Source organism: Micromonospora sp. RHAY321, from assembly GCF_023896955.1.
In the GTDB taxonomy this organism is placed as follows: Bacteria; Actinomycetota; Actinomycetes; order Mycobacteriales; family Micromonosporaceae; genus Micromonospora.
Map to the genome: position 1 here is coordinate 1 of NZ_JAMHIW010000013.1, position 174,399 is coordinate 174,399.

Sequence of the window (174,399 nt, forward strand, 5' to 3'; positions counted from 1 at the left end):
GGCGTTCGATGGGGGTTTCGAAGTCGGGGTTGAGGTCCACGAAGTCGCGTAGGCGCTCGCCGAGCCACTCCAGGGTCACCTGCTCGTCGCCCCGGCGCTCGACCAGCTCCTCGATACCACGGTCGGTGAAGTACATCGGTACGTCCTCGTGCTTGGCCCGGCGCGGGCCGGGCGGGTGGACCGACGGAGCCGGGGCAGGACCGTGGTGTCGGCCCTGCCCCGGCTCTCGCGGTGCGTCAGGTCACGGGCGGGGGAGAGCCGCCTCGATCAGGGCGTTCTGCTCGACCTCGTGCGTCTTGGCCGAGCCGACCGCCGGGGCGGCCGCGGCCGGGCGGGAGATCCGCCGCAGCCGGACGTCCGTGAGGTGCTCCAGCAGGTTGAGCGCGACGAACGACCAGGCGCCCTGGTTGGCCGGCTCCTCCTGCACCCAGGCGAAGTCCTCCGCGTTCGGGTACTGCGCCAGGGCGGCCCGGATCTCCTCCACCGGCAGCGGGTACAGCTGCTCGATCCGGATGATCGCGGTGTCGGTGACGCCGCGCTCCTGCCGGGCCTGGAACAGGTCGTAGTAGATCTTGCCGGAGCAGAGCAGCACCCGCTTCACGGCCTCCGGCGCCGGGGCGGCCGTGTCGCGCAGCACCGGCTGGAAGGTGCCGGTGGTGAAGTCCTCCACCGACGAGACGCAGAGCTTGTGCCGCAGCAGCGACTTCGGCGTGAACACCACCAGAGGCTTGCGCTTGGGCGACAGGGCCTGGCGGCGCAGCAGGTGGAAGTAGTTCGCCGGGGTGGTCGGGATGGACACCCGCATGTTGTCCTCGGCGCACATCTGCAGGAACCGCTCCGGGCGGCCCGAGGTGTGGTCGGGGCCCTGGCCCTCGTGGCCGTGCGGCAGCAGCAGGGTGACGGCGGAGCGCTGGCCCCACTTCACCTCGCCGGAGGAGATGAACTCGTCGATCACCGACTGGGCGCCGTTGACGAAGTCACCGAACTGCGCCTCCCAGGCCACCAGCGCGTTGATGTTCTCCACCGAGTAGCCGTACTCGAAGCCCATCGCGGCGTACTCGCTGAGCAGCGAGTCGTGCACGAAGAACCGGGAACGCTCGCCGTCGCCGGTGAGCGACTTCAGCGGCAGGTAGTCGTCGCCGGTACGGGCGTCCACCACGGAGGCGTGCCGCTGGACGAACGTGCCACGGCGGGAGTCCTGACCGGCCAGCCGGACGGTGACCCCGTCGTGCAGCAGCGCCCCGAGCGCGATGATCTCGCCGAAGCCCCAGTCGATGTTGCCCTCGACGGACATCTTGGCCCGCCGGTCGAGCAGCTGCTGGATCCGCTTGTGCGGGGTGAAGCCCTCCGGCAGGTTGACGTGCGCCTCGCCGATCGCCTTCACGACGGCCGCGTCGGTGGCGGTGTCGACCTGCGGCTCCGGTTCCTCCTCGCGGCGCGGCCGGTTGAGCTGGCGCGGTGCCGCGGCGGCGTCCCGGGTGGCCTTGAAGACCTTCTCCAGCTGCGCCTGGTAGTCGCGCAGCAGCTCCTCCGCGTCCTCCACGGTGATGTCGCCGCGACCGATCAGCTCCTCGGTGTAGAGCTTGCGCACCGAGCGCTTCGAGTCAATGATCTTGTACATCTGGGGGTTGGACATCGACGGGTCGTCGCCCTCGTTGTGCCCGCGCCGGCGGTAGCAGACCATGTCGATCACGACGTCCTTGTTGAACGTCTGCCGGTACTCGAAGGCCAGCCGGGCCACCCGGACCACGGCCTCCGGGTCGTCGCCGTTGACGTGGAAGATCGGCGCCTGGATCATCCGGGCCACGTCGGTGCTGTAGAGGCTGGACCGGCTGTACTCCGGGGCGGTGGTGAAGCCGACCTGGTTGTTGACGACCACGTGGACGGTGCCGCCGGTGCGGTAGCCGCGCAACTGCGACAGGTTGAGCGTCTCGGCGACCACGCCCTGCCCGGCGAACGCCGCGTCACCGTGCACCGCGAGCGGCAGCACGGTGTAGCCCTCCAGCTTGAGGTCGATCCGGTCCTGCTTGGCCCGGACGATGCCCTCCAGCACGGGGTCGACGGCCTCCAGGTGCGACGGGTTGGCCACCACCGACACCTTGACGGCGTGCTCGCCGTCGGGGGTGGTGAACTTGCCGTTCTGGCCCAGGTGGTACTTCACGTCGCCGGAGCCCTGGGTCGAGCGCGGGTCCAGGTGGCCCTCGAACTCGGAGAAGATCTTCTCGTACGGCTTGCCGACGATGTTGGCCAGCACGTTGAGCCGACCCCGGTGCGCCATCCCGATGACGACCTCGTCCAGCCCACCCTCGGCGGAGGACTCCAGGATCTCGCCGAGCAGCGGGATCAGGGACTCGCCACCCTCCAGCGAGAACCGCTTCTGGCCGACGTACTTGGTCTGCAGGAAGGTCTCGAACGCCTCGGCGGCGTTGAGCCGGTTGAGCACGTGCTTCTGCTCGTCCGGGGACGGCTTCTCGTACTTGCGCTCGATCCGTTCCTGGATCCAGCGACGCTCCTCCGGGTCCTGGATGTGCATGTACTCGATGCCGACCCGGCGGCAGTACGAGTCGCGCAGCACGCCGAGGATCTCGCGCAGCTTCATCCGCTGCCGGCCGGCGAAGCCGTTCACCGGGAACTCGCGGTCAAGGTCCCACAGGGTCAACCCGTGCTGGAGGACGTCCAGGTCGGGGTGCTTGCGGATCTTGAATTCCAGCGGGTCGGTGTCGGCCATCAGGTGACCGCGCACCCGGTAGGCGTGGATCAGCTCGTGGACCCGGGCGGTCTTGTTGATCTGGCCCTCGGAGTTGACCGCGACGTCGCGCATCCAGCGCACCGGCTCGTACGGGATCCGCAGCGAGGTGAAGATCTCGTCGTAGAAGCTGTGCTCACCCAGGATCAGCTCGTGCATCACCTTGAGGAACTCGCCGGACTGCGCGCCCTGGATGATCCGGTGGTCGTAGGTGCTGGTCAGCGTGATGATCTTGCTGACGGCCAGCTCGGCGAGGGTGGCCTCGGACATCCCCTGGTAGGGGGCCGGGTACTCCATCGCGCCGACGCCGATGATCGCGCTCTGCCCCTGCATGAGCCGCGGCATCGAGTGCACGGTGCCGATGCCGCCCGGGTTGGTCAGCGAGATCGTGGTGCCGGAGTAGTCCTCCATGGTCAGCTCGTTGCGCCGCGCCCGCCGGACCACGTCCTCGTACGCCTGCCAGAACTGCCGGAAGTCCATCTGCTCGCAGCCCTTGATGGAGGGGACCACGAGGTTGCGGCTGCCGTCGGGCTTGGCCAGGTCGATCGCGATGCCGAGGTTGACGTGCGCCGGGCGGACCACCGCCGGCTTGCCGTTGGCCTCGGTGAAGGAGTTGTTCATCTCCGGGTGCTGGACCAGCGCCCGGACCATCGCGTACCCGACCAGGTGGGTGAAGCTGACCTTGCCACCGCGCCCCCGGGCGAGGTGGTTGTTGATCACGATGCGGTTGTCGACCAGCAACTTGGCCGGGACCGCCCGGACGCTGGTCGCGGTGGGCACGCTCAGCGAGGCGTCCATGTTCTGGACGATCTTCGCGGCGACACCGCGCAGCGGCGTGGTCTGCGGGCCCTCGGTGCTCGGCGCGGCGGCCTTGGCGGCCGGCTTGGCCGGGGCGGCCTTCGCCGGGGCGGCGGCCTTCGCGGGGGCGGGTGCCGCGGCGGCGGGCTTCGCCGGCTGCGCGGCCGGCTTGCTGGCCGCCGGCGGCTTCGCCGGGGTGCTCGGCTGGCTGACCGTGGCGGCCGCTTCCGGCTGGCCGTCCGGCTCGGGTGCGGCGGCCGGCGCGCCGGCCGGCTCACCGCCGCGCGGTGTCGCGGCCCCCGGCGCCGGTCGGTAGTCGGCGAAGAAGTCGTGCCAGGCCGAATCGACGCTCGTTGGGTCGGCGAGGTAGCGCTGATACATGTCCTCGACGATCCACTCGTTCGGGCCGAAACCCGCCAGTGGGTTCTCCTGCGAAGTCTGCTGGGTCGACACGGCCGGTAATCGCCTCTTTCACGCGGGTTTGTGTGTCACGCGGTGGTCCGTCGCACCCGGTGAGGAGTACGGACAGGACGGCTCCCAGGCTACGCCGTACGGATCCCGCAGGCATTTCCGCCTCGGTCGCGTGGTCCGATTCACAGAAGATGCCAGAAGTTCAGCATCCGCTGCGTCGTCCCCCGATGACTGGTACGGCGGTGAGCTGGCACGACTGAGTACGGGTACGGATGTCCTGTGCCGGCGCTGCCGGCGAGGATCGGCCGCATGGATGACACGGGAGCGCGGGGGCGGTACGGCCGCAGCATGGCGGTCGCGTTCGGCTGGTACGCGACGGTGATCGCGGCGGTCGTGGTGGGCACGACGAGCGTGCCGAGCGCGCCCCGAGAGGACTGTTCGGCGATGTTCAGCTGCCTCTCGCCCCTGGAGTCGCTGGCGCTGGCCGGGTTGTTCTGGGGTGCGCCCGTGCTCCTCGGGTTGCTGATCGTCACGGCGGTGGTCAACGCGCTGGCCGTCCGCCGGATCACCTCCGCGGTGCTGGCCGGCACCCTGTCCGTGGCGGTCAGCGCCGCGGTCGGGACCGTCGTGGCCGGCGCGTACCTGGGGCGCTCGTGAAGCGGCTCGGCCTCGGCGGGCTGTTCTTCGCCTGGCTGTACGGGGTGCCGTTCCTGCTCGTGGTGGGCCTGATCCGGCGGACGTCCACGCCGTACACGCCGACCCGGGACGCGGCGCAGGCGTTCGGCGCCACCACGGACGCCCTGCTGACCGCCGGGCTGGTGCTGAACGCGGCACTCCCTGCTGCCGGCCTGCTGCTGGCCGCGCTGTCGGGGGAGCCGACCTGGCGGCGCCACTTCGGCTGGGCGCTCGGCGGAATGGTGCTGGTCTATCTGGGGGTCGCGTTGGCCGGCAGCATGGCAACCACCACGCTGATCGGCCACGACCCGGCCGACCAGGAGTCGGACCCTCCGGTCGGCCACTGCGTACCGATCAGTGGTGGCCGGGGCTGCCCGGGCGGCTGAGCGGGCAGGTCGACCAGAGTGGGGAATCGGGGGAACGCGGCGCCCCGGGGCGGCGGCCGTGCCGCCGCCGCCCCGGGACCGTCCGGTCAGGAGATGTCGCGCCGGCGCATCAGCAGGGTGCCGACCACGCCGGTGACCACCGCGTAGCCGATCAGCACGGCGGCGCCGGCCCAGCGCGGCGGGTTTCCGGGGATGTCCGCCCCGGTGACCATCAGCGACGAGGCCAGCGACGGCACCAGCAGTTGCAGGTTGTTGATCCAGTCACCCCAGCGGGCGGCCAGGATGCTGATCACCAGGATGGCGCCGATCGAGCCGCCCAGGTAGAGCAGGATGCCGGTCACGGTGGCACCGATCTGGCTGCGGATCAGCACACCGATGCCAACCCCGAACACCGCCCAGAGCAGGTAGGCGAGGAGGTTCAACCCGATCGCCCGCCAGGCGGCGTCGTTGCCCAACTGTGAGCCCAGCCCGACCGCGTTCAGCACCGCCGAACCGGCGATCAGGTTGAACGCGGTGGTCACCAGCCAGAACAGCAGCGCCAGCACGCCCGCCGCGGCCAGCTTGGCGCTCATCACCGCGGTGCGGTGCGGCGTGGTGAGGAACGTGGTGGTCACCGTCTGGTGGAAGAACTCGCTGGTCACCACGATGATGCCGAGCAGCATCACGATCAGCAGGCCGAAGAACTGCCCGGTGGTGAACAGGTTCGACGAGAGGGCGTCCGGGCTGGCCGCGGCCGCCACGGTGTCGACCTGGTCGGGTGGTACGTCGCCGAGGTTCCCGCTCGTCAGGGCGTCGGCCTGCAACCAGTTGATGAGCAGCGTGAGCGCCCAGAGCGGCAGCGAGATGAGCGCGAAGACCCACCAGGTGTTGGTGGTACGGATCTTGAGCAGCTCGGATCGGATCAGGTTCATCGGATGCCCGCCTTTCCGGCCGTCAGCTCCAGGAAGACCCGTTCCAGGTCGGGCCGTTCGGTGGTCAGTTCGTGCAGCTCCACACCGGCGGCCAGGGCGGACCGGCCGATCGTCGGGGCGTCCACCCCGCCGACCAGCAGGACGCCCTGCTCGTCGGTGTCGACCGTCGCCGACAGCGCCTTCAGCGCGGCGATCAGGGTCTCGGCCTGCGGGGTGCGGACCCGCACCCGGGCGCCCTGCGCCATCGACCCGAGGACCTGGTCGACCGGCCCCTGTCGGACCAGCTGACCGGCCGCGATGATCACCACGTCGTCGGCGAGCAACTGCATCTCCGACAGCAGGTGGCTGGAGACCAGCACGGTGCGACCCTCGTGGGCGAGGTTCTTGAGGAACCCACGCATCCACCGGATGCCCTCCGGGTCGAGCCCGTTGGCGGGCTCGTCGAGGATCAGCACCCGGGGGTCGCCGAGCATCGCGGCGGCGATGCCGAGCCGCTGCTTCATGCCCAGTGAGTAGCCCTTGAACTTGCGCTTCGCCGCCGGGGTCAGCCCGACCAGGGCCAGCGCCTCGTCGGCCCGCTGCTTGGGCAGCCCGGCCGCCGCGCAGATGACCCGCAGGTGGTTGATGCCGGTGCGGCCCTTGTGTGCGCTGGACGCCTCCAGGATCGCGCCGACGTGCCGGAGCGGATCGGTGAGGTCGGCGTACCGGTGGCCACTGATGGTGGCCGTGCCGGCGGTGGGGGTGACCAGGTTCAGCAGCATGCGCAGCGTGGTGGTCTTGCCGGCGCCGTTCGGGCCGAGGAAGCCGGTCACCCGCCCCGGCGCCACGGTGAAGGACAGGTTGTTCACCGCCCGGACGTTCTTGTACTGCTTCGTCAGACCGGACACCACGATCTGACCGTCGCTGGTGGGGCTTCGCTGCCCGTCAGTCATCGTTCTCCTCCCGTGTGCGGCGTCGAGGTACGCCGTGGCACAGCGTGACGGCCGAGCGCAACAAGGTCAATCAGGCTGGGTCCGTACGGCGTGGTCCTTCTTGCGGTGGAGACGGGTCCTCCCTGCGGACGACGGCTGGGGTCAGCGGGCGGCGATCCAGGTGGCCCGAGCCGCGCCGAGCAGTGCGCCGCCCGGGCCGTACAGGCTGGTGTGCACGAGCGCCTTGCGGCCGTCGACGCCGATCAACGCGCCGGTCACCACGCACTCGTCGCCGGGCGCGGGCAGCGCGGTGACCACGGCGGCGATCCGGCCCAGCACGTACGGCCGGCCCGGGGCGAGCACCGCCCAACCGCCGGGGCAGTCCAGCGCCGCCCAGACCGTGGCGCCGCTGACCTCCTCGGGCGCCTGGAACGGCGCGGCGGTCCGCCCGTCGGGCAGCCGGCCGGGGAAGATCCGCAGCCCGTCCGCGCGGCGCGGACCGCAGACGTAGCAGTCGGGGAACGGGTGCTCGACCAGGCCGGGGTAGCGGGTCGCCGCGGCCACCGCCGCGTCCCGGTCGACCGGGGGTACGACGGCGTCCACCGTTCCGGCCGGCCGGACCTCGGCCACCAGCTCGCCGGCCGGGTCCCGAACCTCGCCGTCGACCATCCGCAGCGCGGTCTCCAACGGCGGTGGCCGGCGCAGCGTCACCTCGACCGGGCCGGGGCCGCCGGCCGCGGCGGCGAAGACTCCGGCGCTCCAGCCGCCGTTGCCCGAGCCGGAGGGCCCGTTGTAGCGGGACTCGATGCGCATCGTCGACCTCCGGAGGTTGTGCCGGCAGCGTCGCCGGATCCGCCCGGCAGCCTCGCACGGCCGTGGTCGGACAGATACGCCGGCCGGCGTTCACCCGATCGACACCGGTGGTCACCGAGGATGGCAACCCGGGGCACCTACACAGATCCCATGGCCGTTCTGCATGCCGCTGGCGCACCACTGACGACCAGCGGATACACCCTGCTGATCGCCGACGACCCGACCCAGGTCGCGGCCGCGCAACGCCTGCGTCACGAGGTGTTCGCCACCGAGCTCGGCGCCACCCTCCGCCCGGGCGAGGCCGGGTTGGACGTGGACCCCTTCGACGCCCACTGCGACCACCTGATCGTCCGCCAGGAGAGCACCGGCGAGGTGGTCGGTACCTACCGGCTGCTGCCGCCGGGCCGCACCAACCGGCGGTACGCCGAGACCGAGTTCGACCTCGCCGCGCTCGACCCGCTCCGCGACGACCTGGTCGAGGCCGGGCGGTCCTGTGTGCACCCGGACCACCGCTCGGGGGCGGTGATCAACCTGATGTGGGCGGGCATCACCCGGTACCTGCACCTGCGCGGCTCCCGCTGGCTCGGCGGCTGTGCCTCCGTTCCGGTGGACGACGGCGGGCGTGCGGTCGACGAGGTGTGGGCGCAGGCACGGGCCCGGCACCTGGCGCCGCCGCCGCTGCGGGTCCGCCCACTGCGGCCCTGGTTCACCGAGCCGGCAGCCGCCGGCGACCGGACGGCCACCGACCCGGTCGGCCGTGCCGCCGTGCCGCCGCTGCTGCGCGGCTATCTCCGGCTCGGCGCGTGGATCGCCAGCGAGCCGGCGTACGACCCCGACTTCAGGTGCGCGGACTTCTACGTGCTCTTCTCCCTGGACCGGATGAACCCGCGCTACCTGCGGCACTTCCTGGGCGGGGTGGAGCGGTGACCGCCCTGGCGCACGACCTCTGGCGTCCGGAATCCGGCTGCGGCGACGAGTGTCTCCCGGCAGCGGACGAGGTGCCCACGGTGCCGGTGGCCCGGCGGGTGCTCCGGTTGGTCGCCGCGACCGGCATGTTGCTGGCCGGGGTGGGCCTGGTGCTGCTGCTGCCCGTACTGCCCGGGCCGGAGCGGCGGGCGGCGACACGCGCGTGGGCCCGGGCCACCGTCCGCGCCTTCGGCGTCCGGCTGGTGATCCGGGGCCGGTTGCCCCGGCGCCGCGCGCTGCTGGTCGCCAACCACGTCTCCTGGCTGGACATCCTGGCGGTGCTGGCGGTCGCGCCGACCCGCATGGTGGCGAAGCGGGAGGTCCGCTCCTGGCCGGTGGTCGGTCTGCTGGCCGTCGCGGCGGGCACGGTCTTCGTGGACCGGTCCCGGCCACGGGCTCTGCCGGCCACCGTCGGCCGGGTCGCCGACGCGCTGCGCGCCGGTCGTTCGGTCGCGGTCTTCCCGGAGGGTACGACCTGGTGCGCCGGGGAGGGCGCGGCCGACTGCCGCCCCGGCGGCGGTTTCCGGCCCGCGACGTTCCAGGCGGCCATCGACACGGGCAGCCCGGTGGTGCCGCTGCGGCTCCGGTACCGGTGCGAGGCCACCGGGGCGGCCACCACCGCTGCCGCCTTCCTCGGTGCGGACACCCTGCTGCGCTCGGTGGCGCGAGTGGTGTCGGCACGGGAACTCGTGGTCACCGTGACGGTGACCGCCGCGCTGCACCCGGCCCGGGACGCCGACCGGCGGTTGCTGGCCCGGGCCGCCGAGTCGGCCGTACACCTGGTGCCCCGGACGGCTGCCCCGGCGTGGGCCGGGCTGCGCCCGGTGCCCACACTGACCTCGGCCGCCACCGTGCCGACCTCGGTCGCCGCGCCGGCGGTGGCCGCGCCGACGTCCGGCGCGGGGCGGGAGCTCGACCTGGCGGCGTGACGACTCGCGACAGTCTTGTGCTGTCGCGATGTATCGCGTTAGTGTCTCCCCTGTCGGACGTGCGTCGGCGCGTCATCGAGGGGAGACGCCATGACCGGATGGACGGTCGACAGCCCGCAGCGGCTCACCGTGGACGGCCCGGTCACCCGGCTGCACGTCCGCCTGGTGAGCGGACGGCTCAACGTGGTCGCCACCGACGGCCCGACCCGGATCGACGTCACCCGGGTCGGTCGTCGGCCCGTGCTCATCACCCACTCCGACGGCCGCCTCACCCTCCGTCAGGAGCGCGGCCGCGGTTGGGCGGACGCCCTGCGGTGGCTCCGGTCGCTGGCCCGGTACCCGAAGGTGCACGTGTCCGTCGCGGTGCCCGCCGACGTCCTCGCCGACCTCGGCCTGGTCGCGGGCTCGCTGGTCGCCTCGGGGCTGCGCCGGCAGACCACGGTCGACGTGACCGCCGGTCAGATCACCCTGATGGGGCTGCGCGGCAGCACCTCCGCGAAGATCACCTCCGGGTCGGTGGAGGCGCTCGGGGTGGGCGGCGACGTCACCCTGGAGACGGTTTCCGGCGAGGTGATCCTCGCCGACAGCGCCGCCGACCGGGTGGACGCCAAGACGGTCTCCGGAGCCATCACCTGCGACCTGGACAACCCCCGACACAGCGAGATCCGGCTCAGCACCATCTCGGGCGGCATCACCGTGCGGATCCGGGAGGACAGCGACCTCGCCGTCCGGCTGCACACCGCCTCCGGTCGGATCACCAGCGGGTTTCCCCAGGTGCACACCTCGACCTTTCCGCTGGCCAACAGCGAGGGGGTGCTCGGCGCAGGCGAGGGTAAGCTCTGGGCCTCCGCGACGTCGGGGAGCATCGCGCTCCTCGCCCGACCGGTGACCGACGACGAGGAGGAGCTGCCGTGACCGCCGTGTTCAGCCACGGCCGGCTCCGGCTCTACCTGCTGAAGCTCCTCGACGACGGCCCGAAGCACGGCTACGAGCTGATCCGCCTGCTGGAGGACCGCTTCCTCGGGCTCTACGCCCCCAGCGCCGGCACCATCTACCCCCGGCTCCAGCGGCTGGAGGCCGAAGGGCTGGTCAGTCACACCGCCGCCGGAGGCCGCAAGACCTACGAGATCACCGACGCCGGCCGCGACGAGCTGCGCCAACGGCAGGGCGAGCTGACCACCCTGGAGGCGGACATCGCCGCGTCGGTGGCCGACCTCTCCACCCTGGCCGGCGAGATCCGCAGCGAGGTGAGCGGTTCGGTCCGCGACCTCAAGCGGGAGCTGAGCGCGGCCGCCCGGCAGACCCGGCGTTCCCGGTGGGAGGCGCCGCCGTCACCGGGCGCGGGTCCGGCCAGCGCGCCCCGCGCGGCGCTGCTCGACGAACTCGACCAGCGGCTGGCCGCGTTCACCGTCGAGGTGGGCCGGCTGGCGCGTGCCCGCCAGCTCAGCGACACCCAGTTGCGTACCGCGATCCGGCTGCTCGACGGCGCGCTGGACGGGCTGCGCCGCCTGCTGCGCTGACCGGCGCCACCAACCGACCCGCCGGCCGGCGACTCACAGGTTTTTTGCAGGAAGCGTCCAGCGCCGGTGCAGTGAGGTCGCCGATGATGGGCACATGCCCGCTACCCAGACCGAGGCGCGACTGCTCGTCGTCGAGGACGACCCGAACATCCTCGAGCTGCTCTCCGCGAGCCTGCGCTTCGCCGGCTTCGACGTCGCCACCGCAACCAGTGGCAGCGCGGCCCTGAACGCCGCCAAGGACCACCGGCCCGACCTGGTGGTGCTCGACGTGATGTTGCCGGACCTGGACGGCTTCGAGGTCATCCGGATGCTCCGCGAGGGCGGTACGCGTACCCCCGTGGTCTTCCTGACCGCCCGGGACGCCACCGACGACAAGATCCGCGGGCTGACCCTGGGTGGCGACGACTACGTCACCAAGCCGTTCAGCCTGGAGGAGCTGACCGCCCGGATCCGGGCCGTGCTGCGCCGCACCACCACCGGCGAGCAGGCCCCCTCCCGGCTCACCTTCGCCGACCTGGAGCTGGACGAGGAGACCCACGAGGTGCACCGGGCCGGGCAGCGGGTGCAGCTCTCGCCGACCGAGTTCAAGCTGCTGCGCTACCTGATGCTCAACGCCAACCGGGTGCTGTCCAAGGCGCAGATCCTCGACCACGTGTGGAACTACGACTTCCGCGGTGACGACAACATCGTCGAGTCCTACATCTCCTACCTGCGGCGCAAGGTCGACACCACCCAGCCTCGGCTGATCCACACCCTCCGCGGCGTCGGGTACGTGCTGCGCAAGCCGGCGGCGTGAACGCGGTCCAGCAGGCGAAGGGACGGGTGCGGGGCGTACCACTACGGGTCAAGCTGGTCGCGTCGGTGCTCGCGCTCGTCGCGGCCGCGCTGCTGGTCATCAGCTCGCTGACCGCCTACTTCCTCCGCAACTACCTGGTGGGCCAGGTCGACAACGAGCTGCGCGGTTCGGCGCGGAGCATCGAGAGCGCGGTGGTGGAGGCCAAGCAGGGGCGGTTGGGCATCCCGACCGACTATCTGGTGGTCGTGACCAGCCCGAGCGGTGACCGGGTCCTGGGTTACCAGTTCGACGATCAACGCTTCGACATGGCCGATCTCCCGCCGTGGCCGGAGAACGCCGCCGGATTCGAGAAACTGGAGGGTGACCCGTTCACCGTCCGGGCCCGTGACAGCAAGGTGCGCTGGCGGATCCTCTACACCGAGCTGCCCAACGGTCAGCTCGCGGCGATCGGGCAGCACCTCACCGATGTCGACCTGGCGGTGAAGCAGCTTGTCTGGATCGACCTCCTGGTCGGCGGCGCGGTGCTGATCATGCTGGCCTCGGTGGGCGCGGCCATCGTACGGACCAGTCTCAAGCCGCTCGTGGAGATAGAACGCACCGCTGCCGCCATCGCCGGCGGTGACCTGACCCGCCGGGTGCCCGACCCGGAGGAGGGGCAGGAGCACCCGACCTCCGAACTGGGCCGGCTCTCCCGCGCGCTGAACGCGATGCTCGCCCAGATCGAGGCGGCGTTCACCGCCCGGGCCGCCTCGGAGACCGCCGCCCGCTCGGCGGAGAGCACCGCCAGGGACGCGGCGGCCGCCGCCCAGGCGTCCGAGGCGCGCGCCCGACGCTCCGAGGAGCGGATGCGGCAGTTCGTGGCGGACGCCTCGCACGAGCTGCGTACCCCACTGACCACGATCCGCGGCTTCGCCGAGCTGTACCGGCAGGGCGCCGCTCGGGCACCCGAGCAGACGGCCGGCCTGCTGCGGCGGATCGAGGACGAGGCGGCCCGGATGGGGCTGCTGGTGGAGGACCTGCTGCTGCTCGCCCGACTGGACCGGGAACGGCCGCTCTCGCTGGCCCCGGTGGAGCTGCCGGTGCTCGCCTCCGACGCGGTACAGGCCGCCCGGGCGATCGCCCCGGACCGACGGATCGAGCTGGAGATCGAGCCCGGCTCCGGCCCCCTCGTCGTCTACGCCGACGACGCGCGGCTGCGTCAGGTGATCGGCAACCTGGTCACCAACGCGCTGACCCACACCCCGCCGGACGCCGAGATCAGGCTGCGCCTGCGCGCGGAGCCGGGGAACCTCGCCGTGGTGGAGGTGTCCGACACCGGCCCGGGCCTCTCCCCGGAGCAGGCGGAACGGGTGTTCGAGCGGTTCTACCGGGCCGACGCGGCGCGGACCCGGCGGGCCGACGGCAACACCGGCACCGGCCTCGGCCTGGCCATCGTGGCGGCGCTGGTCGCCGCCCACCACGGTTCGGTCGAGGTCGCCGAGACCCCCGGCGGCGGGGCGACCTTCCGGGTCCGGCTGCCCCAGGTGCCACAGGACGACGGGGTCGGCGAGTGACTTTCAGCCAACTTCCAGGACGGTTCCAGGTTGGTCGCAGTGGCCGGGGAGAAGGTAGTGACATGACCGAGTTCGAGTCCGACCCGCAGCGCCGGCCGGCCGCCACCGACGCCGAGCCGTCGCACCCCACCGCCGAGCTGCCGCGCGACGAGCGCGTGCAGTCCGACTCCCCGACCACCCCCGTTCCGGTCGTTCCGACCACCGGGGACGAGCCCACCGCTGCCGCCGGCCAGCCGGCCAGCGCGCCGCCGGCCCCGTCCACCGGGTACGAGCCCGGTCAGCCGACCGCGGCGGCTCCGACCGTCGCTCAGCCGACCGGCTACGAGCCGCCCGCCGCCACCCCCTCCGCGCCGCCGTACCCGGTCTCCGGCCACCCGGCGCCCGGCCAGCTCGGGTACCCGCAGCCGACCGCCGGCCGCTACCCCGGCGCCCCCTGGTATCCCGGCCAGCAGCAGTCCGGCTGGGCCGGCGGGGGCCAGCCGGGCGCGTACCCCCAACACCCCCAGCACCAGCAGCACCCCCAGCACCCGGGGCAGCCGGTGCCGCCCTGGGGTCCGCAGGCCGCTCCGCCCGGCAGCGGGCCCCGGCCGAGCCGCATCGCCAAGTTCGCCGGTGCCGGTGTCGCGGTGTTCGCCCTGATGCTCGGTTCCGGTGTCGCCGGCGGGGCGCTCGCGCTCGCCCTCGACGGCGACGGTGGCGGCATCACCCGCACCTACTCGGCGGCCCCGGTGATCAACGGCGCCGACCTGCCGAAGATCGCCGCCGCCGTGCAGGACAGCGTCGTCTCCATCGCCACCGACAGCGGCGAGGGCTCCGGCGTCGTGCTCAGCGCCGACGGCTACGTGCTCACCAACAACCACGTGGTCGCCTCCGCTGCCGGCGACACGGTGCAGGTGGTCTTCGCCGACGGTAAGACCGCCGGCGCGAAGATCATCGGCACCGACCCGAAGACAGACCTGGCCGTGGTCAAGGCCAACGGGGTGAGCGACCTCAAGCCGGCCACCTTCGGTGACAGCGACGCCATGCAGGTCGGCGACCAGGTGCTCGCGCTCGGCAGCCCGCTCGGCCTGCAGGGCTCGGTGACCTCGGGCATCCTCAGCGCCCGGGACCGCACCATCCGGGCCGGCGAGGGCCAGCAGCAGGACCCGAACCAGCAGGGTCAGGCGGTCAGCTCGATCTCCGGTCTGCTCCAGACCGACGCGCCGATCAACCCCGGCAACTCCGGTGGTGCCCTGGTCAACACCCGCGGTGAGGTGATCGGCGTCAACACCGCCATCGCCACCTCCGGGCAGAGCACCGGCAACATCGGCGTCGGCTTCGCCATCCCCAGCAACAAGGCCAAGGACGTCGCGGGCAAGCTCCAGCGCGGCGAGAAGGTCAGCCACCCCTCGCTCGGGGTCGGCGTCAACGAGGCCGAGGGCGGCGGCGCGCTGGTCGCGTCGGTCACCGCGGGCAGCCCGGCCGAGAAGGCCGGCCTCCAGCGCGGCGACGTGGTGACCCGCTTCGGCGACAAGGTGGTCAACGACTCCGACGACCTGGTGGGCGCCGTCCAGGCCGGCAAGGTCGGCGACCGGGTCGAGGTGCACTTCAAGCGGAACGGCGTCGAGAAGACGGCAACCGTGACGCTCGCCGAAACGTCCTGACCGACACCTGAACCTGCCTCCTCCCTCCGTCACCCGCCGCTCTTTTCCGCCCCGACGGCGGTTCACCCGGATCGGGTGAACCGCCGTCACCCGTTCGCCCGGCAGGTTCGGAAGGCGAGCCCGCGACCGTACGGGGGGTGGATCGATGAGCACCGCGACGCGTGTCCGTGACGACCAGCAGATCCAGCGCGACGTCCTGGCCGAGCTGGCCTGGGACCCGCAACTGCAGCCGAACGAGATCGGCGTGACCGTCGACCAGGGCGTGGTGACCCTCACCGGCTACGTGGACGGCGCGGCCCGGAGCTGGGCGGCCACCCGCTGCGCGCAGCGGGTCCGTGGCGTACGGGCGGTGGCGGACGAGATCGAGGTGCGGTTGCCGGGCACGCCGGGGCGTACCGACGGCGAGATCGCCATCGCGGCCAGTCGGGCGCTGGAGTGGGACAGCTTCGTGCCATCCGAGCGCCTGGACGTGACCGTTGCCAACGGCTGGCTGATGCTCCGCGGTGAGGTGGAGTTCGGGTGGCAGCGCCGCACCGCGGAGGGGGAGTTGCGCCGCCTCGACGGCGTACGGGGGATCACCAACCTCGTCGAGGTGCGACCGCCCGCGCCACCGGCCGCCGAACAGGTGCGTCGCGACGTCCAGCGCGCGCTGCGTCGCACGATCGGCGCCGACCGGGTGACGGTCGAGATGGACGGCGACACCCTCGTTCTCGCCGGGGTGGTCCGTTCGTGGTGGGAACGCGACCAGGTCGAGCGGGTGGCCTGGTCCGCCCCGGGGGTACGGGTGGTCCACGACCAGCTCCTGGTCGGCGGGTGAACGCCCGGCTTGTCCGGTTTACCGAAGACGCCACAGGGAAATCGCCGCCGACCGGCGGCGACGGTCGACCGGGGATGATCGGGGAGGACTCGTGGCTGTGAACCACCCGCCCGCCGACCGCCCTCCGGAGCGGTCGTTGCGCATCGCGATGGTGGTCCCGCCGTGGTTGTCCGTGCCGCCGCCCGGCTACGGCGGCCTGGAACAGGTGGCCGCCGGTCTGGTGGACGCGTTGACCGCGCACGGGCACGCGGTGACCCTGTTCGGCGCCGGCGGCGAGCACGGCACCGCCGCTGGCAGCTTCGTCTCCACCGTTCCGGAGGTCCAGTACGAGCGGCTCGGCGAGTCGCTGCCGGAACTGGCCCACCTGGCCCGGGTCAACCACCTGATCACGGCGGCGGACTTCGACGTGATCCACGACCACACCACGATCGGTCCGCTGGTGGCCGGCCGCCGAGCCGTGCCGACGGTGGCCACGGTGCACGGCAACCCGGTGGGGGAGTACGGCGACGTGCTCAGCGACGTCGACAAGGGCGTCGCACTGGTGGCCATCTCCCACGCCCAGCGGCAGCTCAACCCGTTCCTGCCCTGGGCCGGCACCGTGCATAACGCCCTGGACATCCGGGGCTTTCCCCGCAAGACCGCGCCCGGCCCCGGGCCGGTGCTGTGGTTGGCCCGGTTCAGCCCGGACAAGGGCCCGGACGTCGCCATCCGGGCGTGCCGGGAGGCCGGACTGCCGCTGCTGCTGGCGGGCAAGTGCAACGAGGCGGCCGAGCGCCGGTACTACGAGCAGGTCGTCGCGCCACTGGTCGACGAGAACGTCAGGGTCGTGTTCAACGCCGGCCGCGCGGAGACCCTGCGCATGCTGGTCGACGCCCGATGCCTGATCATGCCGATCCAGTGGGACGAGCCGTTCGGCATGGTGATGGTGGAGGCGATGGCGACCGGTACGCCGGTGGTCGCGCTGGACCGGGGTGCGGTGCCGGAGCTGGTGCGCCCCGGAGTGACCGGTCTGGTGTGCGAGCGGCCGGAGGACCTTCCCGGGGCCCTGCGGGCCGCGGAGCAGCTGGACCCGGAGGACTGCGTCGCGCACGTCGCGGAGAACTTCTCGGTCGAGCGGATGGCGTACGGCTACGAGGAGGTCTACCGGCGGGTCGCCGCCCGCGGCCACGGCGTCCGCGAGACCGCCCGGGTCGCGACCCGCTGACCCACCCGCCCCGGTGGCCGGATCAGACCCGGGCCGCACCCAGCTCGGCGATGGCGGCGTCCAGCCGCTGCGCGTACGCCGGGCTGATGCCGCCCTCGCCCATCCGGACCGCGACCTTCTCGCGCAGCCGGGCCACCGGCACGGCCAGCCCGTTCCGCCGGGAGGCGACGCTCACGGTCAGGTTGCGCAGCTCGTTGCGCAGGTCGAGGCCGACGTCGGAGCGGATCTCCCCGGCGTCCAACCCGGCGCCGATCAGCCCGTCGACCCGGTTGGCGGCCTCCACCAGCGTGCCCGGCGGCGCGGAGGGCGGGCCGGTTCTCGGCGGCGCCGACGGTGACACGGCCGGGCGGGATGCCTCATTGACCGGCGGGCCGGTCGACGTGGGCGCCGCCGGACCGGCGGTGGGTTGCGTCCGAGGTGTCGTCGGCTGCTCGGGCAGCAGGGCCGTCACGGTCAGCGCCACGCCGACCGCCAGGACCGCCGGGACCAGTAGCAGCGCACGCCGCCGGCGCGACCGGCCCGGCGCGCCGTCGCCCCGGTCGGGTACGCCCGGTCCCTCCGTCGTCCCGCCGGTCGACGCGTCGGGAGGCGCCGGCGAGCGGGTCGGCGTGGGCACCCGGATGGCGGCCGTCGGCGGGTCTGCCGGCGGCAGACGGTCACGCAGAGCGGTGGCGACCTGCCGGGCGGACGGCCGGTCGGCCGGGTCCCGGGCGAGGCTGCGCAGGCAGATCCGGGCCACGACCGGCGGCAGCTCCGGCAGGTCGTCCAGCGTCGGAGGCGGGCCGTCGGCCAGCGCCGCGCTGAGCTGCTCCCAGGTGTCCGCCGGGTAGGGGACCCGGCCGGTGAGCGCCTCGTGCAGCAGCACGCCCAGGGAGTACACGTCGGTGGCCGGCTGGGCGGGCGCGCCGTCGAGCCGCTCCGGCGCCACGTACGCGGGGGTGCCGAAGGTGCCGCCGTCCTCGTCCTCGTCCGGCGCGCCGATCCGCGTGGCGATGCCGAAGTCGAGCACCTTGACACCCACGCCGGTCATCATCACGTTGGCCGGGGTGATGTCGCGGTGCACGATGCCGAGCCGGTGCGCGGCGGCCAGCGCGTCGGCGATCTGTGCGCCCACCTGGACCGCCTCGGCCCACGGCAGCGGCCCCTCGGTGAGCCGCAGCTTCAACTCCTCACCGCTGAGCAGCTCCATGACGACGAACGAGGTGATGGAGCCGTCCGGGTCGACCGTCTCGCCGTAGTCGTGCACCGAGGTCACGTGCGGGTGCACCAGCTGCGCGGCGGCGCGGGCCTCCTCGCGCACCATGTCCCGGAACCGGGCGTCGGCGGCCAGCGACGGGGCGAGCACCTTGAGCGCGACGACCCGGTCCAGCACCTCGTCCCGGGCGCGCCAGATGACCGACATGCCGCCGGCGCCGATCTGGTCGATGAGTCGGTACCTGCGGGCCAGCAACCGGCCCGGATGCAGTGCTGCCTTCACGGATCGCACCTGCCCTCGGGGTGGGAGCGGTATCAGGTTGCGCGAATGTGTCCCGCCTGTCAACGCCGTCGTGCATGGACGGCCACCGCTGTCGCCGACCGCCCCGCGCGACGCGGCCGACCGGTCGGCGGCGGGGCCGTGCCAGGATGAGTGGCATGGCGGGGGGACCGGTGGCGTTCGTGCTCGGCGGCGGGGGAGTGCTCGGCGCGGTCGAGGTGGGCATGTTGCGAGCCCTGTTCCGTGCCGGCATCCAACCCGACCTGGTGCTCGGCACCTCGATCGGCGCGGTCAACGGCGCACTCGTCGCCGCCGACCCGTCCGAGGCGGTGACCGACCGGTTGGTCCGGCTCTGGGCCTCACCCGAGGCCAGCGAGGTGTACGGCGACTCCGTCGCGCGGCAACTGCGCCGCTTCGCCGCCCGCACCCACCTGCACTCGCCCCGACCGCTGCGCCGCCTGCTCGAATCCGAGCTGGGGGTGGACACCACCTTCGCGGACCTGCGGGTGCCGTTCCGTTGCTGCGCCGCGCACATCGAGCGTGCCGCCGAGCACTGGTTCGACAGCGGCCCGGTGGTGCCGGCCGTGCTGGCGTCGGCCTCGGTGCCCGGCCTGCTGCCGCCCATGCAGATCGACGGCGCGCACTACGTGGACGGCGGCATCGTCAACTCCATCCCGATCGGCGAGGCGGTGGCCGCCGGCGCCGGCCAGATCTTCGTCCTCCAGGTGGGCCGGATCGAACGGGAGCTGACCCCGCCCCGGCGGCCGTGGGAGATCGCGCAGGTCGCGTTCGAGATCTCCCGCCGGCACCGGTTCTTCCGGGAGATGGCCGCGCTGCCCGAGGGCGTCGAGGTGCACGTCCTGCCCACCGGAGGGCTGAACCCGCGCGACGACACCCCGTGGGCGTACCGGGACATGGCGGCGGTGGGGCGGCGGATCAGCCGGGCGTACACCGCGTCCCGGCGTTACCTGGCCACCCACGTGGAGCGGTGATGCCGCTGCCCCCCAGGTGGCTGCGCCGGTTGCTGCTCGCTCCCGGCGTGGTGCTGCTCGCGGTCGCCGTGGTGACGACGCTGCCGGTCTGGGCGTTGGTCGCCGCGGCCGCCTCCCCACTGGTCCCCGGCCGGTTGCGCCCGCTGCGGCTGCTCTGGATCGGCTGCGTCTACCTCGTCTGGGACGCCGCCGCACTGCTCGCGCTCTTCGTGCTCTGGGTCGCCTCCGGTTTCGGCTGGCGGAGCCGTTCGCCGGCGTTCCAACGTGCGCACTACGTGCTGGCCGGCTGGTTCCTGCGGGTGCTGTTCTGGCAGGCCCGCTGGACGCTGCGGTTACGCATCGACGTCGTGGGCACCGACCCGGACACCGCCCTGCCCGGCCGGCCCGAGCTGGTGCTCTGCCGGCACGCGGGGCCCGGTGACTCGTTCATCCTGATCCACGGGCTGGTCAACTGGTTCAAGCGGGAGCCGCGGATCGTGCTCAAGGACAGCCTCCAGTGGGACCCGGCGATCGACGTGCTGCTCAACCGGCTGCCCAACCGGTTCATCGCGCCGACGCCGGAGCGCGGCGAGGAGACGGTACGCCAGGTCGGGCACCTGGCCAACGGGCTGGACGACAACGACGCCTTCGTGATCTTCCCGGAGGGTGGCAACTTCACCCCGAAGCGTCGGCTGCGCGCGATCGCCCGGCTGCGTTCCCTCGGCCTCGAGCGGATGGCGCTGCGCGCGGAACGGATGCGGCACGTGTTGGCCCCGCAGCCCGGCGGGATGCTCGCCGCGCTGGAGGCGGCCCCGGACGCCGGGGTCATCTTCGTCGCCCACACCGGGCTGGACCGGATGCTCACCGTCGCCGACGTGTGGCGCGAACTGCCGATGGACAAACGGATCGTGATGCGGTTCTGGTCGGTGCCCCCGGAGGACGTGCCGACCGGGCGGCAGGAACGCATCGACTGGCTCTACGACTGGTGGGCGCGCATCGACGCCTGGATCGCGGCCAACCGGGAGGCCGCCGCGTAGGGTGCGGTCGTGGACCAGATCTGCGTGGTGACGACGGTGGTGGATGCGCGTTCGGTCGCCGACGTGCTGGCGGCCGCGGCCGTCGCCGGGCGGCTCGCCGCCTGCGCGCAGGTCGGCGGTCAGGTGGACAGCACCTACTGGTGGCGGTCCGGGGTGGAGACCAGCAGCGAGTGGTCGGTGCAGTTCAAGACGGCACCCGACCGGCTCACCGCGCTGGTGGACCAGATCCGGGTCAGCCACCCGTACGAGGTGCCGGAGATCCTGGTGTCCAGGGTGGAGAGCGGCGACCCCGGCTACGCCACCTGGGTACACGAGCACACGCGCCCCTGAGTACGCGCACTCTGGGCGGGCACCCCGCCGGGTTTCGATGATGACCAGGTGGATGACACCGGCTACCCCTGCCCCGCCTGCGGCGCCCCGGCCGACCTGAGCACCGGGTGCACCGGCTGTGGCCGTTCGCCCGACCCGGTCGCCGCCGAGGTGGTCCGGCTGGGGCGGGAGGTCGCCCAGCTCACGCCGGAGGTGGAGCGGGCCCGCCGGACGTACGTCGAGCTGGCCGGTCGGCTGGCGGCCAGTTCACAGCGGCGGGCCGAGTTGGCCGCGATCGTCCGCGCCGGGTTGGCCGCTGCCGCCCCCGCGCGGCCCGTGGCGGCTGGGACGCCGGCGTCGGTGGGTGGGGGATCCCCGGCAGCGGGCGCGGCGGAGACCTCGACGCGGACGGTTCAGGGCCTGCTGTTCGTCCTCGGTGGACTCCTGCTGGGCACCGCGGCGGTGGTCTTCACGGCGGTGGCCTGGGCGGCGGTGGGAGTCGGTGGCCGGGCGCTGATCCTGGCGGCGGTCACGGCGCTCGTCCTGGCCGTTCCGCTGGTGGCGGCCCGTCGGGGGTTGCGCGGCACGGCGGAGACGTTCGCCGCGGTGGGGCTGCTGCTGGTGGTGCTGGACGGCTACGCGGCCTGGTCGGTGAACCTGGCCGGTGTGGGTGGCTGGCCGGGCAGCAGGTACGCCGCGCTGGTCGGGGGGGCCAGCGCGGCGGTCGCCGTGTCGTACGCCCGGTGGAGCCGGTTGACCGGGCCCTGGTTCGCCGCTCTGCTGGCCGCCCAGCCGGTGCTGCCGCTGTTGGCCGCCGAAGCCCGGCCGGGAGCGGACGGTTGGGCGCTGGTCCTGCTCGGGGTGGCGCTGCTGGACCTGGCCGTGCTGGTCGCGCTGCGCGGGGGCGCACCGCGCGACGGGGCACGGCGGGCCCGGCTCGCCGGCCGGGTGCTCGCCGCGATCGGGCACGTCGCCGCACTGGTCGGCGCCACCGCCTGCGCCCTGGTGCCGCTGCTGGTCGGCCGGGCGGCGGGCTCACCGCTGCTGGCCGGGGCGCCACTGCTGCTGGTCGCGCTGACCGGGCTCGGCGCGGCCCGGCTGGTCGGCGGCCAGGCGGTGCGGGCGGTGGCGGCCGGCCTGGTGGTGCCGGTGCTGGCCGCCGCGCTGCTGCGTCCGGTGGCCGAGCTGCGGCCGTCGCTGCTGCTGGTCGCGGCGGCCACGGTGGCTCTCGGGCTGGCCGCCGGGGTGCGACTGCTGCCGGCCGGCTGGCGTACCGGCCCGCGCGCCGGGGCGCTGCTGGTCGCGGCGGGCACGGCGCAGATCGCAGTGCTGATCACCGGCGGGCTGGCGGTCGCCGCCGCTGCCCGATCGCTGCCGCCGTGGGGCGGCGCCGGAGCCGGACCGGACCTGGAGTGGGGCTGGCAGGTGGCCCCGGCTCTGGCGTTGGCGCTCGGCGCGACGGCACTGCTGCTGCCCCGGGGTGCGCGGGTGCCGCTCGCCACGGCCGGCGCGACGGCGCTGCTGCTCGCCCTGCCCGCCGCCTGGACGGCGACCTGGCCGGCCGTGGTGGTCGTGGACCTGGTCGGCGGGGTCGCGCTGCTGCTCTGGGTGCTGGCCCGACCGGCGGCCCGACCGGCGACGGTGACCGTCGGAGCGCTCGGTGGCGCGGTCCTGCTTGGGCACGGGCTGCTGGTGGCCCTGGCCGCCCCGGTGGGCGCACTGGTGGCGCTCGGGACGGTCGTCGTGCTCGGGGTGGCGCTGGCCGTACGCCGGGCCGCCGGCCCGTACCGGTGGGTGGCCGGCACGGGCCTGCTGGTCGCCCAGCTCGCGCTGCCGGCGGTGGCCGCGGTGGCACTGTTCGCCGCGGGTGCGCCGCCCTGGTGGCAGGCCCGGGCCGCGCTTGTCGCCGCCGGGCTGCCGCTGGTCGCTTCGCTCGCGGCGCGTCGTCACCGGGTCGAGCTGACCGGGTACGCGGTGACCGGTGCCATGGTCGCGGTGACCGCGCCCGGGCTCGCGCCGCTGGTCGTGGCGGGAGACGAGCCCGTCACGCTGTACGCGGCGCTGGCCGCGCTGGGCGTCGCGCTCGTCGCCCGGCGGGAGCTGCCGGCGGTCGGGGGGTCGTCGGTGGTGGGAGGGTCGTCGGCGGCTGGGGGGCTGCCGACGATCCGCCGGTCGGGTGTCCTGGTGGCGGCCGGCGTCGTCCTGGCGGCGGTCGCGGTGCTGGCCGCGCTGCCGGCGCTGCTGGGCGCGCTCGTCGCGCCGTACGGCAGCCGGGGGCCGGTCTGGTCCGGGGTGCCCACGGTCGTCGCCGACCCGGCGGCGTTCCCCGTCGCGCTGGCGCTGGGCGCGTTGGCGGTGGCCGCCGCGCTGACCGGACGGGCGGTCCGACCGCCGCTGCTGCCCGCGCTGCCGTTCGCCGCGGCTGCGCTGCCGGTGCTCCTCGTCGCGGTCGGGGCGCCCTGGCCGGTGCTGCCGGCAGCCGTCCTGCTCGCCGGAGTGACCACACTGCTGATCGCCGCCCTGGCCACGCCCCGTCCGGCGCTCGCGTCGATCGCGGTGCCGGTGGGGGCGGTGTTGGCCGCCGCCGGCGTGGTGGGGCTGCTGGCCACCCGGGCAGGCACGCTCGCCGCCGAGGGAGTGCTGCTGGTCGTGGCGGTGGCCGTCGCGGTGGGGGCGCGGCTCGTCGAGGTGCGCGTCACCGGTTGCCTCGCCGCCGTGGGGGCGGCGTCCGCGCTGGCGGTGACCGTGCCGCTCGCCGACGGGCTGCCGCTGCGCGCGGCGGCGTACCCGCTGCTGGTGGTGGCCGCGCTGGTCCTGGCCGCCGCGGCCGCGATAGGCCCCCCGGCCGCATCGGCGGGAGGGTCCACCGGCCGGTCCGCGACGGGGGCGGCCGGCGCTCCGGCCGGCCGGACGTCGGTCGGGCGGGTGCTGGACGGTGCCGCGCAGGCCGTGGCGCTGGTGGCGGCACTGCTGGCCGTCGAGGTGGCGAAGCACCTCGCGACCGTCTGCGTGCTCTGGGGCGTCGCCGTCGCGCTGCGGCTGCTGCGCCGGGGCGAACCGGCCGGGCGGCGGTGGGCGTTCGCCGGAATCGCCGGTGGCAGCGAGCTGCTGGGGGTGTGGGTGCTGCTGGCCGCCGGCGGGGTGACCGTGCTGGAGGCGTACACCATGCCGGCAGCGGCTCTCGCCCTCGGCGCGGGCCTGCTGGCGCTGCGGACCCGACCCGGGTTGACGAGCTGGCTGGCGCTCGGCCCGGGGCTGGTCGCGGCGCTGCTGCCGAGCCTCGCGTCGGTCCTGGCCGGGCCGGACCCGCAGCCGTGGCGGCGGCTGCTGCTCGGCGCGGCGGCCCTGGGCGCGGTGCTGGCCGGCGCCACCCGGCGCTGGCAGGCCCCGGTGCTGCTCGGCGGCGGGGTGCTGGCGGTGCTGGCGCTGCACGAGCTGGCCCGTGGCTGGGACCTGCTGCCCCGGTGGATCTATCTGGGCGCCGGTGGGCTGGCGCTGATCGGGCTCGCCGCCAGCTACGAGCGGCGACGGCGCGACCTGGCCCGGCTGCGGGCCGCGGTGGCCCGGCTGGGTTGAGCCGGACGCGGGGGTAGGGCTCGCCCTACCCCCCATCCGGGGGTTGTCAGGGTTACTCAGCGCAACTAATCCGGGAAGACTCAACGGTGAGCCCGGGCCACCCGGCACCGGCGTGAGCGGGAACGGGAGCATCAATGGCGCTCGGAGCGGTGGCAGAACCGCCGGTACGACGGCGAGGTAGTGACTACGCACAGTTGTCTCGACGGATCAGTCAGGCGGGTCTGCTGGACCGACGCCCCGGCTGGTACGTCGCCCGCATCGTGCTCACCCTCGGTGCGTTCGTGGCCGGCTGGGTCGCCGTGTTCCTGGTCGGCGACTCCTGGTGGCAGTTGCCGCTCGCGGCCGCGATGGCGGTGGCGACGACCCAGGTCGCGTTCCTCGGCCACGATGCCGGGCACCGCCAGATGTTCCGCCGACGCGGCCCGAGCGAGATGGTGGGTCTCTTCGCCGGCAACGCGGCGGTGGGGATCAGCTACGGCTGGTGGGTCGACAAGCACAACCGGCACCACGCCAACCCGAACCACGAGGACGAGGACCCGGACGTCGGCGCGGGGGCCCTGGTGTGGACGCCCGAGCAGGCGCTGGAGACCCGAGGGTTCGGTCGCTGGCTGGCCAAGCGCCAGGCGTACCTCTTCTTCCCGATGCTGCTGCTGGAAGGGCTGAGTCTGCACGTGGCGAGCATCCGGGCGATCGTCGGCCGGGAAGCGGACGGGCGGTACACCACCCCGATGCGGCACCGGGTGGTCGAGGGGGTGCTGCTGGTCGCGCACACCGCCGGCTACGTGGCACTGCTGCTGGCGGTCATGTCGCCGGTCAAGGCGCTGCTCTTCGCCGTCGTGCACCAGGCGCTGTGGGGCCTCTACATGGGCTGCTCGTTCGCGCCGAACCACAAGGGCATGCCGATGCCGACCGCCGAGGACGAGCTGGACTTCCTGCGTAAGCAGGTGCTGACGTCGCGCAACGTGCGGGGCGGCCTGCTCGTGGACACCGCGCTGGGCGGGCTCAACTACCAGATCGAGCACCACCTGTTCCCGAACATGCCCCGGGCCAACCTGCGCCGGGCACAGCCGATCGTCCGCGCGTACTGCGTCGAGCAGGGCATCCCGTACGCCGAGACCGGGCTGGTCGAGTCGTACCGGCAGGCACTCGGACACCTGCACGAGGTGGGGCAGCCGCTGCGCGGCTGAGCACCCCGGCCGCTGGGCGGCTGGAGACGTACGTGGCGGGGGCGGTGCCGGACGGCACCGCCCCCGCTTCGTCGTGTCGGGACGCAACGACACCCGCGACCGCTGGTCGATGCCGTTCGGCGTGCCCGGTAGGGTCGGCGCATGGCAGACCTGCTCACCGCGGGGTCACCCACCCGCGACGTGGACCTCGCGCCCCGGATCGACGAGATCATCCGGAGTGCCCGATGAGGTTTGAGATCAGCAAGGTGCTCGACGCCATCGAGGGGCGGGTCTGCACGGACCCGTCGCTGGCCCGGGCCGTGCTCGACCTGGCCGAGGTGATCCGCTACCAGGACATCGACGGTGGCCGGCCGGCCAGCCTGCTGCGGCTCGGCATGGTCATCGACGCGCTCTCCCGGGAGTTGGAGGAGGACAGCGTCCAGGTCTACGCGGTGGTGCACCGTGCGTTGCTCTCCGACGCCGACCTGACCTCCAACGAGCGGATGGTGGTCCGCCGCTGGGCCGACGACGGGCTCGTCGAGGTGCTCGACAACCCGGGCGACCGGATGTTGGAGGTTGCCGACCTGCTCGGTCTGCCGGTGCTCAGCCGGGTCCGCTTCGACGGGTTGCGCGGTCGGTTCCCGTGGCTGGTCGAGCAGCCCGGTCGGGTGGTCGCCCCGGTGCCCGGCGCCGGCGGGCCGGTGTTCATCGCACACGTCGGCGGTGGCCACTCGCCGGTGGCCGGCAAGCGGTCGCCGACCGGCGCCAAGCTGCTGGCCCGCCAGTGGCGCTGCCCGGAGTCGGGCTGCGCGCTGTTCGGCGGCGGTGGTGGGGGTGGTGCGTTCGCCGACCTGGCCGGGGGTGCCGACCGCAGCCCCGCCGCGCAGCCGCCGCCCGCGCTGCGCAACGGCGTACCGACCTGCCCCCGGCACGGCGTACGGCTCGGTGACGCCGGCCCCCGGCCGCGTTCGGAGGTGCTCGCCGTACGCGTCGGCGGCCTGGTGCGACGGCGGTTCGTGCTGACCGAGGACCAGCCGGTGGTGGCCGGCCGTGCTCCGGAGCAGGACGGCGGCATCATGCTCGGGCAGTGGCTCAACGACGAGGCCCGACGGTGGATCAGCCGGGGGCACGTCCGCTTCGAGCTGCGGGTCGGCGAGGTCATCGTGACCGACGTGAGCACCAACGGCTCCGGTATCCGCCCGGCCGGCTCGATGGCGGAGTCGGACCGGATTCCCCTGGCTCCGCAGCAGTCCCGGGTGCTCGGTGAGGGCGACATGGTGGAGCTCTACCCCGGGGTGCAGATCGGTCGGGCCGAGGAACTGCCCGCCGGCGCCCCCTTCACCCCCACCTCGGTGATGGCCGAGGCCCCCACCATGGCGATGCGCCTACCCCGCGCCTGACGCGAGGGCGGGCGCCGGGACCGTGGTCCCGACGCCCGCCCGAAGCGCGTCCCGGTTCAGCCGGCCAGTACGGCGGCGAGCTGGGTCACCGCCAGGTCGATCTCCTCTTCGGTGATCACCAGCGGCGGGGCGAGCCGGATGGTGGAGCCGTGGGTGTCCTTGGCGAGCACACCGCGCTGGGCGAGCCGCTCGCACGCCTCCCGTCCGCTCATCAGCGCCGGGTCGATGTCCAGACCGGCCCAGAGGCCCCGGACGCGCACCCCGACGAGACCCTTGCCGACCAGCCCTTCCAGGCCGGCCCGCAGCCGCTCACCCAGCTCGGCCGACCGGCGCTGGAACTCGCCGGTGGCCAGCAGCCGGACGACCTCGATCGCCACCGCGCAGGCGAGCGGGTTGCCGCCGAAGGTGGAGCCGTGCTGGCCGGGCTTGAGCACGCCGAGCACGTCGGCGTTCGCGGCCACGGCCGAGACCGGCACGATGCCGCCGCCGAGCGCCTTGCCCAGCAGGTACATGTCCGGCACGACACCCTCGTGGTCGCAGGCGAAGGTCGCGCCGGTCCGGCCGAGGCCGGACTGGATCTCGTCGGCGATGAACAGCACGTTGCGGTCGGTGCAGACCTGGCGTACGCCCGGCAGGTAGCCCTCCGGTGGCACGACGACGCCCTGCTCGCCCTGGATCGGCTCCAGCAGCACGGCGACGGTGTTCTCGTCGATCGCGGCGGTCAGCGCGTCCAGGTCGCCGTACGGGACCACGGTGAAGCCCGGGGTGTACGGCCCGAAGTCGGCGCGGGCGTCCTCGTCGGTGGAGAAGCTCACGATGGTGGTGGTACGGCCGTGGAAGTTGCCCTCGGCCACCACGATGTTGGCCTGACCGGCGGCCACGCCCTTGACCTGGTAGCCCCACTTGCGGGCCACCTTGATCCCGGTCTCCACGGCCTCCGCGCCGGTGTTCATCGGCAGCACCAGGTCCTTGCCGCACAGCTCGGCCAGCTCCCGACAGAAGTCGGCGAACTGGTCGTGGATGAACGCCCGGCTGGTCAGCGTCAGCCGGTCCAGCTGGGCGTGCGCGGCGGCGATCAGCTGGGGGTGCCGGTGACCGAAGTTGAGGGCGGAGTAGCCGGCCAGGCAGTCCAGGTAGCGCCGGCCGTCCACGTCGGTGAGCCAGGCACCTTCCGCGGACGAGATCACCACCGGCAGGGGGTGGTAGTTGTGCGCTGTCCAGCGCTCGGCGTCCCGGACCGCTCCCGGCGTCCGCAGAATGTCATCCACGATCACTTGCTTGCCTTTCCCTGACGGAGTCGCAGCGTGCAGCACTTCGGTCCGCCGCCGGCCTTACGCAGCTCGGACAGGTCGACACCGATGGTCTCGTAGCCCCGGTCGCGCAGCTTGGCGGCCAGGTCGGTCGCCTGCGCGGGCAGCACCACGTGCCGCCCGTCGCTGACCGCGTTCAACCCCAGCACCTCGGCGTCGGCCATCGTGGCGTGCACGGCGTCGGGGAAGAGCCGACGCAGCACGGCCTGGCTGCCGGGGGAGAACGCCTCGGGCAGGTACGCCACGGTCCGCTCGTCGAGCACGGTCAGCGCGGTGTCCAGGTGGTAGAAACGCGGGTCGACCAGCTGCATGGTGATCACCGGGTAGCCGAAGACCTCCTGCAACTGGGCGTGCGAGGCGTGCGCGGTGCGGAAGCCGGTGCCGGCGAGCAGGTGGTCGCCGGCCAGCAGGACGTCGCCTTCGCCCTCGTTGACGTGCTTCGGGTCGTACATCTCGAAGCCGGCGGACTCGAACCAGGCCCGGTAGGCCGGTGCCTCGTCGGCGCGCTGCGGGTCGCGGAACTGCACGGCCATCGCCTTGCCGTCGATCACGGTGCCACCGTTGGCGGCGAAGACCATGTCGGGCAGGCCGGGCAGCGGAGTGATCTCCTCGACGGTGTGGCCCAGGTCGCGGTACGTCTGGCGCAGCTGCTCCCACTGGCGGACGGCCAGCGCGACGTCGACCGGCGCGCTCGGGTCCATCCACGGGTTGATCGCGTAATCCACGGCGAAGTACGTCGGCCGGCACATCAACAGGCGCTGGCTGGTGGCGTCCATCGTCATTGTCCTGCTCCCAGGGGTCGGGCGCGCCCGGCCACCGTGGCCCACGGGCTGGCGCCGTTGCTCAACGTTATGCGGCGTCAGCAGCAGGATCCACCACCGAGAGTTGCGCGCACCGAACATTCGTTGCGTCTGAGCGGTCTGCTGCTGCGATTCGTTGCGCTGAGGGTGGAGGGAGCCGGGATTCGTGTTCCGGGCCACCTGCCGGAGGCATGCACGGTGGCCGGGCCGCCGCTGGTCGGGAGGCTCACGCGTCGGGGCCCGGCGAACCGGGCCCCGGAAAGACTTCAGGGGCGGCGAACCGCCGCCCCTGAAAGGGTGTCGCCCGGCCGGTGAACCACCGGGGAGTTCGGGCTGCCGGCGAACCGCCGGCCTTGCCGGTGCACCACCGGCGAGCGGAACAGTGCCCGCTAGAACCGATCCACAAACTGTGAGTCAAGCCACTCGCGGAACCGCTGCACCCAGTCGCCGTCGGTGGTCGGCCAGTCGAACTGACCGGTCATCGCCAGCACCCCGAGCACCACGGCGGCCAGCCCGATCAGCACACCGAACAGCGCGTCGGTCTTGCCGGCGACGTGCCGGCGGCGGGTGGCCGACAGGCCGAGCACCGAGAGCACCGCGCCGAGGGCGCCGAGCCCGATGCCGTACCCGGCCAGGGTGCCGGTCAGCACGAAGAGCGCACCGGCGACGGCGACGATCAGGCCGAACGTGGCGAGCAGGCTGGCCCGCGGCCTCGGGCCGCGCGTCACCGGCGGCTCGGTCGGGTCCGGGGTCGGGTCGACCGGCCGGTCGGTCGCGACCCGGTCCTCCGGGTCGGGCCCTCGGGTCGTACGGTCCCGGTCGAGGTCCGCGTCCCGGTCGACGGTGCGCTCCACCGTCGGCGCCGGGTCGGTGCCGCGCCGGGCGTCCCCCTCCACCGGCCGAGCCGTGGCGGCGCGGGCCACCGCGGCCCGCTCGGCGGCCCGCCGCTCGGCCTCGTCGCCGGTCCCGGCACCGCTGCGGTACGTCGTCTGCTCGGCGTCCCGGTCGGTGACCACCGGGCGCCCGACGGCCCCGTCGTCGGACCGGTTCGTGCCATCGATGTTCTCGTCCCGGGTCGGCACCGGCTCCGACCGGCGGGACAGCGAAGGAATCTTGACCACAACACACCTCCTGATGAATGCGTGGTGGCCGATCGAACGGGTGGCATCCACGCGGTACCACCCCGAAATACCCAGCTGGGCGTTTCCTGACACCAGTACCGGGTACGGGCACCTCCCGATCTCCGCATCCGGTGTGGTCGTCCGGCGCTGACTATCCTTGGCAACCGTGCCAGAGGGACACACCATCCATCGCCTGGCGGCCCGGCACGCCGAGCTGTTCGCCGGGGACAAGCTGCACGCCGCGAGCCCGCAGGGCCGTTTCGCCGAGGGCGCCGCCCTGCTCTCCGGCACGGTGCTGGAGGGCACCGAGGCGTACGGCAAGCACCTGCTGCACCACTACGCCACCGACCTGACGCTGCACGTGCACCTCGGGCTGTACGGGAAGTTCACCGACGGGCCGGGGGAGCCACCGGAGCCGGTCGGTCAGGTGCGGCTGCGGCTCGCCAGCGACCGGCACTGGCTGGACCTGCGCGGGCCGACCGCCTGTGAGCTGCTCACCCCACCGGAGGTGGTGGCGCTGCGCGAGCGCCTCGGACCCGATCCGTTGCGCGCCGACGCCGACCCGGAGCGGGCGTACGCCCGGATCTCGCGGAGCCCGACGCCACTGGCCGCGCTGCTGCTGGACCAGTCGGTGGTGGCCGGCACCGGCTTGATCTTCGTGACCGAGGCGCTGTTCCGGGCCGGGTTGCCCCCGACGATGCCCGGCCGGCGGCTGACCCGGCCGGGGTGGGAGACGCTCTGGGCCGACCTGGTCGAGCTGATGCGGCTCGCGGTGGTGCGCGGCCGGATCGACACCGTCCGCGACGCGCACCTGCCGGAGGCGATGGGCCGGCCGCCCCGGGTGGACCGGCACGGTGGCGAGGTGTACGTCTACCGCCGCCCGGGCGCGCCCTGCCACGTCTGCGGTGACGAGGTGAGCCGCGGCGAGCTGGCCGGCCGCAACCTCTACTGGTGTCGTACCTGCCAGGCCGGCTGATCGGCCCGATGTGCGACGGTCGGTCAGTGCTCGTCGAGCAGCCAGCGGACCACCTCGATGCGGTGCGCGAGGACGGCGTCGCCGTCGAAACTCCAGGCCAGCGTCTGGCCGATCGTCCAGCCCCGGACCCGTTCCCGGTCCAGCCCCAGCTCGGCGCTGAGCCGGTCGAGCCGGTGCCGGACGGCGGCCGGCGAGTGGCCCAGCTCCCGGCCGCGCACCAGCGGCACCACCGAGAACTCCCGCTCACCGGTCAGCGGCTTCGGGTCGATCACCAGCCACGGTTCCCGGTCGGCGGCGAGCACGTTGCCGGCGTGCAGGTCCTGGTTGACCAGCACCTGCTCGCCCTGGCTGGACGCCAGTTCGGCGAGCAGGGCGAGCGCGGCGTCGAGCAGTCGCCGCTCGTACGGCCGGCCGGCCCGCTCCCAGGCCCGGGGCATCCGGTCGATCCAGCCGGCGGTCTCCTCGGCCAGCGGGGTGAAGGGCGCGCCGGCCGGCCGCCACAGCCGGGGCAGCAGCCCGGTCAGCACGTCCAGCGCCCGGTCCGCGGGCAGTTCGTGCAGCGCGGTGCCTGGTCGGCAGCGCTCCACCAGCAGCGCCCGCCGTTGCGGGTCGTGGTGCAGCAGCCGGATCGCGCCGTCGCCGTCCCAGTGGGCCAGCGCGTCGGCCTCGTGCCGGCTCTCACCGTCCGGGTACTGGAGCTTCAGCACGGCCGCCGTGCCGTCGGGCAGGCCGGCGGGCAGCGCCAGCGAGGCGTAGGCGTACTCGAACGGTGGCCCGAGTCGCAGCGACCACCTTTCGGTGCACTCCGCCAGGCGGTCGGGGAGTACGGCCAGCCAGTCCCGACCGGCTGGCGTGCCGCGTACCCAGTCGAGACCCTCGGGCAACTCCATCCGGCCATCCTGGAGCATCCGGTCGTGCGTTGCGGGCTCGGGTCGTCGCGGTGCCGGTGTGACGCAAGCGGAATTGACAGCCGCCGGCAGCCAGAGCAGGGTGGACGCGAGACAACGATGTCAACGGGCAAATGGGAGGAAATGCCCATGATCCTTCCTGCCGTGTGGCCGGCCGGCTCGCGGCGTCCCGTTGGCGGTTTCCCGGCGCGGACCCGGTCCGCCCACCGATCCTGGCCGTATGTCCCTTTCCTACCCGACGGTGACCAGCTGAGATGACCGACGTGCCCCGATCCGACGCCGCACCGACCCCCGCTCCGGCCGGGTCGCCCGAGCTGCCCGACCTCGACGAGTTCCTCGCCGACCAGACCCGCACCCTGCTCGACACGGCCCGCCGCGCGGTCCGGCCCGAGGGCGGCTTCTGGTGGTTGACCGACGACCTCACCCCGGACCGCAGCGAGCCGCTGCACACCTGGATCACCTGCCGGATGACCCACGTGGCGGCCCTCGCCCACCGCAACGGTGACCCGGACGCCGCCGCCCTCGTCGACCACGGGATCGCCGCGCTCAGCACACTGCTGCGCGACGAGCGGTACGGCGGCTGGTTCGGCGCCGTGGACCAGCAGGGCGTACCGACCAACGAGCGCAAGGCCGGTTACGACCACGCGTTCGTGCTGCTCGCCGCGTCCGGCGCGGCGCGCGCCGGACGGCCCGGCGCGGACCAGTTGCTCGCCGACGTGCTGGCCGTGGTGCGGGACCGGTTCTGGGACGCCGACGCCGGCGCGGTCCGCGAATCCTGGAACCGGGACTGGTCGGTCACCGAGGACTACCGGGGCGCCAACAGCAGCATGCACATGGTCGAGGCTTTCCTCGCCGCGGCCGCCGCCACCGGCGACGCGAGCTGGACCGACCGGGCCCTGCGGATCGGCGCCCACCTGGTCGACGGCGAGGGCGCCCGGCACGACTGGCGGCTGCCCGAGCACTTCACCGCCGACTGGTCGCCGCTGCCCGACTACAACCGGGACCGGCCCGCCGACCCGTTCCGGCCGTACGGCTCGACGATCGGGCACTGGCTGGAATGGGCCCGCCTGCTGCTGGAGCTGGAGGCGGTGCTGCCGCAGCCGCCGCGTTGGCTGCTCACCGATGCCCGTGCCCTGTTCGCCGCCGCTGTGCGGCGCGGGTGGGCGGTCGACGGGGCTGACGGTTTCGTCTACACGATCGACTGGGACGACCGTCCGGTGGTCCGCGCCCGGATGCACTGGGTGGTGGCCGAGGCGATCGGGGCCGCGGTCACCCTGCACCGGCGCACCGGGGACGCGGTCTACGCCGACTGGTACCGGGTGTTCTGGGGGTACGCGCGCCGCTACCTGGTCGACGACAGCGGATGGCGGCACGAGCTGGACCCGCAGAACGTGCCCGCCGGTACGGTCTGGCACGGCCGGCCGGACGTCTACCACGCCTACCAGGCGGTGCTGCTCTCCCGCTCGGCCAGCGCGCTCGGCGGCCCCGGCCCGCTCGCCGCGGGGACGGTGCCCGCGTGATCGTGGTGGCGGGCGAGGCCCTGATCGACCTGGTGGTCACCGCCGACGGGCAGCGGGCGGTGCCGGGTGGCTCGCCGGCGAACGTGGCGGTCACCCTGGCCCGGCTCGACCAGCCGGTACGTCTGCTGGCCCGACTCGGCGCCGACGCGTACGGCGGGCAACTCGCCGACCACCTGACCGCCAACCGGGTGGACCTCGGCTGGGCGGTGCGTGCCGAGCAGCCCACGTCGGTGGCGGTGGCCACCCTCGACGCCAGCGGACGGGCCAGCTACGAGTTCCGCCTCGTCGGCACGGCGGACTGGCAGTGGACGCCGCAGGAGCTGCCCGACCTGGCCGGTTCCCCGGCGACCGCCCTGCACACCGGGTCGCTGGCGCTCGCGCTGGCACCCGGCGCGCAGGTGCTGGAGGACCTGCTCGGCCGCGAACGCCGCCGGGACGGGCTCACCGTCTCGATCGACCTCAACCTGCGTCCCGGCATCGTCTCCGACCGGGCCGCGGAGCAGGCGCGCGTGGAACGGCAGATCAGCCTCGCGCACCTGGTCAAGGCCAGCGACGAGGACCTGGCCTGGCTCTACCCGGAGCGCACGGTGGCCGACGTGATGGCCGCGTGGCGTGCGTCCGGGGTGTGCTGCGCGGTGGTGACCTGCGGCGGCGACGGCGCCTGGCTGCTCGCCCCCGACGGCTCGACGCACCAGCAGCCGGCGGTGCCCACCACGGTGGTCGACACCGTCGGTGCCGGTGACGCGTTCACCGGTGGCCTGCTGGCCGCCCTGGCCGACCTCGACGCGCTCGGTGACCGGCCGGCCGATCGGCTCGCCGCGGTGACCGCCGGGCAGTGGGACGTGGTGCTCCGGCAGGCGGCGACGGTGGCGGCGTTGACCTGTGGCCGTCGCGGTGCGGACCCGCCCCGCCGCGCCGAGGTCGAGGCCCTGCTCGGCGCCGCGAGCTGAACCCACTGGCGACCAGCCGGTTGCACCGTGACGGCCCGGCCTTCTTCAGGGTCGGGCCGGCACGGGTGAACGCTCAGCCGGCGGTCGGCGGGGTCAGGCCGCGACGCAGCAGCCGGGTGGGCAGCACCGTGGTCGACGGTGGGGAGTCGTCACCGGCGATCCGTTGGAACAGCCGCTCGGTGGCCACCCGGGCCAGCTCGCGGGTGTCGTAACCGACGACGGTCAGCGGTCGCGGCATCAGGTGGGCCAGCTCGAAGTCGTCGAAGCCGACCAGCGCGGCGTCGCTGCCCCGCCGGTGCAGCTCCTGGAGAGCACCGACGGTGAGCCGGTTGTTGCCGCAGAAGAAGGCGGTGGGCGGGTCCGGCAGGTCGAGCAGCTCGGCGACCGCCCGTCCGGCCTCCTCCGGTGCGATGAGCCGGTCGCGGACCAGGGCGCCGTCGGGTTCGATCCCGGCGGCGCTCAGCGCCGCGCGGGCGCCGGCCAGCCGCTCGCGGATGGTGGGCACGGTCGGCGCGCCGAGCAGGACACCCACCCGGCGGTGCCCCTCGTCGAGGAGCGCGCCGACCCCGGCGCGGCTGCCGCCCTGGTTGTCCAGCAGCACGGCGTCCGCCAGCAGCCCCTGCGGCGGCCGGTCCAGGAAGACCACCGGCATGCCCAGCTCGACCTCGCGGCGCAGGAACGAGTGGTCCGGGCCGGCCGGCACGACCAGCAGCCCGTCGACCCGGCGCTGCGTGAAGTCCTGGAGCAGGGCCCGCTCCCGCTCCGGGTCCTCCTCGGAGGAGGCGGTGATCAGCATGGTGCCGTGCTCGGCGGCGATGTCGGCGGCGACGCTGGCGATGGTGGCGTAGAACGGGTTGGCGATCTCCTCGATGAGCAGACCGACGGTGGCGTTGAGCTGCCGGGAGCGCAGGTTGCGGGCGATGTCGTTGCGCCGGAAGCCCAGCTCGCTGATGGCGGCGAGCACCCGGCTGACCAGTTCCTGACCGACCGGTTCGTCGTTGACCACGCGGGAGACCGTCTTGAGGCTGACCCCGGCGAGCCGGGCCACGTCGACCATCGTCGGGCGCCGGCGTACCGCCGGTCGGGTCGGGGTCTGGGTCACGGGTGGTCCTCCACGGCGGGCGCGGTCAGCGGCCGACGGCAGCCAGCGCGTCGACCGCTTTTCGGGCGGCGATCAGCACCGGGTCCCAGACCGGTGCGTACGGCGGAGCGTAGCCGAGGTCGAGGCCCGTCATCTCGTCCACCGTCATGCCGTTCCACAGCGCCACGGCCAGCGTGTCGATCCGTTTGGCCGCCTCGGACCAACCGACGATCTGTGCGCCGAGCAGCCGCCCGCTGGGTCGTTCGGCGATCAGCTTGACGGTCATCGGCCGGGCACCGGGGTAGTAGCCGGCGCGGCTGGTCGACTGGGCCACCACCGAGATGAACTCGAAGCCGGCCGCGGTGGCGTCCCGCTCACGTAAGCCCGTGCGACCCACCTCCAGGTCACAGACCTTGGTGACCGCCGTGCCGATCACGCCCAGGAAGGTGGCGTACCCGCCGCCGATGTTGATCCCGGCCACCCTGCCCTGCTTGTTGGCGTGCGTGCCCAGCGGTATGTGCACCGGCATCCCGCTGACCCGGTGCAGCGTCTCCACGCAGTCGCCCGCTGCCCAGATCCCGGGCAGCCCGGGCACCCGCATCCGGCGGTCCACGCGGATCGCGCCGGTCGGCCCGAGCGGCAGCCCGGCGGCCTCGGCGAGCGCGACGTTGGGGCGTACGCCCAGGCCCAGGACGACGAGGTCGGTCGGGATCGGCCCCTCGGCGGTGACCACCGCGGACACCCGCCCGTCCCGCTCCTCCAGACCGGTCACGGCCATGCCGGTGCGGATCGTGATGCCCAGGCCGCGCATCGCGTCGGCGACAAGCTCGGCCATGTCGCCGTCCACCGTGGACATGGGCTGGTCGGACTGCTCGACCAGGGTGACGGAGAGGCCGCGCTGAATCAGCGCCTCGGCCAGCTCGACACCGATGTATCCGCCGCCGACCACCACCGCCCGCCGTGGCTGCGGCTCGCTGTCGAGCCACTCGCGCAGCGCCGACCCGTCGTCGAGGGTCTGCATGCCGAACACGCCGGCCGCGTCCGTCTCCGCCCAGGAGGGCTTCACCGGCACCGCGCCGGCGGCGTACATCAGCTCGTCGAAGCTCTCGCGGACCTCGCCGCCGCGTTCCAGGTCGCGGGCGACGACCTCCCGGCGATCCAGGTCGATGGCGGTCGCCTCGTGGCGTATCCGCACGTCGATGGCGTGTTCGCTGCGGAACGTCTCCGGGGCCCGGGCGATCAGCTGCTCGGGGTCGGGGACCAGGCCGCTGATCCAGTACGGGATGCCGCACGCCGAGTAGGAGGTGAAGTGCCCCCGCTCGAAGACCACGATCTCCAGGTCGTCGGGGCCACGGCGGCGTCGGGCCTGGGATGCCGCCGACATTCCGGCGGCGTCACCGCCGATGACGATCAGCCGTTGCGTCACAGAACCATCCTGTCACGCAATGATCAGTCGCGGGTCTGTCGTGCCACGTCCTGCACCACGTCGATGAGGCGGCCCGTGCGGGCGTACACGGCGCGTTGCCGGGCGGCGCCGGTGCCGTGCCGGCGCAGCCCACCCAGCAGGTCGGTCACCTCGGCCCAGTCGCCGTGCTGTTCCAGCGCCGGTCGCATCCGTTCGACGAACCGGTCCAGCAGCTCCCAGGCCGGGCGCAGCTCGCCGGTGGTGACGTCGACGCCGTCGCCCTCCAGGCCGTCGTGGGCGGCCCGCCAGTGTGCGCCGACCAGCAGGTGGTGGTCGGTCTGCAGGGCCGGACGGTCGGCTTCGACGTCCGCCATGGCGGTGGCCACCAGGGCTCGGACCAGCGCGGCGACCAGCACGGCGTCGTCGACCGACGGGCAGACGTCACCGATCCGCAGCTCCACCGTCGGGTACTTCGCCGACAGCCGGGCGTACCAGTAGAGCATCCCCTCGTCGAGCATCACCCCACTGGAGATCAACTGGCGGATCAGCCGCTGGTAGTGCTCGTGCGACTCCAGCCACGGCGTGGGCGCGACCGACGGCCACCGCTCCCACTCCACCGAACGCCAACTGGCGTAGCCGGTGTCCTCGCCCCGTGAGAAGGGGGAGTTGGTCGTCACCGCGTGCAGCATCGGCAGCCAGGGCCGGACGTGGTTGAGCACCTGCACACCCGTCTCCGGGTCGGGGACGCCCACGTGCACGTGCATGCCGTTGTTGCCGGGACCGGGAACGAGCAGCCGGAACCGTTCGATCATCCGGTCGAACCGGGGCTTGTCCACGACGGGCGGCACCGGGCCGTCCACCGGGCCGGTGCCGATGGCCAGCAGCCGTACGCCGGCCCGCTCGGCGGCGTCGGCGAGCGCCTTCCGCAGCACGCCGAGGGAGTGTCGGATCGAGGAGAGCTCCAGGCCGGGCGGGCTGCCGATCTCGATCTGGCTGGTCTGGAACTCCCGCTCCACCTGCCCACGAAGCTCCGCCGGGACCTGCTCCAGGACGAGGTCGACGGCGGGTACCGCGGCTCCGGTGTGCGGGTCGACGAGCAGGAACTCCTCCTCGACACCCACGGTGAGCAACTCGGTCCCCGCGGCCGTTCCGCTGGGCGCCTCCGCCACCTGGCCGGTCATCGACACCACCGTCCGATCCTGCCGCTCGCGGTCCGTCCGCGTCGGTCGGGCGTCTGGTTACCCACCGTGGCGATGCCGGGAAACGTGATGACGGCGCGTCGGCCGGCGTGTCGACCGTGCACCGCGCGTCTCTCCCGCGTGTCGTCCGGCGCACCCGTCCCGGCCCACAGGGAGTGGCCGCGATCCGGCCCGCGGGCGTGACACCGGGTCCTACGCTGAGCCGGTGCCGGTACCGCTGGGGTTCTTCGGGGTCGCGTCGATGTACGCGTTCGCCCAGGTCACCCTTCTCGCGGACCGCCCCGCCGACCTGCTCGCCGGGGCCGCGCTGACCGCCCTGGCCCTGATCGCCGCGTTGCTCGCGGCCCGGGTGGTCCGCCTTCCGACGGCACCGGGCACCGGTCGGCGCTCGGTCGGGCTGCGGGCACGCTCCCGTGGTCGCCGCGTGCCGCGGCAGGTCGACCCCGACGCCGCCGGGCGGCCTCGCCCCCGCGCACCCGGCCACCCCTCGGCCGCGTAGCGCCCGCTGTCGCGGCCGATCCCGCCGTCACCGGTCCTCCGCCGGGCGGACGCCGCCCGATGAGGACCCCACCGGAATCGGACCGAGGGGTTTTTCATGCTTGCCTTCGCACCACTGAGCAGCACGGTCGGCGCCGCCGGCACCGCGCTGTCCTGGCTCACCGATCTGCTCGAACCGCTGGCCGGCGGCACGGCGACCGCCGCAGCCATCGTGCTGTTCACCATCGCCGTTCGGTTGCTCATCTCGCCGCTCACCGTCGCGCAGGTCCGTGGGGAGCGGCGCCGCGCGGCGCTCGCCCCCCAGGTCCGCGACCTGCAGCGGCGGTACGCCGACGACCCGGCGAAGCTGCAGAGTGAGGTGTTCGGCCTGTACCGCTCGGCCGGCGCCAACCCGATCGCCGGCTGCCTGCCGTTGCTGCTCCAGGCACCGTTCCTGCTGGTGCTGTACCGGCTGTTCACCACCACCGAGGGCGGCACCGGGCTGCTGGAGGAGCGGTTGGCCGGCGTGCCGTTGGGCCACCATCTCGGCGACGGCCTGGGCGGGGCGGCCGGTCCGCTCTTCGCCATCCTGCTGGCCGTGCTGCTGGTGCTGGCCTGGGTGTCGTCGCGGCGCGCCCGCCGGGCGTCGGCGGCGGTCGGCACGGTGGCCGGTACGCCCACCGAGGGGCCGGGTGCGGCCACGCTCGGCCGGTTGCTGCCCCTGCTGCCGTTCACGACCGTGCTGGTGGCGCTGGTGCTGCCGCTCGCGGCGGTGATCTACCTGGTGACCACGACCGCCTGGTCGGTGCTGGAGCAGGCGGTGCTCCGGCGACCGCAGGCAACCCCGGCGACCGCCGACATAGATCGACGTTGACAACTGTGTGGACGGGACGTACAACTCTGAGAGAGCGCTCTCTCGACCCGTCCCCCGCAGAGAGGCACGTCCATGTCACCTCCCCCGGCGGCCACCGCCGCCCCGCCCGTCCGACGCCGTCTGCTGGCGTCCGTCCTGCTCGTCGCCACCACCACCGCCCTGGCCGGCGTCACCATGACCGCGCAGGCCGCCGTGCCGCCACCCCCCGCAGGCTGGAGCACGGTCTGGAGCGACGACTTCACCGGCGCGGCCGGCACCCTGCCGTCGGCCGCCAACTGGATCATCGACACGGGGCACAACTACCCGGGCGGCCCGGCCAACTGGGGCACCGGCGAGATCCAGAACTACACCGCCAGCACCGCCAACGTCAGCCACGACGGCGGCGGCAACCTGCGGATCACCCCGCTGCGCGACGGTGGGGGAGGCTGGACCTCCGCCCGGATCGAGACCGTGCGCAGCGACTTCAAGGCCCCGGCCGGCGGCGTGCTGGCGATCGAGGGTCGGATCCAGATGCCGAACGTCACCGGTGCCGCGGCGGCCGGCTACTGGCCGGCATTCTGGGCGCTCGGCTCGCCCTACCGGGGCAACTACCAGAACTGGCCGGGCATCGGCGAGTTCGACGTGATGGAGAACGTCAACGGCATCAACTCGGTCTGGGGCGTGCTGCACTGCGGCGTCGCCCCCGGCGGACCGTGCAACGAGTCGAACGGCCTCGGCGCGTCCCGGGCCTGCCCGGGCGCGAGCTGCCAGTCGGCGTTCCACACCTACCGGTTCGAGTGGGACGCCTCGATCAGCCCCCAGCAGCTGCGCTGGTACGTCGACGGGCAGCTCTACCACACCGTCACGCAGACTCAGGTCGGTGCGTCCGCCTGGTCGCAGATGACCTCGCACGCGGGCTACTTCCTGCTGCTCAACGTCGCGATGGGCGGCGCCTTCCCGAACGGGGTGGCCGGCAGCGGCACGCCGACCGCGGCGACTGTCCCGGGTCGACCGATGCTGGTCGACTACGTGGCCGTGTACCGCCGGGGTGGCGGGACCACACCGCCGCCGACCACCCCGCCGCCGGGTGGGACGAGGGATGCGTACGGGCAGCTCCAGGCCGAGTCGTTCAACGCCCAGAACGGGGTGGCCGTCGAGGCGTGCTCCGAGGGTGGGCAGAACATCGCCGCGCTGCGTAACGGGGACTGGGCGCGCTACGACGGCGTCGAGTTCGGCTCCAGCGGGCCTCGCGACTTCGTGGCCCGGGTGGCCTCCGGCGCGGCGGGCGGGGTGAGCGGTCTGGTCGAGGTGCGGCTGGACAGCCCGACGGCGGCTCCCATCGGCAGCTTCGCCGTCGGCAACACCGGCGGCTGGCAGAGCTGGCGCTCGGTGCCGGGCAACGTCGCCGGCGGGGTGACGGGCCGGCACACCGTCTATCTCACCTTCACCAGTGGCCAGCCGAACGACTTCGTCAACGTCAACTGGTTCACCTTCCGCCGCTGAGGCGGACGCTCTCCGGGCCTCCCGTCGCGCCGCCCGCGCGACGGGAGGTCCGCTCATCCGGGCGGCCTCTGGACATAAACAGTTAACTGTCTTAATAATTAGCGCCAACGTTGACGTCCATGGATGCCCGCCCGGGCGTGGAGGGTCGCATGAAACCTGCCAGACCGCTTGTTCTGTCCCTGGTCACCGCGCTCGTCGCGACGCTCGGCGCGGCCTGGGTCGCGCTGCCCGCGTTCGCCGCCGGTGCCACCGCCAGCTTCGTCAGGACCGCCGACTGGGGCTCCGGCTGGGAGGGGAAGTACACCATCACCAACGGTGGCACCTCGACCGTCAACGGTTGGAGCCTCACCTTCGACCTGCCGGCCGGCACCACCCTCGGCAGCTACTGGGACGCCCTGCTCAGCTCCGCCGGTCAGCGGCACACCTTCACCAACCGCTCCTGGAACGGCAGCATCGCCCCGGGTGCGTCGGTCTCCTTCGGCTTCCTGGGCGCCGGCTCCGGCTCGCCCACCGGCTGCCAGCTCAACGGCGCGCCCTGCGGGAGTGGCACCCCACCCACCACGCCACCGCCCACCACGCCGCCCCCGACCACACCGCCTCCGACGGACCCGCCCACCGGTGGCCTGCCGAAGCACCTGCTCACCGGCTACTGGCACAACTCCGACAACCCCGCCGTCGAACTGCGACTGCGCGACGTCCCCGCCGACTACGACCTTGTGGCGGTCGCCTTCGCCGAGGCCACCGCGACGCCGGGCGCGCTCACCTTCGGCATCGACCCCGGGCTGGCCACCTCGCTCGGCGGCTACACCGACGCGGACTTCACCGCCGACGTGCGCACCCTGCACAGCCGGGGCCAGCGGGTGATCCTCTCCGTCGGCGGCGAGACCGGTCGGGTCACCGTCAACAACGCCGCCTCGGCCACCGCCTTCGCCGACACGGCCGCCGCGCTGATCGCCCGCTACGGCTTCGACGGGATCGACATCGACCTGGAGAACGGGCTCAACCCGACGTACATGGCACAGGCGCTGCGCGCGCTGCGGGCCAAGGTCGGCGCCGGCCTGATCATCGCCATGGCGCCGCAGACCATCGACATGCAGTCCCCGGCCGGCGGCTACTTCAAGCTGGCCCTGGACATCAAGGACATCCTCACCGTCGTCAACACCCAGTTCTACAACTCCGGGGCGATGCTCGGCTGCGACCAGAACGCCGCGTACTCCCAGGGCACGGTGAACTTCATCGTCGCGCTGGCCTGCATCCAACTGGAAGCCGGGCTCCGCCCCGACCAGGTGGGCCTCGGTCTGCCAGCCGGGCCGGGCGCGGCCGGCGGCGGCATCGTGGCGCCCAGCGTGGTCAACGCCGCGCTGGACTGTCTGGCCAGAGGCACCAACTGCGGCAGCTTCCGGCCGCCGCGCACCTACCCCGGCATCCGTGGCGCGATGACCTGGTCGGTGAACTGGGACGTCAGCAACGGCAACGGCTTCGCCCGCGCCGTGGCGCCGCACCTGGACACCCTGCCCTGACCGGCGGGAAGGGTCCGCCGCTCGACGCCCGGAAGGGCTGAGCGGGAACGTGGTTCAGCGACCGGCGGTCACCGACCGCCGGTCGTCGCGTCCCCGGCGTCGGCGCATCTTGCGGACCACCCAGCCGGCCACCATGACGACGAAGACCGCGACGATCCCGTAGTTGAACCAGTCGCTGTACCGCTCGACGTCCTGCCAGCGGCTCCCCAGCGCGTAGCCGGCCCCGACGATGAGGCTGTTCCACACGCCGCTGCCGATCGTGGTCAGCACGATGAACTCACCCAGCGGCATCCGGTTCGCCCCGGCGGGAACGGAGACGAGGCTACGGACCACCGGCACCACCCGGCCGATCAGCACCGCCCACCGGCCGTGCCGCTCGAACCAGCGGTCGGCCTTCTCCAGGTCGTCGCGGTCCACCAGCGGGATACGGTCCAGCCAGCGCTTGAGCCGCTCCTCACCCAGCGCCGCGCCGAGCCAGTAGAGCACCAGCGCGCCGACCAGCGAACCGACCGTCGCGGCCAGCACCACGAGCACCACGTTGAACCGGCCCTCGCTGGCCAGGTAACCCGCGAGCGCCAGGACGATCTCGCTGGGAATGGGCGGGACGATGCTCTCCAACGCCACCAGCAGCGCCACCCCGGCCGGCCCCATGCCCTCGATCACGGTGGCCACCCAACCGGTCAACCCGGTGAACGTGGCCGGGTCGACATTCTGGGCGAGCGCCATGGTCGTCCTTCCGCGTCGGTTGCCGGGGGATCGGATGGTCATACCCGATCGGTGCCCGGCCACACCTGCCGGTGAGCCCGGCCACGCTGTCGTGCCGGTCAGTGCTCCGGGTGCAGCGCGGCGTCGGCCGGCCCCTGTCGCCAGCCGGTGAACACCACGGTCAGGCCGGCGCGGACCGGAGCGCAGCAGAACGGGCCGGCGGTGACCTCGACCGTCGGGTCCAGCGGGGCGAGCCGGACCAGACGCCACGGCTCGCCGTCGACCCGCGCACGGACGGTCAGTGCGTCACCGGCCCGGCTGACGCGGACGGTCACCTCCCGGCCCGCCCACTCCGGCACCGGCGCCACCGACCAGTCGGAGAACTCCCGGGTCACCACGGCGCCGAGCTGGAGCTCCCCGTCGCTCATCTCCACGCCGGCCTTCACCCAGCTGCGCTCGTCCACCCGGACCAGCGCACCGGCCTGGTCGAACTGCCCGCTGAGGTCGAGCCGGAAGCTCACCTCCATGGCGGTGCCGGCGGGCAGCGGGGCCAGCAGGGCCGGCCCGTTGTCGTGTACGAAGCCGTAGCTGGTCCGCCGCCAGAAGTCGCTCTCCGCCGCCGGTTCGATGACCAGCTCACCGGCCGGGCCCTCCTCGGCGCGCACCGGCTGGTGCAGCCAGTCGCCCCGGGTCCAGTCCAACGGTTCGCTCGGCGGTACGAGGTCGATCTCCATGACCCGCACGGTACCGGCCGGAACCGGTCGGCTCCGGGCGCCGGCCGCCCGGAGCGGGTTTGCCGCGATGATCAACCGGAGAAGTTTCTCCGGCATGGGTGACCGTTGGTACTCCGAAGCCGTCGTCTACTGCCTCGACATCGACACGTACGCCGACTCCGACGGCGACGGGGTCGGTGACATCCGCGGCTTGATCGGCCGGCTGGACTACCTGGCCCGGCTGGGGGTGACGTGCCTGTGGCTGCACCCGATCCACCCCTCGCCCAACCGCGACGACGGCTACGACGCCACCGACTTCTACAACGTGGACCCGCGCTTCGGCACCCTCGGCGACTTCGCCGAGCTGCTGCACCAGGCCCAGAACCGGGGCATCCGCGTGATCATCGACCTGGTGGTCAACCACACCTCCGACGAGCACCCGTGGTTCCAGTCCGCCCGTTCCTCGCCGGACTCGCCGTACCGCGACTGGTTCGTCTGGTCCGACACCGAGCCGGACGACCGGCACCAGGGCATGGTCTTCCCCGGTGAGCAGAACGAGACCTGGAGCTACGACCGGACGGCCAAGGCGTGGTTCTACCACCGGTTCTACAAGTTCCAGCCGGACCTCAACTTCGCCAACCCGGCGGTCCGCGCGGAGATCAAGAAGATCATGTCGTTCTGGCTCCAGCTCGGTGTCTCCGGCTTCCGGATGGACGCGGTGCCGTTCATCATCGAGCTGACCGAGCCGGGCAACCCGAACTCGCCGAAGGACTTCGAGTTCCTCACCGAGATGCGCCAGCACGTGCAGTGGCGACGCGGCGACGCCGTCCTGCTGGCCGAGGCGAACGTCGAGCCGGACCAGTTGCCGACGTTCTTCGGCGACGCCAGCGGCTCCGGCAACCGGATCCACATGCTCTTCGACTTCATGCTCAACGGTCGACTCATGCTCGCCCTGGCCCGCGAGGACCCGGAGCCGCTGATCGACGCGTTGCACGACACCCCGAAGCTGCCGGTCGGCGGGCAGTGGGCCACCTTCCTGCGCAACCACGACGAGATCGACCTGTCCCGGCTGACGACCGAACAGCGCAACCAGGTGTACGCGCAGTTCGGCCCGGACGAGAACATGCGCATCTACGACCGGGGCATCCGCCGCCGGCTCGCCCCGATGCTCGGCAACGACCGGCGTCGCATCGAACTGGCGTACGCCCTGCAGTTCTCGCTCCGGGGCACTCCGGTGCTGCGGTACGGCGAGGAGATCGGGATGGGCGAGGACCTGTCGCTGCCCGGTCGGGACGCGATCCGTACCCCGATGCAGTGGTCGTACCAGCCGAACGCCGGCTTCTCCACGGCGGACCCGGAGAAGCTGGTCCGTCCCGTGATCGACAAGGGTGAGTTCGGCTACCAGAAGGTCAACGTCACCGCCCAGCGCGGCGACCCGAAGTCGCTGCTCGCGTGGTTCGAGCGCATGATCCGGACGCTGCGCGAGGCGCCGGAGGTCGGCTCCGGCTCGACCACCCACATCGACGTGGCGATGCCGGCCGGGGTGCTGGCGCACCGGGCCGACGGGCCGACCGGGACGATGGTCTTCGTGCACAACCTGGGCACCGACGACGTCGAGGTGGACCTCAGCAGTCTCGAGCCGGAGGCCGACCTGCCGATCGACGTGCTCGCCGACCGTGGCTACGGCGAGTTGGGCAAGCTCGGCGCGGTGAAGGTCTCCGGCCACGGATACCGGTGGATTCGCCTATGCCGAGGGTCGGCCTGTTGACGTTAAGCTCCTCCGATCGACCCCACGTTACCGGGAGGTAATCATGTCGGAGGAGTCCCGCGTCGCCATCGTCACCGGAGCCGCGCGCGGTATCGGCGCGGCCACCGCCCGGCGGCTGGCCGCCGACGGGATGGCTGTCGCCGTGGTCGACATCGAGGAGACCGCGACCAAGGAGACGGTGGACGCCATCGCCGCCGCCGGCGGCCGGGCGCTCGGCGTGGGCGCCGACGTGTCCGACCGGGCGCAGGTCGAGGCGGCCGTGGAGCGGATCGCCGCCGAGCTGGGCGCGCCGACCGTGCTGGTCAACAACGCCGGCGTGCTCCGCGACAACCTGCTGTTCAAGATGACCAACGCGGACTGGGACACGGTCATGGGCGTGCACCTGCGCGGCGCGTTCCTGTTCAGCCAGGCCGCCCAGAAGCACATGGTGGACCGCCGGTGGGGGCGGATCGTCAACCTCTCCAGCACCTCCGCGCTGGGCAACCGGGGTCAGGCGAACTACGCCGCCGCCAAGGCCGGCCTCCAGGGCTTCACCAAGACGCTCGCCATCGAGCTGGGGCCGTTCGGGGTGACCGTCAACGCGGTCGCGCCCGGCTTCATCGTCACCGACATGACCGCGGCCACCGCCGCCCGGATGAAGGTCGACTTCGAGGACTTCCAGAAGCACGCCGCCGCCGAGATCCCGGTACGCCGCCCGGGCCGGCCGGAGGACGTCGCGCACACCATCTCGTTCCTGGCCAGCGAGGGGGCGGGGTTCGTCTCCGGCCAGGTCATCTACGTCGCCGGCGGCCCGCGGGACTGACCGGCAGTCCGGGCGAGGACGCTCCGTCCACAGCGGAGCGTCCTCGACGCGGTGCGGTCGGTCAGGCGGTGCTGTCCTTCAGGCGGTGTCGCGGCGGGTGTGCCAGAGCCAGACCAGGCCGAGCACCGGCAGCACCAGCGGGATGTAGCCGTACCCGCTGCCGAACTGCGACCAGACCGTCTCGTCGGGGAAGAGTTCCCTGTCGGCGAGGCTCAGGATGCCGACCGCGAGCACGCCCACCAGTTCCACGGAGCAGCAGGCCAGCGCGAGCCGCCGGCCGGTGTGCCCGGCGCGGGCCAGCCCCACCGCCGCCACTATGTAGACCAGCGCAGCCAGCCCGGAGAGCAGGTACGCCACCGGCGCCTCGTCGAACTTCGTGGCGATCTGCAGGCCCGCCCGGCTCGTCGCCGCGATGGCGAAGAGCAGGTAGACCGCGATCAGCAGCCGCCCCGGGCCGGTGTTCGTGGCGCGCCGCGCCGGTCGTGTCTCAACCACCGAGCACCTCCCAGGTCTGCTGCAACCGGACCACCACCACCGGGGCGACCAGGCAGACCGCGCAGACGATCGCCGAACCCCAGCGGGTCGGCTCCATCCGCGCCAGCACCCAGGCCAGCGGTGGCAGGCAGACCAGCGTGACCAGGTAGCCGAAGAAGGCTCCGGGCTCGCCCGGCCGGTCCCCACCGCCGACCGCGACGAGCGCCAGCACGCTCAACGCGAGCAACGCCAGTTCCAGTACGCCCAGGCCGACGAACTGCACCCGGTCCGGCGGCCGGTGGCGTACCGCCGCCACCAGCGCCCATACCGCGACGAGCAGCGACAGCACGATGGACGCCGTCGCCAGGATCCCGTCCACCGGTGAGTCGGTGCCTACGCTGGTCACCGGAACCACCCGGTCGTTGCCACGGTCACCGGCACAGCCTACTAACCGTCGTAGTAACCGGCTGACGCCGCCTCGCCGCCTCGCTGTCTCCGCCGCTCGCTGTCGAGCTGCGCCACGAACGGGGCAGTCTGCCGAGTGGCCCAGGTCGATGCCCCAGATCCGGGGCAGCTCGACGGATACCCTCAGGCTCCGGCTCCGCCCGCCCGCGCGGGACACCGAGGAGCCCCGGTTGGTCAACCCGCTGCCGGCACGCCTGGTGGGGCGACTAGCGTGGATCACGCCCGTGGCGTCGCCGCGGTCAGGGGAAACGGCGGAGGTACACGTGCTGCGGTTCGGCTTGTTCGGCACCGGTCACTGGGCGATCGAGACGCACGGGAAGGCGCTGCACGCACACCCGGAAGCGGAGCTGGTCGGGGTGTGGGGGCGTAACCCGGAGCGGGCCGCCGCGCTGGCCGAGCGGTACGGGGTGCCGGCGTTCGCCGACGTCGACGCACTGCTCGACGTATGCGACGCGGTCGCCGTCGCGCTGCCGCCGAACATCCAGGCCGACATCGCGGTCCGTGCCGCCGCCGCCGGCCGGCACCTGCTGCTGGACAAGCCACTGGCGCTCACCGTCGCCGACGCCGACCGGGTGGTCGCCGCCGCCGAGGCGTCCGGGGTCGCGTCGGTCATCTTCTTCACCCAGCGTTTCCAGCCGAACGTGACCGCGTTCCTCGCCGCGACGGCCGCCGCCGGAGGTTGGCAGCACGGCCGGACCACCGCGTTCGCGTCGATCTTCCACGAGGGCAGCCCGTACGGCGGTTCGCTGTGGCGCCGCGAGCACGGCGCGCTCTGGGACATCGCACCGCACGCGCTCTCGATCATCCTGCCGGTGCTGGGCCGGGTGACCCAGGTGGCCGCGATGGACGGCCCGAGCGGGATGGTGCACCTGCTGTTCACCCATGACGGTGGCGCCACCAGCAGCGCCTCGCTCTCCCTGGACGCACCGCGCGAGGCGATGGCCCGGGAGTTCGTCTTCTACGGCGAGAACGGTGTCGAGACCGTCCCGGTGGGCGAGAACGACGCCGCCACGGCGTTCGGCGTGGCGATCGACCAGCTCATCGAGCAGGTTCAGGCGGGCACCCGCGACCACCGCTGCGACGTACGTTTCGGCCGCGAGGTCGTCGGCATCCTCGCCGCCGCCGAAACCGCCCGCACCGAATCCCGCACCATCCCCGTCCCCATCCCCTAACGGCCCCCGCCCCCCGCCCCCCTCCCCGCTGATCATGAAGTTAGCGACGCCGGGCACGGCGTGTCGCGCCGCCAACTTCATGATCACCGGGGAGAGGGCGGGGGAGGCGGGAAATGGGTGGAGGGTGGGATGGGGCGTGGTTAGGGTGGCGGCATGTTCACGCATGCCCTGATCACGGGGGTCGGTACGCCGGCCGCCTGGGGCCCCATGTTGGTGTCCCGCCCGCGAGTCCGGCGTCCGGCCCTGGCCGGCCGGGACGCGACCCGCCGCTGATCGGCTCACCCGCGCGGCGAGCCAGGGCTGAGCCCTGCCGCCGCTGATCGGCTCACCTCTGCCGCCGCACCCGGGGCTGTCGCCCCCTGCTGCCGCACCGCCGCGTCCCACGCCATCGTCCAGGGCCGTCCGAGTCCAGATCCACTCGGACAGGCCCGGAATTCCGGCTGCCTGTCCAGCCCGTCGCCCAGCGGCGACAGACAGGACGAAGACCCGTGGCGCCCCGCAACTCCCGACCCACCGAACGCGACCGGTCCCGTCGCGTACTCAGTCAGAACTTCCTCGCCGACCCGGCCGCCGTGGCACGGGTGGTCCGCGCTGCCGACCCCGATCCGGCCGGGCTCCTGCTGGAGGTCGGCGCCGGTCGCGGCCAGCTCACCCGGCCGCTCGCCGCCCGCTGCGAGCGGCTGATCGCGTACGAGGTGGACCCGGCGGTGGGCCGGGAGTTGGCCGCGGTCTGCGCGGCCCTGCCCACCGTCGAGCACCGACAGGCCGACTTCCTGGCCGCCGAGCCCCCGCCGGAGCCGTTCGCGGTGGTCGGCAACATTCCGTGGTCGCTGACCTCGGCCGTGGTGCGGTGGTGCCTGGCCGCATCCCGGTTGCGCTCGGCGACCCTGCTCACCCAACTGGAGTACGCCCGCCGGCGCAGTGGCGACTACGGCCGCTGGACCCGGCTCACCGTGTCGACCTGGCCGGAGTTCGGCTGGCGGCTGGCCGGGCGCGTGCCGCGTCACGCGTTCCGGCCGGTGCCGGCGGTGGAAGCAGGGATCCTGCGGATCGAGCGTCGGGCGGAACCGCTGCTACCCGTGGCCGCGCTGCCCGCGTACCAGCGGTTGGTGGCGCTGGGCTTCGAGGGCGTCGGCGGCTCGCTGGCCGCGACCCTGCGCCGGCATCACCCGCCGTCGCGGGTGGCGGCGGCGCTGCGGGCCACCCGGATCGCGTCGGACCTGCCGGTGGGGTACGTCTGGCCCGAACAGTGGCTGGTGCTGTTCCGTCTGCTGCACGCGCGATGACCGTTCCTCGGGAGGCGGCCAGGTCAGGCGAGGGTGGCCAGCGCGGCGCTCAACTCGTCGGGCGACTCGAACTGCTCAGCCGGCAACGCCCGCAACACCTGCAACAGCGCCGTGCTGGCCCCGTTCTCCTGCCCCCAGCGGACCAGGTCCTCGCGGGAGACCGGGTAGTCGAGCCCGGCCAGGTACTCCTGCAACTGAACCCCGGTGACGGTCATGTCGGCCGGCTACCCGCTGGCTCCACGCGTACACCGGGCGACCCGGCGGCCTGCGGACGGCGTGTCGCCGGCGGCGCGCCGACGGTTTGTCGCAGCGGCCGCCGGGTAGCCGCTGGCATGCTGGTTCAGCGGCTCGGCGCGCCGAGCGACTTCGACCCGTTGCTGGAGCGCGTCCGGGACGCCCGGGTGGTGATGATTGGCGAGTCCACCCACGGCAGCTACGACTACTACCGGCTGCGCGAGCAACTCACCCGCCGGCTGATCGCCGAGTGCGGCTTCTCGTTCGTGGCCGTGGAGGGCGACTGGCCGGACTGCGACCGGGTGCACCGCTCGGTCACCGCCGCGCCGGGAGGGGCGCTCGATCCGCAGGCCGCGCTGGAGCGGTTCGAGCGATGGCCGACCTGGATGTGGGCGAACGCCGAGGTGGCCCGGTTCTGCCGCTGGCTGCGGGCGTGGAACGTGGAGCGGCCGGAGGATCAACGGGCCGGTTTTCACGGGCTCGACGTGTACAGCCTCTGGGAGTCGATGCAGGCGATCTTCGACTACCTGGGGGAGGAGGATCCGACCTCGCTGGAGGCCGCGCAGGACGCGTACCGGTGCTTCGAGCCGTACGGCAAGCGGGTCGAGGAGTACGGCGCGGCCAGCCGGTTCGTCTCCGCCCGCTGTGAGGAGGAGGTGGTCCGGCTGCTGGCCCGGACCCGCGAACATGCCCTCTCCGACGGCCCGGACCGCTTCTCGGCCTGGCAGAACGCGGAGGTGGTGGCCGGCGCGGAGCGCTACTACCGGGCGATGGTGGCCGGTGGGCCGGATTCGTGGAACATTCGCGACACCCACATGCAGGACACCCTCGACCGGCTGCTGGACCGGTACGGGCCGGACGCCCGGGGGATCGTCTGGGCGCACAACACGCACGTCGGGGACGCCCGGGCCACCGACATGGCCGCCGACGGGATGATCAACATTGGCCAGTTGGCCCGGGAGCGGCACGGCGAAAACGCGGTGACGCTGATCGGCTTCGGCAGCTACCGCGGTACGACGATCGCCGCACCGCGCTGGGGTTCACCGCCGGAGGCGATGGTGGTGCCGCCGGCCCGGGAGGGGTCGATCGAGCGGCGGATGCACGAGCTGATGCCGGATCGGGCGGTCCTGGTCTTCGGCGGAGAGGACCAGCCGGGCTGGGTCACGGGCACCGCGGACCACCGGGCGATCGGGGTCGTCTACGACCCGTCCTTCGAGTCCTGGGGCAACTACGTGCCGACGCGCCTCGGCGAACGCTACGACGCCTTCATCTGGTGCGACGAGACCACTGCCCTGCACCCGCTGCCCGCCCCGGCCACGCCGGGCGAGATGGAGACCTACCCGGCCGGCGTCTGACCAGGCTGTCGCCGTGGAGGTGTGGTGGCCGGGAGCCACCACACCTCCACGGCGGTGGGTCAGACCCGGGTGGGGGTGCGGTCGGTGAGGTGGGTACGCAGGCCCTCGCCCTCGATGTCCACGTTCGGCAGGGCGCGGGACAGCCAGCGGGGCAGCCACCAGGCCCGGTCACCGAGCAGTGACATCACCGCGGGGACGATGGTCATGCGGACCACGAAGGCGTCGATGGCCACGCCGACGGCGAGCGCGAAGCCCATCGACTTGATCACCGGGTCCTCCAGGAAGACGAAGCCCCCGAAGACCGAGATCATGATCAGCGCGGCGGCGGTGACCACCCGGGCGCCGTGGCCCATGCCGCTGATCGTGGCCTGCCGGGCGGACTCGCCGTGCACGAAGTCCTCCCGCATCCGGGACACGAGGAACACCTCGTAGTCCATGGCGAGCCCGAACAGAATGCCGATGAGCAGGATCGGCAGGAAGCTGATCAGCGGGGCCGGGGTGTCCAGGCCCACCAGGTCGGCGAGGTGCCCCTGCTGGAAGACCGCCACCGTGATGCCGAACGTGGCGGCGACGGTGAGCAGGAAGCCCAGCGCGGCCTTGACCGGCACCAGCAGCGAGCGGAACACCAGCATCAGCAGCAGCACCGAGAGCCCGACCACCAGCAGCAGGTAGATCGGCAGAGCGTCGGAGAGCTTCTCGGAGACGTCGATGCCGATGGCGGTGGCGCCGGTGAGCAGCACGTCCGCGCCGCGGATCCCGCCGACCGAGTCACGGATCTCGTGCACCAGGGTCTCGGTGGCCTCGTCGGTCGGGCCGGTCTTCGGCACCACGCCGAGCAGCGCGGTCCGGCCGTCGGGGCTGAGCTGCGGCGGCGCCACCGCGAGCACGTTCTCGGTGCGCTGGAGCAGCGCGGTGACCTGCGGCACGGCGGCCGAGGTGGCCTGTGGCGTGTCGCCGGCGACCACGACCGCGAGCCGGCCGGTGAAGCCCGGCCCGAAACCCTCGGTGGTCAGGTCGCTCGACACCCGGGCGGGCGAGCCGACGGCCGCCGTCGAGGCGTCCGGCAGGGCCAGCCGCATGTCCGGCGTGGGCAGCGCGAGCAGCCCCAGGCCGAGCAGGCCGACCAGGATGACCGGTACGCGGAACCGCGTGACCAGTCGCGCCCAGCGGAAGCCGAACCCGGACCGGTCCTCGTTCGGCGCGGTCTCGGCGAGCGTCCGCTCGGTGGCGTCCGGTGCGCTGTCGCCCGTGCCGTCGGCGGCGACCGGGCGCAGCCGGCGGGGGAGCACGCGGCGGCCGGCGAAGCCGAGGAGTGCCGGCTGGAGGGTGATCGCGACGAGCACGGCGACGGTGACCGTACCGGCGGCGGCGAGACCCATCACGGTGAGGAACGGGATGTCCACCACGGCCAGACCGGCCAGGGCGATGACCACGGTGGCGCCGGCGAAGACCACGGCGGAGCCGGCGGTACCCACGGCCCGGCCGACCGCCTCCTCCGGGGACAGGCCGTCGAGCAGGTTCTGCCGGTGCCGGGAGGTGATGAACAGCGAGTAGTCGATGCCGACCGCGAGGCCGAGCATCAGCGCCAGGATCGGCGCGGTGCTGGTCAACTCGACGACGCTGCTCAGGGCGAACAGGCCGGCCATGCCGGCGCCCACACCGATCAGGGCGTTGAGCATGGTCATCCCGGCCGCCACCAGCGAGCCGAAGGTGATGATCAGAACGATCGCGGCGACCAGCACGCCGAGCGCCTCGGTGGAGCCGATCTCCGGCTCACCACCCAGCACCTCACCACCCGGGGCGACCTGCCAACCCTGCGCCTCGGCCGACGCCCCGACCTCCTCGTACGCGGTGCGCTGCGCGTCGGTCACCTCGTCCGCGCCGGTGGCGAACTGGACCTGGACCAGCGCGTACCGGCCGTCGGGCGAGACCGCACCGACCTGGAACGGGTCGACCGCACCGACCACGCCGGGCAGCGTGGAAGCCTGCTTGACCAGCTCCTGCACCACGGCCTGGCCCTGGGGGCTGGCCAGTTGGACGTCCGCGGGTGCCTTGACCGCGATGGTGCCGGTGGCGCCGCTGGCCGCCGGGAACTGCTCGGCGAGCAGGTCGAGCGCGCGCTGGCTCTCGGTGCCGGGCATCGTGAAGTTGCTCGCCGTCGGGCCGCGCAGGGTCGCCGCGGCCAGGCCGGCGACGACGAGTACGACGAGCCAGAGCGCGACGACGAGCCGTCGCCGGCGCAGCGCGCCCCGGCCGAGCCGGTAGAGCAGGGTGGCCATCAGGTTTCCTTGTCCTCGGTCGTGGGTGGTTGGGGCAGGGATGCGTCGACGGGTTCGAGGGCCCGCCGGACGAGGGTCAGCAGGGCGGGGCGCAGCTCGTCGTCGGGGACGTCGACGAACTCGGCGCACCCCTCGGAGATGCCGGCCAGCAGCACAAGCGCCGTGATCCGGGCGCCGGGCCGGTCGGAGTGCCCGGCCAGCGCGTCGCGCAGCCGTTCGGAGATCTGCTGGATGTGCGCGAAGGCCGGCTGGCACAGCAGCTCCGGGAACTCGCCCCGGAGCAGCGCGATCTCGCGCCGGAAACGGACCGCGAGGTCGACGAAGCCGACCGCGGCGGCCTGCTGGGCGGCCGCGCCGGTCAGCCCGGTGAGCTGGTCGTCGAGGGCCCGCAGCACCGCGATGGCGGGCGCCATCAGCTCGGCGAGCAGGGCTTCCTTGTTGGCGAAGTGGTAGAGCACGGTGGCTTTGGAGCAGCCGACCTCGCGGGCGATGTCCTGTAGCGAGGTGCCCCGGTAGCCGGTCACCGCGAACCGTCGCGCCGCCGCGGCGAGGATCTCGCCGTGCGTCTCGGACACCGCTCTGGCCATCACCGGTCCACCTCCGTAGACCAGCATGCCTGACCGATCGGTCAGAGCCTGACCGATCGGTCAGATTGGCGCGTGGCGTTGCCCACACCCCGGTCCGGTTTAGCCGGCGTGCTCCCGGTCGTACCTGGTACGCGCTTCGGCGATGGTCCGGCGGTGCCGCTCGGCCCAGCTGGTCAGGGCCACCAGCGACTCGTAGAGCTCCAGGGCCATCGGGGTGGCGGTGTACTCGACCTTCGGCGGGACGGTCGGATAGACCGTGCGGTGCAACAGGCCGTCGCGTTCCAGGTTGCGCAGGGTCAGCGTGAGCATCCGGCGGCTGATCCCCTCGATGTGCCGCTCCAGCTCGGTGAAGCGCACCGGGCCGTTCGAGGCGGACACGAGGATGCTGATGCTCCACTTCCCGCCGACCCGGTCGAGCACCTCGCGGACGGTGCAGGCCCGGGCCTGACCCGTGCTGAACGGCACGTTCTCCGCCGCGCAGGTCAGCTCGGCCTCCACCAGCGCGGACACATCGCTGTTCCTCTGGGACATCACAGTGCCTCCTTCCGCTCCCGCTCATGGTCACAGACGATGTCGTCGGTAACAAACCGTGCACCAAGGAGGCTTTCCATGGACCCCGTCGTCCCGGCTCGCTGGCCGGCACTGCTCGTGCTCTGCGCCGGCAGCCTGATGATCATTCTGGACGGCAGCGTCGTCTCGGTGGCGCTGCCCGCCGTACAACGCGATCTGGGCTTCACCGCCGCCGGCCTGGCCTGGGTGGTCAACGCCTACCTGGTCGCGTTCGGCGGGCTGCTGCTGCTCGCCGGCCGCCTCGGCGACCTGCTCGGCCGGCGGCGGGTCTTCCTGGCCGGCGTCGCGCTGTTCACCCTGGCCTCGCTGGCCTGCGCGGTCGCCACCGGGCCCGGCCTGCTGGTCGGCGCGCGCTTCGGCCAGGGCGTCGGCGGCGCGCTGGCCATGGCGGTCAGCCTCGGCATGATCGTCCGGCTCTACCCCGAGCCGGCCGAGCGGGCCCGCGCGATCGCCGTGTTCAGCTTCACCGGAGCGGCCGGGGCGTCGGTCGGCACGGTGGCTGGTGGGGTGCTCACCGACCTGGCCGGCTGGCGGTCGATCTTCCTGGTCAACCTCCCGATCGGGGCGGTCATCCTGCTCGCCGCCGTCCGCCGGCTCCCCGCCGAGCGGGGGATCGGCCTGCGGGCGGGCCTCGACCTGCCCGGCGCGCTGCTCGCCACCGCCGGCCTGATGGCCGCGGTGCTGAGCATCGTGGGGACCGGCGAGCATGGCTGGACCAGCCCACGGACCCTCGGCGCGGCGGCGCTCGCGGTGCTGCTGCTCGGCGGGTTCGCCATGCGCCAACGGGTGGCTGCCACCCCGCTGCTGCCGGCCCGGGTGCTGCGCGTCCCGGGCCTGGTCGCGGCGAACGCCGTGCAGTTCCTCACGATCGCCGCGTTCTTCGGCTTCCAGTTCCTGCTCGCCGTGGAGCTGCAACTGGTGCTCGGGCTGGACGCGGCCGCCACCGGCTGGGCCTTCCTACCCACCCCGGTGGTGATCGCCGTGGTGTCGCTCGGGCTGGCTGGCCGGCTGATCGCCCGGTGGGGTGCCCGGGCCGTGCTGCTCGCCGGGCTCGGCCTGGCAACCGTCGGCTTCCTGCTGCTCGCCCGGCTGGCCGCCGACGGTGGCTACCTCGCCGACGTTCTCCCCGCGATGCTGATCTTCGGGCTGGCCGGCGGCCTGACCCTGCCGGCGGTCACCACGCTGGCCATGGCCGGCGCGACCGACGCGGACGCCGGGCTCGCGTCCGGGCTGGCCAACACCACCCAGCAGGTCGGCGGCGCGGTCGGGCTGGCGGCCCTGGCCACCCTGGCCGCCGCGCGCACCGACGGACTGCGGGCCGTCGGCTGGGCCGAGACGGCCGCGCTGGCCGGCGGCTACCGGACGGCGTTCGCCGTCGCCGCCGCCCTGGTGGTCGCCGCACTGCTGGTGGCGCTGACCACGCTGCCCGGCACCCGGCGCGCCGACGCCGATCGGCACGTGCAGTTGACCGACGACGCCGGTGCCGGGAGGGTGAGCGGGTGAGTGAGGCTGAGGAGACCCGGGACGGCGTGGCCCTGACCAACCTGGACCAGCGGCTGTCCGACCGTGACGACGCGACCAAGCGCGACCTGGTCGACTACCTCGACGCGGTCCGGGACCGGATCCTGCCGCAGCTGCGGGACCGACCGCTGTCGGTGATCCGGGTCCGACCCGGCCAGCCGCCGTTCATGCAGAAGAACCTGCCCCGCTACACCCCGGACTGGGTCCGCCGCGTGCCGGTCTGGGCGGAGGCGTCGCACCGGGAGGTCTCGTACGCCCTCTGCGACGACCGGCGCACCCTGCTCTGGTTCGCCAACCAGCGGGCGGTGGAGTACCACCCGACGCTGGCCACCGCACCGGACCTGCACCGCCCGACCCATCTGGTGCTCGACCTGGACCCGCCGGAGGGTGACGGGTTCGGCGCGGCGGTGGCCGCGGCGTTGCTGGTCCGCCGGGCGCTGGCAGACGCCGGCCTGACCGGCGCGGTCAAGACCAGCGGCGCCAAGGGGGTGCACGTGTTCGTCCCGGTGGCCGGCGAGCCCACGGCGGAGGAGTTGGCCGCCGCCACGCGGGCGCTCGCCGTCCGCGCCGAGCGACTCGACCCGGCGGTGGCCACCACGGCGTACATCAAGGAGGACCGGGGCGGCCGGGTCTTCGTGGACGCCACCCGCTCCGGCGGGGCGACCGTCGTGGCCACCTACAGCCCACGGCTGCGACCCGGGCTGCCGGTCTCCTTCCCGGTCGACTGGGCCGACCTGACCGAGGTGACCCCGGCGGACTTCACCATCCGGACCGTGCCGTCGCTGGTGGCCGACGGCGACCCGTGGGCGGCGCTGATGCCGGCGCCGCAGCAGCTCCCCGCCGACCTGGTGGCGGAGGGGCGGACCATTCCGGTGGCCCGCGTCCAGGCCATGCACGAGGGCAAGCGGCGGGCTCGCGCCCGCCGCGAAGCCGGCTGACCTCTCAGCGTCCCTGCAGGCGCTTCACGTTGTCGCCGAACGTCCAGCCCTTCGACCCGTCCCAGTTCGCCGACCAGGTCATCAGGCCCTTGAGGCCGGGTATGCCGTTCCACGCCTGGGTGACCAGCGACGTCGACATGTAGCCGCCGCCCGCGCCGGTCTGCGCGGGCAGGCCCGGGACCTGCTTGTCGTACGGCACGCGGATGGTGGTGCCCTGGATGGTCAGGCCGTTGTTCAGGCACTGCGTCTGCACCGTGAAGCCCTGCACCGTGCCGGCGGGGTACGAGTCGCCGGCGCAGCCGTACATGCTGCCGTTGTAGTACTGCATGTTCAGCCACCAGAGCCGGCCGTTGTCCACGTACTTCTTGATGATCGGCAGGTAGGAACCCCAGATCGAGCCGTAGACCACGCTGCCGCCGGTGACGTAGGCCGTCTCCGGCGCCATGGTCAGGCCGAAGTTCGACGGCATCCGGGCCAGCACTCCGTCGATGATGCGGATCAGGTTGGCCTGCGACGTGGACAGGGTGTTGATGTTGCCACTACCGGTCAGGCCGGTCTCGATGTCGATGTCGATGCCGTCGAAGTGGTAGGCCGTCAGGATCGGCACGATCGTCGCGATGAATCGGTCGGCGACCGCGCTGGAGCTCAGGTCGATGCCCGCCGCGGCCCCACCGATCGACATCAGGATGGTTGCGCCGGCGGCCTTGGCCTGGCACATCTCGGCCGGGGTGGCCACCTTCACGCCGGCGTCCATGCCGTTCTCCCAGAGCACCGTGCCGTCGGCGCGGATCACCGGGAAAGCCGCGTTGATCACGTTGTAGCCGTGCTGGCCGAGCCGGCTGTCGGTGATCGGGATCCAGCCGAGGCCGGGGTGCACGCCGTTGGAGGCGCCGTCCCAGTTCTCCCAGTAGCCCTGCAGCACCTTGCCGGCGGGCCGCGACTTCACCGCGCAGGTCCCACCGGTCGGCGGTGGCGGCGTGGTCGGCGGTGGCGTGGTCGGCGGCGGTGGCGTGGTGGGTGGCGGTGGCGTGGTCGGCGGCGGGGTGCTTCCCGAGCACGCGCCCAGGTCACGCCACAGCGACGGGGTCGAGGCCGGGTTCCAGCCGGCGCCGGGGTGTGCGGTGTGGGTGACCAGAGCCTGGTAGAGCCGGCCGCCGTAGGTGACCTGCGCGCCCGCCGGGTAGGTACTGCCCTCGGCCCAGGCCGGCGCGGTGCAGACGACCATCGGGACGGCGTCCGCCGAGGACACGGCGGCCACGCTGCTGGGGACGAAGGCGACGGCGGCGGCCACGGTCATCGCCGCCCCGGCCACCACTGCGAAAATCCGACGGCTTCTCATGGCTCACTCCCCAGGCTTCGACGACCCGTGACCTCCACATATTGACGTTCGTGACGTTTAATATCAAGGGTTGTTAACAGATTCGAGGAAGCGCCGAGCGGCCCGGCGCGCGGGAAGATCGCCCTCGATCCAGGAAACAGTGGGGTCGTCGATGCCGCGAGGCCACTACTTCCAGCATCGGGCGCGATCGTGGGGCTCGGCGCAGTGTGGTGGTGGCCTGGGAAGCGGCGAAGCCCGGGCCAACGGCCCGGGCTTCGGTGTTCTGGTGGTGCCCCCGGCAGGATTCGAACCTGCGCCCCCGCCTCCGGAGGGCGGTGCTCTATCCCCTGAGCTACGGGGGCTCAGCGACTGGAGAAGACTAGCAAACCTCCTCCGCGAACGCCGAATCGGTATCCGGTGACCCGATCGTGTCGCCGACCGCCCGATCGCCCTGGTGGTCAGGCCGCCCGAGTGCCCGAAACAGTCAGGCGGCGACCGCCCGGCCGCAGCTGGGCAGCGGGTGCAGCACGATCCGCCGGGGGAGTCGCCGTGGCCACTCGTTGCGTGGCCAGGAGCCGTCCACGATCAGGTGCACGGTGCGCTGCTCCTCGCCGCTGAGCCGCAGCACGAAGTCGCGGGGGAGCGGCGGGTCCACCGTCGGAGTGGTGATCATGAAGCGCACCCGGCCGCGGGACGAGACGGCGGAGATCACGTCGGCCGCCGGCATGGTGCCGCGCAACCGCACCCGCCCCATCCAGTAGACCTCGGCGAGGTGCTCCTGTGCGGCCCGGGTGATCGCCGGGTACTCGCTGCGTACCCACCGCTCGACCGCGCTGACGCAGAGCCCGCAGGCCCGCTCGCGCGGCTCCCGCGGACCCAACCCCCAGGCCCGCAGGTACGCCCCGACCGCCCCCGCGTCCAGCGGCACGTCGAACCGGCGCTGGATGAGCGTGCCGAGGCTCTGCCGCGTCCACAGCTCCTCGTCGATGTCGAACTCGTCGGGGTGGACGCCCCGGAGCACGTCGATCAGTTCGAGTTCCTGTTCGCGGCTGAGCATTCCCGGCTCGCCCTGCCGCTGTCCGCGACGGACGGCTGCCACCGCCCCGTCACCGCCGATGGTGTGGCGTCGGCACCAGCTGGTGACCGAACGCCGTGCGTCTCTGAGTGCAACCCCCACGTCCTGCGCAACGAGCCCGAATCGCAACTGGTCACGATATGTGCGGAGAAAACTCTCTAAGCAACGTAATCGGTTGGACCACCCAAAACACCCATACGGGACGTTAAGGACGGGATGGGCGGTTTCCCACACGGCACGGGCCCGCGCCCCGCCGGTGTACGGCGGTTACGCGGGCCCGATGTGGCCGTGCGGTGGGTCAGCCCTTGGCCTGCGCCTGGAGCTGCCGGAGGTTGTTCAGCTCACTCTGCTGGGTGGCCTTCATGGTCTGCGCCACCCGGAGCACCTCGGCGTTGTCCGTCTCGCCGAGTGCCGCGTCGATCATGTGGATGCCGCCGAGGTGATGGTTGATCATCAGCTTCAGGAACTGCCGGTCGACCTCGATGCCCTGGGCGTCCCGCAGCGCGGCCATCTCCTGCGGGGTGGCCATGCCCGGCATCAGCCCGTTCTTGACCGAAGCCCCGTCGGACATCCACGACATCGGCGGCTGCGACCCGGTCGGGCTCAGCTCCCACTGCCGCAGCCAGGTCTGCATGGCCCCGATCTCACCCTGCTGCCCGGTGGCGATGTCGACGGCGATCTGGCGCACCTCGGGCAGCGTCGCCGACCGGTAGGCGGTCAGGCTCATCTCGACCGCCTGGCTGTGGTGGGTCGTCATGTCCCGCGCGAAGCCCGCCTCGACCGAGGTGTCACCGGGCCGGGTGAGCCCCGGGGTGAGCAGGCCGCCGGCATACCCGAGCAGCAGGCCCACCACCAGCATGGCGGCCAGCGCCAGCAGGCTGTAGCGCCGCACCGGTGCCCGGACGCCCTCGTCCGGGGCGCCCGGTGCCTCGTCGTGCTCGGTGTCCGTCGTGGCGGGAGCAGTCATCGCCGTCCTTACTGGGTGGGCTGCTGCTGGAGCTCACGCGGCGTGGTGCCGGTGGCCGTGATGCCCGTGTTGCACAGGGCGGTCGGGCCCTCGACGGAGGCGTTCACCCGCAGGTCCTTGATGAACTCGTCGATCCGCTTGTCGTCCGCGTTGTCGACCTTGAGCTGGTAGCCCCACGCCTGGAGCGAGATCGGCTTGTCCAGACCCTCGTACGGGCTCAGCATCATCTTCTCGACGCCGCGCACCTTGCCGGCGAGCTTGTCGATCTGGTCCTGCGGCAGACCCGGCCGGTAGGTGATCCACACGGCGCCGTGCTCCAGGCTGTGCACCGCGTGCTCGCTGGCGATCGGGGCGTCGTAGACGTCGCCCATGCAGTTCTGCCAGGCGGCGTTGTGCACCCCGCCCACCGGCGGTGAGTACTTGTAGGTCAGCGGGCCGGACTTGTGCGCCTCGTACTTCAGGCTGTCCGGGTCCGACTTGCGGATGTTGACGATGCCGTCGATGGCGTTGGCCCGCTTGTCCCACGGCTTGGAGCCCTGGAACGAGGCCCAGGCGCCGTAGCCGATGATGCCTGCGGCGAGCACGCCCACGGCGACGAAGAGCGCGATCGGGCCCCAGGCCCGGCCCTGGCTCACCTTGACGGGCGCGATCGGCTTGCGGGGACCCTTGCCACCTGCCCGCGGAGTGCTCGCCGGCTTGCCGGAACCGGCCTTGGCGCCGGACGCCGGCCGGCCCGCGGCCGGCTTCTTGCCGGTGCTGACCACGGTCGGGCGGCGCTCAGGGCCGCCCGGGGTGCTGATGCTCATCGTGCCTCGTCAGGTCGGTCGGTCAGGGGAGTGGCGGGCCGGATGACGCGCAGGGTAGCCGCCGAGTGCCCGAGTCTACCCCCGATAACATGGCTGGGTGACTCCTGCAGAACTCGCCTCGGTCGTCCTTGCCGCCGCCCACGCCGTCTTCGCCGAGCGGGGCCTGGACCAGGCCGCGCTGCCGGAGCGTACGGCGGTGGAGCGACCCCGCAACCCCGAGCACGGCGACTACGCCTCCACGCTCGCCCTGCAGTTGAGCAAGAAGGTCGGCGTCCCGCCGCGTGATCTGGCCGCCGCCCTGGCCGACGAGCTGGGTCGCGCGCCCGGGGTCAAGTCGGTGGAGATCGCCGGGCCGGGCTTCCTCAACATCCGCCTCGACGCGGCCGCCGCCGGTCAGCTCGCGCGGGTGATCGTCGAGGCCGGCGCGGAGTACGGCCGCAGCGACCGGCTCGCCGGCGAGAAGATCAACCTGGAGTTCGTCTCCGCCAACCCGACCGGCCCGGTGCACATCGGCGGGGTCCGCTGGGCGGCCGTCGGTGACGCGCTCAGCCGGCTGTTGCGGGCCACCGGCGCCGACGTGGGCACGGAGTACTACTTCAACGACGCCGGGTCCCAGATCGACCGGTTCGCCCGCTCGCTGCTCGCCGCCGCGAAGGGTCAGTCCGCGCCGGAGGACGGCTACGGCGGGGCGTACATCGGTGAGATCGCCGCGGAGGTGCAGGCCCGCCGGCCGGACGTGCTGACCATGGACGACGACGCCGCCCAGGAGGTGTTCCGGGTCGAGGGCGTCGCGCTGATGTTCGACGAGATCCGCTCCTCGCTGCGCGACTTCGGGGTGGAGTTCGACACCTACTTCAACGAGAAGGACCTGCACGACCGGGGTGAGCTGGACCTCGCCCTGGCCCGGCTGCGTGAGCAGGGCCAGGTGTACGAGTCCGAGGGCGCCACCTGGCTGCGGACCACCGACTTCGGTGACGACAAGGACCGGGTGCTGCGCAAGTCCAACGGCGAGTGGACGTACTTCGCCGCGGACTGCGCCTACTACCTGGACAAGCGGGAGCGCGGTTTCGAGCGGGTCGTGATCATGCTGGGCGCCGACCACCACGGCTACATCGGCCGGATGAAGGCGATGGCCGCCTGCTTCGGTGACGACCCGGAGCGCAACCTGGAGATCCTCATCGGGCAGCTGGTCAACCTGCTGCGCGACGGCGCCCCGGTGCGGATGAGCAAGCGGGCCGGCACGGTGATCACCCTGGAGGACCTGGTCGAGGCGATCGGGGTGGACGCCTCCCGGTACGCGTTGGCCCGCTACTCCAGCGACTCACCGATCGACATCGACATCGAGCTGTGGACGCGGGCCACCCGCGACAACCCGGTCTACTACGTGCAGTACGTGGCTGCCCGGACGGCGGGCGTGGCCCGCAACGCCGCCGAGGTGGGGCTGCTCCAGGGCGACGCCGACGACTTCCGCCCCGAGCTGCTCGGGCACGAGAAGGAGAACGAGCTGCTCAAGGCGCTCGCCGAGTTCCCGGCGGTGGTGGCCACGGCCGCCGAGCTGCGGGAGCCGCACCGGGTGGCCCGCTACCTGGAGGAGAGCGTCGCCGCCTCCTTCCACCGGTTCTACGACAACTGCCGGGTGCTGCCGCTGGGCGACGAGGAGGTCACCGACCTGCACCGCGCCCGGCTCTGGCTCAACAACGCCACCCGCACGGTGATCGCCAACGGGCTGCACCTGCTGGGTGTGTCCGCTCCCGAGAGGATGTAGTCCCTGATGCGTGCACACGAGGCTGGTGCGCTGCACGGCGACATCGGCAGCCGGCCGCCCTGGCTGCGTACCCCGGACGACGTCAACGCCCTCGTGCCGGCGCTGTGGCCGCGCAACGTGACGCGCGGCGCCGACGGCGCGGTCGCCGTCGCGGGCCTGAGCGTGCGCGACCTCGCGGCCGAGTTCGGGACCCCGGTGTACGTGCTGGACGAGGACGACCTGCGGTCACGCTGCCGGGACTTCCGGGCCGCCTTCCCGACCGAGGACGTCTACTACGCCGGCAAGGCGTTCCTCTGCCGGGCGGTGGTCCGGATGATCGCCGAGGAGGGGCTGTACCTCGACGTCTGCACCGGTGGTGAGCTGGCCACCGCGCTGGCGGCCGGGATGCCGCCGGAGCGGATGGGCTTCCACGGCAACAACAAGTCGGTGGCCGAGCTGGGCCGGGCGCTGGACGCCGGCGTGGGGCGGATCATCGTCGACTCGTTCACCGAGATCGACCGGCTGACCGCGCTGGCCCGCGAGCGGGGGGTACGCCCCCGGGTGCTGGTCCGCGTCACCGTCGGCGTGGAGGCGCACACCCACGAGTTCATCGCCACCGCGCACGAGGACCAGAAGTTCGGTTTCTCGCTGGCCGGTGGCGCCGCCGCGACCGCCGCGTTCAAGATCCTCGACGAGGACGTGCTGGAGCTGCGAGGGCTGCACTCGCACATCGGCTCGCAGATCTTCGACACCAGCGGGTTCGAGGTCTCGGCACGCCGGGTGCTCGCCCTGCAGGCGCAGATCCGCGACGCGCGCGGGGTGGAGCTGCCCGAACTGGACCTCGGCGGTGGCTTCGGCATCGCCTACACCACCCAGGACGACCCGGCCGCTCCGCAGGACCTGGCCAAGCGGCTGCGCAAGATCGTCGACTCGGAGTGCGCGGCGGAGAACCTGGCCCTCCCGCACCTGTCGATCGAGCCGGGGCGGGCCATCGTCGGGCCGGCCGTGTTCACCCTCTACGAGGTCGGCACGGTCAAGGACCTCGACGGCATCCGGACGTACGTGAGCGTCGACGGCGGGATGAGCGACAACATCCGCACGGCGCTCTACGACGCGTCCTACTCGGCGACGCTGGCCTCCCGTGCCTCGACGGAGCAGCCGTTGCTCGCCCGCGTGGTGGGAAAGCACTGTGAGTCCGGGGACATCGTGGTGAAGGATGAATTCCTGCCCGCCGACGTGCAGCCCGGAGATCTTGTCGCGGTGCCCGGCACCGGCGCCTACTGCCGCAGCATGGCCAGCAACTACAACCACGTACCCCGGCCGCCGGTGGTCGCGGTGCGTAACGGCCAGGCACGCCTGATCGTCCGGCGGGAGACCGAAGAGGACCTGCTGGCATTGGATGTTGGATGACGTCACCTGTGCGCTTGGCATTGCTCGGCTGCGGCACGGTCGGCCAGGAGGTGGTCCGGCTGCTGCACGAGCAGGCGAGCGACCTGGCCGCCCGGATCGGCGCCCCGCTGGAGATCGCCGGCATCGCCGTCCGGCGGCTCGGCCGCGACCGCGGTGACCTGCCGGTCGACCCCGCCCTGTTCACCACCGACGCGCTCGGCCTGATCAAGCGCGACGACGTGGACGTGGTGATCGAGGTGGTCGGCGGCATCGAGCCGGCCCGAGGCTGGCTGGTCGAGGCGCTGCGCGCCGGCAAGAGCGTGGTCACGGCCAACAAGGCGCTGCTCGCCGAGGACGGCGTGGCGCTGCACGAAGCGGCGGCCGAGGGCGGCGGTGACCTCTACTACGAGGCGTCCGTGGCCGGGGCCATCCCGCTGCTGCGTCCGCTGCGCGAGTCACTGCACGGGGACCGGATCAACCGGGTCACCGGCATCGTCAACGGCACCACCAACTTCATCCTCTCCGCGATGGACGCCACCGGCGCCGGCTTCGCCGAGGCGCTCGAGGAGGCCACCGAACTGGGCTACGCGGAGGCCGACCCGACGGCCGACGTGGAGGGCTTCGACGCGGCGGCCAAGGCCGCGATCCTCGCCTCGCTGGCGTTCCACACCCGGGTCGGCGCCGCCGACGTGCACCGGGAGGGCATCACCGAGGTCACCGCCGCCGACGTGGCCAGCGCCCAGGCGATGGGCTGCACGATCAAGTTGCTCTGCATCGCGGCCCGGGGCGTCGACCCCGCCGGCCGGGAGACGGTCAGCGTCCGGGTGCACCCGGCGATGATCCCGCGCAGCCACCCGCTGGCCAGCGTCGGCGACGCCTTCAACGCGGTCTTCGTCGAGGCGGACGCGGCCGGGCAGTTGATGTTCTACGGCCGGGGTGCCGGTGGGGCGCCGACCGCGAGCGCCGTGCTCGGCGACGTGGTGGCGGTGGCCCGCAACCGGCTCGCCGGGGTGCGGGCGGCCAGCGAGAGCGCGTACGCCGACCTGGCGGTGCGGCCGATGGGTGAGGCGCTGACCCGCTACCACGTCAGCCTGGACGTGGCCGACCGTCCCGGTGTGCTGGCCGCGGTGGCCGGCGTGTTCGCCCGGCACGACGTGTCGATCGCGACCGTGCGGCAGGGCTCGGCGGGTGGGTCGACGGGCGCCACCGGCCGGGCCGGTGACGCCGAGCTGGTCATCGTCACCCACGTGGCGCCGGACGCCGCGCTCGCCGCGACGGTGGACGAGCTGCGTGGTCTGGACATCGTCCGGTCGGTGACGAGCGTGCTGCGGGTCGAGGGCGGGGCGTGAGTCGTTGACCCGGTGGTGGGGCGCGTGCGTCCCGCCAGGTGGGTAACCCGGGGTGCGCCACCGGTGGCTCGGGCAGGCTGGTCCAGGGTGGCCTGGTCCTCAGGTCGACGCGGCGGTAGAGGCGAGGAGAGCGACATGTGGCGGGGTCTGATCGAGGCGTACCGGGATCGGCTGCCGGTCACCGCGGCCACGCCCGTCGTGACACTGCACGAGGGGGACACCCCGCTGCTGCCCGCGCCGGTGCTCTCCGCGCGGCTCGGTTGCGACGTGCACCTCAAGGTGGAGGGCGCCAACCCGACCGGCTCGTTCAAGGACCGCGGGATGACCCTCGCGGTCTCCAAGGCGGTCGAGGCCGGCAACAAGGCCATCATCTGCGCCTCCACCGGCAACACCAGCGCCTCGGCGGCGGCGTACGCGGCTCGGGCCGGGCTGACCTGCGCGGTGCTGGTGCCGCAGGGCAAGATCGCGCTGGGCAAGCTGGCCCAGGCGCTGGTGCACGGCGCGAAGCTGCTCCAGGTGAGCGGCAACTTCGACGACTGCCTCGCGACGGCCGCCAAGCTCGCCCAGGACTACCCGGTCGCGCTGGTCAACTCGGTCAACATCGACCGGCTGCACGGGCAGAAGACCGCCGCCTTCGAGATCGTCGAGGCGCTCGGTGACGCGCCCGACATCCACTGCCTGCCGGTGGGCAACGCCGGCAACATCGCCGCCTACTGGATGGGGTACGCGGAGGAGCACGCCGCCGGCACCACCACCCGGGCGCCGAAGATGTACGGCTTCCAGGCCGCCGGCGCGGCCCCGATCGTCACCGGCCAGGTGGTGCCGGAGCCGTCGACCATCGCCACCGCGATCCGGATCGGCAACCCGGCGAGCTGGACCAAGGCGCTGGACGCCCGGGACGCCTCCGGTGGCCTGATCGCGGCGGTGACCGACCGGGAGATCCTGTCCGCGTACCGGCTGCTCGCCCGCGAGGTGGGGGTCTTCGTCGAGTTGGGCAGCGCGGCCAGCGTTGCCGGCCTGCTCCAGCAGGCGGCGGCGGGTGCGGTGCCGCCCGGTTCGACGGTGGTCTGCACGGTGACCGGCCACGGCCTGAAGGACCCGGAGTGGGCGATCTCCACGGCGCCCGCCCCGCTGACCATCGCGAACGACCCGCTGGCGGCGGCCCGCGCCCTCGACCTGGCCTGAGCGGCCGCCGCGCCCGGGCGGCGGTCAGCGCCGGAAACGGGGCCGGTGACGGCCGGCGTGGGGCCGGCGCGGGTCGGGGTGATCGAGTCCGGCACACTTTCGGGTATCCCCGCCCGCAGTCTCTTCCAGGAGTGAGCCAGGCCGATGTCGCTGCTCGCCAGATTCAGCCTCGCCAACCGAGGGCTGATCGCCCTCATCGCGGTGGTGACCACGGCGTTCGGAGCGTTCGCCGTGCCGTCGCTGAAGCAGCAACTGCTGCCGTCGCTCGAATTCCCGGCCGCGTTCATCGTGGCCTCCTACCCCGGCGCCGGACCCGAGATCGTCGAGTCGCAGGTGACCGAGCCGATCGAGAACGCCCTCCAGGGCATCCCCGGTCTGGACAAGGTCACCTCCACCTCCCGTGAGGGATCGGCCACCGTCCAGGTGCAGTACGAGTTCGGCACCGACCTGGACGACGTCGTCAACAAGATGCAGACCGCGCTGAGCCGCATCGACGCCCAGCTGCCGGAGAGCGTCGACCCGCAGGTCATCGCGGGCAGCACCGACGACCTGCCAGCGGTGGTGCTGGCTGCGGCCGGCACCGCGGACGAGCGGGCGCTCGCCGAGAAGCTGCGCGCGACAGTGGTGCCGGAGCTGGAGGGCATCGAGGGGGTCCGCACGGTCGAGGTGACCGGAACCCGCGACGACGTCGTGGTGGTCACCCCCGACCCGGCCAGGATGGCGGCGGCGAAGCTCCAGCCGACGGCGATCGGCGCCGCGCTGAAGACCAACGGCGTGGCGGTCCCGGCCGGCGCGGTGAACGACGGCAACCTTGCCCTCCCGGTGCAGGTCGGCACGCCGGTCACCACCCTGGACGACCTGCGCGGCATCGTGGTCGCCCCCGGCGCGACCCCTGTCCGTCTCGGTGACGTCGCGGCCGTCGAGCAGACGCTCGCGCCGGCCACCGCCATCACCCGGACCAACGGCAAGGACAGCCTCGGCATCGCGGTCACCGCGGCGCCCGACGGCAACGCCGTGGAGATCTCCCACGAGATCCGGGACCGGCTGGCTGACCTGAAGGACGCCTCCGGCGCGGAGCTGACCGTGGTCTTCGACCAGGCGCCGTTCGTCGAGAAGTCGATCGAGTCGCTGACCACCGAGGGCCTGCTGGGCCTGTTGATGGCGGTCATCGTCATCCTGGTGTTCCTGCTGTCGGTGCGCTCGACCGTGGTCACCGCGGTCTCCATCCCGCTCTCGGTGCTGGTGGCGCTGATCGCTCTCTGGATCGGCGACTACTCGCTCAACCTGCTCACCCTCGGCGCGCTGACCATCGCGGTCGGGCGGGTGGTCGACGACTCGATCGTGGTGTTGGAGAACATCAAACGCCACCTGGAGTACGGCGAGGAGAAGCGCCACGCGATCATCACCGGCGTCCGCGAGGTGGCCGGCGCGGTGACCGCGTCCACGCTCACCACGGTCGCGGTGTTCGCGCCGATCGCGCTGGTCGGCGGGTTCGTCGGGCAGCTCTTCGCGCCGTTCGCGATCACCGTGACGGTGGCCCTGCTCGCCTCGCTGCTGGTGTCGCTGACCGTGATCCCGGTGCTGGCGTACTGGTTCCTCAAGCCGCGCGGCGGCACCGCCGACGACGAGGCGGTACGGCGCGGCGCGGAGGAGAAGGAACTGCGCAGCCCGTTGCAGCGGGCGTACCTGCCGGTGATCGGGTTCGCGACCCGCAAGCGGTCGACCCGCTGGATCACCGTCGGGCTCGGTCTGCTGGTGCTCTTCGGCACCTTCGGGTTGGCCCAGAAGCTGGAGACCAACTTCCTGGACGACTCCGGTCAGGACACGCTCAGCTTCCAGCAGGAGCTGCCGGCGGGCAGCGGCCTGACCGCCACCGACGCGGCCGCCAAGCAGGTCGAGACGGTGCTCGGGCGTACCGACGGGGTGGAGACCTACCAGGTGACCGCCGGCGGCGGGGACAACCCGTGGGCGGGTGGCGGCGGCAACAACACCGCGACCTGGTCGGTGGCGCTCGACGGGGACACCGACGCGAAGCAGATGCGCGAGGTGCTGCGCGAGGAGTTCGACAAGCTCGGCGCCGGACTGGGCGAGATCAGCTTCGGCGGCGGGCAGGACGCCTCCACCAGCCAGCTGGAGGTGATCGTCCAGGGCAGCGACCCGGAGGTGCTGACCCGGGCCGCCGAGGCGGCGCGGACGGCGATGGCCGGCGTTCCGGACGTCGAGGACGTCACCACCAGCCTGGCCGCGCGGGTGCCGCGGGTCGACGTGACCGTCGACCGGGTCGCCGCGGGCCGGGTCGGGCTCACCGAGGCCGCGGTGGGTCAGCTCGTGTCGCAGGCGTTCCGTGGCGCGCCGCTGGGTCAGGTCGCGCTCGACGGCCAGCAGCAGAACGTGGTGCTGCGGCTGGGCGCGCGGCCGCCGGTGTCGGTGGAGGAGCTGCGGGCGCTGCCGGTGGGTCCGGTCAAGCTGGACGACATCGCGGACGTCACCCAGGCCGAGGGGCCGCAGCAGGTCACCCGGATCGACGGTGAGCGCAGCGTGTCCGTGACCGGCACGGCGACCGGCTCGAACCTGGGCGCGACGAGCCAGGAGCTGCAGAAGCGGCTGGACGGCATCGACGTGCCAGGGGCGACCTTCGTCATCGGCGGCGTCAGCGCGGACCAGGCGGACGCGTTCGGCGACCTGGGCCTGGCGGTGCTGGCCGCGATCGCGATCGTGTTCCTGATCATGGTGGCGACGTTCCGCAGCCTCACCCAGGCCCTGATCCTGCTGATCTCCATCCCGTTCGCGGCGACCGGCGCGATCGGCCTGCTGCTCGTGACCGGGACTCCGCTGGGCGTGCCGGCGCTGATCGGCGTGCTGATGCTGGTCGGCATCGTGGTGACCAACGCGATCGTGCTGCTCGACCTGATCAACCAGTACCGGGCCCAGGGCATGGGTGTCGGGGAGGCGGTGGTCGAGGGTGGCCGTCGCCGGCTGCGCCCGATCCTGATGACCGCGGTCGCGACCATCTTCGCGCTGCTGCCGATGGCGCTCGGGTTGACCGGTGAGGGCGGCTTCATCTCCCAGCCGCTGGCGGTCGTGGTGATCGGTGGCCTGCTCAGCTCGACGCTGCTCACCCTGATCCTGGTGCCGACGCTGTACACGATGGTGGAGCACACCAAGGAGTCGCTGCGGGAGCGGCGCCGCCAGCGGCGCTCCGGCGAGCCGGCGGTGACCGGACCGGCGACCGACGAACCGGCCGGCCCGAACCAGGTCGCGGTGCCGTCCGGTGCGCCGGCCGTGGCACACGCCGAGGGTTCGCAGCCGGTGGCGGGGCGACCTGCCCCGTCGGGTGCGCTGGTGGACGGCACGGACCAGTTCGAGGTGCTGCGGCTGCCCCGTAGCCGTACCTCGCCGCTGCCCCCGTCGGAGCCGACCGAGTAGTCGGACCGCGTCGTGCGACGCCCCCGGCGGGTTCAGACCCGCTGGGGGCGTCGCGGCTTTCCGGGTCGGAACGTTGCGGGTGGACCGGGGAACGGTCGTGGCTGGTCGGGCGCGGTATCGAACCTTGTCATCCGGGTATGGTCCTGCTCCGTGGCGTCCACCCTCTCCGTCCTGACCGGTAACCGGAGTTTCCGTAACCTCTTCCTCGCCGAGCTGGTGGTCTTCGGTGCCGACTGGTTCGTCATGGTGCCGCTGCTGGTGTTGCTGCCCGAGCTGACCGGCAGCGGTGTCTGGGGCGCGCTGGTGCTGGCGGTGGACACCGGCATCGTGGCGCTGCTGCTGCCGTACACCGGCACGGTGGCCGACCGGTTCGACCGCCGCAAGATCATGATCGCCGCGAACGTGGCCGCGCTGCTCGGCGTGCTGCTGCTGCTCGGCGTACGGGCCGGAACGGCCTGGCTGGCGCTGGTCGCGATCGGCGTGGTGGCGGTCGCCAAGGCGTTCTATTCGCCGGCCGCACAGGCCGCGCTGCCGAACGTGCTGGAGCCGGACGAGCTGGCGGCCGGCAACGCGGTGGCCGGCTCGGCCTGGGGCACCATGACGGTGGTCGGCGCCTCGCTCGGCGGCGTGCTCAGCTCGGCGGCCGGCCCGTACGTCTGCTTCTGGGTGGCGGCGGTGGGCCTGGCGCTCGCCGCGGGCCTCGCCGGGCGGATCCGCCGGCCGTTGCAGGCCCCCCGGGACGCCGACCGGCCGGCCCAGCGGACCTGGGCGGCGGTCCGCGAGGCGCTCGGCTACATCGGGCACCGGCCCCGGGTGCTGGCGCTGGTCACGGTGAAGTCGGCGGTTGGTCTGGGCAACGGGGTCCTGACCGTGTTCCCGCTGCTCGCCGGCGTGTACGGGGTCGGCTCGCTGGGCGCCGGCCTGCTCTTCGCGGTGCGCGGGGCGGGGGCTCTGGTGGGCCCGATCCTGATGCGTCGGGTGCTGACCAACAGGTCCTGGTTGCTGCCCGGGCTGGCGCTGTCCATGTCGCTCTACGGCCTGTCCTACCTGGGTGCGTCGGTGGTCCGCTGGTTTCCGCTGGTGCTGCTGCTGGTCTTCGTGGCGCACTTCGCCGGCGGCAGCAACTGGGTGATGTCGAACTTCGCGCTGCAGGGCGAGGTGCCGGACCGGCTGCGGGGGCGCGTCTTCGCCACCGACATGATGCTCGCGACGCTGGCCATCTCGGTGAGCCAGCTCGCGGTCGCCCTGGTGGTGGACGTGGTGGACGAGCGGGTGGTGCTGGCCGGCTGCGGGCTGGTCACCCTCGTGTACGCGGTCGGCTGGCGGATCGCGACCCGCCGGCTCTCGCTCACCGAGCCGACCGCCACGCCGGTTCCGGATCCGGCCGGCTGAGCGCACCGGTCCCATGCTGCGGGCGCGGGACCGGAACGTCGGTGCCGACCCCTAGCATGAGCCCGTGCCGACGAACTTCACCGCCGGGCCGGTCCGGGTCCGGGTCCCCGCCACCAGTGCCAACCTGGGCCCGGGCTTCGACGCGCTGGGTCTCGCCCTCGGTCTCCACGACGACCTGGCCGCCGAGGTCACGACGGGTGGGGTCCGGGTGACGGTGACCGGGCAGGGCGCCGGTGAGCTGCCCGACGACGACCGGCACCTGGTGGTGCGGGCGATGCGGGCCGCCTTCGACGTGCTCGGCGCCCAGCCCGAGGGGCTGAGCGTGGAGTGCGTCAACCGGATCCCGCAGGCGCGCGGGCTGGGCTCGTCGTCCGCCGCGATCGTCGCCGGGGTGTTGCTGGCCCGTGCCCTGGTCGCCGACGGGGAGCGGCGGCTGGACGAGGCGGCAGCCCTCCGGCTGACCGCCGAGATCGAGGGCCACCCGGACAATGTGGCGCCGTGCCTGCTGGGTGGCTTCACGTTGGCCTGGTCCGAGCCGACCGGCGCCCGCGCGGTTTCCCTGCCGGTCGCCGAAGGGGTGCGGCCCACTCTTTTTGTGCCCGAGGTGCGCGGGTTGACCGCGTCGGCGCGGGCGGCGTTGCCGGCCACCGTGCCGCACGGCGACGCCGCGTTGACCGCCGGGCGGGCGGCGCTGCTGGTGCACGCGCTGACCACGGACCCGGCGCTGCTGCTGCCCGCTACCGTCGACCGGCTCCACCAGGATTACCGCGCACCCACGATGCCGGCGACATCGGCCCTGGTCAACGCGTTGCGAGCGGCCGGTGTGGCGGCTGTGGTCAGTGGGGCCGGCCCGACCGTTCTGGCGCTCAGCGAGCCTCCGGCGGGCTTCCAGCTGGGAACAGACTGGCAGATCTGGAAGTTACCGATAGACGTCAGCGGTGCGCGGGTCGCCCGGGGTAGACTTGGACACGCCGAGCGGGACCCTGTTGCCGCAGGTCGGAAGAGTTGATTACGCTCTAGACCTAGCACAGCCGCGAAGCACGCGATCTCCTGCGGGGCGGCGCACCCCCGAAGCTCTCGGCGGTCAGCCCGTCACCCCTGCCAAGGCCCACGCCGCACCGCAGTTTCCACAGGTCGCCGCAGACGGCGAGACCTGCTCACCGACTTCTGGTGAGTCGGGATACCGACCGGCTGCTGTGTCACAGACTCCCGCGACGCGTCCTTGCGAGGCGGGTGCACCGAGGCCGCCCGGCCACCTGAGCTCCGACTCCGGGCAGTCCCGGCCTATCGAGGGAAGGAATCCATTGAGCGACACCACCGACGTGACGTCGGATGTTTCCAACGTCGCTGGCGATGCCACCACCGCCGCTCCCGCCCGTCGGCGGCGTAGCGGCACCGGTCTGTCGGCGATGCTGCTGCCAGAGCTGCAGAGCCTGGCCGCGTCGCTCGGCATCTCCGGCACGGCTCGCATGCGCAAGGGCGAGCTGATCGCCGCGATCTCCGAGCGGCAGGGCGGCAACGCCGCCGGGACCCCTCGACCGCGGGCCGAGGTAGCGGCTGCGGCCGCTCCGACCCGTGAGGAGGTGCGGGAGACCGTGGACCGTCCGGCGGCCGAGGCACGCAGCACCGACCAGGCGCCGGCCGAGCCGGCCGCCGAGACCGAGACCCGGGGTCGTACCCGGCGGAGCCGCACCACCGCGGCGGAGGCGCGTACCACTGAGGCGCGTCCGACCGAGGCGCGTGCCGCCGAGGCGCGTACCGACGAGGCGGAAGCCGGCGAGCGGACCGACCGGGGCGAGAACCGCCGGGACCGGGCCGAGCGTCCGGAGCGCGCGGAGCGTGCGGACCGCGGCGACCGTGCCGAGCGGGGCGAGCGTGCCGAGCGCGGCGAGCGCAGTGACCGAGGCGACCGTGCCGAGCGGGGCGAGCGTGCCGAGCGGGGCGAGCGCAGTGACCGGGGCGACCGTGCCGAGCGCGGCGACCGCAACGATCGTGCGGAGCGTGCCGACCGGGGCGAGCGCAACGACCGTGGCGAGCGTGCCGAGCGTGCCGAGCGCAACGAGCGCAGTGACCGGGGCGACCGCAACGACCGCAACGACCGTGGTCAGCGCGTCGAGCGCGACAACGACGACGATGACGGCGAGGGCGGCGGCCGGCGTGGCCGGCGCAGCCGCTTCCGGGACCGTCGCCGTGGCCGTGGCGAGCGCACCGAGACCGGTGGCGACTCCGGTGGTGGGCGTGAGCCGCAGGTCAGCGAGGACGACGTGCTCGTCCCGGTGGCCGGCATCATCGACGTGCTCGACAACTACGCCTTCGTGCGGACGACCGGTTACCTGGCCGGTCCGAACGACGTGTACGTCTCGATGTCCCAGATCAAGAAGTACGGCCTGCGCCGCGGTGACGCGATCACCGGTGCGGTGCGTGCGGCCCGCGAGGGCGGCAACAGCGGCGACCAGCGGCGCGACAAGTACAACCCGCTGATGCGGCTGGACACCATCAACGGCATGGAGCCGGAGGAGGCGCGGCGCCGGCCGGAGTTCTACAAGCTCACGCCGCTCTACCCGCAGGAGCGCCTGCGCCTGGAGACCGAGCCGCACATCCTGACCACCCGGGTCATCGACCTGGTCATGCCGATCGGCAAGGGCCAGCGGGCGCTCATCGTGTCGCCGCCGAAGGCGGGTAAGACGATGGTGCTGCAGGCGATCGCGAACGCGATCACCCGCAACAACCCGGAGTGCCACCTCATGGTGGTGCTGGTCGACGAGCGGCCCGAAGAGGTCACCGACATGCAGCGTTCGGTGAAGGGCGAGGTCATCGCGGCCACGTTCGACCGGCCGCCGCAGGACCACACCACGGTGGCCGAGCTCGCGATCGAGCGGGCGAAGCGCCTGGTCGAGCTGGGGCACGACGTGGTCGTGCTGCTGGACTCGGTGACCCGGCTGGGCCGGTCGTACAACCTGGCGGCGCCGGCCAGCGGCCGGATCATGTCGGGTGGTATCGACTCCACCGCGCTCTACCCGCCGAAGCGCTTCCTCGGCGCGGCCCGCAACATCGAGAACGGCGGGTCGCTGACCATCCTCGCCACCGCGCTGGTGGAGACCGGGTCCATGGCGGACACGGTCATCTTCGAGGAGTTCAAGGGCACCGGTAACGCGGAGCTGAAGCTGGACCGGAAGATCGCCGACAAGCGGACCTTCCCGGCCATCGACATCAACCCGTCCGGCACCCGTAAGGAAGAGGTCCTCCTCGCGCCTGAGGAACTGGCCATCATCCACAAGCTCCGCAAGGTGCTGCACTCGCTGGACTCGCAGGCGGCGCTGGACCTGCTGCTGGACCGGCTCAAGCAGTCCCGCACCAACATCGAGTTCCTGATGCAGATCGCGAAGTCGACGCCGGGGGAGTGATCCCCGGGTGACCACCGGAGGGGCACGGCCATCTCGGCCGTGCCCCTTCGTCGTGTCCACCCGCCGTGCGGACGGGCGACGGGTGTGAAGTTTTCCTTCGGTTCAGCCGGTACATCTTGAAACTTCTATTCACAATCGGGTTGACTGTCGTCCATGCGTACCCGCAGACGATCCGCCCGCCGCACCGGCGTCCTGCTGCTGACGCCGCTGCTCGCCCTGGCCGTTCCGGTGCCGGCGACCGCCGCGCCGGCCCCGCCCGCCGTCGCCGCCCCGACGGCCGCTCCGGCCGCCGCCGCCACCGGCCTGGAGCCGGCCGGCGGCCTGGAGACCACGAAGGCCACCCGACCGGTCGCGCCGGGGGTGCAGCTCACCTCCTTCGACCGGTACGACGCCGATGGCTGGCTGCGTGCCGACGCGCTCACCACCGACCTCACCGGCGGGGCCACCGTCGACTACGTCAACTCCGGAGCGGTCAGCCGTGCCGAGCCTCTGCGCACGGCGGTGGACAGCTCGCGCGCGGTCGCGGCGGTCAACGGCGACTTCTTCGACATCAACAATTCCGGTGCCGCCCAGGGGGTCGGCATCCGCGACGGTGAGCTGATCCAGTCGGCGGTCAGCGGGCACCGTAACGCGGTGGCGGTCACCGCCGACGGGCTCGGGCGCGTGATCGAGGTGAACTTCGACGGCACCGCCACCCTGCCGGGCGGCCCGGTGCCGCTGACCCAGTTCAACAACATCGTGCAGGCCGACGGCATCGGTGCGTTCACCGAGCTCTGGGGGACGTACTCCCGGCAGCGGGCGGTGGAGGGCGCGGCCCGGGTCGTCGAGGTCACCGTCGTCGGCGGCCGGGTGGCCGCGGTTGCCGGCGCGGCCGGCAGCGGCCCGATCGTCGCCGGCAGCACGGTGCTGCTCGGTCGCGACGCCGGCGCGGACGCGCTGGCCGGGCTCCGCGCCGGTGACCCGGTGACGGTGGCCTGGCGGCCCAAGCCGTCCGACGGCAGCACCCTGCACGCGGCGGTCGGCGGCGGCAACGTCCTGGTCCGCGACGGGGTCGTGCAGACCATCACCGATCCCGCGCTGGCCCCGCGCACCGCGGTCGGCTTCACCGCCGACGGTCGCAAAATGATCATGTTGACGGTGGACGGCCGGCAGGCCGACAGCCGTGGCGTCACCCAGACCGAGATGGGCCGGATGATGGCCGAGCTGGGCGCCCACCACGCGCTCAACCTGGATGGCGGCGGCTCGTCCACGCTGCTGGCCCGGGAGCCGGGCGCGCCGGCCGTGCAGGTGGAGAACAGCCCCTCCGACGGCAGCGAGCGGCCCGTGCCCAACGGCCTGGCCATCTACGCACCGAAGGGCAGCGGCCGGCTCACCGGCTACTGGGTGGAGACCGCCAGCGACCCCACCGCCGCCCCGGGCGTCTCGCCGGTGCGCGGTGGCCGGCCGGACCGGGTCTTCCCCGGGCTGACCCGCACTCTCACGGCGGCCGGCTACGACGAGACGTACGGCCCGGCGGCCGGCACGCCGACCTGGCGGGCGACTCCGGCGGTGCACGGCCGGGTCGACCGGCAGGGGGTGTTCCATGCCGGCGCTCCGGGGGCCAGCACGGTCACCGCCGCCCGTGGCCGGGCCGCCGGCTCGCTGGGCCTCACCGTGCTCGGCCCGTTGCAACGGATCGGTTCCACAGTCGACCGCGTCGGGCTGACCGGCCGGGACGGCAGCGCGGTGGTCGGGGTGGTCGGCTACGACGCCGAGGGCAACACGGCGCCGATCGAGCCGGCCGACCTGACCCTCGACTACGACCGGGACCTGCTGCGTGTCGTACCCACCGGGAACGGCAACCTCGCCGTCACCGCGCTGCGGGACACCGGCTCCGGCCTCATCACCGTCCACGTCGGACGGACCAGTGCCGTCGTGCCGGTCACCGTCGGGCTGACCGACGTGCCGGTGGCCGGCTTCGAGGACGCCGCGTCCTGGCGGTTCAGCCAGGCCCGCGCCAGCGGATCGGTCGCGCCGGCGCCGGGCCACACCGGCACCGGCCTGCGGATGTCGTACGACTTCAGCCAGTCCACCGGCACCCGGGCCGCGTACGCCGACCCGCCGGCCTGGATCGAGGTGCCCGGCCAGCCGCAGGCGTTCGGTATGTGGATCCACGGCAACGGCACGGGGGAGTGGCCCAGCCTGCACCTGCACGACGCCCAGGACACCCAGCACGTGCTGCGCGGCCCGCTGATCACCTGGACCGGCTGGCGGTACGTGGAGTTCGCGGTGCCCGCCGGGGTGCAGTACCCGGTCCGGGTGCGCCGGTTCTACGTGGCCGAGACCAACGCCGCCGCGCAGTACACCAGCGAGGTGGTCATCGACGACCTGGTGGCGAAGGTGCCGCCCTCCGTGGACGTGCCGGCGGAGCCGCCGCGTACCGACCGGGTGGTGGTCCGCGACGGCACCGTGGACGGCGCTCCCTGGCGGTTCGCCGTGCTGTCCGACGCCCAGTTCGTCGCCGCCGACCCGGACAGCGACCTGGTCGCCCAGGCCCGTCGGACGCTGCGCGAGGTGAAGGCCGCCCGGCCGGACTTCCTGCTGATCAACGGGGACTTCGTCGACACCGCCTACCCGGCGGACTTCGCGCTGGCCAGGCGGATCCTCGACGAGGAGCTGGGCGACGCGCTGCCCTGGTACTACGTGCCCGGCAACCACGAGATCATGGGTGCGCCGATCAGCAACTTCCAGGCCGCGTTCGGTGCCACCTCGCGGGTCTTCGACCACGCGGGCACGCGGTTCGTCACGCTGAACTCGTCCACCGGCACCCTGCGCGGCGGTGGCTTCGACCAGGTCCGGATGCTGCGGGAGGCGCTGGACGCGGCGGCCACCGACAAACGCGTCGGCTCGGTCGTCGTGCTGCACCACCACCCGGCGCGCGACCCCAGCCCGGCTGAGGCCAGCCAGCTCGGCGACCGCAAGGAGGCGGCGCTGCTGGAGCAGTGGCTGGCCGACTTCCAGCACCGCACCGGCAAGGGCGCGCTCTTCGTCGGCGGGCACGTCGGAACCTTCCACGCCGAGCGGGTGGACGGGGTGCCGTACGTGATCAATGGCAACGCGGGCAAGACGCCGTCCACCCCGGCGGACCAGGGCGGCTTCACCGGATGGTCGGAGTTCGGCGTGGACCCGGTCACCCCGGCCGAGGCCGACCAGGCCCGGCGCGACCCGCGCGCCGAGGGACCCCGCTGGGTGGACGTGGAGTTCCACGCCCACGTGGACCGTCTGGCGCTGACCGCCCCGGCCAGCGTCGTGGTCGGCACCCCGGCGCGGGTCACCGCCACGCTGACCCAGCCCGGTGGCCGTACCGTCCCGGTGGCCGCGCCGGTCAGCGCCGACTGGGCCGCCTCGCCGCAGGTGTACGTCGGCTCGGCGGCCGGGGTACGCCCCTGGCACACCGCCCGTTTCGACCCGGCAACCGGCACCCTGACCGCCCTGCGTCCCGGCGCCCCGGTACGCCTGACGGTCACCGTCAACGAGATGCGCACCGAAGCGACCATCGCCATCACCCGCTGACGTGTGCGGAAGGGTCCCTTCCTGTCGCCCCAGGAAGGGACCCTTCCCTGCGCCGCAGACCTCGGAAGCCGCGACCCTCAGAAGTCCCCGTCGGCGACCTGGAAGACCGTGAGGCCCAGGGCGCGCCACATCTGGACCACCTGGACACGGTCGTCGAAGACGCCGACCACCCGGTAGCGGTCCCGGATCTCCCGGTCGTAGATCTCGCGTTTGACGATCGAGTCCTTGCGCGAGTCGCCGACGGCACGCAGGTGCAGGCCGAGGTAGGGGACCCGGACGTGCCGGGCCAGCCACGCCTCGGTGGCGGCCCGGGCCGAGGCGTCCCGCCCGGAGCAGAAGACCACCCCGTAGCCGGCCGCGTGCATCGCCCGGACCGCCGCGATCACCGCCGGGTTCGGCTCGTCCTCGCCGACCCGGGTCATGTCGTACGGGCTGCGGGAGACGGCCAGCGCGACGGTGCCGTCGATGTCCACGAGCACGATCTCCGGTGGCTCGGTCGACGGGGGGTGGACGGTGGCGGGTCGTCCGGTGCGGGCCTGCGGCACCGGCAACGGCAGCGCCCGCCCCGCCAGGTACCGCTCGTGCAGTCGGGAGATCACGTCGGCACCGACCCGGTCGGCCTCCGGGCGGGCGGCGTCGCGGCGCAGGCACTCGGCCAACGGCACGTCGGTGAAGTCGTGCACCTCGAACTCCGCGCCGTACCGGGCGGCCAGGTCGGCCCAGTCCCGCAGGGTCCGCGAGCGCAGGTTGGTGTCGTCCACGCAGACGTCCGCGCGGGCACGCAGCAGCGCCTCGACCTGGGCTCGCTGGACCACGGTCACCTGCGCCTCCGCCCACTGCGTGAAGAGCCGCTCGCCGTGCAGCATGCGGCGCAGGTCGTCGCGGTTGACCCGGACCACGGACGGCTGGAGGGTCCGGGCGAAGGTCGTCTTGCCGGACGCGGGCAGTCCCCGGGTGGCGATCAGGCGGGTCATCGGCTCCCCTCCGGCTCGGCGCGCGTACCCCCGACGGGGTACTCGGCGGCGGGCCGCCGACCGGCTGAATGCCCGGCCAGGCGGCGGGAATGCGGACGGGTAGGCACGTGTTGACGATGCCGGACGAGGTGTGCGGCCCGATTATCGGGTCGGCTCAGGCCCATGGCACACTGGTCAATCGGCCACCGGTTCCGGTTCACGCCCGAGCCCGTCGTGCACGGCGCGACGGGCGGTGACGGCGACCCGGCGACCACCAACGAGAGGACCGAGGCGAGATGAAGGCAAACATCCACCCGGAGTACGTGACCACCGAGGTCAGCTGCTCCTGTGGCAACACGTTCACGACCCGCAGCACCGCCAAGGGCGGGGCGATCCACGTCGAGACCTGCAGCGCCTGCCACCCGTTCTACACCGGTAAGCAGCGCGTTCTCGACACCGCCGGTCGGGTCGCGAAGTTCCAGCAGAAGTACGCCAAGGTTCAGGCGAAGAAGGCCAAGTAACTTACCGTTCGGCGCCCGTGTCCGGTTTCGCACCGGACGCGGGCGCCGTCGGCATTCCCCCCGTCTTCGCCCTGGCACCGCACCCGTCGAAGGAGCATCCGCAGCATGAGCAGCGAGCGTCTGGCCGGTCTCCTCGACGAGTACGCGGAGCTGGAGAAGCGGCTGGCCGATCCGGCCATCCACGCCGACCAGGCCACCGCGCGTCGGGTCGGCCGCCGGTACGCCGAGCTGGTGCCGCTGTACAAGGCCGCCGGTGAGTTGGAGCAGGCACGCGCCGACCTCGCCGCGGCCCGGGAACTCGCCGCCGAGGACCCCTCCTTCGCGGCCGAGACCGAGGCGATCGCGGCGTCCCTGCCGGCCCTGGAGGAGCGCCTCGCCGAGTTGCTCATCCCGCGTGACCCGCACGACGCCAAGGACGTGATCGTCGAGATCAAGGCCGGCGAGGGCGGTGAGGAGTCCGCGCTCTTCGCCGGTGACCTCCTGCGGATGTACAGCCGGTACGCCGAGCGCCACGGCTGGATCACCGAGGTGATCGACGCGCAGGACTCCGACCTCGGCGGGGTCAAGGACGTCTCACTGTCGATCAAGACAAAGGGCGTCCCGGAGGGCGGCAACGGCGTCTGGTCGCGGCTCAAGTGGGAGGGCGGCGTGCACCGGGTGCAGCGGGTCCCGGTCACCGAGTCGCAGGGCCGCATCCACACCTCCGCAGCCGGAGTGCTGGTGCTGCCGGAGGCCGAGGACGTCGACGTCACCATCGACCAGAACGACCTGCGCATCGACGTGTTCCGCTCGTCCGGCCCGGGTGGCCAGTCGGTCAACACCACCGACTCGGCGGTGCGGATCACCCACCTGCCCACCGGCATCGTCGTCTCCTGCCAGAACGAGAAGTCCCAGTTGCAGAACCGGGAGCAGGCAATGCGGATCCTGCGGGCACGGCTGCTCGCCGCGGCACAGGAGCAGGCCGACGCCGCCGCCTCGGACGCCCGCAAGGCGCAGGTGCGCACGGTGGACCGCTCGGAGCGGATCCGCACCTACAACTTCCCGCAGAACCGGATCACCGATCACCGGATCGGCTACACCGCGTACAACCTGGATCTGGCGCTCGCCGGTGAGCTGGACGGGGTGCTGGACGCCCTCACCGAGGCCGACCGGGCCGCCCGGTTGGCCGGCGACACCGAGCTGACCCGCCGCTGAGCGATCGCCGCCGTCGGCGTCCGGCGGCCGGGGCTCATCGCACCGGCGCTCAGCTCGCGCGGGGGCGGGACTTGGCGGCCAGCATCTCCCGGTCGGCCTGCTCGAAGGCGACACTGAGCGCGTTGCGCAGACCGCTGCCGCCGGAGACCTCGGCGAAACCGATGCTCACCCCGACCGGGGTGCCCGGCACCAGCGACTCCCAGTCCTCCGCGAGGACCGCGGCCTCGATCCGGCGGGCCACCTCCGCCGCCTCGGCCATGCCGGTGTCCGGCAGCACCACCACGAACTCGTCGCCGCCGTAGCGGGCCACGAAGTCACCCCGGCGCATCACCCGGTTGATCACCCCGGCGATGCGTTGGAGCACCAGGTCCCCGGAGTGGTGCCCGTGCCGGGTGTTGACCGCCTTGAAACCGTCCAGGTCGCAGACGCCGATCACGACCTGCTCGCCACGGGTGACCACGGCGGTGATGTACCGCTCCAACCGCCGCCGGTTGGGCAGCCCGGTGAGCGGGTCGGTCAGCGCCTCGCCCTCGAACCGCGCCGCCTCCCGGCGCATCTCCTCGTGGTCGATCCGGGCGGCGATGCCGTCGATGTAGACGTCGCGCAGACGGTCGTTGCGCTGCGCGGCGAGCCGGAACGCCAGCCGGTCGGCACGGTGCGCCGCCAGGTGGTCGCCGGCCCGGCTCAGCGCGATGCTGCGCAGCCGGGCGGGCTCGGCCGCGCCGAGCGTCTCGGTGGACACCAGGATGGTGTCCAGCCGGGTGACCGCCTCGATCGGGCGCCCGTCGGCGACGGCCAGGCAGACCAGCCCGAGTTGACGCATGTCGCGGGCGCGGGCGCTGTCCCCGCCGTGGTTGAGCAGCCGGGACGGCTCGGTGTCGCCGGCGGCCTCCACCCGGTCGCCGAGCGCCGCCTGCCGGGCCGCCGCGTACCCGTATGCGGCGAGGCTGCTCGGGCGCAGCCGGCCGGCCCGCCCGGTGCGGACGAACCGGGCCAGGTCGGCGGCGACGTCCCGCAGCACCCGCAGGCACCCGTCGCTGTCGCCGTTGTGGTCCAGCGCCACGGCGTTGCGCAGTCGGATCCCCGGCGCGGCGAACGTCTCCTCCGGGATCCCGGCGGTGACCCCGAGCTGCCGGGCGCGCTCGATCGCGCCCAGGGCGTACCCGTGGAAGCTGAGATAGCTGTAGGCCATGGCGAGGTCGTGCCAGCCCCAGGCGGTGTCCCGGTCCGGGTCCTCCACGGCGCCCAGCGCCCGGGCCGCCTTGACCAGGTGGGTGACGCAGCGGTCCAGCGCGCCCTGGTGGTGGGCGGCGAGCGCGGCCAGCGCGTTGAGGTGGCCGTGCAGGTAGGGCTCGGCGAGGTCGCGCACGGCCGCCGAGGCCTCCTCGATGGCCCGGGTGTACTCCGCCGTCCGACCGAGATTGATCAGCGCGGAGAGCCGCTGCACCATCGCGTCCGCTCGCGCCGCCGGGTCGGTCGTGGTGCGGATCACCCGTTCCAGCAGGGTGTACGCCTCTGCGGAACGACTGGCCTCCTGCAACGCCCGAGCGCGCGTGAGGGCGTCAACCTGGTCATCGACCCGGTCGAGCCAGCCCACTCGCAACCTCCCGTCGTGTGCGCACCGGCGCACCCGTTCGTGGCGCCGCTCGCGACGCTTCATGATTATGGCGTGACCACTCTGCCGCAACACCCCCCCGAAGGGACAGGCCGGCTCCGTCCGTCCGCCGCGGTGGCCCGGGCGGCCCGGGCGCTGACCGCCGCCGGGGTGGGTCCGGCCCGCGTGGAGGCCGAGCTGTTGGCGGCGTACGTGCTGGGCGTGCCCCGGGGCCGGCTGGCCCTCGCCGACGACCTGACCGGCGACCAGGCGGACCGGCTGGACGAGTTGGTGCGCCGCCGCGCCGACCGGGAGCCGTTGCAGCACCTGACCGGTCTTGCCGGCTTCCGGCACCTGGAGCTGGCGGTCGGCCCGGGGGTCTTCGTGCCCCGGCCGGAGACCGAGCTGCTGGCCGGCTGGGGCGTCGAGCAGGCCCGGGGCCGGCCCGACCCGCTGGTGGTGGATCTGTGCAGCGGCTCCGGCGCGATCGCGCTGGCGGTGGCGCAGGAGCTGCCGAACGCCCGGGTGATCGCGGTGGAGCGGTCTCCGGCGGCGCTGGCCTGGCTTCGCCGCAACGCGGCGGAGCGGGTCGCGGCGGGGGGCCGCCCGATCGAGGTGGTCGAGGCCGACGTCACCGCGCCGGACCTGCTGGCCGACCTGGTCGGCCGGGTGGACGTGCTGCTCTGCAACCCGCCGTACGTGCCGGTCGACGTGGTCGTGTCGCCGGAGGTGGCCGGGCACGATCCGGCGGAGGCGGTCTTCGGCGGCACGGACGGTCTGGCGGTGATCCGGCCGGTGATCACCCGCGCGGCGGCGCTGCTACGCCCGGGCGGCGCGTTCGGCGTGGAGCACGACGACACGCACGGCGCGGCGGTGCCGGGGCTGCTCGCCGAGGACGGCCGGTTCGCCGACGTGACGGAGCGTCTGGACCTCACCGGCCGCCCCCGGTACGCCACCGCGTCCCGACGGGCGGACGGCCAGCAAGCCCCGGTCGGGCCGGCGTGGCAGACTGACTCCTCGTGATGCTCTACGACTGCCGCTCACCCGCTGATCGCGACCGTGGCATCGCTGCGGCCATCGAGGCGGTCAAGAACGGCGAGCTGGTCGTCCTGCCGACCGACACCGTCTACGGCATCGGCGCGGACGCGTTCACCCCGTACGCGGTCAAGGCGCTGCTGGACGCGAAGGGCCGGGGCCGACAGATGCCGCCGCCGGTGCTGATCGGCTCGCGGCACACCCTGGACGGGTTGGTCTTCTCGCTGCCCTCGGCCGCGCGGGATCTGGTGGAGGCGTTCTGGCCGGGTGCGCTGACGATCGTGGTCGAGCACTCGCCGAGCCTCCAGTGGGACCTGGGCGACAAGACCGGCACGGTGGCGGTGCGGATGCCGCTGCACCCGGTGGCCCTGGAGGTGCTGCGCGAGACCGGCCCGATGGCGGTCTCCTCGGCCAACAAGACCGGCCAGCCCGCCGCGGTGACCGCCGAGGAGGCGCGCGACCAGCTCAGCTACTCGGTGCGCGCGTACCTGGAGGCCGGTCCCTGCCCGGACCCGGTGCCCAGCACGATCGTGGACCTGACCGGCGAGGTGCCGCAGTTGCTGCGCGCCGGTGCGATCCCACTGGAGAAGCTGCGCGACGTGGTGCCGGATCTCGTCGACGTCCAGGGGGCCTGAGTGCCCCCGTTCACCGTTCTGCACGTCTGCATGGGCAACATCTGCCGTTCGCCGATGGCGGAGCGGCTGCTGGCCCTCGCGGTGCGGGAGCGGTTGGCCCGGCGCGAGCAGGACCCGGCCCGGGCCGAGGAGCTGCTGCACAGTCACAGCGCCGGCACCGGCGGCTGGCACGCCGGGGAGGAGATGAACCCACCGGCGGCGCGGCAGGTCATCGGCCGGGGTGGGGCCGTGGAGGGGTTCGCCGCGCGCAAGCTGCGCTCGGACCACATCGACGCCGCCGACCTGGTCCTGACCGCCACGGCCGACCAGCAGGAGTACGTGGTGGCGCTGCGTCCGGACGCGGCGGCCCGCACGTTCGTGCTGGGTGAGTTCGGTCGGCTGCTGGCCGCGGTCGACGCCGCCGCGTTGCCGCCGGCGGAGGCGACCCCGGAGGCGGTGTACGCCCGGGGCGTGGCCCTGGTGGCGGCGGCCCACAGCGCTCGGTTGGGCGCCTCGTCGCTGCCGACCGACGATCTGGACGACCCGTGGGGTCGTGGCGACCAGTGCTTCAGCCGGGTCGCCGACGAGATCGAGGAGACCGTCCACCCGCTGGCCGGCGTGCTGCTGCCCTGAGCCTCGTGCGAGTTTCCTCCGGGTTTGGGGAAAACGCGGGGCGAAAGGGGCGTTCCGGGTCATTCTGAACGGGTCCTAGCGTGACCGGCTCCTGCGGGGAGAGCTGATGATCCGGGCCCATCTCGACAAACTGCTGACCGTGGTGATCGCCGGTGTGCTGGCCGGGTTGGTGCTGGCAGCGGCCGCCCTGCCGGCGGCCCTGGTCTTCGGGATCGGCTTCACGGCCCTCTCCACGCCCTACTCGGAGCTGCCGAACACGCTGCGCACGCCACCCACCGCGCAGCGCTCCAACCTCTACGCCAACGACGGCACCACCCTGATCACCTCCTTCTACCAGGAGGACCGGGTGGACGTGCCGCTGCAGGAGGTCGCCCCGGTGATGCGCCAGGCCATCGTGGCCGCCGAGGACGTCCGCTTCTACCAGCACAGCGGCGTGGACCTGCGCGGCGTGGTGCGCGCCTTCACCGTGAACAAGCGTGACGGCCAGACCCGGCAGGGCGCCTCCACGCTGACCATGCAGTACGTGCGCAACGTGCTCAGCAGCGACCCCCGGCTGACCGAGCGGCAGCGCGAGGCGGCCACCGAGATCACCACCGCCCGCAAGATCCAGGAGATGCGGTACGCGCTGGCGCTGGAGCGGGAGCTCAGCAAGGAGGAGATCCTCACCCGGTATCTCAACATCGCCTACTTCGGCGCCGGGGCGTACGGCATCGCGGCGGCCAGCAAGCGCTACTTCTCGCGCTCCCCGGCGGAGCTGACCCTGGCCCAGGCGGCGATGCTGGCCGGTCTGGTCCGGTCGCCGGACAGCGACGACCCGATCAACGGCGACGCCGACAGCGCGTTGCAGCGGCGGGCGTACGTGCTGGACCAGATGGTGGAGGCGGACCAGGTGTCGGCGCAGCAGGCGGCGGCGGCCGGGGCCGAGCCGCTGGAGCTGCGGCCCAGCCAGACACCCAACGACTGCACGGCGGTGCCCGACGGTCACAACGACTGGGGCTTCTTCTGCGACTGGTTCACCCGCTGGTGGAGCAGCCAGCCGGCGTTCGGGTCGAGCGCCGACGAGCGGCAGCGCACGCTGCGCCGGGGCGGGTTCTCCATCGTCTCCTCGCTGGACCCGGGGGTGCAGCGGGCCACCACCGAGCAGGTGCTGCGCATCTACAAGCCGACCGACGCCCGGGCCATGCCCACGGCGGTGGTGCAACCCGGCACGGGGCGGGTGCTGGCGATGTCGGTGAACCGCAGCTACAGCGTGGCGGACAACCCGGTCGGGCAGAAGAACCACCCCAACACGGTGAACCAGTTGGTGGCCGGCGGCGGGGCGATCGAGGGGTACCAGGGTGGGTCGACGTTCAAGCTCTTCACCATGCTGGCCGCGCTGGAGTCCGGCCTGCCGCTGTCGACCGACTTCACCGCGCCGACCCGGCTGGTCACCCGCTTTCCCGTCACCGGGGAGGCGAGCTGCGACGGCCGCTGGTGCCCGGCGAACGCCAGCCCCTCGTCGATGGACGGCCCGCGCACCATGTGGACCGCGTTCGGGCGCTCGGTGAACACCTACTTCGCGTGGCTCACCGAGCGGGTGGGCGCCGACCGGGTGGTGGAGATGGCCGAGCGGCTGGGCATCGTGCTGCGCGCCGACTCCGATGCCCGGCTGGCCCGGTACGGGGCGAAGAACTGGGGGCCGTTCACCCTGGGCGTCGCCGCGACCACCCCGCTCGACCTGGCGACGGCGTACGCCACGGTGGCGGCCGAGGGGACCTGGTGCGCGCCGCTGCCGGTGGTCTCGATCACCGACTCGGCGGGCCGGCCGGTGGACGCCGCCAAGCCGGACTGCCGGCAGGTGCTCGACGCCGACGTGGCCCGGGCGGCCACCGACGCGGCGCGCTGCCCGGTGGGCGACCAGTCGATGTACGGGCGTTGCGACGGCGCCACCGCGCCCGACCTGCGGTCCAGACTCGGACGTCCGGTGGCCGGCAAGACCGGCAGCTCGGAGCGGTACGAGTCGGAGACGGTGGTGGCCTTCACCCCGCAGCTCGCGGTCGCCTCGATGGCCGCCAACCCGGACGACCCGCGTGACGCGGTCGGTCAGGCGGTGCAGGCCCGGATGGTGGACGCCGTCGGCGCGGTGCTCGCCGCCGCCCTGCGCGACCAGCCGGTGCGGGACTTCGTCCCGCCGAGCGAACGGGCCGCCTTCCAGGTGACCGGCGCCCGCACCGGCAACTAGCGGAGGTGTTCGGCGCCTCGGGCGATGTTGCGGGCCATTCCACCGAAGACCACCGCGTGGAACGGGGCCACCGACCCCCAGTAGGCGTGCCCGGCCAGCCCGCGCGGCAGGAAGACGGCGCGCTGCACGTAGCGGCTGCCCCCGTCGTCGCCGGGTAGCGCGCGCATCTCCAGCCAGGCCCGGCCGGGCAGCCGCATCTCGGCGCGCAGCCGCAGCAGCTCGCCCGGGACGATCTCCTCGACCCGCCAGAAGTCCAGTGCCTCGCCGACCTGGAGGCGGTGCGGGTCGCGCCGGCCGCGGCGCAGCCCGACCCCGCCGACCAGCCGGTCCAGCCAGCCCCGGATGGACCAGGCGAGCGGGAACGAGTACCAGCCGTGCTCGCCGCCGACGCCCTCGATCACTCGCCAGAGCGCGGCCGGAGGCGCCTTCACGGCCTGTTCCCGGACGTCGGTGTAGGCGGTACCGCCGGACCAGGCCGGGTCGGTGGGCAGCGGCTCGGCCGGGGCGTCGGGGAGGCTCGCGGTCGACCAGCGGGTCTCCACCTGGGCGTCACGCACCTTGGCCAGCGCCAGCGCCACGGCCTGGTCGAACCCGGTCAGCCCCTCCGGCGGGTCGGGCACGTGGCGGGCGATGTCGTGGTCGTGCGCGACCGCCTCGTGGATGAGACTCTCCACCAGCGGTCGGGCGATGGCGTTCGGCACCGGGGTGACCAGACCGACCCAGTGCGAGGAGAGCGACGGGGTGAGCGGGCGGACCGGCACGATGATCCGGCGGCGCAGCCCGGCCACCCGGGCGTAGCGCTGCATCATCTCGCGGAAGGTGAGCACGTCGGGCCCGCCGATGTCGAAGCCCCGGTTGACCTCTTCCGGCAGCGCCGTGCAGCCGGCCAGGTAGCGCAGCACGTCGCGGACCGCGATCGGCTGGATCCGGTTGCTCACCCAGCGCGGAGTGACCATGGCGGGCAGTCGCTCGGTGAGGTAGCGCAGCATCTCGAACGACGCCGAGCCGGAGCCGATGATCACCGCGGCCCGGAGGACCGCCGTCGGCACTCCGCTGGCCAGCAGGATCCGGCCCACCTCGGCCCGGGACCGCAGGTGCGGGGACGGCACCGTCTCGTCGGCCGCCGGCTCCGGACCGCCCAGGTAGATGATCCGGCGTACGCCGGCCGCCCGGGCCGCCGCCGCGAAGTTGGTCGCCGCCGCCCGGTCGGCCGCCTCGAAGTCGGCCCGGCCGAGCGAGTGCACCAGGAAGTAGGCGACGTCCACGTCGGCGAACGCGGCGGGCAGCGTCTCCGGCCGGCTCAGGTCCGCCTCGGCGATCTCGACGGCCGACGCCCAGGGCACGTCGCGCAGCCGTACGGCCCTGCGGGCCAGGCAGCGCACGCTGTGCCCGTCGGCGAGCAGCAGCGGCGCCAGCCGCCCGCCGATGTATCCGGTGGCTCCCGTGACCAGGCATCTCACAGCTGTCAGTGTGCCGCCCCCTAGACTCGTTCGCTGTGGACACCGAGACGAGCACCTTCTGGGGGCCGGATTTCGCGCAGCTCAGGGCCACCGACCCGGAGATCGCCGGGGTGGTCCTCGGCGAGCTGGACCGGCTGCGCGGCGGCCTGCAGCTGATCGCCAGCGAGAATCTGACCTCGCCGGCGGTGCTGGCGGCGCTCGGGTCGACGCTGACCAACAAGTACGCCGAGGGCTACCCGGGCCGGCGCTACTACGGCGGCTGTGCCGAGGTGGACCGGGCCGAGGAGATCGGTATCGCCCGGGCCAGGGAGCTCTTCGCCGCCGAGCACGCCAACCTCCAGCCGCACTCCGGGGCGAGCGCCAACCTGGCCGCGTACGCGGCTCTGGTGCAGCCGGGCGACACGGTGCTGGCGATGGACCTGCCGCACGGTGGGCACCTGACGCACGGCAGCCGGGTGAACTTCTCGGGCAAGTGGTTCGCGACGGTCGGCTACACCGTCCGCCGGGACACCGAGCTGATCGACTACGACGAGGTGCGGGACCTGGCCCGGGCGCACCGGCCCAAGATGATCATCTGCGGGGCCACCGCGTACCCCCGGCTGATCGACTTCGCCCGGTTCCGGGAGATCGCCGACGAGGTCGGCGCGTACCTGATGGTGGACGCGGCGCACTTCATCGGCCTGGTCGCCGGCCGGGCCATCCCGTCCCCGGTGCCGTACGCCGACGTCGTCTGCGCCACCACCCACAAGGTGCTGCGCGGTCCGCGCGGCGGCATGATCCTCTGCCGGGAGTCGCTGGCCCAGCGGATCGACAAGGCCGTCTTCCCGTTCACCCAGGGCGGCCCGTTGATGCACGCGGTCGCGGCGAAGGCGGTCGCGCTGCGGGAGGCCGCCCAGCCCGAGTTCCAGACGTACGCCGGCCAGGTGATCCGCAACGCCCAGGCGCTCGCCGCCGGGCTGGCCGCCGAGGGGATGCGCCCGGTGTCCGGCGGCACCGACACCCACCTCGCCCTGATCGACCTGCGCGAGGTGGGGGTGACCGGTGCCGAGGCCGAGGCGCGCTGCGACGCGGCGTCGATCACCCTCAACAAGAACGCGATCCCGTACGACCCGCAGCCGCCGATGGTCGCCTCCGGCCTGCGGGTGGGCACGCCCAGTGTCACCACGCAGGGCATGCGGGAGGGAGAGCTGCGGCAGGTCGCCGGCCTGATCGCCCGTGCGGTACGCGCCGATCCCGGCGCCCCGGGCGGCGCCGACGAGCTGAGCCGGGTCCGTGCCGAGGTGGCCGAGCTGGTCGCCGCGTTCCCGGCGTACCCCCGTGGCTGAGCCCGGGGTGGTCGAGGCGGACACCGACCGGCGTTGGCGACTGCGGCACCTGCCGGTGCTGTTGATCGCGTCGGTGGCGCTGGCGGCGGTCGCCGCGGTGGTCGGCGGGGCGACCGGCGGCACGACGGCGGCGTTCGGCGCGGCGGCCGGCGTGGGTGTCACGGTGTTCAGCTACACGCTCACCACCGTGGTGCTGGCCCGGGCCGACCAGATCAACCCGCAGCTGTTGCTGCCGCTCGGGCTGGGCCTGTACGTGCTGAAGTTCAGCCTGTTGGGTGTGGTGATGGTGGCGGTGGCGTCGACCGGCTGGCCCGGGTTGGTGCCGCTCTGTCTCGGCATCGTCGCCGGGGTGGCGGTGTGGACCGCGGTGCACATCTGGTGGCTGACCACCGTCCACGCGCGTCGATCGCGTAGCTGAGCTGGCGATCGGCTGACCTGGCGATCGGCTGGTCGTCTCATCCATCGGACGCGCGACAAGCTGTCGGCCACCGGTCATTCTCTCATGGCCGGAAGGGGAGTAGCGTGCCCACAGACGACGCGGCCCCCGGATGCCCACACAACGACGGTTGTGCGGGGGGTGAGGCACAGCCTCGTCTTCCCGGCTGATATCGTTCGCCCCGTCATGGCTGGTGACCAAACCCCCCGTCCCGCCGGTGAACCGGACGACATTCCGTCCGGCGCCGGTCAGGGTTGGACCGCGCTCAGCTACCTCGTCGGAGGCATGCTCGTGTGGGGTTTCATCGGCTGGCTGGTTGACCAGTGGCTCGACACCGGAGGCGTTGCCACCGGGATCGGCGTCGTGCTCGGTATGGCCGGGGGAATCATCCTCGTCGTCCGCCGGCTCGGCACGCCTACTTAGGAAGGGACGCGGTGTTCGGACAGGCGAACGTTCTGGCAGCTGGCCAGGCGGCATTCCCACCCACTGTGGAGGACTTCTACCTGCCCAGCATCCTGCCCTGGGGTGCGCACGAGTCGTACTGGTTCACCAAGATCACGGCGATGGTCTGGATCGCGGTCGGCGTCCTGATCATCTTCTTCCTGGCGAGCTACCGGAACCCGCAGCTGGTGCCGACGAAGAAGCAGTGGTTCGCCGAGTCGATCTACGGCTTCGTGCGGAACAACATCGCGGTCGACATGATCGGGCACGCGGGTGTGCGGTTCGCGCCGTACTTCACCACGCTGTTCTGCTTCGTCCTGCTGACGAACGCGTTCGCGATCATCCCGTTCTTCCAGATCTCGCCGAACTCGCACATCGCCTTCCCGGCGATCCTCGCGATCATCAGCTACGTGCTGTTCAACTACATCGGCATCAGGCAGCACGGCTTCGTGAAGTACTTCAAGAACTCGCTGATCCCGCCGGCACCCTGGTACATCCTGCCGCTGCTGATCCCCATCGAGCTCTTCTCGACCTTCATCGTCCGGCCGTTCTCGCTCGCGGTACGTCTCTTCGCGAACATGTTCGCCGGTCACATGCTCCTGCTGGTCTTCACGCTCGGCGGCTTCGCGATGCTGAGCGCCAACGCCTGGCTGGCCCCGGTCTCGGTGCTCTCCTGGGTGATGACCATCGCGCTCACCTTCCTCGAGTTCCTGGTGATCGTCCTGCAGGCCTACGTCTTCACCGTCCTGACCGCCAGCTACGTGCAGGGCGCGCTCGCCGAAGAGCACTGATCCACCGCACCAACCGTTGTCGTCCCGCGTGAGAGTCACGCGTGATAACCAGGAGGAACCACACCAATGGACGCTAGCGTTCTCGCCGAGGTCACCGGTAGCACCGCTGCCATCGGCTACGGCCTCGCCGCCATCGGCCCCGGCATCGGCGTCGGCCTGGTCTTCGCCGCCTACATCCAGTCGACCGCCCGTCAGCCGGAGTCCTCGCGGATGACCCTGCCTTACGTCTGGATCGGCTTCGCCGTCATCGAGGCGCTGGCGCTGCTGGGCATCGCCTTCGGCTTCATCTGGGCCGGCTCTGCTGCCTGATCCCGCCCTTCTCGACCGGGAGGTAACCATGTATTTCCTCGCCGCTGAGGGTGGTGAGTCGACCCACAACCCGATCATCCCGCTCTGGCAGGAGGTCGTGGTCGGTACGGTCGCCTTCGCTGTGCTCTGCTTCGTGCTGATGAAGTTCGTCTTCCCCCGCATGGAGCAGACGTTCCAGGCTCGGGTCGACGCGATCGAGGGCGGCATCAAGCGCGCCGAGGCCGCTCAGGCCGAGGCGAACCAGCTGCTCGAGCAGTACCGTGCCCAGCTCGCCGAAGCCCGGACCGACGCCGCGAAGATCCGCGACGACGCCCGGGCCGACGCCGAGGGGATCCGGCAGGACGTCCTCGCCAAGGCACGGGAGGAATCCGACCGGATCATCCAGGCCGGCAAGGACCAGCTCGCCGCCGAGCGGGCCACCATCGTGCGCGAACTGCGCTCCGAGGTTGGCGCGATCGCGGTGGACCTGGCCAGCAAGATCGTCGGCGAGTCGCTGGCCGACGAGGCGCGGCGCAAGGGCACCGTCGACCGGTTCCTGAGCGGTCTCGAGAGCACGGGGGCCCGCTGATGCAGGCCGCCAGCCGGGAGTCGTACAAGATCGCGGCCGAGAGCCTTGACGCGTACGTCCGCGGCACCGACCCGGTCGCGGTGGCCCACGCGGCGAACGACCTGCTCGCCGTCGCCGGGCTGCTGCGGCGGGAGCCGCGGTTGCGCCGGGCGCTCTCGGACCCGGCCCGGTCCGGCGCGGACCGCGCCGAACTGCTCGGCGGAATGCTGCGCGGCAAGATCGGCGACGGGGCGATCGACCTGCTCGCCTCGGTGGTCTCCGGCCGCTGGTCGACCCCGACCGAGCTTCTCGACGGCGTCGAGCGGCTCGGCGTGGAGGCCGTGCTGGCCAGCGTCGACGCGACCGGCGACCTGGGCGAGGTCGAGGACGAGCTGTTCCGTTTCGGGCAGGTCGTCGCCGGCCAGCCCGAGCTCGCCGCGGTGCTGTCCAACTCGGCGGCCCCGCTGGACCAGCGGGGCGTCCTGGTCGGCGAGCTCCTCGCCGGCAAGGCGCACCTGTCCACCGTCCGCCTCATCGAGGTGGCGCTGGCCGGCTTCGGGGGGCGTTCCTTCGCCGGATCGCTCACCCGGCTCGTGGAACTCGCCGCAGAACGGCGGGACCGTCAGGTGGCGTACGTCACCGTGGCGGCCCCGTTGAGTGACGAGGAAGAGCAGCGCCTGGGCGCGAGCCTCGCCGCGATATACGGTCGAGAGGTCTCCGTCAAGCAGACGGTCGACCCCCACGTCCTGGGTGGCGTGAGCGTGCGGGTCGGCTCCGACCTGTACGACGGCACCATCCTGCGCCGCCTCAACGAGACCCGCAACGCGCTCGCGAAGCGCTAAGCGGCTCCGCCGCCCAGCGTTGGGGCGGCTCCGCTGCCCAGCGCCCGATTGACAGACGCCATTCGGACCGGTCGGTACTAGGTATCCCGGGCCCCTGAATTTTAAGGAAGCAGAGGATGGCCGAGCTGACCATCTCGACGGAGGAGATCCGCGGCGCCCTGGAGCGCTACGTCTCCTCCTACTCGACCGACGTCTCCCGCGAGGAGGTCGGCACCGTCGCCGACACCGGTGACGGCATCGCCCACGTCGAGGGCCTGCCCTCGACCAAGACCAACGAGCTCCTGGAGTTCGAGGACGGCACGCTCGGCGTGGCGCTGAACCTCGACGTCCGGGAGATCGGTGTCGTCGTTCTCGGTGACTCCGCCAAGCTGGAGGAGGGGCAGCGCGTCAAGCGCACCGACCGCGTGCTCTCCGTGCCGGTCGGCGACGCCTTCCTCGGCCGCGTGGTCAACGCGCTCGGCCAGCCGATCGACGGCCTCGGCGACATCGCCGACGAGGGCTACCGCGAGCTGGAGCTGCAGGCTCCGAACGTGATGTCCCGGCAGTCGGTGTTCGAGCCGCTGCAGACCGGCATCAAGGCCATCGACGCGATGACGCCGGTCGGCCGGGGCCAGCGGCAGCTGATCATCGGTGACCGGAAGACCGGCAAGACCACGGTCGCCCTGGACGCCATCCTCAACCAGCGGGACAACTGGCGCACCGGCGACCCGAAGAAGCAGGTCCGCTGCATCTACGTCGCCATCGGCCAGAAGGCCTCCACGATCGCCTCCATCAAGGGCCAGCTGGAGGAGGCGGGCGCGATGGAGTACACCACCATCGTGGCCTCCCCGGCGTCGGACCCGGCGGGCTTCAAGTACATCGCCCCCTACACCGGCTCGTCCATCGGGCAGCACTGGATGTACGGCGGCAAGCACGTCCTGATCGTCTTCGACGACCTGAGCAAGCAGGCCGAGGCGTACCGGGCCGTCTCGCTGCTGCTGCGCCGCCCGCCGGGCCGTGAGGCGTACCCGGGTGACGTCTTCTACCTGCACTCCCGCCTGCTGGAGCGCTGCGCGAAGCTCTCCGACGAGCTGGGTGGCGGCTCGATGACCGGTCTGCCGATCATCGAGACGAAGGCCAACGACATCTCGGCCTTCATCCCGACCAACGTCATCTCGATCACCGACGGCCAGATCTTCCTGGAGACCGACCTGTTCAACCAGGGCGTCCGTCCGGCGATCAACGTCGGCACCTCGGTCTCCCGGGTCGGTGGCGCCGCGCAGGTGAAGCCGATGAAGAAGGTCGCCGGTTCGCTGCGGCTCAACCTGGCCCAGTACCGCGAGCTGGAGGCGTTCGCCGCCTTCGCCTCCGACCTGGACAAGGCCTCCCGGGCCCAGCTGGACCGCGGTTCGCGCCTGGTCGAGCTGCTCAAGCAGCCGAACTACTCGCCGTTCCCGGTGCAGGAGCAGGTCGTCTCGGTCTGGGCCGGCACCGAGGGCAAGCTGGACGACATTCCGGTGGGTGACGTCCGGCGCTTCGAGTCGGAGTTCCTCCAGTACCTGCGGCACAAGCACGCGGGTGTGCTGGCCGGGATCGCCGACAACCAGTGGAACGACGACATCATCGGCTCCCTGGACAACGCGATCAGCGAGTTCAAGCAGGTCTTCCTCGGCAAGGGCGACGAGCGTCGGATCAACGACGCGCCGGCCGCGCCGCTGGAGGGCGAGGAGAACCGCGAGACGGTGACCCGCTTCCGCGACGGCGCGACCGACCGCCCGGCCGAGAGCTGATCCCATGGCGGCCCAGGTACGCGTTCTTCGTCAACGGATCCGCTCGGCGAAGTCGATGAAGAAGATCACCAAGGCGATGGAGCTCGTGGCGACGAGCCGGATCGCCAAGGCCCAGGCCCGGGTGCAGGCGTCCCTGCCGTACGCCCAGGCCATCACCGGCGTGCTCACGGCGCTGGCGTCCAACGCGCGGATCGACCACCCGCTGCTCACCCCGCGCGAGCGGGTGCGGCGGGCTGGCGTCCTGCTGGTCACCAGCGACCGTGGCCTGGCCGGCGGCTACAGCTCCAACGCGATCAAGACGGCGGAGTCGCTCATCGCGCGGCTCCGCGCGGACGGCAAGGAGCCGGTGCTCTACGTCATCGGGCGTAAGGGTGTCGGGTTCTACCGGTTCCGCGACCGGCCCATCGAGGCGAACTGGACCGGCTTCAGCGAGCAGCCGTCGTTCGAGGACGCCCGTACGGTGGGTGAGACGCTGATCAAGGCGTTCACGGCCGGTGCGGACGACGCCGACGGCGGCGCCGGGGCGGACGGAGTGCTGGGCGTCGACGAGCTGCACATCGTCTACACCGAGTTCCACTCGCTGATGACGCAGAGCCCGGTTGCCAAGATCATCGGGCCGATGCAGGTCGAGGACCGGCCGCGCTCCGAGGGGCTGCTGCCGGCGTACGAGTTCGAACCGGAGGCGGAGGCGCTGCTCGACGCGCTCCTGCCGAGGTACATCAACACGCGGATCTACGCGGCGTTGATCGAGTCGGCGGCGAGTGAGTCGGCGGCACGGCGGCGGGCGATGAAGAGCGCCACCGACAACGCCGAGGACATGATCGAGAAGTACACGCGTGAGATGAACTCGGCTCGCCAGGCCGGGATCACCCAGGAGATCAGCGAGATCGTCGGCGGCGCGAACGCGCTGGCCGCGTCGGGAAGTGAAGTGTGATGACTGCACCAGTAGAGACCAAGACGGCCACGGGTCGCGTGGTCCGGGTCATCGGCCCGGTCGTCGACGCCGAGTTCCCGCGCGACGCCATGCCGGCCCTGTTCAACGCCCTCAACGTGAACGTGAACCTCTCCGGCGGTGAGAAGACGCTGACCCTGGAGGTCGCCCAGCACCTGGGTGACAACCTGGTCCGTGCCATCTCGATGCAGCCGACGGACGGCCTGGTCCGCGGCGCGGAGGTGCGTGACCGCGGCGAGCCGATCACCGTGCCGGTGGGCGACGCGGTCAAGGGCCACGTGTTCAACGCGATCGGCGAGGTGCTCAACCTCAAAGAGGGCGAGACCCTGACCCCGGACGACCACTGGGGAATCCACCGCAAGGCCCCGGCCTTCGCGGACCTGGAGCCGAAGACCGAGATGCTGGAGACCGGCATCAAGGTCATCGACCTGCTCGCTCCGTACGTCAAGGGCGGCAAGATCGGCCTGTTCGGCGGCGCGGGTGTGGGCAAGACGGTGCTCATCCAGGAGATGATCACCCGTGTGGCCCGCAACTTCGGTGGCACCTCGGTCTTCGCCGGCGTGGGTGAGCGCACCCGTGAGGGCAACGACCTCATCGCCGAGATGACCGAGTCCGGCGTCATCGACAAGACCGCGCTGGTCTACGGCCAGATGGACGAGCCGCCGGGCACCCGGCTGCGGGTGGCGCTCTCGGCGCTGACCATGGCCGAGTACTTCCGGGACGTGAAGAAGCAGGAGGTGCTGCTCTTCATCGACAACATCTTCCGCTTCACCCAGGCCGGTTCGGAGGTCTCCACCCTGCTCGGCCGTATGCCGAGCGCGGTGGGTTACCAGCCGACCCTGGCCGACGAGATGGGCGAGCTCCAGGAGCGGATCACCTCCGTCCGGGGCCAGGCCATCACGTCGATGCAGGCGATCTACGTGCCGGCGGATGACTACACCGACCCCGCCCCGGCCACCACGTTCGCCCACCTGGACGCGACCACCAACCTGGAGCGGTCGATCTCCGACAAGGGCATCTACCCGGCCGTGGACCCGCTGGCGTCCTCGTCCCGGATCCTCGCCCCGGAGTTCGTCGGCCAGGAGCACTTCCAGGTCGCCACCGAGGTGAAGCGGATCCTGCAGCGCTACCGCGACCTGCAGGACATCATCGCCATCCTCGGTATCGAGGAGCTCTCCGAGGAAGACAAGATCACCGTGCAGCGCGCGCGGCGGATCGAGCGCTTCCTGTCGCAGAACACCTACGCTGCGGAGCAGTTCACCGGCGTGCCGGGCTCGACGGTCCCGATCAAGGAGACCATCGAGGCGTTCCGCAAGATCAGCGAGGGGGAGTACGACCACTTCCCTGAGCAGGCGTTCTTCATGTGCGGCGGTCTTGAGGACCTGGAGCGCAAGGCCGAGGAACTGATGAAGAGCTGACAAGCTCGATCTGATCGGAAATAAAAGACTGCCCCGGCAATGCCGGGGCAGTCTTTTGTTCATCTTCAGGACCTACCATCGCCGCAGTCCGTTTCTTGCGGTCGTCGGTTCCGCGCCACCCGAGATACGGTCGTTCCGCGCGTTCACCTGAACGAGCGTTGATCTTTGCAACCTTTCGGCTACGTGCGCCCGTCTCCTGGATCGTGGGCGTAACGATCGGAGATTCTCGTGGGTAAGGCCGGCAAGAGTGGCCGAAAGTCGTCCGTCTGGCGGGGTGTGCCGCGCTGGGCCAGGATCTGCACGGTGTTCGGCACGGTGCTGATGGTGCTCAGCGGGGCGGTGCTGGTCGGCACCGAGGTGCTGATCGCCCGCTACGAGGGCGCGGTCGGCAAGGCCGACCTCTTCGGCGACCAGGCGGCCGGGGCGCAGGCGAAGAAGGCGGACATCAAGGGCCCGCTCAACATCCTGCTGGTCGGTATCGACCCCCGCAGCCCGACCGCGCTGCCGCTGGCCGACTCGATCATGGTGCTGCACGTGCCGGCCACCATGGACCGCGCGTACCTCTTCTCGCTGCCCCGCGACCTGTACGTCGACATCCCGGCGTTCTCCAAGGCGGACTTCAACGGCACCACCGACAAGATCAACGCCTCGATGTCGTTCGGCAGTCGGGTGCCCGGCAAGAACCCCGACGCGGCACGCGGCTTCGAACTGCTGGCGACCACCGTGCAGAAGGTGACCGGCATCAAGCGCTTTGACGCCGGAGCGATCATCAACTTCACCGGCTTCCAGAAGATCGTGGACGCGATGGGCGGCGTCGACATGTACGTCGAGCGGGAGGTCAGGTCCGAGCACAAGCAGCCGGACGGCAAGCCGCGCCCCGGTAACACGCGCGGCGAGGGCTACGTCGGCCCGCAGGCGGTCTACAAGAAGGGCAACCACCACCTCAGCGGGTGGCAGGCCCTCGACTACGTCCGCCAGCGCTACCCGAAGAACGGTGTCCCGGACGCCGACTACGGCCGGCAGCGCCACCAGCAGCAGTTCGTCAAGGCGATGGTGGGGCAGGCGTTCAGCGCCGACGTGGTCGCCAACCCGATCAAGCTCGACAAGGTGCTCCGCGCCGCCGGGCAGTCGCTGATCTTCAACGGTCGCGGCAACAGCGTCGTCGACTTCGGCATCGCCCTGAAGAACATCCGGCCGAACACCATTGAGATGATCAAGTTGCCCGGTGGGCCGGTCTTCGAGGGCTCGAAGTACAAGGGTGAACAGTTCCAGCCAGGCGTGTCGGACTTCTTCACCGCCCTGCACAATGAACAACTGGACCCGTTCCTGCTCGAGCATCCGGAGTTCCAGAACAAGACCAAGTAGTCGTGGCCCAGCTCTCCCCACCCGCGTTGGGGGCGCGTCGGCCAGCCGACTAGACTTTCGACGATCCGTCGCCGCAGCAAGGAGACAGCGTGGCACAGCAGCTTCACGTCGAGCTCGTCGCCGTCGAGGAGAAGGTCTGGTCCGGTGAGGCCGAGATGGTCGTCGCCCGGACGACCGAAGGTGAGCTCGGTGTCCTGCCGGGGCACGCGCCGTTGCTCGGCCAGCTCGCCGAGCCCGGCCAGGTACGCATCAAGCTCGCCGGTGGCCAGCAGGTCGCCTACGACGTTGACGGCGGCTTCCTCTCGGTGAGCGCCGACGGCGTCACCGTGCTGGCCGAGAGCGCTACCCCGGTCTCCGCGCAGAGCCACTGAGCCGTACCGGGGATGGAGATCGTCGAGGGAATCGGGATCGGCGTCGCGGTCATCCTCGGCGCGGTCCTCATCCTCTTCGTCCGGCGGGCACTGGTCACCCGTAGCGGGGGCATCATCCGGCTCAGCGTCCGGGTCACCACCATGCTCGACGGCCGCGGCTGGTCGCCAGGCTTCGGTCGGTTCGCCGGCGACGAACTGCGCTGGTACCGGATGTTCAGCTTCGCGCTACGACCCAAGCGCGTCCTGTCCCGCAAAGGGCTCGCGGTGGAGCGCCGCCGGTTGCCCGAGGGGCAGGAACGCCTCTCCATGCCGGCCGACTGGGTGATCCTCCGCTGTACCAGTCACCACGCACCGGTGGAGATCGCCATGGCGCGGTCGACGGTGACCGGTTTCCTCTCCTGGCTCGAGGCCGCCCCTCCGGGGGCGGTCTCGCCGCGTATGGCGTCCCAAGACTGGCCTGCTGCCTGACCCGCCTTCGCTCTGTCACCGTTGGGGTTTCCGGGGAGCCCACCCGCTCCGGGCGGTCAGGCTTGATCCCTCCGCGGGCGGGCTCCCCGGAAACCCTCGCGGGGCACTGTCCGTCGTTCAGGCGCGGTTTCCTGCCTGCCGTTACCGGTCTGGGATGGCGACGAGTTCCACCTCGTAGCCCTGGTTGTCGGTGAGGTAGGCGGCGTAGGTGGCCGGGCCGCCGGCATGTGGATGGCGGTCCGGGAAGAGCAGGGTCCACCCGTGAGTCGGTGCGGTCGCCACCAGGCGGTCCACGGCGGCCGGTGGGCCGGCGTGGAAGGCCAGGTGGTTGAGCCCCGGGGCGAGCCGGTCGTGGACCGCCCCGGAGAGCGCGGGTGACTGCTCCAGCACCAGGTAGGTCGGTCCGAGTCGCCAGGAGCGTCCGGCCGGCCAGTCCTGGTGGACGGTCCAGCCCAGCTCGCCGAGGAGCCAACCCCAGCTACGCGTGGCAGCCCCGAGATCGGGAACCCAGACCTCGACGTGGTGCAGCGCGCCGACGGTCAGCGCTTCCCGCCCGGCACCCATAGCACATCTCCCGCCGGATTTGCCGTTCTTGACAGGATAAAGAGCAGATCGGAGAGCCGGTTGAGATACTTTGCCGGGAGCGTGCTGGTGCGGTCCGGATCGTGGCTGACCAGCGCCCACGCTGCCCGTTCGGCACGCCGGGCGATGGTCCGCGCCACGTGCAGCAGCGCCGCGCCCGCGGTGCCGCCGGGGAGGATGAAGGAGTCGAGCTTGCTCAGGCGTGCGTTGTACTCGTCGCACCAGCCCTCGAGGCGCTCGACGTACTCCTCGGTCACCCGCAGCGGCGGGTACTTCGGGTCCGGCTCGACCGGCGTGGACAGGTCGGCGCCCACGTCGAAGAGGTCGTTCTGCACCGACCCCAGCACCGCCCGCAGTTCCTCGTCGAGCTGGCCCAGGGCGAGCGCGACACCGATCGCCGCGTTGCACTCGTCGACATCGGCGTACGCGGCGATCCGTGGATCGGTCTTCGGCACCTGCTCGTTGTTGCTCAGCCTGGTCATGCCGGCATCGCCGGCCTTGGTGTAGATGCGCGTGAGGTGGACGGCCATGACGCACAGCCTACGGATACCGGACCTGACGATCCCGGCGCGGCCGGACACCACCGCCGGCTGGCCGGCGGTGGTGGGTCCCGGCGACGCGGGCGATCCCGCGGTCAACGACGTCGATGTCATCCGGGTACGCGGTGACGCCCGCCTGGCGGGCACCGTGCACGTGGTGGGTGCCAAGAACTCGGCGTTGAAGCTGATGGCCGCCGCGCTGCTCGCACCCGGCCGCAGCGTGATCACCAACGTCCCCCGGATCACCGACATCGCGATCATGGGGGAGGTGCTGCGCCGGCTGGGCTGCGAGGTCCGGTTCGACGCGGACGACCCGGTCGACCCGATGGTCGCCCGGGGTGGGGTGGCCCGGTCCCGCTCGGTGACCATCGACGTGCCCGACCAGCCGGGCGCGGACGCGGACTACGACCTGGTCCGCCGGCTGCGCGCGTCGATCTGCGTGCTCGGCCCCCTGCTGGCCCGCCGGGGGTTCGTGCGGGTGGCTCATCCGGGTGGCGACGCGATCGGCTCCCGTGGCCTGGACATGCACGTCTCCGGGCTGACCCGGATGGGCGCGGACATCTCCGGTGAGCACGGGTTCGTCATCGCGTCCGCCCCGCACGGGCTGCGCGGCGCGGACATCGTGCTGGACTTCCCGAGCGTGGGCGCGACCGAGAACCTCGTGATGGCGGCGGTGCTGGCCGAGGGCACCACCACGATCGACAACGCGGCGCGGGAGCCGGAGATCGTCGACATCTGCACCATGCTCAACCAGATGGGCGCCCAGATCTCCGGGGCGGGCACGTCCACCCTGCAGATCACCGGGGTGCCCGGGCTGCGCCCCGTGCGGCACGCCACGGTGGGGGACCGGATCGTCGCCGGCACCTGGGCGTTCGGCGCGGCGATGACCCGCGGCGACGTGACGGTGACCGGGCTGGACCCGGCCTACCTCGAGGTCGCGCTGGACAAGGTGGTCGCGGCCGGCGGCCTGGTCGAGACGCGGGGCGACGGCTTCCGGGTACGGATGGACGACCGGCCGCGGGCGGTCGACGTGGTCACGCTGCCGTACCCCGGCTTCGCCACCGACCTGCTGCCGATGGCGATCGGGCTCGCCGCGGTCAGCGACGGTGCCTCGCTGATCACCGAGAACATCTTCGACGGCCGGTTCATGTTCGCCAACGAGATGGCCCGCCTCGGCGCGGACATCAAGACCGACGGGCACCACGCGGTGGTGCGGGGCCGGGACCGGCTCTCCGGGGCGCCGGTGCGGGCCACCGACATCCGCGCGGGAGCGGGGCTGATCATCGCCGGGCTCTGCGCGGACGGGGTCACCGAGGTGTCCCACGTGCACCACGTCGACCGGGGCTATCCGGACTTCGTGGCCGACCTGCGTGCGCTCGGCGTGGCCGTCGAGAGGGGCACCACGCCGGAGGAGCCCTCGCTGGAGATCTGAGGGCACTCCCTTAGCCGTCGTTCAGGCCCGCCGACTAGGGTGCAGGCAGGCACTCAAACAGGCGAGGGAGAAGCAGATGGCGGGTCGACTCGCGGTCGTCGGGGCCGGGCTGATGGGCTCCGGCATCGCCCAGGTGGCGGCGCAGGCGGGCTGGCAGGTGACGCTGCGCGACCTGGACGACGCGGCCACCACCCGAGGGCTCGGCGGCATCCGGAAGTCGCTGGAGAAGTTCGCCGAGAAGGGCAAGATCGAGGCGTCCGAGGTCGAGGCGACGCTCGCCCGGATCACCCCGACCACCGACCTGGAAGCGGCGGCGGACGCGGACATCGTGGTCGAGGCGGTCTTCGAGCGCCTCGAGATCAAGCACGAGGTGTTCCGCGCCCTGGACAAGATCTGCAAGGCCGACGCGGTGCTCGCCACCAACACCTCGGCCATCCCGGTCACCCAGATCGCCGCGGTCACCGAGCGGCCCGAGGCGGTCGTCGGCACCCACTTCTTCTCCCCGGTGCCGATGATGCAGCTCTGCGAGCTGGTCCGCGGCTACAAGACCAGCGACGCCACCCTGGCCACCGTGCGGGCCTTCGCCGAGGAGATCGGCAAGACGGTGGTGGTGGTCAACCGGGACATCGCCGGCTTCGTCACCACCCGGCTGATCTCCGCCCTCGTGGTGGAGGCGGTCAAGCTGGTCGAGTCCGGCGTGGTGTCCGCCGAGGACCTGGACACCGCCTGCCGGCTGGGCTTCGGGCACGCCATGGGCCCGTTGGCCACCACCGACCTGACGGGCGTGGACGTGCTGCTGCACGCCTCGAAGAACATCTACACCGACACGGCCGACGAGAAGTTCTTCCCGCCGGAGCTGCTCCAGCGGATGGTCACCGCAGGCGACCTGGGCCGCAAGACCGGCAAGGGCTTCTACACGTACTGAGCGGGACATGGAAAGGGGCGGGCGCGCGGCGCCCGCCCCTTTCTCGTGTCAGCCGTCGCGCTTGGTGGTCCACCGGAAGGTGGTCAGGCAGAGCACCACGCCGATCACGCACCACAGGGCCAGCACCACCGCCACCCGGCCCAGCTCGAACGAGCCACCCGGTTCCTGCGCGCCGAAGCTCTCCGGCAGGAAGACCGACCGCAGCCCCTGGCACATCCACTTGAGCGGGAACAGCGCGGCCACCTGCTGCATCCACGTGGGCAGGTCGGTGAAGACGAAGAACACGCCGGAGATGAACTGGAGCACCAGGGCGACCGGGGTGACCACCGCCGAGCCGCTGCGGGCGGTGCGGGCCAGCGACGAGATGGCGATGCCGCACAGGGTGCAGGCGGTCACGCCGAGCACGGCGACCCAGCCGAAGGTGAACCATTTCCCGGCGGTGCCCGGTAGGTCGAGGTCGAACAGGGCCACCGCGACCGCCAGCAGCAGCGCCGTCTCGGCGATGCCGATCGCCACCACCATGATCACCTTGCCGGCGAACCAGACCCACTTCGGCATCGGCGTGCCGCGGTAGCGCTTGAGCACGCCCCGGTCCCGCTCGATCGGGATCCAGATGCCGAGGTTCTGGAAGCTCACCGTCATCAGACCGGTCGCGATCATGCCGGTGATGAAGTACTGGGTGAACTTGACCCCGCCGCCGATCGTGCCGTCGAAGATCGACGCGAAGATCAGGATCATGATGATGGGGAAGCCCATCGTGAAGACCACGGACTCCCGGCTGCGCAGGAACTGGGTGATCTCCAGCCGGCCCTGCCGCAGGGCCAGCGCGCCGGCACCGGGCCGACGGCCGAGGGTCACGGTGACCGGCGTCGCCGGCTTCGTCGTGGTGGTCATCGCGCGTGTCCGATCATGGTGAGGTAGACGTCCTCCAGGGTCGGCCGGGTCACCGTGAGGCCGGGGACCTCGCCGCCGTAGCGCGCGGCCAGGTCGGCCACGAGGGCCGTCGGCGTCGCGCTCTGCGCGCTCTCCGGGGTCCCTTCCGGGGTACGCCAGGAGACCGTCGCCAGCGCTTCCTGCCGGTTGCCCAGCCGGTTCGGTGCGGCCACCTCGACCAGCCGGCCGCCGGCGATCACTCCGACCCGGTCGGCCAGCGCCTCGGCCTCGTCCAGGTAGTGGGTGGTCAGCACGATGGTGGTGCCGGCCGCGGCGAGGTCGCGGATCAGCTCCCAGAACTCGCGGCGGGCCTCCGGGTCGAAGCCGGTGGTCGGCTCGTCGAGGAAGAGCAGCTCGGGGCGGCCGATGATGCCGAGCGCCACGTCGAGGCGGCGTTTCTGCCCGCCGGAGAGCGTGTGCGTGCGGGCCTTCGCCTTGCCGGCCAACCCGACCCGCTCGATCACCTTGTCGGGGTCGTCGGCGTCCGGATAGAAGCCGGAGAAGTGCCGGATCACCTCGGCCACGGTCAGCTCGTCGAACTCGCCGGTGCCCTGGAGCACGATGCCCACCCGGGAACGCCAGCCCTGATCCGGGTGCGCCGGGTCCGCGCCGAGCACGGAGACCTCTCCGGCGTCCCGGCTCCGGTAGCCCTCCAGGATCTCCACGGTGGTGGTCTTGCCGGCACCGTTCGGGCCGAGCAGTGCGAACACCTCGCCACGGTGGACGTCCAGATCCACGCCCGCCACCGCCACGTTGTCGCCGTACGCCTTGCGCAGCCCCCGGACGGAGATGGCCAGCTCGTCATCCATGGCGTCCAGTGTGCGTCCTGGCCAGCGCGGTCCGCCGCCCGGGGTGTGGCGGTCCGCGCCACTGCGGGCGCTTCGCACCCGGACGTCCGCGACATGGACCTGTGTGGTTTTCCACAGCCCGTTTTACTGAACGGTAACTTAAACTCCGGCCATGGATGAGAAGGCACTTTCGGGGCGGCTGCCCGAGCGGGACCGCCCGTGGGTGATGCGCACCTACGCCGGCCACTCCTCGGCCGCCGCGACCAACGCCCTCTTCCGCCGAAACCTGGCGAAGGGGCAGACCGGTCTCTCGGTCGCCTTCGACCTGCCCACCCAGACCGGGTACGACCCCGACCACGAGCTGGCCAGCGGCGAGGTCGGCCGGGTCGGCGTCCCGGTCGCCCACCTCGGCGACATGCGGGCGCTCTTCGACGGCATCCCGCTGGCCGACATGAACACCTCGATGACCATCAACGCGCCGGCGATGTGGCTGCTCGCCCTCTACGGCACGGTGGGGCTGGAGCAGGGCGCCGAGCTGGTTCGCTGCACGGGCACCACCCAGAACGACATCATCAAGGAGTACCTGTCCCGGGGGACGTACATCTTTCCGCCGGCCGCGTCGCTGCGGCTCACCGCCGACGTCGTCGCGTACACCCTGCGCGAGATGCCACGCTGGAACCCGGTCAACATCTGCTCGTACCACCTCCAGGAAGCCGGTGCCACGCCGGTGCAGGAGGTCGGCTTCGCGTTGGCCACCGCCGTCGCCGTGCTCGACGCCGTCCGCGACTCCGGGCAGGTGCCCGCCGAGCGGATGGGCGACGTGGTGCAGCGGATTTCGTTCTTCGTCAACGCCGGGGTGCGCTTCGTCGAGGAGATCGCCAAGATGCGCGCGTTCGGCGTGCTCTGGGATGAGATCACCCGCGACCGGTACGGAGTCGGCGAGGCAAGACAGCGGCGGTTCCGCTACGGCGTGCAGGTCAACTCGCTCGGCCTGACCGAGGCGCAACCGGAGAACAACATCCAGCGCATCGTGCTGGAGATGCTCGGCGTGACGATGTCCCGTGACGCCCGGGCCCGCGCGGTGCAGCTCCCCGCCTGGAACGAGGCGCTCGGCCTGCCCCGACCCTGGGACCAGCAGTGGTCGCTGCGGATGCAGCAGGTCCTGGCGTACGAGTCGGACCTGCTCGAATACCCCGACCTCTTCGACGGCTCGCACGTGATGACCGCGCTGGTCGACGAGATCGTCACCGGGGCCCGGGTCGAACTGGACAAGGTGCTGGAGCTGGGCGGTGTGGTCGCCGCCGTGGAGACCGGCTACCTCAAGAGCGCGCTGGTCGCCTCGCTGGCGGAGCGCCGCCGCCGGATGGAGTCCGGCGCCGACGTGGTGGTCGGCGTCAACCGGTTCGCCGAGACCGAACCCTCCCCGCTGACCGCGGCCGGAGCGGAGGCCGTCGAACAGGTCGACCCGGCGGTCGAGGCCGCCGCCGTGGACGGCGTACGCCGGTGGCGGGCCGACCGGGACGGCGCGGCCGTCGACGCGGCCCTGGCCCGACTCCGCGCCGACGCCGCGACCACCACGAACCTGATGCCGGCCACCCTGGAGTGCGTGCGGGCCGGGGTGACCACCGGCGAGTGGGCCGGCGCGCTGCGCCAGGTCTTCGGTGAGTACCGGGCGCCCACCGGGTTGGCCGGCGCCACCGGCACCGGCGGCGACCCCGGCCTCACAGCCGTCCGTGAGCGGGTCACCGCCACCGCCCGCGAGCTGGGCAGCGGCCGGCTGCGGCTCCTGGTCGGCAAGCCCGGCCTGGACGGGCACTCCAACGGCGCCGAGCAGATCGCGGTACGCGCCCGAGACGCCGGCTTCGAAGTCGTCTACCAGGGCATCCGGCTGACGGCCGGGCAGATCGTCGCCGCCGCGGTCGAGGAGGACGTCGACCTGGTCGGGCTCTCCGTGCTCTCCGGCTCGCACCTGGCCGCCGTGCCGGCGGTCCTCGACGGCCTACGCGCGGCCGGCCGGGCGGACCTGCCGGTGGTCGTCGGCGGCATCATCCCCGCCAGCGACGCCGACACGTTGCGCGCCGCCGGGGTGGCCCGGGTCTTCACCCCGAAGGACTTCGCCCTCACCGGCATCATCGACGACCTGGTGACCGTCATCCGCGAGGCGAACGACCTGCCCTGACCGGGGCGGACCCGGGTGACCGTCTCGGCAGGTCAGCGGCCGTCGTAGGTCATGCAGTCGGCCATGTCGTTGTCCGGGCCCACCCTGATCGACGGCGCGTGGCACTCCAACTGCTCGTTGTGCCGGCAGTCCGAACGCTGGCACGCGCCCACCTGGGCGATGAGATCGTCCGCGCCGCCGCGGACCGGGGACTCGACGAAGGTGTGGCAGTGCGCGTGATCCATGCTGCCGATCGTGATCGCGAAGGCGTGGCAGTCACCGGCGCTGTTGTAGGCGCAAGCCGCGACCACGCACTCCTGAACCCGGGGCATCTCCATCGCTGCGGTCATGCCGGCCTCCTCTGGCTCTTGCCCCGATCCTAGGCTTTTGTCGTCTTCCCGGGCTGGCTATGGCAGCCTGCCGTCGGCGGTGGGCGGGCTTGCCTGTCGGTTTGGCGGGGTCTGTGCTGGTTGTGGCCAGGACGCCTCCGGTCCCCTGCACTGTGCCGGGTGCGTGGGGGGTGGGGTGGGGCCCGCCGTGCCCGGCTCCGGGCGGTCAGGCTTGATCCCTGCGCCGGGCACGGCGGGCCCCACCCCGTCGGTGGTCGCTGTCCGTCCCGGCGCGGCAAGCTCACCCCGGTGGCCGTCGTTGCGGTGGTGGCGATACCTGTGAGGCATAAATATGCCTCTGAGGTATCAGGCGTCTTGCCGAGACCGGCCGGGTGTCGCCTCGTGGTGGGTGATCGACTCGTTGTCGGTGATGTCGTGGGGTCCTGGGGGTGGGGATGCCCCGATGTCAGGGATGCCGAGTGGATCACCACCGCAGGGGGCCGGTGTGACGCCCGGGACGGTCGGGCGACCTGACCCGGTCGTGGCCTGTTGTCCGGTTTATGCCGGGTTGACCTGTGACCCGGTGCACCCGTGCGCCGGAATGGGGGCCGGCCGGGGGTGGTTACATACCCTGACGATCGCAGCACCACGGCCCGCCGCCCCGACCCCCAAGGTTGGAATGCCAGGCCCCGGCCGGTCGTTGCAGATCCGCTGAACAACCGCACCAGCACCCGCTCAACGGGGTGCCAGCGGATGGGCCACCCCCGGAATGAGCCTGGCCCGGCGGTCGTTACACAACCCCTGAACGACCGCAGCACCCGCTCCACCGGGTGCCGCACCCCGGAATGACTCCGGCCCGGCGGTCGTTACACACAGACCCGGCGCCACGAGCCCCCCGCCCGTGAGCCGCCGAAAAGACTTTCCCCCGTGTTTGAGAAGCGCCGGACGAGGTGCTTGCACCCGCGTGTCGTTCCCCCGAGCGACCGGGTGTCTACCCCCGTGAAGGAGCTACCCCCATGAACACGATCATCCGTAAGAGCATGCTGTCCGTTGCTGGTCTCGCGTTCGCCGGTGGTGTGTTCGCCGGCCCGATCGCCGCCCACGCCGCCACCCCGGTCGATGCGAAGCCGGTTGCGGTTGCGGTGCAGACCGTCAAGCCGCAGGGCGAGCAGTCCCGGATCACCCTGAACGATGAGCAGGTGGCGAACGTGAAGGCGATCATCGCTGCGACGAAGAAGGCGGGTCTGCCGGAGCGGGCCGCGGTCATCTCGATCGCGACGAGCCTGCAGGAGTCGAAGCTGGAGAACCTGGGCCACCTCGGCGATATGAACGATCACGACTCGCTGGGCCTGTTCCAGCAGCGGCCGAGTTCGGGTTGGGGTACCCCGGAGCAGATCACCGATCCGGCCTACTCGACGACGGCGTTCCTGAAGGGTTTGAAGCAGGTCGACGGGTGGCAGGACATGCCACTGACCGACGCCGCGCAGACCGTGCAGGTATCGGCGTACCCGGACGCCTACGCCCAGTGGGAGCAGCAGGCCACCGACCTGGTCACCCAGCACTGGAACAGCTGACCCGATAGAGCAACCCGACCGCTGGCCGGCACCCGACACGGGTGCCGGCCAGCGGCATGTCTGGACCCGGCGGGAACCGCTCTGACCAGAGTGGTCTGTCAGACGCGGAAGCCGGCGGCGCGGGCTGCCTCGCGTTCCCGGCGACGTTCGGAGCGTCGGCGTACGAACCAGTAGACGAAGGCGACGAGGCCGAGCAGGAAGGCGAGCACCAGCACCGGCAGGATGATCGCCACCAGGGAGACCACCACGCTGGTGGCGTCCTCGGCGGTGCTGGCCACCGGGGCACCGAACCCGGCGGTGGTGGCGTTGATCACCGGCCGCGCCGCGGACTTGAGCAGGTGTACGCCCAACGCGAGCAGAACGCCGGTGACCACCGGCACCCACTGGTGCGACGAGAAGAAGCTCCCCGGGTCGCTGACCGTCACCGTCTCCGACGACGATCCGGCGCCGAAGGCCAGGCCGCCGGCGGTGGGGCGGACGACGGTCTGCACCACGTCGTTGACGTGGTCGACCACCGGCACCTTGTCGGCCACCATCTCGACGGCGAGCAGGGCGGCCAGGATGACGATGACCCAGCCGTTACCGAGCCAGGTCCAACCGCTGGGCAGGTCGATCAGGTCGGTGTAGCGGGCGAGCAGACCGAGGGTGAGCAGGGGTATGTAGGCGTTCAGCCCCGCCGAGGCGGCGAGGCCGGTGCCGGTGAGGACTTCGAACACGGTCTCAGCATCGCACCGACGCGCCAGTGCCGCTCGCTGGCGACCGGTGGGTGCTCGGCTACCCTCGTCGGGTGCGGTTGGTCATTGCGAAGTGCTCGGTGGACTACGTCGGACGGCTCTCGGCTCACCTGCCGCTGGCCACCCGGTTGCTGATGGTGAAGGCGGACGGGTCGGTGTCCATCCATGCCGACGACCGGGCGTACAAGCCGTTGAACTGGATGAGCCCCCCGTGTCGGCTGGAGGAGGCCCCCGGCGTGTGGCGGGTGGTCAACAAGGCCGGCGAGGAGCTGCGGATCACCCTGGAGGAGATCTTCCAGGACACCTCGTACGAGCTGGGGGTGGATCCCGGCCTGCGCAAGGATGGGGTGGAGGCGCACCTGCAGGAGTTGCTGGCGGCCAACCCGGGCGCGTTGGGTGAGGGGTACACGCTGGTCCGCCGCGAGTACATGACGGCGATCGGCCCGGTCGACCTGCTCTGCCGCGACGCCAACCAGGGCGCTGTCGCCGTCGAGGTCAAGCGGCGCGGTGAGATCGACGGGGTGGAGCAGCTCACCCGTTATCTCGAGTTGATGAACCGGGATCCGCTGCTCAGCCCGGTGGCCGGGGTGTTCGCCGCGCAGGAGATCAAGCCGCAGGCCCGGGTGTTGGCCGCCGACCGGGGCATCCGGTGCGTGGTCGTCGACTACGACAAGCTGCGCGGCATCGAGAAGGACGAGCTGACCCTCTTCTGAGCGTCACCGCCCGTACATCACCTTGATGGCCTTCACCAGTCGGGCGACGTCGGTCGGGGTGCGCTCGAAGGTCATCGACGGCAGCAGGGACCGGGCCCGCCGGCGGGTGATCGCCTTGGCGCGGCCGAACTCGCGCAACCCGTCCTCGCCGTGGATCCGCCCGAAGCCGGAGTCGCCGACCCCGCCGAACGGCAGCGTGGACATCCCGGCGAAGGTCAGCGTGGAGTTGACCGACGCCATTCCGGAGCGCAGCCGTCGGGCGATGGCCACGGCGCGGCGCCGGCCGAAGACCGAACCGCCGAGGCCGTACGACAGGGCGTTGGCCCGGGTGACGGCCTCGTCGGCGTCGCGGACCCGGCTGATGGTCAGCGTCGGCCCGAAGGTCTCCTCGCGGACGGCGGCCGACTCCTCCGGTACGTCCACGAGCACGGTCGGGTGCACGTACGGCGGCTGCACGGCGTTCGGCCCGCCGAGCACGGCGCGCCCGCCGGAGCTGACCGCGGCCTCGATGTGGCGGCGGATCACGTCGACCTGGGCGGGCATGGTGATCGGGCCGATGTCGGCGCCCTCCGGCCCGACGGTCAACCGGGCCGCGCGTGCCACCACCTTGTCGACGAAGGCGTCGAAGATCGGGTCGACGGCGTACACCCGCTCGATGCCGATGCAGGTCTGACCGGCGTTGGTCATGCCGCCCCAGACGCAGGCCTCGGCGGCGGCGTCCAGGTCGGCGTCGCTGTCGACGATCATGGCGTCCTTGCCGCCGCCCTCGATGAGCACCGGGGTCAGCGTCTCGGCGCAGGCGGCCATCACCTTCCGGGCGGTCGCCGTGGAGCCGGTGAACGCCAGCTTGTTCACCCCGGAGCGGCACAGGGCCGCGCCCACGTCACCCAGCCCGTGCACGGCGGTGAACACCGGGTGCTCGGGGACGACCTCGGCGAAGGTGTCCACCATCCACTGGCCGACGGCGGGCGTGTACTCGCTGGGCTTGAGCACGACGGCGTTGCCGGCGGCGAGGGCGTACGCGGCGGAGCCGATCGGGGTGAAGACGGGATAGTTCCACGGCCCGATCACGCCGACCACGCCGTACGGCTGGTATTCGAGGTGGCCGGAGAACTCGGCGAGGATCAGCCGGGACCGCACCCGGCGTGGGCCGAGCACCCGGCCGGCGTTGCGGGCGGCCCAGTCGATGTGCTCGATCGCGGTGACGATCTCGACGATGGCGTCGGCGACCGGCTTGCCGCCCTCGACGTGCACCAGCTCGGCGAGCTGCTCGATCCGCTTGGCGAGCAGGGCGCGCCAGCGCAGGAGCCGTTGGCGACGACCGGCGAAGCCGAGACCGGCCCACCACTCGCTGGCGGCGCGGGCGGCCTCGACGGCCTGCCGCACGTCGGCGTCGGTGGCGACGGGGAGGCGACCGGCCTCGACGCCGGTGGCCGGGCTGGTGGAGACCAGTTGGCCCGCCTCGATGACCGGGGTTCCCGGGACCTGCACAGCCGTCATGGCGGAAGTCTAGACCCGAGGATTACTCGCCGGTAGGGCCGCGATTCGGGCCGGCGCGACGGGAGTCGCTTCGACCGGGCCGCTCGTTGATCAGAGCAGGCCAGGCTCTTGATCGCAGACGCTGTCCGCCCGAATCGTGGATCGGGAGATGGCCGGGAGGTGGCGAGGAGCTGACCGCCGGGCGGTATTGACGATTACCGTCTGATGGCAGGCTGACGCGCGGAGTGATGGTGTGGGCTGGAGGGCTGACTGTCCATGGAGGAACATCCGGAACTGATGCCGCTGTTGACGGTCGCCGGTGGGCCGATGCGCGGGGCGAGCTTTCGACTGCGGGTCGAACCGCTGGTGATCGGTCGGGCGCCGAACGGCCATGTCGTCATCAACGACCCGCACCTGAGCCGTCGGCACGCGGAGGTGTGGCTGGCCGCCGAGGGCGCGTCGCTGCGGGATCTGGGCTCCACCAACGGGACGTGGCTCAACGACCGCCGGATCACCGAGGTGGAACGGCTCTCCGACGGCGACGTGATCCGGCTCGGCCGCACCGAGCTCCGTCTGTTCGACCCGGGGGTGGCCCACACCGACCCGGTCGGGCTCAGCTTCGGCCCGTCCCGGCGCGACATCCGGCCGACGCTGCCCCTGCCGCTGGCCACGCCACCGACCGGACGCCGCTGACGCGCCTGCCGAGGCATGAGCCGAGGGGCGGTCCGGCACATCCGCGCCGGACCGGCGATGGCTGCCCGGCACATGGACGGGCGTCGGCGGGCGTGGCACCATCCCGCGCATGGAGACCGAGCAGCGGACCGTGACGGCGAACGGCATCACCCAGGCGGTACGGGTGGCCGGCCCGCCGGACGGCGTGCCGGTGCTGCTGATCCACGGCAACTGCTCGTCCGCCCTGTTCTGGGAGCCGCTGGTCCGGCGGCTGCCGCCGACGCTGCGGGTGGTCGCCCCCGACCTGCGCGGCTACGGCGACTCCGAGACCGCCCCGGTGGACGCCACCCGAGGGCTGGGGGACTTCGCCGACGACGTGGCGGCCCTGCTGGACGACCCGACGCTCTTCGGCGCCGACGCCCGCCCGGTGGTGGTCGGGCACTCCCTCGGCGGGGGCGTGGCGATGCGCCTGCTGGTCGACCACCCGCACCGGGTGGGCGCGCTGCTGCTCGCCGCACCCGTCTCGCCGTACGGCTTCGGTGGCACCCGCGACCTGGTCGGCACGCCGACCACCCCCGACTTCGCCGGGACCGGCGCCGGCACGGCGAACCCGGACTTCGTCGCCCGGCTGGCCGCCGGTGACCGGAGCGCCGACGCCCCGGCCAGCCCGCGCGCCGTGCTGCGGGCCACCTATGTGGCCGATCCGGCGTCGCTGGGCGAGGACGAGGAGTTGCTGCTGGACACGCTGCTCTCCACCGCGACCGGGGACGACAACTACCCGGGCACGGCGGCGCCGTCGGACAACTGGCCGGGCATGGCGCCGGGGGAGCGCGGGGTGCTCAACGCGCTCGCGCCGTCGTTCTTCCGGCTCGCCGACGAGCTGGTGGCCGTCGCCGAGAAGCCCCCGGTCACCTGGGTACGCGGCGACGCCGACGTGATCGTCTCGGACACCTCGCTGTTCGACCTGGCGTACCTGGGCTCGCTGGGTGTGCTGCCCGGCTGGCCCGGTGAGCAGGCCTGCCCGGCGCAGCCGATGATCGGCCAGACCCGGGCGGTGCTGGAGCGGTACGCGGCGGCCGGCGGTGCGTACCACGAGGTGGTGCTGCCGGGGTGTGGGCACAGCCCGCACCTGGAGCGCCCGGCGGCGTTCGTCTCGGAGCTGCTGGCGCTGACCGCCGTCCCGGCCGGCTGAGCGCTGGCGGACGGCGGCGTCGTGGGTGAAATATGCCACGGCGTCTCGACAACCCAGCGTCACGTGGCAGACTCGCGCGCATAACCTTAGCGGCCGTTCAGTGGTCGTGCGGACTGTCTGGGGAGGCCGGTCGTGGCGCGCGAGTTCAGCACCGTTGGCGTGGTGGGGCTGGGCACCATGGGTGCCGGCATCGTCGAGGTCTTCGCCCGCAACGGCATCGACGTGGTGGCGGTCGAGATCTCCGAGCCGGCGCTGGAGCGCGGCCGGGCCACCCTCACCGGCTCCACCGACCGGGCGGTGGCCAAGGGCAAGCTCGCCGCGGCGGACCGCGACGCCCTGCACGAGCGGGTGCACTTCGCGGTCGGCCTGGACGCGCTGCACTCCGTCGACCTGGTCATCGAGGCGGTGCCCGAGCACCTGGACCTCAAGCAGCGGATCTTCGCGGAGCTGGACCGGGTCTGCCGGCCGGAGACCATCCTGGCCACCAACACCTCGTCGCTGAGCGTCACCGAGATCTCGGTGGCCACCACCCGGCCCAACCAGGTCATCGGCATCCACTTCTTCAACCCGGCGCCGGTGATGAAGCTGGTCGAGGTGGTGCGCACCGTGGTGACCTCGCCCGAGGTGGTCGCCGACGTCGAGGCCCTCTGCGCCCGGCTCGGCAAGGTCGACGTCACCATCAACGACCGGGCGGGTTTCATCGCCAACGCGCTGCTCTTCGGCTACCTCAACCACGCGGTCGGGATGTTCGAGGCGCACTACGCGACCCGCGAGGACATCGACGCCGCCATGAAGCTCGGGTGCGGCCTGCCGATGGGTCCGCTGGCGCTGATGGACCTGATCGGCCTGGACACCGCGTACGAGATCCTGGACACCATGTACCGGCGCGGCGGGCGGGACCGCCGGCACGCCCCGGTGCCGCTGCTCAAGCAGATGGTCACGGCGGGGCTGCTCGGCCGGAAGTCCGGTCGGGGCTTCTACACCTACGAGCGGCCCGGCTCGCCGGTGGTCGTACCGGACGAGGCGACGCCGCTGGCCACGGAGGCCGCGCTCGCCGACGGCGCGCGGGCCATCACCAAGGTCGGCGTGGTGGGCTCCGGGACGATGGCCACCGGGATCATCGAGGTCTTCGCGAAGGCCGGCTACGAGGTCGTCTCGGTGACCCGGGGGGCGGAGAAGTCCGCGAAGGTCTGCGAGGCGGTGAAGACGTCGCTGAACAAGGGCGTCGTACGCGGCAAGCTCGCCGAGGCCGACCGGGACGCCGCGCTGGGCCGGATCAGCTGGTCGGCCACGCTCGACCACCTCGCCGACGTCGACCTCGTGGTCGAGGCGGTGGTCGAGGAGCTGAGCGTGAAGAAGGCGCTCTTCGCCAGCCTCGACGAGATCTGCAAGCCCGGCGTCGTGCTGGCCACCACCACCTCGTCCCTGCCGGTCATCGACGTGGCGATGGCCACCCACCGGCCGGCCGACGTGGTGGGGCTGCACTTCTTCAACCCGGCGCCGGTCATGCCGCTGGTCGAGGTGGTCCGCACCATCCGCACCTCCCCGGAGACCACCGCCACCGCCCGGGCGGTCTGCGCCGCGCTGGGCAAGACCGGCGTGGTCTGCGGCGACCGGTCCGGGTTCATCGTCAACGCGCTGCTCTTCCCGTACCTCAACGACGCGGTGAAGATGCTGGAGGCCAGCTACTCCACGGCCGACGACATCGACCACGCCATGAAGCTGGGCTGCGGCTACCCGATGGGCCCGTTCGAGCTGCTCGACGTGGTCGGGCTGGACGTCTCACTGGCCATCCAGCGGGAGCTGTACCTGGAGCTGCGCGAGCCGGGCTTCGCCCCCGCGCCGCTGCTGGAGCACCTGGTCACCGCCGGCTACCTGGGCCGCAAGACCCGCCGGGGCTTCCGCGACCACTCGCACCGCTAGGCGGGGCCGAGCACCTGGACCAGCCCGCGACCTGGTGACCGCCCCGGGTCGTCCTGCCCGGCGGACCGTACGCTTGGTGACTGTGAGCCCCCGTCGCAACCGCCCTCGCCGGGACGAGAACGCCAACCTGGACGACGACCGGGTCCGGCAGGGTGTCGCCTCCGTGCAGCAGTGGACCGACGGCGCCTGGCAGGTACGCGGGATCGGCGCGGGCGCGTCGGTCAAGACGTACCGCTGTCCCGGCTGTGACCAGGAGATCCGGCCCGGGGTGGCGCACCTGGTGGCCTGGCCGGCCGACGGCCTGGGTGACCTGACGGACCGGCGGCACTGGCACAGCGGCTGCTGGCGTGCCCGGGACCGGCGCGGCCCGGCGGTGCAGCGCGGCCGGGGCACTCCGCGCTACTGAAGCGACGCCGCGCTACTGAAGCGACCTGGATCACCCTGTTCGTGCCTGGGCGGGCGGCGGCGGCGAGTTCGCGACAGACTTGACCGGTGAGCACACCGATCCGCGCGTCGTCGATCCTGCCCGGCCGCCGGGAGGACATCGAGCTGCACACCGCCGACGGTCTGCGGCTGGTCGGTGAGTTGGCCCTGCCGGCCGACCGGCCGCCGGTCGCCACCCTGGTCTGCCTGCACCCGCTGCCCACCCACGGCGGGATGATGGACAGCCACGTGTTCCGCAAGGCGGCCTGGCGGCTGCCCGCCCTGGCCGACCTGGCGGTGCTCCGGTTCAACACCCGGGGGACCAGCAGCCTGCGCGGCACCAGCGAGGGCGCCTTCGACGGCGCCGTCGGCGAGCGCTACGACGTGGCCGCCGCCATCGAGTACGCGGAGTTCGCCGAGCTGCCCAACATCTGGCTCGTCGGCTGGTCGTTCGGCACCGACCTGGCGCTCAAGTACGGCTGCGACCCGGCGGTCGCCGGGGCGATCCTGCTCTCCCCGCCGCTGCGCTTCTCGACACCCGACGACCTGGCCACCTGGGCCGGTTCCGGTCGGCCGCTGGTGGCCCTGGTGCCCGAGTTCGACGACTACCTGCGCCCGGCCGAGGCCGGGGAGCGGTTCGCCGCCGTGCCGCAGGCCGAGGTGGTCGGGGTGCCGGGCGCCAAGCACCTGTGGGTCGGCGACGCGGAGACGGTGCTCGACGAGATCGTCCGCCGGGTCAACCCGGAGGTCACGGTGCCCCTGCCGACGACCTGGGACGGCCCGATGGAGGCCGGGGACGTCAGCGCGTACGCCGACCGGACCGTGGCGTCGTTCGCCGACACCCCCGTCCCCGGTCCGCTCGCCAATCAGGCCGACTGACCCGAGGCCCGGTCAGCGGGTCTCCTGCCGGGGGAGCACCACCTCGCGCAGGATCAGTTGCAGCGCGGCCACGGTGGGGATGGCGATCAGCGCGCCCACCACACCCAGCAGCGCCACCCCGAGCAGCGCGGCCAGCAGGGCGGCCACCTCGTTGACCTCCACCGAGCGCCGCATCACCTTCGGGTAGATCAGGTAGTTCTCCACCTGCTGGTAGATCAGGAAGAACACCGCGCAGGCGATACCCGTGGGCAGGTCGGTGGCGAAGCCGACCAGGCTGACGATCACCGCTCCCAGCGTGGCGCCGATCTGCGGGATCAGGTCGGTCACCGCGACCACCACTGCCAGCGCGAAGGGGTACGGCAGACCCACCACCAGCGCGAAGACGAAGGTGGTCGCGCCGGCCAGCACCGCGATGCTCAGCGCACCGACCATGTACGCGCCGACCTTGGCGAGGATCTCGTCGCCGATCAGCTGCACCCGCTCCCGCCGGGACCGGGGCACCAGCGCGTAGCCCAGGGAGCGCAGCCGGTTGAAGTACGCCAGGAAGTAGATGGTCAACACCAGCACGGTCAGCGTCCGGAACACCGTGCCGAAGATCAGTTGGGCGCCGCCGAGCACCCCGCCGAGGGCCCGGCCGACGTTGTCCGCGTTCGCCGCGCTCTGCGCCCGCTCCACCAGGCCGAACCGCTCCACCAGATCGTTGACCGTCGGGTTGCGGCGCAGCTCCTCGACGTAGCTGGGCAACTGGTCGATGAACTGCCCGGACTGCGTCACGATCGGCGGCACCAGCGCCACCACGCCGCCACAGAGCAGCAGCACCACCGTCAGCGCCACCACCGCGACCGCCAGGCCGTGCGGCACCTTCCAGCCGCGCAGTCGGACCACCGCCGGGTTGAGGCCGACCGCCAGGAAGAGCGCGATCGCCACCAGCACCAGGATGCCGCCGGCGTTGCGGACCCCCAGATAGAGCGTGTACGCGAGCAGCACGCCGACCGCGCCGGTGAAGCCGATCAGGAAGCTGTTGCGCCGCAGCGGACGCCCCGGCGTGCCGAACTTTCCCGACGGGACGGCCGGCGGCTCGTCCGGGTCGACCTCCGGGGTCGGGACCGGCACCGGGATGGGTGCCTCGTCCGCTGGACGGCCAGGCGTCGCGTCCGGGTCGTCGGCGGGCTGGCCGTGCTGCGGCACCAGGACCTCCGGGTCAGGCGGCGGGTCGACGGGCGGCGGCGACGAACGCCTGCCAGGCGGCCGGCGCGAAGACCAGCACCGGGCCGCTCGGGTCCTTGCTGTCCCGCACGCCCACCACCCCGGGCAGATTGTCCGCCACCTCGACGCAGTCGCCCCCGCTCACGCCGCTGCGGGTGGACTTGCGCCATGCGGCGCCATTCAGCTCCATGTCGTCACGATCCTCTTCATCAGTTCGATGGACTGCCGGCGGGACAGGGCATCGTTCCGCACGCTCTCCCATCTCGCGAGAAGCGTAGCCAGACCATCCTCTGTGTCCACCACTGTGCCGCCAAGCTGGTTTTCCAGGTGACCGACCCAGCCGCCGTCCGCGCCTCGGGCCAGGACGAACGGGCCTGACAGTCCGGCGTACAGCCCGACCTCGGCGGGAACGATGTGCACGCTGACGTGGGGTTGCTCGGCGCAGGAGATCAGATGGGTTATCTGCTCGACCATCAGCCCGAGGAACTCCTCACCGGTGCGACGCAGCGTCAGCTCGTCGATGACGGCCACGAACTGCGGCGGCTCGGGCTGGACCAGGAGCGACTGACGGTCCATCCGGCCGGCCAGCAGCCTGTCCAGACCGTCTGCGCTGAGGGTATCGTCGCCCCGGAGGACCGCCCGGGCGTAGTTCTCGGTCTGGAGCAGGCCAGGTATCAGCGTGGGTTGGAAGCAGCGCAGTTGGCGGGCGCCACGCTCGGCGTCCAGCCAGGGCCGGAACCAGCTCGGCTGGCCGTCCCGCTCGGCGAGCTTGAGCAGGTGGACCAGCAGGCCGCCGGTGGCGAGCACCTCGTCGGCGCGGGCCAGGAAGAGCCGGTCCAGCGGGCGCTGACCCAGCTCCAGTGCGGACACCATCGAACCGGAGTAGTGCACCAGCCGGCCGAACTCCTCCTGGCTCATCCCGGCGGCGGTCCGCAGCCGGCGCAACTGGGCGCGGATCATGTCGGCCGTCGGCGCGGCGTCGCCTTCCACAGTGCCTCCGCAGGTAGGGGGTCGTCTCCACCGGCCGGCCCGGCGGGTCGCGCCACCGACGCAGCTACGCCGCTGGTCGCGCCGACGCCTTCCGACCGTAGTGGTGCGCTCAGCAGACTGTCACGTACCGGATCCGTGGTCGGTCGTTCCGGCCCGCCGCCATCCGGGCGCACGCGTCCCGTTTCCAGTCGAGGAGGTACCCCATGCCCATCTCCACCCGTGCCGGCCGCCGGCCGTCACAGGCCGTCGGGACGGCGCCGAGGTCGTCCACAGGCTGCTCGCCGGGTGCCGGTCGGCCTGGACGGGCGCGTACGCCGATGTGCGGGCTGCCGCAGCCGCGGCTCGGGCCGTACCCCATGCATCCCCGACCCTGCGGGGCGCGGACGCCGCACACCCCGCTGCGGCCCATGTGGTGCTGCCGGGCGGATGGCCGGCCGTGGCCGTGCGCGGACGCGCGACTGCTGCTCAAGGCGGAGTTCGACGCGGACCCGGCGGCCCTGACCATCTACCTGGCCGGGCTCTATCACGAGGCGGCGCACGACCTTTACCAGCTCAACCCCTACGACGGGCCGACGCCGCGGGAGCTGTTCGAACGTTTCGTGGCGTGGGGGCCGTTCCGTCGGCCGATCATCGACCCGCCCTCGTGAACGGCAACTGTCCAAGATTGCCGTGGCTGGTGCGCGGGAACCGTCATTCCTTCTCGACGGTGACCTTGCTGGGCTTGGCGCTGCGCTCGTCGGTGGTCGGCTTGGTGGGCCGCTTGCCGTTCTCGCCCGTGCTGGTGATCTTGGTGGGCTTGGCGCCCCGGCCACCCTCTCCCGGAACGGCGGCCACGGTCGGCTCGCCGTCCACTCCGGCGCTGGCCGTCCCGCCGTCGACGGTGGTCACCGGCTCGGCCACCGGCCGGGTCGCGGACTGCCCGGCCGGCTCGGGACCCGCGTTCGCCGGCTGCCGGGTGTCGGCGGGCTCGGCCTTGAGCCCGCCGGCGGCGGCTCCGGCGGCCGCCGGAGTGGCCTCGGCGGTCACCGTGGCGGGCGCGGTCGGCGCGTCGTCCCCGGCCACCGGCGCGGTCGGGCCGTCCCCGGAGGCCGGTGTGGTCGGGCCGTCCGCTGTGGTCGGTGCGGTCGCGGTCGCCCCCTCACCGGCGGCCGGCACACTCGCGGCACCGGTGCCGGTCGGGACGGTGACGGTCTGCAACCGCAGCTCGGCCAGCTGCCGCTGAAGCTCGTCGGACTCCTGCCGGGACTTCCAGGTCTCCTGCCGCAGGTCGGCGAGCTGCTGCTGGGCCTGGGCAATCTCCAGCATCACCTGGGCGAGCTGCTGCCGACCGGCGGCCGACTCCTGCTGGGTCGCCGCCAGGTGCTGCTGGGTGGTGGCGAGGTGCTGCTGCGTGGTGGCCGCGTACTCCTCGAACTGGCGGCGGGAGGCCGCGACGTGCTCGTCGGCCTTGCGGCGCTTGTCGCTCGCCTCGGTCTCGGCCCGGCTCAGCAGCTCGGCGGCCTCTTCCTCGGCCTGCCGGCGCATGGTCAGCGCATCCTGCTCGGCCGCCCTGCGGATCGCGTCGGCGCCCTGCTCGATCTCGTTCTTGCGGGTGGTGTATTCCGTCTCCAGCTCCTGCTGGCGGCTGCTGAAGGTGGTCTCCAGCTCCTGCTGGCGGCTCGTGAAGGTGGTCTCCAGCTCGTCCTGGCGGGACTTGTGCTGCTTTTCCAGCTCGTCGCGGCGCTTGGCGAACTCCTGCTCGGCGGTGGCCCGCCGCTGCGCCAGCTCCCGGTCGGCCGTCTCCCGCCGGGAGTTGACCTCCTGCTCCACACCGGCCCGCCAGGCGCCCAGCTCCTGCTGCGTCTGCGCCCGCGCCTGCTGCACGTACGCCTCGGTCTCGCTGCGCATCCGCTGCACGTACGCCTCGGTCTCGGCCCGGCTGCGCTTGGCCGACTCGGTGGCCTGCGTGATCAGCCGCTCCGCCTCCTGCTGGGCCTTCGCCCGGGTGGCGCGGCCGGCCATCGACGCGTCGTCGATGATCTGCTTGGCCTCCTGCTGCGCCTTGGCGTGGGTGGCCCGGCCGGCCTCCGTCGCGGTGTCGGTGAGCCGCTTGGCCTCCTGGAGGGCCTTGGCGTGCACCTCCTTGGCGGCGTCGCGCAGCTCGCTGGCCTCCTGCCGGGCGGTGGCCAGCGCCTCGCGGGCCGCCTCACGCAGCTTGGTGGACTCCTGCTGCGCCCGGCTGTGGATCTCCTTGGCCGTGTCCCGCAGCTGGGTGGCCTCCTGCTGGGCCTTCGCCAGCGCGTCCTGCGCCGCCTTGCGCAGCTTCGCCGACTCGTCCCTGGCCGACTGGAGGGTCGCGTCCGCCTCGGCGCGCCGGGCGGCGCTGTGCCGCTCCTCCTCGGCGCGCCGCGCGCCGAGGGCGATCTCGAAGTCCTTGAGTGCCCGCGCGGCCTGCTCGCGGGCCTCCTCGATGATGTTCTCGGCGGCGGCGCGACGGGCCTCGATCTCCTCGTTCGCCGCGGACACGATCGACTCGGCCTGCTCCTCGGCGAGGGTGAGGATCGACTCGACGCGGGGGCCGAGGTGGCGGAACGAGGCCCGGTCCACCACGTTCATCTGCTTGCGCACCTGGGTGAGGTCCCGCTGGAGCACCTCGACCTGGCCGGCGAGCTTGTGGATCTGTGTGTACGCCTGTTCCCGTTCGGCGGCGAGGGTCGCGATCTCGTGCTCGGCACGCGCGACGTACCGGTCGACCTGCTTCTTCTCGTATCCCCGCAGAGCGGACTCGAAGCTGGGCTCCGTCGTCACGTCCCCGCCGAGTGCGAACAGTTCCTCGCCGTGCGACATGCCCCCATCCTCACACGCATCGGCCCCTGCTGGGGCGATACGGACGCCCCTTCTGGGACCTACTTCACTCGGTTCGGGACGCTGCATGTCAAGGGTTGGGAAACGCATACGGCGCGAGGTCACACCGGTCACCCGGTGTCACCTCGCGCCGTCGATGCCCCGACCTGACGCCTCGCGTCAGCCAGTGGTCTCCGCGGTCACCCGCTCCTGAGGGCCGTCAGCCTTCTTGGCCTCCGGCTTGGCCGCGGCAGCCGCCGCCGGCGGCACACCGGGGACGATGCCAGCGAGCCCGGAGAGCATCTGACCGAGCTGCGAGGTGACCGCGTCCTTCTGCCGGGTGAGGTCCTCGACCTCCCGGCGGGCGGCCTGGGTGGTCAGCTCAGCCTCGGTGCGGGCCTCGGTGAGCAGGCGCTGCGACTCGGCCTTGGCCTCGTTGAGCGTCTTCTCGGAGTGCGCCTTGGCCTTGTCGAGCGTCTCGGCGGCGCTGCGCTCCGACTCGACCCGGCGGGCCTCGGCGCGCTGCTCGATCTCCTTCGCGCGCTCCTGGGCGGCGCGGGCACGCTGCTCGGCCTCGCTGACCATCTTCTGGGTCTGCGCGACCTGGGCGGCGTGCCGCTCGGACTCCTCGCGCTCGGCCTTCTCACGCCGCTCGGCGAGCTGCAGCTCCAGGGCCTGTAGGTCCTTGTCGCGCTTGTCCCGCGCGTCGGTGAGCAGCTTGGTCGCCTCGGCGCGCTTCTCCTCGGCCTCACGGGCGGCCTTGGCCCGCTGCTGGGTGATCTCCCGCTCGGCGGTGGCCCGGAGGGTGGCCACCTCCCGCTCGACGGTCGACTTCAGCTCGGCCACCTCGTGCGCGGTGACGGTGCGCAGCTGCTTGGTCTCGCGGTCGGCGTCGGCGCGCAGCGTGTCGGCCTCGCGACGGGCCTGCACCCGGACCTCGGCGGCCTCGCGCTCGGCGGCGGTGCGCAGGTTGCCGGCCTCGCGCTCCGCGCTGGCCTTCATCGCGGCGGCCTCGGCGCGAGCCTTGTCCGTGATCTCACGGGCCTCGAGGCGGGCGGCGGAGAGGATGCCCTCGGACTCGCGCTTGGCCTCGTTGCGGTGGTCGTTGGCCTGCTCCTCGGCGAGCCGGAGGATCTGCTCGACGCGGGTGCCGAGCCCGGAGAGGGTGGGCCGGCTGTTCTCTTCGAGCTGCTTGTTCGTGTCGGTGAGCTTCTGCTCCAGCGCACTCATGCGCTGCTCGGCTTGGCGGAGGCGACGCTGGGCGTCGTTCATCCGCTGCTCGGCCTCGGCACGGGCCTGCTCGGACTGGGTCAGCGCGGCGGTCATCCGGCCGAGGAAGTCGTCGACCTGGTGAGTGTTGTAACCGCGCAGGCCAACGGTGAAATCTGGCTGCGAGTTCGCGTTATCGAAGAACGCGAGAGGGGAGGACTGCTGCTGGGGCATTGGGACATACTGGCAGACGCCCCAGGGTGCTTCGCAAGAGCGGTGCGGAGCTTTCGTGTCCTCTTTACATGGTCAACTCCCGCTCTCGGCGAGGCCGGACCAATGGGCGATCTTGGCAGGTCCCGGGCGGGACGGACGCCACGCAGCGTGACGCGGAAAAGGGCCACGGGGTGCCCCCGTGGCCCTTTGTTCGATCCGGCTGGCTATCCCGCAATTGAGGTGGAAGAACAATGCCCGTTCGCCACATTGGCCATCCGGTGCTCGTCCGTCCGGCCGGTGGCCCGGTCAGTGCCCCCGGAACCGGTTGATCGCGTCCTCGTGCCGGGCCCGCAGCTCCCCGTCGCGTACGCCCAGACCGTCCGTGGGAGCGAGGCAGCGCACCCCGACCTTGCCCTGGTGGGCGTTGCGGTGCACCTCGTACGCCGCCTGGCCGGTCTGCTCCAGGGGATAGGTGCGGGACACCGTCGGGTGCACCTTGCCCAGCGCCACCAGGCGGTTGGCCTGCCACGCCTCGTGGTAGTTGGCGAAGTGGCTGCCGACGATCCGCTTGAGGTGCATCCACAGGTAGCGGTTGTCGTACTGGTGCTGGAATCCGCTGGTGGAGGCACAGGTGACGATCGTCCCGCCGCGCCGGGCCACGTAGACGCTCGCGCCGAAGGTCTCCCGCCCGGGGTGCTCGAAGACGATGTCGGGGTCCTCGCCGCCGGTCAGCTCGCGGATCCGCTCACCGAAGCGCTTCCACTCGTTCGGGTCCTGGGTCTCCTCGTCCTTCCAGAACCGGAAGCCCTCCGCCGCCCGGTCGATGACCAGCTCCGCGCCCATCCGGCGGCACAGCTCGGCCTTCTCGGGCGAGGAGACGACGCAGACCGGGATCGCGCCGCCGTTCAGCGCCATCTGGGTCGCGTAGCCGCCGAGGCCGCCGGAGGCGCCCCAGATCAACACCACGTCGCCCTGCTTCATGTTGGCCCCGTGGTGCGAGACCAGCTGCCGGTACGCGGTGGAGTTGACCAGCCCCGGGCTGGCCGCCTCCTCCCAGGTCAGGTGCCGCGGCTTGGGCATCAGCTGGTTGGCCTTGACCACGGCCAGCTCGGCCAGCCCGCCGAAGTTGGTCTCGAAGCCCCAGATCCGCTGCTGCGGGTCGAGCATGGTGTCGTCGTGCCCGGCCGCGTCCTCCAGCTCGACGGAGAGGCAGTGCGCCACGACCTCGTCGCCGGCCGCCCACCGCGTCACCCCCGGCCCGGTGCGCAGGACGACGCCGGCCGCGTCCGAGCCGACCACGTGGTACGGCAGGTCGTGCCGGCGGGTCAGCTCGGAGACCCGGCCGTAGCGCTGGAGGAACTTGAAGGTGGACACCGGCTCGAAGATGCTGGTCCACACCGTGTTGTAGTTGATCGCGCTGGCCATCACCGCGACCAGCGCCTCGCCCGGCGCAAGCTCCGGCGTCGGCACCTCCTGCACGTGCAGCGCTTTGCGGGGGTCCTTGTCCCGGGTGGCCATGCCGTCGAACATCCGGGCCTCCTCGGCGCGGACGACGACACCCCGGTAACTCTCCGGTACGGGCAGCCCGGCGACACCGGCCAGCTCGCGGTCCGGATCGCTCGATTCCTCCGCCGCCATGATTGCTTCGAGGATGTCCTGCACGGTGACCTCCGGTTCGTCCGCACCCGCACGGGCCCGGGTGCTGCCATCGTCGGCGCCGGTGGGCACGACCGCCATGTCGGCATTCGACACATCCGGCACCGGTCGCGCTCCTGTGGGCCGGGACGTTACTGAACGGTAGCTAAAGCCGGAAGTCCTCTGTGAAAAACTGCATCGACCGATGCGTGAAGGTGTCCGACGACCCCGCCAACCGCGCACTGCCGTGCTTGCGGGGCCGCTCTCGGGGCCTCCACGCGGTCCGTGGGGGCAACAACATCAGGGATGTAGTTGCCTCGCGGGGCGGCGGAGGCGACTACATCCCTGATGTTGTGCGGATCTTGCGGCGCCGCGCGGCGCCGGCGGCGCGGGTGGTGCGGCGTTCGGCGGGTCAGTGCGTGGCGGCGGGTTCGACGAGTTCGACCAGGACGCCTCCGGCGTCCTTCGGGTGCACGAAGTTGATCCGGGAGTCGGCGGTGCCGCGCCGTGGGGCGTCGTAGAGCAGCCGCATCCCCCGCGCCCGCAACGCCGCGCAGGCCACGTCGATGTCCACCACGGTGTACGCGACCTGCTGCACGCCCGGCCCGTTGCGGTCCAGGAACTTCGCGATCGTCGACTCCGGGGTGAGCGGGGCGAGCAGCTGCACGCAGCCGCCCTCGGCGGTCGGGCCGACGGCCAGCATCGCTTCCCGAACGCCCTGCTCGGCGTTGGTCTCGGTGTGTACGCAGCGCATCCCGAACGTCCGCTGGTAGAAGTCGATCGCGGCGTCCAGGTCGGCCACGGCGATCCCGACGTGGTCAATCTTGCGAAGCCCGATGTCTGTGACGTAGTCCGCACCGGGCTCGGCGGGGGAGTTCTCAGCCATGGCGCTAGTCTGACCGAACAATCGTTAAGGCGTACAGCTCGGCACCCCCCTCGGAGGCAGGCATGGCTTCGGTGATCGTCAGCGGCGCGCGGACCCCGATGGGGCGGCTGCTGGGCAACCTCAAGGACCTCCCGGCCACGAAGCTCGGCGGGATCGCGATCAAGGCGGCGCTGGAGCGGGCCGGGGTCAGCCCGGACCAGGTCCAGTACGTGATCATGGGGCAGGTGCTCCAGGCCGGTGCCGGTCAGATCCCGGCGCGGCAGGCGGCGGTCGAGGCCGGCGTGCCGATGTCGGTGCCGGCGCTGACCATCAACAAGGTCTGCCTCTCCGGCCTGGACGCGATCGCCCTGGCCGACCAGCTGATCCGGGCCGGCGAGTTCGACATCGTGGTGGCCGGCGGCATGGAGTCGATGACCAACGCCCCGCACCTGCTGCTGGGCCAGCGCTCCGGTTACAAGTACGGCGACGTGGTGGTCAAGGACCACATGGCGCACGACGGGCTCAGCGACGCCTGGGACTGCTGCTCGATGGGCGAGTCGACCGAGCGGCTCGGCGCCCGGCACGGCATCTCCCGCGAGGAGCAGGACGCCTTCGCCGCGGCCAGCCACCAGCGGGCCGCCGCCGCGCAGAAGAACGGCCACTTCGCCGACGAGATCACCCCCGTGGTGATCCCGCAGCGCAAGGGTGACCCGCTGGTGATCAGCGAGGACGAGGGGATCCGCCCGGACACGACCGTCGAGTCGCTGGCCAAGCTGCGTCCCGCGTTCGCCAAGGACGGCACGATCACCGCGGGCAGCTCGTCACCGATCTCCGACGGCGCCGCCGCGGTGGTCGTGATGAGCAAGGCCAAGGCCAAGGAGCTGGGGCTGACCTGGCTGGCGGAGATCGGCGCGCACGGCAACGTGGCGGGCCCGGACAACTCGCTGCACTCGCAGCCGTCCAACGCGATCAACCACGCCCTGAAGAAGGGCGGCCTGAGCGTGGCGGACCTGGACCTCATCGAGATCAACGAGGCGTTCGCCCAGGTCGGCGTGCAGTCCACCCGTGACCTCGGCATCGACCCCGACCGGGTCAACGTCAACGGCGGCGCGATCGCGCTGGGTCACCCGATCGGGATGTCCGGCGCCCGGCTGGTGCTCACCCTCGCGCTCGAGCTGAAGCGGCGCGGCGGCGGCACCGGCGCCGCGGCGCTCTGCGGCGGCGGTGGCCAGGGCGACGCGCTGATCATCCACGTACCGGGAAACGCAGCGGCCGACCAGTGAGTGAAACGGTCGAGCACGTTCCGGCGTCGGGCACCTCGTCGGTGCGCCGGAGCCGGGACGTACCGCTGCTGGTCGAGCGGGCCCGCGCGGGTGACCCCCGCGCGGTGGCCCGGCTGATCACGCTGGTGGAGAACGGCGACGAGCTGCTGCCGGCGATCGCCGCCGCGCTGGCGCCGTACGCCGGGCAGGCACAGGTGGTGGGGCTGACCGGTTCACCCGGGGTGGGCAAGTCGACCACCACGAACGAGCTGGTCCGTGCGCTGCGGGCGCGCGGGCACCGCGTCGGCGTGCTGGCGGTCGACCCGTCCAGCCCGTTCACGGGCGGCGCGATCCTCGGCGACCGGGTGCGGATGCAGGACCACGCCACCGACCCGGGCGTCTACATCCGGTCCATGTCCAGCCGGGGGCACCTGGGCGGGCTGGCCGCGGCGACTCCGCAGGCGGTTCGGGTGCTGGAGGGCGCCGGCTGCGACGTGGTGCTGGTCGAGACCGTCGGCGTCGGGCAGGCCGAGGTGGAGGTCGCCTCGCTGGCGGACACCACGCTGGTGCTGCTCGCCCCCGGCATGGGCGACGCGATCCAGGCGGTCAAGGCCGGCATCCTGGAGATCGCCGACGTCTTCGTGGTCAACAAGGCCGACCGGGACGGCGTCGACGCCACGGTCCGCGACATCCAGGGCATGATCGCCCTCGGTGAGCGCGGCCCGGGGCAGTGGCGGCCGCAGGTCGTCCGGGCGATCGCCGCGCGGGGCGAGGGCATCGACGACATCGCCGCGGCGATCGACAAGCACCGCGGCTGGCTGGTGGAGCACGGCGAGCTTCGCCGCCGCCAGGAGGCGCGGGCCGCCGCCGAGATCGAGGCCATCGCGCTCGGCGTGCTCCGTGCGCGGATCGGTTCACTACGCGACGGTACGGAGCTGCAGACCCTGGCCACCAAGGTCGCCGAAGGCGCCCAGGACCCCTACGCGGCAGCAGACACCCTGCTGGCCCAGCTCGCCCGCTGACCCCCGACCGCCGCGCCCATCCAGGGCTCGTCGTCGTGAGTGGGTCTCCACAAGCGACGATAGTCCCTAGATCCACGAGGCAGTAGGCTCGCGGACGCGCGGGTGGCTCGCGTGCGGCCGGAGGCCGGCAGGCGTTGGTGAGGGCGGGGAGCGGGACGTGAGCGACGAGGCGACGCGGGAGCTGAGCACGGTGTCGGCGGTGGCCGGCGGGACGACGCAGGTCTCCGACGAGGTGATCGAGAAGATCGCCGTGGCGGCGGCGCGGGCGGTGCCCGGGGTGGCCGAGCTCGGTGGGGACGTCGCCCGGTTCTTCAACTCGGTCCTGGACAGGGTCGGGTTGGACCAGGTGGGCGACGCGCGGCGGGGCTGCTCGGCCCACGTGACCGGGGACGCCGCCGTGGTCAACCTGGTGCTGGTGATCCAGGCCGGCCAGCCGGTGCCGGAGGTGACCGGCCAGGTGCGGGCCCGGGTCACCGAGGCGGTCGAGGCGTACGGGCTGCGGGTCGACGAGGTCAACATCCGGGTCGATGACGTGCAGATCGACGGGCCGGCGACGCCGGCCGGCTGAGCGGTCGACCCAGCTCAGGTTACCCGCCGGTACGGCGTGACTTAGCGATCGTTCAGGCCAGGGCTCTACACTCGACGTGCAGTCGAGGACCCGAGGAGGAGCCCTGCGCATGGACGCCGACGAGATCGCCGCCGGACGGGCACGCTGGCAGGCCCGGTACGACTCCGCGCGCAAGCGGGACGCGGACTTCACCACGCTCTCCGGGATGCCGGTCGACCCGGTCTACGGACCACCGGAGGGTGCCGCGTACCCGGGTTTCGAGCGGATCGGTTGGCCGGGCGAGTACCCGTACACCCGGGGTCTGCACCCGACCGGCTACCGCGGGCGGACCTGGACGATCCGGCAGTTCGCCGGCTTCGGCAACGCCCAGCAGACCAACGAGCGCTACAAGATGATCCTCGGCGCCGGCGGCGGCGGGCTCTCGGTCGCGTTCGACATGCCGACGCTGATGGGCCGCGACTCGGACGACCCGCAGGCGCTGGGCGAGGTCGGCCACTGCGGCGTCGCCATCGACACCGCCACCGACATGGAGGCGCTGTTCGACGGCATCGACCTGGCCGGCGTCACCACGTCGATGACCATCTCCGGCCCGGCCGTGCCGGTGTTCTGCATGTACCTGGTGGCCGCCGAGCGGCAGGGCGCCGACCTGTCCAAGCTGGACGGCACGCTGCAGACGGACATCTTCAAGGAGTACATCGCGCAGAAGGAGTGGCTCTTCGACCCCGAGCCGCACCTGCGCCTGATCGGCGACCTGATGGAGTACTGCGCCGGGGAGATCCCGCGCTACAAGCCGCTGTCGGTCTCCGGCTACCACATCCGTGAGGCCGGCTCGACCGCCGCGCAGGAGCTGGCGTACACCCTGGCCGACGGTTTCGGCTACGTGGAGCTGGGGCTGAGCCGTGGGCTGGACGTCAACGTCTTCGCGCCGGGGCTGAGCTTCTTCTTCGACTCGCACCTCGACTTCTTCGAGGAGATCGCCAAGTTCCGTGCCGCCCGCCGGATCTGGGCCCGCTGGCTGCGCGACGTCTACGGCGCCACCAGCGAGAAGGCCCTCTGGCTGCGGTTCCACACGCAGACCGCCGGGGTGTCGCTGACCGCCCAGCAGCCGGTCAACAACGTCGTACGCACCGCCGTGGAGGCACTGGCCGCGGTGCTCGGCGGGACCAACTCGCTGCACACCAACGCGCTGGACGAGACCCTGGCGCTGCCCACCGACGAGTCCGCCGAGATCGCCCTGCGTACCCAGCAGGTGCTGATGGAGGAGACCGGCGTGGTCAACGTGGCCGACCCGCTCGGCGGCTCCTGGTACGTCGAGGCGCTCACCGACAAGATCGAGGCCGAGGCGGAGGAGATCTTCGCCCGGATCCGGCAGCTCGGTGGGGAGGGCCCGCACCAGATCGGCCCGATGACCTCCGGCATCCTGCGCGGTATCGAGGACGGCTGGTTCACCGGGCACATCGCCGAGTCGGCCTTCGTCTACCAGCAGGCCCTCGAAAAGGGCGACAAGAAGATCGTCGGCGTCAACTGCCACACCGGCACGGTCGCCAAGGAGCTGGAGATCCTGCGCATCTCGCACGAGGTGGAGCTGGAGCAGCGCCGGGTGCTCGCCGAGCGCAAGGGCGCCCGGGACGAGTCGGCGGTCCGGGCGGCCGTCGCCCGGATGGTCGAGGTCAGCCGCACCGACGAGAACATGATCCCCGCCATGCTCGACGCGGTCCGGATGGAAGCCACCCTGGGCGAGATCTGCGACGCGCTGCGCGCCGAGTGGGGCACCTACCGGGAGCCCGCGCGCTTCTGACCCCAGAGCCCCCGTGATCCTGCACTCTCCGCCCCGGAAGACGCCGCACGCGCCGCGTCCCGGGGACACAAAGTGCATGATCACGGGGGTCGGGGGCGTGGCGTGAGAGTTGCAACGTCGGGGTTGCGGGTGAGCTGAGATCGGGGGCTCACGTGCGAGACTAGGTAACCATGAGCGACCCACGGATCACCTCGTCGATCTTCACCCGCGGCGCGGTCGACCTCAGCACGCTGCGCGGCCCCGCACCAGCCAGTACCCGCCCCGGCACACCCCCGCAGGGTGGCCCGTCCGCAGGCACCCCCGGCGCGCCCACCGCCGGCGGTAACGCCGCCATCGTCGACGTCACCGAAGCCACCATCCAGGCCGACGTGCTCGAACGGTCGATGGCCATGCCCGTCCTCGTCTTCTTCGGCGCGGCCGGCTTCCCGGAGAGCGACGAGTTCGCCCCGGTGCTGGAGCGGCTGGCGGCAGAGAGCGGCGGCACGTGGGTGCTCGCCCGGGTCGACGTGCAGGAAAATCCGCGGATCGCCCAGATGTTCCGGGTTCAGGGCATCCCCATGGTCTACGCGGTGGTCGGCGGTCAGCCGATCGACGCCTTCTCCGGCGTGGTGCCCGAAGCGCAGCTGCGCCAGTGGATCCAGGCCGTGCTCAAGGCCGGTGGCGTGGCCGTCGCCGAGCCGGAGGACCCGCGCCTCGACGAGGCGGACGACGCGCTGATGAGCGGTGACCTGGACGCCGCCGAGCGGGCGTACCGCAAGATTCTGGCCGACTCCCCGGCGGACGCCGTCGCCGAGGCGGGCCTGGCCCAGGTCGGGGTGGCCCGCCGGGTCGCCGGCGCCGACCCGGCCGCCGCGCTGGCCGCCGCCGAGAGCGCCCCGGACGACGTGGCCGCCCAACTGCTGGCCGCCGACATCGAGGTGCTCAGCGGCATGGCCGAGCAGGCGTACGCCCGGCTGGTCGGCCTGGTCCGGCGCACCGCCGGCGAGGACCGGGAAGCGGCACGCCAGCACCTGGTCTCGCTGTTCACCATCGCGGGCCCGGACGATCCGGCGGTAGCCTCGGCGCGCCGGGCACTGGCCAGCGCCCTGTTCTGAGTTCGTAGCACGCCAGCGCGGGCCGGCGTTCCGGCCGGCCCGCCCGACCACCGAGGACGGGAGCTCATGATGCGCCGGATCGCCGTCCTCGACGCGCCGACAAATCTCGGTCTGCGGCCGCCGACGTCCACGTCGGTGCCGGGCTGTGCCAAGGCGCCCGGTGCGCTGCGGGACCACGACCTGCTGGCCCGGCTGCGCGCCCGCGACGCCGGCTGCCTGACCGCACCCCGCTACGACCCGGGCGACTGGCGGCCCGGCGACGGGGTGTGTCACGCCCGGGAGATCGCCGACTACTCGCTGGCCCTCGCCGAGCGGATCGGGTCGATCATCGACCGGGGCGAGTTTCCGGTGGTGCTCGGCGGCGACTGCTCGGTGCTGCTCGGTTCGGCGCTGGCCATGCACCGCCTCGGTGAGGCGGTCGGCGGGCGGATCGGGCTGGTCTTCGTCGACGGGCACTCCGACTTCCGGCACCCCGGCAACGCCTCCTACGTGGGCGCGGCGGCCGGTGAGGACCTGGCCCTGGTCACCGGGCGCGGGCAGGCCGACCTGGCAGCGCTGGAGGGGCGTCGACCCTACTTCCGGGACGTCGACGTGGTGGTGCTGGGCATCCGGGCGCAGGACGAGTACCGGCTCGACCTCCAGGCGGCCGGGATCACCACCCGGCCGGTGCCGGCGCTGCGCGCCGAGGGTGCCGCCCGCACCGCCCAGTGGGCGCACGAGCAGCTCGCCGACTGCGCGGGCTACTGGGTGCACATCGACGTGGACGTCCTCGACCCGGCGGTGATGCCCGCCGTGGACGCGCCGGACCCGGGCGGGATCGCCTTCGCCGAGCTGGAGATCCTGCTCGCCGGTCTGGTGGACACCCCGCACTGCCTGGGTGTCGAGCTGACCGTCTTCGACCCCGACTACGACCCGGACGGCTCGTACGCCGCCGAGATCGTCAACACGGTGGTCGCCGGGCTGGCCCCGGTCACCGCCCCGGAGGCGGTGCCGCCCCGGTTGCTGTCGGCCCGGCCGGCCCCCACTCCGCGCGGCGGCAACGGGCGGTCCGGGAGCGGTATCGGGCGTTTCGACGCGCCTCGACCCGCCGCCGCTGACCCGGTCGACGCCGAGCCCGCCGGCATCCGCCGTTCAGGGGACCGGGCTCCCCTCGGTGACCCGACCCCGACCGGGGCGGAGCCGCTCGACACCCGGGCACCGGTGCACGCGGAGCCGGTGGGCGGCGGCCCGGGCCACGAGGGCCGAACGGACCGGGAGCACGTCGCGCACATCGCGGCTCCGGTCGAGCGGGAACCGGTCGGCCCGCCCGCGTCGGCCGGCCCGGGTCTGTTGCGGCGACCGACCGCCCCGGATCCCACCGACCGCCCCAACGCCGACACGGCCTGACCCACCCGCCAGCCCCTCTCGCGGCGGCGGGCGGTCAGGTCAGCGGGCCGGCAGGGCGCGCAGGAACCGTTCGGCGATCGGGACCGCCGAGGCGGTGCTGGCGCCGCCCTTCTCCACGAAGACGGCGAACGCGACGTCACCCCGCCAGCCGACGAACCAGGCGTGGGTGTGGGCCGGGTTGTTGTCGTACTCCGCGGTGCCGGTCTTGCCGTACACCTCGCCGCCCGGCACGTCCTTGAGCGCGGTGCCGGTGCCGGTGGTGACCACCTCGCGCATCATGGTGCGCAGCGCGGCGACCGACTCCGGCTTGAGCTGCTCCCCGGCCGCGGCCGGCTTGGCCGGCGCCGGGTCGACCAGCAGCTTCGGCTGCTCGAACCGGCCCCGGGCGACCGCGGCGGTGGCGCCGGCCATGGCCAGCGGGCTGACCAGCGTGGTGCCCTGCCCGAACGAGGCGGCGGCCTGCTCGGCCGGGCTGCCACCGGTCGACACCTTGCCGGTGAAGACGTCGGTGCCGAGATCCCACTGGCCCTCCAGGCCCAGCGAGCGGCCGGCGGCGGCCAGCCCGTCGCCGCCGAGCTTCGGCGCCAACGCCGCGAACGCGGTGTTGCAGGACTTGGCGAAGTCGGTGCGGAACGGCACCGAGCCCAGCTCGAAGTTGTCCGAGTTCTTGAAGGACCGACCGTCGACGGTGAAGGTCTTCCTGCACTCCACCGGCCCGTCCAGGGTGACCGCGCCCCGGTCCAGCAGGCCCAGCGCGCTGACCATCTTGAACGTGGAACCCGGCGGCACCTGGGCGGTGAAGGCCAGGTTCTCACCGGCCGGCCCGGGGCCGTTCGCGGCGGCGAGCACCGCGCCGTCGCTGATCCGCACCGCCACCAGGGCGGATCGGCGCGGCTCCGCGCGCAGCGCGCCGTCGGCCGCGTTCTGGGCGGCCACGTCCAGCGTGGTCTTCAGCGCCTGCCCGGGCTGCGGCTCGCGGCGGAACAGCTCGGTGCCGGTGGGTGCCAGCTTGCCGTCCTCGGCGGGCCGCTCGACCACGACGGTCACCCCGGGAGCGCCGCGCAGCCGCTCGTCGTAGCGGCCCTGGAGCCCGCCGTGCCCGACCAGGTCGCCGGCAAGGTACCGGTCAGGGTGCGCGGCGAGGTCGTCGGCCTGCGCCGGGTCGACCGAGCCGAGCAGCGCCCGGGCGAACTCCCGGGTCGGGGCCAGGTCCAGCTTGTCGGAAATGAACTTGGTGCCCGGCAGGTCGTAGATCCGTGGCTTGATCTGCTGGTACGCCTCCTCGCGCAGCGTCACCACCTCGACGAACGCTCCCGGCTCGGCCTTCGACACCCGCTCGGGCAGGTCAGCCAGGTCGACCGCGGGAACCAACGCCGGGCGGATCGCCTTGAAGGCCGCGTCGAGGTCCTTGGTCAGTTTCCTGATGTCGGCGACCCCGTTGGGCTGCACGCCCACCCGGACCACCGGGCGGGGGGCCACGATCGGCTGCCCGGCGGCGTCCAGCACCGCGGCCCGGGGACCGGTGACGCGGCGCAGCGCCATCCGGTCACCCTTCGTGAGCTGTTCGTGCAGCACCCGCGGCTCCCAGACCACCTGCCACTGGTCGTCCTCGCCGTGGACGAGCCGCACCTCCCGGTCGTACGCCCAGCGGGTCTGATCGGGCAGGGTCCACTCCACGCGGATGGGCGCGGTCGCGACGTCGGCGGTGACCTTCGGCTCGCCCCGTCGGGTCAGCGCCGGCGGGGTCGCCGCCAACTCGCCGGACAGCTCCTTGATCTCGCGGGCCACGTCGGCCGCCGGCAGCCGCCTGGTGCCGGCCGCGTCGACCAGGCCGACCGCCTTGAGGTCGCCACTGCGCCAGCCGGCCAGGAAGGCGTCGACACTGCGCTGCGGCCCGTCATCGCCGGAGCAGGCGGCCAGGAGACCGGCGGAGAGCAGGGTCGCGGTGAGTGCGGCGACTCGCCGGCGGGTGCGGTTCGGCCGGTGGGACCGGGGGTACGACAGAGGCATGGAGCGGGTCCTTCCAATTGCGGACTGCCCTGCACGGTAGTACGCGAACGGTGTCCCCAACGTCCCGTGGTGGGCTCCGACGTGCGGAAAGACGGACCGCGCCGGTGTGATGAACATCGCGTGGCGGGGTATCCCGCAACCGGCCAACCTCATGACCCGCAACGGGTGAAAGGACAGAGTCCCGATCCGGACGTCCGGCCGGTGGTCCGCCGACGATCGTGCAGAGCGGTAGGGCCTAGGCTTGGGCAGACTGACCCACAACGCGGTGGGTCGAGGGGAGTGGCACCGATGGACCGGCGTCCGGCGATCAAACCGGAACCCGACCTCCGGCAGGATGACTCCGGCCGGGACGACGACAGCTTCGATTCGGCGACCGACGGGGACGGCTACGGCCGACTCGACACGGGAGTGACCGGGCTGACCGGGTCGAGTATCGACACAATCTACGATCTGGGCCTGCCGACAGAGGCGTTGGCCGACGACGTGGAGGACGCCGAGCTCGACGAGCCGGTACCCAACGCGGAGCGCCTGGTGGCACAGGCCGTGGCGCTCGCCGGGGACGACCACGACGTCGCGACCCTGGTGGGGCGCTTCTGGCGGTTCGCCCCGGACGAGGAGCTGGTCGGCTTCACGGCGGAGGAGATGCTCGACGCGGCCCGGGCGCACCGGGACCTCGCCCAGCAGCGGGTGCCGGGCGAGCTCAAGCTTCGGATCCACGAACCGCACGCGGACCAGCACCACACGGTCGTCGAGATCGTCACCGACGACATGCCGTTCCTGGTCGACTCGGTGACCGCGCTGCTCAACTCGTACCACCTGGACGTGCACCTGCTGGTGCACCCGCTGGTCGTGGTCCGGCGGGAGCCGCTGGGCCGGCTCACCGAGGTCTCCGCCGATGTCGAACCGGACGACGCGATCGCCGGCGACATCATCGAGAGCTGGATGCGGATCGAGATCGACCCGGTCCGGGACGCGGAGGAACGGGAGCGGCTGCGCCGCGAGCTGCAGCGGGTGCTCACGGACGTGCGGGAGGCCGTGGAGGACTGGCCGAAGATGCGTCAGCGGGCCCTCGCGCTCGCAGACGAGCTGGCCTCGGCCCGCACCTCCGACAACCGCCCGCCGGTGCCGGAGAAGGACATCACCGACTCGGTGGAGCTGCTGCGCTGGCTCGCCCAGGACCACTTCACGTTCCTCGGCTACCGCGAGTACCGGTTGGTGGACGCCCCCGGCGGGGACAGCGCGGACGTGGTCGACGGCAAGGCGCTGGAGGCGGTCCTCGGCACGGGTCTGGGCATCCTGCGCTCCGATTCGCCGGAGGCCCGGTCGCTGTCGTCGATGACGCCGGAGGCGCACGAGAAGGTGCTGGAGAAGCGCCTGCTCATCATCACGAAGGCCAATTCGCGGGCCACCGTGCACCGCTCGGCGTACCTGGACTACATCGGCTTCAAGATCTTCAACGAGGCCGGCGAGGTGATCGGCGAACGGCGCTTCCTGGGCCTGTTCTCCACCGCCGCGTACCGGACCAGCGTGCGAGAGCTGCCGGTGGTGCGCCGCAAGGTCGCCGAGGTGCTGGACCGCTCCGGCCTGAGCCGGCGCAGCCACTCCGGCAAGGACCTGCTCCAGATCCTGGAGACCTACCCGCGCGACGAGCTGTTCCAGATCAAGACCGACGACCTGTACCACGCGGTCATCGGCGTGCTGCGGATGGCCGGCCGCCGGCAGCTACGGGTCTTCCTGCGCCGGGACGCGTACGGGCGGTTCATCTCCTGCCTGATCTACCTGCCCCGGGACCGGTTCACCACGCAGAACCGGCTACGGATGCAGGACATCCTGCTGCGCGAGCTCAACGGTGTCGGGGTGGACTACACCACCCGGGTCACCGAGTCGATGCTGGCGCGGGTCCACTTCATCGTCCGCACCGACCCGACCCGGCCGCCCGGCGAGATCGACGCCGACCTGCTCGCCGAGGAGCTGGCCGACGCGACCCGGCTCTGGGACGACGACTACCGGCTGGTGCTGGAGCGCAAGCTCGGCGACGAGCAGGCCAAGCACCTCTTCGCCCGGTACGCCGACGCGTTCCCGGAGGGCTACAAGGACGGGCACACGCCGTACGAGGCCATGAAGGACCTGGCCAAGCTGGAGCTGCTGGAGGAGCCCGGCCAGCTGGAGATGCACCTGTTCCGCAAGCAGCTCGCGCCCCGCCCGGGCACCCGCGTGCCCGGAGCGGACCTGATCGAGGCGATGGACGTCCGGTTCAAGGTCTACCGGTACGGCGAGCCGATGATGCTCTCCGCCGTGCTGCCGGTGCTGCACTCGCTCGGTGTCCGGGTCGTCGACGAGCACCCGTACGAGGTGGACCGGATCGACGGTCGGGTCTACCTCTACGACTTCGGCCTGATGCTGCCCGAGGGGCACCAGGAGCTGGCCGAGGTGCGCCCGCACGTGGAGAACGCGTTCGCGGCCGCCTGGCGTGGCGAGGCCGAGGTGGACCGGTTCAACGAACTGGTGCTGCGCGGTGGGCTCACCTGGCGGCAGGTGGTGGTGCTGCGGGCGTACGCGAAGTACCTGCGGCAGGCCGGCACGGTCTTCTCGCAGGACTACATGGAGCAGACCTTCATCGCGTACCCGAAGATCGCCGCGTTGCTGGTGGAGCTCTTCGAGACCCGGTTCGCGCCGGGCGAGCTGAGCACCGAGCAGCGTCAGCAGCGCAGCGGTGAGCTGGTGGAGACGATCCGGGGCGCCCTCGACGACGTGGCCAGCCTCGACCAGGACCGGATCCTGCGCTCGTACCTGACGCTGATCGAGGCCACCCTGCGGACCAGCTTCTACCAGAAGCGTGCCGACGGGCGGCCGAAGGCGTACGTGGCGTTCAAGCTCGACCCGCAGGCCATCCCGGACCTGCCCGCACCCCGGCCGAGGTTCGAGATCTTCGTCTACTCGCCCCGGTTCGAGGGTGTGCACCTGCGGTTCGGGCCGGTGGCCCGGGGCGGGCTGCGCTGGTCCGACCGTCGGGAGGACTTCCGTACCGAGGTGCTCGGCCTGGTCAAGGCACAGATGGTGAAGAACACCGTCATCGTGCCGGTGGGCGCCAAGGGTGGCTTCGTGCTGAAGCAGAAGCCGGGGGACCGGGACGAGGCGGTCGCCTGCTACCAGGAGTTCGTCGGCGCGATGCTGGACGTCACCGACAACATCGTCAGCGGGCAGATCGTGCCGCCCGAGGACGTGGTCCGGCACGACGGCGACGACCCGTACCTGGTGGTGGCGGCGGACAAGGGCACCGCGACGTTCTCCGACATCGCCAACGAGATCTCCAAGGCCCACAACTTCTGGATGGGCGACGCGTTCGCCTCCGGTGGTTCGGCCGGCTACGACCACAAGAAGATGGGCATCACCGCCCGGGGCGCCTGGGAGTCGGTCAAGCGGCACTTCCGGGAGCTGGGCGTCGACACCCAGACCCAGGACTTCACCGTGGTCGGCGTCGGCGACATGTCCGGTGACGTGTTCGGTAACGGGATGCTGCTCTCGGAGCACATCCGGCTGGTGGCCGCCTTCGACCACCGGCACATCTTCCTGGACCCGGACCCGGACGCGGCCACCTCGTACGCCGAGCGCCGGCGGCTGTTCGAGCTGCCCCGGTCGTCCTGGGAGGACTACAACCCGGAGCTGATCTCGGCCGGTGGCGGCATCTTCTCGCGTACCGCCAAGTCCATCCCGATCACGCCGCAGGTCCGGGCGGCGATCGGCCTGGACGAGGACGTCACGCAGCTGTCGCCGCAGGAGCTGATGAAGGCGATCGTCACCGCGCCGGTGGACCTTTTCTGGAATGGCGGCATCGGCACCTACGTCAAGGCGTCGAGCCAGACGAACGCCGAGGTGGGGGACAAGTCCAACGACGCGATCCGGGTGGACGGGCGCAACCTGCGCTGCCGGGTGGCGGGCGAGGGCGGCAACCTGGGCTGGACCCAGCTCGGCCGGATCGAGTACGCGTTGACCGGTGGCCGGATCTACACCGACTTCATCGACAACGCGGCCGGGGTGGACACCTCCGACCACGAGGTGAACATCAAGATCCTGCTGAACACCGCGGTCGCCGACGGGGAGCTGACCACGGCCGAGCGGGACGAGCTGCTGGCCGAGATGACCGACGAGGTCGCGGAGCTGGTGCTGCGGGACAACTACGACCAGGCCCGGGCGATCAACAACGCCCAGGCGCAGGCCGCCTCGCTGCTCCCGGTGCACCGCCGGATGATCAATGATCTGGAGCGCTCAGGTGCGCTGGACCGGGCGCTCGAGGCGCTGCCGCCGGACGAGGAACTGGCGGTCCGCAGCGAGTCCGGGCTGACCGCGCCGGAGTTCGCGGTGCTCCTCGCGTACGTGAAGATCGTCCTGGAACGGGAGATCCTCACCGAGGGGCTGGCCGACGAGGAGTGGACGACCGAGGTTCTGGTCAACTACTTCCCGACCCCGATGCGCGAGCGGTTCGCCGACCGGATGGGCCGGCACCGGCTGCGCCGGGACATCGTCACCACGGTGCTGGTCAACGAGGCGATCAACCGGGGCGGCATCTCGTTCGTCTTCCGGGTGGTCGAGGAGACCGCGGCCAGCGCGGCCGACGTCATCCGGGCGTACGTGGTGGTCAGCGAGGTGTTCGGGCTGCGTGAGCTGTGGGACGCGGTCGAGGCGCTGGACAACAAGGTCGCACCGGAACTGCAGACCAGCGTCTACCTGGACACGCGGCGCCTGCTCGACCGCGCGGTGCGGTGGCTGGTGTCCAACCGGCGCTCGCCGATCGACGTACCGGGCGAGATCGCCCGGCTGCGCGACGGGGTGGCCCGGCTGCTGCCGGGGCTGGAGGAGCTGTTCTACGGCACCGAGCGGCAGGGCATCGTGGCGCACATCGACTCGATGACCGAGCGTGGGTTGCCCCGGGAGCTGGCGGAGCGCGCCACCCGGCTCATGTACAGCTTCGGCCTGATGGACGTGGTGGAGACGGCGACCCGCAGCGGGCGGGACGTCAGCGAGGTGGCGTCGGTCTACTTCGTGCTGTCCGACCTGTTCCGGGTGGACTCGCTGCTGTCGAAGATCTCCCTGCTGCCGCGGGAGGACCGCTGGCAGACGCTGGCCCGGATGGCGCTGCGCTACGACCTGTACGCCGCGCTGGCCGCGCTCACCGCGGAGGTGCTCGACTCGACCCCGGACGACCTGCCGCCGCACGAGCGGGTGCAGCAGTGGGAGCAGTCGAACGCCACCTCGATCCACCGTGCCCGCCGGGCGATGGGGGAGTTCGACGAGTCGCGGGCGGATCTCGCCGCCCTGTCCGTGCTGCTGCGCCAGATCCGCACCCTGGTGCGGACCTCCGCCGCGGCCTGAGTCGGTACGCCGGACCGCGTTCGTTCTGCCGGGTCACTCCACCAGGGTGGCGAAGACGACCACGTTGTCCGGGTAGCTCCGGACGGTCTCGTCGAACTGACCGCCGCAGGTCACCACGCGCAGACCGGGCCGGTCGTTCGGCCCGTACACCAGCTCGGTGGGGAAGGCCGTCTTCGGGTACGACTTCACCGAGTCGACCCGGAAGGTGACCGGCTGACCGTCGGCCCGCCGCACCGTGACCGTGTCGCCCGGGACGAGGGAGCCGAGGTCGAAGAAGACGGCCGGGCCGAGCTTCGCCGAGTCAACGTGCCCGACGATGACCGCGTTACCGGTCTCGCCGGGGCTCGCCCCCGGCTCGTACCAGCCGGCCTGGTCGGCCTTCTCCAGCGGGGGGACCTGGACGGTGCCGTCCGGGTTGGTGCCCAGCGACATGATCGTCGCGTTGACGCCGATCCGGGGGATCTCGATGCTGGTCGGCGCGGAGCGGGCCAGTCCGGCGGGAACGTCTCCCTCCCCGACGGGCTGCCCCTCGACCGACGGGACGTCGGCGTCGGTGGCCGCCGGGCCGGTGACCTCGGGACCGGCCTGGGCCTGCGGCTGCGGCGGACGGGGCGCGGGCGTGGTCTTCAGGGAGGCGCCGATCATGCCGGCGCCGACCATGGCCAGGGTGACGACGACGACCGCGCCGGCGGCGCGCCACGGTTTCCCGTGACGGCCGCCGGCCGGTGCCGTCGTCACGTCAGACGAGCGAACCATCGGTCCGCCGACGACGCATCAGCACGATCCCACCCAGCGCGGCAGCGCCGAGCAGGCTCGCCCCACCGGTGGCCAGGCCACGGTCGGTGCCGGTGCTGGCGCCACCGTCACCACCGTCGACCCCGCCGCGGGGCAGGACGACGAGCTCACCCTCGCCGCACGAGCCCTTGAGCTCGTAGCGACCCGGACGGGCGTCCTTGTCGACCTTGGCCTCGCCGTAGTAGACGAACTCCCGCTCGCGGTCGCCGCGGTCCCCGCGGTCCCCGCGGTCCTCGTCCCGGTCGTCCTTGCCGTAGCCACCACGGTCCTCGTCGCCGTAGTCGCTGTGGTCGTCCTTGCCGGAGCCGCGCTCGTCGGAGCCGTACTCCTCGTGGTCCTTGGAGTCGCGGCCGTTGTCCGAGCCGTACTCGGAGCCGTTGTCCTTGGACTCCCAGCCCTTGTCCGAGCCGTACTCGTCGGAGCCGCGCTCGTCGGAGCCGTACTCCTCGTGGTCCTTGGACTCCCACTCCTTCTTGTCGCGGTTGTCCTCGGCGTCCTGGCCGTGCTCCTCGCCCTTCCAGTCCTTGCTGCCCTCGTCGCCGTTGGCGTCGGCGGCAGCGCCGCCGCCCTGGCCGTTGGGCTGGGCGTCATCGGCCGGCGGCTGCGGCTTGCCGGTGCCGTTGTCGTCCTTGCCCTCGTGGTCCTTGCCGTTCTCGTCCTTGCCGTGCTCGTCCTTGCCGTTCTCGTCCTTGCCCTTGTCGTCCTTGCCGTGCTCGTCCTTGCCGTTGTTGTCCTTGCCCTCGTGGTCCTTGCCGTTCTCGTCCTTGCCGTGCTCGTCCTTGCCGTTGTCGTCGTGGCCGGAGTTGTCCTCCTCGCGCCACTCGCCGCGGTCGTCACCCCGGTCGTCATGGACGGGCTTGAGCTTGACCTTGCCGGTGACCTTGGACCACACGAAGGCGTGTTCCTGTCGATCCGGGCAGATCTCGAGCAGCTTGACCTCGTCGCCGGCCTTGACGACGTGCGGCTTGGCGAAAACCTTGCCGTCACGGTCCCTGCCGTCGTCGTGGTGACCGTCGGCGAACGCGATTCCCGGCGCGAACACCAGGAGCGAAGCGCCCCCGAGCGCGGCCCCCGCAACGACCTTCCCGAGCATCTTCTTAGCCATGACCTGCGTCACTCCATCCCTGTTGTCCTGAGCCCGGCGACAACCGAGCTAAGACCGACGTTAGACCGTTTCACGACCTATGAAGGGAAAGATTCGTGTTTTGACCTTTACTGTTGGTAAGCGGCGAAGGGGTACTACGCGGCTTTCGCCGCGCTCAGCGCCGTCTCGGGCCGTGACACCCCGTTGCGTGCGGCGCACGTCGTTCGGCTCTGGCCGTACTCGCTGGACGTGCTCATCCGGAAGGGCTGGGAAGCGCCCGACTCGTGCGACTCGGGCGGCCTCGGCGGTATCGTCCGAACTCGGGCAAGGGGCATCGCCCTCCCGAACACATCGAGCCATTGCCATGGAAGCGCTCCCATGCAAGAATCGGCGCACGCGGTTCGGGGAGCCACACCGCGCAGGCAGGGAGTCGAGGGCATCCGGTTCACCGGACGACGTCCCGCCGCCGACCGGCTGTGCGCCGGCCGATCACCACCACCACCGCCCGTCCGGGTCGGGCACCCCCCGAAGAATCCCGTATGGCGCCGGCGGCCGTCCGAGTAGGACGCCCACCGGGCCGTCTCGCCGGGCCGTACGCGAGCCCGGTCTCGCCCAAGGAGATCAGTGGCATGAATGTGTGGAGAAGGCTGTCCGGCCAACGCCGGGCCCTCGCGCTCGCCGGCGCGGGCGCCCTGGTCGCCGGCGGGTTGGTGACCATACCGGTCACCGTGGCGCACGCCGCGACGCAGTGCGACGTCGCTTACTCGACGAACGACTGGCCCGGTGGCTTCACCGCGAGCATCACCCTCAAGAACCTCGGCGACCCGGTCAACGGCTGGAGCCTCGGCTGGACCTTCCCGAACTCCGGCCAGCGGGTGCAGCAGGGCTGGTCGGCCGAGTTCACCCAGTCCGGCAGCCAGGTCACCGCGCGCAACCTGCCCTACAACGGCAGCCTCGCCACCGGTGCGTCGATCAGCCTCGGCTTCAACGGCGCGTGGAGCGGCAGCAACCCCAAGCCGACGTCGTTCACCCTCAACGGGGTGACCTGTAACGGCGGCACGACGACGCCGCCGACCACCCCGCCGCCCACCACGCCACCGCCGACCACGCCGCCCCCGACCACGCCGCCCCCCACCGGTAGCAAGGTGGACAATCCGTACGCCGGGGTCCGGGGATACGTGAACCCCGAGTGGAAGGCCAAGGCGGACGCCGAGCCGGGCGGCAGCCGGGTCTCCAACAACCCGACCGCGGTGTGGCTGGACCGGATCGCCGCCATCAACGGCACCCCGGACAGCAGCTCCAACGGCGCCTTCGGCGTGCGTCAGCACCTGGACGAGGCCCTGCGCCAGGGCGCCGGCTACATCCAGTTCGTGATCTACAACCTGCCCGGCCGGGACTGCTCCGCGCTCGCCTCCAACGGTGAACTGGGGCCGGACGAGCTGCCGAAGTACAAGGCCCAGTACATCGACCCGATCGCCGCGATCCAGGGTGAGTCGAAGTACAGCAGCCTGCGGATCATCAACGTCATCGAGATCGACTCGCTGCCGAACCTGATCACGAACACCTCCGGGCAGGCCGGCGGCACGGCGATGTGTGACACCGTCAAGGCCAACGGCGCGTACGTCAACGGCGTCGGCTACGCCCTGGCCAAGCTGGGGGCGATCGGCAACGTCTACAACTACATCGACGCCGGCCACCACGGCTGGCTCGGCTGGGACACCAACTTCGGCCCGACCGCCGACATCCTGAAGACTGCCGCGGTCGCCTCCGGCAGCACGGTGAACAACGTGCACGGGTTCATCGTCAACACGGCGAACTACTCGGCCCTGCGCGAGCCGTACGTCAAGATCACTGACAACGTGAACGGCCAGACGGTGCGGCAGTCCAAGTGGATCGACTGGAACTACTACGTCGACGAGCTGTCCTTCGCCCAGGCGTTCCGCGACAAGCTGGTCTCGGTCGGCTTCAACTCCGGCATCGGCATGCTGATCGACACGTCCCGCAACGGCTGGGGCGGCTCCGCGCGGCCCACCGGGCCGGGCGCGACGACCAGCGTGGACACCTACGTCAACGGTGGCCGCATCGACCGTCGCCTCCACGCCGGCAACTGGTGCAACCAGGCCGGCGCCGGCCTCGGTGAGCGGCCCCGGTCGAACCCGGAGCCGGGCATCGACGCGTACGTGTGGGTGAAGCCCCCGGGTGAGTCGGACGGCTCCAGCCAGCTGATCCCGAACGACGAGGGCAAGGGCTTCGACCGGATGTGCGACCCGACGTACACCGGCAACGCCCGCAACGGCAACAACCCGAGCGGCGCCCTGCCGAACGCGCCGATCTCCGGTGCCTGGTTCTCGGCGCAGTTCCAGGAGCTGATGCGCAACGCGTACCCGGCTCTCTGACCGGGTCGCTCCCGCACCACCCGCCGTCGGCAGTAGGTGAGGCACTGCCGGCGGCAGGTCCCCCGGGTCCCCGGTCCGACCGTCACGGTCGGGCCGGGGACCCACCCTCGTGCGCCGGGCTCAGGGCACGGTGCGTTCGATCGCCGCCCGGCCGTGCTCGGCCAGGTCGCGGCGGGCCTTGTCCAGGTTCTCCGGGGTGAGGTCCTGCCCTCGGGCCATCACCAGGTCCTCCGGCTCCCAGGGCTGCTCCGCCCCGGTGCGGATGTTGTCCCCGCCGGCGCCGGTACCCGTCCCGGTCGCGCCGGTGCCGGCACCGTACGGGTCACCGATCAGGTCGTCGGTGTCCGGCGCGAGATCGCCGGGCCGGTCGCGGGGCTCGGTGAAGGCCGGGGTGTCCCGGTCGGGGCCGCCCCCGGTCCGCAGCTGCGGGACGGTGCTGTCGTCGTCCACCGCGGAGGCCACCTCCTGGCTCTCCTCCAGCGGCGGTCGGCGCTCGCGATCGGTCATGGTGCTGCCTCCTGTGTCCGACACGTTGCCTGATCCCCCTCGCGTACCCCCTGCGGCGGCGGCCATGCACGGCGCCGGCGGGGACCCGAGCGGCCGCGCGCCGACCACCCTCCGGGGCGGCCGGCGCGCACGGCGGTCGGTCAGGTGCCGGGTTGCTTCTCGTTGGGCGCCGGCGGTTCGGCCGGGCGCAGCCACTGCCAGAGCAGCATGAACAGACCGAAGGCGAGCATCACCAGCCCGGCCCACAGGTTGATCCGAACGCCCTCGGCCTTGTCGATCTCCGCACGGCTGTCGAAGACGCCGATCAGCGCCACGATGACGCCGTACGCCACGAAGAGCCCACCGATCACCCGGCGGATGTCGAACAGCCTCGCGGCGGCGGAGCGGCGCTGCTCCTCCTGCGTCTCGTCGATCAGCGGGTCCTGTGCCGGCTGGCCGTCGTTGCTCATCTGCCGAACCCCTTTCCTAGAAGACCGGGATGTAGAACAGGGCGGCCAGCGCGACCGCGATCACGCCGAGCAGCACGGGGGAGCGGTACCAGACGGCGTCACCGGCGAGCACGTCGCCCTTCAGGTCGACACCGCCCATGCCGTAGACCAGCCCGCGCAACTCCTCGTCGCGTTTCGGTGCCGTGAGCGGGGTGAGGATCGCGGCGACCACCACCGCCGTGGCGAACGCGAGGCCGGCACCCCAGAAGCTCTCCTCCAGGTCGGAGTTGAAGTGGACCACCCCGCCCTTGTAGAGCAGGTAGAGGCTCAGCGACACGAGGGTGCCCAGCAGCAGCGACCAGAAGCCGGCCAGCGCGGTCATCCGCTTCCAGAACATGCCGATGATGAACGTGGCGAACAGCGGCGCGTTGAAGACGGAGAAGAGCGCCTGGATGTAGTTCATGATGTTGCTGAACCCGGACGCGATGAACGCGGTGCCGATGCCGACCACCACAGCCGCGACCGTCGCCCACCGGCCGATCCGCAGGTAGTACTCGTCCGAGCGGTCGCGGCGGATGTACGCCTGCCAGATGTCGTAGGTGAAGACGGTGTTGAAGCCGCTCACGTTCGCCGCCATGCCCGCCATGAACGAGGCGAGCAGGCCGGTGACCGCCACGCCGAGCACGCCGTTGGGGAGCAGGTCACGCATCAGCAGCGGGATCGCGTTGTTGTACTGGAGGTCACCGCTCTCGGCGCCGAGGCCCTTCACCGTCACCAGGGCCACCAGGCCGGGGATGACCGTGACCAGGGGGATGAACAGCTTCGGGTACGCGGCGATGATCGGCGTACGTCGGGCGGCGCTCATGTTCTTGGCCGACAGCGCCCGCTGCACCTCGGCGAAGTTCGTCGTCCAGTAGCCGAAGGAGAGCACGAAGCCCAGCCCGAAGACGATGCCCAGCCAGTGCGCGCCCAGCGGGTTGGCGGTGGTGCCGGTGTTCTCCCAGGCGTGCAGACCCGCCTCACCGAGCTTCGAGTCGCGGACCGCGTCCATCAGCCCGTTCACCCCGCCGACCTTGACCAGGCCGATCACGGTGACCGGGATGAGGCCGGCCAGGATGACGAAGAACTGGAGCACCTCGTTGTAGATCGCCCCGGACAGACCGCCGATGGTGATGTACGCCAGGACGATCGCCGCGCCGACCACGATCGCGGTCCAGAGCGGCCAGCCGAGCAGTGCCTGCATCACCAGGGCCAGCGCGTAGAGGTTCACCCCGGCGATCAGCACCTGCGCGACGGCGAAGCTGAGCGCGTTCAGCAGGTGGGTGGGGCGGTTGAACCGCAGCCGCAGGTACTCCGGCACGCTGCGGACCTTGGAGCCGTAGTAGAAGGGCATCATCACGATGCCCAGGAAGACCATCGCCGGCACCGCGCCGATCCAGTAGTAGTGGACCGTCATCACGCCGTACTGGGCGCCGTTCGCGGCCATCCCGATGATCTCCAACGCGCCCAGGTTGGCCGAGACGAAGGCGAGACCGGTCACCCAGGCCGGCAGGGACCGGCCGGAGAGGAAGAAGTCCACGCTGGTCCGGATCGCCCGGCGGGCGGCGAAGCCGACCCCGAGGACGGTGACGAAATAGAGGGCCAGGATGAGGTAGTCCAGGCCGTTCATGTCGAGCCGGAGGCCGCCGCCGTCTTCCATCCCGCCACCCCTCGTCCGCCGCCCGTGTCGGTTACGCGGGCGGCGTATTACCCCGCGCGGGTGGTTTCACGCCTCCGTGTCGCGTCCGGCGTGTTGTGGGCTGCTCGGGCCTTCTCGTCCGGCTTCTGTTCCGCGACGAGGGGGCGCCCCGGCCGACCGGCCGGGGCGCCCCGTTGGTGCCGTCGCTCAGCGACCCAGCACGCGGTCCAGGAAGTCCCGGTAGCGGCGCACCGCCACCCGCAACTGCTCGGTGTCCGACGAGCCGGCGTCCTGCCACCCGCCGAGCGTGGTCTTCTGCGCCGCCAGCGCGGAGGCGAGTGCCTGGATGGCCTCCTCCACCAGCGCCTGTGCCTCACCGGCGGCGGCGTGCGGATCGTCCACGAAGCGCAGCTGCACGTCGCGCCAGCGGTCCCGGAACGCCTGTGCCGTGTCGGCGTCGAGCAGCGTGGCCGGCTCGGCCGCTACGGTCGACCCGGTCGGTAGCGCAGTCCCCGCGGAGTGCAGCGAGGTGCCGGAGGCCCGCCCGGCGAGCGCCGGGTCGGCGTCCGGCGAGACCGCGTCCGGGTCGACCATCTCCGGCGCGGCGCTGCCGTAGGCGGGCGCGGCCGGATCGGTACCCCGGTTGTCGTCGGTGTCGGTGTCGGTGTCGCGGCGGTGCAGCTCGGCCGTCGGATCGGCGCGCAGGCCCTCCCGCTCGCCGTCCTCGGCGCCGTCGCCCGGCGTGGCGGTCCGCTCGGCCCGAGGGTCCGGCTGGTCCTCGGGGCGCGGGCTGGCCAGGGCGGATGCCGCCACCGCGTCGGCCACGGTGGTGGCGCCGAACACGGTCGGCAGCGGCCCCGGCTCGTGGAACTCGCCCTCCTCGGTACGCTCGGCGGCCCTGTCGTCCCGACGGTCGTCCCGTCCGCCGGGGCCGTCGGTGCGCTCGTCGGCGAGGGACGGGTCGTCGAAGGTGCCCCGGTCGTCCAGGACGTCCTCGGGCACGTCCGGGTGGCCGGCGGCCCGGTCACCGGTCGGGGGAACCGGAACCGGTGCGGACCGGACGGCCTCCGGATGGTCGTTGCTCACCTGCTGCTCTTCCTGGCGCATCGGTGGCCTCCTCAGCGGCTCGTGGCGTCGTGCGGGGTGTCCGGGTGGCGCTGTTCCGGCGTGCGGTGGCCGACCGGCTCCTCGCCGAGCAGGTCGGCGAAGAGTGCCCGGTAGTGCACGACCGCCTGGCGCAGTTCCTCGGTCGTGGCCTCGCCCCGGGAGTTGCGCAGGTGGATCTCGTGCGCGTCCCGGTAGTGGGTCAGCGTGCGCGCGTGCTCGACGGAGAGATGGGCGGTCTGGTCGGAGAAGTCCCCGGTCGGGTAGCCCCGCTCCTCGACGAGTCGGGTGACCAGTTCGTCGGCGTCACCCACGGTCTCGCTCGGCGAGTCGATGAAGCGGACCTGAAGTTCCTCCCAGGCGGCGGCGTAGCGGGCCCGGGACTCCGGGCTGAGCGGGGTGAGTGTGAGTTCGGCGTGCCGGCGTTCCCGGTCGCGCAGCTCGCGCTCCGCGGCGGACCGGCTGTCCTGCTCGGCCACCACCCGGTCGTACTCCGGCCCGAACCGGTTGCGCAGGGCGCGGCGTCGGGCGAGCGACCGGGCGGCCACGGCCAGCGCCGCGACGATCACCAGCACGACGAGCACGATGACGATTATCTGCGTGGGCGACATGGGCTCCTCCTTCGTTACCCGGTATTCCCTCCGCGTACTGATCGCCAATCCCGATCGGGGGGACTTTCCTCGCCGGGCCGCGTCCGATGTCGGGAGTTTCTTGCCGGCGGAGGCGCGATGACGAGGCACACAGCGTCACGTCCGGCTAAAACTTGACTCATTCCAGAAAACGCGCTTGGGTGGTTGGAGCCGGTCGGATCCGACGGCCCGCCCCCCGCACCGAACAGAAACACCTGGAGGAGAGCGATGAGCGACCAGGCCGAGAAGCCGATCCTCACCACCCGGCAGGGTCACCCCGTGCACAACAACCAGCAGCAGCGGACGGTCGGCTCACGTGGCCCCGCGACGCTGGAGAACTACCACTTCCTCGAGAAGATCAGCCACTTCGACCGGGAGCGGATCCCGGAGCGGGTCGTGCACGCGCGTGGTTTCGTCGCGCACGGTGAGTTCGAGGCGTACGGGACGATCGGTGACAAGCCGGCGGCGACGTACACCCGCGCCAAGCTGTTCCAGACCAGGGGCAGGAAGACCCCGGTGACCATCCGGTTCTCCACCGTCATCGGCGGTCGGGACTCCTCCGAGGCCGCCCGCGACCCGCGCGGCTTCGCGGTCAAGTTCCGCACCGAGGACGGCAACTGGGACATGGTGGGCAACAACCTCCAGGTCTTCTTCATCCGCGACGCGATCAAGTTCCCCGACGTGATCCACTCGCTGAAGCCGGACCCGGTGACCTTCCGCCAGGAGCCGAACCGGATCTTCGACTTCATGTCGAACACGCCCGAGTCGATGCACATGCTGACCTGGCTCTTCTCCCCGTACGGCATCCCGAAGAACTACCGCACCATGCGCGGCTCCGGCGTGAACACCTACCGTCTGGTCAACGCCCAGGGCGAGGCTGTGCTGGTCAAGTTCCACTGGATGACCCAGCAGGGCGAGCACAACCTCACCCAGGCCGAGGCCGACGCCATCCAGGCCACCGAGCTGGGCCACGCCTCCAAGGATCTCTACGAGGCGATCGAACGCGGCGAGTACCCGCAGTGGGAGCTCAACGTGCAGATCATGAGCGACGACGAGCACCCGGAGCTGGACTTCGACCCGCTCGACGACACCAAGGTCTGGCCGGAGGAGCAGTTCCCCTACCTGCCCGTCGGCATGATGACGCTCAACCGCAACATCACCGACCACCACAACGAGAACGAGCAGATCGCCTTCGGCACCGGCGTCCTGGTCGACGGCATCGACTTCTCCGACGACAAGATGCTGGTCGGCCGGACCTTCTCCTACTCGGACACCCAGCGCTACCGGGTCGGCCCGAACTACCTCCAGCTGCCGATCAACCGGCCACGCGAGGACGTCCAGGTCAGCACCAACCAGGGCGGCGGCCAGATGTCGTACGGGGTGGACAACCGGGGCGGCAACCCGCACATCAACTTCGAGCCGTCCTCCGTCGCCGGCCTCCAGGAGGCCGACGAGTCCTACCGGGAGTACCGGCCGTTCGTCTCCGGGCAGATCATGAAGGCCCCGATCGAGCGGCAGAACAACTACTCGCAGGCCGGCCGCCGCTTCCGGGAGATGGCGGACTGGGAGCGCGACGACCTGATCCTCAACCTGACCACGCTGCTGGCCCAGTGCGACAAGCACATCCAGGAGAAGATGGTCTGGCACTTCAGCCAGTGCGACGAGACCTACGGCCGACGGGTCGCCGAGGGGCTCGGCATCTCCGCACAGGCCTGACCCGTACCGCACCACCGCGAGCGCCCCGCCGGTCCGCCGGCGGGGCGCTCGCCGTGCCGGGCGGGGTGCATTTCGGAGCGTCGATGTCGGCGCGACGGGCGGTAGTGCAACGGCCGACGATTACGTATCCTGCCCAAGGCGCCCGCGCCGGTGCCCGGCTTCCTGGCCGGGCGCAGAGCCGGCCGGCGCGTTGCCCGGCGGTGCCGGCGCCCCTCCTGCCACCCCTGTACGGGCGAGGTCTGATGAGAACCCGCGACTGGCCGATCCGCTCGAAGCTGACCGCGTTGGTCGTCGCGCCGGTGACGGCGCTGCTGGCGTTATGGATCTTCGCGACCACGCTGACCTTCGGTCCCGCCCTGCACCTGCTCTCCGCCCGCACCCTGCTCTACGACCTGGGCCGCCCCGGTGAGGCCGTGGTCACCGAACTGCAACGCGAACGCCGGCTCTCGGTGGTGCAGCTCGCCGGCACCACCGCCCTGCCCGCCCTGACCGAGCAACGGCAGCGCACCGACCGGGCGGTTACCGAGCTGCGCCGCCGGGTCGACGGGGAGGAGTTGCGCGACGCCGCCGACGACCTGCTCGACACCCGGGTCGACCAGCTGGTCACCGCCCTGGCGGCGCTGCCGGCCGGCCGTGACTTCATCGACGACCGCAAGGTCGACCGGGCCGGCGCGATCGGCCTCTACAGCGGCATGATCTCCTCGGCCTTCCAGGCGTTCGCCGGCATGGCGAGCCTGGACGACCCCGACCTCAACCGGCAGGCGCTGGCGCTCACCGCGCTGGGCCGGTCCCGCGAGCTGCTCGGCCAGACCGACGCCCTGCTGGCCGGGGCGCTGACCGCCGGCCGGTTCGCCGAGGGGGAGCACACCCAGCTCGTGCAGGCCATCGGCAACCAGCGGTGGCTCACCGAGAGCGCGGTGGCCGACCTGCCCGAGGCCGGCCGGTCCGCGTACCAGCGGTTGACCGAGGGTGCGGCGTTCACCCGGCTGCGCACGATGCAGGACACGCTGGTGGCGGCCAACCGCACGGGCCGGCCGCCGGTGGACGCGGCGAGCTGGCAGGCCAGCCACGACGCGGTGCAGCAGCAGCTACGTGACTTCGAGCTGGCCGAGGCCGACGGGCTCACCGACCGCTCGGTGCCGATGGCCGTCCGGATCCTGGTCCGCCTCGCCGCCGCCGGGCTGCTCGGGCTCGTCGCCGTGGTGGTCTCGGTGCTGGTGGCACTGCGGGTCGGCCGCACGCTGGTCCGACGGCTCAGCGGCGTCCGCACCGCCGCCCTGGAGCTGGCCGAGCACCGGCTCCCGGACGTGGTGACCCGGCTGCGCCGCGGCGAGCAGGTCGACGTCGCACGGGAGGCGCCCCCACTGGAGTACGGCCACGACGAGATCGGCGAGGTCGGGCGGGCCTTCACCGAGGTGCAGCGCACCGCCGTCCAGGCGGCGGTCGACGAGGTGACCCTGCGCCGCGGGCTCAACGAGGTCTTCCTCAACATTGCCCGGCGCAGCCAGGGCCTGGTGCACCGGCAGTTGCACCTGCTGGACCGGATGGAGCGACGCGTCGAGGACCCGGACGAGCTGGCCGAGCTGTTCCAGGTCGACCACCTCGCCACCCGGCTGCGCCGGCACGCCGAGGATCTCGTCATCCTCGCCGGCTCCGCGCCGGCCGGGGCTGGCGCAACCCGGTCGCGATGGTCGACCTGATCCGGGGCGCGATCTCCGAGGTCGAGGCGTACGACCGGGTGGACATCACCTCCGTGCAGCCGGCCGGTGTGCTGGGCCGGGCCGTGGGCGACGTCATCCACCTGCTCGCCGAGCTGATCGAGAACGCCACCGCCTTCTCCCCGCCGGACACCCGGGTCACCGTGACGGGGGAACCGGTGGCCAACGGCTACGCCCTGGAGATCACCGACCGGGGGCTGGGGATGTCCGCCGCGGCGCTGGAGGCGGCCAACACGCGGCTGGCCAGCTCACCCGAGTTCGACCCGGCCCAGAGCGCCCGGCTCGGCCTGTTCGTGGTTGCCCGGCTGGCCGCTCGGCACGGCGTACGGGTGCGGCTGCGCCCGTCCGGGGAGGGCGGGGTGAGCGCCGTGGCCCTCATCCCCACCGACCTGGTCACCGCCGAGCCGCCGGCCGGCCCCGACCCGACCGCGCCCGGCTCCGCGCCGGTCGGCCCGGACCGGCGTCTGACCCGCACCGGCCGTCGGGCCACCGTGCCCCGACCCAGGGTGGGCCGCAACCGACCGGCCACCGCCGGTGCCCGGTCCACCGGCACGCCGGCTCCGGACGCGCCCCGCGCGAACGGATCGGCCGGTGGCGGGCAGGACGATCACGAGTCGGCGGTCACCGTGCCGATCACCGTCGAGGGGGCCGGTGGCGGTGCGACCGACCGGGTGCCGCCCGCCGGCGAGACGGCGGACGAGCTGGACGGGTTGCCCCGCCGGGTACGACGGCGTACGCCCGCCACCCGGCCCCGGTCGACCGTCACCGACACCCCGACGCCCCGATCGCCGGAGGAGGTGCGCCGGGTGATGTCGGCCCTCCAGGCGGGCACCGCCCGGGGCCGCGCCACCGTTGTGCCCCCGGCCTCTCCGGCCGCCCCGGACGCGCCCGCCAGCGCGGACCCGCCCACCGGTCCGGCCGCCGATCCGAAGCCCGCCTCACCCGCCGCCACAACCGGACCGGCGGCGGCATCCGAACCCCTGACCGCGAGTGAGAGGGACGCCTAGTGCGGCATTCGACGAAGCAGAGCGCCGGCCTCGACTGGCTGCTCGACGAGTTGGTGGAACGGGTACCGGCCGCCCGGGAGGCGGTGGTGCTCTCCGCCGACGGGTTGCTGCTCGGCTCGTCGGCCGAACTGGAGCGCTCCGACGCCGAGCACCTCTGCGCGCTCGCCGCCGGCTTCTCCAGCCTGGCCAGGGGCGCGAGCCGGCACGTGGACGGCGGGCCGGTGAGGCAGACCGTGGTGGAGATGGAGTCGGCGTACCTCTTCGTGACCGCCGCCGGGCAGGGCGCCTGCCTGGCCGTGGTGAGCGACGCTGACGCGGACATCGGGCTGGTCGCGTACGAGATGGCGATGCTCGTGATCCGGGTGGGAGAGAACCTGACAGCGTCGCCCCGGCCGTCGGCGGGTGCCGGTGATGCGGGCTGAGCCGCCGGGGCCCCAGCACGAGTGGCTGGACGGCGAAGCCGGCCCGGTAGTGCGCCCGTACACCCTCACCGGCGGCCGGGTACGCTCCGCCGTCGATGGGTTCGACCTGGTCGCGTTCGTGCTGGCCACTTCGGACCTCGACCCCGCGGGCGACCCGCGGCTGCTTCCGGAGCACCGGCGGCTGGTCGCGCTGGCCCGCCAGCCTGTCTCGGTGGCCGAGTTGGCGGCCGAGCTGGACCTCGCGATCGGGGTGGTCCGGGTGCTGCTCGGTGACCTCCTCGCCCAGGGCCTGGTCGCGGTGCACGAGCCGCCGGCCGCCGGCCACCTTCCCGACGACGACATCCTCAAGGCGGTGGTCAGTGGACTCCGTGCGCTATGACCATGCGGGATCCGACACCAGGATCCCGCTGGCACTGAAGATCCTCATCGCCGGAGGCTTCGGAGCGGGCAAGACGACGCTGGTGAGCGCGCTCAGCGAGGTCCGGCCGTTGCAGACCGAGGAGGTGCTGACCGGCGCCGGGATCGGCACCGACGACATCTCCGGGGTGGAGGCGAAGTCGACCACCACGGTGGCGATGGACTTCGGTCGGATCACCATCAACGAGGACCTTCAGGTCTACCTGTTCGGCACACCCGGCCAGGACCGGTTCTGGTTCCTGTGGGACGAGTTGGCCTTCGGGGCGCTCGGCGCGGTGGTGCTCGCGGACACCCGCCGGTTGGCCGACTGCTTCCCCTCCATCGACTACTTCGAGCAGCGCGGCATCCCGTTCGTGGTGGGTGTCAACTGTTTCGACGATGCCCGGCGCTTCAACCTGGAGACCGTACGCCGGGCGCTCGACCTGGACCCGGACGTGCCGATGGTGCTCTGCGACGCCCGGGACCGGCAGTCGGGCAAGATGGTGTTGATCTCTCTGGTCGAGCACGTGGCCCGGCAGCGTGGGGAGCCGGTGCCGGCCGCCTGATCCGGGCACCGCAATGGCGGTTAAGGTGCCGGCTCGGCGGGCAGGCTCTGGTTGGATCGGGGGATACCGGCGGAGGGGTGGGACGTGAGTGGTCAGGGCGAGGTCGTCCACATCGGGGGTTACACCGCGCAGAGCGGCGGGCGGGGCAGCGGCATCGTGGCGGCCCGCCGTGACCCGGCCACCGGCGCGCTGACCCCGATCGGCACGGTGGCGGTCACCCCGTCGCCCTCCTTCCTGGTCCGGCACCCCACCCAGCCGGTGCTCTACGCGGTCAACGAGCTGACCGACGGCGAGATCAGCGCCTGGCGGGTCGGGTCGGACGGCGCGTTGGAGCCGCTGGGCAGCCGGTCGACCGGCGGCGCCGAGCCCTGCCACCTGGCGGTGCTGCCCGACGGCGGCCACCTGGTGGCGGCCAACTACGGCGGCGGCAGCGTCGCGGTCTTCCCGTTGGACCCGCAGGGCGTTCCGGGGGAGCGCACCGACCTGGTGGTACACGAGGGCCACGGCCCCGACCCGGAGCGCCAGGAGCGGGCGCACACCCACATGGTCTCCCCGGGGCCGGGCCGGGAGCCGCTGCTCGCGGTGGACCTGGGCACCGACTCGGTCTACCGGTACGACCTGGACGGCGCGAGCGGGCGGCTGGTCCCCCGCGGGCCACGGATGCACACGACGCCCGGCACCGGGCCCCGGCACCTGGCCCGCCACCCGGACGGGCGGCGCTGCTACCTGGTCGGCGAGCTGGACGCCTCGGTCACCGCGTACGAGCTGACCGACGACGGCGCGCTGCACCAGCGCGGCCGGGTCGACGCGAGCGAGCGGACCGGCCACGTCCAGCCGTCGGAGGTTGCGGTCAGCCCGGACGGCCGGTTCCTCTACGTCGCCAACCGCGGGGTGGGCACGGTCGCGGTCTTCGCGTTGGCCGGCGAGCTGCCCGAGCTGGTGGCCGAAGTGGACACCGGTGGCGAGTGGCCCCGGCACTTCGCGATGATCGGGCAGCACCTCTACGTCGCCGACGAGCGGGCGGACATGGTGCGGGTCTTCCGGCGGGACGCCGACACCGGCATCCCGGTGCCGATCGGGGAGCCGGTGCCGGTGCCGAGCCCGACCTGTGTGCTGCCGTGAGCCGCGGAGTCGACGGGCGAGACGTGAGGGTGACCCGGATTTGACCACACCACGGGGCCACTCCGTCACTGTGCGTCGTTAAACGGCGATCAACTGTCTCTCCTGAGTAACTTTAGTCCGAACGGTTATGGCAGGGACGGCATCTATTACGCAAGATGGTCACCGTGTCAGCAGGCCGCCATCGCATGCGTTCGAAACTCCATCTAGCAGCCGCCGCCGCGACGGCGACGGTTCTCGTCGTCACGACCGGCGTCTGGTTCGGCTACCGCGAGCTGATCCAGCCCAGCTGTTCGGGGGAGATCCGGCTCGCCGTGGCGGTCGCCTCCGAGCTCGCGCCGGCGGTTGACGCCGCCGCGTCCCAGTGGACCAAGGACGGCGCAGCGGTAGGCGGCACCTGCATCCGGGTGGACGTCTCGGCGTCCGACCCGGTCGACGTGGCCGCCGTGATGGCGGCCAAGCACGGTGCCATCCTGGCCGGGGTGGGACAGGCCAGCGGCACCGCCGTCACCCCGGACGTCTGGGTGCCGGACTCCTCGATGTGGCTGCTGCGCCTCAAGAAGGAAGCGACCGCGTTCGCTCCGACCAACGGCGCGTCCATCGCTCGCAGTCCCATCGTCGTCGCGATGCCCGAGCCCGTGGCCGCCCGGTTGGGCTGGCCCAACACGAAGTTCACCTGGACCGACCTGCTCAAGCAGGTCAACAGCAGCAAGCCGTTGCGCACCGGGATCGTCGAGCCCACCCGGGACGCGGCCGGCCTGTCCGGTCTGCTCTCGCTGACCACGGCCGCCAGCGCCGCCGGCGGCGACGCCCAGCGCAACACCGTCGGCGCGCTGCGGGCGCTGGCCACCGGGCGTTCCTCGCTCCGTAACGACCTGCTGGCCCGCTTCCCGACCGCCAAGGACCCGACGTCCATCGCGAGCGGTCTCGGTGCGGCGGCGCTGTCCGAAGAAGACGTGATGGCGTACAACAGCAAGGAACCGCCGGTCAAGCTCGCCGCGCTCTACATGGAGCCGGCGCCGATGCCGCTGGACTACCCGTACGCGGTCCTGCCCGGCATCGAGCCGTCGAAGGCGTCGGCGGCCCGTGTGCTGTTCGAGCTGCTCACCACCCCCACGTTCCGCAACCGGCTGGCGGCGCAGTCGCTGCGCGCGCCGGACGGCAACTGGGGCTCCGGCTTCAAGGCGCCGCAGGGTGCTCCGAGCCCGGCCGGCGGCGCGTCGACCGCGCCGGCGACCGGCGGCACCGCCGCGGGCGGCCTCGACCCGGCAGCCATACAGCGTGTCGTCACGAGCTGGTCGGTCGCCACCCAGTCCGGCCGGATGCTCTGCGTCATCGACGTCTCCGGCTCGATGAAGGACGAGGTGCCCAGCGCCAACAACCGCAGCCGGGAAGAGGTCACCGTGGACGCGGCCCGCCGCGGCCTCGGCCTCTTCGACGACTCCTGGTCGATCGGGTTGTGGACCTTCTCCACCAAGCTGGTCGGCAACCGGGACTACCGCGAGCTGGTGGGCATCGGCCCGCTCTCGGGTCAGCGGGCGCAGCTGGAGGCGGCGCTCGGAACGATCAAGCCGTCCAGCGGCGACACCGGGCTCTACGACACCATGCTCGCGGCGTACAAGACGGTGCAGGCGGACTGGCAGCCCGGCCGGGTCAACTCGGTGGTGCTCTTCACCGACGGCAAGAACGAGGACGACAACGGCATCAACCAGGCCCAGCTGCTCGCCGAGCTGAAGCGGCTCGCCGACCCGGACCGGCCGGTCCAGGTCGTGATGATCGGCATCGGTGAGGGCGTCAGCAAGGCCGAGCTGGAGTCGATCACGAAGGTGACCGGCGGCGGCAGCTTCGTCACGAAGGACCCGACCGAGATCGGCTCCATCTTCCTCAACGCCATCGCGCTGCGCCCCCCGGCGCCGCGCTGATCCGACGCACAGCACGAAGGGGCCCGTCGTACCGCGATCCGGTACGGCGGGCCCCTTTTCGTCCCTCCAGGATTGCGGAAAAGTGACGGCAATACGTCGGAAGTAATCGGCGACGATAGTTGTCGGGGCAGGATGTCGACGTGTTCCGGCATTGTCGGTCCGCCTCCGGCCCGACCCGTCGACCGGGGCCGTCCTGAGCAGAGTGGGAGGGCCGGTGACCGCTGCGACACTGTTGACCCCCGCCAGCACGTCGGCGAAGCCGGACGGTCGTCCGGCCGGGCTGGTGGCGCGCGCCGACGAACGGTCCTACATCCGGATCCTGGTGGTGCTGGACACCACCATCCTCATCCTCGCGCTGCTCGTCGGGTACGTCGCCCGCTTCGGCGACGAGGAGCCCAGCGGCTCGAAGATCCCGTACGTGCTGGTGGCACCCGGTCTGGTGCTCGCCTGGCTGATCTCCCTGAAGGCGCTCGGCTGCTACGACGACCGGGTGATCGGCTACGGGGCGGACGAGTACCGCAGGGTCAGCACGGCCAGCCTGCGGCTCGCCGGGGCGATCGCCATCGCCGGGTACATCGCCGACGTCGGGGTGTCCCGAGGCTTCCTCGGCATCTCCTTCGCGGTGGGCACCGTCGGGCTGGAGGTCGCCCGCTTCGCCGCCCGCAAGCGCCTGCACCGGGCACGCTCGCGGGGCGCCGGTTGGTCCCGGAAGGTGCTGGTGGTCGGCGACACCGCGCACGTGCTGGAGCTGGTGCACACGTTGCGCCGCGAGCCGTACGCGGGTTACCAGGTGGTCGGCGCGTGCATCCCGGACGCGCTGCTGGCGCCGGTGGCGCAGCGGCTGGGGGACGTGCCGGTGGTGGGATCGTTCCGGGGCATCCCGGAGGCCGCCACGGCGATCGGCGCGGACACCGTCGCGGTCACCGCCTCCGGTGAGCTGACCGCCACCCGGCTGCGCCGACTCGGCTGGCAGTTGGAGGGGACCGGTGTCGACCTGGTCGTGGCGCCCGCGCTGACCGACGTGGCCGGCCCGCGGATCCACACCCGTCCGGTCGCCGGGCTGCCGCTGATCCACGTCGAGGCGCCCGAGTTCCGCGGTGCGCGCAAGCTGGTGAAGGGCTTCGTCGACCGGTCCGCCTCGTCGCTGGCGCTGGCGGTGCTGCTGCCCCTGATCGCGGTCATCGCGCTGGCCATCAAGCTGGACACCCGAGGCCCGGTGCTGTTCCGACAGGTCCGCGTGGGCCGGGGCGGGCAGGAGTTCGGCGTGTTCAAGTTCCGCACCATGGTGGTGAACGCCGACGTGCTGCTCGGCGAGCTGGCCGCCCGCAACGAGACCGACGGCCTGATGTTCAAGATGCGCGACGACCCCCGGGTCACCCGGGTCGGCCGGCTGCTGCGGAAGTGGTCGCTGGACGAGCTGCCGCAGCTGGTCAACGTGCTGCGGGGGCAGATGAGCCTGGTCGGCCCGCGTCCGCCGCTGCCCTCCGAGGTGGCCCGCTACGACGGCGACGTGGCGCGGCGGCTGCTGGTCAAGCCCGGCATGACCGGTCTGTGGCAGGTCAGCGGCCGGTCCGACCTGAGCTGGGAGGACGGCATCCGGCTGGATCTCTACTACGTGGAGAACTGGTCCCTCGCCGCCGACCTCACCATCCTCTGGAAGACCTTCGGCGCCGTGCTGAAGAGCCGCGGCGCGTACTGACGGCCGGCCGGCGGGCCGGTCACGGCTGCGGGCCGGTCCAGTCCAGGCAGACCACCACCGCGTCGTCGACGAGATCGCCGGAGACGAACGCGCGCAGGTCCCCGATCAGCGACCGTACGGCGTCCAGCGGCTCCATCGGGCCGGTGCGCCGCAGGAACCGGTCCAGCGCCGTCTCGCCGTAGCGCACGTCCCGCCCGGTGGCGTCCACCACACCGTCGCTGACCACGAAGAGCCGGTCGTTGCGCTCCAGCGTGATCCGCTGCTCGTGGTAGTCGGTGGCCTCGAACATGCCGAGCGGGAACTGCGCCTCCAGCGGTTGCTCGCTGACCTCGCCGTCGCGCAGCAGGACCAGGCGGGGCGAGCCGGCGTCGACCACGGTCATCGCCCCGGAGCGCAGGTCCAGCTCCATCAGCAGCGCGGACAGGTGCCGTTCACCCCGGTACTCGTCGTAGAGGGCCTGGTCGGCGAGGGCCGCCTGGTCGGCGAGGCTGAGCCCGGCCCGGCGGGCGTTGCGGAGCGCGTGGGTGGCCAGCGAGGTGAGCAGGGAGGCGGCGACGCCCTCGCCGCTGCCGTTGACGGTGGACAACCAGAGCCGCTGCCCGTCGTCGGACCAGTCGAAGCTGTCGCCCCGCACCGCGTACGCCGGCTCCAGCTGCCCGGCCAGACTGAACGAGGGCCGGATGCGGCTGCGGCCGGGCAGCAGGTCCCACTGCATCTCCGCAGCCAGGGTGAGCCGCTGGCTGCGTCGCGCCGCGCGGTAGACGTCGGTGCCGGCGGACACGGCCGCCAGTTCGTGGGCGAGAGCGGTGGCGATGTCGGCCAGCTCGCCGAAGAGGGTGGGGTCGTCCTGGACCGGTCCCAGTCGCAGCACGCCCCGACGCTCGCCGCGCATGCTGACCGGAAACCAGGCGATGTCGTCGGCGAGCACCGGTGACTGGTGGTCGAAGGCGCGCCAGGCGGGGTGCCCGGGACCCGTGATGGGGTCACCCTCGGTGAGCGGCAGGAGCTCCGAGAGCCGGTAGTCGACCTGGTACAGCTCCGCCTCGGTGATGCCGTACGACCCGGCCAGAACGTCCGCGATTCCGCCCACAAGTTGGTCGGCGGGTGTCTCGTTCAGGGTACGTCGTGCCCGATTGACCGGTTCACTCATCACCGCTCCCTTGATCAAAGCTCGACCACCAGTGGGTTCGGAGTAGTCTCGGGCCACCATGGCCGAACTGAACGGTCCACCGGACCCCGAGACGAGTATGGCTGCCGCACTGGACGCGGTGGCGGGTGCCCTGCTGTCGGTGTGGGAGTCCGCCCGGGAGGGCACGGCCAGCCGGGTCTCCGGAGCTCAGCTACGGGCTGTGATGGTGGTCGAGCAGTTCGACGGGATCAACCTGCGCCGGCTCGCCGCCCGACTCGACATGCTGCTCAGTTCCGCCAGCCGGCTCTGCGACCGTCTCGTCGCCGCCGGAATGCTGGAGCGCGAGCCGGGCCGCTTCGATCGGCGGGAGATCGCCCTGCACCTCACGCCCGAGGCCCGCCGGCTCCTGGCCGAGCTGCGGGCCGACCGTGAGACGAAACTCGCCGTCGTGCTGGCCGGGATGACCCCGGCGGGCCGCGACGCGCTGCTGCGCGGCATGCGGGAGTTCGACGAGACCGCCCGCCGGCTGCAGGCTCCGAGCGTGCCGGCACCGGGCGGCCCGGACGACCCGCACCGGCCGACCGGGCAGGGGGAGGACTGGCCGGAGGAGCCGGACCGGCCGACCCCGGCGGTGTGGCCGAGCCGCACGGCTGGCCCGGAGCGGATGGGAGCATCCCGGGAGCAGCCGACCGGCGAGCCGCCGGTGGCACGCACCGCCTGATCCCGCCGGCGGCCGTGGCCGGTTGGTCACGCCGACGCCGAGGCGCACACGACCAGCACCGCGATGTCGTCGTGGGCCTGCCCGTTGAGCCACTCGTCGACCAGCTGGAGCAGCCGGTCGACCAGCGCCGCCGGGGGCAGCCCGGCCGCCGAGAGGAGCGCGGCGCGCAGCCGTGCCTCGCCGAACACCTCCGCGCCGCGCGGTCCTCCGCGCGCCTCGGTCACCCCGTTGGTGTACGCCAGCAGCAGGTCACCCGGGGCGAGACGCACCCGGGTCTCGGCGAACCGGGCGGCTGCCAGCGCGCCGACCGGCATTCCGCCGACCGGAACCGGGGTGACCGTGCCGGCAGTGGTCAGCAGCAGCGGTGCCGGATGGCCACCGCCGGCGATCCGCATGTCGATCCCGGCCGGTAGGCGGTCCAGCGAGCCGAGCAGCAGGGTGGTGAACTGGCTGCGGCGCGCCGCGTCGGGCGCGTCGAACAGTGCCTGGTTGAGCAGCCGGATCAACTCCAGCGGGCGCTGCTCGACCAACCGCAGCGTCTGCAGCGACTGGCGGACCCGCCCGGTCAGGACGGCGGCGTCGACGCCCTTGCCGCACACGTCCCCGAGCGCGAACAGCGCACCGCGAGGGTGCGGGAACACCTCGTAGAAGTCACCGCCGATGCGCAGGGTGTCACCCGCGGCCCGGTAGCCGCCGGCCATGCTCACCCCGGCCACCGGGGGCAGCGCCGGCGGGAGCAGGCTGGTCTGCAGCACTCGGGCCAGGTGGGCCTGCTCGTCGTACAGCTCGGCGGCGGCCAGCGCGGCGCCGGCCCGGGTGGCGAATTCGCGGGCCAGCTCGACGTCGCGCCGGTCGAAGGCGGCCCGCCCGGCCCGGCGGATCAACAGCAGGGCACCGGTCGGGCCGCCCGCGCTGAGCATCGGGCTGACCAGCACCGTGCCCGGCTGGCCGAATCCGGGCGGCAGCACGTTGGCCAGGTCGGCGAACTCCGCGTCCGACCACGGGCCCGGCTCGGTGGGCTCGCCGTCCAGCGCCTCGCTCAGCCCGGGCACGCCGCCGGTCAGCGTCGGTTCGGCCAGCCCGGCGACCGGGGCCGGCTCGCCGTCGGCGTACCGGATCCAGTTGACGTGCGGCTCGCTCGCCAGTGGCGGGCGGTGCAGCACCACGGCGGCGTCGGCCAGGTACGGCACGGCGAGTGTCGCGGTGGCCCGGAGCGTCTGGTCCCGGTGCAGGGTGAGCCCCAGCCGGCTGCCGGCCTGGGCGAGGAAGGCGGTGCGGGAGCGCTCGGCCAGGAGGGCGTCGGTGCGGGCGTGCTCCTCGGTGACGTCCCGGATGTACCAGGCGTAGCGGCCGTCGGCGAGCTGTCGCCGGGCGCCGCGCAGTCGCCGGCCGCCGTGCTCGGCCTCGAAGCTCTCGGTGCCGTCGGCGATCGCCCGGGCCAGCGACGGCACGGGGCACCGGGACAGGTCGACGCCCGCGGTGATCTCCGGGAGCAGCTCCGTCGCCATGGCGTTGACCAGGGTGACGCAGCCGTTCGCGTCGGTCGTCAGCACAGCCTCGGCGAGCCCGTCGAGCAGCTCACGGGCCAACCGGGGGTCGGCCGGCAGCGGACCGCCGGTGGACCGCCGGGTCGCTCGGCGGGACGCCTGGCCACCGTCGCTCGCCGGGCCGGTGATGCCGCCCCGTCGGGTCGTGGTCACCGCCCGACGCCGGCCCGCGTCTGACGACCTCTGCGCATGCTGCTCCTGGCTCCTCGCCTGGGGATCGTTGCGTGAGGGCAAGCGTACCGAGCCCCTCCGACCGCCGCCCAGAGCGGCGGGCCGGCTCAGCCGCAGCGGGCCAGCCAGCCGCCTGGTCGAGCGACGATCCGGCGGACCACCGAGCCGGCCGCGCCCACCACGGCGGCCTCCGCGCCGAGCGTCGACGGTCGGACCGTGACCGGTGACCAGGCGGCGGTGAGCACCCGGGCCGCGATCTCGGTGAGCACCGGCGGGCACAGCCAGGGTGCCAGCGGCGCGTACCCACCGCCGAGCACCACGGTGTCCAGGTCCAGCAGGTTGACCACGCCGGCCACCGCGACACCGAGCGCGGTCCCGGCGTCGCGCAGGGCCCGCAGCGCGGCGTCGTCGCCCGCCTCCGCCAGCTCGGCCAGCCGGACGGTCGCCGTGTCCGCGGGAAGCTCCGCCCGGGCCAGGCCGGCGGCGGCCACGATCGCCTCCTGGCCGGCGTACTGCTCCAGGCATCCTCGTCCGCCGCAGCGGCACGGGCGGCCCTGCGGGTGGACCGGCAGGTGCCCGATCTCGCCGCTCCAGCCGCGGACGCCGCGGAACAACGCGCCGTCCAGCACGATCCCGGCGCCGATGCCGACCTCGCCGGAGATGTGCAGGAAGCTGGCCGGGCCGGGTGGCCGGGAGTGCAGCTCGCCGAGCGCGGCGAGGTTGGCCTCGTTGTCCACCATCAGCGCCGGTACGCCGGGCACCTGCTCGGTCAGCGCCGGGTGCTCGGCGAGCAACGCGGGTACCGCGACGTCGCGCCAGCCGAGGTTCGGCGCGAGCCGGACCAACCCGGCGTCGTCCACGAGGCCGGGTACGGCGAGCGCGGCCCCGGCCAGGGTGAGGCCCTGCCGGTCGGCGTCGGCCCGGGCCCGCCCGGCCAGCTCGACGAGTCGGGCGAGGGCGTCGGCGGGGTCGACCGGGCGCAGGTCGGCCCGGTGCACGGTGCGGTGCCGCACCTGACCGGCGAGGTCCACGACGCAGACCGCCAGGTAGTCGACGTTGACCTCCAGGCCGAGCCCGGCCGGCCCGTGGTCGGCGAGCACCAGACCCCGGGCCGGTCGGCCGGCGCCGGCCCGGGGCGCCGGATCGGCCTCGCTGACCAACTGGCCGGCGAGCAGGTCCTCGACCACCGCGGAGACGGTGGCCCGGGTCAGGCCGGTCGCCGTGGCCAGGTCGGCCCGGGACGGGGGTCGGTCGGCGGCGGCGATCCGGCCGAGGACCAGGGCGAGGTTGAGTTCGCGCAGGCTGCCCTGACGGGCGGCGCCGGCCGGGGCGTGGGTGGGGCTCACCCCTTGACAGTGCCACAGGGTGGGCAAATAATTCAATCGTTGAACAAATAGCGGACACCACCACCCCGGAGGTTGCTCATGGCACCGCGTCCCACCCCCGCCGACAAGTTCTCCTTCGGGCTCTGGACGGTGGGCTGGCCGGCCCGCGACCCGTTCGGTGACGCGACCCGGCCCGAGCTCGACGCCGTCGAGGCGGTGCACCGGCTCGCCGAGCTGGGCGCGTACGGCATCACCTTCCACGACGACGACCTGATCCCGTTCGGGGCCGACGCCGCCACCCGCGACCACCACATCGCCCGGTTCCGCAAGGCCCTCGACGAGACCGGCCTGGTGGTGCCGATGGTCACCACCAACCTCTTCACCCACCCGATCTTCAAGGACGGCGGCTTCACCAGCAACGACCGCGACGTCCGCCGCTACGCGCTGCGCAAGGTGCTGCGCAACGTCGACCTGGCCGCCGAGATGGGCGCCAGCACGTTCGTCATGTGGGGTGGCCGCGAGGGCTCCGAGTACGACGTCGCCAAGGACGTCCGCGCCGCGCTGGACCGCTACCGCGAGGCCGTCGACCTGCTCACCCAGTACGTCATCGACCGCGGCTACAACCTGCGCTTCGCCCTGGAGCCCAAGCCCAACGAGCCGCGCGGCGACATCCTGCTGCCCACCGTCGGGCACGCGCTGGCCTTCATCTCCCAGCTGGCCCACCCGGAGATGGTCGGCCTCAACCCCGAGGTCGGGCACGAGCAGATGGCCGGGCTCAACTACGCCCACGGCATCGCCCAGGCGCTCTGGCAGGGCAAGCTGTTCCACCTGGACCTCAACGGCCAGCGGGGCATCAAGTACGACCAGGACCTGGTCTTCGGCCACGGTGACCTGATGAACGCGTTCGCCCTGGTGGACCTCCTGGAGAACGGCGGCCCGAACGGCGGCCCGACCTACGACGGCCCCCGGCACTTCGACTACAAGCCCTCCCGCACGGAGGACATGGACGGGGTGTGGGCGTCGGCGGCCGCCAACATGAGCACGTACCTGCTGCTCAAGGAGCGGGCGGCGGCGTTCCGCGCCGACCCGGAGGTCGTCGAGGCGCTGGCCGCGAGCAAGGTCGGCGAGCTGAGCACGCCGACGCTCGACGCTGGCGAGGGATACGACGAGTTCCTCGCCGACCGGTCGGCGTTCGAGGACGTCGACGTCGACGCGGTGGCCGCCCGCGGCTACGCCTTCGTCCGGCTCAACCAGCTCGCCGTCGAGCACCTGCTCGGCGCTCGCTGAGGGCCCGCCATGCCGCTGGTCGCGGGCGTCGACTCGTCCACACAGTCCTGCAAGGTGGTCATCCGGGACGCGGAGACCGGCGCCCTGCTGCGGCAGGGCCGCGCACCGCACCCGGATGGCACCGAGGTCGACCCGGAAGCCTGGTGGCAGGCGCTGCGCAGCGCCACCGACCAGGCCGGCGGGCTGGCCGACGTGGCGGCGGTCTCGGTCGCCGGCCAGCAGCACGGCATGGTCTGCCTCGACGAGGACGGCCGGGTGGTTCGTCCGGCACTGCTCTGGAACGACACCCGATCCGCCGATGCCGCCGCCGACCTGGTCCAGGAGGCCGGCGGCGACGCGACGGGGCGCCGGCTCTGGGCCGCGGCCACCGGCAGCGTGCCGGTGGCCAGCTTCACGATCACCAAGCTGCGCTGGTTGGCCCGGCACGAGCCGGAACTGGCCGCCCGGGTGGCCGCCGTGTGCCTGCCGCACGACTGGCTGACCTGGCGGCTGGCCGGCGCTCCGGGGTTGGCCGCGCTGCGCACCGACCGGGGTGACGCCAGCGGCACCGGCTACTGGTCGCCGGCCACCGGCGACTACCGACTCGACCTGCTGGAGCGGGCCTTCGGGCGGCGGCTGGCGGTGCCCGAGGTGCTCGGTCCGGCCGAGTCGGCCGGCACCCTTGCCGACGGGCTGGGTGGGTCGGGCGCGTTGCTCGGCGCGGGCACCGGGGACAATGCCGCCGCCGCGCTCGGCGTCGGCGCCGGCCCCGGTGACGTGGTCGTCTCGATCGGCACCTCGGGCACCGTGTTCAGCGTCGCCGACGTGCCGGCCGCCGACGACAGCGGTGCGGTGGCCGGCTTCGCCGACGCGTCCGGCCGCTTCCTGCCACTGGTCTGCACGCTCAACGCCGCCCGGGTGCTGGACGCCGCCGCCGCGCTGCTCGGCGTCGGCCTGGACGAGCTGGCCGAGCTGGCGCTCTCCGCGCCGGCCGGTGCGGACGGGCTGGTCATGGTGCCGTACCTGGAGGGGGAGCGGACACCGAACCGTCCGCTCGCCACCGGCGCGGTGCACGGGTTGACCCTGCGCACGTCGACCCCCGCGCACCTGGCCCGGGCCGCCGTGGAGGGCATGCTCTGCGCGCTCGCCGACGGCCTGGACGCGCTGACCGCGCAGGGTGCCACCGTCCGCCGGGTCATCCTGGTCGGCGGCGGTGCCCGGTCCGCCGCGGTCCGCCGGATCGCACCGCAGGTCTTCGGCTGCCCGGTGGTCGTCCCGCCCGCCGGGGAGTACGTCGCCGACGGTGCCGCCCGACAGGCCGCCTGGGTCGCCCTGGGCGGTCCGACGCCGCCGGTGTGGGAGCTCAAGGGCACCGAGGAGTACGCGGCCGAGCCCGTGCCCGCCGTCCGCGAGCAGTACGCCGCAGCCCGCGGGTTGGTTCTCGACCGCCGCTGACCGTCGGGATCGACGCGGGTGGGTGCTGGTTGACGGTGACCGGCACCCACCCGCGTGACGACCGCCGCACCGGAGTCTGGTTGGCTGCCGGTCATGACGGTGACCAGTGGCGGGCCCGGCCCACGTCCGCCTGGCCGGGGCGGTGGTCCGGCCCACCGGTTGTACAGCGTCGTGGTGTTCGTGCTGCTCGCCTCCCTGGACAACGTGGCGATCGGGCTGGTCCCGCCGCTGTACGGCCCGATCTCCGACGCGTTCGGCGTGTCGGGGCGGCTGCTCGGTCTGGTCACCGCGGTCAGCTTCCTGGTCAGCGCGGTGGCGGCGGTCGGCTGGGCGTACGTCGGCGACCGGACCAACCGCAAGCCGCTGCTCATGGTGGGCACGCTGCTCTGGGCGGCGGGCACCGGCGGCAGCGCGCTCGCCGGTGGTTACCTGACGTTCCTCGCCGCACAACTGGTCGCGGCGGTCGGCCTCGGTGCGGTCGGCTCGGTCGGCTTCTCGGTGGTCACCGACCTGATCTCACCGACCCGGCGCGGGTTGGTGATGAGCTTCTGGGGGCTCTCCCAGGGGGTCGGCACCCTGGCGGGCACGCTCGTCGGCGGGCTGCTCGGGGCGGCTGACTGGCGGCGACCGTTCCTGATCCTGACCGGCGTCGGCCTGGTCGCCGCCCTGGCGTACCTGTTCACGTACGACGTCCGCCGTGGCCAGAGCGAGCCGGAGTTGGCCGGCAGGCTGAACGCCGGCGCCGAGTACGACTATCGGATCAGCCGCGCCGACCTCCCGCGCATCCTGGCCCGACGGACCAACCGGTGGCTGATCCTGCAGGGCCTGACCGCGCAGGCCGCCTTCGGCTCGCTGGTCTGGCTGCCGGTGCTCTTCGCCGAACGGGCCGAGGCCCAGGGATATTCGACGTCGACCGCGGTGGTGGTGGGCAGCGTGTTCGCCACACTGTTCCAACTCGGCGGGGTGCTCTCCATCGTGGGTGGCCTGATCGGCGACGCGGCGCAGCGGCGCACGCCGAGAGGGCGGGCCCTGGTCGCCGCGGTCGGCATCCTCGCCGCGCTGCCGTTCTACCTGGTGCTGTTCTTCGTCCCGGTGACCATCGACGTGCCGGACGGCGCGAGTGGCGGCGCGGTGATCGGCGCTGTGCTGGCCAGTGTCTTCACCGAGCCGTCGGTGGGGCTGAGCCTGCTCACCGCGATCGTTGCGCTCGCGCTGACCTCGGCCAACTCGCCGAACTGGTTCGCGCTGATCGCCGACGTCAACCCACCGGAGCACCGGGGAACCGTCTACAGCCTCGGCAACCTGGTCAACGGGGTTGGTCGCGCGGCCGGCAACGGGTTGGTCGGGGTGGCGTTCCAGGGGCTGCGAGCGGCATTCCCGCCGCCGTTGAACTTCGCCGTCGGGCTGGCCGCGTTCCAGCTCTTCTTCATCCCCACCGGCGTCATGTACTGGCTCGCCTCGCGGACCTCACCGGCGGACATCGAGAACGTGCACGACCTGCTGCACACCCGCGCCGACCGCCTCTGAGCCCGCTCAGCGCACCGGCCGTCCCGCCGGCCCCTAGTGAGCAGGGCCGGCGGGACGGGCCGGTCGAGGCTGGGTCAGCCGCGCAGCCAGACGGTCACGTCGGTCGGGACCGCGCCGTCGTCGTCCAGCGGTGCGCTGGCGGCCAGCACCTCGGCACCGGCCGGGACCGGCACCGGGGTGTCACCGAAGTTGGTCAGCACGGTCAGCTCACCGTTGCGGAAGGTCAGCACCTCGTCGCCGGAGGACAGCCACTCCAGCGTGCCGCGGCCCAGCCCGTGGGCGCGGCGCAGCCGCAGCGCCGTGCGGTACAGCTCGTACGTCGAGCCGGGCACGTCGCGCTGCCGGTCCAGGGCGTACTCCGCGAACACCGGTGGCTGCGGCAGCCAGCTGGCGTCGGTCGGGCCGAAGCCGTACGACGGGGCGTCGGCCTCCCACGGGATCGGCACCCGGCAGCCGTCGCGGCCACGCTGGGTGCGCCCGCTCCGCTCCCAGGTCGGGTCCTGCCGGGCCTCGTCGGGCATCGTCGTGTGCTCGGGCAGCCCCAGCTCCTCGCCCTGGTAGAGGTAGGCCGAGCCGGGCAGGGCGAGCATCAGCAGGGTGGCGGCCCGGGCCCGGCGCAGGCCGAGCGCGGCGTCCGGCTGCGGGTCCCCGATTCCGATGCCGTTGGGCCGGACGGTGCCGATCGGCAGGCCGAGCCGGGAGGCGTGCCGTACCACGTCGTGGTTGGACAGCACCCAGGTCGTCGGCGCGCCGACCGAGTCGGTCGCCTCCAGCGAGCGGGTGATCACCGCGTACTGGGCCGGCGCGGTCCAGGCGGCGAGGAGGTACTCGAAGTTGAACGCCTGGTGCATCTCGTCCGGGCGGACGTAGCGGGCCAGCCGCTCGGCCGGCTCCACCCACGCCTCGGCGACCAGCACGCGCTCGCCGGGGTAGCTGTCCAGGACCTGCCGCCACTGCCGGTAGATCTCGTGCACGCCCTCCTGGTCCCACATCGGCGGGCGCGGCTTGTCCACCTCGTTGCCGGAGAGGATCTCCTGCGGCTCCTGCCAGTCGGCCAGGTCGGCCTGCTTGACCAGGCCGTGCGCCACGTCCACCCGGAAGCCGTCCACCCCACGGTCGAGCCAGAACCGCAGCACGTCCAGGAACTCGGCGTGCACCTCGGGGTTGTCCCAGTTGAGGTCCGGCTGCCCGGTGTCGAACAGGTGCAGGTACCACTGGCCGGGCCGCCCGTCCGGCCCGAGCGTCCGGGTCCAGGCCGGGCCGCCGAAGACGCTCTGCCAGTCGTTCGGCGGCTGGTCGCCGTTCGGGCCGAGGCCGTCACGGAAGATGTACCGGGCGCGCTCCGGGCTGCCGGGCGCGGCGGGCAGTGCGGCCTGGAACCACTGGTGCGCCGAGGAGGTGTGGTTCGGCACCAGGTCGACGATCACCCGCAGGCCCCGGGCGCGCGCCTCGGCGATCAGCTTGTCCGCGTCGGCGAGGGTGCCGAACAGCGGGTCGACGTCCCGGTAGTCGGCCACGTCGTAGCCGGCGTCGGCCTGCGGCGACGGGTAGAACGGGGAGAGCCACACCGCGTCCACGCCCAACTCGACGAGGTGGTCGAGGCGGGCCGTGATGCCCGGCAGGTCGCCGATCCCGTCCCCGTCCGAGTCGGCGAACGAGCGGGGGTAGATCTGGTAGATGGCGGCTTCGGTCCACCAACCGGTGATCGGGTCGCCGGAGGGGGTCTGCTGCGTGTTCAGGGTCGTCTCCCGTGTCGAGCTGTGTGGACTGCCGGGCGGTGCTGCTGCCGGCCACGTCGCCGCCAGCCGCCGGCCGACGGCGGATGGTTGGAGTTCAGTGTGCCCGGGGTGGTGCGGTCGAGTCCCGCACCACCAGTCGAGTGGGCAGGATCACCGGCGTCTCGCGGCCGGCGGTCCGTTGGCCGATGATCGGGCCGATGCTCGGGGCGCCGAGCGGGTCGAGCAGCATCCGGGCGGCCAGCCTTCCCTGCTCGGCGGCGGGCTGGGCGATGGTGCTGAGCCCGAGCACGCCGGCCAGGTCGTGGTCGTCGACGCCGATCACGCTGACGTCCTGCGGCACCCGCAGCCCGGCGTCGCGCAGCGCGGTCATCGCGCCCATCGCCATCTCGTCGCAGGCCGCGAAGATCGCCGTCGGTGGCTCGCCGCGGGCCAGCAACTCGGCTGCCGCCCGGTTGCCGCCGTCGATGGTGAACGTGGACTCCACGTCCAGGCTCGGGTCGGGCCGCAGGCCGGCGGCTCGCAGTTCCGCCTGGTAGCCCCGGCGTCGGTCGAGGTGGGTGGTGAAGGCCAACTCGTCGTCGGGGTCGCCGGAGATGTGCGCGATCCGGTGGTGGCCGAGGTCGAGCAGGTGCCGGGTGGCGGCCCGTGCGGCGGCCAGGTCGTCGATCCGTACGCACGGCCAGTTGGGCACCCTGGTGCCCGAGCTGATGGTCACCCCGGGCAGGTCCAGAGTGGCCAGTGCGGTCAGGTCGGCCGGCCGCAGCGGCGTGGCGACCAGCATGATGGCGTCCACCCGTTTGTGCAGGTTGGCGGTGCGCAGCACCCGTTGGCGGACCTGTTCCCGGCCGCCCAGGTTGTAGAGCAGCAGGTCGTAACCGGAGTCGTGGAGAAACTCCTCGACCGCCTCGACGACGGTGCTGAAGAACCAGCGGGTGATCCGGGGGACGACCACCGCCACCGTGCCGGTCCGGCCGCCAGCGAGCCGGGACGCGCTCGGTGAGACCTCGTAGTCGAGCTGCTCGGCGGCGGCGAGCACCCGGCGCCGGGTGGCGGCCGACACCGTCGGCAGCCCGCGCAGCGCCCGCGAGACGGTGGCCGTGGACACCCCGGCCAGCCGGGCGACATCATCAATCTTCGTCACGGTTCCCCCGCTCGGTACCCGGCGCCCGCCGCCGCCCGAGGGGCCAGGCGGCGGCGGGCACGCGGGTCAGCCCTTGACGCTGCCGGCGAGCAGACCTCGCACGAAGTAGCGCTGCAGGGACAGGAACACGATGAGCGGTACGACGATCGACACGAACGCCCCGGCGGTCAGCCGCTGCCACTCGTTGCCCCGGGTGCCGGCCATCTCGGCGAGCCGGACGGTGAGCGGGGCCGTCTCGTCGCTGCCGCCCGCGAAGATCAGTGCGACCAGCAGGTCGTTCCAGACCCAGAGGAACTGGAAGATGCCGAGCGCCGCCAGCGCCGGGGTGATCAGCGGCAGCACGATGGTGCGGAAGATCTTCGGGTGGCTGGCACCGTCGACCCGGGCCGCCTCCATCAGGTCGCCCGGTAGCTGCGAGATGAAGTTGTGCAGCAGGAAGACGGCGAACGGGAGTGCGAAGCAGGTGTGCGCGAACCACACCTGGGCGAACTTCTGTTCGTCGACCAGGTCCCAGGCCGGCATGATGGTGACGCCGCCGAGGGTGACGCCGGTGGAGAAGAACCTCAGCAGCGGCACCAGGGCCATCTGCAACGGCACGATCTGCAGCGCGAAGATGGCGATGTAGAGCCAGTCCCGGCCGCGGAAGTTGATCCACGCCAGCGCGTACGCGGCCAGGCACGCGAAGGCGATCGGGAAGAGCACCGACGGGATGGTGATCGCCAGGGAGTTGATGAAGTACCCGGCGAGCTGCCCCGACGAGGACGACCGCCCGAACAGCACCTGCTGGTAGTTCTCCAGGGTGAACTGCGGGTTGGTGAAGGCCGTCCACCAGCCGGTGGTCTTGATCTCGTCCTCCGGCCGGAGGGAGGAGACGAGCAGGCCGAAGGTCGGGATGGTCCAGACCACCGCGATGACGATCGAGACGAGCGTCGCGGTACGGCTGTTCAGCCGCTTGCGAACCCGCCCGGCGGTGGACGTGGGGCCGTCGGTCTTCTGCGTGCCGACGGCGACGGTGGGCGTTGCGGTCGTCATCTCAGCCCTCCCGCTGTTGACGGAGGTTGCGGATCTGGTAGATCACGATCGGGATGACCAGGATGAAGAGGAAGACCGCGAGCGCGGAGCCCTGCCCGTTCTCGCTGTACCGGAAGGCCTGGTTGTACATCTCGTTGGCGATCACGCTGGTGTCGTAGTTGCCGTTGGTCGAGGTCCGGACGATGTCGAAGACCTTGAGCGTGGCGATCGAGAGGGTCACCATCACCACGATCAGCGCGGGTCGGATGCTCGGCATGGTGATCTGCCAGAACATCTGCCACGGGCTGACCCCGTCGAGCCGTGCGGCCTCCACGATGTCGCCGGGGATGGCCTTGATCGCGGCGGAGAGCACCACCATGGCGAAACCGGCCTGGATCCAGATCATGATGACGATCAGCAGCAGTGTGTTCAGCGGTGACTCGAGCAGCCACTGCTTCGGCTCACCGCCGAGACTGACCACGATCTGGTTGAGCAGACCGATCTGGTCGCCCTCGCCGCGGTAGGCGTAGACGAACTTCCAGATGATGCTGGCGCCGACGAAGGAGATCGCCATCGGCAGGAAGATCAGTGACTTGGCCACCGCCTCGAACCGGGCCTTGTCCACCAGAACGGCGTAGATCAGGCCGAACGCGGTCGCCACCAGCGGGACCAGGAGCACCCAGATCAGGCTGTTGACCAGGACCCGGACGATCGAGTCGTCGGAGAACATCCAGCCGTAGTTGCGAAGCCCCACCCAGTCGTTGCTGTCCCGGTCCATCAGGGAGAGCAACGTGGTGCGGATGGCCGGTACGACCAGGCCGATGCCGAGCAGCAGCAACGTCGGCAGCAGGAAGAAGAGGGCGAAGAGGCCCTCCCGCTGCCTGGGTCGCCGGGTGATCGGCACCCCGCTCGCGGAGGCGGCGATGAGCCGCGCCTCCTGTCGCCGGGCGAACCAGGCCGGCACGACGTCGAGCAGCAGAAGCAGACCGCCCACCACCACCACGAAGGCGACCAGCCCGTACATCAGCATGAGGAGCTTCGGCTGCTGATCGGCGAAGTCGAACTCCATCAACCCTCCCCTCTCG

Annotated in this window: 145 protein-coding genes, 1 tRNA gene and 3 pseudogenes; 90 read left to right on the top strand and 59 right to left on the bottom strand. The window is 72.4% G+C overall.

Annotation, left to right across the window (positions count from 1 at the left end; genetic code table 11):
- Together M8C17_RS23180 and M8C17_RS23185 are read right to left on the bottom strand one after the other, a co-directional pair.
- On the bottom strand, nucleotides 1–136 hold a 136-nt coding region (locus tag M8C17_RS23180; RefSeq protein ID WP_252418815.1), incomplete at its 3' end, for a DUF6104 family protein.
- A gap of 105 nt (nucleotides 137–241) precedes the next feature.
- Nucleotides 242–3,997, bottom strand: coding sequence for a multifunctional oxoglutarate decarboxylase/oxoglutarate dehydrogenase thiamine pyrophosphate-binding subunit/dihydrolipoyllysine-residue succinyltransferase subunit (locus M8C17_RS23185; RefSeq protein ID WP_252418663.1), 3,756 nt, complete (start codon nucleotides 3,995–3,997; stop codon nucleotides 242–244).
- A gap of 267 nt (nucleotides 3,998–4,264) precedes the next feature.
- Between M8C17_RS23185 and M8C17_RS23190 the strand changes: the two genes are divergently transcribed.
- Both M8C17_RS23190 and M8C17_RS23195 read left to right on the top strand, forming a co-directional pair.
- The gene (locus tag M8C17_RS23190) at nucleotides 4,265–4,612 is read left to right on the top strand and encodes a hypothetical protein (RefSeq protein WP_252418664.1); all 348 of its coding nucleotides are present in this window, start codon (nucleotides 4,265–4,267) and stop codon (nucleotides 4,610–4,612) included.
- Nucleotides 4,609–5,016 (top strand): hypothetical protein, encoded by a 408-nt coding sequence (locus tag M8C17_RS23195; RefSeq protein WP_252418665.1) that lies wholly within the window; start codon nucleotides 4,609–4,611, stop codon nucleotides 5,014–5,016. The genes M8C17_RS23190 and M8C17_RS23195 overlap by 4 nt, the downstream gene beginning before the upstream one ends.
- An 86-nt stretch (nucleotides 5,017–5,102) precedes the next feature.
- Here the strand turns inward: M8C17_RS23195 and M8C17_RS23200 are convergent, their stop codons facing one another.
- The 3 genes from M8C17_RS23200 to M8C17_RS23210 form a co-directional block, all read right to left on the bottom strand.
- Entirely contained in the window at nucleotides 5,103–5,927 is an 825-nt protein-coding gene (locus M8C17_RS23200) for an ABC transporter permease subunit (protein ID WP_252418666.1), read from the bottom strand.
- Nucleotides 5,924–6,859: an ATP-binding cassette domain-containing protein gene (locus tag M8C17_RS23205; RefSeq protein WP_252418667.1), complete on the bottom strand. Its 936-nt coding sequence runs from the start codon at nucleotides 6,857–6,859 to the stop codon at nucleotides 5,924–5,926. The genes M8C17_RS23200 and M8C17_RS23205 overlap by 4 nt, the downstream gene beginning before the upstream one ends.
- Nucleotides 6,860–7,000: 141 nt before the next feature.
- Complete coding sequence (locus tag M8C17_RS23210; RefSeq protein WP_252418668.1) at nucleotides 7,001–7,651, bottom strand: hypothetical protein; 651 nt, start codon at nucleotides 7,649–7,651, stop codon at nucleotides 7,001–7,003.
- Between the two features lie 150 nt (nucleotides 7,652–7,801).
- On the opposite strand from M8C17_RS23210, the gene M8C17_RS23215 reads away from it, so the two are divergent.
- From M8C17_RS23215 to M8C17_RS23255, 9 genes are all read left to right on the top strand, one after another.
- On the top strand, nucleotides 7,802–8,578 hold the full coding sequence (locus tag M8C17_RS23215; RefSeq protein ID WP_252418669.1) for a GNAT family N-acetyltransferase: 777 nt from the start codon (nucleotides 7,802–7,804) through the stop codon (nucleotides 8,576–8,578).
- Nucleotides 8,575–9,546 (top strand): lysophospholipid acyltransferase family protein, encoded by a 972-nt coding sequence (locus tag M8C17_RS23220; protein WP_252418670.1) that lies wholly within the window; start codon nucleotides 8,575–8,577, stop codon nucleotides 9,544–9,546. The genes M8C17_RS23215 and M8C17_RS23220 overlap by 4 nt, the downstream gene beginning before the upstream one ends.
- A gap of 90 nt (nucleotides 9,547–9,636) precedes the next feature.
- Nucleotides 9,637–10,461 (top strand): DUF4097 family beta strand repeat-containing protein, encoded by an 825-nt coding sequence (locus M8C17_RS23225; RefSeq protein WP_252418671.1) that lies wholly within the window; start codon nucleotides 9,637–9,639, stop codon nucleotides 10,459–10,461.
- Nucleotides 10,458–11,066, top strand: a complete 609-nt coding sequence (locus M8C17_RS23230; RefSeq protein ID WP_252418672.1) for a PadR family transcriptional regulator — start codon at nucleotides 10,458–10,460, stop codon at nucleotides 11,064–11,066. Before M8C17_RS23225 ends, M8C17_RS23230 begins: the two co-directional genes overlap by 4 nt.
- A 94-nt stretch (nucleotides 11,067–11,160) precedes the next feature.
- Nucleotides 11,161–11,862: a response regulator transcription factor gene (locus M8C17_RS23235; protein ID WP_030336721.1), complete on the top strand. Its 702-nt coding sequence runs from the start codon at nucleotides 11,161–11,163 to the stop codon at nucleotides 11,860–11,862.
- Complete coding sequence (locus M8C17_RS23240) at nucleotides 11,859–13,415, top strand: cell wall metabolism sensor histidine kinase WalK (protein ID WP_252418673.1); 1,557 nt, start codon at nucleotides 11,859–11,861, stop codon at nucleotides 13,413–13,415. The genes M8C17_RS23235 and M8C17_RS23240 overlap by 4 nt, the downstream gene beginning before the upstream one ends.
- A 62-nt stretch (nucleotides 13,416–13,477) precedes the next feature.
- A complete protein-coding gene (locus M8C17_RS23245) occupies nucleotides 13,478–15,058 on the top strand; it encodes a S1C family serine protease (protein ID WP_252418674.1) in 1,581 nt (526 codons plus the stop codon).
- A gap of 145 nt (nucleotides 15,059–15,203) precedes the next feature.
- Nucleotides 15,204–15,875 (top strand): BON domain-containing protein, encoded by a 672-nt coding sequence (locus M8C17_RS23250; RefSeq protein ID WP_252418675.1) that lies wholly within the window; start codon nucleotides 15,204–15,206, stop codon nucleotides 15,873–15,875.
- Nucleotides 15,876–16,023: 148 nt separating this feature from the next.
- Nucleotides 16,024–17,079: a glycosyltransferase family 4 protein gene (locus M8C17_RS23255; protein WP_252418816.1), complete on the top strand. Its 1,056-nt coding sequence runs from the start codon at nucleotides 16,024–16,026 to the stop codon at nucleotides 17,077–17,079.
- Nucleotides 17,080–17,101: 22 nt separating this feature from the next.
- On the opposite strand, the gene M8C17_RS23260 is transcribed toward M8C17_RS23255, so the two are convergent.
- A complete protein-coding gene (locus M8C17_RS23260) occupies nucleotides 17,102–18,556 on the bottom strand; it encodes a serine/threonine-protein kinase (RefSeq protein ID WP_252418676.1) in 1,455 nt (484 codons plus the stop codon).
- 155 nt (nucleotides 18,557–18,711) lie between these two features.
- On the opposite strand from M8C17_RS23260, the gene M8C17_RS23265 reads away from it, so the two are divergent.
- From M8C17_RS23265 to M8C17_RS23290, 6 genes are all read left to right on the top strand, one after another.
- Nucleotides 18,712–19,545 carry a patatin-like phospholipase family protein gene (locus tag M8C17_RS23265; RefSeq protein ID WP_252418677.1) on the top strand — a complete coding sequence of 278 codons (834 nt, stop codon included), beginning with the start codon at nucleotides 18,712–18,714 and terminating at the stop codon, nucleotides 19,543–19,545.
- The gene (locus M8C17_RS23270) at nucleotides 19,545–20,561 is read left to right on the top strand and encodes a 1-acyl-sn-glycerol-3-phosphate acyltransferase (RefSeq protein WP_252418678.1); all 1,017 of its coding nucleotides are present in this window, start codon (nucleotides 19,545–19,547) and stop codon (nucleotides 20,559–20,561) included. The genes M8C17_RS23265 and M8C17_RS23270 overlap by 1 nt, the downstream gene beginning before the upstream one ends.
- Nucleotides 20,562–20,570: 9 nt before the next feature.
- Nucleotides 20,571–20,891 carry a divalent-cation tolerance protein CutA gene (cutA, locus tag M8C17_RS23275; protein ID WP_252418679.1) on the top strand — a complete coding sequence of 107 codons (321 nt, stop codon included), beginning with the start codon at nucleotides 20,571–20,573 and terminating at the stop codon, nucleotides 20,889–20,891.
- 48 nt (nucleotides 20,892–20,939) lie between these two features.
- Complete coding sequence (locus M8C17_RS23280) at nucleotides 20,940–24,446, top strand: SCO7613 C-terminal domain-containing membrane protein (protein ID WP_252418680.1); 3,507 nt, start codon at nucleotides 20,940–20,942, stop codon at nucleotides 24,444–24,446.
- 134 nt (nucleotides 24,447–24,580) lie between these two features.
- A complete protein-coding gene (locus M8C17_RS23285; protein WP_252418681.1) occupies nucleotides 24,581–25,633 on the top strand; it encodes an acyl-CoA desaturase in 1,053 nt (350 codons plus the stop codon).
- Between the two features lie 224 nt (nucleotides 25,634–25,857).
- Nucleotides 25,858–27,012: an FHA domain-containing protein gene (locus M8C17_RS23290; RefSeq protein ID WP_252418682.1), complete on the top strand. Its 1,155-nt coding sequence runs from the start codon at nucleotides 25,858–25,860 to the stop codon at nucleotides 27,010–27,012.
- A 56-nt stretch (nucleotides 27,013–27,068) separates the two neighbouring features.
- Here M8C17_RS23290 and rocD read toward each other — a convergent pair whose 3' ends face one another.
- From rocD to M8C17_RS23305, 3 genes are all read right to left on the bottom strand, one after another.
- Nucleotides 27,069–28,283 (bottom strand): ornithine--oxo-acid transaminase, encoded by a 1,215-nt coding sequence (gene rocD, locus M8C17_RS23295; protein ID WP_252418817.1) that lies wholly within the window; start codon nucleotides 28,281–28,283, stop codon nucleotides 27,069–27,071.
- Nucleotides 28,283–29,098, bottom strand: a complete 816-nt coding sequence (ddaH, locus tag M8C17_RS23300) for a dimethylargininase (protein ID WP_252418818.1) — start codon at nucleotides 29,096–29,098, stop codon at nucleotides 28,283–28,285. The genes rocD and ddaH overlap by 1 nt, the downstream gene beginning before the upstream one ends.
- A gap of 413 nt (nucleotides 29,099–29,511) precedes the next feature.
- Nucleotides 29,512–30,243, bottom strand: a complete 732-nt coding sequence (locus M8C17_RS23305; RefSeq protein ID WP_252418683.1) for a DMT family transporter — start codon at nucleotides 30,241–30,243, stop codon at nucleotides 29,512–29,514.
- Between the two features lie 166 nt (nucleotides 30,244–30,409).
- On the opposite strand from M8C17_RS23305, the gene M8C17_RS23310 reads away from it, so the two are divergent.
- Entirely contained in the window at nucleotides 30,410–31,219 is an 810-nt protein-coding gene (locus M8C17_RS23310) for an Fpg/Nei family DNA glycosylase (protein WP_252418685.1), read from the top strand.
- A 23-nt stretch (nucleotides 31,220–31,242) separates the two neighbouring features.
- On the opposite strand, the gene M8C17_RS23315 is transcribed toward M8C17_RS23310, so the two are convergent.
- Nucleotides 31,243–32,109, bottom strand: a complete 867-nt coding sequence (locus M8C17_RS23315) for an aminoglycoside phosphotransferase family protein (RefSeq protein ID WP_252418686.1) — start codon at nucleotides 32,107–32,109, stop codon at nucleotides 31,243–31,245.
- 272 nt (nucleotides 32,110–32,381) lie between these two features.
- Here M8C17_RS23315 and M8C17_RS23320 point away from each other — a divergent pair, with 272 nt between their 5' ends.
- Complete coding sequence (locus M8C17_RS23320) at nucleotides 32,382–33,647, top strand: AGE family epimerase/isomerase (RefSeq protein ID WP_308209582.1); 1,266 nt, start codon at nucleotides 32,382–32,384, stop codon at nucleotides 33,645–33,647.
- Nucleotides 33,644–34,597, top strand: a complete 954-nt coding sequence (locus M8C17_RS23325) for a PfkB family carbohydrate kinase (protein ID WP_252418687.1) — start codon at nucleotides 33,644–33,646, stop codon at nucleotides 34,595–34,597. The genes M8C17_RS23320 and M8C17_RS23325 overlap by 4 nt, the downstream gene beginning before the upstream one ends.
- A gap of 73 nt (nucleotides 34,598–34,670) precedes the next feature.
- Here M8C17_RS23325 and M8C17_RS23330 read toward each other — a convergent pair whose 3' ends face one another.
- The 3 genes from M8C17_RS23330 to M8C17_RS23340 all read right to left on the bottom strand — a co-directional run bounded on the left by M8C17_RS23330 (nucleotide 34,671) and on the right by M8C17_RS23340 (nucleotide 38,264).
- Entirely contained in the window at nucleotides 34,671–35,654 is a 984-nt protein-coding gene (locus M8C17_RS23330; RefSeq protein ID WP_252418819.1) for a LacI family DNA-binding transcriptional regulator, read from the bottom strand.
- 70 nt (nucleotides 35,655–35,724) lie between these two features.
- Entirely contained in the window at nucleotides 35,725–37,104 is a 1,380-nt protein-coding gene (locus M8C17_RS23335; protein WP_252418689.1) for an FAD-dependent oxidoreductase, read from the bottom strand.
- Nucleotides 37,105–37,127: 23 nt separating this feature from the next.
- On the bottom strand, nucleotides 37,128–38,264 hold the full coding sequence (locus M8C17_RS23340; RefSeq protein ID WP_252418690.1) for a glutamate--cysteine ligase: 1,137 nt from the start codon (nucleotides 38,262–38,264) through the stop codon (nucleotides 37,128–37,130).
- 223 nt (nucleotides 38,265–38,487) lie between these two features.
- Between M8C17_RS23340 and M8C17_RS23345 the strand changes: the two genes are divergently transcribed.
- The 4 genes from M8C17_RS23345 (at nucleotide 38,488) to M8C17_RS23360 (ending at nucleotide 42,635) form a co-directional block, all read left to right on the top strand.
- Nucleotides 38,488–38,781, top strand: a complete 294-nt coding sequence (locus M8C17_RS23345; protein ID WP_252418691.1) for a DUF6412 domain-containing protein — start codon at nucleotides 38,488–38,490, stop codon at nucleotides 38,779–38,781.
- Nucleotides 38,782–38,877: 96 nt separating this feature from the next.
- On the top strand, nucleotides 38,878–39,633 hold the full coding sequence (locus M8C17_RS23350) for a YidC/Oxa1 family membrane protein insertase (protein ID WP_252418692.1): 756 nt from the start codon (nucleotides 38,878–38,880) through the stop codon (nucleotides 39,631–39,633).
- A 72-nt stretch (nucleotides 39,634–39,705) separates the two neighbouring features.
- Nucleotides 39,706–41,115, top strand: a complete 1,410-nt coding sequence (locus M8C17_RS23355) for a carbohydrate-binding protein (RefSeq protein WP_252418694.1) — start codon at nucleotides 39,706–39,708, stop codon at nucleotides 41,113–41,115.
- Nucleotides 41,116–41,264: 149 nt separating this feature from the next.
- The gene (locus tag M8C17_RS23360; RefSeq protein WP_252418696.1) at nucleotides 41,265–42,635 is read left to right on the top strand and encodes a chitinase; all 1,371 of its coding nucleotides are present in this window, start codon (nucleotides 41,265–41,267) and stop codon (nucleotides 42,633–42,635) included.
- 54 nt (nucleotides 42,636–42,689) lie between these two features.
- On the opposite strand, the gene M8C17_RS23365 is transcribed toward M8C17_RS23360, so the two are convergent.
- Both M8C17_RS23365 and M8C17_RS23370 read right to left on the bottom strand, forming a co-directional pair.
- Nucleotides 42,690–43,361: a DedA family protein gene (locus tag M8C17_RS23365; RefSeq protein ID WP_252418698.1), complete on the bottom strand. Its 672-nt coding sequence runs from the start codon at nucleotides 43,359–43,361 to the stop codon at nucleotides 42,690–42,692.
- 98 nt (nucleotides 43,362–43,459) lie between these two features.
- Nucleotides 43,460–44,074 (bottom strand): DUF1349 domain-containing protein, encoded by a 615-nt coding sequence (locus M8C17_RS23370; RefSeq protein WP_252418700.1) that lies wholly within the window; start codon nucleotides 44,072–44,074, stop codon nucleotides 43,460–43,462.
- Between the two features lie 94 nt (nucleotides 44,075–44,168).
- Between M8C17_RS23370 and M8C17_RS23375 the strand changes: the two genes are divergently transcribed.
- Together M8C17_RS23375 and fabG are read left to right on the top strand one after the other, a co-directional pair.
- Nucleotides 44,169–45,821, top strand: coding sequence for an alpha-amylase family protein (locus tag M8C17_RS23375; RefSeq protein ID WP_252418701.1), 1,653 nt, complete (start codon nucleotides 44,169–44,171; stop codon nucleotides 45,819–45,821).
- A gap of 43 nt (nucleotides 45,822–45,864) precedes the next feature.
- The gene (fabG, locus tag M8C17_RS23380; protein WP_252418702.1) at nucleotides 45,865–46,623 is read left to right on the top strand and encodes a 3-oxoacyl-ACP reductase FabG; all 759 of its coding nucleotides are present in this window, start codon (nucleotides 45,865–45,867) and stop codon (nucleotides 46,621–46,623) included.
- 78 nt (nucleotides 46,624–46,701) lie between these two features.
- On the opposite strand, the gene M8C17_RS23385 is transcribed toward fabG, so the two are convergent.
- The gene (locus tag M8C17_RS23385) at nucleotides 46,702–47,118 is read right to left on the bottom strand and encodes a hypothetical protein (protein ID WP_252418704.1); all 417 of its coding nucleotides are present in this window, start codon (nucleotides 47,116–47,118) and stop codon (nucleotides 46,702–46,704) included.
- A complete protein-coding gene (locus M8C17_RS23390; protein WP_252418705.1) occupies nucleotides 47,111–47,503 on the bottom strand; it encodes a hypothetical protein in 393 nt (130 codons plus the stop codon). The genes M8C17_RS23385 and M8C17_RS23390 overlap by 8 nt, the downstream gene beginning before the upstream one ends.
- A gap of 322 nt (nucleotides 47,504–47,825) precedes the next feature.
- On the opposite strand from M8C17_RS23390, the gene M8C17_RS23395 reads away from it, so the two are divergent.
- Nucleotides 47,826–48,734, top strand: a complete 909-nt coding sequence (locus M8C17_RS23395) for a Gfo/Idh/MocA family protein (protein ID WP_252418707.1) — start codon at nucleotides 47,826–47,828, stop codon at nucleotides 48,732–48,734.
- A 488-nt stretch (nucleotides 48,735–49,222) separates the two neighbouring features.
- Nucleotides 49,223–50,020 carry an ErmE/ErmH/ErmO/ErmR family 23S rRNA (adenine(2058)-N(6))-methyltransferase gene (erm, locus tag M8C17_RS23400; protein ID WP_252418708.1) on the top strand — a complete coding sequence of 266 codons (798 nt, stop codon included), beginning with the start codon at nucleotides 49,223–49,225 and terminating at the stop codon, nucleotides 50,018–50,020.
- A 23-nt stretch (nucleotides 50,021–50,043) separates the two neighbouring features.
- On the opposite strand, the gene M8C17_RS23405 is transcribed toward erm, so the two are convergent.
- Nucleotides 50,044–50,235 (bottom strand): DUF2795 domain-containing protein, encoded by a 192-nt coding sequence (locus tag M8C17_RS23405; RefSeq protein WP_252418710.1) that lies wholly within the window; start codon nucleotides 50,233–50,235, stop codon nucleotides 50,044–50,046.
- A 117-nt stretch (nucleotides 50,236–50,352) separates the two neighbouring features.
- Between M8C17_RS23405 and M8C17_RS23410 the strand changes: the two genes are divergently transcribed.
- A complete protein-coding gene (locus M8C17_RS23410; protein ID WP_252418712.1) occupies nucleotides 50,353–51,609 on the top strand; it encodes an erythromycin esterase family protein in 1,257 nt (418 codons plus the stop codon).
- A gap of 59 nt (nucleotides 51,610–51,668) precedes the next feature.
- On the opposite strand, the pseudogene M8C17_RS32350 reads toward M8C17_RS23410, so the two are convergent.
- The 4 genes and pseudogenes from M8C17_RS32350 to M8C17_RS23425 all read right to left on the bottom strand — a co-directional run.
- Nucleotides 51,669–52,811 (bottom strand): annotated as a pseudogene (locus M8C17_RS32350) (MMPL family transporter); the annotation flags it as partial.
- Nucleotides 52,812–52,823: 12 nt separating this feature from the next.
- Nucleotides 52,824–53,888, bottom strand: a pseudogene (locus tag M8C17_RS32355) (MMPL family transporter); the annotation flags it as partial.
- Nucleotides 53,888–54,475: a TetR/AcrR family transcriptional regulator gene (locus M8C17_RS23420; protein WP_252418714.1), complete on the bottom strand. Its 588-nt coding sequence runs from the start codon at nucleotides 54,473–54,475 to the stop codon at nucleotides 53,888–53,890. The pseudogene M8C17_RS32355 and the gene M8C17_RS23420, both read right to left, overlap by 1 nt.
- A gap of 99 nt (nucleotides 54,476–54,574) precedes the next feature.
- Nucleotides 54,575–55,009 carry a helix-turn-helix domain-containing protein gene (locus M8C17_RS23425; RefSeq protein ID WP_252418716.1) on the bottom strand — a complete coding sequence of 145 codons (435 nt, stop codon included), beginning with the start codon at nucleotides 55,007–55,009 and terminating at the stop codon, nucleotides 54,575–54,577.
- A gap of 75 nt (nucleotides 55,010–55,084) precedes the next feature.
- Between M8C17_RS23425 and M8C17_RS23430 the strand changes: the two genes are divergently transcribed.
- A complete protein-coding gene (locus M8C17_RS23430; RefSeq protein ID WP_252418718.1) occupies nucleotides 55,085–56,548 on the top strand; it encodes an MFS transporter in 1,464 nt (487 codons plus the stop codon).
- A complete protein-coding gene (locus tag M8C17_RS23435; protein WP_252418720.1) occupies nucleotides 56,545–57,504 on the top strand; it encodes a DNA polymerase domain-containing protein in 960 nt (319 codons plus the stop codon). Before M8C17_RS23430 ends, M8C17_RS23435 begins: the two co-directional genes overlap by 4 nt.
- 4 nt (nucleotides 57,505–57,508) lie before the next feature.
- On the opposite strand, the gene M8C17_RS23440 is transcribed toward M8C17_RS23435, so the two are convergent.
- From M8C17_RS23440 to M8C17_RS23460, 5 genes are all read right to left on the bottom strand, one after another.
- A complete protein-coding gene (locus tag M8C17_RS23440; protein WP_252418721.1) occupies nucleotides 57,509–58,843 on the bottom strand; it encodes a carbohydrate-binding protein in 1,335 nt (444 codons plus the stop codon).
- A gap of 266 nt (nucleotides 58,844–59,109) precedes the next feature.
- A tRNA-Arg gene (locus M8C17_RS23445) sits at nucleotides 59,110–59,184 on the bottom strand.
- A 122-nt stretch (nucleotides 59,185–59,306) separates the two neighbouring features.
- The gene (locus tag M8C17_RS23450; RefSeq protein WP_252418820.1) at nucleotides 59,307–59,999 is read right to left on the bottom strand and encodes a winged helix-turn-helix domain-containing protein; all 693 of its coding nucleotides are present in this window, start codon (nucleotides 59,997–59,999) and stop codon (nucleotides 59,307–59,309) included.
- A 196-nt stretch (nucleotides 60,000–60,195) separates the two neighbouring features.
- Nucleotides 60,196–60,864 (bottom strand): DUF305 domain-containing protein, encoded by a 669-nt coding sequence (locus M8C17_RS23455; RefSeq protein WP_252418722.1) that lies wholly within the window; start codon nucleotides 60,862–60,864, stop codon nucleotides 60,196–60,198.
- Nucleotides 60,865–60,872: 8 nt separating this feature from the next.
- Nucleotides 60,873–61,670 (bottom strand): DUF3105 domain-containing protein, encoded by a 798-nt coding sequence (locus tag M8C17_RS23460; RefSeq protein ID WP_252418723.1) that lies wholly within the window; start codon nucleotides 61,668–61,670, stop codon nucleotides 60,873–60,875.
- A 97-nt stretch (nucleotides 61,671–61,767) separates the two neighbouring features.
- Here M8C17_RS23460 and argS point away from each other — a divergent pair, with 97 nt between their 5' ends.
- The 9 genes from argS to M8C17_RS23505 all read left to right on the top strand — a co-directional run bounded on the left by argS (nucleotide 61,768) and on the right by M8C17_RS23505 (nucleotide 79,111).
- Nucleotides 61,768–63,435: an arginine--tRNA ligase gene (argS, locus tag M8C17_RS23465; RefSeq protein WP_252418724.1), complete on the top strand. Its 1,668-nt coding sequence runs from the start codon at nucleotides 61,768–61,770 to the stop codon at nucleotides 63,433–63,435.
- 6 nt (nucleotides 63,436–63,441) lie between these two features.
- Nucleotides 63,442–64,824, top strand: a complete 1,383-nt coding sequence (gene lysA, locus M8C17_RS23470) for a diaminopimelate decarboxylase (protein ID WP_252418725.1) — start codon at nucleotides 63,442–63,444, stop codon at nucleotides 64,822–64,824.
- A gap of 8 nt (nucleotides 64,825–64,832) precedes the next feature.
- A complete protein-coding gene (locus tag M8C17_RS23475) occupies nucleotides 64,833–66,152 on the top strand; it encodes a homoserine dehydrogenase (protein WP_252418821.1) in 1,320 nt (439 codons plus the stop codon).
- 135 nt (nucleotides 66,153–66,287) lie between these two features.
- Nucleotides 66,288–67,337, top strand: a complete 1,050-nt coding sequence (thrC, locus tag M8C17_RS23480; protein ID WP_252418726.1) for a threonine synthase — start codon at nucleotides 66,288–66,290, stop codon at nucleotides 67,335–67,337.
- A 144-nt stretch (nucleotides 67,338–67,481) separates the two neighbouring features.
- Nucleotides 67,482–70,763: an efflux RND transporter permease subunit gene (locus tag M8C17_RS23485; protein ID WP_252418727.1), complete on the top strand. Its 3,282-nt coding sequence runs from the start codon at nucleotides 67,482–67,484 to the stop codon at nucleotides 70,761–70,763.
- Between the two features lie 150 nt (nucleotides 70,764–70,913).
- Nucleotides 70,914–72,155 (top strand): MFS transporter, encoded by a 1,242-nt coding sequence (locus M8C17_RS23490; protein ID WP_252418728.1) that lies wholly within the window; start codon nucleotides 70,914–70,916, stop codon nucleotides 72,153–72,155.
- Nucleotides 72,156–72,219: 64 nt separating this feature from the next.
- Nucleotides 72,220–73,164 (top strand): homoserine kinase, encoded by a 945-nt coding sequence (gene thrB, locus M8C17_RS23495; protein WP_252418729.1) that lies wholly within the window; start codon nucleotides 72,220–72,222, stop codon nucleotides 73,162–73,164.
- Nucleotides 73,165–73,459: 295 nt separating this feature from the next.
- Nucleotides 73,460–75,559 (top strand): transcription termination factor Rho, encoded by a 2,100-nt coding sequence (gene rho, locus M8C17_RS23500; protein ID WP_252418730.1) that lies wholly within the window; start codon nucleotides 73,460–73,462, stop codon nucleotides 75,557–75,559.
- 153 nt (nucleotides 75,560–75,712) lie between these two features.
- Nucleotides 75,713–79,111: a phosphodiester glycosidase family protein gene (locus tag M8C17_RS23505; RefSeq protein ID WP_252418731.1), complete on the top strand. Its 3,399-nt coding sequence runs from the start codon at nucleotides 75,713–75,715 to the stop codon at nucleotides 79,109–79,111.
- Nucleotides 79,112–79,188: 77 nt separating this feature from the next.
- Here M8C17_RS23505 and M8C17_RS23510 read toward each other — a convergent pair whose 3' ends face one another.
- Complete coding sequence (locus M8C17_RS23510; RefSeq protein WP_252418732.1) at nucleotides 79,189–80,085, bottom strand: AAA family ATPase; 897 nt, start codon at nucleotides 80,083–80,085, stop codon at nucleotides 79,189–79,191.
- Between the two features lie 275 nt (nucleotides 80,086–80,360).
- Here M8C17_RS23510 and rpmE point away from each other — a divergent pair, with 275 nt between their 5' ends.
- Entirely contained in the window at nucleotides 80,361–80,585 is a 225-nt protein-coding gene (gene rpmE, locus M8C17_RS23515) for a 50S ribosomal protein L31 (protein ID WP_007464546.1), read from the top strand.
- Nucleotides 80,586–80,690: 105 nt separating this feature from the next.
- Nucleotides 80,691–81,779, top strand: coding sequence for a peptide chain release factor 1 (prfA, locus tag M8C17_RS23520; RefSeq protein ID WP_252418733.1), 1,089 nt, complete (start codon nucleotides 80,691–80,693; stop codon nucleotides 81,777–81,779).
- A gap of 49 nt (nucleotides 81,780–81,828) precedes the next feature.
- On the opposite strand, the gene M8C17_RS23525 is transcribed toward prfA, so the two are convergent.
- Nucleotides 81,829–83,376, bottom strand: coding sequence for a diguanylate cyclase (locus tag M8C17_RS23525; protein WP_252418734.1), 1,548 nt, complete (start codon nucleotides 83,374–83,376; stop codon nucleotides 81,829–81,831).
- Nucleotides 83,377–83,448: 72 nt separating this feature from the next.
- On the opposite strand from M8C17_RS23525, the gene prmC reads away from it, so the two are divergent.
- The 4 genes from prmC to M8C17_RS23545 all read left to right on the top strand — a co-directional run bounded on the left by prmC (nucleotide 83,449) and on the right by M8C17_RS23545 (nucleotide 87,876).
- On the top strand, nucleotides 83,449–84,396 hold the full coding sequence (gene prmC, locus M8C17_RS23530) for a peptide chain release factor N(5)-glutamine methyltransferase (protein WP_252418735.1): 948 nt from the start codon (nucleotides 83,449–83,451) through the stop codon (nucleotides 84,394–84,396).
- Nucleotides 84,396–85,043, top strand: coding sequence for an L-threonylcarbamoyladenylate synthase (locus M8C17_RS23535; protein WP_252418822.1), 648 nt, complete (start codon nucleotides 84,396–84,398; stop codon nucleotides 85,041–85,043). Before prmC ends, M8C17_RS23535 begins: the two co-directional genes overlap by 1 nt.
- The gene (locus tag M8C17_RS23540; protein WP_252418736.1) at nucleotides 85,044–85,655 is read left to right on the top strand and encodes a phosphotyrosine protein phosphatase; all 612 of its coding nucleotides are present in this window, start codon (nucleotides 85,044–85,046) and stop codon (nucleotides 85,653–85,655) included. It begins immediately after the preceding gene.
- Between the two features lie 106 nt (nucleotides 85,656–85,761).
- Nucleotides 85,762–87,876: a transglycosylase domain-containing protein gene (locus M8C17_RS23545; RefSeq protein WP_252418737.1), complete on the top strand. Its 2,115-nt coding sequence runs from the start codon at nucleotides 85,762–85,764 to the stop codon at nucleotides 87,874–87,876.
- Here M8C17_RS23545 and M8C17_RS23550 read toward each other — a convergent pair.
- On the bottom strand, nucleotides 87,873–89,336 hold the full coding sequence (locus tag M8C17_RS23550) for an SDR family oxidoreductase (RefSeq protein ID WP_252418738.1): 1,464 nt from the start codon (nucleotides 89,334–89,336) through the stop codon (nucleotides 87,873–87,875). The genes M8C17_RS23545 and M8C17_RS23550 overlap by 4 nt on opposite strands.
- 35 nt (nucleotides 89,337–89,371) lie before the next feature.
- Between M8C17_RS23550 and glyA the strand changes: the two genes are divergently transcribed.
- From glyA to M8C17_RS23615, 13 genes are all read left to right on the top strand, one after another.
- Nucleotides 89,372–90,661, top strand: coding sequence for a serine hydroxymethyltransferase (glyA, locus tag M8C17_RS23555; RefSeq protein ID WP_252418739.1), 1,290 nt, complete (start codon nucleotides 89,372–89,374; stop codon nucleotides 90,659–90,661).
- Nucleotides 90,654–91,079 (top strand): hypothetical protein, encoded by a 426-nt coding sequence (locus M8C17_RS23560; protein WP_252418740.1) that lies wholly within the window; start codon nucleotides 90,654–90,656, stop codon nucleotides 91,077–91,079. The genes glyA and M8C17_RS23560 overlap by 8 nt, the downstream gene beginning before the upstream one ends.
- 204 nt (nucleotides 91,080–91,283) lie before the next feature.
- Nucleotides 91,284–91,520, top strand: coding sequence for an AtpZ/AtpI family protein (locus tag M8C17_RS23565; protein WP_252418741.1), 237 nt, complete (start codon nucleotides 91,284–91,286; stop codon nucleotides 91,518–91,520).
- An 11-nt stretch (nucleotides 91,521–91,531) separates the two neighbouring features.
- Complete coding sequence (gene atpB / locus M8C17_RS23570) at nucleotides 91,532–92,329, top strand: F0F1 ATP synthase subunit A (protein ID WP_252418742.1); 798 nt, start codon at nucleotides 91,532–91,534, stop codon at nucleotides 92,327–92,329.
- Nucleotides 92,330–92,395: 66 nt separating this feature from the next.
- Complete coding sequence (locus tag M8C17_RS23575; RefSeq protein ID WP_130404096.1) at nucleotides 92,396–92,638, top strand: F0F1 ATP synthase subunit C; 243 nt, start codon at nucleotides 92,396–92,398, stop codon at nucleotides 92,636–92,638.
- 28 nt (nucleotides 92,639–92,666) lie between these two features.
- Complete coding sequence (locus tag M8C17_RS23580) at nucleotides 92,667–93,206, top strand: F0F1 ATP synthase subunit B (protein WP_252418743.1); 540 nt, start codon at nucleotides 92,667–92,669, stop codon at nucleotides 93,204–93,206.
- A complete protein-coding gene (locus M8C17_RS23585) occupies nucleotides 93,206–94,027 on the top strand; it encodes a F0F1 ATP synthase subunit delta (RefSeq protein WP_252418744.1) in 822 nt (273 codons plus the stop codon). The genes M8C17_RS23580 and M8C17_RS23585 overlap by 1 nt, the downstream gene beginning before the upstream one ends.
- Before the next feature lie 116 nt (nucleotides 94,028–94,143).
- A complete protein-coding gene (atpA, locus tag M8C17_RS23590; RefSeq protein WP_252418745.1) occupies nucleotides 94,144–95,796 on the top strand; it encodes a F0F1 ATP synthase subunit alpha in 1,653 nt (550 codons plus the stop codon).
- A gap of 4 nt (nucleotides 95,797–95,800) precedes the next feature.
- Nucleotides 95,801–96,730 (top strand): F0F1 ATP synthase subunit gamma, encoded by a 930-nt coding sequence (locus M8C17_RS23595; protein ID WP_252418746.1) that lies wholly within the window; start codon nucleotides 95,801–95,803, stop codon nucleotides 96,728–96,730.
- Nucleotides 96,730–98,166 carry a F0F1 ATP synthase subunit beta gene (gene atpD, locus M8C17_RS23600; protein ID WP_252418747.1) on the top strand — a complete coding sequence of 479 codons (1,437 nt, stop codon included), beginning with the start codon at nucleotides 96,730–96,732 and terminating at the stop codon, nucleotides 98,164–98,166. The genes M8C17_RS23595 and atpD overlap by 1 nt, the downstream gene beginning before the upstream one ends.
- A gap of 222 nt (nucleotides 98,167–98,388) precedes the next feature.
- A complete protein-coding gene (locus M8C17_RS23605; protein ID WP_252418823.1) occupies nucleotides 98,389–99,531 on the top strand; it encodes an LCP family protein in 1,143 nt (380 codons plus the stop codon).
- Nucleotides 99,532–99,620: 89 nt separating this feature from the next.
- The gene (locus M8C17_RS23610; protein WP_252418748.1) at nucleotides 99,621–99,902 is read left to right on the top strand and encodes a F0F1 ATP synthase subunit epsilon; all 282 of its coding nucleotides are present in this window, start codon (nucleotides 99,621–99,623) and stop codon (nucleotides 99,900–99,902) included.
- Nucleotides 99,903–99,914: 12 nt separating this feature from the next.
- Nucleotides 99,915–100,370, top strand: a complete 456-nt coding sequence (locus M8C17_RS23615) for a DUF2550 domain-containing protein (protein WP_252418749.1) — start codon at nucleotides 99,915–99,917, stop codon at nucleotides 100,368–100,370.
- A gap of 141 nt (nucleotides 100,371–100,511) precedes the next feature.
- On the opposite strand, the gene M8C17_RS23620 is transcribed toward M8C17_RS23615, so the two are convergent.
- Together M8C17_RS23620 and M8C17_RS23625 are read right to left on the bottom strand one after the other, a co-directional pair.
- Nucleotides 100,512–100,934, bottom strand: coding sequence for a VOC family protein (locus M8C17_RS23620; protein WP_252418750.1), 423 nt, complete (start codon nucleotides 100,932–100,934; stop codon nucleotides 100,512–100,514).
- The gene (locus M8C17_RS23625) at nucleotides 100,910–101,482 is read right to left on the bottom strand and encodes a cob(I)yrinic acid a,c-diamide adenosyltransferase (protein ID WP_252418751.1); all 573 of its coding nucleotides are present in this window, start codon (nucleotides 101,480–101,482) and stop codon (nucleotides 100,910–100,912) included. Before M8C17_RS23625 ends, M8C17_RS23620 begins: the two co-directional genes overlap by 25 nt.
- On the opposite strand from M8C17_RS23625, the gene murA reads away from it, so the two are divergent.
- Complete coding sequence (gene murA / locus M8C17_RS23630; protein WP_252418752.1) at nucleotides 101,481–102,923, top strand: UDP-N-acetylglucosamine 1-carboxyvinyltransferase; 1,443 nt, start codon at nucleotides 101,481–101,483, stop codon at nucleotides 102,921–102,923. The genes M8C17_RS23625 and murA overlap by 2 nt on opposite strands.
- A gap of 76 nt (nucleotides 102,924–102,999) precedes the next feature.
- Nucleotides 103,000–103,848: a 3-hydroxyacyl-CoA dehydrogenase family protein gene (locus tag M8C17_RS23635; RefSeq protein WP_252418753.1), complete on the top strand. Its 849-nt coding sequence runs from the start codon at nucleotides 103,000–103,002 to the stop codon at nucleotides 103,846–103,848.
- A gap of 48 nt (nucleotides 103,849–103,896) precedes the next feature.
- Here the strand turns inward: M8C17_RS23635 and M8C17_RS23640 are convergent, their stop codons facing one another.
- Both M8C17_RS23640 and M8C17_RS23645 read right to left on the bottom strand, forming a co-directional pair.
- Nucleotides 103,897–104,742: an ABC transporter permease gene (locus M8C17_RS23640; RefSeq protein WP_252418754.1), complete on the bottom strand. Its 846-nt coding sequence runs from the start codon at nucleotides 104,740–104,742 to the stop codon at nucleotides 103,897–103,899.
- Nucleotides 104,739–105,590, bottom strand: a complete 852-nt coding sequence (locus tag M8C17_RS23645; RefSeq protein ID WP_252418755.1) for an ABC transporter ATP-binding protein — start codon at nucleotides 105,588–105,590, stop codon at nucleotides 104,739–104,741. The genes M8C17_RS23640 and M8C17_RS23645 overlap by 4 nt, the downstream gene beginning before the upstream one ends.
- A 151-nt stretch (nucleotides 105,591–105,741) precedes the next feature.
- Between M8C17_RS23645 and M8C17_RS23650 the strand changes: the two genes are divergently transcribed.
- Nucleotides 105,742–107,748 (top strand): protein meaA, encoded by a 2,007-nt coding sequence (locus tag M8C17_RS23650; protein WP_252418756.1) that lies wholly within the window; start codon nucleotides 105,742–105,744, stop codon nucleotides 107,746–107,748.
- Between the two features lie 32 nt (nucleotides 107,749–107,780).
- On the opposite strand, the gene M8C17_RS23655 is transcribed toward M8C17_RS23650, so the two are convergent.
- Nucleotides 107,781–108,077, bottom strand: a complete 297-nt coding sequence (locus tag M8C17_RS23655; RefSeq protein ID WP_252418757.1) for a DUF1540 domain-containing protein — start codon at nucleotides 108,075–108,077, stop codon at nucleotides 107,781–107,783.
- 995 nt (nucleotides 108,078–109,072) lie between these two features.
- Between M8C17_RS23655 and M8C17_RS23660 the strand changes: the two genes are divergently transcribed.
- Nucleotides 109,073–109,630, top strand: coding sequence for a hypothetical protein (locus M8C17_RS23660; protein WP_252418758.1), 558 nt, complete (start codon nucleotides 109,073–109,075; stop codon nucleotides 109,628–109,630).
- Nucleotides 109,631–109,728: 98 nt separating this feature from the next.
- Here M8C17_RS23660 and M8C17_RS23665 read toward each other — a convergent pair whose 3' ends face one another.
- A complete protein-coding gene (locus M8C17_RS23665) occupies nucleotides 109,729–110,346 on the bottom strand; it encodes a DUF4126 domain-containing protein (RefSeq protein WP_252418759.1) in 618 nt (205 codons plus the stop codon).
- 71 nt (nucleotides 110,347–110,417) lie between these two features.
- On the opposite strand from M8C17_RS23665, the gene nucS reads away from it, so the two are divergent.
- Nucleotides 110,418–111,077, top strand: coding sequence for an endonuclease NucS (gene nucS / locus M8C17_RS23670; RefSeq protein ID WP_252418760.1), 660 nt, complete (start codon nucleotides 110,418–110,420; stop codon nucleotides 111,075–111,077).
- A 3-nt stretch (nucleotides 111,078–111,080) separates the two neighbouring features.
- Here the strand turns inward: nucS and M8C17_RS23675 are convergent, their stop codons facing one another.
- Nucleotides 111,081–112,577 carry an aldehyde dehydrogenase family protein gene (locus M8C17_RS23675; RefSeq protein ID WP_252418761.1) on the bottom strand — a complete coding sequence of 499 codons (1,497 nt, stop codon included), beginning with the start codon at nucleotides 112,575–112,577 and terminating at the stop codon, nucleotides 111,081–111,083.
- A gap of 255 nt (nucleotides 112,578–112,832) precedes the next feature.
- Here M8C17_RS23675 and M8C17_RS23680 point away from each other — a divergent pair, with 255 nt between their 5' ends.
- The 5 genes from M8C17_RS23680 to M8C17_RS23700 all read left to right on the top strand — a co-directional run bounded on the left by M8C17_RS23680 (nucleotide 112,833) and on the right by M8C17_RS23700 (nucleotide 117,645).
- Nucleotides 112,833–113,249, top strand: coding sequence for an FHA domain-containing protein (locus M8C17_RS23680; protein WP_252418762.1), 417 nt, complete (start codon nucleotides 112,833–112,835; stop codon nucleotides 113,247–113,249).
- A gap of 109 nt (nucleotides 113,250–113,358) precedes the next feature.
- Nucleotides 113,359–114,420 (top strand): alpha/beta fold hydrolase, encoded by a 1,062-nt coding sequence (locus tag M8C17_RS23685; protein ID WP_252418763.1) that lies wholly within the window; start codon nucleotides 113,359–113,361, stop codon nucleotides 114,418–114,420.
- A gap of 132 nt (nucleotides 114,421–114,552) precedes the next feature.
- On the top strand, nucleotides 114,553–116,343 hold the full coding sequence (locus M8C17_RS23690; protein ID WP_252418764.1) for a 3-hydroxyacyl-CoA dehydrogenase family protein: 1,791 nt from the start codon (nucleotides 114,553–114,555) through the stop codon (nucleotides 116,341–116,343).
- A gap of 76 nt (nucleotides 116,344–116,419) precedes the next feature.
- Nucleotides 116,420–116,749 carry a hypothetical protein gene (locus M8C17_RS23695; protein WP_374558957.1) on the top strand — a complete coding sequence of 110 codons (330 nt, stop codon included), beginning with the start codon at nucleotides 116,420–116,422 and terminating at the stop codon, nucleotides 116,747–116,749.
- 86 nt (nucleotides 116,750–116,835) lie between these two features.
- The gene (locus tag M8C17_RS23700; RefSeq protein WP_252418765.1) at nucleotides 116,836–117,645 is read left to right on the top strand and encodes an alpha/beta hydrolase; all 810 of its coding nucleotides are present in this window, start codon (nucleotides 116,836–116,838) and stop codon (nucleotides 117,643–117,645) included.
- Between the two features lie 12 nt (nucleotides 117,646–117,657).
- On the opposite strand, the gene M8C17_RS23705 is transcribed toward M8C17_RS23700, so the two are convergent.
- The 3 genes from M8C17_RS23705 to M8C17_RS23715 all read right to left on the bottom strand — a co-directional run bounded on the left by M8C17_RS23705 (nucleotide 117,658) and on the right by M8C17_RS23715 (nucleotide 119,811).
- Nucleotides 117,658–118,758: an AI-2E family transporter gene (locus tag M8C17_RS23705; protein ID WP_374558979.1), complete on the bottom strand. Its 1,101-nt coding sequence runs from the start codon at nucleotides 118,756–118,758 to the stop codon at nucleotides 117,658–117,660.
- Nucleotides 118,759–118,846: 88 nt separating this feature from the next.
- On the bottom strand, nucleotides 118,847–119,041 hold the full coding sequence (locus M8C17_RS23710; RefSeq protein WP_252418766.1) for a DUF397 domain-containing protein: 195 nt from the start codon (nucleotides 119,039–119,041) through the stop codon (nucleotides 118,847–118,849).
- On the bottom strand, nucleotides 119,032–119,811 hold the full coding sequence (locus tag M8C17_RS23715; protein ID WP_252418826.1) for a helix-turn-helix transcriptional regulator: 780 nt from the start codon (nucleotides 119,809–119,811) through the stop codon (nucleotides 119,032–119,034). The genes M8C17_RS23710 and M8C17_RS23715 overlap by 10 nt, the downstream gene beginning before the upstream one ends.
- A gap of 386 nt (nucleotides 119,812–120,197) precedes the next feature.
- Between M8C17_RS23715 and M8C17_RS23720 the strand changes: the two genes are divergently transcribed.
- Nucleotides 120,198–120,488, top strand: coding sequence for a hypothetical protein (locus tag M8C17_RS23720; RefSeq protein WP_252418767.1), 291 nt, complete (start codon nucleotides 120,198–120,200; stop codon nucleotides 120,486–120,488).
- A gap of 43 nt (nucleotides 120,489–120,531) precedes the next feature.
- On the opposite strand, the gene M8C17_RS23725 is transcribed toward M8C17_RS23720, so the two are convergent.
- The 4 genes from M8C17_RS23725 to mce form a co-directional block, all read right to left on the bottom strand.
- Nucleotides 120,532–122,667, bottom strand: a complete 2,136-nt coding sequence (locus M8C17_RS23725; protein ID WP_252418769.1) for a hypothetical protein — start codon at nucleotides 122,665–122,667, stop codon at nucleotides 120,532–120,534.
- 177 nt (nucleotides 122,668–122,844) lie between these two features.
- Nucleotides 122,845–124,107, bottom strand: coding sequence for a DivIVA domain-containing protein (locus M8C17_RS23730; protein ID WP_252418770.1), 1,263 nt, complete (start codon nucleotides 124,105–124,107; stop codon nucleotides 122,845–122,847).
- A 285-nt stretch (nucleotides 124,108–124,392) separates the two neighbouring features.
- A complete protein-coding gene (gene ccrA / locus M8C17_RS23735) occupies nucleotides 124,393–125,748 on the bottom strand; it encodes a crotonyl-CoA carboxylase/reductase (protein ID WP_252418827.1) in 1,356 nt (451 codons plus the stop codon).
- 385 nt (nucleotides 125,749–126,133) lie between these two features.
- Nucleotides 126,134–126,607, bottom strand: coding sequence for a methylmalonyl-CoA epimerase (gene mce, locus M8C17_RS23740; RefSeq protein WP_252418771.1), 474 nt, complete (start codon nucleotides 126,605–126,607; stop codon nucleotides 126,134–126,136).
- 62 nt (nucleotides 126,608–126,669) lie between these two features.
- On the opposite strand from mce, the gene M8C17_RS23745 reads away from it, so the two are divergent.
- The 6 genes from M8C17_RS23745 (at nucleotide 126,670) to M8C17_RS23770 (ending at nucleotide 133,716) form a co-directional block, all read left to right on the top strand.
- Nucleotides 126,670–127,869 (top strand): acetyl-CoA C-acetyltransferase, encoded by a 1,200-nt coding sequence (locus M8C17_RS23745; protein ID WP_252418772.1) that lies wholly within the window; start codon nucleotides 126,670–126,672, stop codon nucleotides 127,867–127,869.
- Nucleotides 127,866–128,870 (top strand): methylmalonyl Co-A mutase-associated GTPase MeaB, encoded by a 1,005-nt coding sequence (meaB, locus tag M8C17_RS23750; RefSeq protein WP_252418773.1) that lies wholly within the window; start codon nucleotides 127,866–127,868, stop codon nucleotides 128,868–128,870. The genes M8C17_RS23745 and meaB overlap by 4 nt, the downstream gene beginning before the upstream one ends.
- A gap of 157 nt (nucleotides 128,871–129,027) precedes the next feature.
- Nucleotides 129,028–129,438 carry an Asp23/Gls24 family envelope stress response protein gene (locus M8C17_RS23755; protein WP_252418774.1) on the top strand — a complete coding sequence of 137 codons (411 nt, stop codon included), beginning with the start codon at nucleotides 129,028–129,030 and terminating at the stop codon, nucleotides 129,436–129,438.
- A 109-nt stretch (nucleotides 129,439–129,547) separates the two neighbouring features.
- On the top strand, nucleotides 129,548–131,236 hold the full coding sequence (locus M8C17_RS23760) for a methylmalonyl-CoA mutase (protein WP_252418776.1): 1,689 nt from the start codon (nucleotides 129,548–129,550) through the stop codon (nucleotides 131,234–131,236).
- A gap of 170 nt (nucleotides 131,237–131,406) precedes the next feature.
- Nucleotides 131,407–132,330 (top strand): tetratricopeptide repeat protein, encoded by a 924-nt coding sequence (locus tag M8C17_RS23765; RefSeq protein WP_252418777.1) that lies wholly within the window; start codon nucleotides 131,407–131,409, stop codon nucleotides 132,328–132,330.
- A gap of 66 nt (nucleotides 132,331–132,396) precedes the next feature.
- Entirely contained in the window at nucleotides 132,397–133,716 is a 1,320-nt protein-coding gene (locus M8C17_RS23770; RefSeq protein ID WP_252418778.1) for an arginase family protein, read from the top strand.
- A gap of 39 nt (nucleotides 133,717–133,755) precedes the next feature.
- Here the strand turns inward: M8C17_RS23770 and M8C17_RS23775 are convergent, their stop codons facing one another.
- Nucleotides 133,756–135,726, bottom strand: coding sequence for a penicillin-binding transpeptidase domain-containing protein (locus M8C17_RS23775; RefSeq protein WP_252418780.1), 1,971 nt, complete (start codon nucleotides 135,724–135,726; stop codon nucleotides 133,756–133,758).
- 288 nt (nucleotides 135,727–136,014) lie between these two features.
- Here M8C17_RS23775 and M8C17_RS23780 point away from each other — a divergent pair, with 288 nt between their 5' ends.
- The gene (locus M8C17_RS23780; RefSeq protein WP_252418781.1) at nucleotides 136,015–141,096 is read left to right on the top strand and encodes an NAD-glutamate dehydrogenase; all 5,082 of its coding nucleotides are present in this window, start codon (nucleotides 136,015–136,017) and stop codon (nucleotides 141,094–141,096) included.
- Nucleotides 141,097–141,129: 33 nt separating this feature from the next.
- On the opposite strand, the gene M8C17_RS23785 is transcribed toward M8C17_RS23780, so the two are convergent.
- Nucleotides 141,130–141,834, bottom strand: coding sequence for a class F sortase (locus M8C17_RS23785; protein ID WP_252418783.1), 705 nt, complete (start codon nucleotides 141,832–141,834; stop codon nucleotides 141,130–141,132).
- A 1-nt stretch (nucleotide 141,835) separates the two neighbouring features.
- On the bottom strand, nucleotides 141,836–142,996 hold the full coding sequence (locus M8C17_RS23790; protein ID WP_252418785.1) for a hypothetical protein: 1,161 nt from the start codon (nucleotides 142,994–142,996) through the stop codon (nucleotides 141,836–141,838).
- 608 nt (nucleotides 142,997–143,604) lie between these two features.
- On the opposite strand from M8C17_RS23790, the gene M8C17_RS23795 reads away from it, so the two are divergent.
- The gene (locus tag M8C17_RS23795; RefSeq protein ID WP_252418786.1) at nucleotides 143,605–145,371 is read left to right on the top strand and encodes a glycoside hydrolase family 6 protein; all 1,767 of its coding nucleotides are present in this window, start codon (nucleotides 143,605–143,607) and stop codon (nucleotides 145,369–145,371) included.
- A gap of 120 nt (nucleotides 145,372–145,491) precedes the next feature.
- Here M8C17_RS23795 and M8C17_RS23800 read toward each other — a convergent pair whose 3' ends face one another.
- From M8C17_RS23800 to M8C17_RS23820, 5 genes are all read right to left on the bottom strand, one after another.
- Nucleotides 145,492–145,878, bottom strand: a complete 387-nt coding sequence (locus M8C17_RS23800; RefSeq protein WP_252418788.1) for a hypothetical protein — start codon at nucleotides 145,876–145,878, stop codon at nucleotides 145,492–145,494.
- Nucleotides 145,879–146,018: 140 nt separating this feature from the next.
- Entirely contained in the window at nucleotides 146,019–146,327 is a 309-nt protein-coding gene (locus tag M8C17_RS23805) for a hypothetical protein (RefSeq protein ID WP_252418790.1), read from the bottom strand.
- A 16-nt stretch (nucleotides 146,328–146,343) separates the two neighbouring features.
- A complete protein-coding gene (locus tag M8C17_RS23810; RefSeq protein WP_252418792.1) occupies nucleotides 146,344–148,005 on the bottom strand; it encodes a sodium:solute symporter family protein in 1,662 nt (553 codons plus the stop codon).
- Between the two features lie 186 nt (nucleotides 148,006–148,191).
- On the bottom strand, nucleotides 148,192–149,091 hold the full coding sequence (locus M8C17_RS23815) for a hypothetical protein (protein ID WP_252418793.1): 900 nt from the start codon (nucleotides 149,089–149,091) through the stop codon (nucleotides 148,192–148,194).
- Nucleotides 149,092–149,102: 11 nt separating this feature from the next.
- Entirely contained in the window at nucleotides 149,103–149,699 is a 597-nt protein-coding gene (locus tag M8C17_RS23820; RefSeq protein ID WP_252418794.1) for a hypothetical protein, read from the bottom strand.
- A 246-nt stretch (nucleotides 149,700–149,945) separates the two neighbouring features.
- Between M8C17_RS23820 and M8C17_RS23825 the strand changes: the two genes are divergently transcribed.
- The 8 genes and pseudogenes from M8C17_RS23825 (at nucleotide 149,946) to M8C17_RS23860 (ending at nucleotide 160,282) form a co-directional block, all read left to right on the top strand.
- Nucleotides 149,946–151,433, top strand: coding sequence for a catalase (locus M8C17_RS23825; RefSeq protein WP_252418796.1), 1,488 nt, complete (start codon nucleotides 149,946–149,948; stop codon nucleotides 151,431–151,433).
- Nucleotides 151,434–151,675: 242 nt separating this feature from the next.
- Nucleotides 151,676–154,158 (top strand): annotated as a pseudogene (locus tag M8C17_RS23830) (nitrate- and nitrite sensing domain-containing protein).
- Nucleotides 154,158–154,580, top strand: coding sequence for a roadblock/LC7 domain-containing protein (locus tag M8C17_RS23835; protein WP_252418798.1), 423 nt, complete (start codon nucleotides 154,158–154,160; stop codon nucleotides 154,578–154,580). The pseudogene M8C17_RS23830 and the gene M8C17_RS23835 overlap by 1 nt, the downstream one beginning before the upstream one ends.
- Nucleotides 154,570–154,959, top strand: coding sequence for a DUF742 domain-containing protein (locus M8C17_RS23840; RefSeq protein WP_252418800.1), 390 nt, complete (start codon nucleotides 154,570–154,572; stop codon nucleotides 154,957–154,959). The genes M8C17_RS23835 and M8C17_RS23840 overlap by 11 nt, the downstream gene beginning before the upstream one ends.
- Nucleotides 154,940–155,542, top strand: a complete 603-nt coding sequence (locus tag M8C17_RS23845; protein WP_252418801.1) for an ATP/GTP-binding protein — start codon at nucleotides 154,940–154,942, stop codon at nucleotides 155,540–155,542. Before M8C17_RS23840 ends, M8C17_RS23845 begins: the two co-directional genes overlap by 20 nt.
- Before the next feature lie 84 nt (nucleotides 155,543–155,626).
- Nucleotides 155,627–156,664, top strand: a complete 1,038-nt coding sequence (locus M8C17_RS23850; protein WP_252418802.1) for a beta-propeller fold lactonase family protein — start codon at nucleotides 155,627–155,629, stop codon at nucleotides 156,662–156,664.
- Between the two features lie 164 nt (nucleotides 156,665–156,828).
- Nucleotides 156,829–158,583, top strand: a complete 1,755-nt coding sequence (locus M8C17_RS23855; protein WP_252418804.1) for a substrate-binding domain-containing protein — start codon at nucleotides 156,829–156,831, stop codon at nucleotides 158,581–158,583.
- Between the two features lie 214 nt (nucleotides 158,584–158,797).
- The gene (locus M8C17_RS23860) at nucleotides 158,798–160,282 is read left to right on the top strand and encodes a sugar transferase (protein ID WP_252418805.1); all 1,485 of its coding nucleotides are present in this window, start codon (nucleotides 158,798–158,800) and stop codon (nucleotides 160,280–160,282) included.
- Between the two features lie 19 nt (nucleotides 160,283–160,301).
- Here M8C17_RS23860 and M8C17_RS23865 read toward each other — a convergent pair whose 3' ends face one another.
- Complete coding sequence (locus tag M8C17_RS23865) at nucleotides 160,302–161,432, bottom strand: PP2C family protein-serine/threonine phosphatase (protein WP_252418806.1); 1,131 nt, start codon at nucleotides 161,430–161,432, stop codon at nucleotides 160,302–160,304.
- A gap of 58 nt (nucleotides 161,433–161,490) precedes the next feature.
- Between M8C17_RS23865 and M8C17_RS23870 the strand changes: the two genes are divergently transcribed.
- Nucleotides 161,491–162,132, top strand: a complete 642-nt coding sequence (locus M8C17_RS23870; protein ID WP_252418807.1) for a MarR family winged helix-turn-helix transcriptional regulator — start codon at nucleotides 161,491–161,493, stop codon at nucleotides 162,130–162,132.
- A 26-nt stretch (nucleotides 162,133–162,158) separates the two neighbouring features.
- Here the strand turns inward: M8C17_RS23870 and M8C17_RS23875 are convergent, their stop codons facing one another.
- Together M8C17_RS23875 and M8C17_RS23880 are read right to left on the bottom strand one after the other, a co-directional pair.
- Entirely contained in the window at nucleotides 162,159–163,832 is a 1,674-nt protein-coding gene (locus M8C17_RS23875) for a PP2C family protein-serine/threonine phosphatase (RefSeq protein WP_252418808.1), read from the bottom strand.
- 125 nt (nucleotides 163,833–163,957) lie between these two features.
- A complete protein-coding gene (locus M8C17_RS23880; RefSeq protein ID WP_252418809.1) occupies nucleotides 163,958–165,196 on the bottom strand; it encodes an ROK family transcriptional regulator in 1,239 nt (412 codons plus the stop codon).
- Nucleotides 165,197–165,274: 78 nt separating this feature from the next.
- Between M8C17_RS23880 and xylA the strand changes: the two genes are divergently transcribed.
- The 3 genes from xylA to M8C17_RS23895 all read left to right on the top strand — a co-directional run bounded on the left by xylA (nucleotide 165,275) and on the right by M8C17_RS23895 (nucleotide 169,423).
- Nucleotides 165,275–166,462, top strand: a complete 1,188-nt coding sequence (gene xylA, locus M8C17_RS23885) for a xylose isomerase (protein WP_252418810.1) — start codon at nucleotides 165,275–165,277, stop codon at nucleotides 166,460–166,462.
- A 9-nt stretch (nucleotides 166,463–166,471) separates the two neighbouring features.
- Complete coding sequence (gene xylB, locus M8C17_RS23890; RefSeq protein ID WP_252418811.1) at nucleotides 166,472–167,896, top strand: xylulokinase; 1,425 nt, start codon at nucleotides 166,472–166,474, stop codon at nucleotides 167,894–167,896.
- A 93-nt stretch (nucleotides 167,897–167,989) separates the two neighbouring features.
- Nucleotides 167,990–169,423 carry an MFS transporter gene (locus M8C17_RS23895; protein WP_252418812.1) on the top strand — a complete coding sequence of 478 codons (1,434 nt, stop codon included), beginning with the start codon at nucleotides 167,990–167,992 and terminating at the stop codon, nucleotides 169,421–169,423.
- Nucleotides 169,424–169,497: 74 nt separating this feature from the next.
- Here the strand turns inward: M8C17_RS23895 and M8C17_RS23900 are convergent, their stop codons facing one another.
- From M8C17_RS23900 to M8C17_RS23915, 4 genes are all read right to left on the bottom strand, one after another.
- Nucleotides 169,498–171,129 (bottom strand): glycoside hydrolase family 13 protein, encoded by a 1,632-nt coding sequence (locus M8C17_RS23900; protein ID WP_252418828.1) that lies wholly within the window; start codon nucleotides 171,127–171,129, stop codon nucleotides 169,498–169,500.
- A 127-nt stretch (nucleotides 171,130–171,256) separates the two neighbouring features.
- Entirely contained in the window at nucleotides 171,257–172,303 is a 1,047-nt protein-coding gene (locus M8C17_RS23905) for a LacI family DNA-binding transcriptional regulator (RefSeq protein WP_252418813.1), read from the bottom strand.
- A gap of 66 nt (nucleotides 172,304–172,369) precedes the next feature.
- Nucleotides 172,370–173,335 (bottom strand): carbohydrate ABC transporter permease, encoded by a 966-nt coding sequence (locus M8C17_RS23910; protein ID WP_252418814.1) that lies wholly within the window; start codon nucleotides 173,333–173,335, stop codon nucleotides 172,370–172,372.
- A 1-nt stretch (nucleotide 173,336) separates the two neighbouring features.
- Nucleotides 173,337–174,383: a carbohydrate ABC transporter permease gene (locus M8C17_RS23915; protein WP_252418829.1), complete on the bottom strand. Its 1,047-nt coding sequence runs from the start codon at nucleotides 174,381–174,383 to the stop codon at nucleotides 173,337–173,339.
- Nucleotides 174,384–174,399: the final 16 nt, after the last annotated feature.

What these genes read in the sequence shown, in the direction of transcription:
- M8C17_RS23190 (WP_252418664.1), top strand. Translation starts at nt 4,265, where the DNA reads ATGGATGACACGGGAGCGCGGGGGCGGTACGGCCGCAGCATGGCGGTC.
- M8C17_RS23200 (WP_252418666.1), bottom strand. Translation starts at nt 5,927, where the DNA reads ATGAACCTGATCCGATCCGAGCTGCTCAAGATCCGTACCACCAACACC.
- M8C17_RS23205 (WP_252418667.1), bottom strand. Translation starts at nt 6,859, where the DNA reads ATGACTGACGGGCAGCGAAGCCCCACCAGCGACGGTCAGATCGTGGTG.
- M8C17_RS23210 (WP_252418668.1), bottom strand. Translation starts at nt 7,651, where the DNA reads ATGCGCATCGAGTCCCGCTACAACGGGCCCTCCGGCTCGGGCAACGGC.
- M8C17_RS23215 (WP_252418669.1), top strand. Translation starts at nt 7,802, where the DNA reads ATGGCCGTTCTGCATGCCGCTGGCGCACCACTGACGACCAGCGGATAC.
- M8C17_RS23225 (WP_252418671.1), top strand. Translation starts at nt 9,637, where the DNA reads ATGACCGGATGGACGGTCGACAGCCCGCAGCGGCTCACCGTGGACGGC.
- M8C17_RS23235 (WP_030336721.1), top strand. Translation starts at nt 11,161, where the DNA reads ATGCCCGCTACCCAGACCGAGGCGCGACTGCTCGTCGTCGAGGACGAC.
- M8C17_RS23245 (WP_252418674.1), top strand. Translation starts at nt 13,478, where the DNA reads ATGACCGAGTTCGAGTCCGACCCGCAGCGCCGGCCGGCCGCCACCGAC.
- M8C17_RS23250 (WP_252418675.1), top strand. Translation starts at nt 15,204, where the DNA reads ATGAGCACCGCGACGCGTGTCCGTGACGACCAGCAGATCCAGCGCGAC.
- M8C17_RS23255 (WP_252418816.1), top strand. Translation starts at nt 16,024, where the DNA reads ATGGTGGTCCCGCCGTGGTTGTCCGTGCCGCCGCCCGGCTACGGCGGC.
- M8C17_RS23265 (WP_252418677.1), top strand. Translation starts at nt 18,712, where the DNA reads ATGGCGGGGGGACCGGTGGCGTTCGTGCTCGGCGGCGGGGGAGTGCTC.
- M8C17_RS23270 (WP_252418678.1), top strand. Translation starts at nt 19,545, where the DNA reads ATGCCGCTGCCCCCCAGGTGGCTGCGCCGGTTGCTGCTCGCTCCCGGC.
- M8C17_RS23285 (WP_252418681.1), top strand. Translation starts at nt 24,581, where the DNA reads ATGGCGCTCGGAGCGGTGGCAGAACCGCCGGTACGACGGCGAGGTAGT.
- M8C17_RS23290 (WP_252418682.1), top strand. Translation starts at nt 25,858, where the DNA reads ATGAGGTTTGAGATCAGCAAGGTGCTCGACGCCATCGAGGGGCGGGTC.
- ddaH (WP_252418818.1), bottom strand. Translation starts at nt 29,098, where the DNA reads ATGGACGCCACCAGCCAGCGCCTGTTGATGTGCCGGCCGACGTACTTC.
- M8C17_RS23315 (WP_252418686.1), bottom strand. Translation starts at nt 32,109, where the DNA reads ATGGAGTTGCCCGAGGGTCTCGACTGGGTACGCGGCACGCCAGCCGGT.
- M8C17_RS23320 (WP_308209582.1), top strand. Translation starts at nt 32,382, where the DNA reads ATGACCGACGTGCCCCGATCCGACGCCGCACCGACCCCCGCTCCGGCC.
- M8C17_RS23330 (WP_252418819.1), bottom strand. Translation starts at nt 35,654, where the DNA reads ATGGTCGACGTGGCCCGGCTCGCCGGGGTCAGCCTCAAGACGGTCTCC.
- M8C17_RS23340 (WP_252418690.1), bottom strand. Translation starts at nt 38,264, where the DNA reads ATGACCGGCCAGGTGGCGGAGGCGCCCAGCGGAACGGCCGCGGGGACC.
- M8C17_RS23350 (WP_252418692.1), top strand. Translation starts at nt 38,878, where the DNA reads ATGCTTGCCTTCGCACCACTGAGCAGCACGGTCGGCGCCGCCGGCACC.
- M8C17_RS23355 (WP_252418694.1), top strand. Translation starts at nt 39,706, where the DNA reads ATGTCACCTCCCCCGGCGGCCACCGCCGCCCCGCCCGTCCGACGCCGT.
- M8C17_RS23360 (WP_252418696.1), top strand. Translation starts at nt 41,265, where the DNA reads ATGAAACCTGCCAGACCGCTTGTTCTGTCCCTGGTCACCGCGCTCGTC.
- M8C17_RS23365 (WP_252418698.1), bottom strand. Translation starts at nt 43,361, where the DNA reads ATGGCGCTCGCCCAGAATGTCGACCCGGCCACGTTCACCGGGTTGACC.
- M8C17_RS23370 (WP_252418700.1), bottom strand. Translation starts at nt 44,074, where the DNA reads ATGGAGATCGACCTCGTACCGCCGAGCGAACCGTTGGACTGGACCCGG.
- M8C17_RS23375 (WP_252418701.1), top strand. Translation starts at nt 44,169, where the DNA reads ATGGGTGACCGTTGGTACTCCGAAGCCGTCGTCTACTGCCTCGACATC.
- fabG (WP_252418702.1), top strand. Translation starts at nt 45,865, where the DNA reads ATGTCGGAGGAGTCCCGCGTCGCCATCGTCACCGGAGCCGCGCGCGGT.
- M8C17_RS23405 (WP_252418710.1), bottom strand. Translation starts at nt 50,235, where the DNA reads ATGACCGTCACCGGGGTTCAGTTGCAGGAGTACCTGGCCGGGCTCGAC.
- M8C17_RS23410 (WP_252418712.1), top strand. Translation starts at nt 50,353, where the DNA reads ATGCTGGTTCAGCGGCTCGGCGCGCCGAGCGACTTCGACCCGTTGCTG.
- M8C17_RS23420 (WP_252418714.1), bottom strand. Translation starts at nt 54,475, where the DNA reads ATGGCCAGAGCGGTGTCCGAGACGCACGGCGAGATCCTCGCCGCGGCG.
- M8C17_RS23430 (WP_252418718.1), top strand. Translation starts at nt 55,085, where the DNA reads ATGGACCCCGTCGTCCCGGCTCGCTGGCCGGCACTGCTCGTGCTCTGC.
- M8C17_RS23440 (WP_252418721.1), bottom strand. Translation starts at nt 58,843, where the DNA reads ATGAGAAGCCGTCGGATTTTCGCAGTGGTGGCCGGGGCGGCGATGACC.
- M8C17_RS23455 (WP_252418722.1), bottom strand. Translation starts at nt 60,864, where the DNA reads ATGACTGCTCCCGCCACGACGGACACCGAGCACGACGAGGCACCGGGC.
- M8C17_RS23460 (WP_252418723.1), bottom strand. Translation starts at nt 61,670, where the DNA reads ATGAGCATCAGCACCCCGGGCGGCCCTGAGCGCCGCCCGACCGTGGTC.
- lysA (WP_252418725.1), top strand. Translation starts at nt 63,442, where the DNA reads ATGCGTGCACACGAGGCTGGTGCGCTGCACGGCGACATCGGCAGCCGG.
- thrC (WP_252418726.1), top strand. Translation starts at nt 66,288, where the DNA reads ATGTGGCGGGGTCTGATCGAGGCGTACCGGGATCGGCTGCCGGTCACC.
- M8C17_RS23485 (WP_252418727.1), top strand. Translation starts at nt 67,482, where the DNA reads ATGTCGCTGCTCGCCAGATTCAGCCTCGCCAACCGAGGGCTGATCGCC.
- M8C17_RS23505 (WP_252418731.1), top strand. Translation starts at nt 75,713, where the DNA reads ATGCGTACCCGCAGACGATCCGCCCGCCGCACCGGCGTCCTGCTGCTG.
- M8C17_RS23510 (WP_252418732.1), bottom strand. Translation starts at nt 80,085, where the DNA reads ATGACCCGCCTGATCGCCACCCGGGGACTGCCCGCGTCCGGCAAGACG.
- rpmE (WP_007464546.1), top strand. Translation starts at nt 80,361, where the DNA reads ATGAAGGCAAACATCCACCCGGAGTACGTGACCACCGAGGTCAGCTGC.
- prfA (WP_252418733.1), top strand. Translation starts at nt 80,691, where the DNA reads ATGAGCAGCGAGCGTCTGGCCGGTCTCCTCGACGAGTACGCGGAGCTG.
- M8C17_RS23535 (WP_252418822.1), top strand. Translation starts at nt 84,396, where the DNA reads ATGCTCTACGACTGCCGCTCACCCGCTGATCGCGACCGTGGCATCGCT.
- M8C17_RS23545 (WP_252418737.1), top strand. Translation starts at nt 85,762, where the DNA reads ATGATCCGGGCCCATCTCGACAAACTGCTGACCGTGGTGATCGCCGGT.
- M8C17_RS23565 (WP_252418741.1), top strand. Translation starts at nt 91,284, where the DNA reads ATGGCTGGTGACCAAACCCCCCGTCCCGCCGGTGAACCGGACGACATT.
- M8C17_RS23575 (WP_130404096.1), top strand. Translation starts at nt 92,396, where the DNA reads ATGGACGCTAGCGTTCTCGCCGAGGTCACCGGTAGCACCGCTGCCATC.
- M8C17_RS23580 (WP_252418743.1), top strand. Translation starts at nt 92,667, where the DNA reads ATGTATTTCCTCGCCGCTGAGGGTGGTGAGTCGACCCACAACCCGATC.
- M8C17_RS23585 (WP_252418744.1), top strand. Translation starts at nt 93,206, where the DNA reads ATGCAGGCCGCCAGCCGGGAGTCGTACAAGATCGCGGCCGAGAGCCTT.
- atpA (WP_252418745.1), top strand. Translation starts at nt 94,144, where the DNA reads ATGGCCGAGCTGACCATCTCGACGGAGGAGATCCGCGGCGCCCTGGAG.
- M8C17_RS23595 (WP_252418746.1), top strand. Translation starts at nt 95,801, where the DNA reads ATGGCGGCCCAGGTACGCGTTCTTCGTCAACGGATCCGCTCGGCGAAG.
- atpD (WP_252418747.1), top strand. Translation starts at nt 96,730, where the DNA reads ATGACTGCACCAGTAGAGACCAAGACGGCCACGGGTCGCGTGGTCCGG.
- M8C17_RS23615 (WP_252418749.1), top strand. Translation starts at nt 99,915, where the DNA reads ATGGAGATCGTCGAGGGAATCGGGATCGGCGTCGCGGTCATCCTCGGC.
- M8C17_RS23620 (WP_252418750.1), bottom strand. Translation starts at nt 100,934, where the DNA reads ATGGGTGCCGGGCGGGAAGCGCTGACCGTCGGCGCGCTGCACCACGTC.
- murA (WP_252418752.1), top strand. Translation starts at nt 101,481, where the DNA reads ATGACGCACAGCCTACGGATACCGGACCTGACGATCCCGGCGCGGCCG.
- M8C17_RS23625 (WP_252418751.1), bottom strand. Translation starts at nt 101,482, where the DNA reads ATGGCCGTCCACCTCACGCGCATCTACACCAAGGCCGGCGATGCCGGC.
- M8C17_RS23635 (WP_252418753.1), top strand. Translation starts at nt 103,000, where the DNA reads ATGGCGGGTCGACTCGCGGTCGTCGGGGCCGGGCTGATGGGCTCCGGC.
- M8C17_RS23640 (WP_252418754.1), bottom strand. Translation starts at nt 104,742, where the DNA reads ATGACCACCACGACGAAGCCGGCGACGCCGGTCACCGTGACCCTCGGC.
- M8C17_RS23645 (WP_252418755.1), bottom strand. Translation starts at nt 105,590, where the DNA reads ATGGATGACGAGCTGGCCATCTCCGTCCGGGGGCTGCGCAAGGCGTAC.
- M8C17_RS23650 (WP_252418756.1), top strand. Translation starts at nt 105,742, where the DNA reads ATGGATGAGAAGGCACTTTCGGGGCGGCTGCCCGAGCGGGACCGCCCG.
- M8C17_RS23655 (WP_252418757.1), bottom strand. Translation starts at nt 108,077, where the DNA reads ATGACCGCAGCGATGGAGATGCCCCGGGTTCAGGAGTGCGTGGTCGCG.
- M8C17_RS23660 (WP_252418758.1), top strand. Translation starts at nt 109,073, where the DNA reads ATGAACACGATCATCCGTAAGAGCATGCTGTCCGTTGCTGGTCTCGCG.
- M8C17_RS23675 (WP_252418761.1), bottom strand. Translation starts at nt 112,577, where the DNA reads ATGACGGCTGTGCAGGTCCCGGGAACCCCGGTCATCGAGGCGGGCCAA.
- M8C17_RS23680 (WP_252418762.1), top strand. Translation starts at nt 112,833, where the DNA reads ATGGAGGAACATCCGGAACTGATGCCGCTGTTGACGGTCGCCGGTGGG.
- M8C17_RS23685 (WP_252418763.1), top strand. Translation starts at nt 113,359, where the DNA reads ATGGAGACCGAGCAGCGGACCGTGACGGCGAACGGCATCACCCAGGCG.
- M8C17_RS23710 (WP_252418766.1), bottom strand. Translation starts at nt 119,041, where the DNA reads ATGGAGCTGAATGGCGCCGCATGGCGCAAGTCCACCCGCAGCGGCGTG.
- M8C17_RS23715 (WP_252418826.1), bottom strand. Translation starts at nt 119,811, where the DNA reads ATGATCCGCGCCCAGTTGCGCCGGCTGCGGACCGCCGCCGGGATGAGC.
- M8C17_RS23720 (WP_252418767.1), top strand. Translation starts at nt 120,198, where the DNA reads ATGCATCCCCGACCCTGCGGGGCGCGGACGCCGCACACCCCGCTGCGG.
- M8C17_RS23725 (WP_252418769.1), bottom strand. Translation starts at nt 122,667, where the DNA reads ATGTCGCACGGCGAGGAACTGTTCGCACTCGGCGGGGACGTGACGACG.
- M8C17_RS23730 (WP_252418770.1), bottom strand. Translation starts at nt 124,107, where the DNA reads ATGCCCCAGCAGCAGTCCTCCCCTCTCGCGTTCTTCGATAACGCGAAC.
- mce (WP_252418771.1), bottom strand. Translation starts at nt 126,607, where the DNA reads ATGGCTGAGAACTCCCCCGCCGAGCCCGGTGCGGACTACGTCACAGAC.
- M8C17_RS23745 (WP_252418772.1), top strand. Translation starts at nt 126,670, where the DNA reads ATGGCTTCGGTGATCGTCAGCGGCGCGCGGACCCCGATGGGGCGGCTG.
- M8C17_RS23760 (WP_252418776.1), top strand. Translation starts at nt 129,548, where the DNA reads ATGGACGCCGACGAGATCGCCGCCGGACGGGCACGCTGGCAGGCCCGG.
- M8C17_RS23765 (WP_252418777.1), top strand. Translation starts at nt 131,407, where the DNA reads ATGAGCGACCCACGGATCACCTCGTCGATCTTCACCCGCGGCGCGGTC.
- M8C17_RS23770 (WP_252418778.1), top strand. Translation starts at nt 132,397, where the DNA reads ATGATGCGCCGGATCGCCGTCCTCGACGCGCCGACAAATCTCGGTCTG.
- M8C17_RS23775 (WP_252418780.1), bottom strand. Translation starts at nt 135,726, where the DNA reads ATGCCTCTGTCGTACCCCCGGTCCCACCGGCCGAACCGCACCCGCCGG.
- M8C17_RS23780 (WP_252418781.1), top strand. Translation starts at nt 136,015, where the DNA reads ATGGACCGGCGTCCGGCGATCAAACCGGAACCCGACCTCCGGCAGGAT.
- M8C17_RS23790 (WP_252418785.1), bottom strand. Translation starts at nt 142,996, where the DNA reads ATGGCTAAGAAGATGCTCGGGAAGGTCGTTGCGGGGGCCGCGCTCGGG.
- M8C17_RS23795 (WP_252418786.1), top strand. Translation starts at nt 143,605, where the DNA reads ATGAATGTGTGGAGAAGGCTGTCCGGCCAACGCCGGGCCCTCGCGCTC.
- M8C17_RS23800 (WP_252418788.1), bottom strand. Translation starts at nt 145,878, where the DNA reads ATGACCGATCGCGAGCGCCGACCGCCGCTGGAGGAGAGCCAGGAGGTG.
- M8C17_RS23805 (WP_252418790.1), bottom strand. Translation starts at nt 146,327, where the DNA reads ATGAGCAACGACGGCCAGCCGGCACAGGACCCGCTGATCGACGAGACG.
- M8C17_RS23810 (WP_252418792.1), bottom strand. Translation starts at nt 148,005, where the DNA reads ATGGAAGACGGCGGCGGCCTCCGGCTCGACATGAACGGCCTGGACTAC.
- M8C17_RS23815 (WP_252418793.1), bottom strand. Translation starts at nt 149,091, where the DNA reads ATGCGCCAGGAAGAGCAGCAGGTGAGCAACGACCATCCGGAGGCCGTC.
- M8C17_RS23820 (WP_252418794.1), bottom strand. Translation starts at nt 149,699, where the DNA reads ATGTCGCCCACGCAGATAATCGTCATCGTGCTCGTCGTGCTGGTGATC.
- M8C17_RS23825 (WP_252418796.1), top strand. Translation starts at nt 149,946, where the DNA reads ATGAGCGACCAGGCCGAGAAGCCGATCCTCACCACCCGGCAGGGTCAC.
- M8C17_RS23840 (WP_252418800.1), top strand. Translation starts at nt 154,570, where the DNA reads ATGCGGGCTGAGCCGCCGGGGCCCCAGCACGAGTGGCTGGACGGCGAA.
- M8C17_RS23865 (WP_252418806.1), bottom strand. Translation starts at nt 161,432, where the DNA reads ATGAGTGAACCGGTCAATCGGGCACGACGTACCCTGAACGAGACACCC.
- M8C17_RS23870 (WP_252418807.1), top strand. Translation starts at nt 161,491, where the DNA reads ATGGCCGAACTGAACGGTCCACCGGACCCCGAGACGAGTATGGCTGCC.
- xylA (WP_252418810.1), top strand. Translation starts at nt 165,275, where the DNA reads ATGGCACCGCGTCCCACCCCCGCCGACAAGTTCTCCTTCGGGCTCTGG.
- xylB (WP_252418811.1), top strand. Translation starts at nt 166,472, where the DNA reads ATGCCGCTGGTCGCGGGCGTCGACTCGTCCACACAGTCCTGCAAGGTG.
- M8C17_RS23895 (WP_252418812.1), top strand. Translation starts at nt 167,990, where the DNA reads ATGACGGTGACCAGTGGCGGGCCCGGCCCACGTCCGCCTGGCCGGGGC.
- M8C17_RS23910 (WP_252418814.1), bottom strand. Translation starts at nt 173,335, where the DNA reads ATGACGACCGCAACGCCCACCGTCGCCGTCGGCACGCAGAAGACCGAC.
- M8C17_RS23915 (WP_252418829.1), bottom strand. Translation starts at nt 174,383, where the DNA reads ATGGAGTTCGACTTCGCCGATCAGCAGCCGAAGCTCCTCATGCTGATG.